Genomic DNA, 227,968 nt, shown 5'->3' on the forward strand with positions numbered 1-227,968 from the left:
GGCATGCCGAAGTTGCGGCGCACCTTCTCGCGCACCTCGCGGCCCTTCTGGTGACCGATGACCATCACCGGCTCGCCATCCAGACGCGCCACGCCACCGACCAGCGCCGCATCGTCGGAGAAATGCCGGTCACCGTGCAACTCGTCGAACTCGGTGAAGATGTGCTCGAGGTAGTCCAGCGTATAGGGGCGCTGGGGGTGGCGAGCCAGCTTGGCGATCTGCCAGCTGCTCAGATTGGCGAAAATGCTTTCGGTCAGCGCACTGCTCTTGTCCTGCAGGCGCGCGACCTCGTCGCCGATGTTCAGTGCGTTGTCGTTACCGACCAGGCGAAGCTCTTCGATCTTGGCTTGCAGGTCGGCGATCGGCTGTTCGAAATCGAGAAAATTCGGGTTCATAGTCATCCGTCTTGCGTCGACGGCCAAGCGGCCGGGGAGCGGTATCCGTTTCGCGCCCTACCATATAGGAACAGGCGCATTCAGGTCGACACCAAACAGGTGTCACAAGCGAATTGCGCGGCAGGGGCCGCGCAAATCAGCGGTAGTGCAAAAAGACGTTGTCTCGCCCGAACTGGTCACGCAATGCCTGAATCAAGCTGTCGGCCGGATCGATTCGCCAACCTTCGCCGAACTGTAGCAAGGCCTTGGCCTGCTCGCCGGTATAGTCCAGGGTGATAGGACAGGCACCGCGGTGGCGCCCGCACAGGTCGGCCAGCCAGCGTAGCCGATCACCCTGCAGGGCGGCCCCGGCGACCTTCAGGCGCAAGCTTTCGGCCAACCCGGTGCGCGCCTCTTCCAGGCTCATCACCCGCTTGGCCCGCAGACGCAGGCCACCGGAGAAGTCATCGTTGCTCACCTCGCCCTCGACCACCACCAGGGCATCGGTCTGCAGCAGCGCCTGGGCGCCGGCGAAGGCATCGGCAAACAGCGAGGCCTCGATCCGCCCGGAACGATCGTCGAGGGTGATGAAGCCCATCTTGTCGCCCTTCTTGTTCTTCATCACCCGCAGGGCGACGATCAGGCCGGCCACCGTCTGGCTGTCGCGGGCCGGCTTCAGGTCGACGATGCGCTGGCGGGCGAAACGGCGCACCTCGCCTTCGTATTCGTCGATCGGATGCCCCGTCAGGTAGAGGCCGAGGGTGTCCTTCTCGCCCTTCAGGCGCTCCTTCAAGGACAGCTCGCGGGCCTTGCGATGGTTGGCGTAGACGTCCATCTCGGCATCGCCGAAAACCCCGCCGAACAAGTCCATGTGACCACTGTCGTGGCTGCGCGCGGTCTGTTCGGCCGCCTGCACCGCCTCCTCCATGGCCGCCAGCAGGACTGCCCGATTACGGTCGATATTGGCCTGGTAGGCCTTGAGTTCCTCATGGAAGTAAGGCCCCAGGCGATCCAGGGCACCGCCACGAATCAGCGCCTCGAGGGTGCGCTTGTTGATGCGCTTGAGGTCGATGCGCGAACAGAAATCGAACAGGTCCTTGAACGGACCGTCGCGGCGCGACTCGACAATGGCCTCGACCGGGCCCTCGCCGACCCCCTTGATCGCGCCCAGGCCATAGACGATATGCCCCTCGTCGTTGACCGTGAACTTGAACTCGGACATGTTCACGTCCGGCGCATTGAGGCGCAGCTTCATGCTGCGGCACTCCTCGATCAGGGTCACCACCTTGTCGGTGTTGTGCATATCCGCCGACAGCACCGCGGCCATGAACGGCGCCGGGTGATGCGCCTTGAGCCAGGCAGTCTGGTAGGAAACCAGACCATAGGCGGCCGAGTGCGACTTGTTGAAGCCGTAGCCGGCGAACTTTTCCACCAGGTCGAAGATGTTGCCCGCCAGATCGGCATCGATGCCGTTGTTGGCGCAACCCTCGATGAAACCGCCGCGCTGCTTGGCCATCTCCTCGGGCTTCTTCTTGCCCATGGCGCGGCGCAGCATGTCCGCGCCACCGAGGGTATAGCCGGCCATCACCTGGGCGATCTGCATCACCTGCTCCTGGTACAGGATGATGCCGTAGGTGGGCTTGAGCACCGGCTCCAGGCCCGGATACTGATAGTCCTGATGCGGGTAGGAGATCGGCTCGCGGCCGTGCTTGCGGTTGATGAAGTCGTCCACCATGCCCGACTGCAGCGGCCCCGGACGGAACAACGCCACCAGGGCGATCATGTCCTCCAGGCAGTCCGGCTTGAGCTTCTTGATCAGCTCCTTCATGCCGCGTGATTCGAGCTGGAACACCGCCGTGGTTTCGGCCTTCTGCAACATGGCGAAGGTCGGCTTGTCATCCAGCGGAATGAAGTCGATGTTCAGCGGTTCCAGACCCTTCTTGGCCTGCTCGCGGTTGATCGTCTCCATCGCCCACTTGATGATGGTCAGGGTGCGCAGGCCGAGGAAGTCGAACTTGACCAGGCCGGCGGCCTCGACGTCGTCCTTGTCGAACTGGGTCACCAGGCCGCCACCCTCGTCGTCGCAGGCGATCGGCGAGAAATCGGTGAGCTTGGTCGGCGCGATCACCACGCCGCCGGCGTGCTTGCCGGTGCCGCGGGTGATGCCTTCGAGCTTGAGCGACATCTCCCAGATTTCCGCGGCCTCCTCGTCGACCTTGAGGAAGTCGCGCAGCGGCTCCTCCATCTCGTAGGCCTTTTCCAGGGTCATGCCGACTTCGAACGGAATCATCTTGGACAGCCGGTCGGCCAGGCCGTAGGACTTGCCCTGGGCCCGCGCCACGTCTCGCACCACCGCCTTGGCCGCCATGGAGCCGAAGGTGATGATCTGGCTCACCGCGTTGCGCCCGTATTTCTCGGCGACGTAGTCGATCACCCGGTCGCGACCGTCCATGCAGAAGTCGACGTCGAAGTCGGGCATGGAGACCCGTTCCGGATTGAGGAAACGTTCGAACAGCAGGTCGTAGGCCAAGGGATCGAGGTCGGTGATCTTCTGCACATAGGCCACCAGCGAGCCGGCACCCGAGCCGCGGCCGGGGCCGACCGGAACGCCGTTGCTCTTGGCCCACTGGATGAAGTCCATGACGATCAGGAAGTAACCGGGAAAGCCCATCTGGATGATGATATCCAGCTCGAAATTCAGCCGGTCGATATAGACCTGCTTCTTCGCCTCATAGTCCGGCGTATCCTTGGGCAGCAGCACCTGCAGGCGCTCCTCCAGGCCGTCGAAGGAGACCTTGCGAAAGTATTCGTCCATGGTCATGCCGGCCGGCACCGGGAAGTCGGGGAGGAAATATTTGCCCAGCTGAACTTCTATGTTGCAGCGCTTGGCGATCTCCACGCTGTTGGCCAGCGCCTCGGGAAGGTCGCCGAACAGCTCGGCCATTTCTTCCGGTGTCTTCAGGTATTGCTGATCCGAATAGGTGCGTAGCCGGCGCGGGTCATCCAGGCTGCGCCCCTCACCGATACAGACACGGGTTTCATGGGCGGCGAAATCGTCCTGATTGAGGAAGCGCACGTCGTTGGTCGCCACCAGCGGCGCCCCAAGCCTGGCAGCCAGTTCGACAGCCAGGTGCAGATGCTCCTCGTCGTTGACCCTATTGGTACGCTGAACTTCCAGGTAGAAGCGCTCGGGGAAAACCGCCATCCACTCGCGCAGCAGCGCTTCGGCCTCGGCGGCATCGCCGCCGAGCAGGGCCTGCCCAACCTCGCCCTCTTTCGAACCGGACAAGGCGATCAGCCCCTCGGCGGCTTCCTTTACCCAGTCGCGCTGGATAATCACCAGGTCGTTGCTCTGGCCCTCCATCCAGCCGCGGGAGACCAGCTCGGTCAGATTGCGGTAACCCTTGGCATCCATCGCCAGCAAGGTCATGCGAGTGAGCGGGCCGTCTTCTTCGGCGCTGGCCAGCCAGATATCGGCCCCGCAGATCGGCTTGATCCCGGCACCCATGGCGGCCTTGTAGAACTTAACCAGGGCGCACATGTTGCTCATGTCGGTGACTGCCACCGCCGGCATCTGCGCGCCTGCCACGGCCTTGATCAGCGGCTTGACCCGCACCAGGCCGTCGACCAGGGAATACTCGGTATGCAGACGCAGATGGACGAACGAAGCGGTCATGACAGTCCTATACGAAACACGAAAACGACAAAGCCCGGATTGTACCGGGCCTTGAAATAAAGACCAGAGAGGCGCCGGCGGACCGACGGGCTCAGCTTGGCAGCAAGGCGCGCACCGGCGCGAACGAGCGCCGATGGATGGGCGTCGGCCCCAATCTGCGCAGGGCTTCGAGGTGTACCGGCGTCGGATACCCCTTGTGCCCGGCGATGCCATACCCGGGGTATTGGGCATCGAGCACCTGCATCTCACGATCGCGACTGACCTTGGCCAGGATCGAGGCGGCCGCGATCGCGGGCACCTGGCTGTCGCCCTTGACTACCGCGGCGCTCGGTACCTGCAGGCGCGGACAGCGGTTGCCGTCGATCAGCGCCAGACGCGGCGTGACGCTCAACCCCTCGACCGCACGCTGCATGGCCAGCAGGGTGGCCTGGAGGATGTTCAACCGATCGATCTCCTCCACCTCGGCACGGGCAATGCACCAGGCCAGGGCCTTTTCACAGATCTCGTCGAACAGCGCCTCGCGCCGAGCCTCGCTGAGCTTTTTCGAGTCATTGAGCCCCTGAATCGGCCGCAACGGATCGAGTATCACCGCCGCCGTGACCACAGCGCCGCACAAGGGGCCGCGCCCGACCTCGTCGACACCGGCGACCAGCTCCTGCACCTGGGAAAAATCCAGCCCCAACTGCATCAGCCCTGCCCCAGCAGCTTGAGCACGGCATCGGCCGCCTGAGCCGAGGCATCGCGCCGCAGCGCGCGGTGAATCACGTCGAAGCCCTCGGTCTGCACCTCGCCGCCCTCCAGCAGCGGCGCCAGGGTCTGCGCCAGCGCCTCGGGCGTGGCCGCATCTTGGATCAGCTCGGGCACCAGCAAACGCTCGGCCAGCAGGTTCGGCAGGGAAATGTAGGGACTCTTCACCAGGCGCTTGAGAATCCTGTAGGTCATGGGCGAGACCTTATAGGCCACCACCATAGGTCGCTTGTGCAGCAGGGCTTCCAGGGTGGCGGTACCCGAGGCGATCAGCACCGCATCGCAAGCCGCCAGCGCCAGGTGGGAGCGCCCGTCGAGCAGGGTCAGCGGCAGATCCCGCCCGACCAATTGCTGCTCCAGCTGCGCACGCCGCTCAGGGCTGGCACAGGGCAGGACGAAGCGAATACCCGGGCGTAGTGCACGCAATCGCACCGCCGCATCGAGGAACAGGCCGCCCAGGCGAGCCACCTCGCTCCCCCGGCTGCCCGGCAGCAGTGCCACCACCGGACCGTCCGCAGGCAGATCCAGCGCCGCCCGCGCCGCCGCTCGGTCGACCTGCGGCGCAATGGCGTCGGCCAATGGATGACCGACGAAGCGCACCGCGACCTGATGAGCGTCGTAGAACTGCGCCTCGAATGGAAACAGAGTGAGCATCAGGTCGCAGGCCTGACGGATCTTCAGCACCCGCTTCTGCCGCCAGGCCCAGACCGAAGGGCTCACGTAATGCACGGTCTTGATGCCGGCACGGCGCAGCTTGAGCTCCAGGTCCAGGTTGAAGTCCGGGGCATCGATGCCGATGAATACATCCGGTTTGGCACTGATCAGGGCAGTGACCAGACGCCGGCGACGCAGCAACAGCTCCGGCAGGCGGCCGAGCACCTCGACTAAGCCCATGACCGCCAGTCGCTCCATGGGAAAGTACGAGCTCAGCCCCTCGGCCTCCATCAGCGGACCGCCGACGCCGATGAACTCGACCTGCGGATGACGGGCCTTGAGCGCCTGCATCAGGCCCGCACCGAGTATGTCGCCGGAAGCCTCGCCTGCCACCAGCGCAACGCGTAGTTGCTTGCTCATGGATTAACGGGTGATGCCGCGGCGGGAGGCCTGGATAGAATCGCGGAACACCGCGACCTCGGGAAACTGCGCCGAAGGTTCGGCCAACTCGGCCAGCGCCTGCTCCACCGTCAGCCCCTGGCGATACACCGTCTTGTAGGCGCGGCGCAGTGCGGTGATCGCCTCGTTACTGAAACCGCGACGACGCATGCCTTCGAAGTTCATGCTGCGCGCCTCGGCTGGATTGCCGAAGACCGTGACATAGGCAGGCACATCCTTGCCGATGGCGGTGCCCATGCCGGAAAAACTGTGCGCACCGATATGGCAGAACTGATGGACCAGGGTATAGCCGGAGAGAATCGCCCAGTCATCCACCAGGACATGTCCGGCCAAGGCGGTGTTGTTGACCAGAATGCAATGGTTGCCGATGACGCTGTCGTGCCCCACATGCGCGTAGGCCATGATCAGGTTGTGATCGCCCAGGGTCGTCTCGCTGCGATCCTGGACGGTGCCGCGGTGGATGGTGACGCCCTCGCGGATCACGTTGTGATCGCCGATCACCAGGCGCGTGGGTTCGCCCTTGTACTTGAGGTCCGGGGTATCCTCACCGATCGAGGAAAACTGGTAGATGCGGTTGTGCTTGCCGATTCGAGTCGGCCCCTTGAGGATCACATGGGGGCCAATCACTGTACCCTCGCCGATGATCACATCGGCCCCGATCATCGACCAGGGGCCGACGACAACGTCGTCGGCCAACTGGGCGCTGGGGTCGATGATGGCGCGAGGGTCAATCAAACTCATAGTTTGCGTTCCGCACAGATGATTTCGGCCGCACAGACTTCCTTGCCATCCACCGTCGCCTTGCACTCGAATTTCCAGATGCTGCGCTTGGTGCTGAGGAACCTGGCCTCGAGGATCAACTGGTCACCCGGGACCACCGGCTGGCGAAAGCGTAGCTTGTCCGAGCCGACGAAGTAATACAGGGTGCCATCGGAAGGCCTGGCGCCCATCATCTTGAAACCCAGGATTCCGGCCGCCTGGGCCATGGCCTCGATAATCAAGACACCCGGCATGATCGGGTGCTCGGGAAAATGCCCATTGAAAAAGGGCTCGTTGACGCTGACATTCTTGTAGGCACGAATCCATTTGCCCTCGACATCCAGCTCCGCCACCCGGTCGACCAGCAGAAACGGGTAACGGTGGGGCAGGTATTCGCGTATTTCGTTGATGTCCATCATTTCCAGAGAAGCCTGTAGTAAAAAGAAGAGAGCGCGGCAACAGCCGGCTCAGGCATCAGAAGCGGTATTCGCGCTCGAGGTCACGGCCGCCAGCTGCTTTTCCAGGTCTTTCAGACGCCGTGCCATGTCGTCCAGCTGACGAATCCGCGCCGCACTCTTCTTCCATTCGCCCGCCGGCTGCATCGCAGTACCGGAGGAGTAGGCGCCCGGCTCGGTGATCGAGCGGGTGACCATGGTCATGCCGGTGACGAACACGCCGTCGCAGACCTCGATATGCCCGACCATGCCGACGCCGCCTGCGATCATGCAGTTGCGGCCGATCTTGGTGCTGCCGGAGATGCCGACGCAGCCGGCCATGGCGGTGTTGTCGCCGATCTGCACGTTGTGCGCGATCATGATCTGGTTGTCCAGCTTGACCCCGTTGCCGATCAGGGTGTCCGCCAGCGCGCCGCGGTCGATGGTGGTGTTGGCACCAATCTCGACGTCGTCACCGATCACCACACCGCCGATCTGGGCGATCTTCTGCCAGACGCCCTTCTCATTGGCAAAGCCGAAGCCTTCGCCACCGATCACGGCACCCGACTGGATGACCACGCGCCTGCCGATGCGCACGTCGTGGTACAGCGTCACCCGCGGCGCCAGCCAGCCGCCCTCGCCGATCTGCGATCGGGCGCCGACCACACAGTGGGCGCCGACGGTAACCCCAGCGCCGATCTGCGCGCCGCGTTCGATCACCGCGAAGGCACCGATACTGGCACTGGCGTCGACCCGCGCGTCGGCCGCCACCTGGGCAGTCGGGTGCACGCCAGCCGCGGCTTGTGGCTTGCGATCGAACAGGTGGGACAACTGCGCGTAGGCCAGGTAGGGGTTGGCGACGATTAGCGCATCACCGCCATAGCCTTCGGCATCGGCGGCAGTCAGCAGTACCGCAGCGGCTTGGCAGTCGACGAGAAACTTGCGGTACTGGGCATTGGCGAGAAAGCTCAACTGATCGGGGCCGGCTTCCTGCAAGGTCGCCAGGCCGCTGATCGGCTTGTCCGCGCTGCCGCGCAGGGTGGCACCGAGGCGTTCGGCCAGCTGGCCGAGGGTCAGATGCGTAGCCGTCATGATCAGCGCAGCTGGTTCATGCGCTCGATGACCTGCAGCGTGATGTCGAACTGAGGTTTGACATCGATCACCGCACCGCGCTCGAGCACCAGGTCGTAGTTGCCCTTCTTGATCACTTCCTCGACCGCCTTGTCCAGGTTCGGCTTGAGCTTCTTGAGCATCTCCCGGTCGGCAATCGCCTTGGATTCATTCAGTTCCTTGGACTGGAACTGGAAGTCACGGGCCTTCTGCTTGAACTCGAGCTCGAGGCGCTCGCGCTCGGCGGTCTGCATCTTCTCGCCTTCCTTGACGATGCGATCCTGGATGCGCTTGGCGTCGCCCTCCAGGGTCTTCAGCTTGTTCAGCTGCGGACCGAACTTCTTCTCGGCGTCCACGGCGTAGCGCTTGGCCGCATCGGATTCGAGCAGGGCCATCTGATAATTCAGTACCGCCACCTTCATCTCGGCGAATGCCGGGGACGCCAGCAGGGCAACACTTAACAGAACCAGTTGAGTCAACTTACGCACGGTGCAACTCCTGCAAAAACTGTTGTCGTTGTTCGGTAATCAGGCACTTAGAACGTCTGACCGAGGGAGAACTGGAAAACCTGGGTATCGGCATCGTCCGGCTTCACCACCGGCATGGCCAGACTGAAGCTCAGCGGTCCGAGGGCGCTGATCCAAGTCAGGCCGAGACCGACGGAGCTGGCCAGCTGACCGGCATCGATGCTGCCGCAGTCGGCCTGGGTGCTGCCACAGCTGGTGTCGAAGACGTTGCCCACATCCCAAAAGAAGGCGGTGCGCAGCGAGCGCTGGTCCTTGACGAACGGCATCGGGAACAGCAATTCCACGCCGCCTTGGACCAGCACATTACCACCGAACGGCAATGGATCCTGATCTGGATCCGCCAGAGTACCGGTGTTGCCAGTCACTGCGGCACCCCGGCTCGGCGTGCTGCGCGGCCCCAGGCTGTTGTCCTCGAAGCCCCGTACCGAACCGAAACCGCCGGCGTAGTAATGCTCGTAGAAGGGCAGCTGCTCGGTCGAGCCGTAGCTGTCGCCATAGCCCAGCTGGGTGTGGAAACGCAGGGTGTACCTGTCGGTCAGCGCCTTGAAGATCTGCCCCTGATAATCGAGCTTGTAGAACGCCAGGTCGCTGCCCGGCACCGTGGTCTCGAACACCAGGCTCTGCGAATGACCGCGGGTGGCCATGACGCCGCGGTTGAGGGTCGATTCCGACCAGCCCACCGAGGCTTTCAGGTTCAGGTAGCTGTCGCCCTCCTGCTCGAGGAAGTCGAAGATCTCGTCCACCGTGTAGACACCGGTATTGATGTCGTCCTGCTGCAGGGTCAGGCCATAGGACAGACGCGAGGTTTCGCTGATCGGGTAACCGATGCTGGCCCCCACCCCGTAGCTGTCCACCGCATAGCTGGAGACATCGGTGTCCAGCTCATCGTAGTCGGTGGTGCGGTAGAAGGCGTTGTAGCCCAGGCTGACGCCGTCCTTGGTCCAGTAGGGGTCGACGAAGCCGAAGTTGTAGCGCTCCTGGTATTCGCTGCGGGTCAGGCCGACGCTGACCTTGTTGCCGGTACCGAGGAAGTTGTTCTGGGTGATCGAGCCGCCGAGGATCAGGCCGGCGTTCTGGGCGAAGCCGACGCTGGCGGTGATCGAACCGGAGGCCTGCTCCTCGACGCTGTAGTTGACGTCGATCTGGTCATCGGTGCCCGGCACCTGCGGGGTTTCGACGTTGACTTCCTTGAAGAAGCCCAGACGCTCCAGGCGCGTCTTCGACTGGTCGATCAGGTAGGTCGAGGCCCAGCCTCCTTCGAGCTGACGCATTTCGCGACGCAGCACTTCATCTTCGGTCTTGGTATTGCCGCGGAAGTTGATGCGGTTGACGTAGGCACGCTTGCCCGGGTCGACGACGAAGGTGATGGATACCGTGTTGTCCTCGTCATGGGCCTGCGGCACGCCATTGACGTTGGCGAAGGTATAGCCCTCGTTGCCGAGACGGCGGGTAATCAGCTCGGAGGTAGTGGTCATCACCTTGCGCGAAAACACCTGACCTTCCTTGACCAGCAGCAGTGCACGGATATCCGCTTCCGCCACCTTGAGGTCGCCGGACAGCTTGACGTCGCGCACACTGTACTTCTGCCCCTCGTCGACGTTGACGGTGATGTAGACGTGCTTCTTGTCCGGGGTGATGGACACCTGGGTCGAGGTAATATCCATGTTGATATAACCGCGATCCAGGTAATAGGAACGCAGACGCTCCAGGTCACCGGAGAGCTTCTCGCGCGCATACTTGTCGTCGTTTCTGAAGAACGACAACCAGTTGCTGGTCTTCAACTCGAACAGATCGATCAGGTCTTCGTCGTCGAAGACACTGTTGCCCACCACGTTGATGTGCTGGATGGCGGCGACCGAGCCTTCGTTGATGTTGATCTTCAGCGCCACGCGATTGCGCGGCTGGGGAATCACCTCGGTTTCGATCTCGGCCGAATAGCGGCCCTGGGCAACGTACTGGCGCTGCAGCTCGTTGCGCACACCCTCGAGGGTCGCGCGCTGGAAGATCTCGCCCTCGGCCAGACCGGATTGATTGAGGCCCTTGAGCAGGTCTTCACTGCTGATCGCCTTGTTGCCCTCGATTTCGATGCTGGAGATCGACGGGCGCTCTACTACGCTGATGACCAGCACATCGCCATCGCGGCCAAGCTGGATATCCTGGAAGAAGCCGGTCTTGAACAGTTCGCGCGTGGCCTCGACCAGGGTACGGTCATCGGCCTCTTCGCCCACATTGAGCGGCAGCGCACCGAACACACTGCCGGCAGAAACCCGCTGCAAGCCGTTGACGCGAATATCGGAAATTGTGAAGGACTCGGCGTGAACTTCGGCGATCATCAATGCGGCAAGCACCGCAGGTAGCAGCAGACGTTTCATGAAGTCCTTTCTTATTTCAACTGACCATAAAAAATCTGTCGCTCAGGGCGACAGATTTGTAATTCAGCAGTGGCTTACAGTCGACTCAGGTCGTTGACCAGGGCCAGCAACATCACCCCGATCACCAAACTAATACCAATCTGCATCCCCCAACCTTGCACCCGTTCCGACAGCGGGCGACCACGCACCCACTCGACCAGGTAAAAAAGCAGATGCCCGCCGTCCAACACCGGGATGGGCAATAGATTGAGAACCCCCAAGCTTATGCTCAAGTAGGCGAGGAAATTCAGGAAATCCCCCAGACCCGACTCGGCCGAAGCGCCCGCCACTTTAGCAATGGTTATCGGCCCGCTCAAGTTTTTTACCGAGAGCTCGCCAAACAGCATTTTCTTCAGCGAATCAAGGGTCAGCAGGCTCATCGACCAGGTTCGCCGCAGGCCTTCGGCGACAGCGTCCATAGGCCCGAAGCGCACCTCGCGCAGCATCTCCGGCGGCCACTCGACGCCGCGCACCCCGGCGCCCAGGTAGCCGCTACGCGCCTCACCTTCGCCACGCGCAGCCAGATCCACCGACACCTGCACCTGTTCCCCGTTACGCTCGACCAGCAGCTTGATCGACCGCCCCGGCAGCGCACGCACCCGGTCGACCACTTGCTGCCAGTTATCCAGAGCCTGGCCGTCGAGAGCCAGCAGGCGGTCGCCGGGCTGCAGGCCTGCCGCCAGGCCCGGGCCCTGCGGGTCCAACTGGGCAAGCACCGGCTCGACCGGCGGACGCCATGGGCGTATGCCCAGCGAGGCGATGGGGTCGGGCTGGTCGACGCCCTGCAGCCATTGCTTGAGCGGCAGCTGCAGCAGGCGCTCGGCCGATGAACCCTGATCCCGCACACTCAGACTCAAGCTACCGCTCTCGCCCAGACGGCGTACCAGCTGCAGGTTGACTTCCGCCCAACCAAGGGTGGGCTCGCCGTTGACCGCAACTATCTCCTGACCAGCCTGCAGGCCAGCCTCGGCGGCCAGGCTACCGCCCTCGACCGCACCGATCACCGGCCGCACCTGCATGCTGCCGAGCATGGCCACCAGCCAGAAAAACAGCAATGCGAGCAAGAAGTTGGCGATCGGCCCGGCGGCCACCACTGCAATGCGCTGGCGCACCGACTTGCGATTGAAGGATTGCCCGAGCAGCTCCGCCGGCACCTCTCCCTCACGCTCGTCGAGCATCTTCACGTAGCCACCCAGGGGAATCGCGGCAATCACGAACTCGGTGCCATGCCGGTCATGCCAACGCAGCAAGGGCGCACCGAAGCCGACGGAGAAGCGCAGCACCCTGACCCCGCAGCGCCGCGCCACCCAGAAGTGACCGAACTCGTGGAAGGTGACCAGGACCCCGAGCGCCACCAGGGTACCGACAATCATGTAGAGCGCACTCATCAACGTTCTCCGCGACCGTTACCCATGGCGACTCAGCCATTGGCCCGCGCGCTCGCGAGCCCGTCGATCGGCCGCCATGACCGCATCGATACTTTCGACCGCAACAGCCGACTCCGCGTTCAGTACTGAGTCGATCATACTCGCGATCTCCGGGAAGCGCAGACGCCGATCGAGAAAGGCCGCCACCGCCACCTCATTGGCGGCATTAAGCATGGCCGGCGCCGTACCACCCGCCTCCGCTGCCTGGCGCGCCAGGCGCAAGCAGGGAAAGCGCTGCTCGTCAGGCGCTTGGAAGTCCAGGCGCGCGACGGCGAATAGATCCAGTGGCGGCACCCCCGAATCGATCCGCTGCGGCCAAGCCAGGGCATGACTGATGGGCGTGCGCATATCCGGATTACCCAGCTGCGCCAGCACCGAGCCGTCGACATAGTCGACCAGCGAGTGAATCACGCTCTGCGGATGAATGACCACTTCGATTTGCGCCGGCGCAGCATCGAACAGCCAACACGCCTCGATCAGCTCGAGCCCCTTGTTCATCATGCTCGCCGAGTCCACCGAGATCTTGCGCCCCATCGACCAGTTGGGATGGGCGCAGGCCTGCTCGGGAGAAACATCGGCCAGTTGCTCGAGTGGCGTCTCACGGAAGGGCCCACCCGAGGCGGTCAGAAGGACCCGCCTGACCCCGACCTGGGCCAGGCCGCGCGAGTAGTCGCCGGGCAGGCACTGGAAAATGGCGTTGTGCTCGCTGTCGATGGGCAACAACAGGGCACCACTGCGCCGCACGGCCTGCATGAAGAGTGCACCGGACATCACCAGCGCCTCCTTGTTGGCCAACAGCACCTTCTTGCCCGCCTCGACAGCGGCCAGGGTCGGCTTCAGACCGGCGGCTCCGACGATTGCCGCCATCACGCTATCGACCTCCGGATGAGCGGCCACCTCGCAGAGACCGGCCTCGCCGAACAGCACCCGGGTGCTCAGACCCGCGCCATGCAGCGCCTCCTGCAGCTGGCGCGCAGCCAGCGCATCAGGCGCCACCGCAAAGCAGGGGCGAAAGCGCAAACAGAGCGCTTGCAGCTCGGCCAGGCGACTGAAACCGGACAAGGCAAAGACCTGGTAACGGTCCGGATGCCGGGCGATCACATCGAGGGTGCTCAGGCCGATGGAGCCGGTCGCCCCAAGCACACAGACTTGCTGCGCAGCGATCACAGCGCACCCCAACCAGCCAACCACAGCAGGGCGGCGAACACCGGAATGGCCGCGGTCAGGCTGTCGATCCGATCGAGCACCCCGCCATGCCCCGGCAGCAGACTACTACTGTCCTTGACCCCCGCCTGGCGCTTGAACATGCTTTCGGTCAGATCCCCAACCACCGAAATCAGCACCACCAGCGCAGCACCGGCCAGCGCCAGGCCGAACTCGAGGCCCTGCCAGTCGCGATAAACGCCAACTGCCGCGGCGATCACCAGGCTGAACAACAGACCGCCGATCAGGCCCTCCCAGCTCTTGCCCGGACTGACCCGCGGTGCCAGCTTGCGCTTGCCGAACGCCTTGCCAGCAAAATAGGCACCGATATCCGCCCCCCAGACCAGCACCATCACCGCCAGGATCAGACCATTGGCCAGGGGCCACTGCTTGAACAGCTGCAAGCCCTGCCAAGCCGGCAGCAGGATCAGCAGCCCCATCAGCAACCTGCCCGGCAGCCCACCCCAGTAGCGACTGCAAGCCGGGTAACTGAGCACCAGCGCCGTAGCCAGGACCCACCAGAGCACCCCAAACCCCAGCACCCAGGCGGCCATGGCAGGCTGCTTATAGAGCCCGAGCAGCAACAGCGCCACGACACCGGCGTAGGCGATGCGCTGCGACTGCGCGAGCAGGCCGGCAAGGCGCGCCCATTCCCAGGCGCCCAGGCTGACCACGAGACCGATGAACAGGGCGAAAGCCCCGCCATCGAGGAGGAAAAACCCGGCCAACGCCACCGGCAACAGGATCAGGGCGGTAATCACCCGCTGCTTCAACATGGGCGCGCGACCAGCTTGGCGGGGAGCATTGCCGGGCGCGCCGACGACAAGGCGCGATCCGCTGTCATTCGTCCTGCAAGTGGAATAAGCAAACCGCACTCCTTTTTTCGTCTCGCGCCTAGCGAGACACTGGCACAACCATCATCAGCCAGGACCCAGGCCTAGGCCCGAGCCTCGCCGGCATGGATCTGTTCGCTGGTTTTACCGAAACGCCGCTGGCGCCTGGCGAAATCCGCCAGGGCCTTGCGCATGGCATCTTGCTTGAAATCCGGCCAGAACAGGTCGGAGAAGTACAACTCGCTGTAGGCCAGCTGCCAGAGCAGGAAGTTGCTGATGCGATGCTCGCCACCGGTGCGAATGCACAAATCCGGGAGCGGCTGGTCACCCGTCGCCAGACAGCCCTGCAGTAGTCCCGGGGTAATGTCCTCGGGCTGCAGATGGCCGGCCTGGACCTCGCGCGCGAGGCGCTGGGCAGCCTGGGCAATATCCCATTGACCGCCGTAGTTGGCGGCGATCTGCAGGATGAAGCGCTGATTGCCAGCAGTCAGCGCCTCGGCCTCGCGCATGGCCGCCTGCAACTCGGGATGAAAGCGTGAGCGATCGCCGATGATGCGCAGGCTAATGCCATTCTCGTTGAGCTTCTTCGTCTCGCGGCGCAGCGCGCCCAAGAACAGCTCCATCAGGGCGCCGACCTCATCGGCCGGGCGCTGCCAGTTTTCACTGGAGAAGGCGAACAGGGTCAACACTTCGACCCCCGCCTCGGCGCACACCTCGATCACCGCGCGCACCGCATCGACACCAGCCTTGTGCCCGGCTACTCCTGGCAACAGGCGCTTCTTCGCCCAGCGGTTATTGCCGTCCATGATGATCGCCACGTGCCGAGGCACGGACGCAGGGACGCCACTATTGGTCTTGTCCATGACGATTCCTGACCGTCAGACGGCCATCAGATCCGCTTCTTTCTGCTTCACCGCCACTTCGATCTCTGCCACGAACTTGTCGGTCAGCTTTTGCACATCGTCCGCAGCGCGGCGCTCTTCGTCTTCGCTGATCTCTTTTTCCTTGACCAGATCTTTCAGCTGGCTCAGCGCATCGCGACGGATATTGCGCACCGCCACCCTGGCATCCTCCGCCGCATCGCGCGCCTGCTTGGTATAACCCTTGCGGGTTTCCTCGGTCAGCGCCGGCATGGAAATCAGCAGAAGCTCACCCAGGTTGGTTGGATTGAAGCCCAGACCAGAGCTCTGGATCGCCTTGTCGACGGCAGCCAGCATGTTGCGCTCGAACGCCACGACCTGCAGGGTGCGCGAATCCTTGACAGTCACGCTGGCAACCTGGTTCAAGGGGGTGTCCGCGCCGTAGTAGGGCACCATCACGCCACCGAGGATACTGGGGTGCGCCTGGCCGGTACGGATACGGCTGAATGCGTGAATCAGCGACTCCACGCTCTTCTGCATGCGCGCTTGGGCGTCTTTCTTGATCTCGTTAATCATTCTTCACCTTCCTCGATCAGAGTACCCTCGGCGCCACCCACCACGACATTCAGCAGGGCACCGGGCTTATTCATATTGAACACACGCAGCGGCATCTTGTGGTCGCGACACAGACAGATGGCCGTCAGGTCCATCACGCCCAGCTTGCGATCGAGCACCTCGTCGTAGGTCAGGCGCTCGAATTTCTCTGCATGCGGGTCCTTGAACGGGTCAGCAGTGTACACGCCATCCACCTTGGTCGCCTTCAACACCACATCGGCGTCGATCTCGATAGCCCGCAGGCAGGCGGCCGAGTCGGTGGTAAAGAAGGGGTTGCCGGTACCGGCGGCGAAGATCACCACCTCACCCGTCTTCAGGTGGCGCATGGCCTTGCGCCGGTCATAGTGATCGGTCACCCCGACCATGGAAATCGCCGACATGACGATGGCCGGAATGTTCGAACGCTCCAGGGCATCGCGCATGGCCAGGGCATTCATCACGGTAGCCAGCATACCCATGTGGTCGCCGGTCACCCGATCCATGCCGGCCGCACTCAGGGCCGCGCCGCGAAACAGGTTGCCGCCACCGATGACCAGGCCGACCTGAACGCCGATACCGACCAGCTGGCCGACCTCCAGCGCCATGCGATCGAGCACCTTGGGGTCGATGCCGAAGTCTTCCGACCCCATCAGGGCCTCGCCGCTGAGTTTGAGCAGAATGCGTTTGTAGCGGGGTTGGCGACCACTCACCTGCTGAGCCATTACCAGTCTCTCCTGCGGCGTGTTTAATGCTCTTCGGGCCCACTTGAGCCCATCTTAATCGAGCGCCTTGGCGGCACCCGAAGCCATCGGCGCCAGACGGCGCCTCAGGCCCGAAACAGCAGCTCCAGACTACGCCCTAATTCGACAAAGAGGCCGCGCGCAAGTGCGGGCAGCCTCTTCGGGGCGACAGTATGAAACCGTCTTATTGCTTGCTGGCAGCCACTTGAGCGGCAACTTCAGCAGCGAAGTCGACTTCACCCTTGTCGATGCCTTCGCCCACTTCGAAACGGGTGAAGGAAACGATCTCGGCGCCGGCCTTCTTCGCCAGGTCACCGATCTTGATTTCCGGATCCTTGACGAACGGCTGGCCAACCAGGCTGGACTCGGCGAGGAACTTCTGGATGCGCCCGGCAACCATCTTCTCGACGATATCGGCAGGCTTGCCCTTGATCTTGTCTTCGTTGAGCGCCAGGAAGATTTCCTTTTCCTTGGCCACGGTTTCTTCGGAAACCTGGGACGGATCGAGGAACTGCGGGTTGCTCGCTGCCACGTGCATGGCGATGTCCTTGGCCAGCTCGACGCTGCCGCCTTTCAGGGCGACCAGGACACCGATACGGTGGCCGTGCAGGTAGGAGCCCACCACGTCGGCCTCGACACTGGCCAAGCGACGGATGTTGACGTTTTCACCGACCTTGGCTACCAGCGCTTCACGATCGGATTCCTGCGCGGCGATCAGCGGCGCGGCTTCGGTCATGTTTTCGGCGAAGGCCTTCTCGATGCTGGCATTGACGAACGCCTTGAAGTCGTCCTGCAGGGCCAGGAAGTCGGTTTGCGAGTTGACTTCGATGATCATGGCGCGCTTGTTGTCATCGGCCACCTTGATGGCGATCGAGCCTTCGGCGGCGATATTGCCTGCCTTCTTGGCGGCCTTGATGGCACCAGCGGCACGCATGTCGTCGATGGCCTTCTCGATATCGCCACCAGCGGCGGTCAGGGCCTTCTTGCAATCCATCATGCCTTGGCCGGTGCGCTCGCGCAGTTCTTTAACCAGGGCTGCAGTGATCTCTGCCATGTTGGAAATCCTCGTGTCTAGGTCTTCAACCATTTCACCCGACAAACCGGGCGATTAATTCTGTGAGTGGCAAAAAGGGGGCCTAGCCCCCTTTTTGCGCAACGACTGACGCCAGTTGCTTACCGCTTAGCCTTCGCTCGCTTCAGCAGCGGCCTGCTCGACGAACTCTTCGGTAGCGCCGCCAACATTGCTGCGACCACGTACCACGGCGTCAGCCATGGCGCCCATGTACAGCTGAATGGCGCGGATGGCGTCGTCGTTACCCGGGATGATGTAGTCCACACCTTCCGGGCTGCTGTTGGTATCGACCACGCCGATGACCGGGATGCCCAGCTTGTTGGCTTCGGTAATGGCGATACGCTCATGGTCAACGTCGATCACGAACAGCGCGTCCGGCAGGCCGCCCATGTCCTTGATGCCACCTAGGCTGCGATCCAGCTTTTCCAGATCACGGGTGCGCATCAGGGCTTCTTTCTTGGTCAGCTTGGTGAAGGTGCCGTCCTGGGACTGGGTTTCCAGATCACGCAGGCGCTTGATCGAAGCACGGATGGTCTTGTAGTTGGTCAGCATGCCGCCCAACCAGCGATGATCGACGAACGGCGAGCCACAGCGAGCGGCTTCTTCGCGGACGATCTTGCCAGCGGAACGCTTGGTGCCGACGAACAGGATCTTGTTCTTGCCCGAAGCCAGTTTCTCAACGAAAGACAGCGCTTCGTTGAACATCGGCAGGGTTTTTTCCAGGTTGATGATGTGAATCTTGTTGCGCGCGCCGAAAATGTACTTGCCCATCTTCGGGTTCCAGTAACGGGTCTGGTGGCCGAAGTGCACACCGGCCTTCAGCATATCGCGCATATTGACTTGGGACATGGTCGTTCCTTAATAAGTCGGGTTAGGCCTCCACGCATCCCAGTTTCCAACCTGCCGAACCAGTCGGAAGGCACCCAGAAAACCGTGTCGATACGTGTGTGGGTTAGTGCTTCCGGACGCACCGCCCGTAAAGCGGCGCGTTTTATACCACAGATGGCGCGCGCAAGCTAGCCGGATAACGCAGTGGGCGCTTGCGGCTTATGGCTTGCGGCTTGAAGCTGCTACCATATCGCCCTTTCCGTTTGCGCCAGAGAGCTTACATGACCGTCACTATCAAGACGCCCGAGGAAATCGAAAAAATGCGCGTGGCCGGCCGTCTGGCCGCCGAGGTGCTGGAGATGATCGGCGAGTACGTCAAGCCTGGCGTCACCACCGACGAACTGGACCGCATCTGCCACGACTATATCGTCAACGTACAGCAGGCGATCCCGGCCCCCCTGAACTACAAGGGGTTTCCCAAGTCGATCTGCACGTCGGTCAATCATGTGGTCTGCCACGGCATCCCCAACGACAAGCCCTTGAAGGACGGCGACGTGCTGAATATCGACGTCACCGTGATCAAGGACGGCTACCACGGCGACACCAGCAAGATGTTCATGGTCGGCAAGGTACCGGAGTGGGCCGAACGCCTGGCCAGGGTCACCCAGGAGTGCATGTACAAGGGTATCGAGCTGGTTCGCCCGGGTGCGCGCCTGGGCGACATCGGCGAAGTCATCCAGAAGCATGCCGAGAAGAGCGGCTTCTCGGTGGTACGCGAGTATTGCGGCCATGGCATCGGCAAGGTGTTCCACGAAGAACCGCAGGTGCTGCACTACGGACGCGCCGGCACCGGCATGGAACTTAAGGAAGGCATGACCTTCACCATCGAGCCGATGATCAACCAGGGCCGGGCGGAAACCCGCCTGCTCGGTGATGGCTGGACCGCGATCACCAAGGACCGCAAGCTCTCGGCGCAGTGGGAGCATACGATTCTGGTGACCGCCGACGGCTACGAGATCTTCACCCTGCGCAGTGACGACACCATCGCACGCACCTCGGCTTGACCGAGGGCGGACGCGCCTCACTGCCTCAATAAGGAAGACCGCGCATGGCGCAGGTAGATCCCGAATTGTTCGACCGCGGCCAGTTCCAGGCGGAACTGGCCCTGAAGGCCAGCCCCATAGCGGCCTTCAAGAAGGCCATCCGCCGCGCCCAGGACGTGCTCAACACGCGCTTTCGCGAGGGCTTCGACATCCGCCGGCTGGTCGAGGATCGCGCCTGGTTCACCGACCAGATCCTGCGCGAGGCCTGGGATCGCCTGGACTGGAGCGAGGACGCCGATATCGCCCTGCTGGCGGTCGGTGGCTACGGTCGCGGGGAACTGCACCCCTTTTCCGACATCGACCTGCTGATCCTGCTCGACAGCGCCGACCACGAAACCTTCCGTGAACCGATCGAACTGTTCCTCACCCTGCTCTGGGACATCGGCCTGGAAGTCGGCCAGAGCGTGCGCTCGGTCGACGAATGCGCCGAGGAGGCCCGCGCCGACCTGACCATCATCACCAACCTGATGGAAAGCCGCACCATCGCCGGTCCGGAGCGCCTGCGCCAGCGCATGCTGGAGGTCACCAGCACCGAGCGGATGTGGCCGAGCAAGCACTTCTTCCTGGCCAAGCGCAAGGAACAGCGCAGCCGCCACGCCAAGTACAACGACACCGAGTACAACCTGGAGCCCAACGTCAAGGGCTCGCCGGGCGGCCTGCGCGACATCCAGACCATCCTCTGGGTCGCCCGCCGTCACTTCGGCACCCTCAACCTGCACGCCATGGTCGGCCAGGGCTTCCTGCTGGAAAGCGAGTACGCCCTGCTGGCCTCCAGCCAGGAGTTCCTGTGGAAGGTTCGCTACGCCCTGCACATGCTCGCCGGACGCGCCGAAGACCGCCTGCTGTTCGACCACCAGCGCGCCATCGCCAGCCTGCTCGGCTTCCAGGACGGCGACGCCAAGCTGGCGATCGAGCGCTTCATGCAGAAGTACTACCGAGTGGTGATGGGCATCGCCGAGCTTTCCGACCTGATCAAGCAGCACTTCGAGGAAGAAATTCTCCGCGCCGGCGAAAGCGGCCAGGCCATGCCGCTGAACAGCCGCTTCCAGCTGCGTGACGGCTATATCGAAGTCACCCACAGCAATGTGTTCAAACGCACCCCGTTCGCCATCATGGAAATCTTCGTGCTGATGGCCCAGCACCCGGAGATCAAGGGCGTGTGCGCCGACACCATTCGCCTGCTGCGCGACCATCGCCACCTGATTGATGACGACTTTCGCAGCGACATCCGCAACACCAGCCTGTTCATCGAGCTGTTCAAGAGCAACCAGGGCATTCACCGCAACCTGCGGCGGATGAACCGCTACGGTATCCTCGGCCGCTACCTGCCGGAGTTCGGCCACATCGTCGGGCAGATGCAGCACGACCTGTTTCACATCTACACGGTCGATGCCCACACCCTCAACCTGATCAAGCACCTGCGCAAGTTCAAGTGGCCGGAGCTGGCGGAGAAGTTCCCCCTGGCGAGCTCGCTGATCGGCAAGCTGCCCAAGCCCGAGCTGATCTACCTGGCCGGTCTCTATCACGATATCGGCAAGGGCCGCGGCGGCGACCATTCGGAACTCGGCGCCGCCGATGCCGAGGTGTTCTGCAACCGCCACCACCTGCCCAACTGGGATTCCAAGCTGGTGGTCTGGCTGGTGCAGAACCACCTGGTGATGTCCACCACCGCGCAGCGCAAGGACCTGTCCGACCCCCAGGCGATCTTCGACTTCGCACGCCTGGTCGGCGACCAGACCCGCCTGGACTACCTCTACGTGCTGACCGTGGCCGACATCAACGCCACCAACCCCAGCCTGTGGAACTCCTGGCGGGCCAGCCTGCTGCGCCAGCTGTATACCGAGACCAAGCGCGCCCTGCGCCGCGGCCTGGAAAACCCGCTGGACCGCGAAGAGCAGATCCGCCTGACCCAGAGCGCCGCGCTGGACATCCTGGTGCGCAACGGCACCGACCCGGACGACGCCGAGCAGCTGTGGTCACAGCTGGGCGACGACTATTTCCTGCGCCACGCCGCCGATGACGTGGCCTGGCACACGGTGGCGATCCTCCAGCATCCCGACGACGGCAACCCGCTGGTACTGATCAAGGAAACCACCCAGCGCGAGTCCGAAGGCGGCACCCAGATCTTCATCTACGCAGCCGACCAGCACGACTTCTTCGCCGTGACCGTGGCCGCCATGGCCCAGCTCAACCTGAGCATCCATGATGCCCGGATTCTCACCTCGACCAGCCAGTTCACCCTCGACACCTATATAGTCTTGGAAGCCGAAGGCGGCTCGATTGGCGACAACCCGGCACGGATCAAGCAGATCCGCGAAGGGCTGATCGATGCGCTGAAGAACCCGGACGAGTACCCGAGCATCATCCAGCGTCGGGTGCCGCGCCAGCTCAAGCATTTTGCCTTCGCCCCGCGGGTCACCATCCACAACGACGCCCAGCGCCCGCTGACCATTCTCGAGCTGACCGCCCCGGACCGCCCCGGCCTGCTGGCGCGCATCGGACGGATCTTTCTCGACTTCGACCTGTCGGTGCTCAACGCCAAGATCGCCACCCTTGGCGAGCGGGTGGAGGACGTGTTCTTCGTCACCGACGCGCACAACCAGCCACTGTCCGACCCGCAGCTCTGTGCCCGGCTGCAGGAGACCATCGTCTCGCAGTTGTCGGAAGCCAATGGCCAAACAACCGAATCGAGCCCGATCGAGTTCTGATCGCGGCAGTCGCTTGCAGCACCAGGAAAGACCCATGAATGACGCTTTGAACCAGTTGCAACCCTACCCCTTCGAGAAGCTCCGCGCCCTGCTGGCCGGCGCCCAGCCGCCGGTCGAGAAACAGGCCATCGCCCTGTCGATCGGCGAACCCAAGCACCGCTCCCCGGCCTTCGTCGCCGAGGCACTGAGCGCCAACCTCGAGCAACTGGCCGTCTACCCGACCACCCTGGGCATCCCGGCGCTGCGCGAGGCGATTGCCAATTGGTGCAGCCGGCGCTTCGGCCTGCCGGCCGGCGCGCTCGATCCGGCGCGCCAGGTGCTGCCGGTCAACGGCACCCGCGAGGCGCTGTTCGCCTTTACCCAGACGGTGGTACAGCGTGGCGCCGACGGCCTGGTGGTCAGCCCCAACCCCTTCTACCAGATCTACGAGGGCGCGGCGCTGCTCGCCGGCGCCCAGCCGCACTACCTGCCCTGCCTGCCGGAGCATGGCTTCAACCCGGATTTCGATGCGGTACCGAACGAGGTCTGGCAGCGCTGCCAGATCCTCTTCCTCTGCTCGCCGGGCAACCCCACCGGCGCGCTGATTCCGCTGGCCACCCTGAAGAAGCTGATCGCCCTGGCCGACCAGTTCGATTTCGTGATCGCCGCAGACGAGTGCTACAGCGAGCTGTACTTCGACGAGCAGAATCCGCCGGCGGGCCTGCTCAGCGCCTGCGCCGCACTCGGCCGCAACGATTTCAAACGCTGCGTGGTGTTCCATAGCCTGTCCAAGCGCTCCAACCTGCCCGGCCTGCGCTCGGGCTTCGTCGCCGGCGACGCCGACATTCTGAAATCTTTCCTGCTGTACCGTACCTACCACGGTTGCGCCATGCCGGTGCAGACGCAGCTGGCCAGCGTTGCCGCCTGGAACGACGAAGAGCATGTGCGGGCCAACCGCGAGCTGTACCGCGAGAAGTTCGCCGCGGTGCTCGACATCCTCGACGGCGTGCTGGACGTGCAGCGCCCGGACGGCGGTTTCTACCTGTGGGCCAAGACCCCGGTCGACGACGAGACCTTCGCCCGCGAGCTGTACGCCCGCGAGCATGTCACCGTGGTACCCGGCTCCTACCTGTCGCGCAGTGTCGATGGCCAGAACCCCGGAGCCGGCCGCGTGCGCATGGCCCTGGTGGCGCCTCTGGCCGAATGCGTCGAGGCCGCCGAGCGAATCCGTGCCTTTGTGAAGAGCCTGCAAGCATGAGCAAGACCCTCTACGGCATCAAAGCCTGCGACACCATGAAGAAGGCCCGCAGCTGGCTCGACGAGCACGGCGTGGACTACCACTTCCACGATTACAAAGCCGTCGGCATCGATCGCGGCAACCTGGAAAAGTGGTGCAACGAGCACGGCTGGGAAACCGTCCTCAATCGTGCCGGCACCACCTTCCGCAAGCTGGACGAGGCGCAGAAGTGCGACCTCGACCAGGACAGGGCCATCGAACTGATGCTGGCCCAGCCGTCGATGATCAAGCGCCCGGTGCTGGATCTCGGCGACAAGACCCTGATTGGCTACAAACCCGAGCGCTACGCCGCCGAACTGGCGTAACGCCCTCCTAATTCGTTGCAAGGAACTACTCCATGACCACTACTACCCTGTTCAGCCTGGCCTTCGGCGTCGGCACCCAGAACCGTCAAAACACCTGGCTGGAGGTGTTCTACGCCCAGCCGCTGCTCAACCCGTCCGCAGACCTGGTGGCCAAGGTCGCCGAAAAGCTCGGCTACGAAGGTGGCAACCAGGCCATCGCCTTCACCACCACCCAGGCCGCTGAGCTGGCCGAGACCCTGAAGGGCGTCGATCCGGCCCAGGCCAAGCTGCTCACCCGCCTGGCCGAGAGCCACCAGCCACTGGTCGCCACCCTGCTCGCCGACGATGCAGCGCCGATCAGCACCCCCGAGGCCTACCTCAAGCTGCACCTGCTGTCGCACCGACTGGTCAAGCCGCACGGCCTGAACCTGACCGGCATCTTCGCGCTGCTGCCCAACGTGGCCTGGACCAGCCAGGGCGCCATCGACCTGGGCGAACTGGCCGAGCGTCAGCTGGAAGCGCGCCTGAAGGGCGAGTTGCTCGAAGTCTTCTCGGTGGACAAGTTCCCGAAGATGACCGACTACGTGGTCCCGGCCGGCGTGCGCATCGCCGACACCGCCCGCGTGCGCCTGGGCGCCTATGTCGGCGAAGGCACCACGGTGATGCACGAGGGCTTCGTCAACTTCAACGCCGGCACCGCCGGCCCGGGCATGATCGAAGGCCGCGTCTCCGCCGGCGTGTTCGTCGGCAAGGGCTCGGACCTGGGCGGCGGCTGCTCGACCATGGGCACCCTGTCCGGTGGCGGCAACATCGTCATCTCCGTCGGCGAAGGCTGCCTGATCGGCGCCAACGCCGGCATCGGCATCCCCTTGGGCGATCGCAACACCGTGGAATCCGGCCTGTACATCACCGCCGGCACCAAGGTTGCCCTGCTCGACGACCAGGGCGAGCTGGTCAAGGTCCTCAAGGCCCGCGAACTGGCTGGCCAGCCGGACCTGCTGTTCCGCCGCAACTCGCAGACCGGCGCGGTGGAGTGCAAGAGCCACAAGTCGGCGATCGAACTCAACGAAGCGCTGCACGCGCACAACTGATCCGCACCAGGGTGCGCAATGCGCACCCGCCTTGTAGGATGGCTAGGACCACCCGAGCGGTCCTGGCCATTTTGCGTTTCTGCAGCCTTGCAGGTCTGATTCCATGCCCCTGACTTCCCCCTGGCGCCGCGACTTTCCCGGCATTCTCGCCCTCGAAGCCGAAGGCCAGACCTACCTGGACAGCGCCGCCACCGCGCAGAAGCCGCAGGCGATGCTCGACGCCCTGCTCGGCTACTACGCCGGCGGCGCGGCCAACGTGCACCGTGCCCAGCACCTGCCGGGCGAACGCGCCACCCGCGCCTTCGAAGACTGCCGCCACAAGGTGGCGCAACGGCTCAATGCCGCCAGCGCCAGCGAGATCGTCTTCACCCACGGCGCCACCGAGGCCTTCAACCTGCTCGCCTACGGCCTGGACGACGAATTTCAGGCCGGTGACGAGATCGTCATCAGCGCCCTGGAGCACCATGCCAACCTGCTGCCCTGGCAGCAGCTGGCGCGGCGCCGCGGGCTCAAGCTGGTGGTCCTGCCACTGGACAGCGCGGGCGGAGTCGACCTCGACCAGGCCGCCACGCTGATCGGCCCGCGAACCCGCCTGCTGGCGGTCAGCCAGCTGTCCAATGTGCTCGGACGCTGGCAACCGCTCACCGCCCTGCTGGCCCTGGCCAAGGCCCAGGGGGTGCTGACCGTGGTCGACGGCGCCCAGGGTGTGGTGCACGGCCGGCAGGACCTGCGCGCGCTGGACTGCGACTTCTACGTCTGCTCCAGCCACAAGCTCTATGGGCCGGACGGCGTCGGCGTGCTCTATGGCCGCGCAGCGGCCCTGCAACGCCTCAGGCACTGGCAGTTCGGCGGCGAGATGGTGCGCCAGGCGGACTATCAGGACGCCGAATTCCGCGGCGCGCCGCTGGGCTTCGAAGCCGGCACCCCGCCGATTGCCGGGGTGATCGGCCTCGGCGCCAGCCTCGACTACCTGGGCGCACTGGATCAGGCCGCAGTCGCCGCTCATGAGGCGGCGCTGCATGCCAAGCTGCTGGCCGGCCTCGGCGCGCGCGAGGGCATCCGCCTGCTCGGCTCGCCCCAGGTAGCCCTGGCCAGCTTCGTCGTCACCGGCGTGCACAATGCCGATCTGGCTCACCTGTTCACCGAGCAAGGCGTCGCCGTGCGTGCCGGCCACCACTGCGCCATGCCGCTGCTGCAGCGTCTCGGCCTGGCCGGGGCCATTCGCGTGTCACTGGGCCTGTACAACGACGGCGCCGATCTGGAGCGCTTCTTCGCCGCCCTGGATCGGGCGCTGGAGCTGCTGCGATGAGCCTGCCGACCGCCGCGCAGCAAGCGCTCGACGACTTCGCCCAGTGCCCCGGCTGGGAGCAGCGGGCGCGCCTGCTGATGCAATGGGGCGAACGCCTGGTGCCCTTGAACGAGGCCGAACGCGGCGAGGGCAACCGTGTACATGGCTGCGAAAGCCAGGTCTGGCTGGTCGGCGAACTCGCCCAGGGCCACTGGCAATTCCGTGCGGCCAGCGACGCCCGGCTGATCCGTGGCCTGCTCGCGGTACTGCTGGCGCGGGTCAATGGCCTGACGGCCGAGGAGCTGGCCGCGGTCGACCTGGTGGCCTGGTTCGAGCAGCTGGGCCTGGCACGCCAGCTCTCGCCGTCGCGCAGCAACGGCCTGAATGCGGTACTGCAGCGCATGCGCCAGATGGCCGGCGACTAAGGCTCGCTACGCGGCGCCCAGGCGTCGACCTTGCCCTCATACAGCGCCTTCTGCAGACGCTGCAATTCACCGTTGCGGGCCAACGCCTGCAGCCCCTGGTTGAACCGGCGGTGGAGCTCGGCCGCTTGCGCATCGCCGCTTCGAAACAGCAGATGCAAGGACTCACGGTTCAGGCTACGCGGGTGGTGGTCGATAAGCGCCCGCTCTGCCGCACTGAACTGCCGCTGCAACAGGGCATAGCCGACCGCCCGGTCCTGCGGATGAATGTCGATGCGTCCGTGCAGCAACAGGCGCAAAGCGGTCTCGCTCTTGGCGCTTTCCTGGATATTGAATAGCCCCTGGCCTCGCTTCTCATCGAACTGTGGCCCGTAGCTGTAGCCCAGGGTCGTGCCGATGCGATAGGCGGCAAGGTCCTCGATACGTTGCCAGTCAAAATCCGCGCCCTTGCTTCGGAACAAAACCACATCGCCGTAGACCAAAGGGGCGCTGCACAGGCTATAGGCCTGTCTCGCCTCGCTGCACGCATAGGGCATGACCGCATCGAGCTCGCCCTTGCGCAGCATCAGCAGGTTGCGCTTCCATGGGTTGAAGACGTACTCGACCCGATAACCGGCCTGCGCGAACACCGCGCTGATCAAGCGCCCCAGGGCGCCGCCGTCGTCACGCCCCTGATCGACATAGGGCGGCCAGTCGCCGGTGCCGACGCGTAGGGTCGGTTCGGCGCGCGCCCCAACGCTGGCGAGCAACGCCAGAATCAACAGCAGTGCGCCAGCAACGGGCGCTAAGCAACGCAATGGATTGGACACGCTCCATGGCCCTCGCTAGGCAACAAGATGAAACCGTCCCTGGCGTGCAATGGTTCTAGGTGGAGCTTAGTCAAGTCCTGCCGGCACGCGCCGTCAGGCGGGACGGGTCCGCTCGGACGGTCGCCGCGCACCGGCCACCAGCTTGTCCAGGGTCTTGGCCACCGCCGCCATGCCGAAACTGGCGGTGACCATCATCACCGCGCCGAAGCCACCGGCGCAGTCGAGCTTGACCCCTTCGCCGACGAAGCCCTTGGCCTGGCAGACCGTGCCATCGGGTTTGGGGTAGCGCAGCTGCTCGGTGGAGAACACGCAGGGCACGCTGTAGTTGCGCCCTGGGGTGCGCGAGAAACCGTAGTCGCGGCGCAGGGTCGAGCGCACCTTGGCCGCCAGCGGATCGTTGAAGGTCTTGTTCAGGTCGCCGACCTGGATCTGCGTCGGGTCGACCTGCCCGCCGGCGCCACCGGTGGTGACGATCTGGATCTTGCGCCGCTTGCACCAGGCGATCAGCGCCGCCTTGGCGTTGACGCTGTCGATGCAGTCGATCACCGCATCGAGCCCCTCGGTGATGTATTCGGCCATGGTCTCGCGGGTGACGAAGTCGGCCACCGCATGTACCACGCAGCCCGGACTGATGGCACGAATGCGCGCGGCCATCACCTCGACCTTGGCCTGGCCGACACTGCCCTCCAGGGCATGCACCTGGCGATTGCTGTTGGTGATGCAGACATCATCCAGGTCGAACAGCGATATCTCGCCCACCCCGGAGCGGGCCAGGGCCTCGGCCGCCCAGGAACCGACGCCGCCGATGCCGACCACCGCCACATGGGCGGCCGCCAGCCGCTCGGCGCCTTCGCGGCCATAGAGCCGGGCGACGCCGGAAAAACGTTGATCATCGAAGGGCATCTCATCACCTCAACAGCCAGCACTCGAGCAGGCGCGCATTATAGCGGCGCCGGTGGCGCCTGCGGCCATCCGCCCGACTGCCCCGAACCTAACCGCGCCGGGCGGCGGCCCCTGTCGGCGATTTTGCTTTAAGATGGCGACCTTTCCGCTCGACGCCGCCCAGGAGCCGCAATGACTGCCCCCGCCCCGACCCTCTCCGCCACCCTGGAGCTTGCCTGCGACCTGATCCGTCGCCCGTCCGTGACCCCGGTCGATGAAGGTTGCCAGGAACTGATGATCCGCCGCCTGCAGGCGCTGGGCTTCCAGATCGAACCGATGCGCATCGAGGAGGTGGACAACTTTTGGGCCAGCCATGGCGAGCAGCAAGGGCCGGTGCTGTGCTTCGCCGGGCACACCGACGTGGTGCCGACCGGGCCGCTGCAGGCCTGGCAGCACCAGCCGTTCGACGCCCAGATCGACGAGCACGGCATGCTTTGCGGCCGTGGCGCCGCCGACATGAAGGGCAGCCTGGCGGCGATGATCATCGCGGTCGAACGCTTCATCGCCGACCACCCCAAGCACAAGGGCCGTATCGCCTTCCTGATCACCAGCGACGAGGAAGGTCCGGCCCAGCACGGCACCAAGGCCGTGGTCGAACGCCTGGCCGCTCGCGGCGAACGCCTGGACTGGTGCATCGTCGGCGAACCCTCGAGCACCTCGCTGGTCGGCGACGTGGTCAAGAACGGTCGCCGCGGCTCGCTCGGCGCCAAGCTCACGGTGCGCGGCGTGCAGGGCCACGTGGCCTACCCGCACCTGGCCAAGAACCCCATCCACCTGGCGGCGCCGGCCCTGGCCGAACTGGCCGCCGAGCACTGGGACGACGGCAACGACTTCTTTCCGCCGACCAGCTTCCAGGTGTCCAACCTCAACGCCGGCACCGGCGCGACCAACGTGATCCCCGGCGAATTGCAGGCGGTCTTCAACTTCCGCTTCTCCACCGAATCGACGGTCGAAGGCCTGCAGCACCGGGTCAACCAGATCCTCGACAAGCATGGCCTGGACTATCACGTGGAGTGGGCGCTGTCAGGCCTGCCGTTCCTCACCGAACCGGGCGCCCTGCTCGATGCGGTGGCGGCCAGCGTCAAGGCGGTGACCGGCCGCGAGACCACGCCCTCGACCTCCGGCGGAACTTCCGATGGGCGCTTTATCGCCACCCTGGGCACCCAGGTGGTCGAACTCGGCCCGGTCAATGCGACCATCCACCAGATCAACGAGCGGGTGCTGGCCAGCGACTTGGACGTGCTCACCGACATCTATTACCAGACCCTCGTGAAGCTGCTCGCCTGATGCTCACCTGCCCCCTCTGCCAGGGCGCCCTGAGCACCGTCGACAACGGCGTCGCCTGCGCCAGCGGCCACCGCTTCGACCGCGCACGCCAGGGCTACCTGAACCTGCTGCCGGTGCAGCACAAGAACAGCCGCGATCCCGGCGACAATGCGGCCATGGTCGAGGCCCGGCGGCGCTTTCTCGACGGCGGCCACTATGCGCCGCTGGCCGCGCGCCTGGCCGAACTGGCCGCCGCGCGCGCACCAGGGCAGTGGCTGGATATCGGCTGCGGCGAAGGCTATTACACGGCGCAACTCGCCGAGCGCCTGCCCCGGGCCGAGGGCTATGCCCTGGATATCTCCCGCGAGGCGGTCAAGCGCGCCTGCAAGCGCGCGCCGCAGCTCACCTGGCTGGTGGCCAGCATGGCACGCGTGCCGCTGAGCGATGCCAGCTGCCAGTTGCTCGCCAGCGTGTTCAGCCCCCTCGACTGGCAGGAGGCCAGGCGCCTGCTCGCCCCCGGTGGCGGCCTGCTGCGCATGGGGCCGAGCCGCGAGCACCTGATCGAACTACGGCAGAAGCTGTATGACCAGGTACGCGACTACGACGACCAGAAGCACCTCGAGCTGATCCCCGAGGGCATGCGCCTGGCGCACAGCGACAGCCTCAGCTTCAAGCTGCAACTGACCAGCAGCCAGACCCGAGCCGACCTGCTGGCGATGACCCCCCACGGCTGGCGCGCCAGCGCCGAGCGACGCGCCGCGGTGATCGCCGAGCCATTCGAAGTCACGGTAGCCATCCGCTACGATTGGATCGAGAAACTCTAGGCCTCCCAGAACTGGAACTGACCATGCGCCAACCGGATATCGAGATCTACCTGAAAGACACCGATCACCAGGCCATCGCCACCTGGTTGAGCGAGGTGCTGGGGCCCTGCACGCCTTGGCAACAGAAGGGCCAGACCTTCAAGTGCCGGGCCGGCGAGGTGCCGGTAACCTGGCTGCCGAAAGCCGTGGGCAAGTGGCACAGCCTCTACCTGGAGAGCGACGCCACGCCCTGGGCCGACGACCTGGCCTGTGCCCAGGCCGCATTCGTCGCGCTGAACGTCGAGGTGCGCTGTGCGCCAGGCGGCTGGCAGGAAGAGGAAAGCGACGAGCAGGCCGACCGCTGGCTGCGCATCAGCGCCGACGGCGTCGAGGAGATCACCTGGCGCACCGGCTGAGGCCGAGTCGCGCTCCAGTAACGCAAAAGCCCGTCATTCGACGGGCATTTGCCATAGCGGGAACAGGCCTCAGAGCGCCGAAACGTCGTCTGCCTGCAGGCCTTTCTGACCCTGGGTCACGGCGAACTCGACCTTCTGTCCCTCGGTCAGGGTACGGTGGCCTTCACCGCGAATGGCGCGGAAATGGACGAACACGTCGGCACCGCTTTCGCGCTGAATAAAGCCATAGCCCTTGGAATCATTGAACCACTTGACGGTCCCGGTTTCACGATCAGCCATTACCACTGTCTCCAACTCGCAATTTTTATTGTCCCGTTCGACGGTTCGACGTTCGACGCATCGACGGTTTGCCGGCTCGCCGAATGCGCGCCCAGCCGGCAGGCCCACATAGGGATTTACCTGCGGCGGAGGAGCCATTCGAATGGCGATCCGCCGTCGAGTATAGATCAAGCATTGGGCCTGAAAAGCACTTTTTCCAATCGGCTGCAGGCCATACAGGACAAGGGCTACAGCATAGTTGCGAGGGATGGCCGGCACGCCGCCGGCCCTCCCCCGCGCGGCATGCCCTCAGCCGTGCCTGCGCCGCCGCCACAACCACAGGGCCAGCACCGCCAGGGTCAGCAGCAGCGGCACCAGGGCGATATTGACGAACTTCAGGGTACGTCCCAGTGCCTCGATATCGGCATTGAGCTGGTAGCGCACCTCACGCAGCTCCTTGCGAATCTTCAGCTTCTCGTCGAGGAACTGGCGCACCGCGGCCTGCTGCTCCGGGGTCAACTCCAGCGCCTTGTTCGGATCGTCGCTCTGCTGCAATGCCGCCAGCTTCTGCTCGGTATCGGCCAGGCGCGCCTGCAGGGCCTGCTCCTTCTCACGGAAGCGGGTCTCGGCCTCGCGCTGCAGCGCCTCGACCACCTCGAACGGGCGGCTGAAGCGGCCGCGCGAACGCACGCTGATCAGGGCATCGGAACCAGCCAGGTTATCCAGCGCATTGATCGCGAACGCGGCGTTGTCCGCCCAGGGCTGAGGGATGCGCTGGCCGAAGAAGTCCTGCACCTGAACCCACATGCGATCGGTAAGCAGGTCGGTATCGGCGACCACGATGACGTTAATGCTGTCCGCCTGCTTGAGGCCGTCCTTGCGCCCCTCGATGCCGTCCGGGTAGGCCGATACGGCCGGGCCGCTGATGCGCGCGGCGATGCTGTAGCGCTCGCCGGTCGGCTCGAGGTCGCGGATCAGCTCTTCCGGATTCTGCAGCATGCCGAAGCGCTTCACATCGAAGGGCATGGCGTACTCTGAACTCTGGATCAGCGGGATGAAGCGGGTCTTGGCGCCTTCCAGCGGCTCGAGGATGCCGGCGGCGGCCACGGTCAGGTTCTCCAGCCCGGCGGTGCTGATGTCATCCTGGTCCAGGGCATTCTTCGGCAGACTGAGCCAGGCGGCATGGCGCACCGCACGGCGGTCCTGGCCCATGCTCACCGACATGGCGTAGGAGCCGTCGCCGAGCACCTGGTCGGGCCGCATGCGCAGGCCCCAGGCCTTGAACAGCGGTTCCAGGTTGGAGGACTTGTCCAGGGCCATCTCGCCAGGCATGTCCGCCTGGTTGTCGGCCTCGCTCAGGGGGTCGACGAAGGCCAGCAACTTGCCGCCGCGCAGGACGAACTGGTCGATGGCGTAGAGGGTCTGTTGCGGCAGGTTCTTCGGGTGCACCAGCAGCAGCACCGAGACCTTTTCCGGGATCAGGTCGACGTCGGCCTTGAGCCGTTCGATCTGGAACAGCTGGCGGATCTCCTCCATCACCATCCACGGCGGCGTCGGCTGGCGCGCCATCATGTCGAAGCCGCCATTGATCTGCAGCCCCGAGAGCACGCCGACCACCGGCCGTTCCGGCTTGGCCAGGCTCTGCACCAGGCGGCTCAGTTCGTACTCGAGGAACTCCTCCTGATCCAGGGCGAAGAACGGGATCACCTGGGTGTCGCCCTGGGCATTCTTGCCGGCCAGGCCGAAGTAGATCTTGTCACCGCCCTGCTGCAGGGGAATGCCCTGCAGGCCGAACTCGGCCGCTTGGTCCTCCTCCTCGGAGAAGGGTTGCGGGTCGATGACCCTGAGGGTGATCTTGCCGTCGGCCTCGCGCTGGTAGGCCTTGAGCATCTCCTCCACCCGCCGGGCGTAATTGCGCAGCGCCGGCAGGTCCTTGGCGGTGCTGTCGGAGTAGAAGAAGCTCAGTTCGATCGGCGCCTTCAGCTCGTCGAGAATCTGCTCGGTCCCCTGGGAGATGGTGTAGAGCTGCTGCTCGGTCAGGTCCAGCTGCGCGCGGGTCAGGCCCAGGCCGGCAAGCAGGTTGAAGGCGAGAAACGCCAGGGCGATGAGCACGAGCCCGGCGCTGGAATACATCAGCTTTTTCATCGGTGCTAGTCCTCAGTCGGCTTTCTTCAGGTCGATGACCACCGCGGTCGCGGCCAGCCAGGCGGCGATCAGGGAGATGAAATACAGCAGGTCACGGGCATCGATCACGCCCTTGCTGATGGCCTCGAAACGGGTCAGGAAGCTCAGGGACGCCACCGCGTCGACCAGCCACTGCGGCGCCCAGCCGCTGAAGCCGTCGAGCACCATGGGAAAGCCGCTGACGATGAACAGGAAGCACACGCTGACCGCGAGGATGAAGGCGATCACCTGGTTCTTCGCCAGGGCCGACATGCACGAGCCGATCGCCAGGTAGGCGCCGGCCAGCAGCCAGCTGCCGATATAGCCGGTGACGATGGCGCCGTTGTCCGGCTCGCCGAGGTAATTGACCGTGATGATCATCGGGAAGGTCAGCAGCAGCGCCAGGCCGGCGAAGACCCAGGCCGCCAGGAACTTGCCGAAGACCGCCTCGAAACGGGTGATCGGCAGGGTCATCAGCAGCTCGATCGAGCCGGATTTGCGCTCCTCGGCCCACAGGCGCATGGCGATGGCCGGCACCAGGAACAGGTACAGCCAGGGATGAAAATTGAAGAACGGTGCCAGGTTGGCCTGGGCGCTCTCGAAGAAGCCGCCCAGGTAGAAGGTGAATACCCCGGACAGCACCAGGAAGATCATGATGAACACGTAGGCCAGCGGCGTGGCGAAGTAGCTCGCCAGCTCGCGCCTGAAAATCACCGGCAACTGCCTCATACCACCTCCCCACGGGTCAGACGGCGGAACACCTCGTCCAGGCGACCGCGCTCGACATTCAACTCCCTGATCTTCCAGCCGCGCTCGGCGATCAGCGCACTGACCTGCGGAAAGATCACCTCTCCCGGCTTGGCCAGCACGCTGAGGCTGTGCTCGACCTCGTTCTGCTCGACCCCGGCGACGCCCGGCAGGGCGGCCAGCGCGGCCTCATCCAGGGCCTCCCTGGCGACCAGGGTCACCGCCTGGTGGTAGCGCGAGCGGCTCTCCAGCTCCAGCGGGGTGCCATCGGCGAGCAGCTTGCCGTGGGCGATCACCACCGCCCGGGTACAAACAGCGGAAACCTCTTCGAGAATGTGGGTGGAGATGATCACGATCTTGTCGTGGGCCAGGCTCTGGATCAGCTTGCGCACCTGGTGCTTCTGGTTCGGGTCGAGGCCATCGGTGGGCTCGTCGAGGATCAGCACCTTGGGGTCGTGGAGGATCGCCTGGGCCAGGCCGACCCGGCGCTTGAAGCCCTTGGACAGGGTCTCGATGGACTGCTCCAGGACCTTCTCCAGCTCCACCTGGGCCACCGCCCTGGCCACCCGCTCGCGCTTGTCGCTGCCCCTGAAGCCGCGCACCTGGGCGATGAACTCGAGGAAGCCGCGCACCGTCATGTCGCCGTAGCAGGGCGCGCCCTCGGGCAGGTAGCCGATCTGGCGCTGAGCCTTGAGGGTTTCTTTCTGGATATCGAAGCCGAGCACGCGGGCGCTGCCGGAGGTCGGCGCCAGGAAGCCGGTGAGCATCTTCATGGTGGTGGACTTGCCGGCGCCGTTGGGACCGAGAAAGCCCAGGACCTCGCCCGGCCGCACCTGGAAGGACAGGTTGTCGACGACGGTGTGCTGTGCAAAACGCTTGGTTAGGTTCTTTATTTCGATCATGGCCTCTCACCATTGCGGTCAAAGCCCGATTCGCCCCCCGAACAGCAGCGAGACAGGCCTTTTTTATGCCCGCGGACTATAAGGAGTCCGCTGCAGCCATTGCAAGACAAGCAATTTGCCCAAAGGCTGCTCAATTTTTTGTGAAGCCTCAGGGGCATAGAAGACTTTTGCCCCACTGCGGCCGATCCGGCACACTAGGCTACCCGAGCAATCGCTCGTTTTACACAGCCAGCAGACTCCGTATGACCCGCTCCCCGTTTCGCCGTCTCGTGTTCGGCACCCTGCGCCGCCTGCTGTACCTCTGGGTACGCTCGGAAACCATCAACCAGTCGGCCTTCACCCTCAAACTCGACCGCGGCAAGCCGGTGTTCTACGTCTTGCAGCTGCCGTCGCTGAGCGACCTGGCGGTGGTCGACAGCGAGTGCCGCAAGGCCGGTCTGCCGCGCCCGGTGCTACCGGTCGCGCTGGGCGACCTGCTGGAGCCGGCGGGCTTCTTCTACCTGACCCCGGAGCCCGACTGGCTCGGTCGCCAGGACAAGCGCGGCATATCCCCCACCCTGCAGCGCCTGGTCGCGGCCCTTAGCCAGCATGCCGTGGACGATGCGCAGATAGTCCCGGTCAGCGTGTTCTGGGGCCAGTCGCCGGACCGCGAGACCAGTGCCTGGAAGCTGCTGTTCGCCGACAGCTGGGCGGTCACCGGACGCCTGCGCCGGCTGGTCAGCATCCTGATCCTGGGGCGCAAGACCCGCGTGCAGTTCTCTACGCCCATCCACCTGCGCGAACTGATCGAACAGGACAAGGGCCATGAACGCACCCTGCGCATGGTCCAGCGCATGCTGCGGGTGCATTTTCGCCACCAGAAGGCCGCAGTCATCGGCCCGGACCTGTCGCACCGGCGTAACCTGGTCAAGGGCCTGGTGCATGGCCCGCAGGTGCGCCAGGCGATCGCCGAGACTTGTGAACGCGAGGGCATCAGCCCGGAGAAGGCCGAGGCCCAGGCCCTGCGCTACGGCAACGAGATCGCCTCGGACTACGCCTATACGGCGATCCGCTTCCTCGAGCTGGTGCTCAGCTGGTTCTGGAACAAGATCTACGACGGCATCCGGGTCAACCACATCGAGGGCGTGCAGGACGTGGCCCAGGGCCACGAGGTGATCTATGTGCCCTGCCACCGTAGCCATATCGACTACCTGCTGCTGTCCTACCTGCTGTTTCGCAACGGCCTGACGCCGCCGCATATCGCCGCCGGGATCAACCTCAACATGCCGCTGATCGGCGGCCTGCTGCGCCGCGGCGGCGCCTTCTTCATGCGCCGCACCTTCAAGGGCAACCCGCTCTATACCGCGGTGTTCAACGAATACCTGCACTGCCTGTTCAGCAAGGGCTTCCCGGTCGAATACTTCGTCGAGGGCGGCCGCTCGCGGACCGGGCGCATGCTTCAGCCGAAGACCGGCATGCTGGCCATCACCCTGCGCAGCTTCCTGCGCAGCCACCGCCTGCCGGTGGTGTTCGTACCGGTCTACATCGGCTACGAGCGGGTACTGGAAGGCCGCACCTACCTGGGCGAGCTGCGCGGGGCAAGCAAGAAGAAGGAATCGATCTTCGACATCTTCAAGGTCCTGGGCGCGCTCAAGCAGCGCTTCGGCCAGGTCTGGGTCAACTTCGGCGAGCCAATCAAGCTGGCCGAGTTCCTCGACCAGCAGCAACCGGGCTGGCGTGAGCAGGACTACGGCGGGCAGTACCGCCCGGCCTGGCTCAACCAGACGACCCAGCGGCTCGGCCAGCGGGTGGCCCAGCACCTCAACGAGGCGGCGGCGATCAACCCGGTCAACCTGGTGGCCCTGGCCCTGCTCTCGACCAGCAAGCTGGCGCTGGACGAGCAGGCCCTGACCCGGGTGCTCGATCTCTACCTGGCGCTGCTGCGCCGGGTGCCCTACTCGCCGCACTGCACCCTGCCGGACGGCGACGGCCAGACCCTGATCGACTACGTCAAGGCCATGGACCTGCTCGCCGAACAGCGCGACGCCCTGGGCAAGATCCTCTATCTGGACGAGCACAACGCGGTGCTGATGACCTACTACCGCAACAACGTGCTGCACATCTTCGCCCTGCCGGCGCTGCTGGCGAGCTTCTTCCAGAGCAGCGCGCGAATCAGCCGCGAGCAGATCCTGCGCTTCACCCGCGCGCTCTACCCCTATCTGCAGGCCGAACTGTTCATCCGCTATCCGCTGGAGCAACTGGACGGCGTGGTCGATCAGTGGCTGGCGGCGTTCGTCGAGCAGGACCTGCTCAAGCTGGAGGGCGACGTCTACCTGCGCCCCGCGCCCAGCTCGCGCCAGTTCGTCCTGCTGACCCTGCTGTCACGCGCCATCGCCCAGACCCTGCAGCGCTTCTACATGGCCATCGCCCTGCTGCTCAACGCCGGCCAGCATGCGCTCAGTGCCGAGCAACTGGAGGACCTGTGTACGGTGATGGCGCAGCGCCTGTCGATCCTGCACGGGCTCAACGCCCCGGAATTCTTCGACAAGAGCCTGTTCCGTCACTTCATTCAGACCCTGCTCGACGAAGGCGTGCTGCGCCAGGACCCGGCCGGCACGCTCAGCTACCACCAGCAACTCGGCGAACTGGTCGAGGGCGCGGCCAAGCGCGTGCTGCCGGCCGAGCTGCGCCTGTCGATCCGCCAGGTGACGATGGACCGCAGCGAGGCGCCGGTCGCAGCACTCTGAGGGCCCGCCTGGCACGCGCCGGGGCTAGTTGATGGCGCCACTGGCGCCGGCGCGGCCCTCGAATGCCTGGCGCGGCGCCAGGCACTGGCGGAACAGGTCGCGCTCGGGCTGGTACACCGCGGTCTGCACCGCCATCAGACCGAGCACCGAGTGAAACAGGTTGTCATGCGACAGCGCCCGATCCTCGAGGCCCTCCAGGCAATGGGCCTGCAGGTTGGCATGGCGCTCCATGCCCGGCGAAAGCCAGAGCAGCATCGGAATATGGGTCTGCTCCTCGGGCGCCATGGCATAGGGCAGGCCATGCAGGTAGATGCCGCCCTCGCCCAGCGACTCGCCATGGTCGGAGACATACAGCATCGCCGTGTCGAAGCGCTGGCCGTTGCGCTTGAGCAGCTCGACGGTCTGCGCCAGCACGTGATCGGTGTAGACCAGGCTGTTGTCGTAGGCGTTGACGATGGCCTCCGTGCTGCACTGGTCCAGCTCACTGCTCCGGCATACTGGCGCGAACCTGGCGAAGGCCGCCGGGTAGCGCTTGAAATAGGCCGGGCCGTGGCTGCCTTTCATGTGCAGCACCACCACGGCATCGTCCGTCAGGCGGTCCAGGTAGTCCTGCAGGCCGCTGAGCAGGACCTCGTCGTGGCACTCGCCATCGCCGCACAGCGCGGCGACATTCAGGTGCGAGACATCCTCGCTCGGCACCCGGTCGCAGGCGCCCTTGCAGCCGGAGTTGTTGTCACGCCAGAGCACCTTGACCCCCGCCCGCTGCAGCACGTCCAGCAGGCCCTCGCGGTTGCGCGCCATTGACTCGTCGTAGTGGTCGTGGCCGACCTCGAGGAACATGCAGGGCACCGAGACCGCCGTGGCGGTGCCGCAGGAGCTGACGTGGCTGAAGCTGATCACCCCGGCCTTGGCCAGCTGCGGATTGGTCTGGCGGGCATAGCCGTTGAGCGAGAAGTTCGCTGCCCGCGCGGTTTCGCCGACCAGCAGTATGGTGAGCCTGGGCTTGATCGCCGCGCCGACATGGGCGATGCGGTGCGCATCGCCGCCGATCACCTGCAAGGCCTGCGGCGCCCGCAGCTCGCGGCGCACATAGCCGTGCACGGCGGCCAGCAGATTGGACGGAGTCAGCAGCAGGCGCACCTCGCGGTGGTTGCGCAGCAGCGACGCATAGGACTGGTACTGGCTCATGGCGATGCCGACCAGGCAGGCCAGCGCCAGCAGCATGCTGACCAGCTTGACCCGCAGCTCGCGCGACCAGCGCCGCCGTGGTGCCTGCAGCCGGCTCAGCAGCAACACCGGCAGCACGCCGACGGCCAGCAGCCAGCCGACCAGGCGCCCGCTGAACAACTCCATGGCTTCGCCGCTGTCGGTCTGCAGCACGTTGGTCAACATGCTGTAGTCGATGACGATGCCATAGCTGTGCATGAAGTAGCTGGCCGCCGCGGAGACCAGCAGCACGGCGCCCAGCACCGGCTTGGTCAAGCGCCCCCAGGCCAGCAGGCTGAGCAGCAGGTAGAGCCAGCACAGGGCGAACAGCGGCAGGCTGAGCAGAAACAAGGGATTGCCGTTGTCCCAGCCCTCCACGCCCTGCCAGACCGTGCGCCAGAACGGCAGGTTGGCGAACAGCAGCAGCCAGAGGGCGACCAGCAGGGTCATCAGCGGGTGGCTGACGCTCAGCGTCCAGGCCGCCACAGCGGTCCGGTCATTGCGGATTTGCGAAGTGGAGGGCACGGTCATTCCTACGCCAGAACCAAGATAGGTGCGCAGGCTAGGCAGACGGCTGTCGGGAGAATGTCGGCGGGATGTGAAAAAATCGTGGAACGGCGCGGCGAGATCGCCACGCCGCTCGATCAGGCGACGCTGGCAGCCGGCACGGCCCCGCTCGGACGGTGCTGGTTGCGGATCGCCAGGGCTACCAGTAGCACCAGTGCGCCGGCGAGAAGCGCCGAGCAGCCGACGGTGCCGAAGCCCAGTCCACCCTGCGCCGGCGCCTTGCTGAGAAAGTCGCCCAGGGTCGCCCCGAAGGGTCGGGTCAGCACGAAAGCCACCCAGAACAGAGCCACCGGGGAGAGACGACTGAAGCCCTTGAGCACTACCACCAAGGCCAGCAGGCTGCCAATAAGCAGGGCGCCACCGGCGAAGCCCAGACCGGAGTCGTCGGCCAGGTAGTCGCCCAGGGCCGTACCCAGGGTGTTGGAGAACAGAATCGCCACCCAGTAAAACAGCTCGCCCTTGGGGCTGGCGATCCGCTCCACCGACAGTGACTTCTCGCTGCGATACCACAGGGCGAAAGTGGCCAGCAGCAGACCGATCAGCAATGCCGAGCCGGTGGCGTAACCCAGGCCCAGGCTGCGGTCCATGAAGTCCGACAGAGTGGTGCCCGCCGTGCTGGTTGCGAGGATCACGCTCCAGTACAGCGCCGGGTGGTATCGGCGGGCTGCCAACTGACCCAGCAGGGTGAGCAGAAACACCCCGACCAGCATCAGCGAGCTAAGCGCATAGCCGATATTCAGGGTCATCGACAGCAGGTCGCCGGCGGTCTCCCCCAGCGTGGTGGCACAGATCTTCATCACCCAGAAGGCCAGGGTGATCTGAGGCAGCTTGTTCATCGAGAAAGCTCGCGCGAGTGGATCGGGAAGGGGTCGCTCGCCATCCGCCCTAACCACTGGCGGGGGACGGCGGCAGCCAGATTGGCGCGAGGCGGGTGAAGAATCCGTCAAGCAATGGTCAAGGCCGCGTTGCCACGCTCAGAAATGCACCTGGACACTCAGCACCAGCTCATCGGTGGTGGCGGCGCGGAAAAGTCCCGGAGCTGGCTGGCCGGCGACTCGAGCGGTCGCTGCTGGTTGAGGCTGGCGAGAACGTGGTCCGCCAGCATGCCCGCCATCAGGCCACCGCGTGCAGCAACCAGCGAAACAGCGCCCGCTGCGCGGGCAGGTAGCTCAGGTATTCGGGATGCCACTGCACCCCGATGATCGGCCGGCCGTCTTCGGCCTCGACCGCCTGGATGATGTTGTCCAGGTCCCAGGCCACTTCCCGCAGCCCCTTGCCGGGCGTACGTATGGCCTGGTGATGCAGGCTGTTGACCCACAAGCGGCCGGTATCGCACACCTCGGCCAGGCGCGACGTGCTGTGCACGCTCACCCGCTTGGTCGGCAGCAGGCCCGGCCGATTATGGGTGCGCTGGCGCATCGCGCGGATGTCCTGATGCAGATTGCCGCCGAGTACCACATTGATCAACTGTGCGCCGCGGCAGATGCCCAGCAGCGGTATGCCCTGCTCCAGCGCCTGTTCGATCCAGTGCATCTCCAGCTTGTCGCGCGCAGGATCGCTGCGCACCTTGGCATGCAGGTCGCCGCCGTAGTGCTCCGGCCCTACGTCATCACCGCCGCCGATGATCAGCGCCGCCAGCGGCCTGCCGCTGGCGGCATGGCGGATGCTGATGCGCTCGGCCTCGGCGCCGAGCAGGCGCAGCGTCCAGCGGGTCGACCACCAGGACGGCGACCAGCGCCGGTGGCTGCCGGTCACCCCCACCCGCGGTCGTTCAGCCATCGATCGACAGTCTCCACCCAGGCGCTGCGGTTGAGCCCCAGCAGGGGGCGCCAGTGTTGCAGGAAGGCCTTGCCCAGCTCCTCGAGCGCCTGCGGCTGCTCGGCCAGTTGCTCGACCACGCACCACAGGTTCCAGGAGTGCGCCAGAGACCAGTCGGCCTTCTCGATCTGGCAGTTGGGCAAGCGATAGTGAAAGGTCGGCCGGGCCTTCACCTTGGGATCGTCAACGGCACGCTGAACCCGCTGGGCGTCAATCTGCGCCAGCAGCGGCAGCAGGTCCATGGCCCGATTGCGGGTGGCGTTGTGCGCCAGGTAATCATCGAAGAGCTGCTCCATGTCCGACTCGCCGCGCTCGACCAGCAGCTTCACGTAGGCTTCGGGGTAGAGATCGATATAGGGGCTGATCCGCCGCGACAGGTCCACCTGGTGGGCGTCCACCAGCCACCACTGCAACAGGGCGAATGCGCGCAGGTAGGCGCCGATGGTGGCCGCATCGAGAAGGGGAATTTCCGGGTTGATGTGCACCCCGTAGGCGGCCAGCGGCGAGTTTTCGGTACCACTGGCGCCAGCCTTGCGCAGCTCGGCCACCAGCGCATCGAGCTGATCCAGATCGGCGATAGCGATCGGCGGGCAGACCACTTCCACGGGCACGACCAGGGTGGCGGCCTGGCTCAGCAGGTCCATCCACGGCGAACTGCCACCGTCCTGCTCGTCCGCGACCCTGGCCGCCTGGCGCTTGAGGAAGTCCCAGTCGATCTCGATATTGAACTTGCCCAGCTTCGCCACCTGCAGCTGCCATTCGCTGGCGGAGCTGCGCGTCAGCGTACCGCCCAGCGCGGCCTGGACCGCCTCGGCGGTCTGCTCCAGACTCAGGCCGGTGAACTCCAGTTCGAAGCCGACCCGGCGTGGCTCGCCATCGGCCGTGAGCAGTCTGGGCGGGCGGTGGAACCTGTGGCTCTGATGCATCTTGGTTATGACCTATCCCAGCAAAAATCAGTTCCAGTAATAACGCCTGTGGGCCGACAACGCAAACCAGCGGGGTTCGCCCTCCCCCGGCCAGCCACCACCGCCAGGCCGACGCAGCGCCGCCAAGGACAACCCCAGGGTAGGCGCGCAGGGGGGCGCTCCGCTAAGCTCAGCCAACACCCTCATGCAAAGGTCCCCTGCCATGTTGCGCACAAGCACCCTCCTCGCCGGCCTGGCGCTATCGGCCAGCGCCTTCGCCCTGTCGCTCGCCGACCTGACCCAGAGCGACGCCAGCGGCGGCCTCAAGGACGCCTTGATCCAGGGCGCCCAGGTCGCGGTCAAGCAGCTCGGCGCGCCGGGCGGCTTCAGCGACAACCCGCAGGTGCGCATCGAGCTGCCCGGCAAGCTCGGCAAGGCGGCCAAGACCATGAAGATGATGGGCATGGGCGCCCAGGTCGAGCAGCTCGAAACCAGCATGAACCGCGCCGCCGAAGCCGCCGTGCCGCAGGCCCAGGCGCTGCTGGTGGAGGCGGTGAAGAAGATGACCGTGCAAGACGCCAAGGCCATCCTCGCCGGCCCGCAGGATTCGGCCACCCAGTACCTGAACAAGAGTAGTCGCGAACAGATCAGGACGCGTTTTCTGCCGATCGTCAAGCAAGCCACCGACCGCGTCGGCCTGGCCCAGCAGTACAACGCCTTCGCCGGCCAGGCCGCGAGTTTCGGGGTGATAGACGCAAAAAACGCGAATATCGAGGGCTATGTCACCGAGCAGGCGCTGGACGGGCTGTTCGCCATGATCGCCCAGCAGGAGGCCAGCATCCGCCAGAATCCGGCAGCGGCGGCCACCAGCCTGGCGAAGAAGGTCTTCGGCGCCTTGTAGCCCCGCCCACCGCGGGGCAGGCCAGCCCGGCAGCCGCCGGGCTTTTTACTGACGCCATAGGTGATATGACGTCATCCATGAGCTGAACAAGCATCCTTTGCCGGATGCCAGGACGCTGGGTTTAATGCTGCCGATCGCGGGCCGCTGCTCGCCCTGCCCCTCCTGCGGGCCTAACTCGAGGAACCCAGCCATGCCTCACGGCAAATCACTCGCGTCCTGGTGCCAGGACTATCCGCTGATCGCGCAGCTGATCGCGCTGCAGCCGCTCAGCTGGTTCAACCCGGCCATCGCCAGCGCCGCCGAGGCCCTGCAGGATGTCGGCCTGGGCCGCGCCGAGGTGGCCGAGGCCAGCGCACGCCTGACCCGCTTCGCCCCCTATATCGCCCGAGCCTTTGCCGAGACCGCGGCCAGCGGGGGCCTGATCGAATCGCCGCTGCTGCCGCTGCCGCACCTGCAACTGGCCTTGGCCGAGCGTCACGGCCTTGGCCTTTGCGGCCAGCTCTGGCTCAAACAGGACAGTCACCTGCCGATTTCCGGCTCGATCAAGGCCCGCGGCGGCATCTACGAGGTACTCAAGCACGCCGAAGACCTGGCCCTGCAAGCCGGTCTGCTGCGCCGCGATGACGACTATGCGACGCTCGACAGCGAGACGGCGCGGGCCTTCTTCGGCCGCTATCGGATCGCCGTCGGCTCGACCGGCAATCTCGGCCTGTCGATCGGCATCATCGGCGCCCGCCTGGGCTTCCAGACCACCGTGCACATGTCCGCCGACGCCCGCCAATGGAAGAAGGACAAGCTGCGCGCCCATGGCGTCAGCGTGGTCGAGTACGCCAGCGACTACAGCGTGGCGGTGGCCGAGGGACGCCGGCAGGCCGATGCCGATCCGTCCTGCCACTTCGTCGACGACGAGAACTCCGCCGATCTGTTCCTCGGCTATGCGGTGGCCGCCGAGCGTCTCAAACAGCAGCTGGAGGCCACCGCCATCCGCGTCGACGAGGAGCACCCGCTGTTCGTCTACCTGCCCTGCGGCGTAGGCGGCGGCCCCGGTGGCGTGGCCTTCGGCCTCAAGCTGGCATTCGGCGATGCGGTGCACTGCCTGTTCGCCGAACCGACCCACTCGCCCTGCATGCTGCTCGGGGTCCATACCGGCCTGCACGATCGGGTGGCGGTGCAGGACTTCGGCATCGACAACCGCACCGCCGCCGACGGCCTGGCGGTCGGCCGCCCTTCGGGCTTCGTCGGCCGCGCCATGCAGCGCCTGATCGACGGCTACTACACGGTCGACGACGAGGAGCTGTTTCGCCTGCTGGCGCTGCTGGCAGAACGCGAAGGCCTGCTTCTGGAGCCCTCGGCCCTGGCCGGGGTGCCGGGCATCGTCCGGGTCCTGGACGAGAGCCAGGGCTATCGCAGCCGGCTCGGCCTGACGCCGGCGCGACTCGAGCGCGCCACCCACTTGGTCTGGGGCACCGGCGGCAGCATGGTGCCCGCGGCGGAGATGGCCGCCTACCTGGCCCGGGGCCAGGCGTTGTTGCAGGCCGAGCAGGGCTGACGCGCCCTGTCACTTGCTATTGGATAAGCGCGGCCCTGGCCCACAGGCGCCGCCGCGCACGAGGATGCCGCCATGCTCAACCTGCCACCACGCCTCGGCGCCGGGCTCAACAGCAGCCAGTTCGCCAACCTCTATACCTTCCAGGCGGCGGCGCGGCACCTGAGCTTCGCCCGCGCCGCCCGGGAGCTGTGCCTGACCCCGAGTGCGGTCAGCCACCGGATCGCCCGCCTGGAGCGTGGCCTGGGCCTGCAGCTGTTCCAGCGCCTGCCGCGGCAGATTCGTCTGAGCGAAGACGGCGAGCGCATCTTCACCATCCTCCAGGGCACCCTGGACGCGTTGCGCGAGGCCCTGCAGCATGCGCCGGGGGCGCAGATCGCCGGGTCGCTGGCGGTGTACGTGCGCCCCTCCCTCGCCGAGTGCTGGCTGGTGCCGCGCCTGGCCGACTTCAGCAGCCGCTATCCGGGCATTGCCCTGGATATCCGGGTGGGCAACGAACGCATCGACTTTCGCACCCAGCAGATCGACCTGGCCCTGTATTACAGCCAGGGCGAGTTCCCCGGCCTGGTCGCCACACGCCTGCTGGACGAGCGGCTCGCCCCGGTATGCAGCCCGGCCTATGCCCGCCAGCAGGGTTTGCTGGAGAACCCCGGCAACCTGCGCCACTGCACCCTGCTGCATGACGCCCAGGCCTGGGACGACGCCGCCTTCGACGCCGAGTGGCGGCTGTGGGCCGCGCACCAGCAACCGCCAGTCGAACTGCCACCACGCGGCCTCAGCTTCGACCGCTCCGACCTCTGCGCCCTGGCCGCCAGCCACCACGCCGGAATCGCCATCGGCCGCTACCAGCTGGTGCGCGAACGCATCGCCCGCGGCGAACTGCTGCTCCCGCTCGGCGGCTTCAGCCTGCCCGGACGCTGGGCCTATTACCTGGTGCACCCGCCACGCGAGCCGATGCCCCTGCGCCTGCAGCTGTTCATCGACTGGCTGCAGCAATGTGCCGCCGCAGACAATGCGCCGCCGGGTTAGACGCTCATAAAAAAGCCAGACGCAGGCGTCTGGCTCTTCATGTGCTTCCGCTGTCTGCTCAGGTCGGCCGCGGCTCCTCTTTCCTGACCCTGAACCAGGCGGCATAGAGCGCCGGCAGGAACAGCAGGGTCAGCGCCGTGGCGACGATCAGGCCGCCCATGATCGCCACCGCCATCGGCCCGAAGAACACGCTGCGCGACAGCGGGATCATCGCCAGCACCGAGGCCAATGCGGTCAACACGATCGGCCGGAAACGGCGCACCGTGGCCTCGATGATGGCCTGCCAGCGGTCCAGGCCGGCGGCGATGTCCTGCTCGATCTGATCGACCAGGATCACCGAGTTGCGCATGATCATCCCGGACAGGGCGATGGTGCCGAGCATGGCGACGAAACCGAACGGCTGGCGAAACACCAGCAGGAACAGGGTCACGCCGATCAACCCCAGGGGCGCGGTGAGGAACACCATGGTGGTGCGCGAGAAGCTCTTGAGCTGCAGCATCAGCAGGGTCAACACCACCACGATGAACAGCGGTACCCCGGCGTTGACCGACTTCTGCCCGCGCGCCGAATCCTCCACGGTGCCGCCGACGTCCAGCAGGTAGCCATCGGGCAGCTGGGCGCGCACCGGCTCCAGGGTCGGCAGGATCTGCTTGACCAGGCTGGCCGGCTGCTCCTTGCCGTAGATGTCGCCGCGCACGGTCACCGTCGGCAGGCGATTGCGGTGCCAGATGATGCCTTCCTCGAAGCCGTACTCGAGGATCGCCACCTGCGCCAGCGGCACGCTCATGCCGCTGTCGGTCGGTATCGCCAGGCTCGGCAGCAGGCTCAGCTGCTGACGCTCGCGGAGGGTACCGCGCAGGAGGATCTCGATCAGCTCGTTGCCCTCACGGTAATAGCTCACCGGCGTGCCGGTCAGCGAGCTGCGCAGGAAGCGCGACAGGCTGGCGGTGCTCACGCCCAGGGCGCGGGCGCGGTCCTGGTCGATATTCAGCCGCACCACCTTGCTCGGCTCCTCCCAGTCCAGGTGCACGTTGGCCACATGGGGGTTCTCGCGCACCTTGTCCGCCACCTGGCGAGCCAGGGCGCGAACCTCCTCGATATGCTCGCCGGATACGCGGAACTGCAGCGGATAGCCCACCGGCGGCCCGTTCTCCAGGCGCGAGACGCGGGTGCGCAGGGTCGGGAACTCCTCGCCCAGCACGTCGATCAGCCAGTTGCGAATCCGCTCGCGGTCCTCGATGGTCTTGGCCAGCACCACGAACTGGGCGAAGCTGGCCGCCGGCAGCTGCTGGTCCAGCGGCAGATAGAAGCGCGGCGAGCCGGTGCCGACATAGGCCACGTAGTTGTCGATGCCTTCGTGCCCCTTGAGCAGCTGCTCCAGACGCTCGACCTGCTCGGCAGTGGCCGCCAGCGAGGCGCCCTCGCCGAGCTTGAGATCGACCATCACCTCCAGGCGCCCGGAGGCCGGAAAGAATTGCTGGGGTACGAAGCGGAACAGCACGATGGACGCGACGAACAATCCCAGGGTCAGCACGATCACCGTCTTGCGCCGGTGCACGCACCATTCGACCATGGCCCGCACGCGCTGGTAGAAGGGCGTCGCGTAGGGGTCGTGGCCCTGGTCGCCGCCGCCATGCTTGGCCGCATGCAGCTTGGCCAGGTCCGGCAGCAGCTTGGCGCCCAGGTAGGGCACGAACATCACCGCGGCGATCCAGGAGGCGACCAGAGCGATGGCCACCACCTGAAAGATCGAGCGGGTGTATTCACCGGTGCCGGACTGCGCGGTGGCGATCGGCAGGAAGCCGGCGGCGGTGATCAGGGTGCCGGTGAGCATGGGGAAGGCGGTGCTGGTCCAGGCATAGCTGGCCGCCTTGAGCCGGTCGAAGCCCTGCTCCATCTTGATCGCCATCATCTCCACCGCGATGATCGCATCGTCCACCAGCAGGCCCAGCGCCAGCACCAGCGCGCCCAGGGAAATCTTGTGCAGGCCGATGCCGAAGTAGTGCATGGTGGCGAAGGTCATCGCCAGCACCAGCGGAATGGAAAGCGCCACCACCAGACCGGTACGCAGGCCCAGGGAGAAGAAGCTCACCAGCAGGACGATGATCAGCGCCTCGGTGAGGACCCGCACGAACTCGCCGACGCCGGTCTTCACCGCCGCCGGCTGGTCGGACACCTTGCGCAGCTGCATGCCGGCCGGCAGGGTCTCCTGCAGCCGGGCGAACTCTCCCTCCAGCGCCTCGCCCAACACCAGGATGTCGCCGCCGCTCTTCATCGACACGGCCAGGCCGATGGCGTCCTCGCCCATGAAGCGCATACGCGGCGCGGGTGGATCGTTGAAGCCGCGCTTGACCTCGGCCACATCGCCGATGCGGAAGGTCCGCTCGGCCACCCGGATCGGAAAATCACGGATTTCCTCGACCGACTCGAAGCGCCCGGTCACGCGCATCTGCACCCGATCGCTGTCGGTCTCGAAGAAGCCGGCCGCCGCCACCGCGTTCTGCTCTTCCAGGGCCTGCTGGACCACCGCCAGCGGCAGGCCGAGGGTGGCCAGCTTGGTATTGGACAACTCGATCCAGATCTTCTCGTCCTGCAGGCCGAGCAACTCGACCTTGCCCACGTCCTTGACCCGCTGCAGCTGCAGCTGCACCCGGTCGGCGTAGTCCTTGAGCACGGCGTAATCGAAACCGGTGCCGGTCAGGGCGTAGATGTTGCCGAAGGTGGTGCCGAACTCGTCGTTGAAGAACGGCCCCTGGATGCCCTGGGGCAAGGTGTGGCGAATATCGCTGACCTTCTTGCGCACCTGGTACCAGAGCTCGGGGATATCCGCCGAATGCATCGAGTCGCGGGCCATGAAGGTCACCTGGGACTCGCCGGGACGCGAGAAGGAGACGATGCGCTCGTACTCGCCGGTTTCCATCAGCTTCTTTTCGATCCGCTCGGTAACCTGGCGCGACACCTCCTCGGCACTCGCACCCGGCCAGTTGGTGCGCACCACCATGGCCTTGAAGGTGAATGGCGGGTCCTCGCTCTGACCCAGCTTGGTGTAGGAAATGGCCCCGACGATGCCCAGCAACAGCATGATGTAGAGGATGATCTGACGGTTACGCAGCGCCCAGGCGGAGAGGTTGAAGCCCATCGGGGGTTACTCCTTCGCCGCCAGTTTGACCGCGCGGTTCTCGCGGTCGACCGGCCGCACCTGCTGGCCCTCGCGCAGCACCTGCACGCCGGCGGCGACCACCCAGTCATCGGCCTGCAGGCCTTCCAGCACCGGCACCTGCTTCTCGCCGTAGGCGCCGGTGCGGACCAGCCTGCGCTTGAGCGTGGAGGCCTGCGGGTCGACCACCCAGACGTAGGGCCGGCCCTGCTCGGCGCTCAAGGCCGACAGCGGCACCGCCAGTGGCACCTCGCCGCCATGGGCGATGAACACCCGGGCACTCTGGCCCAGCTCGGCCGGCACCTTGCCTTCGCTGAAGGCCACGCGGGCGGCGAAGGTGCGCGACTGCGGGTCGGCCGCCGGCGCCAATTCGCGGATGCGCCCGGGGAAACGCTGATCGGGTTGCGACCAGAGTTCGACCGCCACCGGCTGGCCGACCCTGAAGCGACCGAAGGCCTGCTCGGGCAGGTTGATCAGCACCTCGCGCTCGCCATCGGCGGCGAGGGTGAAGACCGTCTGGCCGGCGGCCACCACCTGGCCCACTTCGACCATGCGCCGCGCAATCACGCCGTTCTGCGAGGCACGCAGCACGGCATAGCCGGCCTGGTTGTTGGCCACATCGAACTCGGCCTGGACCTGCTTCAGGCGCGCCTCGCCCGCGCGAAACAGGTTCTCGGCATTGTCGTACTGCGAGCGGCTGACCAGCTGACGCTCCAGCAACTTGCGGTAGCGATCGCGCTCGGCGCGCACCAGCTGCAGGTTGGCCTGAGCCGCCGTCACCTGCGCGCGGATGGCTTCCAGCTGCAGGCGCACATCCTGCGGGTCCAGTTCGGCCAGGGGCTGATCCTTGCTGACCCGCTGACCGACTTCGACCAGGCGCTTGGCCACCTTGCCGCCGATACGAAAGGCCAGTTCGGGCTCCAGGCGCGCACGCACCTCGCCGGGATAGCTGTCCACCAGCTCGCCGGCCGGCTGCGGCTGGACCACCATGACGGGGCGTATGGATTGCACGGGGGGCTCGCCATTGCCACAGGCGGCGAGCAGAACGATGAGACTGGCAGGCACAACGGCGGACAGGGCATGACGCAACATGATGAATGACCTTTCGAGAAGGTTTGGAATATTTGTACTGGCGGGTATAGTAAAAATAGCAAACTCACCAGTCCAGTATTAAAAGTTGCCAATGCCAAACAAGTTGTTACCGTCCAGCGGCCCGGGCCGCCCGAAAGATCTCGCCAAGCGCCAGGCCATCCTGGAAGCGGCGAAAACCCTGTTCCTGCGCCACGGCTACGACGGCAGCAGCATGGATGCCATCGCCACGGAAGCCGGGGTCTCCAAGCTGACCGTATACAGCCACTTCACCGACAAGGAGACGCTGTTTGCCGCAGCGGTGAAGGCCAAGTGCCAGGAACAATTGCCGGAACTGTTCTTCGAGCTGGCCGATGAGATTCCGATCGAGACTGTGTTGCTGAATATCGCGCGCGGCTTTCACAGCCTGATCAACAGCAGCGAGTCGCTGGAGCTGCACCGGGTGATGGTGGCTCAAGGCAACCAGAACCCGAAGCTCTCGCAGACGTTCTACCAGGCCGGCCCACAGCGCCTGCTCGACGAGATGGCCAGCCTGCTGAGCAGGGCTGCGCAAGCGGGCAAGCTGTGCATCGACGATCCGCACAACGCCGCGGACCAGTTCTTCTGCCTGATCAAGGGCGGGGCCAATTTCCGCCTGCTGATCGGCTGCGGCGCCCCCTTGCAGGGCGATGCCGCCGAGCGGCACGTCGAGGCGGCGGTGGCGATGTTCATGCGCGCCTACCGGGCGAGCTGAATCAGGCCTTGGCCAGGGCCTTCTTCGGGTAGATGTCATAGCGGCTGGACTTGCCCTCCAGCACGTAACCCGGCTTGGCCCCTTCGATGGCCGGCGCCTTGCGCGGGCGCTTGACCACCACCCGGTGGCTGGCCAGCGCCAGCGCCGCGGCGAGCAGCGCCGGCGCGTCCAGGTCGTCACCGACGAAAGGGCGGAACAGGCGCATTTCCTTCTTCACCAGCGCGCTCTTGTCGCGATGGGGAAACATCGGATCGAGATAGATCACCTGGGGCGGCTCTTCCTGCCAGCCGGCCATCAGCTCGATGGCATTGCCGCCGAGCAGCTGCATCCGCGCGGCGATCGGCGCCACCTCGGGATCGACCAGGGCACGCGCCAGACCGTCCTCCAGCAACGCGGCGACCAGCGGCTGACGCTCGATCAGGGTAACCGGACAACCCAGGCTGGCCAGGACGAAGGCATCGCGCCCCAGCCCGGCGGTAGCGTCCAGCACCCGCGGGCGCACGCCCGCCTGCACTCCCACCGCCTTGGCGATCATCTGCCCACTGCCGCCGCCGAACTGCCGGCGATGCGCCATCGCGCCCTCGACGAAGTCTACCCGCACCGGCCCCGGGGCCTGCGGTCCCAGCTCGACCAGCTGCAAGCCCGCCTCCCCCAGTTGCAGGGCGAAGGCCGCCTCGCCCGCTTCGGCCAAACCGAGGCGCGCCGCCCAGGCCGCAGCCGCCTGGGCCAGGTGCGGAGCCAGGGCTTCCATGCGAATGCTGGCACTATGCCGTTCGTCACTCATCGTTGAATATGCTCAAAAATTGTTCGATTCGATGCATTGCTGGCCAATACCCGACTAGTGTCGCATTCTGCCAGACCAAGCCTGCTTCGGCGCATTGGGTTGGCCAGGCCGCCGATCAGTCGCTGAAACACTCAGAGCAGACCCAACTGCCCGCCTTGATCATCTGCCGGAACCGCCGCCAGCGCCGGCAGGCCCGGCAGGCGCTCGCCCAGCAGCTCGTGAAAGCGCCGCGCCTGCGCGGCGGCCAGATGGTTGTCCGGGGTATGCAGAAACACGTGGGGCCTGAGCCCCTGTTCGATCCAGGCCGCCACCCTGTCCAGCCAGGGCTCGAGAAACGGCTCGTTGGCCTGCAGGTCCGGGCCGCCGATGAAGCGCAGCTGCGGCGCCGGGCTGAAGGCGGTCGGACGCAGCGGTAGGTGCGGTTTCTTGGCCTGGGCATGGCGCACGGCCGTGGCATCGGAACGACAACTGAACAACGCCCGCGAATCCAGGCAGATGCGCTCCACCGCTCGATCCCGCAGCAAGCGGTTGAGCGCCCGCTCCTCCTCGCCCCTGGCGAAGAAGGCCGGATGGCGCACTTCGATCGCCAGGTCGCTGCCGCGCCAATGCTCGATGAAGGTGCTCAGCTCGGCAAGGCGCTGCGGCCCGAAGCTGGCAGGCAACTGCAGCCAGAAGGGTGCGACCCGCGCCCCCAGCGGGGCCAGCAGGCGACGAAACTCATCGGCCGCCGCGAGCTGCTCGCGCAGGTCGCCGGCATGACTGATATCGCGCGGCAGCTTGGCGCAGAAGCGGAAACCGGCCGGCATCTGTCCTAGCCAGCGCTGCACGGTCGCGGCCGATGGGCGCGCGTAGAAGGTGGTGTTGCCCTCTACCGCATTGAACAGGCGGCAGTAGTGGCTCAGGCAATCCGCGGGGCGCGCGTCACGCGGGTAGACGCTGCCACGCCAGGCCGCCTCGCTCCAGGAGGGGCAGCCGAGGAAATACGGCAGCACTAGGCGTAGAGATCGAGACCCAGCACCTGCTGCGCATCCGACTCGCCGGCGAAGGTGGCGGTTGCGCTGTAGCTGGCGATGGCCTGGGCGGCGCGACTGCTCAGGGCCGGCTGGTAGCTCGACTCCCGTGCCCGGGCGGGGAGACTGTCGCTGCCGGCGCTGGAGGCCTGGACGCGGCGACTCTGTGCAATCTGCTCCAGCCCCTGGCTGCTGGACGGTGGCGCTGGCTGTTCGCGACGCGCCTCGATCTCCCGCTGCGCCTCGCGAAACGGCGTTACCGCGGTCCCCGAACGGGGGCCGCGGTCCGGCGAATAGGAAGCTAGGGAACCGTCGATGCGCATCAGTTAACGCCTGACCTGGTTAGCCGACTGAGTGTAAGTAAGAGCAATCTAGCGCCCGCCGCCGCACTTGGCAATCGCCCCAACAGCTCCGCAAACGCCTCCATCGGATGGCTACTGCGGCGCCTTAGGCGTGGCGACCTTGTCACGCAGATACACCGGCTGGGCCTCATCGGCCACCACCGCCTCGCCACGCGCCCAGGCGAAACGCGCCAGGCTCAGCAGGTCCTCGGCATGCGGCAACATGGTTCCATCCTGACTACGGGTCACCAGCGGAATCCGTGCCCCATAGGCGCCCCAGCCGGTGCCCGCACCGAACCAGTCGCCGCCAGCGCCAGGAGGTAGGCTGGCCTGCTCCGGCGGCAGCACCGCCTCGCTGCCGAGCAGGCGCATCTCGCCCTGCTCGGCGCGGTAGCAGCCCCAGTACACCTCATCCATGCGCGCATCGATGGCCGCCGCCACCTGCTGTGCCCCTTGCTCGCGCAAGGCTCGCTGGGCCAGCACGGCTAGGTTGGACACGGGCAACACCGGGCGATCCAGGGCGAAGGCCAGGCCCTGAACCACGCCTATGGCAATGCGCACCCCGGTGAAGGCGCCGGGACCTCGGCCGAAGGCGATCGCATCCAGCGCCGCCAGCGGCAGGTCGGCCTGATCCAGCAGGTCCTTGATCATCGGCAGCAGACGCTGGGCATGCAGGCGCGGAATCACTTCGTAATGACTGAGCACCCGACCGTCATGCAGCAGAGCGACGGAGCAGGCTTCGGTGGCGGTATCCAGGGCCAGCAGAGTGGTCATCGGCTTCGCACGGGCAGACAAGGGGGCGGGCATTAAAGCGGTTTATGCGGCGTTTGACCAGCCGCGCGCCCCGCCATTGCGACGGGGCGTCGCCCACGGCCGCCGGCACCGGCGGCCGTGCGGACCTCAGTGGATTTGCTCGGGCTGAACCACGATCCAGTTCTTGTCGGCGTTCACCGGCAGGCCCAGTTCGCCCTGGCGCTTGGCGGCAGAGGCCTGCCAATCCTTGACCTGCTGGGTGTACTTGGCCTTGCGGTCGACCCAGACGCGCAGCCCACCCTTGCTGGTGTCGGTGGCATTGAACAGCATGTAACCGTCGGACAGCGGGGTGTCGCCGGCCACCAGCACCGGCATCTTCCACTGGTCGATCCAGCCAAAGATTGTGCCCAGCTTGCCCTCGTACCAGGTCATCGGATTCATCAGGTAGGGCGTCAGCTCCAGGTCGAGGTTCTTCGCCGGGTCGTAGCTGCCCTTCTGCACCTGCAGGCGCGAGGTGGTCAGGGCACCGCTCTTGCGGTCCTTGAGCAGCATGTTGACGCCGATGACGTTCTGCGGCTTGACGTTGTAACCGTACTTGGGATCGCTGGCGATCATCCGCACCAGCTCCTCGCTGGCGGCACTGATTACATAGACCTCGATGCCGTTTTCCTGCAGGCGGTTGTACAGCTCCTGCATGCCGGCGAAAGGCTTGGGCGGATTGACGCTGCCCTCGACCACCTTGTCGCCATCGTAGTACTTGAGCGGAATCGGCTTGCCGTAGGCCATGACCTCATCGACGTAGCCCTTGAGCTCGCGCAGGGTGAAGCCGGCGAAGATCTGCGCCACCCAGGGGTAGCACACCAGGTTGTCCACTTCGCATAGGCGGTAGTAATAGCTGTTGAGGCTTTCCTTGAACTGCGGGGTGTCCTTGAACGGAATCAGCTTGAGCGAAGGGTCCATGTTGTCACGGGTGAGTACGCCCTTCATTTCCAGGTAGGGCAACAGCGACTCTTCGATGTCGAACTGGTAGGTGGTGTTGTCCATGTCGAATACCGCGTAGGCGCCCTTGTTGGCGTTGGCGGCGATCATGCTGTCGAGTTGGGCGGCCGCTTCGCGGGGCCAGTGCTGCAGCTCGGTCGCGGCCGTGGCGCCCAGGGACGCAACGCTCATGGCCAAGCCGATCATCCACGCCTGCATAGCTCTCATGTGTTCTCCTACTTCCGTTTAATGAAGAAATAAGCCTATCTGGTATAGACCAGACAATCGAGACTAGCCTGCCAGAACAATATGACTATTCTGAGAGCGACCCAGAATTAACCGCCTGCACCACCCCGACCACAGAAACGACAACGGCCCGCAAGCGGGCCGTTGTCTGGGTATCGGGCAGGTACTCAGGAGAGTGCGGCCAACACCTTGGCGGTAATCTCGTCCACCGAGCCGACACCGGCCACGGCGCTGTACTTCGGCGTGCCATTGGCGGCGGCCAGCTTCTGGTAGAAATCCACCAGCGGCTTGGTCTGCGAATGGTAGACCGACAGGCGGTGACGCACGGTCTCTTCCTTGTCGTCATCGCGCTGGATCAGCTCCTCACCGGTTTCGTCGTCCTTGCCGGCGACCTTCGGCGGGTTGTGCTCGGTGTGGTAGACCCGGCCGGAACCCGGGTGCACGCGACGGCCGGCGATGCGGCTGACGATTTCCTCGTCGTCGACGGCGATCTCGACCACGTGGTCGATGTCGACGCCGGCCTCCTTGAGGGCCTCGGCCTGGGGAATGGTGCGCGGGAAGCCGTCGAAGAGGAAGCCATTGGCGCAATCGGGCTGACTGATGCGTTCCTTGACCAGATTGATGATCAGGTCATCGGAAACCAGGCCGCCGCTGTCCATCACGCTCTTGGCCTTCAGACCCAGTTCGGTGCCGGCCTTGACTGCCGCACGCAGCATGTCGCCGGTGGAGATTTGCGGGATACCAAATTTCTTGGTGATGAAGCCGGCCTGGGTACCTTTGCCGGCACCGGGCGCCCCTAGCAGAATCACGCGCATCGATGTGCTCCTCAAGATTTAAGAAAAAATCGTCGGACTCGCCTCATGGGGCCAATCTCAAAATTATTGCGGCAACCGGCACCAGCCTGACTGCCAAACGGCCGGTCAAGATACACAGCGCCCCCCCCGCGCACAAGCCACCGAAAGTCGGATACGCCAGCGACCTTGGGCCGGCCTGCAACCCCCTTCGAATGCCCTTCCAGGCCCGGATACTGGTGCCACGGGCAGCCACTGGCAAGGCGCTAGCCGGTGTTGCGCAAACCCGCGGCGATCCCCGCGACACTGACCAACAAGGCCTGCTCCAGAGGGCTGTCGGCCTGGTTTTCTCGCTGTCGCGAGCGCGCCAGCAGCTCGGCCTGGAGCAGGTGCAGGGGGTCCAGGTAGGTGTTGCGCACGCTGATGAACTCCAGGGTCTCCGGGCTGTGCGCCAACAGTCGCGACTGTCCGGTCAGGCCCAGTACCGCAGACACCGCCTGCGACAATAGGTCGCGTAAGTGTTCACCCAAAGGTCGCAGTTCGGCAGCGACAAGCCGCTCGTCGTAGAGCTGGGCGATCGTCGCATCGGCCTTGGCCAGGACCATCTCGAGCATGTCGATACGCGTGCGAAAGAACGGCCAGCGCTCGCGCATCTGCCCGAGCAACTCGCCCTCGCCGCGCTGCAGGGCGTTGGCCAGAGCATATTCCCAGCCCAGCCAGGCTGGCAACATCAGACGGGTCTGGGTCCAGGCGAAGATCCAGGGAATGGCCCGCAGGCTCTCGACGCCGCCCTCGCGGCGCTTGGCCGGCCGGCTGCCCAGGGGCAGACGGCCGAGCTCCTGCTCCGGCGTGGCCTGGCGAAAATACTCGACGAACTGCGGGTGCTCGCGCACCACGCCGCGGTAGGCCCCGAGGCCATCGGCGGCAAGCCGATCCATCAGCTCGCGCCAGGCCGGCTCCGGCGTCGGCGGTGGCTGCAGGGTCGCCTCCAGCACGGCGGCCAGGTAGAGATTGAGGTTCTGCTCGGCGATATCCGGCAAACCGAACTTGAAGCGGATCATCTCGCCCTGTTCGGTGGTACGGAAGCGCCCGGCCACCGAGCCCGGCGGTTGCGAGAGGATTGCCGCATGGGCCGGACCGCCGCCGCGCCCCACCGTTCCCCCGCGGCCATGGAACAGCAGCAACTCGACCTGATGTGCAGCGCAGACCTGCACCAGCGCTTCCTGGGCGCGGTATTGCGCCCAGGCCGCCGCCGTGGTGCCGGCATCCTTGGCCGAGTCGGAGTAGCCGATCATCACTTCCTGGGGCCCCTGCAGGCGTGCGCGGTAGCCCTTGAGGCCCAGCAGACGGTCGATCACCGGCCCGGCCTGGTCCAGGTCGGCGAGGGTCTCGAACAGTGGCACCACCCGCATCGGTCGCTGCAGCCCGGCTTCCTTGAGCAGCAGTTGCACGGCCAGCACATCGGAGGGCGCACCGGCCATGGAGATGACGTAGGAGCCCAGCGAAGCGGCTGGCGCCGCCGCCACCTCGCGGCAGGTGGCGAGCACCTCGGCGGTCTCGGCACTGGGCCTGAAATGCATTGGCAACAACGGCCGGCGGTTCGCCAACTCACCGAGGAGGAACTGCTGACGGACCTCTTCGTCCCACTCGGCATAGCGTCCCAGGCCCAGGTAGTCGGTGATTTCGTTGAGCGCCGCGGCGTGCCGGCTGGCGTCCTGGCGCACATCCAGGCGCACCAGGAACAGGCCGAAGGTCACCGCCCGGCGCAGGCAATCGAGCAGCGGGCCGTCGGCGATCACCCCCATGCCGCAGGCATGCAGGGAGCGGTAGCACAGCATCAGCGGCTCGAGCAGCTCGCGGTTGTCCTGCAGCACCGCGGGCGCCGCCGTGGGTTCGTCCTGCAGCGACTCCTGCGCCCAGCTGCGGGTGGCGCGCAGGCGCTCGCGCAACTGCTTGAGCAGGCTGCGGTAGGGCTCTGCGCTGTCGCCCACCTGCGCCCGCAGCTCGGCACTGGCTTCCTGCATGGACAGGCTGGCGGCCAGCTGCTCGACATCGCGCAGGTACAGGTCGGCGGCCATCCAGCGCGCCAGGAGCAGGACCTCGCGGGTGACGGCGGCGGTGACATTGGGGTTGCCGTCGCGATCGCCGCCCATCCAGGAGGCGAAGCGAATCGGCGCCGACTCCAGCGGCAGGCGCAAGCCGGTGGCGGCATGCAGCGCCCGGTCGGCCTGGCGCAGGAAGTTCGGCACGGCCTGCCACAACGAATGCTCGATCACCGCGAAGCCCCACTTGGCCTCCTCCACCGGGCTCGGGCGGCTGCGGCGAATCTCCTCGGTGTGCCAGGCCTCGGCGATCAGGCGCTGCAGGTTGTCCTTGGCCCGCTCACGCTCGGCTTCGGACAGGTCGCTGTGGTCCCGGGCGGCCAGCTGGGCGGCGATGGCGTCGTACTTCTGGATCAGGGTGCGCCGCGCCACCTCGGTCGGGTGGGCGGTCAGCACCAGCTCGATGTCCAGCCGGCCGAGCTGGCGGGCCAGGGCCTCGCCGGCGTGGCCATCGGCCAGCAGGCGCTGCAGCAACTCGGCCAGCACGCGCGACTCGAAGGGCTCCGGCTCGCCAGGGCCGCGCCGGCGCACGCGATGGTATTGCTCGGCGATATTGGCCAGGTTGAGGAACTGATTGAAGGCCCGCGCCACCGGGAGCAGTTCGTCCTCGTCGAGGTGGTCCAGCGTCTCGCTGAGCGGGTCGGCGCCACCATCCGAGCCACGCCGCGAGGCCTTGGCCCCCTGGCGGATGCGCTCGATCTTGTCGACGAAGGCCGCGCCGCACTGGATGCGGATGGTATTGCCCAACAGATCGCCGAGTTGATGAACATCCTCGCGCAAGCGCGCGTCGATTTGCGCCATGAATGCCTCTCCGCCGATGCATGAGCCCTAAGAGTGCCCAGCACGGCAACTTCTTACAAGGGCACGACACCCGTTCGGCAAGCCGCTGGCCGCGGGCTAGGCTTGAAGAAGGCGCCCCCGCAGGGGGATGCGTCATAGCACCCGCACAATCGGCCCGTCCTGGATGGGCCTAAGACGAGGTAGTCATGAAGATCCGCGAGCTTGCCCAGCACTGGGAACAGAATGCCAAGGGCCGTCTGACCCGCAGCACCTATCAGATTCACCTCGACCTGGAATCGGCCGCCCGCCTGGCGGCGTTGACCGAGATGTACCCCAAGCGCACCGCGGAAGAGCTGCTGGGAGAGCTGATCGGCGCGGCGCTGGAGGAGCTGGAGGCCAGCCTGCCCTACGTCAAGGGCAGCCAGGTGGTGGCGACCGACGAACAGGGCGACCCCTTGTATGAGGATATCGGGCCGACACCGCGTTTCCTGGCCCTGTCGCGCAAGTACCTGCAGGCGCTGGCGCTGCAGCAGGAAAACGCCGAGCATTGATCGCCACGCCAACCGCCAGCCCGGGCTACTGGGCGGCCGGGGTCTTCTCGCCGAGACAGCGCACGGCCCGCTTGCGGTCATCGACCAGCACGCCGGTCAGGCCCTTCTGTTCCAGGTCGAACAGCACCAGCACGCCATCGACGCACTGCGCCACCTGATCGGCCGGTTTCAGCGAGACCTTGTAGTCCTCGCCGGGAACGGTCTTGAGCATGGTGAAATCGGACAGCAGCAGCGCGTCCTCCGGCTTGGCGAAATGCAGGTAGCCATAGAACCAGAGCACCACCACCGTGGTGCAGATGCTGGCAATGCCGGTGAGGATCAGGGGAATGGGGTCGCGTTCGCTCATGGGGAGTCTCGGAGATTAAGGGTTTCACCCGGGCGCCGGCGTGGCGGCCGAGCGCGGGTACTGGCCGTAGCGCAACCAGCCGGCGCTCGCGGCAAGGCGAGCAGGCCGTACAGGCGCCGGCCATTGAAAAGGGCCAGCCGGCGCCCGTCAATGCCACCGGCCGGCATGAGGCCGCGTGCCGACCTAATCGCGGCAACCGGTCGCAGGTGGCACGCGCCTGGCGGACCAAGGCGCGAGCGACCTCACTTGCCGCCGGCGCGCACTTCGCCACGGGCCTTGAACGTGGCCTCGAAGACCCGCTCGGCCAGGCGCGAGAACGGCAGGCTCTGTACCCAGACCGTGCCGGTGCCCTTGAGCGTGGTCAGGAGGATGCCCTCGCCGCCGAACAGCATGCTCCTCAGGCCACCGGCCAAGGCGATGTCGTAATCGATGCCGGCGGTGAAGGCCACCAGGCAGCCGGTATCCAGGCGCAGGGTTTCGTTGTTCAGCTCCTTGCGGATCACCGTGCCACCGGCATGCACCAAGGCCAGGCCATCGCCTTCGAGCTTCTGCAGGATGAACCCCTCGCCGCCGAAGAACCCAGCGCCCAGGCGCTTGCTGAAGCTGATGCCGACCGCCGTGCCGTAGGCGGCACAGAGAAAGGCGTCCTTCTGGCAGATCAGGCGGCCGCCGTGCTCGGCCAGTTGAATCGGCACCACGGTGCCCGGATAGGGCGCCGCGAAAGCCACCCGCGCCGGGGTCTTGCCGGTGTTGGAGAAGTGGGTCATGAACAGCGACTCACCGGTGAGCATGCGCTTGCCGGCGCTCCACAACTTGCCCAGCACGCCGCTGGCGGCGCCGTCTCCCATGCGCGTCTCGAAGCGCACGCCCTCGGTCATGTAGTTCATCATCCCGGCCTCGGCGATCACCGTCTCGCCGGGGTCGAGAATGATTTCCACACTCTGCGCCGAGGCACCGAGGATTTCGTAGTCGAGTTCATGACTGGGCATTAAGACTCCTGCGAGGTGGCGCTGTTCGGATGGTCCAGGCGGCGGATTCGCCCAGGCCAGACGCAGAATGCTGCCTGGCCGAGCGCAATAGTTCCTAGAGGATATTGGCGTAGTCGGCTTCGATCCGATCCAGACTCAGGTGGTTGAGGAAGTTGGAGAAGCACATCCAGGCCGACAGGGCATTGAGGTCCTGGAACTGCGGGGGCAGGTATTTTGGTGGCACCACCAGGCCTTCATCGACCAGCTGGCGCAAGGTACGCATGTCTTCCAGGGTGGTCTTGCCGCTGAACAGCAGCGGGATCTGCTCCAGCTTGCCCTTGCGCACGGCCAGCTGGATGTAGTTGTAGACCATGATGAAGCCTTTCAGGTAGGACAGGTCCTTGGTGAACGGCAGGCCATTGGGGGTCGAGCCACGGAACACCCGGCTGGCGTTGCTGTAGCTGACCTCCATGTCGAAGCCCTGCTCGCGGTAGAACTCGAACACCTGGAGGAAGTCCGCGCCCTCCTCGGCCATGTGAATGGTGCGCGTGCGGTTGGTCAGCTTGCGCAGGCGGGTCGGGTAAGAGGCGAAGGTGATCACCTCCATCAGAATCGCCAGCCCCTCCTGGGTCACCGTGGACGAGGGCGGCCCCTTGGCCAGGAAGGTGCAGATCGGCTGGTTCAGGCCGTTGAGGGTGGTACCGACGTGGACCAGCCCCTCATGGACCTCCAGCGCCTTGACGTCGCGCTCGTTGAACAGTGCATCGCTACGAATCTTGATGTAGTCGGCACCGGCGGCCGCATCGGCGAGGATGCCGTCGGACTCGAACACCCGGATGGTGTCTTCGGCTTCGCCGAACACCTTGTTCAGACGATGCTGCAACAGGTCGACCGCCTGCTTGGCGTTGAGGTTCTTCGGCTCGTCCTCCAGATCGCCACGGCGGTCGATGTTGTTCAGGTAGTCGGAAAACATCAGGCCCAGGTCGGCCAGGGTCGGGTCGCCGGCATGGAAGGCATCGGAGGCGGCGCCGTACAGGTCCTGGGAGATCAGGCCGAAGTCCTCGGTGCCACGCGCCTCGAGCATGCGAATGACCATGCGGTACTCGCGGCACATGCGCCGCATGATCTGGCCGACCGGATTGAACTGGCCGAGCTGGCGGGTGATGTCGCGCTCGATACTCTGGAATTCCTGCTTCTTGGCGGTGGCATCGAAGCCCAAGGGGCGGCTTGCATAATAGGCGCGATCGACCGCCGGCAACTTCTTGCCTTTGTGCTTGAGAAAGCCCTCGCGGATGCCGTCGTCCCATTTCACCGCATCCAGTACGCGGATCGGCGTCTGCGCCTCGACGATCCGGTCGGACAGTGCCCGCACGCTAAGCTGGTAGTCGTCCAAGCCTGTGAGACTGTTCATCGCATCCTCGTTTGCTGAGCCGCCTGGCGGCTGATTATTGGCCGATGCGCTGGTAGCGCGCGACCTCGACGAACACATCGGAATTGGCCGGATCATCGAGGTAGGCGAACACCTGCTCCATTGGACTGCTGATCAGCACGCCCTCCTCGCCTTCGGCTATCTCGACGGTTTCCCCGGCCAGCCGGCCCTGCTCGATCTCGTTCAGCACGCGATCGACATCGAGGTTGTAGAGCACCAGCTCGTTGCCCGCGGTCAACTCGAACCCGGCGATGACGAAATTCGCTCCCAGGCGCTTGGGCAGCCCCGCCGAGAGGTACCAGCGCTGGCCATGCAGGGCCACGGTGAAACCGTATTCGCGCTCGCTGTCGAGGTTGTCCAGGCTGCCTTGGTAGGTTCTGGCCTTGTACAGATTGGGGCCCGCGCGGCTGATCTCGAGAAACTGCTGCTCGCCCCATTCATTGGTCCGCGCCCAGGAGCCGAGCAACGGAATCGGCGCCGCCTCATTGGCGGCAATCGGCTCCCTGAACGTCACCAGACAGCCGCTCAACAACGAGCAACACAGTGCAACCAACAGGCCCCAGGCTTTCATCTAGCTCTCCTTGTGACACCAGCACTCCGGCGCTGCGTGTACAACGCCCGCCCCGGCAAGTCTGACGGATTTCAGAGCCCCAGCACCAGATGCATATATCTTTTAAGAATGGACAACATCCCATCGTTGTCCAACTGTTCTATTCCGCCGAGCAGGCTCTGGTACTCCATGCGCAGGATGATGGCGGCGAACACTTCGGCATCCTGTTCCGGCTGCTGCGAACCCAGGACCTCGAAGAACTGGGTGACGCCCTGCAGGAGTATCCGCTGGTAGGCGCGCATCAGCCCATGCAGGCGGGGATTGAGCAGCGCCTCCTGCTGGAAGGCCTGCTCGGCCATGAGGTGGTCGCGCCGGGCGAGCAGCTGGTGACGCACATACTCGAGCGCCAGCCGGGCGATCTCGTCGGCCACTTGCCGGCGCGCCTCGGGAGTGCCATCGAGGGCCAGGACCATTTCCTGCAGGGTGTCCTGGGTGCTGTCCCAGAACTTGGCCATGTAGACCGCGCTGTGCTCGACGAACTGGGCAAAGGTATCGGTGATCAGGTCATCGATATCCTTGAAATAATAGGTGGTGGCCGACAGCGGCACACCCGCCTCGGCCGCCACCGCGCGGTGACGCACGGCGCGCACGCCATCACGCACGATGAGGCGCATGGCGCCATCGAGGATCGCCTGGCGGCGCTGCTCGCTGCCCTGGCGACTGGCCTTGCGACCTTGGTACTGGACACTCTCGGCGACGGCGCTGGCCACTAGGGCCGCGCTGTCCTTGCTGGGTAAAGCGCTCACGACAGGCGCACCTCTCTGACGATCAGGACAACTACGCGCTGCAAGGCAGCTAGGAGCAGAATAAATCCTTCTCCGGACAACAAAAAGCCGCCCGAAGGCGGCTTTGCCGGAACGCCCCTCAGGCCTCCGGGCGCATGTGCGGGAACAGGATCACGTCGCGAATCGAGGGCGCATCGGTGAGCAGCATCACCAGGCGGTCGATGCCGATGCCCTCGCCGGCCGTCGGCGGCATGCCGTACTCTAGGGCGCGAACGAAGTCGGCGTCGTAGTGCATGGCCTCGTCGTCGCCGGCGTCCTTGTCGGCCACCTGGGCCATGAAGCGCTCAGCCTGGTCCTCGGCGTCGTTGAGCTCGGAGTAAGCGTTGGCAATCTCGCGGCCACCGATGAACAGCTCGAAGCGGTCGGTGACGCTCGGATCCTGGTCGTTACGGCGGGCCAGCGGCGACACCTCGAAGGGGTACTCGGTGATGAAGGTCGGCTGCTCCAGCTTGTGCTCGACCAGCTCCTCGAAAATCATCACCTGCAGCTTGCCCAGGCCCTCGAAGCCCTTGACGTCGGCACCCGCCTTCTTGGCGATGGCGCGCGCCTTGTCGATATCGCGCAGGTCGATGGCCGATATCTCGGGATTGAATTTGAGGATGGACTCGAACACCGACAGCCGGGCGAACGGCTCGCCGAAGTGGAACACCTTGCCCTGGTAGGGCACGTCGGTGCTGCCGAGGACCAGCTGGGCCAACTCGCGGAACAGTTCCTCGGTCAGGTCCATGTTGTCTTCGTAGTCGGCGTAGGCCTGGTAGAACTCGAGCATGGTGAACTCGGGATTGTGCCGGGTCGACACGCCCTCGTTGCGGAAGTTGCGGTTGATCTCGAAGACCTTCTCGAAGCCGCCGACCACCAGGCGCTTGAGGTACAGCTCCGGGGCGATGCGCAGGAACATCTGCATGTCCAGGGCGTTGTGGTGGGTCTCGAACGGCTTGGCCGCGGCGCCGCCGGGAATGGTCTGCAGCATCGGCGTCTCCACTTCGAGGAAGTCGCGCTGCATGAGGAAGTTGCGGATATGGGCGATCACCTGGGAGCGCACGCGGAAGCTGTGGCGCACCTCCTCGTTGACCATCAGGTCGACGTAACGCTGGCGATAGCGCTGCTCGGTATCGGTGAGGCCGTGGAACTTGTCCGGTAGCGGGCGCAGCGACTTGGTCAGCAGCCGCACATCGCGCATCTCGACATAGAGGTCACCCTTGCCGGAGCGGGCCAGGGTGCCATCGGCGGCGATGATGTCGCCCAGGTCCCAGTGTTTGATGGCTTCCAGGGTCTCGGCCGGCAGGGTCTTGCGGTTGACGTAGAGCTGGATGCGCCCGGTCATGTCCTGGATCACCATGAAGGCGCCACGGTTGAGCATGATGCGCCCGGCGACCTTGACCGGAATCGCGGCCTCGGCCAGAGCTTCCTTGGAGGCGTCGACGTACTGCTTCTGCAGATCCGCGCAATAGCAGGTGCGGCGGAAATCGTTGGGGAAGGCATTGCCCTGCTCACGCAAGGCGGCGAGCTTTTCCTTGCGCTGGGCAATCAGCTTGTTTTCTTCCTGTTGCAGTTCGTGCTGGTCGAGTGTCTGGTCGCTCATGGTCTTGGTCTATTCCGGTAATCGTAGGTTGGTGCTGAGCGCAGCGATGCCCAACATCCGGCCCCAGGGCCGGCCTCCTACGCAAATGCAGCGCCGCTCGTCGGGCCCGATCGACCCGACCTACATTGCGTGTGTTGCTACAGCCCCTGTTTCAGACTGGCCTCGAGGTACTCGTCGATATCGCCGTCGAGCACGTTGACGCAGTCGCTTCTCTCGATATTGGTGCGCAGGTCCTTGATCCGCGACTGATCGAGCACATAGGAGCGGATCTGGTGGCCCCAGCCGATGTCCGACTTGGAGTCTTCCAAGGCCTGGGACGCGGCATTGCGCTTCTGCATCTCCTGCTCGTACAACTTGGCCCGCAGCATCTTCATGGCGGTGTCCTTGTTGGCGTGCTGGGAGCGCTCGTTCTGGCAGCTGACCACGGTATTGGTCGGCACGTGGGTGATGCGCACTGCCGAGTCGGTGGTGTTGACGTGCTGACCACCGGCGCCGGAACTGCGGTAGGTGTCGATGCGCAGGTCGGCCGGATTGATCTCGATCTCGATGTTGTCGTCGATTTCCGGCGAGACGAACACCGCGGTGAACGAGGTGTGGCGGCGGTTGCCGGAGTCGAACGGGCTCTTGCGCACCAGGCGGTGCACGCCGATCTCGGTGCGCAGCCAGCCGAAGGCATACTCGCCCTTGATGTGCACGGTCGCGCCCTTGATCCCGGCGACTTCGCCGGCGGACAGTTCCATGATGGTGGCATCGAAGCCGCGCTTGTCGGCCCAGCGCAGGTACATGCGCAGCAGCATGTTGGCCCAGTCCTGGGCCTCGGTGCCGCCGGAACCGGCCTGGATGTCGAGGTAGGCGTTGTTCGGGTCCATCTCGCCGCTGAACATGCGACGGAACTCCAGCTTCTCGAGGATGCTGCGCAGGCGCTCGACTTCACTGGCAACGTCATCCACCGCGCCCTGGTCGCCTTCCTCGGCAGCCATCTCCAGCAGGTCGCGGGCATCGCCCAGGCCGCCGCCCAGGTCGTCCAGGGTCTCGACGATCTGCGCCAGAGTGGCGCGCTCACGCCCCAGATTCTGCGCGTATTCGGGGTTGTTCCAGACGCTCGGGTCTTCGAGTTCGCGGTTTACTTCGACCAGCCGATCATGCTTTTGATCGTAGTCAAAGATACCCCCGAATGGTTTGGGTGCGCTCGGACAGGTCCTTGATGCTGTTAAGGATCGGGTTGATTTCCATGGCAGGCGGCACTCGCAGTAAAACGTTCGAAAAGCCGGCGAGTATACCCGACTCGGCACGCCCCTGGCAGCCCGCAATCGGCCATCGAGCGGGCGCGCCCGGACTAATGGCGCCCTCAGTCAACCAACTGGGCCGCGCGGGCAGAGCGCACGGCCTCGGCAGGCGGCGCCGTGATCAGCTCGGCGGCCTTCTCCGCGATCATCAACACCGGCGAGCAGGTATTGCCGGAAACGATGCTCGGCATGATCGAGGCATCGGCGATACGCAGCCCCGGCACGCCATGCACGCGCAGCTGGGCATCGACCACGGCGTCGCCTTCCCTGCCCATCTTGCAGGTGCCGACCGGATGGAAGATGGTGGTGCCGATCTCCCCCGCCGCCCGCCGCAGGTCCTCTTCAGTCTGATAGCTCGGCCCCGGCCTGTACTCCTGCGGCCGATACGGCGCCAGCGCCGGCGCGGCGACGATGCTCCGGGTCAGGCGGATGGCGTCGGCGGCGACGGCCAGGTCACGCGGATCGCTCAGGTAGTTGGGCTGGATCAGCGGCGCTGCGCCGACGTCCAGGCCGCGAATCTCGACCTTGCCACGGCTGTGCGGGCGCAGATTGCACACCGACGCGGTGAAGGCGGGAAACCCGTGCAGCGGCTCGCCGAAGCGCTCCAGCGACAGCGGCTGCACGTGGTACTGCAGGTTGGCGCTGGGCTGCTCGGCACTGGAGCGGGCGAAGGCGCCCAGCTGGCTGGGCGCCATGGCCAGCGGCCCGCTGCGCCGCAACAGGTACTCCAGGCCCATGCCCAGCCTGCCCCTCAGGCTGCCGGCCATCTGGTTGAGGGTCTTCACCCCGCTGACCTGGTAGATCAGGCGCAACTGCAGGTGGTCCTGCAGGTTCTGCCCCACCCCGGGCAGCTCGTGCTGCACGCCGATGCCCAGGCGCTGCAACAGCGGACGCGGGCCGATGCCCGAGCGCTGCAGCAGCGCCGGGGTGCCGATCGCACCGGCGCAGAGGATCACCTCGCGGCGCGCCCGGATCAGCCGCTTGCGACCCTGCCAGCGCAGCTGCAAGCCACTGGCGCGCCCCTCGGCGAGTACCACCCGCAGCACCTCGGCGCCGGTCAGTACCCGCAGGTTGGGACGCTTGGCGATATCACTGAGAAAGGCCTTGGCCGCATTCCAGCGCACACCTCGGCGCTGGTTGACCTGGAAATAGCTGCAGCCCTCATTATCCCCACCGTTGAAGTCCTCGATGCTGGCGATGCCGCTCTGCGCCGCCGCCTGGCGGAAGGCCTCGAGCACCCGCCAGGACAGCCGTTGGCGCTCGACCCGCCACTCGCCATCGCCACCGTGCGCCGCGCTATTGCCGGCGAAGTGGTTCTCCGTCCGCTTGAACAGCGGCAGCACCTGGTCCCAGGCCCAGCCATGATTGCCCGCGGCCGCCCAGCCGTCGTAGTCCGCCGCCTGACCGCGCATGTAGATCATGCCGTTGATCGACGAGCTGCCGCCGAGCACCCGACCGCGTGGGTAGCTCAGGGTGCGGCCGTTCAGACCGGGCTCCGCCTCGGTGGAATAACACCAGTCGGTGCGCGGGTTGCCGATGCAGTACAGGTAGCCGACCGGAATGTGAATCCACGGATAGCTGTCGCGCCCGCCGGCCTCCAGCAGCAACACGCGCACCGCCGGGTCGGCGGACAGCCGGTTGGCCAGCAGGCAACCGGCCGGACCGGCCCCGACGATCAGGTAGTCATAGCTATCCAAAGGTTCCTGCATCGGCACTCTCGCTCTGGTCGTGGATGGGCGAACGAGCACCAGCCTAGCCGCTGGCGGGCGCCCTGGGCATGGTCTATTGGTCGGAGATAAACCCCGTGAATGACCTCGGCGTGCCGAACCGGGGCCGACGTCGAATGGTTGTCGCAAAGCAAACCATCGATAAACACGAACAGCTTGGCCTACTATCGGTAAACCTCCCTACCTGGCCCCGACTTCAATGATGACCCTGCGCCAGATCCGCCACTTCATCGCCGTCGCCGAGACCGGCTCGATCTCCGCCGCCGCCCAGGCCGCCTTCATCTCCCAGTCGACCCTGACCCTGGCGATTCAGCAACTGGAAGAGGAGATCGGCGTCAGCCTGTTCAATCGCCACGCCAAGGGCATGAGCCTGACCCACCAGGGTCACCAGTTTCTGCGCCAGGCCCACCTGATCCTGGCCACCGTCGACAACGCCAAACGCAGCCTGCAGCAGAGCACCGACCAGGTCGCCGGCAGCCTGACCATCGGCGTGACCAGCCTGGTCGCCGGCTACTACCTGGCCGACCTGCTTACCCGCTTCCAGCGCGCCTACCCGAATGTCGCGATCCGTGTGATGGAGGACGAGCGCCCCTATATCGAGCACCTGCTGGTGTCCGGGGAAATCGACGTCGGCGTGCTGATCCTGTCCAACCTGGAAGACCGCCACGCCCTGCAGACCGAGGTGCTGACCCACTCGCCACTGCGCCTCTGGCTGCCGCCGCGTCACCCGCTGCTGGATCACGACAGCATCAGCCTGGCGGACATCGTCGACGAGCCGCTGATCCAGCTCAACGTCGACGAGATGGACCTCAATGCCCAGCGCATCTGGTCCGCGGCCGGCCTGCAGCCGCACATCACCCTGCGCACCGGCTCCACCGAGGCGGTGCGCAGCCTGGTCGCCGCCGGCCTGGGCCTGTCGATCCAGCCGGACATGAGCTACCGCCCCTGGTCGCTGGAGGGCGACATCATCGAGGCCCGCGCCCTGGTCGACCTGACCCAGACCCTCGACGTCGGCCTGGCCTGGCGCCGCGGCAGCGCGCGTCCGGCGCTGGTCGATCCCTTCCTGACGGTGGCCCGCGAGCAGCCGAGCGGTCGCAAGCCATCTATTTAATCGAACGCCGCCTTCAGTATTAAGAAATTGTAGGTCGCCAGCCCGAGCACTAGTCTCTTGCCCACAACAAGCGGACAGCACCGGAGCTCGGCTGGACTTTACGGCCAACGCCCGATGCTCGATGAGCCAGCAGGGCAGACGAGATGGCCAAACCAGCGACTTCCACTGCAGCCAGCCAACTGCTGCTGATCGACGGCCAACTGGTTGCCGGCGCCGGCACCCGCGAACCGATCATCAACCCGGCCGACGGCGAGATCATCGCGCACATCGCCGAAGCCTCCCACGAACAGGTGGAGGCGGCCATCCTCGCCGCTCACCAGGCTTTCCCTGCCTGGTCGCGCAGTACCCCGCAGCAACGCTCGCTGCTTCTGCTCGGCATCGCCGACGCCATCGAGGCGCGCGCCGATTCGCTGGCCCGCCTGGAAGCGCAGAACTGCGGCAAGCCGCTACACCTGGCGCGCCAGGACGACCTCGGCGCCGCGGTGGACGTGTTCCGCTTCTTCGCCGGCGCGGTGCGCTGCCAGACCGGCCAGCTGTCCGGCGAATACCTGCCCGGCTATACCAGCATGGTGCGCCGCGACCCGATCGGCGTGGTCGCCTCCATCGCGCCCTGGAACTACCCGCTGATGATGGCCGCCTGGAAGATCGCCCCGGCGCTGGCCGCCGGCAACTGCCTGGTGTTCAAACCCTCCGAACACACCCCGCTGTCGATCCTGGCCCTGGCCCCGGCGCTGGCCGAACTGTTGCCGCGCGGCGTGCTGAACATCCTCTGCGGCGGCGGCGAAGGGGTCGGCAGCCACCTGGTCGCGCACCCCAGGGTGCGCATGGTGTCGTTGACCGGCGACATCGTCACCGGGCAGAAGATCCTCCAGGCCGCCGCCAAGACCCTCAAGCGCACCCACCTGGAACTGGGCGGCAAGGCACCGGTGATCGTCTGCAACGATGCCGACCTGCAGGCCGTGGTGGAAGGCGTGCGCACCTACGGCTACTACAACGCCGGCCAGGATTGCACGGCGGCCTGCCGCATCTATGCTGAAAAAGGGATCCATGACCGCCTGGTGGCCGAGTTGGGTGATGCGGTGAGCAGCCTGCGCTTTGCCCGCAAGACCGATGCGGATAATGAAATCGGCCCACTGATCAGCGCCCGCCAGCGCGACCGGGTGTCCAGCTTCGTCGAACGCGCCCTCGGCCAGCCGCATATCGAGCGGGTCACCGGCGCCGCCGTGCATTCCGGCCCCGGCTTCTATTACCAGCCGACCCTGCTCGCCGGCTGCCGCCAGGCCGACGAGATCGTCCAGCGCGAGGTGTTCGGCCCGGTGGTCACCATCACCCGTTTCGACGAGCTGACGCAGGCGCTGGACTGGGCCAACGACTCCGAATACGGCCTGGCCTCCTCGGTCTGGACGAGCAATCTGGACAAGGCCATGCAGGTGGCCGCACGCCTGCAGTACGGCTGCGCTTGGATCAACAGTCACTTCATGCTGGCCAGCGAGATGCCCCACGGCGGCCTCAAGCGTTCCGGCTACGGCAAGGATCTGTCCAGCGACTCGCTGCAGGACTACAGCGTGGTGCGCCACATCATGGCGCGCCACGGCCAGTCGCTGGATTGAGTAAGTAGTACCGACAAATAGCCCTGACCGGGTGAGCAACGCGACGTGCAACTGCCCGAGCCCAACAATAGAAAAGAGGGAATTCCAATGTTCGTGCGAAAAACCGCTTTGTCGAGCGCGCTGACCGGCGCGCTGCTGGCCAGTGCCAGCCTGCAGGCCGCCGAGCCGCTCAAGGCCATCGGTGAAGGCGAGGGACGCCTGGATATAGTCGCCTGGCCCGGCTATATCGAGCGCGGCGAGACCGACAAGGGCTACGACTGGGTCACCGGATTCGAGCAGCAGACCGGCTGCATGGTCAACGTCAAGACCGCCGCCACCTCCGACGAGATGGTCAGCCTGATGGCCAAGGGCGGCTACGACCTGGTCACCGCCTCGGGCGACGCCTCGCTGCGTCTGGTGGCCGGCAAGCGCGTGCAGCCGATCAACATCGACCTGATCCCCAACTGGAAGAGCGTCGACGAGCGTCTCAAGGATGCGCCCTGGCACACCGTCGCCGGTCAGCACTACGGCACGCCCTACCAGTGGGGCCCGAACGTGCTGATGTACAACAGCAATGTGTTCAAGGAGGCGCCGACCAGCTGGAAGGTGGTGTTCGAGGAGCAGACCCTGGCCGATGGCAAGAGCAACAAGGGCCGCGTGCAGGCCTATGACGGCCCTATCTACATCGCCGACGCCGCACTCTACCTCAAGGCGACCAAGCCCGAGCTGGGCATCGACGACCCCTACCTGCTCAACGAGGAGCAGTACGCCGCCACCCTCGCCCTGCTGCGCCAGCAGCATGAACTCATCCACCGTTACTGGCACGACGCCACGGTGCAGATGAGCGACTTCAAGAACGAAGGCGTGGTCGCCTCAGGCTCCTGGCCGTACCAGGTCAACGCCCTCCAGGCGGAAAGCCAACCGATTGCGTCAGTGGTGCCGGCAGAAGGGGCCACCGGCTGGGCCGACACCACCATGATGCATGCCGACGCCAAGCACCCGAACTGCGCCTACCAGTGGATGAACTGGTCGCTGGAGCCCAAGGTACAGGGCGACCTGGCGGCCTGGTTCGGCTCCCTGCCGGCGGTGCCGGCGGCCTGCCAGGGCAACGAACTGCTCGGTGCCGAGGGCTGCAAGACCAACGGCTTCGACAAGTTCGAGCAGATCGCCTTCTGGAAGACCCCGCAGGCCGACGGCGGCAAGTACGTGCCCTACAGCCGCTGGACCCAGGACTACATCGCCATCATGGGCGGCAGATAAGGGCGCCGCGCCGGCTGCGCGGCATAGGCAGGGGGCGACGCTTGGCTCGTCCACCCCCGAGCGCGGCCAGACATTGGTTCTACCGTTACCCATTCCTCCGCCCCGGCAGCCCGTGTCGGCCACCCCAGGCCGCCAGTGCGGGGGGATGGTTTTCCTCCTGGAGTTTTCTGACATGACCCTTGCAGTGCAGTTCACCGGTGTCTCCCGCGTCTTCGGCGAGGTCAAGGCCGTCGACCGGGTGTCCATCGACATCCAGGATGGCGAATTCTTCTCCATGCTCGGCCCCTCCGGCTCGGGCAAGACCACCTGCCTGCGCCTGATCGCCGGTTTCGAGCAGCCCAGCGCCGGCAGCATCCGCATCCACGGCGAGGAGGCCGTGGGCCTGGCGCCCTACCAGCGCGACGTCAACACGGTATTCCAGGACTACGCGTTGTTCCCGCACATGAACGTGCTGGACAACGTCGCCTACGGCCTCAAGGTCAAGGGCACGGCCAAGGGCGAACGGCACACTCGCGCCGAGGAAGCCCTGGCCCGGGTGGCCCTGGACGGCTACGGCGCACGCAAGCCGGCGCAACTGTCAGGCGGCCAGCGCCAGCGCGTGGCCCTGGCCCGCGCCCTGGTCAACCGGCCGCGGGTGCTGCTGCTGGACGAACCGCTGGGCGCTCTCGACCTCAAGCTGCGCGAGCAGATGCAGGGCGAGCTGAAGAAGCTGCAGCGCCAGCTCGGCATCACTTTCATCTTCGTCACCCACGACCAGACCGAGGCCCTGTCGATGTCCGACCGCGTCGCGGTGTTCAACAAGGGCCGCATCGAGCAGGTCGACAGCCCGCGCAACCTGTACATGCAGCCGGCGACCGCCTTCGTCGCCGAATTCGTCGGCACCTCCAACGTGCTGCGCGGCGAACTGGCCCAGCGCCTGACCGGCCAGGCCCTGCCCTTCTCGATCCGCCCGGAGCACATCCGCTTCGCCGACGACCAGCCCGCCGCCAGTGGCGAGCTGGAAGTCAGCGGCCTGCTGCACGACATCCAGTACCAGGGTGCGGCCACCCGCTACGAGATCCAGCTGGAAAACGGCCAGAACCTCAGCATCAGCCAGGCCAACGACCAGTGGCAGGCCGGTGCGCCGGCCTACCAGCCCGGCCAGTCGGTGACTGCCCGCTGGGCCCGGGCGGCGATGGTCGCCCTGCAGGACGGCACGACGAGCGAGGGCCACTGAGATGGAGGCATCGCTCAATACCCAGGCTTCGCCGCACGCCAAGGGACCGCTGCACCGCCTGTCCAACCTGCTGTACCGCAAGCCCAACCTGTACCTGGCGTTGCTGCTGGTGCCGCCGCTGCTGTGGTTCGGCGCGATCTACTTCGGTTCGCTGCTGACCCTGCTCTGGCAGGGCCTGTACACCTTCGACGACTACAGCATGACGGTCACCCCGGAGCTGACCCTGGGCAACCTGGTCGCGCTGTTCCGGCCGACCAACTACGACATCATCCTGCGCACCCTGAGCATGGCCGTCGCCGTGTCCCTGGCCAGCGCCCTGCTCGCCTTTCCCATCGCCTACTACATGGCGCGCCACACCAGCGGCAAGACCAAGGCGTTCTTCTACATCGCGGTGATGATGCCGATGTGGGCCAGCTACATCGTCAAGGCCTACGCCTGGACCCTGCTGCTGGCCAAGGGCGGAGTCGCCCAGTGGTTCGTCGACCAGCTCGGCCTGGCGCCGACCCTGCAGGTCATCCTGGGCATTCCCGGGATCGGCGGCAGCACCCTGTCGACTTCGAACCTGGGCCGCTTCCTGGTGTTCGTCTACATCTGGCTGCCGTTCATGATCCTGCCGATCCAGGCCGCCCTGGAGCGCCTGCCGCCGTCCTTGCTGCAGGCCTCCGCCGACCTCGGCGCGCGCCCCTGGCAGACCTTCGTGCAGGTGATCCTGCCGCTGTCGATCCCGGGCATCGCCGCCGGCTCGATCTTCACCTTCAGCCTGACCCTGGGCGACTTCATCGTGCCGCAACTGGTCGGCCCGCCCGGTTTCTTCATCGGCAGCATGGTCTACGTGCAGCAGGGCGCGGTCGGCAACATGCCGATGGCCGCGGCCTTCACCCTGGTGCCGATCGTGCTGATCGCCCTCTATCTGTCCATCGTCAAACGCCTGGGGGCCTTCGATGCGCTCTGATTCCTCCTCCTACGATCGGCCGTCCTGGGGCCTCAAGCTGGCGGCCTGGGCGGGACTGCTGTTCCTCCATTTCCCGATCCTGATCATCTTCATCTACGCCTTCAACACCGAGGAAGCGGCCTTCAGCTTCCCGCCCCAGGGCTTCACCCTGCACTGGTTCAGCGTGGCCTTCGCCCGGGTCGACGTGCTCGAGTCGATCAAGCTGTCGCTGCAGATCGCCTGCCTGGCCACCCTGATCGCCCTGGTCCTCGGCACCCTGGCCGCCGCCGCGCTGTACCGCCGCGATTTCTTCGGCAAGGAGGGCATCTCGCTGCTGCTGATCCTGCCGATCGCCCTGCCCGGCATCGTCACCGGCCTGGCCCTGCTGGCGGCGTTCAAGACCCTGGACATCGAGCCGGGCATCTTCACCATCGTCGTCGGCCACGCCACCTTCTGCGTGGTGATCGTCTACAACAACGTGATCGCCCGCTTCCGCCGCACCAGCTACAGCCTGATCGAGGCCTCGATGGACCTCGGCGCCGACGGCTGGCAGACCTTCCGCTACATCATCCTGCCCAACCTCGGCTCGGCCCTGCTGGCCGGCGGCATGCTCGCCTTCGCCCTGTCGTTCGACGAGATCATCGTCACCACCTTCACCGCCGGCCACGAACGCACCCTGCCGCTGTGGCTGCTCAACCAGTTGAGCCGGCCGCGCGACGTGCCGGTGACCAACGTGGTGGCGATGTCGGTGATGCTGGTGACCATGCTGCCGATCCTCGGCGCCTATTACCTGACCAAGGGCGGCGAGAGCGTAGCCGGCAGTGGTGGCAAATGACCGCGCCGCAGGTTGACGTCCCCTTCCCCGTGAATCCGTAGAAGCCCCAACCAGAGGATTTCGCAATGCAAAGCAAACTGCTGATCAATGGCCGGCTGGTCGCCGGCGAAGGCGCCAGCCTGGCGGTGCTCAACCCGGCGCTGGGTGCTCCCCTGCTGCACATCAACGAGGCCAGCGCCGAACAGGTGGACGCCGCCGTACGGGCCGCCGACGCCGCCTTCGACGGCTGGTCGCAGACCGCGCCGAAGGACCGCGCGCTGTTGCTGCTGCGCCTGGCCGACACGATCGAAGCGCATGCCGAGGAGTTGGCCACACTGGAATCGGACAACTGCGGCAAGCCCTATGCCGCCGCGCTGAACGACGAGATCCCGGCCATCGCCGACGTGTTCCGCTTCTTCGCCGGCGCCAGCCGCTGCCTCGGCGGCAGCGCCGCCGGCGAATACCTGTCCGGCCACACCTCGATGATCCGCCGCGACCCAATCGGCGTGGTGGCGTCCATCGCGCCCTGGAACTACCCGCTGATGATGGCCGCCTGGAAGCTCGCCCCAGCCCTGGCCGCGGGCAATACCGTGGTGCTCAAGCCGTCCGAGCAGACGCCGCTGACGGCCCTGAAGCTGGCCGAATTCCTCGCCGAGATCTTCCCCGCCGGGGTGGTCAACATCGTCTTCGGCCGCGGCCAGAGCGTCGGCAGCCCGCTGGTGAGCCACCCGCAGGTGCGCATGGTGTCGCTGACCGGCTCGGTCGCCACCGGCTCGAACATCATCTCCAGCACCGCGGCCTCGGTGAAGCGCATGCACATGGAGCTGGGTGGCAAGGCACCGGTGCTGATCTTCGACGACGCCGACATCGCCGCCGCGGTGGAGGGCATCCGCACCTTCGGCTTCTACAACGCCGGCCAGGACTGCACCGCCGCCTGCCGCATCTATGCGCAGAAAGGCATCTACGAGAAGTTCGTCGCCGAGCTGGGCGCGGCGGTCGGCAGCATCAGGCACGGCCTGCAGAACGACCCGGCCACCGAACTGGGCCCGCTGATCACCGCCGAACACCGCGAGCGTGCCAGCGGCTTCGTCGAGCGCGCCGCGGCGCTGGGGCATATCGAGGTGGTCACCGGCGGCAAGGCGGTCGCCGGTCCCGGCTTCTTCTACCAGCCCACGGTGCTGGCCGGCGCTCGCCAGGACGACGAGATAGTCCGCCGCGAAGTGTTCGGCCCGGTGGTCTCGGTCACCCCGTTCGACGACGAGGCGCAGGCGCTGGCCTGGGCCAACGACTCCGACTACGGCCTGGCCTCGTCGGTCTGGACCCAGGACGTCGGTCGCGCCCACCGTCTCGCCGCGCGCCTGCAGTACGGCTGCACCTGGGTCAACACCCACTTCATGCTGGTCAACGAGATGCCCCATGGCGGGCTGAAGCTGTCCGGCTACGGCAAGGACATGTCGATGTACGGGCTGGAGGACTACACCGCCGTGCGTCACGTGATGTTCAAGCATTAACCGTTGCTAGAAAACCGGGCGGCCCATGTCGGGCCGCCCTTCTGAGCGGGAGCCATAACAATGAACAACGCATTGCGCACTATCGGTTTCTTCCTGCTGTTCACCGCTGCCGGGCTGGTTCAGGCCGCGGATGACGCCAGGGCCATCGTCGACGGCTACATGGCCGCCTGGAATGCCCACGACGCCGACCAGGCCGCGACCTTCCTGGCCGAGGACGCGGTGTACTTCGATGCCACCGTCGGCACCCCGCAGAACGGCAAGGCGGCGGCGCGCGACAATGTGATCAAGGTGTTCATCGGCGCGGTGCCGGACCTGAGCTGGAAGATGACCAGCGAGCCGATCGTCGGCGCCGACGGCATCGCCTTCCAGTGGCAGTTCAGCGGCACCAACAGCGGCGCCTGGGGCCCCGACACCCCGGCCACCGGCAAGCCGCTGAGCTTCGAGGGCGTCAGCTTCATTCGCATCAAGGACGGCAAGATCGTCTATCAGGGCGACTACTACGACGCCCTTGGCTTCAACCGGCAGCTGGGCTGGTAAGTCCTGCGCGCCGCCGGCTCGGACCGGCGGCACCTGCAGCGCAGCGGGCGGCTGCCATGCAGTTCGTCGGCTTCTCCGGGCAAAAAGCCCAAATAGTGCGTTTGCGCACAGCCGGTCTCTATGCGTTCACTAATTGACGTCGGTAGGATGGCGCCCAAACCGAGCAGAACTCGGCCAAGGCCATGGAAGCCTCAACAGTCCAGCGCAGACTCCTTCGACCATGCCGCGATTCGCCCCTCGCCTTCTCTGCATCACCATCACCGCCTGGCTGGCCATCGGCTGCGAGATCGGCCTCGGCGCCGTCCGCCCGGAAGCCCCCGCCCTGGATCGAGCCATCGAAAAGGCGCGTCTGGGCAGCTGGCGCAGCCTGATCGAGCAGAGCGGAAGCCTGGACGAACTGAGCAAGCTGCAGGCCGCCAACGACTTCATCAATCGCTCGGTGAGCTACGCCAGCGACCGCGAGGTATGGGGCCAGGACGAATACTGGGCGACTCCGCTGGAGACCCTGTCGCGCGGTCGCGGCGACTGCGAAGACTTCGCCATCGGCAAGTATTTCACCCTGGTGCAGATGGGCGTGCCCAGCGACAAGTTGCGCCTGACCTTCGTCAAGGCGCTGTCGCTGAACCAGGCACACATGGTGCTGGCCTACTACCCGAGCCCGGCGGACCAGCCGCTGATCCTCGACAACCTCGACCGCCGGATCAGGCCGGCCGCCGAACGCCGCGACCTGCTGCCGGTGTTCGCCTTCAACAACCACGGCATCTTCCTGGCCAAGTCGCCGCAGCAGAAGTCCGCGCAACCGCCGCAGCTGCTGTCGCGCTGGAGCGATGTCAGCGAGCGCGCCCTGGCCGAACAGGCCAGCGCGCTGCACGAGCGCGGCTGATCAGCGTGGCGCCAGGTGCGCCACCATCAACTGCACGCTTTCCTGGCCGCGGTATTCGTTGACGTCCAGCTTGTAGGCCAGCTCGACCCAGCGCACGGTGGGATTGGGCCAGGTCTCGCGATCGATGTTGAAGGCGATGCCGTCCAGGGTCTGGCCGCCACATTCGGTCTTCAGCACCAGCTTGAGGTGCTTGTCGCCGACCAGACGCTGCTGCACCAGCTGGAACACCCCGTGGAACAACGGCTCGGGGAAGTGCTGGCCCCAGGGCCCGGCATTGCGCAGCTCCTTGGCCAGGGGCAGATGGAACTCCTCGACCGACAGGCTGCCGTCGGACAGCAGGCGCCCGGTCAGGTCGTCCTCGTCCAGCTGGCGGCGCACCTCGGCATCGAAGGCCACGGCGAAGGCGCCGAAGTGTTCCTGCGGCAGCGACAGGCCGGCCGCCATGGCATGTCCGCCGAACTTGCTGATCAGGCCCGGATGCTTGGCCGCCACCGCGTCCAGCGCATCGCGGATATGGAAACCCGGCACCGAACGCGCCGAACCCTTGAGCACGCCCTCGCCGGCGTCGGCGAAGGCGATGGTCGGCCGGTGGTAGCGCTCCTTCAGGCGCGAGGCGAGGATGCCGATCACGCCCTGGTGCCAGTCCGGCTCGAACAGGCACAGGCCGAACGGCAGCTCCTCGAGCGGCAGGTCCTTGAGCTGGGCCAGGGCCTCGCGCTGCATGCCCTGCTCGATAGCCTTGCGGTCCTGGTTGAGCTGGTCGAGTTGCACCGCCATGTCGCGGGCCAGGGCTTCGTCCTCGCACAGCAGGCATTCGATGCCCAGGCTCATGTCGTCCAGGCGGCCGGCCGCATTCAATCGCGGGCCGAGGATGAAACCGAGGTCGGTGGAGGTGATGCGCCCAGGCGCCCGCCCGGCGACCTCGAGGATCGCCCGCAGCCCCGGGCGCGCCCGGCCGGCGCGAATCCGCGCCAGGCCCTGATGGACCAGGATGCGGTTGTTGGCATCCAGCGGCACCACGTCGGCGACGCTGCCCAGGGCCACCAGGTCGAGCAGCTCGGCCAGGTTGGCCTCCCGCAGTCCCCGACGCTCGAACCAGCCCAGCTGGCGCAGGCGCGCGCGCAGCGCCAGCAGCACGTAGAACATCACCCCGACCCCTGCCATGGCCTTGCTCGGGAACGTGCAGCCCGGCTGATTGGGGTTGACGATGGCGTCGGCCGCCGGCAGCTCCGCGCCGGGCAGGTGATGGTCGGTGACCAGTACCTTGAGCCCGGCCGCCTTGGCCGCCGCCACCCCGTCGAGGCTGGAGATGCCGTTGTCGACGGTGATCAGCAGCTGCGGCTGGCGCTGCAGCGCCACCGCGACTATCTCCGGGGTCAGGCCGTAGCCGTACTCGAAGCGATTCGGCACCAGGTAGTCGACATGGGCCGCGCCGAGCAGCCTCAGGCCGAGCACGCCGACCGTGCTGGCGGTGGCGCCGTCGGCATCGAAGTCGCCGACGATCAGCAGCCGCTGGCCCTGCTCCAGGGCCTGCATCAGCAACTCGACGGCGGCCTCGATGCCCTTGAGCTGCTGATAGGGCAGCAGTCGTGCCAGCCCCTTGTCCAGTTCGGCGGCGGACTGCACGCCGCGGGCGGCATACAGGCGGGTCAGCAGCGGTGGCAGGTTTCCCAGATCGGGCAAGGTGGCGGGCAGCGGGCGGGGTTCGATACGCATCGGGCTTCCAGAATCTTTTTTATGCAGGCGGGCCGTAGAGTGGAAAACCGCGCAGCGTTTTCCACCAGGAGCGGTGGATGTGAAAAACGACATCCACCCTACAAGGCTGACTTCAGCGTTCGCCGGCCAGCCACTCGATCGGCACTTCATGCTGGCCGCGTTCGTCGGTGACGAACAGCTCGCCATCGCTGATCATCACGCTCCAGCTCAGCGCCCGCGGCATGTCCTGAGCCAGGCTGGCCAGGGCTTCCTGGCCCAGGGCCACGACGTTGATGTTCTTCAGGCTGCGCACCGGGTCGAGTACCTTGGTCTGCCACACGCGCAGGTTGCCGTAGGCCACCAGGCTGAACTTCTCGGTGCGCCGCGAGCACCAGGTGATGCGGTCGCTGTCCGGCTGACCGACTTCGATCCAGTGCAGCACCCGGTCGTCCAGGCTCTTCTCCCACAGGGCCGGCTCGTCGACATCCGACAGGCCGCGACCGAAGGCCAGCTGCTCGTCATAGAACAGCGCATAGGCGATCAGCCGTGCGGCCAGCCGCTCCTCGGTTTCCGAGGGATGGCGAGCGACGGTGAAACGCAGGCTTTCATAGATGCTGCGGTCGATGTCGGTGAGGTTCAGGTCGATCTTGTAGGTCGTGGACGGCAGGGCCATGGGCGGGCTTCTTGACTGGGCGAAAAGGCCGCAAGTCTAACCCGAAACGACCGGCACCGGACCGACCGCCGGGCTCAGCAATGCATTTGCCGTTCGCTGCCGTCGTCCGGGTCGCGGTAATGGATAAAGGCCTGGCAGGTGCTCAGCTCGACCTGCAGCCGGCAGTAGTGCGGGCCGTGGCGCCAGGCCATGGCCAGGGCGCTGTCGCCGGACTGGATCAGCTCGAAGCGCCCGTCGAAGGCCGGATGCGAACTGCGAAAGCGCATCAGGCTCAGCAGGCGCTGCACCAGCGGCTGCTGCAGCGCCTGCTGCGCCTCCTCCAGGCCGTAGTGATGGCGGTTGACGTCACGCGCCTCGCCGCTGTGCTCGGCCAGCTCGAAGTCGTTGCAGCCGGCGAGCAGGCCGACGTAATACACCTGGGGAATGCCCGGTGTGAAGAACTGGATGGCGCGCGCGGCGATATAGGCCTCGTCGTTGCGCATCAGCGCCTCGTAGAAGGTGCAGGTCAGCTGGTAGATGGCGCCGACGCTGTGCACATTGACCGCCGAGCGGCGCATGATCGGATCGGCGCTGCGCCGCGACACCTCCTCGACCAGGTAGCGAATCTCCGTCTCCGGCAGCATGCCCTCGACATCCGGAATGCAGATGCCGTCGTGGGTATCGAGCACGGTGATCTGGTTGCGCGGGCACATGCGCAGCCACTGCTTGAGGTAGCAGCCGGTGCCGGAGAGGAAGGCATGCAGCACCAGCGGCGGCAGGGCGAAGGCATAGGGATGCATGTGCCGACGCGAGATGGCGTACTGGTAGCTGATGTGGTCGTGCACCTCGGGGAGCATCTCGACGCCGTACTTGGCGCCGGTTTCGCGGAACCACTCGAGGATCCGGTAGACGTCCGGCTCGACCAGAAAGCAGCTGCTGCCGATCTTCTTGGTGGTGTAGCCGAAGGCATCCAGGCGCAGCAGCTTGACCCCGCGCGCGGCGAGAAAGGCCATGTAGGTTTCCATCAGCTGGTAGGTCTGCGGCGAGTCGTAGTTGAGGTCGATCTGCCGCTCGGTGAAGGTGCACCAGACCCGGCAGGTCTCGCCGCTGGCCAGGCGCACCTGGCGAAATGGCTCCTTTTCCTTGCGGATATGGATCTTCGCCAGGTCCTCCAGACTGATCTCGCCGAGCGAGTCGACCTGGACGAACAGCTCGGCATGGGGCGAGGCCTGCCCCCTGGCGACGAAGTCGAGAAACTCCGGGGACTCGTCGGCGATATGGCTGATCACCAGGTCGACGCACAGGTCGAAGCGCGCGGAGATGCGCTCGACATCCGCCCAGTCGCCATAGCGCGGGTCCACCTCCATATGGGTCAGCGGCGAGAAGCCACCGTCGGCATTGGATGGGTACAGCGGCAGGATATGCACGCCGCCGACCGCGCCGACCAGGTGCTGGTCGAGCAGCTGGTACAAGCCGGCCAGGTCGCCACCGAAACGATCGGGATAGGTGATCAACTGAACCTCATTGCGCAACGACATCCGCCCCTCCTCCACCGACAGCGGGAAAACCTTACTGTCCGTTAAAGCAGTCTGAGCTCATACGTCAAGCCAGGCACGGCTCGCTATCCGCCGTTGGCGTAGCGCGCCCACAGCTCGTCGAACTGGCGAGCGTAGGCCGCCAGCAGCTGCGGGTGGTCGATCACCAGCAGGTTCTCGGCGTTGCTGGTACTGGCGCTTCGGGTCCAGTTGAAGCTGCCGCTGGCCAGTAGGCGGCGGTCGAACAGGGCGAATTTGTGGTGCATGTGGAAGGGGCCGTCGTCGATGCGCAACGGCACGCCGTGCTCGCGCAGAGAATGAATGTCGCTGCCCTCATCGAACTGCTTGTCATTGTCACTGATCACCCGCACCACCAGGCCGCGACGGTGGCAGGCGAGGATCTCCGCACTCAGCCGGTCGTCGGAGATGGTGTAGACGCAGACATCCACCGAGTGTTTGGCCTGGCGACACAGCTCGCGGAGTTTGCCCAGGCACTCCTCACCGGGACTGAAATGGGCGCTGGCCACGGTCGGTCGCACCGATGCACCGGTGCCATCGAGGGTCTTGACCACCTGCTCCAGCCACTTCAGTGCCGCCAGGGTGTTGGCCGGGTCCGCCGTCAGCTCGCGCACCAGGGCGAAGGCGCGGTTGCGCAGGTAACGGACCTGGTCCGGGCTCAGGTCGCTGCCGAGCTGGCGCAGCTCGTCGCGCTCCTCATTGCTCAGCCTGAGATCGACCAGGCTGTCGCGCAGCTGCTGGTCCAGATGGGCAAAATCCATTCAGCGATTCCTCCGTGTGCAACTCAAGGCGGCATACAGCACCCCGCACAGGGCACCGGCCAGATGGTACTCGAACGAGATGCCCTGGCGCGGCAGCAGGCCCCACCACCAGCCGCCGTAGGCGAGCAACACCAGCATGGCGACCAGCAGGCTGGACAGGCTGCGCTCGAACCAGGCGCGCCCGAGCAACAGCCCCCACAGGCCGAACAGCCAGCCGCTGGCCCCCAGATGCATGCCGGGTCGGGCGAAGAGCCAGACCAGCAGACCGCTGCCGAGGATGATGAAGGCGTTGGCAGCGATGAACTGACGCAGCGAACCGAGCATGGCCAGCCAGGCCAGCACCAGCAGACCCGACAGATTGCCGAGCAGGTGCCACCAACCGGCGTGCAACCAGGGCGCGAAGAGGATGCCGGGCAGGCTGGCAACCTGCCGGGGCAGCACGCCCCAGGCATTCAGGGCATTGCCGCTCAGGCCGTTGAGCAGCTGCAGCGCCAGCATCAGCCCGGCGATGCCGAGCAGCAGCTGCAGGCGCGGCGCCAGCCAGGCCGTCACGCCCTGTCCGGGCCCGGCTCGGCGCCTGCCTGCGGCGCACCGAGGAACTGGCCTAGCTCGCGCAGGCGCTGGGCCATGTCGCCCATGCGGTTATGGGTACGCAGATCGATCTCGATCTTCTTGTCCATGGCATTCATCAGTGGCAGGAAGCTGTGCTGCAGGGTCTCGGCCAGACGCTCGAGCAGCACCTGCACGCCCGGCTGCGCCGGCGCCTGCACCGCCACCTCGATCTGCGGGCGCAGCTGACCGAGTTTGTCCAGGCCCGCCAGCAGCTCACTCCAGGGAATCTGCGCCTGTTGCTGCGGCTCGCGCTGCAGGTTGCCGCCGAGGGCGCGAATGCCCTCGACCAGATCGTTGAGCTGGGCCACCACCCGGGCGCCGACATCCGTATCGCTGCCGCCCATGGCCTTGTTGCGCAGGAAGTCGCGCTTGATCTGCGCCCAGCGTTCGCCCTGTTCCACCGTCATGTTGCCGCGCAGCTCGGCCAGCTTGAGCAGGTTTTCCTCGGCGCCGGTGGTGAGCAGCTGCGACTCACCCTGATAGTGGTCGGCGATCAGCTGCAGCAGCTCGGCATCGTTCATCACCGCGCTGATCTTCTCCGCCATCTTGTTCATGTTGCGGTAGCTGCCCTGCAGCTTGAACGGCGGCTCGCTGCGGTAGTGATCGGCCTGGGCGGCGCTGGCGATGTACTGCTGGTTGACCTTGAGCACCACGTCGCGCACCTGCATCAGGCGCTGCAGGGTGGCGACGATCTCGTTGATCTCGGCGCCGCTGTAGCCGTGGCTCAGCTCGTTGGAGGAGAACGGCTTGCCCTCGGCCTTGGCCACGAAACGGTAGACATCGGCCATGTCGCGGGTGGCCAGCGGCGCCAGCACCGGGTTGGAGGTCAGGCCGTTCTCGATGTAGGACAGGGCGAAGGCCTCCTGCATGCCGCCCAGGGTGTCGCCGAGATTATAGATGTCGGCGCGGTTGGCCAGCATGTCGGGGATCCTGAACAGCTCGCCGGACTCGGTGTAGGGGTTGCCGGACATCACCACGCAGAACTTCTTGCCGCGCATGTCGTAGGTCTTGGTCTTGCCCTTCCACACGCCTTCGATGCGCCGGGTGCCGTCGCACAGCGAGATGAACTTCTGCAGGAACTCCGGATGGGTGTGCTGGATGTCGTCGACATAGAGCATCACGTTGCTGCCCATCTCCAGCGCCAGGTTGAGCTTCTCCAGCTCCTGGCGCGAAGTGGCATCCGGCGCCTGGGCCGGATCGATGGAGCGCACCTCGTGGCCCAGGGCCGGGCCGTTGATCTTCATGAAGATCAGGCCCAGGCGGTGCGCCACGTACTCCATCAGGGTGGTCTTGCCGTAGCCAGGTGGCGAGATCAACATCAGCAGGCCCATCAGGTCGGTGCGCTTGCTCTCCCCGGCGGTGCCCATCTGCTTGGCGAGGTTGTCGCTGATCACGCCCAGATAGACATCGTTGATCAACTTGTTGCGGACGAAGGAACTCAGTGGCCGTGGCTTGAATTCGGCCAGGCGCAGGGCCTCGCGCTCGCGGCTGACCACCTCCTGGCGCAGCGCCTGATAGCGCTGCATCCCCGGTAGGAACTGCTCGCGGTGCTGACGCAGGCGGGCGAAGAAGTCATCCACGACCAGCACCAGCTGGCGTTGCTGAATGCGCGGGTGTTCGCCCATCAACTCGCCGACCGTGAAGCGCAGATCGACTTCGGTGACACGCTTGGGAAAGTCCTCGGCGAGCAGCGACAGCACCACGGCCTCGGCCACATAACCCTCGAGGGCGGCGAATTCGCCCTCGGCACACAGGCCGCGCAGCCAGTTCTCGGCCAGCGCCCACTGCGCGGCCGGACGCTTGCTGAGGTGGGCCAATGCCTGCTGATAGTCGTCCCACATATGCGCTGTCTGCAGCCGCGCCTTGAGGCCATCGAGCAGTTGCCGGGCGTACTTGCTGAAGGTGAAGGCGACGCGCTCGGCGCTCAGCTCCTGCAGCAGGTATTCAGCCGCCTCGCGGATCACCGCCGGCTCCAGGACCAACGGCTGCTCGGCGAGGAACAACTGCATGGCCGCGACGATTTCGTCCTGCAGCTGCAACAGGCCTTCGCCACGACCGAACAGCTGCTGGATATGCCGACTGGTGCGCGCCCGCTCGGGCCACTGGCCCGCGTTGGCCTGGCCGCGCTGGCGGTCCCAGAACAGGCAGGCGAAGGCACGCGGCAAGGCGCCGTGGCACAGCAGGCCAGCGCTGGTGCGCAGCGGCAGCAACTGGATCAGGATGGCGGCCGCGTCATGGTCATGAATGCCCTTGGCGTAGCCTTCCTTGTAGCGCGGTGCGGCGAAGTCCCGAATCAGCTTGGTCAGTTCCTGCGGCAGACTCAGCAACGGCGCCAGGCGCTCCAGGCTGAGGCCCTCCTGATTAAGCTCGGCAGCGCCGAGTACCTGGCCGGCCAGGTATTCGGCGCGGTACAGGCTCGGTGACTCCGATTCCAGCGACACCTGCCAGTAGGCGCGCAAGGTTTCCAGCTCGGCGTTCACCAGCGGCTCGAGGAAGTCGGTACCGGTCAGATGCAAATGCAGCTGATCGCCACGCGGCATCAGGGTCAGGTCGAGTTCCTGGGTGTTGACGCTGAAACGATGGCGCGGTCCGAGCTTGATGACGTTGCCACCCTCTTCGAACAGCTCGCTCTTGTCGCGCAGGGCGCGCACGGCCTGGTCGCGAGCCGCCTTTAGGCGTGCCTCGAGATCGTCGGCCTTGACGCTGTCCTTCAGCTCGCGCAGGCGCTCGGCCAGCTCGCGCAACTTGAGGATCAACGGGTCGGCGGCGAAGAAGCTGTTCAGCTCCTCGGCCTGGGTGAACCTGGCGGTGCGCCGGGCCAGGCTGTCGAGGATGCGCCGGGCGGCGTCCTGCACGCTCTGCGCCTTGCGCTGGCGCTCGTCGAGCAGGGCCTGCTTGTGGCCCTCGAAGGTCTCCAGCAACTCCTCGCGCTTGGCCAGGATGTCGGCGAGGAACTGCTCCTGGTCGCCGAACTGGCTCTCCAGCTCTTCCAGTTGCACCAGCAGACGCGACAGCTGTTCATCGCAGCGCTCCGGGTCCTGGGCCATGGCCAACGCATTGGTGATGCCCTGGCTGAACAGTTTGAACTGGGCGCCGAACTGGGCCACGATCTCGGCCGAGCCCAGGCCCTTGCGCCGCTGTTCGCCGCGGGCCTTGGCCTGGTTGAGGCGGGCGTATATCTCGGAAATCGACTCGACGATGCGGGTGCGCTGGGTGGCATCGTCGATCTTGAGCCCAGCCATCAGACTGGAGAGCATGTCCAGGTCGGCGGCCATGGCCTGCAGCGCCTGCAGCGGCTCGTTCAGCTGAGTGACGGTCGTGGCCTTCTGCGCCTGTTCATCGAGCTGCTTGAGCTGCAACACATAGGGCTCGAGCGCCGCGTCACTGGCGAGGAAGTTGGAGACGGCCTGCGCCGTGCGCTCTTGGGCAGCCAGCAGCTCGGCTTCCATGGCGTCGATGCGAACCACATCGATATAGCGGTAGTCGCGGATGGTCAGCAACTGGCCACGTTGGGCGGTGATGCTGTTGAGCGCCTCGACGAACTGCTGCACCTCGTCCCAGCTGTCGAGCAGCAGGCCGCCGAGCAGGTTCTTCTGCCGTGTCTCGGCCTCGCTCATGGCCCGCGCGGACTGCTGGCGAATGCTCTCGACCTTCTCGAACTCATCGAGTACCAGCTCGCCGGTGGCCGCCACCTCGCGCAGCAGCGGGGCCAACCCCTGGCACTGGGCGTCATCCAGCCAGTGGTAGACATCGAACAGGCGCCGGCTGTTCTGGCACAGCTGGGTATAGCGCGGCACCGAGACTTCCGGGCTTTCGATCTCGCGGCTCAGATTGAACAGGTCGGACACCCCGCGCACCAGCTCGGCATTGCCGATGCGACCGAAAAAGCCACTGCGCGCCGGCTGGCGGGCGGCGAATTCGTCGCTGAAGAACGGCGTCTGCCAGATCTGCATCGGGTGGATGCGCGTCGGCTCCTCGCTCTCGGTGGCGAAGATCACCATGCGCCCGTCTTCCAGGCGCGCATAGCCGTGGCCGAACAGCGGGTTCTGCAACTGACGCTTGATCAGGTTGTAGGTGAGCAGCACCGAACGGCCCTGCTCCGGGTGGTAGAAGATGTACTGCACGTCCTCGCCATTGGGCGAGCGCAGCGCACGCTTGAAGCGCATGCCCGCCATCGACTGCTCGAAGGCCTTGGACTCGCCGCTCTGCAGGTAGTAGCCACCGGGGAAGATGATGCCGTGGTCTTCCGGCAGCTGAACGCAGGCCAGGCCGATGGCGTCGATGCGCTCGACCTTGCGGGTCAGGCCGTTGAACACCAGGTAGCGCCACTGCTCCTCGCGATAGGGCAAGACCTTGAGCAGGATCAGGCTGCCCAGGCGGGCGTATTCGATCTGCGCGTCGTCCAGCGACTGGGTCTTGTCCAGCACCGCCTCGCGGTAGATACCCAGGCCGTCCTCGGTATTGTTCTCGACCTTGACCGTGAGGTCGCCGCCGATGGTCTCGACGAACAGGGTGTCGAGGATGTTCAGGTGCGGATGGCGACCGTTGACCACCATCTCGCGGGAGGTCTTCTGCCACTCGAAGTCGAAGGCCGCCGGCAGCGCGATATCGCGCTCGCCGCGGTTGTCGATATAGCGGATGTCCTTGCCGTCGAGGGAGATCGACCAGCGGAACACTCGCACGTCGGTGATGCGCTCGCCGATCTGGAAGCTGGCGAGCAACTTGCCGTCGCGCACCAGCAGCTGCAGCAGGCGGGTGTTCTTGTAGTAGCTGTACAGCTCGTTGAAGTCGTTGACGAAACTGGCCTGGTCGAGAAAGCTGCCGGCCAGTGGCACCGGCTCGGCCTCGTAGCCCTCGCTCTGCTCGCTCAGGCGATAGAGGGAGAAGACATCGCCGACCCGGGTTTCCTTCTTCAGGCCGAGGAACACGTTGTAGCCGAACAGCAGGCAGTCGCCGACCCGGACGATGTCCCGTGGCGTGCAGTTGTTCTCGGTGCGCATGCGCAAGCGACCGACCACCTCCATCTGACTGCTGCCGAACTCCTGCAGACGCTGCTCATTGAGCAGCTCCGCAGTCCTCCGCAGGCGCTGCCCCTGCTCCTGCAGGCGCTTGTGCAGCACCTCATAGGCGCCGCCTTCGGCAACGGCCTTGTCCAATACGCCCTGTGGCTGGGCTACGGCTGAAGCATCCGACATCGTGGTCTTCCTGAATCTGCGGTGTCAGGCTCCCGCCCGTCCGGGCGGTAGCTGTAAGGAATGAGGGGACGGGCCGCATGGGCCGTCCAGGCGGGTCAGGCCCCGGCAGCCGGCGCCTCGCCACCATCGAGCTTGTGCTCGGCCAGCACCGAGGCTGCCGCGGACTTGCCGTTGAGCAGGCGGGACAGCACGTCCTGCACCACCGGACTCTTGCCGACCACACCCTCGATGGCCTTGCCCACCGACAGCGATTTGGCGAAGGAGTTGAAGAAATCGCCCTCGCCGCCGACGATCTCGATCTTCGCCTTGGCCAGGGCGGTGGACAGCACCTCGGCCTGATCCTTGGCGATGTCCTTGTTGGCCGCGATGGCCGCCATGGCTTCCTCGAAGTTCTTCTCCAGCTGCATGCGGAACTCTTCGTGCTGACGTGCGCTGTCGCTGAGCGCATCCAAGGCACCGAACTTCTTGCCCAGACCTTCGGCTTCGGCGTTCAGGCGTTCCAGCAGGATCTCCGCCTCGGCCGAGCCCAGATCCTTGGTCGCCCGGGCCTTGGCCACGCCCAGCTGCTCCTCGCCACGCGCCTGGGCGCCCAGCTTCTCTTCCAGCACCTTGGCCTCGGCCAGGCCGTCTTTCTCCTTGGCGGCGGCCTTGGCTTCGATGACCCGCGCCTCGGCCAGGCCTTTCTCCTGCTCGCCCTTGGCCGCGGCAATCAGCTGCTCGGCCTGCACACGCGCTTCGGCCAGACCTTCCTTCTCCTTCGCCGCGGCCGTCACTTCCAGCACCCGGGCGTCGGCCAGGCCAGGCGCCGCGCGCTCGGCCTCGATGCCTTCGGCCATCTTCTTCTTGGCCTCGGCCTGCTTGGCCGCCGCTTCCAGCTCGGCCTGGGCCAGGTTGTTGATTTCCACGGCCTTGTGCTTGGAGCGGGTCTCGTCGGCTTCCGCCTGCTTGACCTGACGCACCAGCTCCTGCTCGGCCTCGGCCTGCGCCTGCAGGACGATGACCTGCTTGGCACGCTCGGCTTCGGAGACTTCGCGTACTTCCTTGATGCGTTCTTCTTCCTGGGCCACGGTCTTTTCCACCGCCACGCGCTCGCGGATCACCCCGGCGATGTTCTTGCGCTCTTCCTCCAGGGCCTTTTCCTTCTCGATGCGCTGCAGCTCGACCTCGCGCTCGCGGGAGACGATCTCCAGGTCCTTGGCTCGAGTGACTTTCTCCACTTCGATGACCACGGCGCGCTGACGGTTCTGCTGCGCCACTTCCACTTCGCGCTGATGGTTCTCGGCACGGATATCCAGTTCCTGCTGGGTCTGGATGCGCGCCTGCTCGGCCTTCAGGCGCTCCTCTTCCTTGACCTTGAGGGTCTCGGCTTCCTCGCGGGCGCGGATGGTCTCGATCTCGCGCTTCTGCCGCGCCTCGGCATCGGCCTGCTGGCGCTCGAGGGCCAGGGTCGCCTCGCGGGTTTCGACGTTCTTCTTCTTGATCGCCAGCTCTTCGTTGCGCTCCAGATCATTGGTGATGACGTTCTGCGCGGCGGTCAGCTCGGTGATCTTGCGGATACCCTCGGCGTCGAGGATGTTGCTCGGATCGAGCGAAGCCTTGGAAGTCTGCTCCAGGTAGTCGATGGCCACGTCTTCCAGCACATAGCCGTTGAGGTCGTTACCGATCACCTCGACGATGCGGTCGCGAAACTCCTGGCGGTTCTCGAACAGCTGGACGAAATCGAACTGCTTGCCGACGGTCTTCAGCGCCTCGGAGAACTTGGCGTTGAACAGCTCATCCACCGCGGCACGGTCGGAAGCACGGTCGACACCGATGGCCTTGGCCACCTTGAGCACGTCTTCCTGGGTCTCATTGACGCGCAGGTAGAAGGCCACGGTGATGTCGGCGCGCATGTTGTCTTTGCAGATCAGGCCATCCTTGGCGCGACGATCCACTTCCAGGGTGATCAGCGAGATACGCATGAACTCCTTGAGGTAGATCACCGGGTAAACCAGGGCGCCGGTGAAATGCACCTTGGGCGTCGAGGACATGTCGTTGACGATCAGTGCCGTGCCCTGCGGGACCTTGATGTAGAAGGCCTTGAACAGCACGAAAAAGCCGAATATCAGCAGGAAGAAAATACCGACGCCCATCAGGAACGGCATCACCATTTCGAGGCTCATTGCAATCAATCTCCTTTGATTCTGAGGAAGTTCGTCGGCTTACAATCCTTTGAACTCGTCCTCGGTAATGACCCGGTAGGCGTGTTCGCCATCCAGATATTCCAGCAACACGACGCGGTCGCCGCGTTTGAAACCTCGTGCCTCATCGGCACGCACGCGCAGGATCAGACCCGCGCCACCGTCCTCCAGCACCGCCTCGCCATGCCTGAGGCTGACTCGACCACTGCGCACCACGGCGGTCTGCCCCAGCACCGATTTGCTGGTGGTAGCCTCCAGCTTGCGGAACAACGGTCGCAGCGGCCGACACAGCGCCGCGCTTAGCGGAACCGCGACCACCAGCGCGGCGAATGCCACGAGCAATCCCAGTGGATAGCGCAGGACGCCCAGCGGCAAATAGCGCAACAGCAGCAGCTCGACGAAGTAGCTGGCCGTCCAGGCGAAGAAGAACAACAGGGTCAGCACCAGGGTCACCGGCACGCCGTTCAGGCCGAGCTTGAGCAGCAGCCCGGCCAGCCCTTCGGGCTGCACCGAGTCCAGGGCGGAGTCGGCCTCGATGTCGAGCAGGTCGACCTCGAAAATGCCCAGTGCGGCGACGCACCAGTACAGCACCGCCACACACAGCAGGAAGCTGAAGATGACGGTGGGGAAGGCAAAAGCGGTGAGCAGGAAGTTTTCCATGGCGTTCCTATCCCTGAATCAAGAGGCGGAGCCCGAAGGCTCCGCCTGCACCCGCGCGATCAGGACTTGGCTTTGTCCTTGAGGCGCGCCAACACGCTGTCGGCACCGGAGTCAGCGGCGACAATACCGGCGGCGCGCAGCTTGCTCTGCAGCGAATCCTCGGAGCCGGCCTCCTCGGCCAGCTCGGCGGTCGCCTCCATCTTCGCCGCACGCTCGGCCTGTCGTTGCTTGATCCGCTCCAGCGACTCCACCGCCGTGTGCAGCTTGGCCTGGGAGCCTCCGTAGCGATGGGCCACGGCCATCTGCGCCTTCTGCACGCTCTCGGTGGCCTTGACCGTATCCACCTGTTGTTTCAGGCGCTTGATATTGGCCTCGGCCTGGCTCACAGCCTTGCGCAGCTGAGCCACGCTGGCCGTGTAGGCATCGGCCTGCTCGCGCTCACTGGCCTGTTCGACCTCGAGATGGGCAATCTTCACCGCCACTTCGCGGGCCAGCTCCTCGTTGCCGGCCTCCAGAGCCTTGAGGGCATACTGTTCGTACTCGGCAACCTTGGCCGCGCTCCTGCCGGCACGCTCGGCGGCCAGCTTCTGCTTGGCCATGATCTCGGCCAAGGCCTCCTTGGACTTGCGCAACTCCAAGTCGGCGTCACGGATTTCCTGATCGAGAATACGCAGGGCCTGACCGTCCACCACGGCCTCCCCCATCTCGTTGGCACCACCACGCAGTGCGGTCAGCAACTTGCTCCATACATTCATGACAACTCCTCCTTAGGCGGCAGCCTTGAGAAAACCTTCATAGGCTTCGGTGGCCTTGATCACGTTGTCCGCCAGCAGCTCGATCTCCAGCACCACATTGGAAAGGATCGAGGTCGCACTCAGCGCGCCGAACATGGTGTAGCAGTCCTGTCCATCCGGCAGCTTCTCCAGGCCGATGCAAGACAGTGGAAACAGCTTGTGGCTGCGCAGCACTTCTTCATTGAAAGCCGCCACATCGCGCACATCGCTGGCCGGCCAAAGCAGCGCCTCGACAATGATCTGCTCACCCACCACCGCCATGAACAGCGGCAGATCGCCGTACTCACCCATGGTGATATGCAGACTGGCGTCGGCCCCCTGGATCAGCTCGATCGCCGCTCGCCCATCCTTGAACAACTCAGTCGCGGCCAGCGCATCGAACAGCGCTTGCGCATTCCATACTTGAGGCATGCTCATACCCCCCTCCTTCTCCACAGAGTCCAGCCTCGAATTGGGCTGGCGCAGTTTGCGCTCGAACGCCGCAAGCGACGCAGCGTGCTCGGGCAGTATCCAGACCTCCTTCTTCACCAACCCCTGCTCGCGCAGGCGCTGACGGAAAAGACGCTGATAGTGGGCTGATGATTTGCTTTCCATGATGGGCAGACTAGACGCTCACATGTAATGAATCAATAGATCACATGTAATATTTTTGAGCGCGCGCCTGAGACAGGCGCAAGACCATACCCTGCAACAGGGCAGCCATAGACAGAGAGAGAAAGAAGGCGAACAGCAGGCGGGAAGTCATCCAAACCCGAGGGGGGGGAAATACGCGCATCCTTTCGCCCAAGGATTTAACCGCAGATACTCTGCCGATCCAAGACACAAAAGCGCCATCCCCATTGCAAGTCCACAGAGGAGCCGTCATGTCCGCCAGCAAACCCCTCACCGGCCTGAAAGTGATCGAACTCGGCAGCCTGATCGCCGGCCCCTTCGCCGCGCGCATCTGCGCCGAATTCGGCGCCGAGGTGATCAAGGTCGAGTCGCCCGATGGCGGCGACCCGCTGCGCAAGTGGCGCAAGCTGTACGAGGGCACCTCGCTGTGGTGGTTCGTGCAGGCGCGCAACAAGCAGTCGCTGACCCTCAACCTCAAGCACGAGCAGGGCCGCGAGGTGTTGCGCAAGCTGCTGACGGACGCCGACATCCTGATCGAGAACTTCCGCCCCGGGGTGCTGGAGAAGCTCGGCTTCGGCTGGGAGACCCTGCATGCGCTTAATCCCAAGCTGGTGATGGTGCGCCTGTCCGGCTTCGGCCAGAGCGGCCCCCTGAAGGACCAGCCAGGCTTCGGCGCGGTCGGCGAATCCATGGGCGGGCTGCGCTATATCACCGGCTTCGAGGATCGCCCGCCGGTGCGCACCGGCATCAGCATCGGCGACTCCATCGCCGCCCTCTGGGGGGTGATAGGCGCGCTCATGGCCCTGCGTCACCGCGAGGTCAACGGCGGCCAGGGCCAGGTGGTCGACGTGGCGCTGTACGAGGCGGTGTTCGCCATGATGGAGTCGATGGTGCCGGAGTTCGACGTGTTCGGCTTCATCCGCGAGCGCAGCGGCAACATCATGCCCGGCATCACCCCCTCCTCGATCCACACCAGCAGCGATGGCAAGCACGTGCAGATCGGCGCCAACGGCGATGCCATCTTCAAGCGCTTCATGCAGGCGATCGATCGCCAGGACCTGGCCGAGGATCCGACACTTGCCAGCAACGACGGGCGCGACGCCCGCCGCGACGAACTCTACGGGGTGATCGACCGCTGGGTCGGCTCGCTGCCACTGGAGCAGGTGCTGGCGACCCTGAGCCAGGCCGAGGTGCCGGCCAGCCGCATCTATTCGGCCGCCGACATGCTCGGCGACCCGCAGTACCTGGCCCGGGAGATGTTCCTCAGTGCCAAGCTGCCCGACGGCAAGCCGTTCAAGATGCCCGGCATCGTGCCCAAGCTCTCGGAGACCCCTGGCTCGGCGCAGTGGATCGGCCCCGAACTGGGCGAGCATAACGTGCAGATATTGACCGGCCTTGGTTACAGCGCCGACCAGATCACCACCCTGCGCAGCGAGGGCGCGATCTGACAATGCCAATGCGCCGCCTGGCGCTTAAAGAGATACGCCGTACTTGGCGTAGATTTTCTCGATGAGGCCCTGCCGCTTGAGCTCCAGGATTGCCGCATCCAGCTTGGGCAGCCAGGCCTCATGCTCGGGATGAACCCGCATGCTGACATCGAAGGTACTCATGACGTCGCCGATTTCCAGAGAGTGGTACTTCGGCTTCTTGAGCACGCTGTACTGCACCACGGCCTTATTGATCACGATCTGGTCGAAGCGCTGCCTCACCAGCATCTCCAGCAACTGCGCCTCGTTCAATGCGTTACGCCGGTCGATCTGGCCGGCCGCGATCAGCGGCGCCAGATCGGGGTAGGCATACCCCCGCACCAGCCCCACCGACTTGCCGCGCAAGTCTTCGGGTTCCTGCACCGGGAACGCCTTGCCCGGCGCGAACGCCATGACGTCGACGACCTCGCCGAACGGCACCGAAAACAGCCCGGGTATCGGCCGATTGCGCACCCAGCCCGGATAGACGCCCGGCTCGATATCCAGCATCCCCGCCTCGAACAACAAGCCGATCCGCGGATAGGGGTAGTACTGGATGTCGAAGCGGTCGCCGGTGAGCCTGGCCAGTTCATCGAAGATGTCCTGATAAATACCTTGCCGGCCTTCCTCGATCATCATCGGCGGATAGTTGTAGAAGCCCACTGCAAAGGTGGCCGCATAGCCCCCTGACCAGAAGCACGCAACACAGCAGAGTACAACCGCCTTGACCAGCCACTTCATCACCACACCCTCGACACGCCCCCTCAACAACGTCCTGCTCAACTCGGGACAAACGAACACCCCGGCTTCCTGCACCACGGCAGCGGATGCTTGTGTGCTACGTGGTCCGCAGACTTGCATCGCCTCCCTAGCCCCACAACTCCGTGCTTGTTGCTTCGCACAGCATTTCGATCGCCTGCGCCTCTTATCCTCTCACCAAGGCCGTCGGCCCCTCGAGCTGCAGAGCACTGGGCCCATCTGCCATAGCCCCTCTGCACGCCGAGGCAATAGCGGCAGCATAGCCTCCGAATGCTTGGAAAAGAACGACGGCAAGCGCGGAGTACTAGGCTCGAGTTTTGCCGAGTCCGCAGTACCGGCCCACCGCATCTGCTCGGCCGCCGAGATGCTCGCCGACCCGCAGCTTCTCGCCCGCGAGATGTTCTTGAACGCCAAGCGGCCGGGCGGCAGGCTGTTCAAGTTGCCCGGCATAGTGCCCAAGCTCTCGGAGACACCCAGATCGACTCAGTGGATCGGGCCCGAACCGGGCGAGTACACGAACGGACTGCTCGCTGGGCTAGGCTATGACTAAGAGGCGATAGCCGAACAGCGCCGGCGCCATCTGAACCAAGCAGGTCCTCGCCCATGAAGCCCGACGAACCACCCCTGCCCCAGGAAGTCCTCCTGGCCTTGCGCCAGAACGGGCGCCGGGCCGCCATCGAGCTGCTGCAGCAGCGCCAGGGCCTCAGTGCCGAGCAAGCCGCACAGCGGATAGATCGCTACCAGGAAGCCAACCCGCCGGTGCCCTTGCGCGGCCCCGGGGTGGTGATTTCCAGCAAACTCAATGCGCTGATCTGGCTGGCACTGATCGCCATGATGGTACTGGTCTATCTGCTGCTGATCGGCTGAAGCCATGCCAGCCGATCTTTCAAGCCCATGAAAAAAAGCCGGCACCTTGCGGTAACCGGCCTTCTTCTGCGCGGCGCCGCCGTTACAGCGGCTTGCCGCGGTTGCCGTGCTCGGTGACGAAGTTCTGTACGGTCTTCAGCTCGTTGGCCAGCACCGTGCAGCGCTCTTCGCGCTCGAACAGGTCGGCCAGGTGCGCCGGCAGCGCCGGGGCCTGGCCGACACCGGCCTTCTCCACCGCCTCGGGGAACTTCACCGGGTGCGCGGTACCCAGGATCACCATGGGCGTGGCAAGGCTACGGCGGCACTCGCGAGCGGCGCGCACGCCGATGGCGGTGTGCGGGTCGAGCAGCTCGCCGCACTCATGGAACACCTCGGCGATGGTCTGGCAGGTCGCCTCATCGTCCACCGCCAGGGAATCGAACAGCTTGCGCGCCTCGGTCCAGCGATCCTCTTCGACGCTGAAGCCGCCGCCCTGCTTGAAGGTCTCCATCAGGCTGGCGATGGCGGCGCCGTTGCGCCCGTGCAGGTCGAACAGCAAGCGCTCGAAGTTCGACGAGACCATGATGTCCATGGACGGCGACAGGGTCGGGTGCAAGGTGTCCTTGACGTACTGGTTGCCGCTCATGAAGCGATGGAGGATGTCGTTGCGGTTGGTGGCGACCACCAGCTGGCTGATCGGCAGCCCCATGTTGCGCGCCAGGTAACCGGCGAAGATGTCGCCGAAGTTGCCGGTCGGCACCGAGAACGCGATGGAACGCGCCGGGCCGCCCAGCTGCAGGGCGGCGTGGAAGTAGTAGACGATCTGGGCCATGATCCGCGCCCAGTTGATCGAGTTGACCGCCACCAGGCGGGTGCCCTTGAGGAAGCCCTGGTCGGCGAAGCTGGCCTTGACCATCTCCTGGCAGTCGTCGAAGTTGCCCTCGATGGCGATGTTGTGGATGTTGTCGCCGAGGATGGTGGTCATCTGCCGGCGCTGCACCTCGGACACCCGGTTGTGCGGGTGCATGATGAAGATATCGACGTTGTCGCAGGCCTTGCAGCCTTCGATGGCCGCCGAACCGGTGTCGCCGCTGGTGGCGCCCATGATCACCACGCGTTCGTTGCGCTTGGCCAGCACGTAGTCGAGCAGGCGACCGAGCAGCTGCAGGGCGAAGTCCTTGAACGCCAGGGTCGGGCCGTGGAACAGCTCCATGACCCACTCGTTGCCGTTCAGCTGGCGCAGCGGCGCGACGGCGTTGTGGGCGAACACGCCATCCGAGCCGGCCGCACCTGGGCCGGCCGCACCTGGACCGGCCGCATAGGTTTCCTCGAGGATCTTCTTGAAGTCGGCATCCGGGATGCTGCCGCTGACGAACGGACGCATCACCCGGAAGGCCAGCTCGTGGTAGGGCAAACCGGCCCAGGAAGCGATCTCCTCGACGGTGAAGCGTGGCAGGTTCTCCGGCACGTAGAGGCCGCCGTCGCTGGCCAGGCCGGCCAGCAGTACGTCTTCAAAATTCAGGGCCGGTGCCTGGCCGCGGGTACTGATATAGCGCATGTTGGGCAAACCTTAGGTTCGAGCTGCAAGCTACGGGCTTGGGGCCGCCGCGCCTGCTGCGCCGGCGGCCGGAAACGGGTTAGTTCAATTGTTCCACGCGGATGCGCATGACCTTGCCGACCACGTCATCCAGGGCCTCGAGGGCATCGATCGCCTCGTTGATACGCGCCTCGACCACCCGATGGGTGACCAGGATCATGGGCACCAGGCCGTCATGCTCCTCGACTTCCTTCTGCATGATCGACTCGATATTGATGCCGCGCGCCGACAGGATGCTCGCCACCTGGGCCAGCACACCGGGATGATCCTTGGCCTGGATGCGCAGGTAGTAGGCGCTCTCGCAGGCACCGATCGGCAGGATCGGGTGGTCCGACAGCGAATCCGGCTGGAAGGCCAGGTGCGGCACGCGATTGGTCGGGTCGGTGGTCAGGGCGCGGACCACGTCGACCAGGTCGGCGATCACCGAGGAGGCGGTCGGCTCCATGCCGGCGCCGGCGCCGTAATACAGGGTACTGCCTGCGGCATCGCCGTTGACCATCACCGCGTTCATCACCCCGTTGACGTTGGCGATCAGGCGGTCGTCCGGGATCAGCGTCGGGTGCACCCGCAGCTCGATGCCGGCGTCGGTGCGCCGGGCTACGCCCAGGTGCTTGATGCGATAACCCAGGGCCTCGGCATAGCCCACGTCGGCGGTGGTCAGCTGAGTGATGCCCTCGGTGTAGGCCTTGTCGAACTGCAGCGGGATGCCGAAGGCGATGGACGCCAGGATGGTCAGCTTGTGCGCGGCATCGATGCCTTCGACATCGAAGGTCGGGTCGGCCTCGGCATAGCCGAGCGCCTGGGCCTCCTTGAGCACGTCCTCGAAGGCACGGCCTTTCTCGCGCATCTCGCTGAGGATGAAGTTGCCGGTGCCGTTGATGATCCCGGCCAGCCAGTTGATCTGGTTGGCCGCCAGGCCCTCGCGGATCGCCTTGATCACCGGGATGCCGCCGGCCACCGCCGCTTCGAAGGCGACTATCACGCCTTTCTCGCGGGCGCGGGCGAAGATCTCGTTGCCGTGCACGGCGATCAGCGCCTTGTTGGCGGTGACCACGTGCTTGCCGTTGTCGATGGCCTTGAGCACCAGATCGCGGGCCAGGGTGTAGCCACCGATCAGCTCGATGACGATATCGATCTCGGGGTTGCCGACCAGCTCGAAGACATCGTGGGTAATGGGGGTACCGGTAATGTCGCACTGCGGGTTCTGCGAACGCAGCGCAATCTGCGCCACCTCGATATCACGCCCGGCGCGCCGCGCGATTTCCGCGGCGTTGCGCTTGAGCACGTTGAAGGTACCGCCACCGACGGTACCCAGCCCACAGATGCCTACTTTGACCGGTTTCACACTGAACTCCCCATCTGCACTGCATAAAGCGGCCGGAGCAAGCTCCGGCCGCAGAAAAAGAGCCGCACATTACGAAGCGGCTGTTTATTAGTCAATCGAGCCGAGCCCGGCGACTACTGGCCGGCGTCGAGCGCCAGCTTGGACAACTGCGGCGCCGGCTGGTAGCCGGGAATCAGCTTGCCGTTGGCCAGAACGATCGCCGGGGTGCCAGAGACGCCGATCATCTGACCCAGGGCGTACTGCTTGGCCACCGGGTTATCGCATTCGGCAACCGGCACTTCCTGACGGGTCTTGGCCAGGTTCATCGCCGCCTGGCGGTCCTTGGCGCACCAGACGCTGACCAGCTCCTTGTAGGCCGGACTCTGCAATCCCTGACGCGGGAAGGCGACGTAGCGCACCTCGACGCCCAGACGGTTGAGTTCCGGCACTTCGCTGTGCAGCTTCTGACAGTAACCGCAGTCGGTGTCGGTGAACACGGTGATGTGGGTCTTCGGCGCCTCAGGCGCGAACACCACCATCTCCGAGGTCGGGATGGCGTTGATGGTCTTGGCGATGGCGCGGGTTTCATGCTGCTCGGTGAGGTTGATCGCCTGGCCATCCTTGACCTGGAACAGATAGCCCTGCAGGACGAACTGGCCGTCGGCGCTGGCATACAGCTGGCGGCCACCCTGGAGTTGAACCTGATACAAACCGGACATCGGGCTCTCGGCGATGGCTTCGATCTGCATGCCGGGCTGGATCGACTGCAGCATCTGGCGGATCGCCTGATCGGGATCGGCCGCCAGACTCAGGTTGCTGGCGAGGCCAAGGGCCATGGCCGCGAAAATGCGGGTCAGGTGCATGGTGTCTCCTAATCGAGCGATGGACTGATAAATATGAGCGGCAGACTACCATAGAAGCCCGGCGTGGCGGACCACAGCAGGTCGGACGGCCATCTCAGCCGCGCGGGTGGTGTTCGGCATGCAGTTGCTGCAGACGTGCCCGGGCAACGTAGGTATAGATCTGCGTGGTCGACAGGTTGCTGTGCCCCAACAGCATCTGCACCACACGCAAGTCGGCGCCGTGGTTGAGCAGATGAGTGGCGAAGGCATGGCGCAGGGTATGCGGCGACAATGGCTTGGCGATGCCGGCGACCCGCGCCTGCTGCTTGATCCGGTGCCAGAAGGTCTGCCGGGTCATTTGCTCGCCGCGCAAACTGGGAAAAAGCACGTCACTGGGCTTGCCGCCAAGCAAGGCGGGTCGCGCTTCCCGGGCATAACGCTCGAGCCACAGCATGGCCTCTTCACCCAGGGGCACCAGGCGCTCCTTGCTGCCCTTGCCGAAGACCCGCAGCACGCCCTGACGCAGATTGACCTGTTCCAGGGTGAGCGCAACCAGTTCGCTCACCCGCAGCCCGCAGGCATAGAGCACCTCGAGCATGGCGCGGTCACGCAGGCCGATCGGATCTTCCAGCTCCGGGGCCGCCAGCAGCGCCTCGACATCGGCCTCCGACAGGGACTTGGGCAGGGGCCGCCCCAGTTGCGGCAAATCGACCTGCAGGGTCGGGTCGCAGGCAATCAGCCCCTCGCGCAGAAGAAACCGATAGAAGCCGCGCAGGCCGGAGATGAAGCGCGCGGTGGAGCGCGCCTTGAAGCCCTGATTCAGGCGCCAGGCCAGGTGATCGAGGATCAGCTCGCGCCCGGCCCGGTCGAGGGCCACCTCGCGCGCCTGCAGCCAGCCATGGAAATGCGTCAGGTCGCTGCGATAAGCCGCACGCGTGTGCTCGGACAGCCCCCTCTCCAGCCATAGGGCTTCGAGGAAACGGTCGATCAGGGGGTGGTCGGTGGCCGGCATGGGGACCTATGGCGAGGGTTGAAAGCAGGCTAGCATTCCACATCCCGGCCAGACAGGGCCAGTCACCATCAGGACTCTTGATGAACGAGCAGTACATCCTCCTCGCGTTCGCCGCGATCGGCGCCAGCGCCCTGATCTGCCAGTGGCTGGCGTGGCGCTCGCGCCTGCCGGCGATTCTGCCGCTGCTGGTCTGCGGCATCCTGGCCGGGCCGGTGTTCGGCTGGCTGGACCCGCAGGCGCTGTTCGGCCCCTTGCTGTTTCCCATGGTGTCGATGGCGGTGGCACTGATCCTGTTCGAGGGCAGCCTGACCCTGCACCTTTCCGAGTGGCGCGAGATCGGCAGCGTGGTCAGGCGCATGGTGACGGTCGGCGCCCTGGCCACCTGGGGCACCATCGCCGTCACCACCCACTACCTGCTCGGCTTCGCCTGGGAAATGGCCCTGCTGTTCGGCACCCTGACCCTGGTCACCGGCCCGACGGTGATAGTGCCGATGCTGCGCGTGGTCCGCCCGAAAGCCTCGGTGGCGAACATCCTGCGCTGGGAAGGCATCGTCATCGACCCGATCGGCGCCCTGCTCGCGGTGGTGATGTTCAGCTTCATCATCAGCAGCGCCGACGGCCAGGGCTGGCAACACAGCCTGGCAACCTTCGCCGGGGTGATTCTCTGCGGCGGCCTGTTCGGCGCCGCCGGGGGCTGGACCCTGGGCCAGGTGCTGCGCCGCCAGTGGCTGCCCGACTACCTGCACAACCTGGCGGTGCTGGCCACGGTGCTCGGCATCTTCATCGCCGCCAACCAGGTCATGCACGAGTCCGGCCTACTGGCGGTGACCCTGATGGGCATGTGGCTGGCCAACATGAAGGGCGTGGACGTGCGGCATATCCTGCACTTCAAGGAGAACCTCAGCGTGCTGTTGATCTCCGGGCTGTTCATCCTCCTCGCCGCCCGCCTCGACCTTTCCGCCCTGCTCGCCCTGGGTCCGGCCGTCTTGCTGCTGCTGGCAGTGATCCAGTTCATCGCCCGGCCACTCAACGTGGCGCTGTCGACCCTGGGCTCCAGCCTCAACTGGCGCGAACGCGCCCTGCTCGCCTGGATATCGCCGAGGGGCATCGTGGCCGCGGCGGTGTCGGCGATCTTCGCCATCCGCCTGGGCGAAGCCGGCTATGCGGGCGCCGAATTGCTGGTGCCCCTGACCTTCGCCGTGATTATCGGCACCGTGGTCCTGCAGAGCGCCACCGCGCGCCCACTGGCGCGCCTGCTAGGAGTCGCCGAGCCCGCCCCCAGCGGCTTCCTCATCGTCGGCGCCAACCCGGTCGCCCGGGCCATTGGCCAGGCCCTGCAGCAACTGGGCAGCCGCGTGCTGCTAACCGACTCCAGCTGGGAGAACATCCGCGCCGCACGCATGGCCCAGCTGCCGACCTATTTCGGCAACCCCGCCTCGCAGCATGCCGAAGCGCACCTGGACCTGGTCGGCATCGGCCATCTGCTGGCCCTGTCGCCGGCCGGCGAACTGAACACCCTGGCCAGCATGCGCTTTCGCCACGAGTTCGGTGCGCACTGCCTGTTCAGCCTGGCCAGTGGCCAGGAAAGCAGGCGCAGCGACAAGCATCGCGCCAGCGACGAGCACCGCGGCCGCGCCCTGGGCAACCAGCCGCTGACCTACCCGCAGGCCGCCAGCCGCCTCGCCCAGGGAGCCGAACTGTACACCACCACCCTGACCGACAACTTTGCCTGGAGCGACTACCAGGCCCTGCACGGCTCGCGCGCCACCCTGCTGTTCGCCCGCGACCGCGAAGGCCGGATACACGTGGTGACGCCGCAGAGCGCCCTGCTACCGCAGACCGGCTGGACCCTGGTAGCCCTGATCGAGCCGCAGCCCCAGCAGGCCGACGCACGCCCGGACGAGAAGGCCAAGGCTACGGGCTGAGCCGCTCGCATCGATTCTGCGCGGCCGCCTGCCCCCTGCCATCCCGGAGACGGCAGGGCCACCCACAGCGCCGGCCGCCCGTCGCCGAGCAAACCCGGAAACGAAAAAGGCAGCCCGAAGGCTGCCTTTTACTGCAGAAGAAGCCTGTCTTAGGACAGCTTCTCCTTGATGCGTGCTGCCTTGCCGGACAGGTCACGCAGGTAGTACAGCTTGGCCTTGCGCACGTCACCGCGACGCTTGACAGCCAGGCTGTCGACCAGCGGGCTGTAGGTCTGGAAGGTACGCTCGACGCCAACGCCGTTGGAGATCTTGCGCACGGTGAAGGCGCTGTTCAGGCCGCGGTTACGCTTGGCGATAACAACACCTTCGAAGGCCTGCAGACGCTGACGGTCGCCTTCCTTCACTTTCACCTGAACGACAATGGTGTCGCCCGGGGCAAAGGTCGGGATCTCTTTGCCCATCTGCTCGGCTTCGATCTGCTGAATAATCTTGTTGGTCATGCTGCGCTCCTAAGACAGGCGCTCTGGCCCGTCATCGATACGTTAACTATCGTCCCGCTGGCGGATGTATTCCTCCAGCAGCTTCTTCTCTTCTCCAGAAAGCGAGCGGCTATCCAGAAGATCGGCGCGTCGCTCGAGCGTCCGACCAAGGGACTGCTGCAAACGCCAACGCCGGATGTGTTCATGGTTGCCGCTAAGCAGCACCTCGGGAACACGTTTATCCGCATACACCTCCGGGCGGGTGTAGTGCGGGCAGTCGAGCAGGCCATCCGTAAAGGAATCCTCCTCGGCCGAGTCTGCATGACCCAATGCACCAGGCAAAAGGCGCGTTACCGCATCGATCAGCACCATGGCTGGCAGCTCACCGCCAGACAGGACGTAATCCCCGATCGACCATTCCTCATCGACGTGCGCCTCGATAAAGCGCTCATCAATGCCTTCGTAGCGCCCGGCGATGAGAATCAACGCACTCTCGTTCGCCAGTTCGCGTACCGCCGACTGCTTCAGCTGCCGGCCTTGCGGCGACAGGTAGATCACCTTCGCCGAGTCGCCTGCGGCTTGCTTGGCACCCTGCAAAGCATCCTCAAGCGGCTTGATCTTCATCACCATGCCGGGACCGCCCCCGAAGGGCCGATCGTCCACCGTGTGATGACGATCCGTGGTGTAGCTCCGCGGGTTCCAACAGGTCAGCTGCAACAACCCCTGCTTCACCGCGCGGCTGGTGATGCCGTAATCGCCGATGGCGGCGAACATCTCCGGGAACAGCGTAATGACTTCAACGCGCACGCTTAGAAGTCCGCATCCCAGTCGACCCGCATCTCGCCAGCAGCGAGGTCGATCGACAACACGCATTGCTCGGTATAGGGCAACAGGCGTTCACGATCATCCAGGCTGTCGAGACAAGGCTTGACCACCATCACATCATTGGCACCGGTCTCGAACAGATGGTCGATCTTGCCGAGCAACTGCCCTGCCTGATCGATGACCCTGAGACCTTCCAACTGATACCAGTAGAACTCGCCTTGGCTGAGTTCCGGCAACTCGCTACGGGGAACGCAGATATCGAAACCGGCGTAGGTACGCGCAATTTCGCGATCGTCGAGCCCCTTGAGCTTTGCCACCAGGACCTTGCCCTGCAAGCGCCCACTGGCCAATTCGACCTGCTTTACCTCGTTGTCACGCCTGAGCGTCCAACGGCGGTAATCGAGCACGTTAGCCAAGGGATCGGTAAAGGAATACACCTTCACTTCGCCCTTCACGCCATGCACCGAGACAATCTTGCCAAGTACCACGAGGTCCTCGGCGGGAGCTGGCGTCATGCTCATAGCGGTGCTTAGGCAGCGGCCTTAGCAGCTTCCTTGAGCAGCTGAGCAACACGCTCAGACGGCTGTGCGCCCTGGCCGAGCCAGTAGTTGGCACGCTCTTGGTCTACGGACAGCTTCACTTCGGCGCCGGAGGCAACCGGGTTGAAGAAGCCGATGCGCTCCACGAAGCGGCCATCGCGCGCATTGCGGCTGTTGGTCACGGTCAGGTGATAGAAAGGGCGCTTCTTGGAGCCGCCACGGGCAAGACGGATGGTTACCATTGAACTTCGTTCCTGTAGTCGGTGCTGCAAAACTGAAATGCACGCATAGGGCGCTAGGCCCGAAAGGCCGCATATTCTAAGGATTATCCGGGTTTTTGCAAATCTCTTTTTTCCCTCGGGACCAGGTGCAGGCCAAGGACCGCCCCACACCCGCGCCAGGCGGCCAGCCCGGAGCAGGCGCCCGACAGGGGTTACAGCTTGGGCAGGCCGCCGGGCATCATGCCGCCCATGCCGCGCATCATCTTGGCCATGCCACCCTTGGCGGTGAATTTCTTCATCATCTTCTGCATCTGCTTGTGCTGCTTGATCAGCCGACCGATGTCCTGCACCTGGGTGCCAGAGCCCATGGCGATCCGCCGCTTGCGCGAACCACTGATGATCTCGGGGTCGCGGCGCTCGGCCGGCGTCATCGAGTTGATGATCGCCTCCATCTGCTTGAACTGCTTCTCGGCCACACCCTGGGCATTGCCCATCTGCGCGAGGTTGACGCCGCCCATCAGTGGCAGCTTGTCCATCAAGCCGCCGAGACCGCCCATGTTCTTCATCTGCTGCAACTGGTCGCGGAAGTCCTCGAGATCGAAGCCCTTGCCCTTCTTCAGCTTCTTGGTCAGCTTCTCGGCCTTCTCCCGGTCGAGGGTCTGCTCGGCCTGCTCGATCAGACTGAGCACGTCGCCCATGCCGAGGATGCGCGAGGCGATGCGGTCCGGATGGAAGGGCTCGAGCGCATCGCTCTTCTCGCCCATGCCGATGAATTTGATCGGCTTGCCGGTGATATGGCGCACCGACAGCGCGGCGCCACCCCGGGCATCGCCATCGACCTTGGTCAGGATGACCCCGGTCAGGGGCAGCGCATCGCCGAAGGCCTTGGCGGTATTGGCGGCATCCTGACCGGTCATGGCGTCGACCACGAACAGGGTCTCGGCCGGCTTGACCGCCGCATGCAGGGCCTGGATCTCGACCATCATCTCGGCGTCGACGTGCAGGCGACCGGCGGTATCGACGATCACCACGTCGATGAACTTCAGCTTGGCCTCGCGGATCGCCGCCTCGGCAATCGCCACCGGCTTCTGGGTGGTATCGGACGGGAAGAAGGTCACGCCGAGATCACCCGCCAGGGTTTCCAGCTGCTTGATCGCCGCCGGACGGTAGACGTCCACCGACACCAGCATCACGCTCTTCTTCTTGCGCTCCTTGAGCAGGCGCGCCAGCTTGCCGGAGGTGGTGGTCTTACCCGCACCTTGCAGGCCGGCCATCAGCACCACCGCCGGCGGTGCGACGCTCAACGCCAGCTCTTCGTTGGCTGCACCCATCAGCTCTTCGAGCTCGGCGCGAACGATCTTCACGAAGGCCTGGCCCGGGGTCAGGCTTTTCGACACCTCGGTGCCGACCGCACGCTCCTTGACCTTGTTGACGAAGTCCTTGACCACCGGCAGGGCGACATCGGCCTCGAGCAGCGCCATGCGCACTTCGCGCAGGGTGTCCTTGATATTGTCCTCGGTCAGCTTGGCCTTGCCAGTGACGTTACGCAGGGTCTGCGAGAGGCGGTCGGTAAGATTTTCAAACATGCGCATTCCTTTCGGGTTCACCTGAACCGAGGCTGGGCTGACGGCAGGCGGCAGATTATATCGGAGAGTTGGCCTGCGATGACGCATCTTTGTCGGCGGCAATTAACGCCCTCGAGATCCGGACGCCGCCGCCTTGCTCGCCGCCGCGACGCTCGCGGACGACTCGACGCCCGGCGGTCTTTCGTGAAACGCCCGTTGTATGCCACACTCAGCGCCTTTCGGGCCTGCCTAACAAGGATTTATGCACCCTCTGCTTCCCAGCCTCGCAGCCGCCTTTCTCTACACGGGCGCGACTGCCTACCAGAGCCTGCGCCTGAGCCGCCGAGCCACACCGGACAAGCGCCTGCTGATCGGCCTCGGCCTGCTCGCCCTGCTCGGCCACGGACTCAGCCTGTTTCTCCAGCTGCTGCAGCCGGCCGGCCTGAACATCGACTTCTTCAATGCCGCCAGCCTGATTGCCGCCACCGTCATCCTGCTGACCCTGCTGGCCTGCTGGCGCATCCCGGTGGAAAACCTGCTGCTGCTGCTGTTCCCCCTGGGCGGACTCACCGTTCTGCTGGCGCAGCTGGTACCGGCCGGCACCATCCAGCCGATCGATGAAGCCCCCGGCATCCTCGCCCATATCCTGTTGTCGATCATGGCCTATGGCATGCTCACCATTGCCGTGTTCCAGTCGCTGCTCCTGCTACTGCAGGACCACCAGCTCAAGCACAAGCATCCGTCCGGACTGATCAAGAACTTTCCACCCCTGCAGACCATGGAAAGCCTGCTGTTCGGCTTCCTCTGGGCCGGCTGGCTGCTGCTGTCGCTGTCACTGCTGTCCGGCGCGCTGTTCATCGACGACCTGTTTGCCCAGCATCTGGTGCACAAGACCATCCTGTCCTGCTTCGCCTGGGTGGTGTTCGCCGTACTGCTGTGGGGCCGCCATCAGCTCGGCTGGCGCGGGCACAAGGCGATCCGCTGGACCCTGGCCGGGTTCTGCCTGCTGATGCTGGCCTATTTCGGCAGCAAGCTGGTTCGCGAATTCATTCTGCATATCTAGGGCCCGGGACAATACTCAGTGGACACAGTGCATCCTGGCATCCTGATCGGCCTGCTGGTCTTCCTGCTCGCCTGTTCGGCATTCTTCTCCAGCTCTGAAACCGGCCTGCTCAGCCTCAACCGCTACCGCCTGCGGCACATGGCCAAGGAAGGCCATCGTGGCGCCAAGCGGGTCAGCGAACTGCTCAGCCGGCCCGACCGCCTGCTCGGCACCATCCTGATCGGCAACAACTTCGTCAATATCCTCGCCTCGGCGATCGCCACCGTACTGGCCATTCAGCTCTGGGGGGACGCCGGCATCGCCATCGCCACCGTCGGTCTGACCCTGGCGCTGCTGATCTTCGGCGAGATCACCCCCAAGACCCTGGCGGCACTGCATCCCGAGCGCGTGGCCTACCCCTTCAGCCTGCCGCTACAGGCGCTGCTCAAGCTGTTCTACCCGCTGGTGGTCCTGCTCAGCTGGATCAGCAACGGCCTGCTCAAGCTGCTCGGCGTCGACCCGGCGAGCAAGGTCAGCGACAGCCTGACCACCGAGGAGCTGCGCAGCGTGGTGCGCGAGTCGGGCCACGAGCTGCCGAAGAATCGCCAGGACATGCTGCTGGGCATCCTCGACCTGGAGAAGGTCACGGTGGACGACATCATGATCCCGCGCAGCGAAGTCACCGGGATCAACCTGGAGGACGACCTGGAGACCATCGTCAGCCAGCTGCGCACCACCACCCACACCCGCCTGCCACTGTTCCGCCACGACATCAACCAGGTCGAAGGCATCGTTCACATGCGCCAGATCGCGCGCCTGATGAGCCATAACCAGCTAACCAAGGAGGCCCTGGTGGCCGCCTGCACCGAACCCTATTTCGTCCCGGAAAACACGCCGCTGTCCACCCAGCTGATCAACTTCCAGAAGCAGAAGCGGCGCATCGGTATCGTCGTCGACGAGTACGGCGAGGTGATCGGCATCGTCACCCTGGAAGACATCCTCGAAGAGATCGTCGGCGACTTCAGCAACCAGGACGCCCTGCGCAGCCCCGACATCCACCCGCAGGAAGACGGCACTCAGGTGATCGACGGCGCCGCCTATATCCGCGAGGTGAACAAGGCGCTCGGCTGGCAGCTGCCCTGCGACGGCCCCAAGACACTCAACGGCCTGATCACCGAAGCACTGGAAAGCATCCCGGAAAGCGCCGTGTGCCTGAAAATAGGCCACTACCGCCTGGAAATCCTGCAGTCCTCGGAGAACCGGGTGAAGAGCGTCAGGGTCTGGCTGAGCAGCCCTCAGGTCAGTCCCGAGTCGACACCGGACTGAGTGCCCGCGCCAGATCCTCTGCCCATACCCGATACCCCTGCGCCGACGGGTGATAGCCGTCGAGCGCCAGGTAGTGCGCGGAAAACTCCAGGCGCAAGGGGTGGTAGCCAGCCCCTACAGCCGCCGCCAGGCGACGCAGGCGAGCATCGAGCAATGCCGCCCGCAGACCCAGCACCTGCCGCAGCAACCAGGGCAAGGCGGCAAAATGCTGCAGGGGCGGCACGCCACTGAACACCACCCGCGCCCCGGCCGCATGCAGCGCTTCGGCCATGGCCCCCAGCTCACCCTCCCAATGCCGCAGCGCGGTCAAACCGGTGGTATCGTTGACCCCGAACACCAGCACGGCGAGATCGACCGGCTCCGCCAGGGCCTGAGGTAGCAGACGCCCATTGGCCTGCCCGGCGGTGATGCCGTTCTCCCCACAGGCGCGCCAGGCCACCGGGCGCGCCTCGCGCTCGGCCAGCGCCTGGGCCAGACGCCCGACCAGCGCCTGCTGCAGCTGGCCGACACCGACCCCGACCACCGTGGACTCGCCCAGCACCAGCAGCCTTAGCGGCGTGCCGGACAGCTCGGCGCCAGCCAAGCCGCATCGCGCTCCGGCCGCCGGCGCCAGCCGCAATGCCCGGCGACGCGTGTGCAGCGCCATAGGCACCAACACCGGCAACAAGGCCAACAGCAGCAGCCACCAGGCGACCTCGCGCCAACGCCTCACACCTCGATACCGACCGCTTGCGCCATGCGCAAGGACACGGCTCGCACTCGGCGACAGCGGGGTTCCGATACGAGGCATAACAGACCCTTGTACTACCGATAGAGAGAAGGGAGACGGCTAGAGCAGCAGGCCCTTGGCCTCGGCGCGCGCGTGACAGAGCAGCAGTACCTGGCGCCGCTCGGCGTTGTCCATGCGGCTCCAGCGGCTGATCTCGGCGACGCTGCGTTGGCAGCCGATGCAGATGTCGTCCTCGTCCAGCGCGCAGACCTGCACGCAGGGCGAGGCGATTGGGCGCTCGCTGGTCATCAGTCGTCTTGCTCGGCTAGCTCGCGCGCATAACGCTGGGCATTGTGCACGTAGTGGGCGGCACTGGCCTCGAGCATCTTCTTCTGCTGCTCGCTGAGCTCACGCACCACCTTGCCGGGCGAGCCGACCACCAGGCAGCCATCGGGAATTTCCTTGCCCTCGGCAATCAGGGTATTGGCGCCGATGATGCAGTACTTGCCGATCTTGGCGCCATTGAGCACCACCGCATTGATCCCGATCAGGCTGTAGTCGCCGACCGAGCAACCATGCAGCATGGCCTTGTGGCCGATGGTCACGCCCTTGCCGATGGACAATGGATAGCCCATGTCGGTGTGCATCACGGTGCCGTCCTGCACGTTGCTTTGCTCGCCAATATGAATCAGCTCGTTGTCGCCGCGCAGCACCGCGTTGAACCAGACACTGGCTCCCGGCTCCAGCTTGACCTTGCCGACCAGCGTGGCATTCGGTGCCACCCAGCTGTCGGGATGGGCATCGACCTGCGCTTGCCCCAGGCGGTATTTCATTCGTCGCTCCTTGTCTGGCGCCTCAATACGGCTTGATGAAGTGTTCCCGCGGTTCATGCAGGGCGATCCCGGCATCGAGCACCAGGTTGACCAGTTCCACCACCATGATGGCGGTCAGCCCCCAGATCTTGTAGTCACCGTAGCGATAGCTCGGCACATACCAACTCTGACCGAGGTAATCGATGCGGTGGGTCATCTCCCGCGGATCACTGCGAAAGAACTCCAGCGGCACCGAGAACACCGCCGCGATCTCGTCGTCGTTGGCCTGGTAGTCGACATAGTCCGGCACCAGCCCGACATAAGGCGTGACCTGGATGCCGTGCCGCGAGACCAGGGTACTCAGCGGGCCGATCACCTCGACCAGGCCGGGCGGCAGCCCAATCTCCTCATCGGCCTCACGCAAGGCGGTATGGATCAGGTCGCGATCCTCCGGGTCGCGCCGCCCTCCCGGAAAGGCGACCTCGCCGCCATGGGTGGACAGCCCGCTGGCGCGCAGGGTGAGCACCACTTCCGGTTCGTCGCTGCGGGTAATCGGCACCAGCACCGCCGCCTCGGGGAAGTGACGGTCGGTCTGCAAGAGGCGCGGACTGTATCCACGCACGCGTTGGAGTAGATCGTCCAACATGGGCATTCTCGGTCTTTATTCTGCACCGGATAATGGCACGAAAGCGCCATGCCACCCAAGCCCCCCGACCGGGCGATCACGCCGGCCAACTCATCCGAAAGCCTTGCCGCGGCGGGCCGCCGCGCGCCAAGATAACAGGGCCAGCCAGAGGATCCGCCATGAAGTTCTGCAGCCATTGCGGCAACCCGGTCAGCCAGCGCATCCCCCAGGGCGACAACCGCCTGCGCTACGTGTGCGGCCACTGCCAGACCATTCACTACCAGAACCCACGGATCGTCGCCGGCTGCCTGCCGGTATGGGGCGAGCAGGTGCTGCTGTGCCGCCGCGCCATCGAACCCCGGCGCGGCTACTGGACCCTGCCGGCCGGCTTCATGGAGAACGGCGAAACCCTGGAGCAGGCCGCTGCCCGGGAAACCTGGGAGGAGGCCTGCGCCCGGGTACGCGACCTCAACCTGTACTGCCTGTTCGACCTGCCGCACATCAACCAGGTGTATATGTTCTTCCGCGCCGAGCTGGTCGACCTGGACTTCGCCGTGGGTGAGGAGAGCCTCGAGGTGCGCCTGTTCGACGAACGCGAGATCCCCTGGTCGCAGCTGGCTTTCCCGACGGTGGGACGTACCTTAGAATGCTACTTCGCCGACCGCCGGAAGCAGCGCTACCCGGTTCGCAACGAGCCCATCGAGGCCTTGCGCGCGCATCACCAGAAAACCACCTGAACCTCGGGATACCGCCCCAATGCGTCGGCTGCTCGCCCTACTCTGCCTGTTGTCCATCTCCCTTGCCGCCCTGGCCAACACCAGCGACAGGCTGGAAAGCCCCAGCATCGACAAGGTGCTGGTGGTCAAGTCCGAACGCAAGCTGCACCTGATCAGCCGCGGCCAGGCACTCAAGTCCTACCGCATCTCCCTGGGCAAGCAGGCCAGTGGCGCCAAGCAGCGCGAGGGCGACAGGCGCACGCCCGAGGGCCTGTACTGGATCGACTGGCGCAAGACCAGCGACAAGTACCAGCTGTCCATGCACATTTCCTACCCCAACGCCCGCGACCTGGCCAATGCACGCGAACAAGGCGTCAGGCCCGGCGGCATGATCATGATTCACGGCACGCCGCTCGACGAGGAATACCCGGAGTGGTTCTTCCATACCCTGGACTGGACCGAGGGCTGCATCGCCATGCAGAACAGTGACATGCGCGAAGTATGGGAGCTGGTCAAGGACGGCACCCTGATCGAGATCCGCCCCTAGGCCGGGGCCCACGCAGCAAAAAGGCGCCCTCGGGCGCCCTGATCCGGCCGGCGACGGCCACCACTAGAACTGGATATCCGACAGGCGCCAGACGTCGAACGCCGGTGTCTCGTAGGGGTGCGCCTTCTTCATGGCCTTGACCACCTCGTGGATCAGCTCGTCGGCCACCACCAACTCGACCTTCCACTCCGACACGTGTTCGACCACCCCGACCTGGCCGATAAACGGCTGGCTGCCCTGCAGCGGACGAAACTGGCCTTGCCCAAGGCCCTGCCAGCAGCAGCTGTCATAGGCCCCGACGCGCCCGCCGCCCGCCGCGAACACCGCGCCCTTCACCGTATCCAGGTGAGCTTCCGGAACATAGAAACACAGCTTGTACATCGAACTCTCCGCCAGCTGGACACATTGAACATAGTCGATAAATGATGCCACAAGATAGTGGCACTTTGCCTCACCCAAGATCCGTGGCAGCGATCACAGGCTGCAGATTCGACTACGAAATGGTCCGGGCGTTCACCCCGGATAGCGGCCAGGATCGCGCGCACCAGCAGCCTCGCCAGTGTCCGAAAAACCGCGGACAGGGGATTGTGGCGGCCGTAGCAGCATGGCAAGCGCTACGACAGCGCAACAGCTGGCAAACAGGCGCGAGCCTGAGTCCGGCAAGACAGCCAAAATGGCAATCGGCAAGTGCGGACCAATGCCCGCAGCGGCATGCCAGCAAGGTGTCGCCAGGCATGACCCGGCGCACCTCGACAAGCATGGTGGGCGGACTCGGTGGGCATGAGTCCGCCCCTGGGGATCAATCCACCCAGACCCGGGCGTTGCGGAACATGCGCAGCCAGCCGGCATCCTCCTGCCAGTCATCCGGACGCCAGGAGTTCTGCACGCCGCGGAACACCCGCTCCGGGTGCGGCATCATGATGGTCACCCGGCCGTCGCGGCTGGTCAGGCCGGTGATCCCGCGCGGCGAGCCGTTCGGGTTGGCCGGGTAGGCCTCGGTTACCTTGCCGTGATTGTCGACGAAGCGCATGGCCACGCAGCCGGACAGATCGGCCTCGAGCAGGGCCTCCTCGCTTTCGAACTCGGCATGCCCCTCGCCGTGGGCGATGGCGATCGGCAGGCGCGAGCCGGCCATACCCTGAAGGAAGATCGAGGCCGACTCCTGCACCTGGACCATGGCCACCCGCGCCTCGAACTGCTCGGAGCGGTTGCGCACGAAGTGCGGCCAGAAGTCGCTGCCGGGAATCAGCTCATGCAGGTTGGACATCATCTGGCAACCGTTGCACACGCCCAGGGCGAAGCTGTCCTTGCGCTCGAAGAAGGCCTGGAAGCCGTCGCGGGCCCGGGCATTGAACAGGATCGACTTGGCCCAGCCCTCGCCGGCACCGAGCACGTCGCCGTAGGAGAAGCCGCCGCAGGCGACCAGGCCCTTGAACTGCTCGAGACTGACTCGCCCGCTGAGGATATCGCTCATGTGCACGTCGATGGCGCTGAAGCCGGCGCGGTCGAAGGCTGCGGCCATCTCCACCTGGCCATTGACCCCCTGCTCGCGCAGCACGGCGATCTGCGGCCGCACGCCCTTCTTGATGTAGGGCGCGGCGATGTCGTCGTTGACGTCGTAGCCGAGCTTGGCGCTCAGGCCCGGATTGTCCTCTTCGAGCAGCGCGTCGAACTCCTGCTCGGCGCACTCGGCGTTGTCGCGCAGACGCTGGATCTGGTAGCTGGTCCGCGCCCACTCACGCTGCAGCAGGCTGCGCTGGCCGCCAAACACCGGCTGGCCATTGAAGCTGATCGCCACCTCGTTGTTGTTCACCGGCTGACCGATCACCGCGACGCAGTCACCGAGACCGGCGGCGCTGAACTGCGCCAGCACATCCGGAGTCGCGTCCTGATGCACCTGGATCAGCGCGCCCAGCTCTTCGTTGAACAGCACGGCGGCCAGTTCCTCGGCGCCGTCGGCCAGGGCGTCGAGCTGCAGGTCGAGGCCGCAATGACCGGCGAAGGCCATTTCCAGCGCGGCGACCAGCAGGCCGCCATCGGAGCGGTCATGGTAGGCCAGCAGGTAACCGTCGGCGTTCAGCCCCTGGATCACCGCGAAGAACGCCTTGAGGTCCTCGGCGTCGTCGACGTCCGGCGCCTGACGGCCGAGCTGCCCGTAGACCTGGGCGAGGATAGAGGCGCCCATGCGGTTCTGCCCGCGGCCCAGGTCGATCAGGATCAGGTCGGTCTCGCCCTTGTCCATGCGCAGCTGCGGGGTCAGGGTCTGGCGGATGTCGGCCACCGGGGCGAAGCCGGTGACGATCAGCGACAGCGGGGCGGTGACGCTCTTCTCCGCGCCCTCGTCCTGCCAGCGGGTCTTCATCGACATCGAGTCTTTGCCCACCGGGATGGTGATGCCCAGCTCCGGGCAGAGCTGCATGCCCACCGCCTTGACCGTATCGTACAGGCGCGCATCCTCGCCCGGGTGGCCGGCGGCGGCCATCCAGTTGGCCGACAGCTTGATGTCGGAAATCTTGTCGATGCGCGAGGCGGCCAGGTTGGTCAGGGTCTCGCCGATGGCCATGCGCCCGGACGCCGGGGCATCCAGCAGGGCCAGCGGGGTACGCTCGCCCATGGCCATGGCTTCGCCGGTGTAGACGTCGAAGCTGGTGGCGGTCACCGCGCAGTCGGCCACCGGCACCTGCCAGGGACCGACCATCTGGTCGCGGGCGACCAGGCCGGTGATGCTGCGATCGCCGATGGTGATCAGGAAGCTCTTGCTGGCCACCGCCGGGTGGTGCAGCACGCGGGTCACCGCCTCGTCGATGGCCAGGCTGGCCGGATCGAAGTCGTCGCCCAGCTCGGTTTCACGCGTGGCCGAACGGTGCATGCGCGGCGCCTTGCCGAGCAGCACGTTGAGCGGCATGTCCACCGCGTTGTTGCCGAAGTGGCTGTCGGTCACGGTCAGGTGGGCCTCTTCGGTGGCCTCGCCGACCACCGCGAAGGGGCAACGCTCGCGTTCGCAGATCGCCTGGAAACGCTCGAAATCGGCGGCATCGACCGCCAGCACGTAGCGCTCCTGGGATTCGTTGCTCCAGATCTCGTGCGGCGCCATGCCCGGCTCGTCGTTGGGCACGTTGCGCAGCTCGAAACGGCCGCCGCGGCCGCCATCGTTGACCAGTTCCGGGAAGGCATTGGACAGACCGCCGGCACCGACGTCATGGATGAAGGCGATCGGATTCTGCTCGCCCAGCTGCCAGCAGCGGTCGATCACTTCCTGGCAGCGCCGCTCCATTTCCGGGTTTTCGCGCTGCACCGAGGCGAAATCCAGATCGGCCGAGCTGGTGCCGGTGGCCATCGACGAGGCCGCGCCGCCGCCCAGGCCGATCAGCATGGCCGGGCCGCCGAGCACGATCAGCTTGGCGCCGACGCTGATCTCGCCCTTCTGCACGTGTTCGGCGCGGATGTTGCCCATGCCGCCGGCGAGCATGATCGGCTTGTGGTAGCCGCGCACTTCCTCGCCACGCGGGGTGTCGATCGCCTGCTCGAAGGTACGGAAATAGCCGGTCAGGGCCGGACGGCCGAATTCGTTGTTGAACGCCGCGCCGCCGAGCGGGCCCTCGATCATGATATCCAGGGCGGTGACAATGCGCTCGGGCTTGCCGTAGGGCACTTCCCAGGGCTGCTCGAAGCCGGGGATCTGCAGGTTGGAGACGGTGAAGCCGGTCAGGCCGGCCTTGGGCTTGGCGCCGCGGCCGGTGGCACCTTCGTCGCGAATCTCGCCGCCGGAGCCGGTCGAGGCGCCCGGGAACGGGGCGATCGCGGTCGGGTGGTTGTGGGTCTCCACCTTCATCAGGATATGTACCGGTTCCTGGCTGGCGCCGTACTGGCGGGTCTCGCCATTGGGGTAGAAGCGCCCGGCACTGTGGCCAACGATCACCGCGGCGTTGTCCTTGTAGGCCGAGAGCACACCCTCGTTGTGCATCTGGTAGGTGTTCTTGATCATGCCGAACAGCGACTTGTCTTGGCTCTCGCCGTCGATGTCCCAGCTGGCATTGAAGATCTTGTGCCGGCAGTGTTCGGAGTTGGCCTGGGCGAACATCATCAGCTCGATGTCGTGCGGGTTGCGCCCCAGCCCCTGGAAGCTGGTCACCAGGTAATCGATTTCATCCTCGGCCAGGGCCAGTCCCAGGTCCTGGTTGGCCTGCTCCAGGGCGGCGCGACCGCCACCGAGCACGTCCACCGCGGTCAGCGGCTTGGGCGCGGCATGGCTGAACAGCGCCGCGGCGCCTTCCAGGTTGTCCAGCACCAGCTGGGTCATGCGGTCGTGCAGCAGGTCGGCGACCTGCTGCACCGCGGCCTCGCTCAGCTCGCCGCTCACGTAGTAGGCGATCCCGCGCTCGATGCGCTGGATCTTGTCCAGGCCGCAGTTGTGCGCGATGTCGCTGGCCTTGCTCGACCAGGGCGAGATGGTGCCGAAGCGCGGGATGGTCAGGAGCAGGCGCCCTGCCGGCTCCTGCACCGGGACACTGGGACCGTATTTCAGCAAGCGGGCCAGGACCTGCTCTTCATCGGCGCTGAGTCCACCACTGACCTCGGCGAAATGCGCGAACTCGGCATACAGCCCAGTCACAGCGGGTACTTTGCTGGTCAGTTGCTCGAGCAATTTACCGTGGCGAAAAGCAGAAAGGGCGGGAGCGCCGCGCAGGATCAACATCGGGGACAGCCTCTGGGAAGGGGGTGTACTTTGAGGCCGTGCATTCTAGCCTAAAGCGCAGGCCGCGGCACCCGTGAAGGCGTACCGGCGGGCCGACCCGGCAGCTAGCAGAGATACCCATGACTGTCGAGATATGGCACGCAGGCACCTTTGCGTATACTGCGCCAATGTTTGCCCAATCTGCGTTCCGCACGCGCTGCGCCAGCTGGCTGTCAGCGATCGGAGTCCTCCTGCTGCTCGGCGGCTGCGGTAAAGAACCCAGCACCCTCGAGCGCGTTCAGGCGGAGGGTGTGCTGCGCGTGGTCACCCGCAACAGCCCGGCCACCTATTTCCAAGATCGCAACGGCGAAGCCGGCTTCGAATTCCAGCTGGTCAAGCGTTTCGCCGACGACCTGGGGGTGGAGCTGAAGATCGAGACCGCCGACAACCTCGACGAGCTGTTTGCCAGCCTGGGCCGCCCCAGCGGACCGGTACTGGCCGCCGCCGGCCTCACCGCAAGCGACGGGCGCCGCGCCAGCGCGCGCTTCTCGCGCCCCTACCTGCAGGTCACCCCGCAGGTCGTCTACCGCAACGGCGAACAGCGGCCGAGCCGTCCGCAAGACCTGATCGGCAAGCGCATCCTGGTGCTCAAGGGCAGCAGCCATGCCGAGCAACTGGCGGCGCTGAAGGCCGAACTGCCCGAACTGAGCTACGAAGAGTCGGCGGCGGTAGAAGTGGTCGACCTGCTGCGCATGGTCGACGAGGGACAGATCGACCTGACCCTGGTCGACTCCAACGAGCTGGCCATGAACCAGGTGTATTTCCCCAAGGTCCGCACCGCCTTCGACCTCGGCGACGCCCTCGACCTGGGCTGGGCCGTCGCCCCCGGGGAGGACGACAGCCTGCTCGAGGAGGTCAACGCCTTCCTCGAACGCGCCCAGCAGAACGGCAGCCTCAAGCGCCTGACCGAGCGCTACTACGGCCACGTCGACGTACTCGGCTATGTCGGCGCCTATGCGTTCGCCAAGCACCTGCAGCAGCGCCTGCCGCGCTACGAGAAACATTTTCGCGCGGCGGCGCAGGCCCAGGGCGTCGACTGGCGCCTGCTCGCGGCCATGGGCTACCAGGAGTCGCTGTGGCAGCCAAGCGCCACCTCGAAGACCGGGGTGCGCGGGCTGATGATGCTGACCCTCAATACCGCCCAGGCCATGGGCGTGTCCAATCGCCTCGACCCCAAGCAGAGCATCGATGGCGGGGCGAAATACATCGCCCAGATCAAACAGCAGCTGCCCGAGAGCATCCAGGAACCGGATCGCACCTGGTTCGCCCTGGCCGCCTACAACGTCGGCGGCGGCCACCTAGAAGATGCACGCAAGCTGACCCAGGCCGAGGGCCTGGACCCGAACAAGTGGCTCGATGTGCAGAAGATCCTGCCGCGCCTGGCGCAGAAGCAGTGGTACAGCAAGACCCGCTACGGCTATGCCCGCGGCGGCGAGCCGGTGCACTTCGTGCGCAACATCCGCCGCTACTACGACATTCTCACCTGGGTCACCCAGCCGCAGCTCGAAGGCACCCAGGTGGCCGCCAACAACCTGCATACGCCGGGCATCAACAAGACCCCGCCGGAGCAGGACCTGCCGCCGCTGTAACCCGCGACTCGCCCCCGCCTGCCGTCTGCGCTACCTGGCGCCGCGCCGGGCCTTGAAGAACGCACTGAGCACCGCCCCGCACTCCTCGGCCAGCACGCCGCCCTCGATCAACACCCGGTGATTGAGGAACCCCTGGCTGAAGAACTCGCCACGACTCATGGCCACTCCGGCCTTGGGTTCCACCGCGCCATACACCACGCGATTGATCCGCGCATGCACGATCAGGCCGGCGCACATGCTGCAGGGCTCCAGGGTGACGTACAGGGTGCTGCCCGGCAGGCGGTAATTGCCGACAGCCTGCGCGGCCGCGCGGATCGCCACCATCTCGGCGTGGGCACTGGGGTCGGCGGTGGAAATCGGGCAATTGAAACCGCGCCCGATGATCTCGCCGCCCTGCACCAGCACCGCGCCGACCGGCACCTCGCCCAACTGGGCGCCCTCGGCCGCCAGGGCCAGGGCCTCGCGCATGAAGTGCTGGTCCAGGCTGCGATCGATGATCTGTGGTCTTTTCATGAATTGAATCCGCAGGGCGGCAAGGCGCAAAGCGTCCTGCACTTCGAGCACCGCCGAAGGCGAAACGCGACAGTCACCCTAGGCCACCTCGATGGAAGCCATCAGGCCGGTTTCCATATGGTCGATCACATGGCAATGGAACATCCATACCCCGGGATTATCGGCCACCAGGGCCACCCGCGCGCGCTCGTTCTTGCCCAGCAGGTAGGTGTCGGTGTAGTAGGGTTCGATGCGCTTGCGGTTGGAGCCGAGCACCTTGAACGTCATGCCATGCAGGTGGATCGGATGCTGGTACTGGCTCAGGTTGCGCAGCTCGAAGATATAGCTCCGGCCCCTCTGCAGGCGGGCGATGGGCCGATCGGCGCAGGTCTTGTCGTTGATGTCCCAGGCCTGGCCGTTGATCTGCCAGAAGCGCGGCGTCTGTCCCAGCGAAACAGTGCCCACCCACTCGAAGTTGAAGCGCAGGGTCTCGGCATTGGCCAGGTCCGGCTCGGCGATCGGGTTGGCCGGCAGCGCCGGCGGCCAATCCCCCGCCGCCTCGGCGGAGGCGATCGAGCGCAGGGTGGCCAGGCGCAACGGGCCGTTGCGCAGGGGCAGCTCGACACCCGCGGCCGGCACCTTCAGCCCCAGTTCGATGCGCATGCCCGGCCCCAGCCAGTAGTCCTTGCCCAGCGGCCGTGGCGCCACCGGGTTGCCGTCCAGCGCATAGATGCGCGCCTCGGCGCCCGGCAGGTTGAGGCGATAGGTCAGGGTATTGTCCAGGTTGATCAGGCGCAGGCGCACCACCTGGCCGGCCGGCAGGTCCAGGATCGGCGCGTGCTTGCCATTGACCGTACTCAGTCGCCCCGGCGTGCCGCCCCGCGCCGCCTCGCGCGCCACGCTGAAGTCGCTGAAGGCGCCCTGCTGGTCGACATGCCAGCTCTTCAGGCTGAGCGTGCGTTCATGGGCGAACCCCGACGGCTCGCGCTCCTCGACGATCAGCGGGCCGACCAGGCCACGCCCCAGCTGCTCGCTGCTGGCGGTATGCGGGTGATACCAGAAGCTGCCGGCATCCGGGGTCTTGAACTGATAGTCGAAGTATTCCCCCGGCAGCACCGGCAACTGCGAGACGTAGGGCACCCCGTCCATCTCCAGCGGCAGGCGGATGCCGTGCCAGTGGATGGTGGTCGGCACCTCGAGCTTGTTGATGAAGCGCACCCGCAGCCACTCGCCCTGTCGGGCACGGATCTCCAGGCCGGGCGCCTGGCCACCATAGACCCAGGCCGGGGTGAGGTGGCCCGGCACCAGCTCGAGGTCCAGCGGCGCGGCGATCAGCTGGTAGTCGTACTCGGCGGCGACCAGCGGTCGCCCCAGCCAGTAGCGCACGCCGGCGCCGGCCAGGCCGAGGGCGCCCAGGCCGGTCAGGCCGGCCAGCAGTTGTCTGCGGGTAAAGGACATAGTCGATTCCATGGCCCGGATGCAATCCGGAAATGCGTCGCGGCGGAGCGGGTCCGCCGCACTAGTTGCGATATCTTCTCATTTAAGCAATGGACTGGCGAGCCCGGGAAGTGGACAGGATGCCGCAGCGCCCGGCAGAAACGACGAGGGCAGCCTTGGCTGCCCTCGTCGCTCGGATCACTCCCACTCGATGGTGGCAGGCGGCTTGCTCGACACGTCGTAGGTGACGCGGGAGATGCCCTCGATCTCGTTGATGATGCGGTTGGACACCTTCTCCAGCAGCTCGTAGGGCAGGTGCGCCCAGCGCGCGGTCATGAAGTCGACGGTTTCCACCGCACGCAGGGCCACGACCCAGGCGTAACGGCGGCCGTCGCCGACCACGCCGACCGACTTGACCGGCTGGAACACCACGAAGGCCTGGCTGGTCTTGTGGTACCAGTCGAAGTTGCGCAGCTCTTCGATGAAGATGTGGTCGGCGCGACGCAGCAGGTCGGCGTACTCCTTCTTCACCTCGCCGAGGATACGCACGCCCAAGCCCGGGCCCGGGAACGGGTGGCGGTAGACCATGTCGTAGGGCAGGCCCAGCTCCAGGCCGATCTTGCGCACCTCGTCCTTGAACAGCTCGCGCAGCGGCTCGACCAGCTTGAGGTTCATTTCCTCCGGCAGGCCGCCGACGTTGTGGTGCGACTTGATCACATGGGCCTTGCCGGTCTTGGCCCCAGCCGACTCGATCACGTCCGGGTAGATGGTGCCCTGGGCAAGGAAGCGGATGTCGTGCAGCTTGGACGCCTCGGCATCGAACACGTCGATAAAGGTGCGACCGATGATCTTGCGCTTCTTCTCCGGGTCGGCCTCGCCGGCCAGGTTGTCGAGGAACTGCGCCTCGGCATTGGCGCGGATCACCTTGACCCCCATGTTCTCGGCGAACATGGCCATCACCTGCTCACCTTCATGCAGGCGCAACAGGCCGTTGTCGACGAACACGCAGGTCAGCTGATCGCCGATGGCGCGGTGCAGCAGCGCGGCGACCACCGAGGAGTCGACCCCGCCGGACAGGCCCAGCAGCACGTTGGCGCTGCCGACCTGGGCGCGAACCTGGGCGATGGCGTCCTCGACGATGTTCGACGGCGTCCACAATGCCTGGCAGCCGCTGATTTCCAGGACGAAACGCGAGAGGATGCGCCCACCCTGCTTGGTATGAGTCACTTCCGGGTGGAACTGCACGCCGTAGTAGCCGCGCTCGTCGTCGGACATGGCGGCGATCGGGCAGCTCGGGGTGCTGGCGAGGATGTGGAAGCCTTCCGGCAGGCTGGTGACCTTGTCACCGTGGCTCATCCACACGTCCAGGCCGAACACGCCGTCGTCATCGACGTGGTCTTCGATGCCATCGAGCAGCCGGCCCTTGCCGACCACGTCGACGCGGGCGTAGCCGAACTCGCGCAGGTCCGAGCCCTGCACCTTGCCGCCCAATTGCTCGGCCATGGTCTGCATGCCGTAGCAGATGCCCAGCAGCGGTACGCCGAGGTCGAATACCGCCTGCGGTGCGCGCGGGCTGTCGGCCGCATGCACCGACTCCGGGCCGCCGGCGAGGATGATGCCGCGCGGGGCGAAGGCACGTATGTCCTCGTCGCTCATGTCGAAGGGGTGCAACTCGCAGTACACGCCGATCTCGCGCACGCGGCGGGCGATCAGCTGGGTGTACTGGGAACCGAAATCCAGGATCAGGATGCGGTGGGCGTGAATATCAGGATGAGCCATGGCCGTCTCTCGTAGCGGAATTCACAAATGACACGGGGCTGAATCAGACAGCCCCGTGATCTCATAGCAACGCTGTGGCGTTAGCCAACACGGTAGTTGGGCGCTTCCTTGGTGATCTGCACGTCATGTACATGGGACTCGGCCATGCCGGCACCGGTGATGCGCACGAACTGGGGCTTGGTGCGCATCTCCTCGACGGTGGCGCAGCCGGTATAGCCCATGGAGGCGCGCAGGCCGCCCATCAACTGATGAACGATGGCCGCCATCGCGCCCTTGTACGGCACGCGGCCTTCGATGCCTTCCGGCACCAGCTTCTCGGCACCGGCCGAGGAGTCCTGGAAGTAACGGTCCGAGGAGCCCTGGGCCTGGGACATGGCGCCCAGCGAGCCCATGCCGCGGTAGGCCTTGTAGGAGCGGCCCTGGAACAGCTCGACCTCGCCCGGCGCCTCTTCGGTACCGGCCAGCATGGAACCGATCATCACCGCCGAGGCGCCGGCGACGATGGCCTTGGACAGGTCGCCGGAGAAGCGGATGCCGCCATCGGCGATCAGCGGCACACCGGTGCCCTGCAGCGCGGCGGCGACATTGGCCACCGCGGAAATCTGCGGCACGCCGACACCGGCGACGATACGGGTGGTGCAGATAGACCCCGGGCCGATACCGACCTTGACCCCGTCGGCGCCGGCTTCGACCAGCGCCTGAGCGGCCTCGCCGGTGGCGATATTGCCGCCGATCACCTGCACTTCCGGGAAGTTCTGCTTGACCCAGCGCACCCGGTCGATCACCCCCTTGGAGTGGCCGTGGGCGGTGTCGACGATGATCACGTCGACCCCGGCGTTGGCCAGTGCCGCCACCCGGTCGCCGGTATCGGCGCCGGTGCCGACCGCGGCGCCGACGCGCAGGCGACCCTGGTCGTCCTTGCTGGCCAGCGGGTAGGCCTTGGCCTTCTCGATATCCTTGACGGTCATCATGCCCTTCAACTGGAAGGCATCGTCGACGATCAGGACTTTCTCGATACGGTGCTTGTGCAGCAGCTCGCGCACGGTTTCCTTGTCGGCACCTTCCTTGACCGTGACCAGGCGCTCCTTGGGCGTCATCACTTCGCGCACCAGGGCGTCCAGGCGGTTCTCGAAGCGCACGTCGCGGGAGGTGACGATGCCGACCAGGTCGCCATCGGACAGCACCGGCACGCCGGAGATGTTGTTCTGCCGGGTCAGCTCGAACAGGTCGCGGATGGTGGCGTCGGCCTCGATGGTGATCGGGTCCTTGACCACGCCGGCCTCGAACTTCTTGACCTTGCGCACCTCGGCAGCCTGCTGCTCGATGGTCATGTTCTTGTGGATGATGCCGATGCCGCCTTCCTGGGCCATGGCGATGGCCAGACGGGCCTCGGTCACGGTGTCCATGGCGGCGGACAGCAGCGGAATATTCAGTTCGATGCCACGGGTCAGGCGAGTCTTGAGGCTGACATCCTTCGGCAGAACTTCGGAATAACCAGGAATAAGTAGAACGTCGTCGAAGGTAAGGGCTTCTTGACTGATACGCAGCATGGCGGGGGCTCCCAGACGGGAAAATTGGAAGCGCGCCATTATACCCACGCACCCCCTCCCACTCAATGCAAAGAATGCACCCTCAGCACGAGCCCCCGGCGATGGGCGAGCAACAGTCCCGAGCGCCCCCGCAGCGGGCTCACAGATGCACCTGCACCACAGCAAGCGGGTAGCCCAGACGCTCGGCGAACGCGTCGAGAAACGCCCCGTCGAAGCCGGCGGCGTCCCAGTTGTTGAAGATGAAGCCCAGATTGGAGAAACCGCAGGGCTGCAGGAACAGGAAACCGTTGATGTCGTCCTCATGCCCGCAGAGCGGGCAGGTGAAGTTGTCGGTCTCTCCCGGCCACCAGGCTTCGAGGCTGTCGAACAGCGGCGCCCCCACTTCCTGCCGGCAGTGCGGACAACCCGCCTCCTCGAGAAAGTCCCGCGTCGGGGTATAGATGCAACGCCGGGTGACGATCTGCAGCCCGTTCAACGGCTGGCCATAGGGCAGGCGCGGCGGATCCTCGGCGATCTGCCGCGCGCCCGGGGCAATGGCGTAGGCCATGCCGTTGCCGCCGTGCCCACAGGTGCTAGGCAAGCCCTCGACGATCTGCCGCTTGACCAGCCAGCGCAGCAGCGCCTGCGCCTTCTGCTCGTGAGCGGGAACGCTGGATATCTGCGGGACGAGGATCAGCTGGGTGGTCATGGCGGTTCGGGGCATTGGCCGAAGGAGCCGGCAGCTTAGAGCCTGAAACGGGCAAATCAAGCCCTGCGGCGGTTGATAAGGTTCCGCTGCGGCGCGCAACCTGTACGAAGGTCGCACCGGCCGCTCACTCGGCTTATCATGCCGCCCCATGATCAAGGATCCCTTCCAGCGCCTGAACCTCGACCGCGAGGTACTCAGCGTCAGCCAGCTGAACAACCGTGCCCGCCTGCTGCTGGAGGACGTGTTCGCCAGCATCTGGGTGGACGGCGAGATCTCCAACCTGGCCAAGCCGGCCTCGGGGCACATCTACTTCACCCTCAAGGACAGCCAGGCCCAGGTGCGCTGCGCGCTGTTCCGGCAGAACGCCGCGCGGGTGCGCCAGGCCCTGCGCGACGGCCTGGCGGTCAAGGTGCGCGGCAAGGTCTCGCTGTTCGAGGGCCGCGGCGACTACCAGCTGATCCTCGATGCCGTCGAGCCGGCGGGTGACGGCGCCCTGCGCCTGGCCTTCGAGGCGCTCAAGGACAAGCTCGGCGGCGAGGGGCTGTTCGCCGCCGAACGCAAGGTCGCCCTGCCCGCTCACCCCAGGCGCATCGGCATCGTCAGCTCGCCGAGCGGGGCGGTGATCCGCGACATCATCAGCGTGTTCCGTCGCCGCGCGCCTCAGGTCGAGCTGTGCCTGATCCCCACCGCCGTGCAGGGCCGCGAAGCCACGGCGCAGATCGTCCGCGCCCTGCAGCTGGCCGACCGCCAGGGCTTCGACGCGCTGATCCTGGCCCGCGGCGGCGGCTCACTGGAGGACCTCTGGTGCTTCAACGAAGAGGCCGTGGCCCGCGCCGTCGACGCCTGCGTCACCCCCATCGTCAGCGCCGTGGGCCACGAGACCGACGTATCGATCAGCGATTTCGTCGCCGACGTGCGGGCGCCGACGCCCTCGGCCGCCGCCGAGCTGCTGGCCCCCGACGCCAGCGACCTGGTGCAGCGTCTGCACAGCCTGCACCGCCGCCTGCACCTCTATATCAACGGCCGCCTGGCCCGCGAACACATGCGCCTGGAGGGCCTGCGCCGACGCCTGCGCCACCCGGGCGAACGCCTGCGCCAGCACGCCCAGCGCCTGGACGATCTGGAGATGCGCCTGCAGCGCGCTCTCGAACGCCAGCTGAACAACCGCCGCGAGCGCCTGGCCCGGCTGCAGACGCGCCTGGCCGGCCAGCACCCCGAGCGCAGCCTGCAACTGCTGCGCCAGCGCCTGGCCAGTCTCGCCGAACGCCTGCCGCGGGCCATGCGCGAAGGCCTGAAGGAGCGCCGCCTGCAGCTGCAGAGCCAGGTACAGACACTGCAGGCGGTCAGCCCCCTGGCAACCCTCGGCCGCGGCTACAGCATCCTCCTCGACGAGCGCGGCCGGGCCGTGCGCCGCGCCACCGACACCCATCCCGGGCAGCGACTGAAGGCGCGCCTGGGCGAGGGCGAGCTGGACGTGCGCGTGGAAGACAACCATGTGCAGCCGGCGAACCTGTCGCTGCTCGACTGACCACCGAACCGGTGGATGGAACAGCCTCAGCTAGGCGCCCCACCCTACACGGAGAGAACCCATGCGCCTGATTCCGCTATTGCTCGCCGCCTGCCTGGCCCTGCCGGTGCAGGCCGAGGGTTTTATCACCCGCCTGCTGAACAAGCCGGTGCCAGGCGGCGTTGCCGTGATCGATCTGGGCACCGGCGCCGCCGCCCCCAGTGTGCGCTTCCAGGACAAGCCGGTGCTGGTGATCCACGAGGACGGCCAGCGCTGGATCGCCATCGTCGGCCTGCCGTTGACCACCCAGGCCGGCCCTCAGCAGGTCGAGGTCGACGGCCGACCCGGCCCAGGCTTCCAGGTCGGCAGCCGGGACTACGCCGAACAGCGCATCACCCTGAAGAACAAGGAACAGGTCAACCCCAGCCCGGCCAACCTCAAGCGCATCGAACGGGAACTGGCCGAGCAGACCCGTGCCTACCGCCAGTTCAGCCCGCGCCAGCCGAGCAACCTGCTGTTCGACAAGCCGGTCGAGGGGCCGCTGTCGAGCCCCTTCGGCCTGCGCCGCTTCTTCAACGGCGAGGAGCGCAACCCGCACTCCGGCCTGGACTTCGCCGCCAAGCAGGGCACCCCGGTCAAGGCACCGGCGGCCGGCCGGGTGATCCTGATCGGCGACTATTTCTTCAACGGCAAGACGGTGTTCCTCGACCATGGCCAGGGCCTGATCAGCATGTTCTGCCACCTCTCGCAGATCGACGTGAAGCTCGGCGAGGAACTGCCGCGCGGCGGCGTGCTTGGCCAGGTCGGTGCCAGCGGCCGCGCCACCGGGCCACACCTGCACTGGAACCTGAGCCTGAACGATGCGCGCATCGATCCGGCGATCTTCATCGGCGCCTTCAAGCCCTGAGACACCTGAACTTACAGCTCTGCCTTGGGTTGGCGGCCAGGGCTTTGTTAAGGTCTTGCCCCCAGTAGCCGGCGCGCCCGGGCGCCGCCGCTGATTTTCATCGTCCGATCTAGGGAGCTGGATATGCCACAAGCGCTGGCCACATGGTTCGACTGGCTGCAACAACAGGCCGAACTTTTCACCCTGGCCGCCGCCGGCCTGCTGATTCTAAGCGCCTGGCTGGGCAACTGGCTGGTCAAGCGGATCCTGGTGCGCATCTTGTGTCGGCTGATCGACGCCACCGCCCTGGGGCGCAATGCACAACACCTGGATAACCAGCTGATCAAGCGCCTGGCCAATATAGTGCCGGCACTGATCCTGTTCGCCGGCATCGGCCTGGTGCCCCACCTGCCGGACGCCGTGGTGACGGTGACCCGCAACGTCTGCAGCGCCTTTATCGTGCTGACCGTGGCCCTGGCCCTGGGCACCCTGCTGGATATCGCCAACACCCTCTACCAGTTGCGCCATGACGCCCACCTGCGGCCGATCAAGGGCTACCTGCAGGTACTGAAGATCGCGGTGTTCGCGGTGGCGGCGATCCTGATGGTCGCCACCCTGATCGACCGCTCGCCACTGATCCTGCTGTCCGGGCTCGGCGCCATGGCCGCGGTGCTGATGCTGATCTTCCAGGACACCCTGCTGTCGCTGGTGGCCAGCGTGCAGATCACCTCCAGCGACATGGTCCGGGTCGGCGACTGGATCGAGATGCCGCAACTGAACGCCGACGGCGACGTCATCGACATCGCCCTGCACACGGTCAAGGTGCAGAACTGGGACAAGACCATCACCAGCATTCCGACCAAGCGCTTCATCAGCGACCCGTTCAAGAACTGGCGTGGCATGCAGGAGTGTGGCGGCCGGCGGATCATGCGCAGCCTGTACCTGGATCAGACCAGCATCGGCTTTCTCGGCCCGGAGGAGATCGCCCACCTGCAGCGCATCAACCTGCTGGAGCAGTACCTCAGCCGCAAGCACAGCGAACTGGACAGCTGGAACAGCGCGCTGGATGCGGCCAGCCAGCTGCCGGCCAATACCCGTCGCCTGACCAACATCGGCACCTTCCGCGCCTATGTGGAACACTACCTGCGCCAGCACCCGCACATCCACCAGGACATGACCCAGCTGGTGCGCCAGCTCAGCCCGACCGCCGACGGCCTGCCGCTGCAGCTCTACTGCTTCACCAATACCACCGCCTGGAATCGCTACGAGAGCATCCAGTCGGACATCTTCGACCACCTGCTGGCGATACTGCCGGAGTTCGGCCTGCGGGTTTTCCAGCACCCCAGCGGCGCCGACATGCGCGAGCTGGGTCGCAGCCACGCCATCTCGACAGACGCCTGAGTTCGGCAGACCGGCCTGGCCGCCATCACAGGTGGCCAGACCCCTGCACAATCGCCGCGCACCACACCCCCGACTCAGCGCAATAAAATTGCGCAAAAACACCATGCGCGACCGATATCACCAATTTTTCCAGAATGCTTGCCAGCTTTGATCGCCGCAGATAGGGTTGACGCCATGAAAGCCCCCAACACCCTCATCCTGTTGCGCCAGCACGCCAGCCTCTGCCTGGTCAGCCAGCGACTGCGCGGCTAATCCGCCGCGCCAACTCCCGCTCCCCATTCAGTTTCAGTCGGCCGGCCCAGGCCGCCGCCACAAGGACTTCCCCATGAGTATGCTCAACGACCCTTCCAGCAAGTACCGCGCCTTCCCGGCCATCGACCTGCCCGACCGCACCTGGCCGTCGAAGACCATCACCGAGGTGCCGATCTGGTGCAGCTCGGACCTGCGCGACGGCAACCAGTCGCTGATCGAGCCGATGGATGCGCAGAAAAAGATGCGCTTCTTCAAGACCCTGGTGCAGGTCGGCATCAAGCAGATCGAGGTGGGCTTCCCGTCCGCCTCGCAGACCGACTTCGACTTCGTCCGCGAACTGATCGAGGGCGGGCATATCCCCGATGACACCTGCATCCAGGTACTGACCCAGGCCCGCGAAGACCTGATCACCCGCACCTTCGAGTCGCTCAAGGGTGCCAAGCGGGCCATCGTCCACGTCTACAACGCCACCGCACCGAGCTTTCGCCGCATCGTCTTCAACCAGGACAAGGCCGGCGTGGTGAATATCGCGGTGAACGCCGCGCGCATCATCAAGGAGCTGGCGGCCCGGCAGCCGGACACCCAGTGGACCTTCCAGTATTCGCCGGAGATCTTCACCTCCACCGAACTGGAGTTCGCCGTGGAAGTCTGCGATGCGGTGCTCGACGTCTGGCAGCCGACCCCGGCCAACAAGGTGATCCTCAATTTGCCGGCCACCGTCGAGGTCGCCACGCCCAACGTCTACGCCGACCAGATCGAGTGGTTCGGCCGCCACATCAGCCGCCGCGACAGCGTGCTGATCAGTCTGCACACCCACAACGACCGCGGCACCGGCGTGGCCGCCAGCGAACTGGGCCTGATGGCCGGCGCCGACCGTGTCGAAGGCTGCCTGTTCGGTAACGGCGAGCGCACCGGCAACGTCGACCTGGTCAACCTGGCGCTGAACCTCTATACGCAGGGGATTCACCCGGGCCTGGACTTCTCCGACATCGACGCGGTGCGCAAGGTGGTCGAGGAGTGCAACCAGATCCCGGTGCACCCGCGCCATCCCTACGTCGGCGACCTGGTCCACACCGCCTTCTCCGGCTCGCACCAGGACGCGATTCGCAAGGGCTTCGCCCAGCAGGACTCGCAAGGCATCTGGGAGGTGCCCTACCTGCCGATCGATCCCGCCGATATCGGCCGCGACTATGAAGCCGTCATCCGGGTCAACAGCCAGTCCGGCAAGGGCGGCATCACCTTCCTGCTCGAACAGGAGTACGGCATCTGCCTGCCGCGGCGCATGCAGATCGAGTTCAGCCAGGTGGTGCAGAAGGAAACCGACCGCCTGGGCCTGGAGATGAGCGCCGAACAGATCTACCAGCTGCTGGAGCGCGAGTACCTGCGGGCCGACGCGCCCTACACCCTCAAGGGCCATCGCCTGCAGGAGGAGAACTCCACCTGCGCGATCGATGTGCACGTGCTCGACGCGGGCGAGCCCCAGCACTGGCGCGGCATCGGCAAGGGCCCGCTGGAGGCCCTGGTGGCGGGACTGCCGGTGGCCGTGGAGATCATGGACTACTGCGAGCACGCCATCGGCGCCGGCACCAATGCCAAGGCCGCGGCCTATATCGAACTGCGGGTCAGTGGTGGCCGCGCCCTGCACGGCATCGGCATCGACGAGAACCTGACCACGGCCAGTTTCCGCGCCCTGTTCAGCGCCCTTAACCGCGCCCTCAAGCAGCTCGAGGCCCAGGCGGCCTAGGCTGCAGATCCAGTCACAAGAGCGCCGGGCACTGCCCGGCGTTTTTCTATCGGTAGCCTGAATCGCGCTCAGCGAGCCCCAGGCTACAGGTTCAGACTGAAGTCATCGGCATCCAGATGAGCCGGGAAACGCTCGCGGTAGGCGACCAGGTCGGCCGCGCACAGGCTGACCCGGAACACCCCGTCCGCCGCTTCCGCCGCCAATAGTGGTTCGCCTTGGAAATCCAGCACCTGGGAATCGCCGCTGTAGGGATGGCCCTTGCCATCCACCCCGATGCGGTTCACCGCGGCCAGGTAGCACAGGTTCTCGATCGCCCGCGCCGGCAGCAAGCGGTTCCAGTGCTGGCGCCGCGCCGCCGGCCAGTTGGCGGTATAGAGCAGCAGGTCTGTACCCTGCGGGTCGCGGCTCCACACCGGAAAGCGCAGGTCATAGCAGATCAGCGGACGAATCCGCCAGCCCTTGAGCTCCAGCAGCACCTGCTGCTCGCCGGCGGCGTAGTACTTGTGCTCGCCGGCCATGCGAAACAGGTGGCGCTTGTCGTAGTGCGCCAGGCTGCCGTCCGGTCGCGCCCAGAGCAGGCGATTGCGGTAGCTGCCATCGGCGGCCTGGATGATCAGGCTGCCGGTAATCACCGCCCCCAGCGCCGCCGCCTGCTCCAGCAGCCATTGGGTCGACGGACCATCCTCCGGCTCGGCGAGCTTCGCCGAGTCCATGGAGAAGCCAGTGCTGAACATCTCCGGCAGCACCACCAGGTCGGCGCCCCGGGCCTGCGTCAGCAAGCCCTGGAAATGGGCGCGGTTGGCTGCCGGATCCTGCCAGGCCAGTTCGGTCTGGATCAGCACCAACTCGAGATCGGCTTTATCGTGCATCGGGCTTACCTGCTTCGAAGGGTGGCGCTCGCCGTTCACAGCCACCGGCTCGCAATGGAAAACGCTGCGCAGCTCGCCACGCAGTAGCCGCGCGCCTTACACCGCACATAGTCTCTGCGCCGCCTGGCGCAAGGTGTCTTCGCGCTTGGCGAAACACAGGCGCACCAGGCGCAGGTCCTTGGGCGGCTGCTGGTAGAACACCGAGACCGGTATGCTGGCCACGCCATGCTCGCGGGTCAGCCACTCGGCCATCGCCACATCCTCCAGATCGTCGCGGATCGCCGAGTAGTCGACCAGCTGGAAGTAGGTACCGGGGGCCCGCGCCAGGGCGAAACGCGAGTCGATCAGCAGGTCGCAGAACAGGTCGCGCTTGGCCTGATAGAAGGCCGGCAGCGCCTCGACATGCGCCGGCTGCTCGGCCATGAAATCGGCCAGCGCCCACTGCAGCGGCGTCACTCCGCAAAAATTGACGTATTGGTGCACCTTGCGCAGCTCGGCACTCAGCGTCGGCGGCGCCACCACGTAGCCGGTCTTCCAGCCGGTGACGTGATAGGTCTTGCCGAACGAGCTGACCACCCAGGCGCGCCGGTACAGCTCTTCATGGGCCAGCACGCTGGCGTGCCTGACGCCGTCGAAGACCAGGTGCTCGTAGACTTCGTCGCTGATCAGGTAGAGGTCGCGGCCGCGAATCAGTTCCGCCAGCCGATCCAGCTGATCCCGCGAGATCAGCGCGCCGCTCGGGTTGTGTGGGCTGTTGAGGATGATCAGGCGAGTCTTTGCGCTCAGCGCATCGCTCAGCACCTGCCAATCGATGGCGAAGTCCGGCAGCGTCAGCGGCACATGTCTGCAGTGGCCGCCCGCCAGCTGCACCGAGGGCTCGTAGCTGTCGTAGCAGGGATCGAAGACGATCACCTCGTCACCCGGCTGGATCAGCGCCTGGATCGCACAGAAGATCGCCTCCGTGGCGCCTGGGGTGATGGTCACCTCGCTGTCCGCATCGACCGTGCGGCCGTAGCAGCGGGCGATCTTCGCCGCGACCTGCTCGCGCAGCGCCGGCAGGCCGGTCATGGGCGCGTACTGGTTATGGCCGGCGGCGACATGCCGGCCGACGGCCTCGCGCAGTGCCGGCGGGCCGTCGAAATCGGGGAAGCCCTGGGACAGGTTGAGCGCACCGCACTCGCCGGCGAGCTGCGACATGCGGGTGAAGATGGTGGTGCCGACGTTGGGCAGTTTGCTGTTGATCATGGGCCGTTCCTGCTGCTCGGCACGCCGGTCCGGCGCCGTGGTTGGCGCAGGATAGCCGATCCCGGCAGAGACGCAAAAGGCACCCGCAGGTGCCTTTTTCAACACGACTCAGGCGCTGCTCAGCGCTTGTCCTTGCGCTTCTTCTCGGCCTTCTTGTGGTGGCTCATCAGGCGGCGCTTCTTGTTCACCTGGCGGTCGGTGAGGGTGTTCTTGTTGCCCTCGTAGGGATTTTCACCGCCCTTGAACTCGATGCGAATCGGCGTGCCGACCAGCTTCAACACCCGCCGATAGGTATTCTCCAGATAGCGCACATAGGCCTTGGGAACCCTTTCGACCTGGTTACCATGGATCACGATCAGCGGCGGGTTGGCGCCGCCCAGGTGGGCATAGCGCAGCTTGATCCGGCGATTGTTGACCATGGGCGGCGCATGATCGCTGACCGCATCTTCGAGAATCTGGGTCAGGCGGTTGGTCGGCCAGCGGGTGATCGCCGACTGGAACGAGGCCTGCACCGACTTGTACAGATTGCCCACGCCGGTGCCATGCAACGCCGAGATGAAGTGGATGTCGGCGAAGTCGACGAAGAACAGCCGGCGCTGCAGCTCGGTCTTCACGTAGTCGCGCTCGCTGGGCTCCATGCCGTCCCACTTGTTCAGGGCGATCACCAGGGCACGGCCGCTTTCCAGGACGAAGCCGAGCAGGTTGAGGTCATGGTCGACCACGCCTTCGCGGGCGTCCATGACGAACACCACCACGTTGGAGTCCTGGATCGCCTGCAAAGTCTTGACCACCGAAAACTTTTCCACCGCCTCGAAGATCTTGCCGCGTCGGCGCACGCCGGCGGTGTCGATCAGGGTGTACTTCTCGCCGTCGCGCTCGAAGGGGATATAGATGCTGTCGCGGGTGGTGCCGGCCTGGTCATAGACGATCACCCGCTCCTCGCCGAGCATGCGGTTGACCAGGGTCGACTTGCCGACGTTGGGCCGACCGATGATCGCCAGCTTGATGCCGTCCTTCTCGCTCGGCCCGGGGATGCGCTTGGCTTCCTCGCCTTCCAGCACGACCTCTTCGGCCTCGCCCTCTTCCGGCGCGTCGGCGTCCTTGGGGAAGGAACCGAGCACGGCTTCGAGCATCTGGGTGATGCCGCGACCATGGGCACCGGCGATCGCCAGCGACTCGCCCATGCCCATGCTGGCGAACTCCGCGCGGGCCAGGTCGGTGTCGAGGTTGTCGACCTTGTTGATCACCAGAAAGCTGTGCTTGTTGCGTCGGCGCAGGTGCTCGCCAATCATCTGATCGGAAGCCGACAGGCCGGCCCGTGCATCGACCAGGAACAGCACCGCATCGGCCTCTTCGATGGCCTGCAGGGACTGTTCGGCCATCTTCGCATCGATACCCTCTTCATCACCGGAAATACCCCCGGTGTCGATGACGATATAGGTTCGCCCCTGCCACTTGGCCTCGCCGTACTGGCGATCTCGGGTCAGACCAGACAGGTCGCCGACAATCGCGTCGCGGGACTTGGTCAAGCGGTTAAACAGGGTGGACTTGCCGACGTTCGGGCGGCCCACCAGGGCAATTACGGGAACCATTAGGCTCTCCACTTCGTTATTTCAGAAAATACAAAAGCCGCTGCATGGGCAGCGGCCGGAATTCATTGCAGCGGCCAGGCCGCACAGCATCCCGCTGTGCAGCATAGCCAAGGCCTCAGCGGATGGTCAGCGCCACCAGCTTGCCGCCGTTACCGAAGGCGTAGAGCCAGTCGCCAACCACCAGCGGACGTGCACGCAGGCCGTCGCTGTCGATCCGCACGCGACCGACGAAACGCCCATCCACCTGGCTGATCAGGTGCAGGTAGCCTTCCAGGTCGCCGAACGCCACATAGCTGGAGAACACTTCGGGCGCCGACAGCTGACGACGCGCCAGGGCGTCGTTGCTCCAGAGCGCCGAAGCCGAACGCTCATCGATGCCTTCGACGGTGCCGCTGGCCAGGCTGACATAGACGTTGCCGAAGCCCTGAGCGACGCCCACCGAGCTGGAGGCTTCACGCTGCCAAAGAATCCGTCCGTCCTGCAGGTTCAACGCGGCAACCCGGCCCTGGTAGCTGACCGCGTAGAGGGTGCCGCCGGAAAGCAGCAGGCCACCGTCGATGTCGACCACCCGATCCAGTTCGGAGCGCCCCTGCGGAATCGCCACGCGCTGCTCCCATACCGGCAGGCCGCGCTGGGCATCGAGGGCAACGACCTTGCCGCTGGACAAGCCGGCAATGGCCAGGCGGTTGGTCAGCACCGGGCTGCCGGTACCGCGCAGCGTCAGCACCGCCGGGGTGCTCTCGTAGATCCAGCGCTGGGCGCCGGTGTCGGCATCGAAGGCAATCAGACGGTCATCCTGGGTCTGCACCAGCACCACATCGGCATTGACCGCAGGCGCCGCCAGCACTTCGCTGGTCACCCGCGCCCGCCACTTTTCCTCGCCGGAGCCGGCATCCAGAGCAATCACCTCGCCCTTCAGGGTGCCCAGCACCACCAGACCGTAGCCGGCACCGACCGCCCCGGAAACCGGCAGTTCGAGGTCCTGCTTCCAGATCAGGTCGCCGCTCTTGCGATCGAGCGCCATGACCAGGCCTTCGACATCGGCCGCATAGATCTGCTCGCCGTCGACGGCGGGCACCAGCATGTTGAAGGTCTCGCCCTGGCCTTCGCCGATCGAGCGGCTCCATTGCTTGTCCAGCCGCACCTCCTCTTCGAAGTCGGGCAGATCGGCCGGCGGCAATTCCTTCTTGCTATTGCTGCTGCAGCCCACGACCAATACGGCCAGGGCCAGCAGTGCGACATTCTTCCAGCGCATCACGTCACGCATCCCCTTTCGCCAGGTCGTCGAGCTTCATTTGCAAACCACCCACGGCGGCGTCTTCGGAAAGCGCCGCCTTGGCCTTCATGTAGGCAGCATGTGCCTCGTCGTTGCGCCCCAGCAGCACCAGCAGGTCGCCCTTGAGTTCTTCACGGCTGGCCAGGTAGGCCTGATCGACATCGGCCTCGAGCAGCGCCAGCCCCTCTGCGGTCTTGTCCTGGGACGCCAGCACGCGCGCCAGGCGCTGACGCGCCAGCTCGGCCAGGTTATCGTCCGCGGGCTCGGCGATGATCGCCTCCAGCTCGGCCACGGCATCCGCCGGCTCGCCGGCCTCGACCGCCACCTTGGCGACGAACAGACGGCCGTACTGGGCGTAATGGCTGCCGGCGAAATCGTTCTTGAGCCGGTTGGCCAGTTCGGCCACCTTGGCCGCATCGGGCTCGCCGCTCGGGTTCAGTGCGGTTTCCAGCAGCTGCTGGTAGAGCTGCGACGCCCCTTCGGCCTGATTGGTCTGGTATTTCTGCCAGCCCTGCCAGCCAAATACGATGACCAGCGCCAGGACACTACCGGTGAGCAGCGGCTGACCGTTGCGCGCCCACCACTCCTTGATTACCGCCAGCTCTTCTTCTTCGGTACGCGAAACCACCCCAGTACTCCTATTCGCTAAATCGCTTAAGCCTGCTCGAGGCAGGTCGCCAGACGCTCGGCAAGAGCGTCCCAGGCAATGCTTTGTTGCTCACCCTGATCCCGCAGCGGCTTGCAACCTACCACTTGCTGGGCCAGTTCGTCTTCACCCAGGACCAGGGCATAGAGCGCACCACTCTTGTCGGCCTTCTTCAACTGGCTCTTGAAACTGCCGGCGCCGGCGTTGACCTGCAGGCGCAGCCCCGGCAGTTGATCGCGCAAACGCTCGGCCAGGGCCAGCGCCGCCAGTTCGGCCGGCTCGCCAAAGGCACACAGGTAGATATCGACCTGACGGAATATCTCCGCAGGCACCTTGTCCAGGGTCTCGAGCAGCAACACCAGGCGCTCGATGCCCATGGCGAAGCCCACGCCCGGGGTCGGCTTGCCGCCCATCTGCTCGACCAGACCATCGTAGCGACCACCGGCACACACGGTGCCCTGGGCGCCGAGCTGGTCGGTGACCCACTCGAACACGGTCTTGCTGTAGTAGTCCAGACCACGCACCAGCTTGGGATTGATCACGTAGGGCACGCCCGCGGCATCCAGACGGGCCTTCAGCCCCTCGAAATGCACCCGTGATTCCTCGTCCAGGTAATCCGCCAGTTTCGGCGCATCGGCCAACAGCGCCTGGGTATCCGGGTTCTTGCTGTCGAGCACCCGCAGCGGGTTGCTGATCAGACGGCGACGGCTGTCTTCATCGAGCAGCTCTTCACGGGCCCGTAGGTAATCGACCAGGGCCTCGCGATAGACCGCGCGCGCCTCACTGGTGCCTAGACTGTTGAGCTCGAGGGTCACCGAGTCGCGCAGACCGAGCAGGCCCCAGAGACGCCAGGTCAGCACGATCAGCTCGGCGTCGATATCCGGGCCATCGATATTGAAGACCTCCACGCCGATCTGGTGGAACTGCCGATAACGCCCCTTCTGCGGACGCTCGTGACGAAACATCGGGCCGATATACCAGAGCTTCTGGGTCTGCCCGCCACCGGCCAGACCATGCTCGAGCACGGCGCGCACACAGGCAGCGGTGCCTTCCGGACGCAGGGTCAGGGAGTCGCCGTTGCGGTCCTCGAAGGTATACATCTCCTTCTCGACGATGTCGGTGACTTCGCCGATCGAGCGCTTGAACAGCTCGGTGAACTCGACGATCGGCATACGAATCTGCCGGTAGCCATAACCATCGAGCAGGCGCGCGACGCTGTCTTCGAAGTAGCGCCAGAGCGGGGTCTGCTCGGGCAGGGTGTCGTTCATGCCACGAATGGCTTGCAGGGACTTGCTCACAAGGAATCCTTAAGCGGGTATCAGCTGCGGACAATCAGGGCCGCATCGGCAGCGACCTTCTCGGCCGCCCTCTGGCGAATGAGCCTTTCCAGTTCATCCACCAGGTTGTCGTTATTGAGTTTCTGCGCCGGCTTGCCGTCAATGTAGACGAGGTTATTGGGGCTGCCGCCGGTGAGACCGATATGCGCCTCCTTGGCTTCGCCCGGGCCGTTGACCACGCAACCGATCACCGCCACATCGAGCGGCACCAGTAGGTCTTCGACCCGGCTCTCCAGCTCGTTCATGGTCTTGACCACATCGAAGTTCTGCCGCGAGCAGCTCGGACAGGCGATGAAGTTGATCCCGCGCGAGCGCAGGCGCAACGACTTGAGGATGTCGAAGCCGACCTTGATCTCCTCGACCGGATCGGCGGCCAGGGAGATGCGAATGGTATCGCCGATGCCCTCAGCCAGCAGCATGCCCAGGCCGACCGCCGACTTGACGGTGCCGGAGCGCAGGCCACCGGCCTCGGTGATGCCCAGGTGCAGCGGCTGCTCGATCTGTTTGGCGAGCAATCTGTACGCCTCGACCGCCATGAACACGTCGGAGGCCTTGACGCTGACCTTGAAGTCCGGAAAGTTCAGCCGGTCCAGGTGCTCGACATGGCGCAACGCCGACTCGACCAGGGCCTCTGGGGTCGGCTCGCCATACTTCTTCTGCAGGTCCTTTTCCAGCGAGCCGGCGTTGACCCCGATGCGGATCGGGATCCCGCGGTCACGCGCCGCTTCGACCACCGCCCGAACCCGATCCTCGCGGCCGATGTTACCGGGATTGATGCGCAGGCAATCGACGCCCAGCTCGGCCACGCGCAGCGCGATCTGGTAGTCGAAGTGAATATCGGCTACCAGCGGCAGGCTGACCTGCTGCTTGATCTTGCCGAACGCCTCCGCGGCGTCCATGTCCGGCACCGAGACTCGGACGATATCCGCGCCGGCATCCTGCAGACGACGGATCTGCGCGACCGTGGCCGCCACATCGTTGGTGTCGGTGTTGGTCATGCTCTGCACGGCGATGGGCGCATCACCGCCCACCGGCACCGAGCCGACCCAGATTTTGCGCGTCGGGCGACGCTTGATTGGAGATTCGCAATGCATCTTACTGGCTACCTAACTTCAGGCGTGCGGTTTCGCCTGTGGTAAAGGGCGAAACATCGACAGGCTCGCCGTTATAGCGGACCTGGGCGCCTCTGGCGAAGCCCAGGCGCAGCTCCATGGGCGCCTTGCCGGTGAGCTCCAGACTCTCGCCTGCGCGCTTCAGGCCACTGTACAGCACCTTGCCACTGGCGTCGGTCAGCTGGGTCCAGCAGTCGGCGCTAAAGCTCAACTGCACCACGCCTTCACCGGCGGCCACCTGCTGCACAGCGGGTGCGGGTGCCTCACTCTCGATCTGGTCAGGCGCAGGCTCGGCCGCGGCCACTGGCTGCTCTGCGACAGCAGTTTGCGCTGGCTCTTCGGCGGGCTCGGATTCGGCGACAATCTCCGGTTCCTCGGTGGTCGTGGAGAGTTCCAACTCGGTCGAATCCTGCGCCGCCAGCACCGCCTGGTCCTCGGGCTCGTCCAAGGGGTGGATCTGGGTCGTGCCATCGGCGCCTTCGACCTCGACATGCTCGATGCCAATGGCCGCGGACTCCTCGGCAAAGCGCTCGGCGCGCTCCTGCCACCAGTAGAAGCCAATACCGGCAAGCGCCAGCAACAGGGCGAAGCTGACGAAGCGCAGGATGCGCTGCGAATAGCGCACTGGCTCCTCGATCCGCCCCAGGCTCTGGACATTGCTGCCCACGGCATTGCTGCCGGTGAACTGGTCGAACTCCAGGACCAGGCGGGCCTGATCCATGCCCAGCAACTTGGCGTAGGCGCGGATGTAACCGCGGGCGAAGGTATGCCCCGGCAACTTGTCGAAGGCGCCGTCCTCGATCTGGACGAGGCGCTGCGACGTCAGATTGAGCTGGCTGGCCACCTCGGCGATTTCCCAGCCCCGGGCTTCCCGGGCCTGGCGCAGGGTTTCACCGGGATTGACGGGCTGGGCTGCTTCAACTTCAGAATGCGCCGCTTTCATCATTGCTCCGACAGGTATTGCTGATATTCCGGCGCCCCGGGATAAAAGCGTTTCAATTGCAATCCGAGACTGGCCGCCAGGTCGCGGTCCTCGAAGATCTTCGCCAGGCGCGCGCCCAACAGCAAGCTGCGGGGGTTCTGCTCGGACAACGCGCTGTAACTGGTGTAATAGCGGCGGGCCGCGACGTAGTCCCGGTCCTCGTAGGCGATCGACGCCATTTCCAGCAGCGCCTTCGGCTGACGGCTGTTGAGCCGTAGCGAACGCTCGAAATAGGTCTTGGCCTGCTCACGCTGCTTGAGCTTCAAGGCGGTCAGCCCGAGGTTCTCGAACACCCGCGAGCGCTCCGGGTAGAGGTTATCCTCGGCGGCCTTCTGATATTGCTCTAGGGCTTCCTGGTAGCGCTCTTGCTCGAACAGGAAGCTGCCGTAGTTGTTCAGCAACCGCGGGTCGTCGCCACGAGACGACAAGGCCTTGCGAAAGTGCTGGTCGGCCAGTTTGGGCTCCATTTCGACCTGAAACACCAGGGCCAGGGCGGCATGCGCGTCGGCACTGGAGGGGTCCAGTTCGAGAGCCTGCTTGAGCGGCACCTTGGCCCGCTCGCTCGCCCCATGCTGCATATAGCCGATACCGAGCTGGATATAGGCATCGCGCGCCTCTTCACGGCCCTTGTCGGTTCTCATCGGGTCGACATCACCGGTCGACACACAGCCAGCCAACAAGCCGGCGATTAACAAGAACAGCGCTGGGCGCAAAGTCATGGAGTTCCTCTCTTCAGTTTCGATTGGCGTCGGAACGCGGCGTCTGGGCCTCGCTGCTCAATTCACGGACGGCGATGTAGCGCTCGCTGCGACGGGTACGATCCATTACCTGGCCGACCAGCTGCCCACAGGCGGCATCGATGTCTTCGCCGCGTGTGGTGCGCACGGTGACGTTGTGCCCGGCCTTGTGCAGCAGATCCTGGAAACGGCGAATGGCGTTGTTGCTCGGACGCTCGTAGCCCGAGAAGGGGAAGGGATTAAACGGAATCAGGTTGATCTTGCATGGCACATCGGCCAGAAGTGCGATCATCTGCTCAGCATGCTCGGGTTTATCGTTGACATCCTTGAGCAGGGTGTACTCGATGGTCAGCACGCGCTTCTCGCCCAGGCGCGCCACATAGCGCTTGCAGGCGGCCAGCAACATCGCCAGCGGGTACTTCTTGTTGATCGGCACCAACTGGTTGCGCAGCTCGTCATTGGGCGCATGCAGCGACAGGGCCAACGACACGTCGATGACCTCGCCCAGCTTGTCGATCATCGGCACCACGCCGGAGGTGGACAGGGTCACCTTGCGCTTGGAAATACCGTAGCCGAGGTCGTCCATCATGATCTGCATGGCGGCGACCACATTGTCGAAATTCAGCAGCGGCTCGCCCATGCCCATCATCACCACGTTGGTGATGGCGCGGTCGATCTTCGCCGGCACGCTGCCAAACGACTTGTTGGCAATCCACACCTGGCCGATTACTTCGGCGGCACTCAGGTCGCTGTTGAATCCCTGCTTGCCCGTGGAGCAGAAGCTGCAATCCAGGGCACAGCCGGCCTGCGACGAAACACACAGGGTGCCACGCCCGCCTTGGGGGATGTACACGGTCTCGACGCAGCTACCCGACGCCACGCGCACCACCCACTTGCGCGTGCCATCGGTGGAAATATCTTCGCTGACCACTTCCGGGCCGCGAATCTCGGCACAGGCCTTGAGCTTCTCGCGCAAGGCCTTGCCGACATTGCTCATGGCGTCGAAGTCATCGACGCCAAAGTGGTGAATCCACTTCATTACCTGGCCGGCACGGAAGCGCTTCTCGCCGATACGCTCGAAGAATTGCTCCATTTCTGCCTGGGTCAGACCCAACAGATTGATTTTGCCGGTAGCTTCAGTCATGGCTTCACCCTCACTCACCTCGCCTTAGCGAATGCGAGCGCAGACTTCGGTGGTCGCGAAGAAGTAGGCGATTTCGCGGGCCGCGGAGGCATCGGAGTCGGAACCGTGCACGGCGTTCTCGTCGATGGAAACGGCGAAATCGGCGCGAATGGTGCCAGCAGCGGCTTCCTTGGGGTTGGTGGCGCCCATCAGTTCGCGGTTCTTGGCGATGGCATCTTCACCTTCCAGAACCTGGACGATCACCGGGCCGGAAGTCATGAAGGCAACCAGGTCCTTGAAGAAGCCACGCTCGCTGTGCTCGGCATAGAAACCGGCGGCTTCGCGCTCGGACAGCTGGACCATCTTCGACGCCACGACGCGCAGGCCGGCCTTTTCAAAGCGGGTCACGATCTCGCCAATGACGTTCTTGGCAACGGCGTCGGGCTTGATGATGGAGAAAGTACGTTGAACAGCCATGTGAAACTCCAGAAACGGTGAGTAAAGCGAAAAATTAAACCCGCGAATTATACGCGGGTTCTGGTTAAAAGCATAAGAGCAAGGACGAAGCGTCCGCACTGCGGGTCATGCGCCCCGTCGCAGCCGCCCCGGGCCTGGCGGCGGCGAGTTACTGCGCCTCTTCGATCCAGGCCGCCTGGATCGCCTCGAGCACCTTCTCTCCGCCGCGCTGCGGATCGTCGGAAAACTCCGGCAGCTCCAGCACCCAGCGATGCAGGTCGACGAAATTGACGAAACGCGGATCGACATCGGGCTTGCTTTCGGCCAGCTCGATGGCGACTTCCAGCACATCGGTCCATTTAAGACTCATGACGACACTCCTTGACCAAAGGGCTCAGTGACCTTCGGACACCTGGTTAATGGTGTACTTGGGGATTTCCACCACCAGATCCTGCTGATCGATCACCGCCTGGCAGGACAGGCGCGAATTCGGCTCCAGCCCCCAGGCCTTGTCGAGCATGTCGTCTTCCAGTTCGTCGGAGGGCTCCATGGAGTCGAAGCCTTCGCGAATCACCACATGGCAGGTGGTGCAGGCACAGGACTTCTCGCAGGCGTGCTCGATATCGATACCGCTGCGCAGCGCTGCGTCCAGCACGGTTTCACCCGGCTGCGCTTCGATCACCGCCCCCTCGGGACAGTGTTCGGCGTGGGGCAGAAAAATCAGCTGCGGCATGCTTATTCCTCAATCTCATTAAGACTACGGCCGGCCAGTGCGGCCTTGACCGTGGCATCCAGGCGGCGTGCGGCAAAGGCATCGGTCACCTGGGTCAATCGTTTGGTCTGCTGCTCGATGGCCATGCCATCGCTGCCCTTCATCAACTCGCGCAACTCGTCCATCTGCGCCTCGATGGCCAGACGCTCATCGGCCTCGAGCAGGCGCTCACCGTCGGCCTGCAGAGCGGCCTCGACGGCCTCGAGCAGGCGCTGCGCGTCGACCTGCTGCTCGCGCAGCACGCGGGCGACCTTGTCATCACCGGCATTCTCGAAGGAATCGGTAAGCATCCGGGCGATCTCGCCGTCGGTCAGGCCGTAGGACGGCTTGACCTGGATGCTCGCCTCCACCCCCGAGGCCAGCTCGCGCGCAGCCACGCTGAGCAGACCATCGGCATCGACCTGGAAGGTCACGCGAATCTTCGCCGCCCCCGCCACCATCGGCGGGATGCCGCGCAACTCGAAGCGCGCCAGGGAACGGCAATCGCTGATCAGCTCGCGCTCACCCTGCAGCACGTGAATCATCATGGCCGTCTGGCCATCCTTGTAGGTGGTGAAGTCCTGCGCTCGCGCCACCGGAATAGTGGTATTGCGCGGAATGACCTTCTCCATCAGGCCACCCATGGTCTCCAGACCAAGCGACAACGGGTTCACATCCAGCAGGAGCAACTCTTCGCCCTCGCCTCGCTGGTTGCCGGCCAGGGTGTCGGCCTGGATCGCCGCACCGATGGCAACCACTTGGTCCGGATCGATATCGGTCAGCGGCTCGCGACCGAACAGCTCGGCTACCGCCTGACGCACCCGCGGCACACGGGTCGAGCCACCGACCATGACCACCGCCTCGATTTCCGTCAATTCGACGCCTGCATCGCGCACCGCGCGGCGACAGGCCTTCAAGCTGCGCTGCACCATGGGCTCGATCAGCTCGCCGAACTGCTCGCGGGTCAACAAGCCCTGCCAGGCGCCATGACTGAGCTCCACCGAGGTGCTGTTGGTCAGCGCCTCCTTGGCGACGCAAGCGGTTTGCAGCAGGCTGCGCTGCGCCCCCGGATCGAGGTCGGCCGACAGGCCCGCCTGCTCGACGATCCATCCGGCGATCGCATGATCGAAATCATCACCACCCAGGGCACTGTCGCCCCCGGTGGCCAGTACCTCGAATACCCCGCCGGTCAGGCGCAGGATCGAGATATCGAAGGTGCCACCGCCGAGATCGTAGATCGCCACCACGCCTTCGGCCTGCTGATCCAGGCCATAGGCCACGGCTGCCGCGGTGGGTTCATTGAGCAGGCGCAGCACATTCAGCCCGGCAAAGCGCGCGGCATCCTTGGTCGCCTGGCGCTGAGCCTCGTCGAAATAGGCCGGCACCGTGATCACCGCACCGACCAGCTCCCCTCCCAGGGTCGCTTCGGCACGCTGGCGCAACACCTTGAGGATGTCGGCGGAGACCTCCACCGGACTCTTCGGCCCCTGCACGGTTTCGATGAAGGGCATGTGCGACTCGCCGTCGACGAAGCGATAGGGCAACTGCTCACCGAGCTGCTTGACGTCCTCGACACCACGCCCCATCAGGCGCTTGACCGACAGCACCGTGTTCAGCGGATCGGTAGCGGCCGCCGCCCGAGCCGACTCGCCAACCTCGACGCGGTCGGCGTGATAGCGCACGGCCGACGGCAGGATCACCTGTCCCGAAACATCCGCCAGTGGCTCGGACAAGCCACTGCGCAATGCGGCGACCAGCGAATTGGTGGTACCCAGATCAATCCCCACCGCCAGACGACGCTGGTGTGGCTGGGGGCTCTGTCCGGGCTCAGCGATCTGCAGTAGGGCCATGGGTAATCAATGCTTATATCTAGAAACTGGAATTTCAGGCTCACCAGAGCGACTGCATGAGACTCAATCGTCGAGGCGCTCTTCCAACTGGCGAACCTCATGGGAAAGCTTGTCGAGGAACTGCATGCGACGCATCAGGCGCTCGGCCTCGGCGCGGCGCTGCGGATCATCCCAACAAACGGCGAAGCTTTCATTCAGCTCGTCCTGAGCGGCTTTCAGGCGACTCTTGAACACTGCCACGCCCGCCATGTCGGCGCTGTCGTGCAGCTCTTCGAGCTCCTCGCGCCAATGCATCTGCTGCAGCAGGAAGTCCGGATCCTGCACGGTCACTTCCAGCGGCAGTTCATCCCCGCGCAAGGCCAGCAGGTAGCGCGCGCGCGACGGCGCATGCCTGAGCGTCTGATAGGCCTCATTGAGGCTCGCGGACTGCTCCAGCGCCAGGCGCTGCTCGCGCTCGGAGGCATCGGCAAAGCGATCGGGATGCACCCCGCGCGCCAGCTCGCGGTAACGCACGGCCAACTGCTCGAGATCCAGGCGAAAACTCGGCTGCAACTCGAACAGGGCAAAATGACAGGGGCTACCCAAGACGCACCTCAGATATTGAAGCTTTCGCCGCAGCCACACTCGCCGCGCACGTTGGGGTTATTGAACTTGAACCCCTCGTTCAAGCCCTCTTTGACGAAGTCCAACTCGGTGCCGTCGAGGTACACCAGGCTCTTGGGATCGATGATCACCTTGACTCCGTGGCTCTCGAACACCTGATCTTCGCCGGCGGCTTCGTCGACGAACTCCAGCACATAGGCCAGACCGGAACAGCCGGTGGTGCGCACCCCCAGACGGATACCCTCACCCTTGCCCCGCCCTTCCAGCGAGCGCCGCACATGCTGGGCAGCGGCTTCGGTCATGCTGATCGCCATCGACAAACCTCCTTAAAGCAAGCCTTTCTTCTGCTTGTAGTCACGCACGGCCGCCTTGATGGCGTCCTCGGCGAGCACCGAGCAGTGAATCTTCACCGGCGGCAACGCCAGCTCTTCGGCGAGTTGGGTATTCTTGATGGTTTCCGCCTCGTCCAGGGTCTTGCCCTTCATCCACTCGGTGGCGAGCGAACTGGAGGCGATGGCAGAGCCACAACCGTAGGTCTTGAACTTGGCATCCTCGATGACACCCGCCTCGTTGACCTTGATCTGCAGGCGCATCACGTCGCCGCAAGCCGGCGCACCGACCATGCCGGTACCGACGCTGGGGTCCTGCGCATCCATCTTGCCGACGTTGCGCGGGTTTTCGTAATGGTCAATGACCTTTTCACTGTAAGCCATGCTGTTATTCCTCTCTCATCAGGCGCCGCTCATCGGCAGCTTTAGTGTGCCGCCCATTCGACCTTGGACAAGTCGACACCCTCTTTGAACATATCCCACAGCGGCGACAACTCGCGCAGCTTGGTCACCGCCTCGCGAACCTTCTGCGCGGCGTAGTCGACTTCTTCTTCGGTGGTAAAACGACCGAAGCTGAAACGGATCGAACTGTGCGCCAGCTCGTCGTTGCGGCCCAGCGCACGCAATACATAGGAGGGCTCCAGCGAGGCCGAGGTGCAGGCCGAGCCGGAGGACACCGCCAGGTCTTTGAGCGCCATGATCAGCGACTCGCCCTCGACATAATTGAAGCTGAGATTGAGGTTGTGCGGGACGCGCGCCGTCATGCTGCCGTTCACGTACAACTCCTCGAGCCCCTCGAGCTGCTGGTAGAAGCGATCACGCAGGGCCAGGATGCGCTGGTTCTCCTGCGCCATCTCTTCCTTGGCGATGCGGAAGGCCTCGCCCATGCCGACAATCTGGTGGGTCGCCAGGGTACCGGAGCGCATGCCACGCTCATGACCGCCACCATGGGTCTGCGCCTCCAGGCGCACCCGCGGCTTGCGCCGCACGTACAAGGCGCCGACACCCTTGGGACCGTAGGTCTTGTGCGCGGAGAAGGACATCAGGTCGACCTTGAGTTTGTCCAGATCGATCTCCACCTTGCCGGTCGACTGGGCCGCATCGACATGGAACAACACGCCACGCGAGCGAGTCAGCTCGCCGATGCCGGCGATGTCGTTGATGGTGCCGATTTCGTTGTTGACGTGCATGATCGACACCAGGATGGTGTCGTCGCGCAGCGCAGCCTCGACCATGGCCGGGGTGATCAGGCCATCCTCGCCGGGCTCGAGGTAGGTCACCTCGAAGCCTTCACGCTCGAGCTGGCGGGTGGTATCGAGTACCGCCTTGTGCTCGATCTTCGAGGTAATGATGTGCTTGCCCTTGCTGCTGTAGAAATGCGCGACACCCTTGATCGCCAGGTTGTCCGACTCGGTAGCACCCGAGGTCCAGACAATTTCGCGCGGGTCGGCATTGACCAGCTCGGCGACCTGGCGCCGGGCATTCTCGACGGCCTCTTCGGCCTTCCAGCCGAACACATGGGAGCGCGATGCCGGGTTACCGAAATTGCCATCCACCAGCAGGCACTCACTCATCTTCTGCGCGACACGCGGATCGACCGGTGTTGTGGCGGAATAATCGAGGTAAATCGGCAATTTCATTGACTTTCTCCTATCAGGTGGCAGACCACTGAGGCCGGCGCCCTATATTCAATCGACGGTGGACGCTTCAATCTTGTCTGAAAGCGGCACTTTGCTGGTGCAATGACGCAAATCTTGGCGCTGAGCCACTTCCTGGACCTCACGGCGGGTCACCAGATCGGCCAGGCTGATGCCATTGAGGAACTCGTGAATCTGCTGACTGAGATCACACCACAGGTGGTGGGTCAGGCAGGTATCCCCGCCATGGCAGTCGCCCTGGCCCTGACAACGGGTGGCATCCACCGACTCGTTGACCGCATCGATCACCTGCGCCACCTGGATCCCGCGCATGTCGCGCGACAACTGATAGCCTCCGCCCGGGCCACGCACACTGGACACCAGATTGCTGCGGCGCAGCTTGGCGAACAGCTGCTCCAGATAGGACAGGGAAATACCCTGACGCTCTGAAATATCGGCAAGGGAGACCGGCCCATTCTGCGCGTGCAGCGCCAGATCGAGCATGGCGGTGACGGCGTAACGGCCTTTGGTGGTCAGTCGCATGGAGGGGGCACCACGGGGTCACTGTTTGGCGCGAGTATGCAATTCCCGAGTATTTAAGTCAACTATAAGACCTAACGAAATACTCGGGATTAGCTCAGCCGGCGGGCCCGCAGCATAGCAAATCGCCTGGGCCGGCGCAGCATCAGGCGGCCGGCTTGTCGCCGGCATCCTTGACCACCCCGGCAAAATCCTCGTCACGCAGTACCGGCAGATCCTTGGCGCAGTAGTCGCTCCCCAGCGCCTTGAGCGCCGAGCACATACCCTCCAGGCGCCCATCTACCGCATGCAGGTGATCGAGCAACTGGCCGATGGCACGCGCCACCGGGTCCGGCATGTCCTGGCCGACACCGTAGGCATCGAAACCGAGCTTCTCGGCGATCGCCTGGCGCTTGGCCTCCTGCTCGTCGTCCAGCTTGACGATGACCCGCCCCGGAATACCGACCGCGGTTGCCCCGGCCGGCACCGCCTTGGTGACCACGGCATTGGAGCCGATCTTGGCACCCGCCCCCACCGTGAACGGACCCAGCACCTTGGCCCCAGCGCCGACCACCACGCCATCTTCCAGGGTCGGATGGCGCTTGCCCTTGTTCCAGCTGGTGCCACCCAGGGTCACACCCTGATAGAGGGTGACATCGTCGCCGATCTCGGCGGTCTCACCGATCACGATGCCCATGCCGTGATCGATGAAGAAGCGCCGCCCGATCCGGGCGCCCGGGTGGATTTCGATGCCGGTCAACCAGCGACCGAAATTCGACACCACCCGCGCCAGCCACTTCCAGCCGTGCACCCACAGCGCATGACCCAGGCGGTGCAACCACACCGCATGCAAGCCGGGGTAGCAGGTCACCACCTCGAAGGCATTGCGCGCCGCCGGGTCGCGATGGAACACGCTCTGGATATCTTCTCGCATGCGTTCAAACATCAGTCTTCCCCTGCTTATGGTGCTCACCGCGCGCGGCCTTGACCGTTTCCGTCAGAATGCCGCGCAAGATATTCATTTCCAGCTTGCTGATACCGCTGCGCCCGTACAGGCGCCGCAAGCGACTCATCAGGTGCCTGGGCTTGGCGGGATCGAGAAAGCCTATCTCGACCAGCGCCTGCTCCAGGTGCACATAGAAGGACTCCAGCTCATCCGCCGTGACCGGTTGCGCATTGAGCATCGCCGTGGTCTCCAGCTTGGCGAGCTTGGTCGGCTGATTATGCGCCGCCAACCAGGCCATGCGAACCTCATAGGCCAGCACCTGGACCGCCGCGGCAAGGTTCAGCGAGCTGAACGCCGGATCCGACGGGATATGCACATGGAACTGACAGCGCTGCAGTTCCTCATTGGTCAGCCCCGCGTATTCACGACCGAACACCAAGGCCACCTCGGCGCCCGCCAGTGCCTGCTCGCAGGCGGCAACCCCGCACTCGCGCGGATCGAGCAACGGCCAGGGGATGCGCCGGTCGCGCGCACTGGTGCCCAGCACCAGGCTGCACCCCACCAAGGCCTCTTCCAGCGTAGCCACGACCTGCGCCGACTCGAGCAGATCACTCGCCCCGGAAGCACGCGCCACGGCGTCGCCACTGGGAAAATCCATGGGATCGACCAGCACCAGCTTCGACAGCCCCATGTTCTTCATGGCCCGCGCCGCCCCCCCGATATTGCCGGGGTGACTGGTATTGACCAAGACGACTCGAATATTTGGCAGCAAGGCAAGCGCTCACACGAACAGCACGAAGGCTGCAAATCTTACAGAAGCGCCCCCACTATTGCCATGCGGGACACAGACGGCACTTCATCCCCAGGCCTTTTCTGCTAGAATGGCCGGCTTTCTTTAACGACCCAGGTGAAGCATCCATGCAGCCCATGCTGAATATCGCGCTGCGCGCAGCCCGCAGCGCCAGTGAAATGATCTTCCGCTCGATCGAACGCTTGGACGTCATCTCGGTCGACGAGAAAGATGCCAAGGATTACGTGACCGAGATCGACCGCTCCGCCGAGCAACTGATCATCCAGGCCCTGCGCAAGGCCTATCCGACCCATGGCTTTCTCGGCGAGGAGAGCGGGCTGACTCCGGGCTCGGGCGAAGGCGCCGACTACCTGTGGATCATCGACCCGCTGGACGGCACCACCAACTTCGTTCGCGGCGTACCGCACTTCGCCGTCAGCATCGCCTGCAAATACCGCGGACGCCTGGAACATGCCGTGGTGCTTGACCCGGTGCGCCAGGAAGAATTCACCGCCAGCCGCGGCCGCGGCGCCGCCCTCAATGGCCGCCGCATGCGCGTCAGCCCGCGCAAGAGCCTGGAAGGCGCCCTGCTCGGCACCGGCTTCCCATTCCGCGACAGCCAGTTGGACAACCTGGAGAACTACCTGGGCATGCTCCGCGACCTGGTCGGCCAGACCGCCGGCATTCGCCGCGCCGGCGCCGCCAGCCTGGACCTGGCCTATGTCGCCGCCGGACGCTTCGATGCCTTCTGGGAGTTCGGCCTGTCCGAATGGGACATGGCGGCGGGCGCCCTGCTGATCCAGGAGGCTGGCGGCCTGGTCAGCGACTTCACCGGTGGCCATGACTTCCTCGAGAAGGGCCAGGTCGTCGCCGGCAATACCAAGTGCTTCAAGGCGGTACTGACGGCGATCCAGCCGCACCTGTCGGCCAGCCTCAAGCGCTGAGCCCCGTTGAGGCGCCAGCCGCAAACAAAAAAAGCGCCCTAGGGCGCTTTTTTTGTTTGCCGGAGACTACTGGAAGCTTTCAGTCAGGACCAACTGCCCATCCTTGACCGGAATCTGGCTGCCCGGATCACGCGCCATGCGCACCTGACCGGGCTTGCCATCGAGCTGGTAGCTGACGTCATAGCCGACCACCTTCTCGCTGGTGTCGATCACCGTGCTGCAGCGGGTTTCGGTCGTGGTGTAGGTGTCGTTGGCCTGCATGTTGCCCTGCACCTTGTTGCCGGCATAGCCGCCGCCGACGGCGCCGGCCACGGTGGCGATCTTCTTGCCGCTGCCGCCACCCACCTGACTGCCGAGCAGCCCGCCGACCACCGCGCCGATCGCGGTGCCGGCGATCTTGTGCTGGTCCTGGACCGGCTTCTGCCGGGTCACGGCGACCTCCTTGCAGACCTCGCGCGGCGTCTCGATGGTCTGCTTGACCGGCGTCACCGCAACGACCTCGGCAAACTCGGGCCCTGTCACAAAGTTGTAAGTGGCTACTGCGCCACCGGCCGTCACACCGACCGCGCCCAGCACGGCACCCACGAGCATTGACTTATTCACCGAAACCTCCTGATCCTGACGCGCCAGAGTGGGCGCGCATTGTTTCGCAGGGTTCGACTGGGGCGAGCCACGACAAGTTCCATGCTCGCCCGAACAACTCGATCCGGCCATCGGCCAGCCAATCGATCAGGGCCGCTCGTCGACCTCTTCGGCCACCACCGGCGGAATCAGGTCTTCGACCGTCAAGTCGAGCCAGACCAGCACCACGTTGGCGATGTAGACCGACGAATAGGTGCCGGCAAACACGCCGATAAACAGCGCGATGGCAAAGCCGAACAGGTTGTCGCCGGCAAACAGCAACAGCGCACCAATGGCCAGCAAGGTGGAGATCGACGTCGCCAGGGTGCGCAGCAGGGTCTGGGTGGTGGAGATATTGATGTTGTCGATCAGGCTGGTCTTGCGCAGCACACGGAAGTTCTCGCGCACCCGGTCGAACACCACGATGGTGTCGTTCAGCGAGTAGCCGATGATCGCCAGCAAGGCCGCCAGCACCGTCAGGTCGAAGGTCACCTGGAAGAACGAGAGAAAGCCCAGGGTGACGATAACGTCGTGAATCAGGGAGACGATGGCCCCCATCGAGAACTTCCACTGAAAACGGAAGGCCAGGTACAGCATGATCCCGCCCAGCGCCAGGAGCATGCCCAGGCCACCCTGATCGCGCAGCTCTTCGCCCACCTGCGGACCGACGAACTCGACTTTCTTCACTTCGAGCGTATCGCCGGACTGACGCAGGGCCGTGGCGACCTTGTTGCCCAGATCCGGGTCGTCGCCCTGCATGCGGACCACCACATCGGTGGTCGCACCGAAGCTCTGCACCACCGCATCAGCGAAGCCGGCTGCGGCCAGCTGCTGGCGCACCTTGCCGAGATCGGCCGGCTGCTCGTAGCCCAGCTCGATCTGGGTGCCGCCGGTGAAGTCCAGGCCCAGGTTCAGGCCTTTGACAAACAGACTACCCAACGACAGGAGCGTCAGGACCAGCGTAAGGGCGAACGCGATATTGCGTGCCCCCATGAAGTTGATCGTACGATTCATCTCAGCCCCTTAGATCCACAGCTTCTTGAAGTCACGCCCGCCGACGCTCAGGTTGACCATCGCACGGGTCACCAGAATCGCGGTGAACATCGACGTCAGAATCCCCAGCGACAGGGTCACGGCAAAGCCCTTGACCGGACCGGTGCCCATCGCGAAGAGAATGCCACCGACCAGCAGGGTGGTCAGGTTGGCGTCGACGATGGCCGTGAAGGCGCGGTCGAAGCCCTCGTGAATGGCACGCTGGATCGACATGCCGTTGGCGATTTCCTCGCGAATGCGCGAGAAGATCAGCACGTTGGCATCCACCGCCATGCCCATGGTCAGGACGATACCGGCGATACCGGGCAGGGTCAGGGTGGCACTGAGCAGCGACATCAGCGCCAGCAGCAGGACCATGTTCAAGCCCAGCGCCAGGGTCGCCAGCACACCGAAGTAGCGATAGATGGCGACAATGAACAGGGAGACGAACAGCATGCCCCAGAGCGAAGCATCGACCCCCTTGGCGATGTTGTCGGCCCCCAGGCTCGGGCCGATGGTGCGCTCCTCGGCGAAGTACATCGGCGCCGCCAGGCCACCGGCACGCAGCAGCAAGGCGAGTTCGGACGATTCGCCCTGGCCATCCAGGCCGGTGATACGGAACTGGCTGCCCAGCGGCGACTGGATGGTCGCCAGGCTAATGACCTTCTTCTCCTCGACGAAGGTCGGCACCGCCACTTCCTTCTCGACGCCGTCGACCACCTGACGCATATAGCGAGTGATCGGCTTCTGCTCGATGAAGATCACCGCCATGCTGCGCCCGACGTTATTGCGCGTGGCCCGATTCATCAGGTCGCCGCCATGGCCATCCAGACGGATATTGACCTGCGGCCGCCCATTCTCGTCGAAGCTGGCCTGGGCATCGGTGACCTGGTCGCCGGTGATGATCAGCTCACGCTCCAGTTGCACCGGCGCGCGACCCTCCTCACGAAACTCGAAGGTCTCGGTGGTGGCCTTGGAGGCATCCAGCTCGGCCGCCAGACGGAACTCCAGGTTGGCGGTCTTGCCGAGAATGCGTTTGGCCTCGGCGGTGTCCTGCACCCCCGGCAGCTCGACCACGATGCGATTGGCACCCTGGCGCTGGACCAGCGGCTCGGCCACGCCCAGCTCGTTGACCCGATTGCGAACCGTGGTGAGGTTCTGCTTGATCGAATACTCGCGGATTTCCGCCAGCTTGGCCTGGGTCAGGGTCAGGCGCAGCACCTGCATGTCGCCGCGCTCGGCGCTGCTCAGCTCGAAATCGGTGAAGTCCTTGCGAATCAGCTGCTGGGCCTTCTCCAGGACGGCCTCGTCGGCGAAGCCCAGCTGGATGGCACCATTGAGCTCGGGCAGGCTGCGGTAGCGTACCCGCTCCTTGCGCAACAGGCTCTTGACCTCCCCCTCATAGACCTTGCGCCGGGCATCGAGCGCCTTGTCCATGTCCACCTCGAGGAGAAAGTGCACACCGCCGGACAGGTCCAGCCCCAGCTTCATCGGGCTGGCACCGACGCTGCGCAACCAATCCGGCGTGGTCTGCGCCAGGTTCAGCGCGACCACGAAGTCTTCGCCGAGCGCCTTGCGCACCACATCCTTGGCCGGCAGCTGATCTTCCTGCTCGACCAAACGCAACAGGCCGCCGCGCCCCTGCTCGGCCAGGCTCGCGGCCTTGAGCGCGATACCGGCTTCGCTGAGCGCACGCGCGGCGCGATCCAGGTCGCCCTGCTCGACGCGCATCGCCGTGCTGGTGCCGCTGATCTGGATCGCCGGGTCGTCCGGATAAAGGTTGGGCGCGGAATAGAGAAAGCCGATCGCCAGCACAGCCAGGATCAGCAGGTACTTCCAGAGGGGGAATTTATTGAGCATGACGCCGCCCGTTATGACGCGGGGCGCATTAAGCGCCCCGTCGAATGGTGAAAGTTTGCAACTCAGATGGCTTTCAGCGTGCCCTTGGGCAGGGTGGCGGCGATGGCCACTTTCTGAATCTTCAGCTCTACGGTGTCGGACACCTCGATCACCACGAAGTCATCGGAGACCTTCGAGACCTTGCCGGCGATGCCGCCACTGGTCACCACTTCATCACCCTTCTGCAGACTGCCGATCAGGTTCTTGTGCTCCTTGGCGCGCTTGGACTGCGGGCGCCAGATCATCAGGTAGAAGATGACCAGAAAGCCAACCAGGAACACCCACTCGAAACCGGTGCCCGCAGGACCCGCAGGGGCAGCCGTTTCTGCATATGCAGCAGGGATCAAAAAGCTCATTTAACACTCCTGTTTAAAAGTTCTCGTACACACTGATTTTCAGTCCAGCGGCGGCGTCGGCAGGCCGCGCCGGGCATAGAAGGCATCGACAAAGGCGGCCAATGTACCCTGTTGAATAGCCCCGCGCAAACCAGCCATCAAGCGCTGATAGTGACGTAAGTTGTGGATTGTATTGAGCATGCTGCCGAGCATTTCGCCGCACTTGTCCAGATGATGCAGGTAGGCGCGGGAGAAGTGTTTGCAGGTGTAACAATCACAGCTCGGATCCAGCGCCGAGTCGTCATGCTTGTGTACCGCATTGCGAATCTTCAGCACCCCGGTCTCGACGAACAGATGGCCGTTGCGCGCGTTGCGTGTGGGCATCACGCAGTCGAACATGTCCACGCCACGACGCACCCCCTCGACCAGGTCCTCCGGCTTGCCGACGCCCATCAGGTAGCGCGGCTTGTCGACCGGCAACTGGGCGGGCAAATAGTCCAGCACGCGGATCATCTCCTCTTTCGGCTCACCGACCGACAAGCCGCCGATCGCCAGGCCATCGAAGCCGATTTCGCTCAAGCCCTCCAGCGAACGCATACGCAGCTCTTCATGCATGCCGCCCTGGACGATGCCGAACAGCGCCGCACTGTTGTCGCCGTGCGCCTCCTTCGAGCGCTTGGCCCAGCGCAGCGACAGCTCCATGGAGCGCTTGGCCACATCGAATTCGGCCGGATAGGGCGTGCACTCATCGAAGATCATCACGATGTCCGAGCCCAGGTCGCGCTGCACCTGCATCGACTCCTCCGGCCCCATGAACACCTTGGCGCCATCGACCGGCGAGGCGAAGTAGACGCCCTCCTCCTTGATCTTGCGCATGGCCCCCAGACTGAACACCTGGAAGCCGCCCGAGTCGGTGAGAATCGGCCCCTGCCACTGCATGAAATCGTGCAGGTCGCCATGGCGCTTGATCACCTCGGTGCCCGGACGCAACCAGAGATGGAAGGTATTGCCGAGAATGATCTGCGCGCCGATCGCCTCGATGTCGCGCGGCAGCATGCCCTTGACCGTGCCGTAAGTACCCACCGGCATGAACGCCGGTGTCTCCACCACACCGCGCGGAAAGGTCAGACGGCCACGGCGCGCCTTGCCATCGGTCGCCAGCAATTCGAAAGACATGCGACAGGTGCGCGTCATACTTGATCCTCGGGTCCGCGCGGCGCGGGATTGCGGGTGATGAACATGGCATCACCGTAACTGAAGAAGCGATAGGCCTCGGCGACTGCACTCTGGTACGCCGCCATGGTTTCCGGATAACCGGCGAAGGCCGACACCAGCATCAGCAGGGTCGACTCCGGCAGGTGAAAATTGGTGACCAGGGCATCGACCACGTGGAACGGCCGCCCCGGGTAGATGAAGATCGCCGTGTCGCCAGTGAACGGCTTGAGCACCCCGTCGCGCGCCGCAGTCTCCAGCGAGCGCACGCTGGTGGTGCCCACCGCGATCACCCGGCCGCCGCGCGCACGACAGGCCGCGACGGCGTCGACCACATCCTGGCCGACCTCCAGCCATTCGCTGTGCATGTGGTGATCCTCGATGCGCTCCACCCGCACCGGCTGGAAGGTGCCGGCACCCACATGCAGGGTCACAAAGCTCGTCTCGACGCCCATCTCGGCAATGGCGGCGAGCATGCCCTGATCGAAATGCAGGCCGGCGGTCGGCGCCGCCACCGCGCCGGCACGCGCCGCATAGACGGTCTGGTAGCGCTCGCGATCGGCCGCCTCGTCCGGGCGATCGATATAGGGCGGCAGCGGCATGTGGCCGATGCGCTCGAGCAGCGGCAGCACCTCTTCGGCGAACTGCAGCTCGAACAGCGCATCGTGGCGCGCCAGCATCTGCGCCTCGCCGCCGCCATCGAGGGCGATGGTCGAACCCGGCTTGGGCGACTTGCTCGAACGCACGTGGGCAAGTACCCGATGGGTGTCCAGCACGCGCTCGACCAGCACCTCCAGCCGGCCGCCGGAAGCCTTCTGGCCAAACAGCCGCGCGGGAATGACGCGGGTATTGTTGAACACCATCAGGTCGCCCGGACGCAGGTACTCGAGCAGGTCGGAGAACTGGCGGTGGCCCAGCGCGCCAGTGGGACCATCAAGCGTCAACAAGCGGCTGGCACGCCGTTCGGCCAGCGGATGCCGGGCTATCAGGGATTCGGGCAGATCAAAGTGGAAGTCGGCAACGCGCATGGTGAAAAGAGGGTCGTCTCGCAGGGCGGCAAAGCTTACCGGATATCACTCATTCTGGCCACGCAAGTGGATTGACCCCGGGCAACCACCTCCCTATACTGCGCCGCCATTGTGCCCCGGTGGCGGAACCGGTAGACGCGGCGGATTCAAAATCCGTTGCCGCAAGGCGTGGGAGTTCGAGTCTCCCCCGGGGCACCATGTATCTCCTCAGCCGCTTTATTCATAGCGGCCACGCAGCGCGCAACATCCCTCGCAGCATCAAGCTCAGCCCCCTATAAACCACCCGCGAACCAGCCTCGATTAAGGCTTAAGTCTCAGGCCGCCCAGGGGTTGGCATTTGCGCTGGAGTTAGCGTAGAGTGACCCAACTGTGTTTGCATGGGTCGCCGTGAATCGTGACCTGGTGCAGTAGATCCCTTCAGATCCGCTACATCCCGCTCGACTTCTATTACTCTTTGCAACCAGTCTCAGTCCTCCATCTTTAGGAGGCTGTCATCAACTCTAGTTTCAAGGAAATAAGACATGTCGAATCGTCAGAACGGTACCGTCAAGTGGTTTAACGACGAGAAAGGTTTTGGTTTTATCACTCCCGAAAGCGGTCCGGATCTGTTCGTGCACTTCCGCGCGATCGAAGGCAACGGCTTCAAGAGCCTGAAAGAAGGCCAGAAGGTCAGCTTCATCGCCGTACAAGGTCAAAAAGGTATGCAGGCTGATCAGGTTCAGATCCTGGACTAAGCGTCGCCGCCTTGAAAAACCCCTGATGGTGACATCAGGGGTTTTTTTATGCTCACGAATGCATGGCCGCGCCATCCAGACGCAGCCCTCACCCGCACACCGAGTCCCGCATGCCGAAACACTTACTGCGCCCGCAGGGTGACTTCCCTGCCGCCGGCCTGATTCGCCGCCTTGCCGCCATGTTCTACGACGCCCTGCTGTGCATCGCCCTGCTGATCGTCGTGACCTTCATCTACAAGCTGGTCCTCATGGGCTTCTATGGCGAGCAGCAACTCAGGCAGATGTCCGACGCCGGCGCACTGGACGGCGACCCCGTGCTGTCGACCCTGCTGTTCTTCTGCCTGTTCGGTTTCTTTGCCAAGTTCTGGACCCACAATGGCCAGACCCTAGGCATGCAGGTATGGGGCATTCGCATCCAGAATACCGATGGCAGCGCCATCGACCTGTGGCAGGCGCTGCTGCGTTTTATCGTCGCCATCGCATCCTGGCTATGCCTGGGCCTGGGTTTCCTGTGGGTCCTCTGGGACAAGGACAAGCGCAGTTGGCACGATATCTACTCCGACAGCCGCACCGTGCAGCTGCCGAAGAACGTGCACAAGAAATAGCCGGGCCGGCGCCGCAGCGGCACTCAGCCGGCGCGGCGCAACAACCAGCCCCCGGCTCCGGCGCAGACCGCTGCCGGAATCAGCACGGCGAACAGCGGCGAGAAGCCGAAGACCAGGCTCGACGGACCGAGCAGGTCCTGGGCGATACGGAACGTGAACCCGACCAGCACGCCAGTGAACACCCGCTGGCCCAGGGTCACCGAACGCAGCGGGCCGAAGATGAAGGAAATAGCCATCAGCACCAGGGCCGCCGTGACCAGCGGCTGCAGCACCTTGGTCCAGAACGCCAGCCAGTACTGGCCATTGTTCAAGCCCTGCTCGCCCAGGTACTGGATGTAGCGCCACAGCCCTGTCACCGAGAGCGCCTCGGGCTCGAGCACCACGGTACTCAACAACTGCGGATTCAATTCGACATCCCAGCGCTCGCTGGGCGTCTCGACCACCTCGGTGCTGCGCTCATGAAACGCCGTGGTCGCCACCTCTTCCAGCTGCCAGTGGTCGCCCTGGAACAAGGCGCGACGAGCGAAGCTGGCCGACAGCAGGCGGCGCTGATCATCGAAATGGTAACGGGTCACCCCGTACAGCACGCCATTGGGCTGTACCGCGTTGATGTGCACGAACTCCTCGCCCTGACGGTGCCACAGGCCGCGCTTGGCGCTCTGCGCCGCGCCCCCGCCCTGCGCCATGGCGCGATTGGCCTGGGCCAGGTTCTCGCTCCAGGGCGCCAGGTACTCGCCGATCAGGATGCCGACCAGCATCAATACCAGCATCGGCTTCATCACCGCCCAGACGATACGCCCGATCGACACGCCGGCGGCGCGAATCACCGTCAATTCACTGCTGCTGGCCAGACTGCCGAGGCCGATCAGGCAACCGATCAGGGCAGCCATCGGCAGCATCTCGTAGACCCGGCTCGGCAACGTCAGGAACACATACCAGGCCGCCTCCTGCAAACCGTAGCCACCCTCGACATCACCCAGCTCGTCGATAAAGGCGAACAGCAAGGACAAGCCGACGATGATCCCCAGCACGCTGAGGATCGAGAAAAATACCTGGGTTCCTATGTAGCGATCCAATCTAACCACGCGCCACCTCCTTCGCTACCTGCCGCCGCGCCCACCTCAGGCGCAACGGTTCCCAATACAGCAGCGCCAGGCCAATCAGGACGAACACGCCGTGCACCCACCAGAGCCCAAGCGCCGGCGGAATCTTGCCCTTGTCGATCTGCCCGCGCGCCGCGATCAGCAACCCGAGGTAGGCCATGTACAGCAGAATCGCCGGCAACAGCTTGAGGAATCGCCCCTGCCGCGGATTGACCCGCGACAGCGGCACCGCCAGCAGGGTGATCACGAAGACCAGCAGCGGCAGCGACAGGCGCCACTGCAGCTCGGATTGCAAGCGCAGCTTGTCGCTGCCGATCAGCTCGCGGGTCGCAATCGCCTCGCGCTCGCTGATTTCGGCGCTGACCGCCGGCTTGGGCAGGAGCACGCCGTAGGTGTCGTACTGGATCGCCCGATAGTCCGCCTCACCAGGGTTGCCGTCGTAGCGATAGCCGTTTTCCAGAATCAGGTAGCGGCTGCCGTCGGCCTGGATTTCCTGACGCCCGTTTTGCGCCACCAGCACGGTGATGCCGCGCTCCTTGCCGCCCTCCCGGGAAAAGCGCTTCTCGGAAATGAACACACCGCCCAGCTCACTGCGGTCCTTTGACAGCGCCTCGCTGTAGGTGACCCGCGAACCGTCCTTCATGGCCTGGAAGCGTCCCGGCACCAGGGTATCGAATTCGGTCAGGGCATCCTGCTCGTTGAGAATGCGCATCTGCTCGGTGACGCCCTGGGGCGCCAACCCCAGGCTCAACCAGGCCACCAGCAGCGCCACCAGCAGGGCCGGCATCAGGCTGTAGGCCATCAGCCGCTGCTGGCTCATGCCGGTGGCCGTCAGCACGGTCATCTCGCTGTCCAGGTAGAGCCGCCCGTAGGCCAGCAGAATGCCGAGGAACAGCCCCAGCGGCAGAATCAACTGAAGAAAGCCGGGCAGGCGAAAGCCCATGATCAAGAACAGCACCCCCGGATCCAGCGCCCCCTGCGCCGCCTGCGCCAGGTACTTGATGAATCGGCCACTCATAATGATCACCAGCAGCACGGCGCTCACCGCACTCAAGGTCACCAGCACTTCACGAGACAAATAACGGAAGACGATCAAACCAGACACTCCAGGGTTGTCAGGCTCAGGCGGCTACACGCAAACTAACCGCACTGCTTGCCGGCTCGCGCAAAGACGAACCATCGAAAAAATGACCGGCATTATCCTGCAATACCGACTCCTTGTCTTGGGGACACCATCGCCATGGAATTTCTTGTCAAAAGCGTACGCCCGGAAACCCTGAAAACCGCCACCCTGGTCATCGCCATCGGCGAAGGGCGCAAGCTCGGCGAAACGGCGAAAGCCATTGACGAGGCCAGCGGCGGCGCCATCGGCTCGCTGCTCAAGCGCGGCGACCTGGCCGGCAAGCTGGGCCAGACCCTGCTCGCCCACAACCTGCCGGGCCTCAAGGCCGAGCGCGTGCTGCTGGTCGGCAGCGGCAAGGATGCCGAATTGTCCGACCGGCAACTGCGCAAACTGGTCACCGCCGCCCACGGCGTGCTCAAGACCCTCGGCGGCGGCGATGCCGTGCTGGCCCTGGGCGATCTCCAGGTCAAGGACCGCGACGCCTATGGCAAGGCCCGCCTGATGGCAGAAAGCCTGGCCGACGGCGACTACCAGTTCGATCGTTTCAAGAGCCAGAAGGCCGAAACCCGCGCCCTGAAGAAACTCACCCTGATTACCGACAAGGCCAGCCAGGCGGATGTCGAGCGCGCCGCCCGGCATGCCCAGGCGATTGCCGCAGGCATGGCCTTCACCCGCGACCTCGGCAACCTGCCGCCGAATCTCTGCCACCCCAGCTACCTGGCCGAGGAGGCCAAGACCCTGGGCAAGGCGCACAAGAACCTCAAGGTCGAGATCCTCGACGAGAAGAAGCTCAAGGAGCTCGGCGCCGGCGCCTTCCTCGCGGTGGCCCAGGGCAGCGAGCAACCACCGCGGATGATCGTGCTCAACTACCAGGGCGGCAAGAAGACCGAGAAACCCTTCGTCCTGGTGGGCAAGGGCATCACCTTCGACACCGGCGGCATCAGCATCAAGCCGGCCGCCGGCATGGACGAGATGAAGTACGACATGTGCGGCGCCGCCAGCGTGTTCGGCACCCTCAAGGCCGTACTGGAGCTGCAGCTGCCGATCAACCTGGTGTGCCTGCTGGCCTGCGCCGAGAACATGCCCAGCGGCCGCGCCACTCGCCCCGGTGACATCGTCACCAGCATGAGCGGGCAGACCGTGGAGATCCTCAACACCGACGCCGAAGGCCGCCTGGTGCTGTGCGACACCCTGACCTATGCCGAGCGCTTCAAGCCGCAGGCGGTGATCGACATCGCCACCCTCACCGGCGCCTGCATCGTCGCCCTGGGCGCCAACACCTCCGGCCTGATGGGCAACAACGAGGAACTGGTGCAACAGCTGCTCGCCGCCGGCCAGCGCGCCGACGACCGGGCCTGGCAGCTGCCGCTGTTCGACGACTACCAGGAGCAGCTGGACAGCCCCTTCGCCGACATCGCCAACATCGGCGGCCCCAAGGCCGGCACCATCACCGCCGGCTGCTTCCTCTCGCGCTTCGCCAAGAAGTACCACTGGGCCCACCTGGACATCGCCGGCACCGCCTGGATCAGCGGCGGCAAGGAGAAAGGCGCCACCGGCCGCCCGGTGCCGTTGCTGACCCAGTACCTGCTCGATCGCAGCCAGGCCTGATACCCCCGCCGGCACCAGGGGTCCTGGCGAGCAGCGCTCATCCAGGCCCCCTTCACCCAGAGCCCCGCTCATGAACAGCCCATGCCCCGAATAGAGTTCTACGTCCTCTCCTCCGCCAGGCCGGCGGAGCGCCTGCGCGCCGCCTGCCAACTGGCCGGCAAGGCCTGGCGTGCCGGCCTGCCGGTGTTCCTGCGCGCAGCCGACCAGGCCCAATGCGAGGAACTCGACAGCCTGCTATGGCACTACAAGAGCGAAAGCTTCGTGCCGCACAGCCTGCTTCAGGACGACCCGCGCGCGCCTGTGGTGATAGGCCTGAATGAACAGCCGCAGACCCAGCAGGGCGTACTGATCAACCTCAGCCCGACCCTCTCGCCCTTCGTCGACCACTTCAGCCGGGTCATCGAGATCGTCAATCAGGAGCCCGACCTGCTGACCGCCTGCCGGGAGAATTTCCGTAGTTACCGTCAACGCGGCTATGATCCAAAACGAGTCGAACTCTAGTTGCACGCCATGGACAATCCCAAACCCGGGCACAAGCCCACCCAACTGCTGCACGACCTGGAGTCGATCCGCTCGCTGCTGGGCGAGGAAAATGCCGACCCGCCCCTGCTGACCGACTCGATCGACCCCCAGAGCATCCCCCTGCTGTCGGACGTCGTCCCCGCCGAGCCGCAACCTGAGCCTGCACCTGCACCTGCACCTGCACCTGCACCTGCACCTGCACCTGCAGAGGGTGGCGCGAGCCCGGCTCCCGCTCGGCCAGCGCCTGCCGCGGCCTCGCCGTTGCGCGCACAGGTGGAGCAGGCGGGTCGGCGCAGCACCGACAACCTTCGGCGCCTGGACAGCGAGCTGCGCGCGGCCGCCGAACTGATCCTGCAGGACGTCATCGACGACTTCGTGCCGCAGATCGAGGCCGAACTCAAGCGTCGCCTGGAAGCCCGCCTGAGCCGCTTGCTGCCACCGCGGCGCAACTGACCCGGGCGCGGGCGCGCCGCCGACCGGCTTCGCGCGCTCGGCCTTACACGCCAGGCGCCATCCCCGTTATACTTGCCGGCTTTTCCGATCAGCCGTCAAAAGGGTCCCGCCGCGCATGGACAAGACCTACCAGCCGCACGCCATTGAAACCGCCCTGTACGAGAACTGGGAGGCGAACAACTACTTCGCCCCGCAGGGTTCGGGCGAGCCCTACTGCATCATGATCCCGCCGCCGAACGTCACCGGCAGCCTGCACATGGGCCATGGCTTCAACAACTCGATCATGGACGCGCTGATCCGCTTCCGCCGCATGCAGGGCCGCAACACCCTGTGGCAGCCGGGCACCGACCACGCGGGCATCGCCACCCAGATGGTGGTCGAACGCCAGCTGGCCGCCGACGGCATCAGCCGCCACGACTTGGGCCGCGATAAGTTCCTGGAGAAGGTCTGGGAGTGGAAGGAACAGTCCGGCGGCACCATCACCCGGCAGATCCGCCGCCTCGGCTCATCGGTGGACTGGTCGCGCGAGCGCTTCACCATGGACGAGGGCCTCTCCGAGGCGGTCAAGGAAGCCTTCGTGCGCCTGCATGAAGACGGTCTGATCTACCGCGGCAAGCGCCTGGTCAACTGGGACACCAAGTTCCACACCGCCATCTCCGACCTCGAGGTGGAGAGCCACGACGAGAAGGGCAGCCTCTGGCACCTGCGCTACCCGCTGGCCGACGGCCACAAGACCGCCGACGGCAAGGACTACCTGATCGTCGCCACCACCCGCCCGGAAACCATGCTCGGCGACGCCGCCGTCGCCGTGCACCCGCAGGACGAGCGCTACCAGGCGCTGATCGGCAGCTTCGTCGAACTACCCCTGGTCGGCCGCCGAATCCCCATCGTCGGCGACGACTACTGCGACCCCGAATTCGGCACCGGCTGCGTGAAGATCACCCCGGCCCACGACTTCAACGACTATGAAGTGGGCAAGCGCCATAACCTGCCGCTGATCAACATCTTCGACAAGAATGCCGCGGTGCTGGCCAGCGCCCAGGTGTTCAACATCGACGGCAGCGTCAACGCCGAGGTCGACGCCAGCCTGCCCGCCGCCTACGCCGGCCTCGACCGCTTCGAGGCACGCAAGCAGATCGTCGCCGCCTTCGAGGCCGCAGGCCTGCTGGAGAAGATCGACGAGCACGCGCTCAAGGTGCCCAAGGGCGACCGCTCCGGCACCGTGATCGAGCCCTGGCTGACCGACCAGTGGTACGTGTCGACCAAGCCGCTGGCCGAGCCGGCGATCAAGGCCGTGGAAGACGGCGCCATCCAGTTCGTGCCCAAGCAGTACGAGAACATGTACTTCTCCTGGATGCGTGACATCCAGGACTGGTGCATCAGCCGCCAGCTGTGGTGGGGCCACCGCATCCCGGCCTGGTACGACGAGGCCGGCAACGTCTATGTCGGCCGCGACGAGACCGAGGTGCGGGCCAAGCACCAGCTCGGTGACATCGCCCTGCGCCAGGACGAAGACGTGCTGGACACCTGGTTCAGCTCGGGCCTGTGGACCTTCTCCACCCTCGGCTGGCCGCAGCAGACCGAAGCGCTGAAGACGTTCCACCCCACGGATGTGCTGGTCACCGGCTTCGACATCATCTTCTTCTGGGTCGCACGGATGATCATGCTGACCCTGCACCTGGTGAAGAACGCCGACGGCAGCGCCCAGGTCCCGTTCAAGACCGTCTACGTCCACGGCCTGGTGCGCGACAGCCAGGGCCACAAGATGTCCAAGTCCAAGGGCAACGTGCTCGACCCGCTGGACATCGTCGACGGTATCGATCTGGAAGCCCTGGTGGCCAAGCGCACCAGCGGCATGATGCAGCCCAAGCTGGCCGAGAAGATCGCCAAGCAGACCCGCGCCGAATTCCCCGAGGGCATCGCCGCCTACGGCACCGACGCCCTGCGTTTCACCAACCTGGCCCTGGCCTCCACCGGCCGCGACATCAAGTTCGACATGGGCCGGGTCGAGGGCTACCGCAACTTCTGCAACAAGATCTGGAACGCCGCCAACTTCGTCATCGAAAACACCGATGGCCAGGACACCGGCGTAGGCGGCGAGCCCGTGGAGCTGTCTTCGGTGGACCGCTGGATCATCTCCGCCCTGCAGCGCACCGAAGCCGAAGTCACCCGCCAGCTCGACGCCTTCCGCTTCGACCTGGCGGCTCAGGCCCTCTACGAGTTCATCTGGGACGAGTACTGCGCCTGGTACCTGGAACTGGTCAAGCCGGTGCTGTGGGACGAGAACGCGCCGATCGAGCGCCAGCGCGGCACCCGCCGCACCCTGGTGCGCGTGCTGGAAGTGGCGCTGCGCCTGGCCCATCCGTTCATGCCCTTCATCACCGAAGAGATCTGGCAGCGGATCAAGGGCGCCGCCGGCGCCAGCGGCGAGACCCTGATGCTGCAGCCCTGGCCGGTGGCCAACGAGGCGCGCATCGATGCCGCCGCCGAAGGCGACATCGAGTGGGTCAAGGCGCTGATGCTCGGCCTGCGGCAGATCCGTGGCGAGATGAAGATCTCCATGGCCAAGCGCATCGACATCATCCTCAAGAACGCCAGCGACGAAGACCAGCGCCGCCTGGCCGACAACCTGCCGCTGCTGAACAAGCTGGCCAAGCTCGAATCCGTGCGGGTGCTGAAGGCCGGTGAACAAGCGCCGATGTCGGCCACCACCCTGGTCGGCGAGATGGAAGTGCTGGTGCCGATGGCCGGACTGATCGACAAGAACGCCGAGCTGGCGCGCCTGGACAAGGAGATCGCCCGCCTGGACGGCGAAGTCAAGCGCGTCGGCGGTAAGCTGAGCAATCAAGGCTTCGTCGCCAAGGCCCCGGCCGAGGTACTGGACAAGGAGCGGGCCAAGCTGGCCGAGGCCGAACAGGCCCTGGCCAAGCTGGCCGAGCAGCGCGAACGGATCGCCGCGCTGTAAGCCGCAGAAAAGCCCGTTGTCGCAAGACCGCGGGCTTTTTTTTGTCCGCCGCACCGGGCGCTTCACGGCCCCCGCCGAATCACCGAAGCGCCTTGCACAGGGCCCTCTTGCCGGCCGTCAAGGCACTGCGACATAAGGTCCCGAAAGGCGGCTCCTTTTGGCTCCGCGCTTTTCTCCGACCTGATTCTTGTGCATTCTGCCGCTCACCATTTTCCTGGCTGCTTACAACTCTAAAACCCAAAGCTTAAAACTGGAAACCTCGCCTATGATCGCTTACGTACTCATGGCACTGGTATTCGTGCTCGGATATCTGTGCATCGCCCTCGAACATCCGCTGAAGATCGACAAGGCCGCCACGGCGATTCTCACCGCCGTGATCTGCTGGACGGTGCTGGTGATGGGAGCCGACAGCATCCTGCCGATGATCGGCCATGGCACTTCCGGCGCCTTCGACAATGCCCACCACGCGATCACAGAACTGCGCCATCACCTGGGTGAAGTGTCGGAAATCCTGTTCTTCCTGATGGGCGCCATGACCATCGTCGAGCTGATCGACGCCCACGAAGGCTTCAAGGTCATCACCGACCGCATCCGCACCAACAAGCGCGTGCACCTGCTGTGGATGGTCGGTTTCATCACCTTCTTCCTCTCCGCCGCACTGGACAACCTGACCACCACCATCGTCATGGTTTCCCTGCTGCGCAAGCTGATCAAGGAACAGCACGAACGCTGGTTTTTCATCGGCATCGTGGTGGTCGCCGCCAACGCCGGCGGCGCCTGGTCGCCGATCGGTGACGTGACCACCACCATGCTGTGGATCGGCAATCAGATCACCGCCAGCGGCATCGTCGCCCAGCTGTTCATTCCCAGCCTGGTCTGCCTGCTGGTCCCGCTGTTCATCCTCAGCCTGACTATGAAGGGCGAGTTCGAGCGCCCGGTGGTCAAGCCGACCAAGGAAGAACGCCGCGACCCGACCACCCCGTTCGAACGCAACCTGGTGTTCATCCTCGGCATCGGCGCCCTGGTGTTCGTGCCGGTGTTCAAGACCATCACCCACCTGCCGCCCTACATGGGCATCATGTTCGGCCTGGGCATCCTCTGGGTGGTCACCGAGGTGCTGCACCGCGGCAAGAACGAAGAAGACAAGCACCCGCTGTCGGTCGTCGGCGTGCTGCGCAAGATCGACACCACCAGCGTGCTGTTCTTCCTTGGCATCCTGCTCGCCGTGTCCAGCCTGGCCACCGCCGGCCACCTGACCCAGGTCGCCACCCTGCTCAAGGACAGCCTGGGCAACGTCTTCACCATCAACATTGCCATCGGCCTGCTGTCTTCGGTGGTCGACAACGTGCCGCTGGTGGCCGGTGCGATGAAGATGTACCCGCTGGTCAGCCCGGAGGCCCTGGGCCTGGCACTGCCCGGTACAGAGAGCAACTGGCTGGGTAATTTCGTGGTCAACGGCACCTTCTGGGAGCTGCTGGCCTATTGTGCCGGTACCGGTGGCAGCTGCCTGATCATCGGTTCGGCGGCCGGCGTGGCCGCCATGGGCATGGAGAAGATCAACTTCATCTGGTACCTGAAGAAGATCAGCTGGCTGGCTCTGATTGGCTACCTGTCCGGTGCGGCGACCTATATCGCCCTCGCCACCCTGGTCTGACCCGAACGCCGGGTGCTCTGGCGCACCCGGCCCTTGCACAGGAGCGTCAGACGATGGACGTCAGCAAGACCAAGACCAGCTTCTACCGGCGCCTCTATGTGGCCTGGCTGATCGACAGTGGCAATGCCTGCAACGTGCCGGCACTGATGCAGGCCACCGGCATGCCGCGGCGAACCGCCCAGGATACCCTGGCCGCCCTGGCCGACCTGGATATCGACTGCGCCTTCGTCCAGGAAGCTGGTGAACGCAACAACGCCGGGCACTACGCTATCCGTGACTGGGGTGCGATCGATCCTCGCTGGATAGTTGCGCATCTCGACCAGATCAAGGCCGTACTGGGCTACCCCTGACCTGCGAGGCGCCATGCGCAGCTCCCACCGACTGCTCTGGGTGATTGGCTTTCTCCTCGGCCTGTTCGTGCTGTTCGAGGCCCTGGGCATTCGCGCGCAGTTCAGCCTGGAGTCCCTGCAGGCGCTGATCCTGATGCACCCGGCCATCGGCCTGCTGGCCTTCATCGCGCTGTTCGCCCTGGGCAACCTGATCCAGATCCCCGGCTGGATCTTCCTCGCGGCGGCGGTGCTGGCGCTGGGCCGTGTCTACGGTGGCATCGTCACCTACCTGGCCGCCTGCGCCTCCTGCGTGTTCACCTTCATCGCCATCCGCAGCCTGGGTGGCAATGCCCTGCGCGAACTGGACAGCCGTCTGGCCCAGCGCCTGCTGGCCGGCCTCGACCGTCACCCCCTGGGCAGCATCATCGCTCTGCGCCTGCTGTTCCAGACCGTACCGGCGCTGAACTACACCCTGGCCCTGAGCGGCGTACGCTTTCGCCACTACCTGCTCGGCACCCTGCTCGGCCTGCCGCTGCCGATCGCCTTGTACTGCCTGTTTTTCGATTATCTGGCAATGTGGCTGAATATCACCTAGCCAGGACCGGCTGCTTGTGAATAATGCCCCGGTCCCTCGCCGCCCACCCGGATTGCCATGCCTCGCCGACCGTCACGTCCCGCTCCCGCTCCCGCTCCCGCTCCCGCCAAGCCTGCCGCGCCAGCTGAAAAGGGCCAGTTGCATCCGCGCAACCGCCATCAGGGCCGCTATGACTTCCCCGCGCTGATCAAGTGCAGCCCGGAACTGGGCGCCTTCGTGATCACCAATCCCTATGGCAAGCCGAGCATCGACTTCGCCGACCCCGCGGCGGTCAAGGTGTTCAATCGCGCCCTGCTCAAGCAGCACTACGGTATCGAGCACTGGGACATTCCGGCGGACTACCTGTGCCCGCCCATTCCCGGCCGCGCCGACTACCTGCATTACCTGGCCGACCTGCTGGCCGACGACAATGGCGGCGAGGTGCCCCGTGGCGCAGACGTTCGTGTGCTGGATATCGGCGTCGGCGCCAACTGCATCTACCCGCTGCTGGGCCACCGCGAATACGGCTGGTGCTTCCTCGGCGCGGACATCGCCACCAACGCCCTCGCCTCGGCCAAGGCCATCGTCCAGGCCAACCGGCTCGAGGCGGCCATAGCGCTGCGCCAACAGGGCGACGCCCTGCATATCTTCCAGGGCCTGCTGCAGGCCGACGAACGCTTCGACCTGAGCCTGTGCAATCCGCCATTCCATGCCTCGGCCGAGGAGGCGACCAGCGGCAGCAAGCGCAAGTGGCGCAACCTGGGCAAGCTCGACCCCAAGCGCAAGCTGCCGCTGCTCAATTTCGGCGGCCAGGCGGCGGAGCTCTGGTGCCAGGGCGGTGAGGCGGCCTTCGTCGCCCGCCTGATCAAGGAAAGCGCCCAGCAGGCGCAGCAGGTGCTCTGGTTCAGCAGCCTGATCTCCAAGGCCGCCAACCTGCCCGGCGTCTACGCCGCCCTGACGCGGGCCGGCGCCCTGGAAGTGCGCACCGTCGAGATGGCCCAGGGTCAGAAGCAGAGCCGCTTCGTCGCCTGGACCTTCCTCAGCGCCGAGCAGCGCCAGGCCTGGCGCAACAGCCGCTGGCGCTAGCGACCAACGACCCTACTCGACCAACTCGAACAGGGCGACGTTGCCGCTCTTCTCCAGGGCGCTGATGAGGAAGTGCCGGCCTTCGTGCTCGACATGAGCCAGACCTTCCGGCGCCAGCTTGCCCGTACCGGCACCCGCACCGGCGCCCAGCACCTGCAACACCCTGGGTTGGCTCGGTTCGGTTAGGTCGATCAGGGCCAGGGCATCGGCACGCTCCAGGCTGGCCACCGCCAGATGCCGGCCGAAGGCGTCGAAGGCCACCACGCCTTCGGGTTCGCTGCCCTTGTTCGGGCTGCGCGCGTCCGGATAGACCCCGGCGGCGGCGGCCATGTCGTCCAGCTGGCTGCCGGTATCGCCGAGCAGCGTGCCACTCATGGCATCGAACACGCTGACGGTACGGCCGCCGCCCACCGGGAAGCCGGCCTTGGTCTTGGACGCCTTGGGATCGGTGTCGCCCTCGTCGGCGGTCAGCAGGTAACGACCGTCAGGGCTGACACTGATGCCATCGGGTTCGCGCAGGGCGATCAGCTCGGCGCGCGGTGCGTACTGGCCGTCCTCGACCAGATCCGCCGCATGGCGGACCACGCCGAGGCCGAAAACCTTGTCCAGCTTGCCCTGCAGCACATCGACCACGGCCATGGCGTTGTTTTCCTGCAGGCTGACGTAGGCGCGCTTGCCGTCCGGGCTGAACGCCACGTACTCGGGCTCGATATGCTCGGGGCTGGTGCCGAACGGGACCTTCAGCTCCACCCCGTCGATCTCGCGCTCCAGCAGGCGCTTGTCGGCATCCTGGGTCGCACCCTCGACCCCGGCCAGGTCCGGCAACGCGATCAGGCTGTGCCTGGCCTGGGCCAGCCCCTGGCGCAGGTCGATCAGGCTGATGGAGCCCTCGGCACTGCGAAAACCCTGGCCAGCGCGCACATAGCCTTCGCCTTCATTGGCCACCACGACGAAGTCGCCGTTCGGTGAAAACGCCAGGCTGTCCGGCCAGACACCGATGACCACACGCTTGAGCAGCTCGCCATCGGCAGCCGCGCGGAACTCGACGCGGCCATTCTTCTGGCCGTCGCTGTCGCGCACGGCCACGGCGAAGACGTCGGCGCTGGGATGGAACGCCACCGAGGTGATCTCCCCGACACCGGGGTCGAGCAGTCTGTGCCGAGCCAGGCGTTGCAGTCCGGCGGCCGGATCGAGTGCGAGCACATCGACCTGCCCTTGCTCGCTGTTGGACACCACCACGCGCAGGCTCGAGGCCTGCACACTGACGATCTCAGTACCGGCCGCATACCCGCTTCGATAGACCGACACGGGCTTGAGTTCGACGGCACAGGCCAGCGGGGCCAGGGCAAACAGGGCGCAAAGCGCGTAAGCAGGCGACATGGCAAACATCCTTATGAACAGACAGGCGGGATCAATCGCAACAGCTTGTCCGCAGCAGATGACCAGATGATGACGTGCCGCGCTGGCCGCCAAGGCGCTCAGTTCAGCCCGGCGGCGCCTGCATAGGTACATAGGCGATGCCGTTCTTCTCCACGCGCGGGCCGCAGGCCTGGAAGCCGAAGCGCTCGTAGACCGGCACCGCGTAGGGCGTGGAATTGACCGTGAAGCCTTGCCGGTTGCCCGCCGCGATAGCCGCCTGGCTGAGCATGTCCCAGAGTTGCCGGGCAATGCCCTGGCGGTGGCCGGCGGGCGCCACGAACAGGTGAAACAGGTGCCGGCCATCGCGCATGGCGGCAACCCCGAGCAACCGCCGCGCCTCGGTGGCCACGAGGTAGTGCAGGCCTGGATCACCGATGTAGGCGCGGATCGCCTGCGGCCCGAGGCCCTCGAGGAAACGCTCGGCGCCCTCGCCATCGGGCTGACAGGTGAAGTAGTGGGCCAGCTCCAGAATCAAGGCGCTGATGGCTTCGGCATCGCCGGGCAAGGCCCGGCGGATCTGCACCGTCCAGGTCATGATCTTCCTCCTGTTGTTCACGCTTCCAGCCTGCCGCCCCGCAGCACGAGTCGCAAGCAGCAGCTGGGCTGCTGGGACTATTTCGACTTCCAGTAGCGCTGCATTTCCACGAACAGAAAGGAAGCCGTCCAGGTAATCAGTACCAGGCCGGTCAGCGCCTCGATACCGGTCAGATAACGCAGTTCGCCCACCGGCTCGATGTCGCCGAAGCCCAGGGTGGTGAAGGTGGTAAAGGAAAAGTACACGCAATCCAGCAGGCTGCCATCGAAGTTGCCCTCCAGTCGCCCCCAGCCAACGCTGCCCTGCATCAGCCAATAGGCGATGGCGAACACCCAGACCTCGACGGCATGGGCCAGCAGCGCGCCACACACGCCCAGCACGATACGAAAGCGATGGCGGATGTGCAGCCTGGGCACCAGCAGCGTCAGTCGGTAGAGAAATTCGTAATGGATGACCACGGCGGCAATCACGACCAGACTGTTGACTAGGAATACGGCGAACACGGCACTCTCGACAAACCAGGGGTAAACGGACGGCCGCGACGACGAGCGGCGCCTGCCAGTATGGCGGCGACGGCGGCCCGGCACCACGCCCATGCTGCCGCAGGCGCGCCGAGACCCAGCTGATGACGCGTCATTCACGACCCCGCAAGGCCTGTCCGACGACGTCCGAAAGGCCCAGGCTGCAGCATCTGACCCAGAGGAGACGACCATGGAGTTCCTGCGCACACCGGACGAACGCTTCGCCGATCTGCCCGGCTACGACTTCAAGCCCCATTACCTGCAGGTGGACGACAGCGAGGGGGGCGAACTGCGCCTGCACTACCTCGACGAAGGCCCGGCCACGGCCGATCCGGTGCTCTTGCTGCATGGCGAACCCTCCTGGAGCTACCTGTACCGCAAGATGATCCCGATTCTGGTGGCCACCGGGCACCGGGTGATCGCCCCCGACCTGATCGGCTTCGGCCGCTCCGACAAACCCACCCGCGGCGAGGACTACAGCTACCAGCGCCACGTCGACTGGATGCGGTCGGTCCTCGAGCAGCTCGACCTCAGACGCATCACCCTGGTCTGCCAGGACTGGGGCGGCCTGATCGGCCTGCGCCTGGTCGCCGAGCATCCCGAGCGCTTCGCCCGGGTGGTGGCGGCCAACACCATGCTGCCGACCGGCGATCACGCCCCCGGCGCCGCCTTCGAGAAATGGCAGAAGTTCTCCCAGGAGGTACCGGTGTTTCCCGCCGGCGGGGTAATCAAGGGCGGTACCGTGACGCCATTGCCCCAGGCGGTGGTCGACGCCTACGACGCGCCCTACCCGGACGAACGCTACAAGGCCGGCGCCCGCCAGTTCCCGCTGCTGGTACCGACCCGCCCGGACGACCCGGCTGCCCCGGCCAATCGCGCCGCCTGGGCGGTGCTGGCGAACTGGGGCAAGCCGTTCCTGACCGCCTTCAGCGACTCGGACCCGGTCACCGCCGGCGGCGACACGCTCATGCAGAAGCTGATTCCCGGCACCCTGGGCCAGGACCACACCACCATCGTCGGCGCCGGCCACTTCCTCCAGGAGGACAAGGGCGAAGAGCTGGCTGGCGTGGTGCTGCGCTTTATCGCCGCCACCTCCTAGTAGGCGCTGGACCTTAGGGGACGCGCGCCGCGGCGTCGCTCCCCTGCAGGAACAGACGCATGCGCTGCTGATAGGTCGGCGACTCGCGCTGCCACGCGATTTCGTCCCAGATGGACTGGGCCAGGGCGGGGTCGTGCGCGACCAGCGCCTTGGACAGCATCAGGTAGTAGGGTTTTTCTTCGAGTAGCGACTCGACCTTCTCGATCCGCTGCGCCAGCGGCGGGTTGGCCTGCAGGACAAAGTCGGCGCGCTGGCTTTGCAACGCCGCAGCCTCGATGCGACCGCGGTCGAGCATGCGCAACATCGCCAGGGGGTCGCGACTGGTTTCATCCACCTCGACGCCCTGCTCGCGAAGAAAGCCGACGATGGAGAAGCCGCTGAGCGAGCCGATGCGCCCGTGCAGGTGGCGAAACGCCGAACCGTCCCAGGTCACCGCCTCGCCGCGGCGGCGGTAGAGCGCGTAACGCGACATGTGCAGGCGCCTGTTTACATCGGGCTGGCCATCGCTGGCCAGGGGATAATGCCCGGCGCTCAGCCGCTCGATCTTGAAGCTGGAGGCGAAGGCGCCGTCGTACAGGCCCTGCTCCAGCCCGGACAGGCAGCGTTTCCAGGGCACCGGCACATAGGTGAACGTCAGGGCCAGGGTCTCTGCGACCAAGCCGAGCAATTGCAGATTGAGCCCGGTTCTGTCGGTCATCACCCAGGGGTAGGCGTCCTGATCCTCGTGGCAAAAAACCAGCGCCTCGACCGCTGCCTGCCCGGCCACGGCCAGCCCAGGACACAGGCCGCACAAGGCGACAGCGACAAGCGACCTCAGCAGGCCGCTGGCCTTCCCCCGGCACAGATCGAACTTCACGGATAATCCATCCCAGGCGTTTGCCAGACATTCGCCCCAGTATAGGAAGCGCCGCAGGCCTCCGTATTGCGCCAGGGCAACTGCCTGGCAGTCACAGGGCATAGCGCCGGTCCAGGGCGCTGTAGCCCATGCCCACGCCCTTGTGCACCTTGAGCTGTACCGGGATGCGCTCCTTCAAGGCCTCGACGTGACTGATCACGCCGATCATCTTGCCGCTGGCGTTGAGGCTGTCGAGGGCGTCCAGGGCCACCTCCAGGGTTTCGCCGTCGAGGGTGCCGAAGCCTTCGTCGAGAAACAGCGAGTCGATGCTGGTCTTGTGGCTGACCAGGTCGGACAACGCCAGGGCCAGGGCCAGGCTGACCAGGAAGCTCTCGCCGCCGGACAGGGTGCGGGTGTCACGGGCGACATCCGCCTGCCAGGTGTCGATCACCTCCAGCTCCAGATCGCCGCCCTGCCGGCGCGCCAGCTGGTAGCGACCGTGCAGGCGATCGAGTTGCTGGTTGGCCAGGTAGACCAGGTGGTCCAGGGTCAGGCCCTGGGCGAACTTGCGGTACTTGGCACCATCGGCCGAACCGATCAGGCCGTTGAGCTGCTGCCAGAGGTCGCACTCGTCCTGCCGGGCGGCGATTGCCGCGAACAGCGCCTGCTGGTTGTGCCGACGCCGCGCATCGTCATCGAGCTGGCCGCGCAATTCACCCTGTTGCTGGACCAGGCTGCGCAGCTCGTCCTGCAACCGCCGCAGGCGTTCATCCAGTTCGCCCAGGTCCAGCTCGGTGCGGGGCGCCGCGCGCAACTCCTGCAGCGCCTGGCCGGCGGCGGCCTTGAGGGCCTGGGTCTCGGTGCACGCCTTCTCCAGCTGCGCCTTGAGCGCCAGCAATTGCTGGCGCGCCTCCTCCTCCAGCAACGCCGCCTGGTAGCACGCCTCGTCATCGAACGGGCTGAGCGCCAGCGCCTGCGTCCAGGCCAGACGCTGGCCTTCGGCCAGGGCTTGGGCCACCTGCAGCTGCTCGTTCAGCGACTGCTCACGGCCGCCCAAGGCCTGGCTGCGCGCCTGCGCCTGGCTCAGGCGCTGTTCGGCCTGCTCCAGGGCGGCAAGCGGATCGTCCACCGGCGCCGACGGCTCGCCCTGCGCCTGGGCCAGGGCTGCCCAGCGCTGCTGCCAGCGCACGGCGGCGCTTTCGGCGGCCTGCAGCTCGCCCTGCAACAGCTGCCAGTCGCGCTCCAGTTGCTGTTGCAGCGCCTGGGCGTCGCGCCAGGCCTGCCATTCGCCTTCCCGTGCGCGCAGCCAGGCCTCGCTGTCCTCGGGCAGCGCGTAGCCCAGTTCGGCCAGCGCCGCACCTAGCTCGGCGTCCTGCTGCGCCCGCTGCCCCTGCAGCTGCTGGAGCTGCGCGGCGGTTTCCTGCTGGCGAACTTGCAGCGCGCCCTGCTCCTGCAGCGCCAGCGCCAGCTTCTGGGCGGCGTCGGCCTGTGCCTTCTCGACCTGTTCGCTGCCCACGCGGGCGCCGTTCAGCGCCGCCTTCAGCTCATCGACAGCGGCCAGGGCACACTGCACCTCGGCGAGTCGCGCCTGCTGCTCGGCCTGGGCGGCAGCGACCGCCTGGCCATCGACCAGTTGCAGGCTCAGCGCCTCGCAAAGCTGCCGCCATTGCCCTTGCTGCTGGGCGAGTTCGTCCTGCAGGCGTTGCTCGGCCTGCTGCTGCTGGCGCAACTGCGCCTCCAGGCCGGCCAGTTCATCGCGCAGGGCTTCGCCGCGTTCGCGTACCTGCTCCTGCTCGGCGCGCTTGGCCTGCAGGGCGGCCTGAGTGTCCGACACGTCGAGGGCGCGGTAGGCGTCGATCGCCGGATGTTCGAGGGAACCGCAGAGCGGGCAGGCCTCGCCCGGCTGCAGGCTGGCGCGGTAGGCCTCCAGGCGCTGGATGCGCTGCTCCTGCTCGAGCAGCTTTTCCTTGTCCAGAATCTGTTGCTTGAGGTCGGCGAACTGCTGGCGCAAGGCCTCGCGCGCGGCCTGTTTCTGCGCCTGCGCACGGCGGCCGCTGTCGATCTCGACCAGCACCTGCGCGCGCTGGCGCTGCACACGTTCGCGCGACTCGCCGAGCTGCTGCAGGCGGGCCAGCGTGTGGCCCCGCTCGCTCAGGCGCTGCCAACGCTCGCGCAGCGCGGCCTCGGAATCACCGGCCAGCACCTGGGCCAGCGCAGCCTGTCGCTGCGCCTCGTCGTCGCGGGCCTGCTGCAGCCGGTCATCGCAGTCCTGCACGCTCGCCTGCAGCGCGGCGATTCTTAGCCGCAGCTGCTCGGCATCCTCCTGTTCTTTCTGCTGGCGACCCTGCAACCGTCCGATGCCGCCGGCCAGCGCCTGGCGTGCGGCGAACTGCTCACGCCAGACGCCGAGCCGCTCGCCCAGCAGCTCGCGGCCCGGGCTAGCGGCCAGTTGCGCCTCGACCTGGCCGCGGCGCTGGCCCAAGGCATCGCGCCGGGCGCCGAGCCGCGCCGCCTGCTGCTGACTGAAGGCATGCGCCTGCCAGAGGCTGGCGGTCACCTCGCGGTCCGCCTGAGCCTGCTGCTCGTGGACCTGGGCCAGGGCCTCGGCTGTCTGCCTGGCCTGCTGCTCGGCCTGTTGCCAGTCGCGGTGCGGCGGGCGCAGGCGCTCGGCCGGTTCGCTGGCGGCGAGGCGTTGCAACTGCGGCTCGGCCTGCTGCAAGGCCAGTCGGGCCTGCAGCTCCTGCTGCTCGGCGTCGCGCTCACGCGCCTCGGCATTGGCCAGCGCCTCGCACCACTGGCGCTGCTGCTGCAGCTGGCCCAGCTGCTCGCGCAACGACGCTTCGCCGCCGTTCAGCTCCTCCAGCGCCTGCTGCAGCTGCTGGCGCTGCTCCTCGCCGAGCAGTTCGACCCCTTCGGCCCGCGCGCGCAGCTGGCCAAGGCCGACGTCGGCCTCCTTGGTGCGCTGGTAGACGTGCTGGGAAATCAGCCCATAGATGTCGGTACCGGTGAGCTCCTCCAGCAGTTCGGCGCGCTGGTTGCCGTTGGCCTCGAGGAAGGCGGCGAAACCGCCCTGGGCCAGCAGCATGGACTTGGTGAAGCGCTCGAAGTCCAGGCCGGTCAGGCGCTCGGTCTCGCGCAGCTTGTCGCCCACCTTGTCACTGATGATCTGCCCCGCCGCCGTCGCCAGCTCGACCCTGGGCGCCTGCAGGGCGCCCTCCACCCTGTCGCGGGCGCGGCGCTGGCTCCAGAAGGCGCGGTAGGCCGCGCCCTTGACCTCGAACTCGACCTCGGCCAGGCAATCGGCGGTGTGCCGGGTCATCAGCTCGTTGCCGCTGGCCGACAGGCTGCTCATGCGCGGGGTGCGGTGGTAGAGGGCTAGGCAGATGGCGTCGAGCAGGGTGGTCTTTCCCGCCCCGGTCGGTCCGGTGATGGCGAACAGGCCGTTGCCGGCAAACGGCTCGGTGGAGAAATCGATCTTCCACTCGCCCTTGAGCGAGTTGAGGTTCTTCAGGCGCAGGCTGAGGATCTTCATGTCAGGGTCGATGACCGTCAGAAAACGGCCATTCTGACATCATTGCCGGGCCCCTGCAGACGCCCGGTGAACGGAAAAATCGGCAGAGCTGCCCGGCGCGCCGCACGCTTGACTGGCTTTGCGCAAGCACCTCCGAGCCTTCACTTCTCGTTTGCTTGACGATTCGCTGCGGATTCGGCTGTTTGCCGAGTCGCTCATGCACTGACGACAGGCTGAATAAAGCTATTGCTCATCGCTGCGGGGAGCGGCCATACACGCTGATCAGGTGCGCGCTAGATGGAGCAACCATCGTGCAACAACCCACAATGCGACAAGCCATAAGGCGAAAATGAATACCGCTGCACCATAGCTGATGGGGCGATCAGATACCTGCTGCGCCTGCGCCCGCGCGGACTCCAAGACCTCTTTGGGGGTAAGACGAACCACCAAGGCCAAGCCAAGCGGCAACAGGATCAGATCATCGAGGTAGCCGATGACCGGAATGAAATCTGGAATGATATCGATCGGGCTAAGGGCATAGGCAGCGATAACAACCGCCAAGGCCCGCACGAGAATGGGCGTGCGCGGATCACGCGCGGCAAAATACACCGTGAGGGTGTGCTGCTTAAGCTGCCTGGCCTGTTCCTTGAGTGAAGCAAGCATTCTGATAAGCACCTCAGGCCGCCAACAGCGGCCGAACCTAGCGAGATCCCAGCACACAAAGTACGCGATGCTGCTCGGCTTGGTCAGCTGTGTTTTCTAAACACTACTGTACCCAGGAGCGAATACGACAAAACCTTCGGTGACCTTACGCCTGAATCTGGACAACTCCTTGCTTTCTTCTGACTCGTAGAAAGCTTTTGCCTGCTCCTTGCTACCGAACTTATATACAACCATATGAGTGTACGGCGAGCCTTCAAGGCGCGTTACTGAAGAACCCACGACCAGTTCGCCACCAAACTTTTCTAGAATAGGTAACGACTGCGGCCCGAGCTCGTTGATCAGATCCTTGTCGAGGATATTGTAGTGATAAATCATATATCCGCTCATGCAACTTCCTTGATTCATTGTGGCAACCGCTGCGGGCAGTTGCAGCCTGCTCTGTGGGCTTTATGCGCAAAGATTGAACGAAGTGACCCTCGCCTAATGTGCACGGAGCAAGCTGCCCGCAAGGCCGGAAAAGCTGCCTCGCAGTGTTATAGATTTCACCTAAGGCTCGACAGGGTGCTTTTCAAATTGCTTGGCCGAATCACCAATTTCCAACCAACTCGGCCTTTCCGACACAAACTCATGAAATTGATTTCCAACTGCAATATCGCCATCTATGCAATTGGCCACGATAGGAAATGAATCGCCTTCCGACAATACCTCTCCTAGCGCTGATCCGCAGATCGAGCAAAAACACCGATTATACCTATAGGGGGCTTCGGCTTTATACGTAGAGATCTGATCACGCCCCTTGGTAATCTGGAACGTATCGGCCTTTACAAACACGAGGGTGCTTGCACCCACTTTGCGGCATCGACTGCAATGGCATGTGCCCATCAGGCTTGGCATTTCCGTTAACTCGAACTGAACAGCCCCGCAGCAACAACTTCCCTCGATCATATGGCATCCTTACAAGAGATCATGGAATCACATCGGTACGCTACACCTGATGCTGTATGGATGTACAGCTTCTTTATATCTTCGCACTCAATGGCAGGCTATTTCCACGCTTCATGTATAGCGTTGATCAAGGGGTGGGCTCAAGCCTGTCCCCAGGGAGCGCAGTTGAAACGCAGTGCAGTTGAGCTGGCCAAGTCTGTTTACCCAGTTGCCGAGAGTGTCCATGCATGCGCAGGCGGCTGGGTCGTGAGGCGGGGCTTGTCGTGGCGGATGGCACACGGGGCTTTCTGCGTCAGGCCTGCGAACGACTGGAACGCCTGGAAGTCGGCGCCCGGCGTGGCGACCACGCCATGGTGCACAAGCGGGATGAGGTCAGCGACATTGGCCTGATTACCGCTGCGCCTTGCAGACCGCCGTAGGCCAGCCGCGCCACACCACGCAGACTTAATCCCATGAACTGGGCCAGGAGCTGTCGACTCAGTCCCGCTCCGACCGCAAAGCTTCCAGCACCCCGCGATAAAGCACCTGTAGCCGCTGCGCCTGGTCCGCGTCCAGCCGCTCTTGCTGCAGGCGGCGGTCGAACACCTCCTCCACGCTCAGCTCGTCCAGGGTCTCGCGGGCCTGAACTTGCAACCCGGCCACCGCGTTGCCGCGCTCGCGGCGGATGCGCAGCACCTCCACCGGTAGGCCTTCGCACAGCGCCGCGACCCGCTGCTGCAGGTCGCTCAGGTAGTCGTCGCTGCTGACCAGCAACTCCAGCCACACCGGCTGTTCGGCGCTGCCCTGGCGCGCCGCTTCGGCAATCGCCGGTTCCAGCTCCTTGAGCGAGCCGCACAGCGACAGCAGCGGCTGGAAGCGCGGCACCGCCAGGGCGCGAATCTGCTGCAGGCCCTTGGCGTCCAGTTCGACCAGCAGCACCTCCTTCTGCTGGCGCGCCTCATCAAAGCTCAGCGGGATCGGCGAGCCGCAGTAGCGGATGTGCTCCAGACCGCCGACCTTCTGCGGCCGGTGGATGTGCCCCAGGGCAATGTAGGCGGCCGGCGGGAAGGCGCTGGTCGGGAAGGCCTCGAGGCTGCCGACGTAGATCTCGCGCACCGAATCGCTGGCGCTGGCGCCGACGGTGGTCAGGTGGCCGCTGGCGATGATCGGCAGCTCGCCACCGAGCGCGTCACGCTTGGCCTCGGCGAGGGCATAGAGGTCTTGATAGTGCTGGGCGATGGCCTGCTGCAGCGAGCGCTGCTTGTCCTCGGCGCTCTGCCCGGCCTGGCTCTGCACCAGGTCGCGCGGACGCAGAAAGGGGATGGCGCAAAGGATCGCGCCGGGCTGCCCGGCCCAGTCGTTGAGCACCAGCACCTGCTCGGCCAGGTCAGCGCCCGCACCGGGGATCACCCGGGTCTGCAGCTGCGCCAGCAGGGTCTTGCTCTCGCCGAGCATGGCCACCGAATCGTGGTTGCCACCGAGTACCACCAAGGTACAGCCGCTGCCACGCAACTCGACGATGAAGCGGTTGTACTGCTCGCGGGCATAGCTGGGCGGCGCGCCGGTGTCGAACACGTCGCCGGCGATCAGCAGTGCATCGACCTCATGCTCGCGTACCTGCTCGATCAGCCAGGCACAGAACGCCTGGTGCTCGGCCTGGCGGGTCTTGCCCATGAAATGCTGGCCGAGGTGCCAGTCGGAGGTATGGAGAATACGCATGGGCCGGCTCACATCGCCCAGTCCTTGACCACCATATGGGTCTTGACCTTCTGCATGCCGGGGAAATTCTCGATCTGCCCGCGGATCTCGGCGAGGCGCTCCATCGACGGCGCCTCGATATACACCAGCATGTCGGTCTCGCCGCTGATGCCGCTGCAACGGCGCACCTCGCTGAAGCTACGCATGCGCTCCACGTAGTTCTCGCAGCGCCCGCCCTGGTAGAACAGCTCGAGGTAGGCCTTGATCGCAGTGCCAGAGTCGCCGACCAGGGCGTGATAGCCCTTGATGATGCCGGCCTGTTCCAGCTGGCGAATGCGCTCGCCCACCGCCGAGCGCGACAGGTTGACCTCGCGGGCGATCTGGCTGACGGGAGTACGCGCATCGCTGCGCAACAGGGCGAGGATCTGCTGGTCGAACTTGTCCACTCGGGGTCTCACGCAATGACAGATTGACGGCCAATACCGCCGTTTCGCCGGTCAAAGCCGGCGGCTTGCACCGGGGGCGACGGCTTAAACTGGCGACACTCTTCAAAAGGACACGAGCATACCCCATGAGCCGCCTGAACAAGGAACTCGGCCTGCTGCAAGGCATCGGCCTGTTGAGCACTTCGCTACTCGGCACCGGCATCTTCGTGGTGCCGGCGCTGGCCGCCACTGCCGCCGGTGAGGCCTCGCTATGGGCCTGGATGATTCTGATCGCCCTGGTGCTGCCGGTGGCCTTCACCTTCGCCCAGCTCGGCCGCCACTACCCCCATGCCGGCGGCGCGCCGCACCTGATCGGCCGCGCCTTCGGCCCGCGCCTGGAGCGTCTCAGCGCCTGGCTGTTCCTCGCCGTGCTGCCGGTCGGCCTGCCGGCGGCGCTGAATATCGCCAGCGGCTTCTGGCAGGCGGTGATCGACCTGGATCGCAGCCAGGCGCTGGCGATCCAGCTGGCCACCCTCGGCGCCATCCTGTTGCTCGGCCAGCGCCCGGCCAAGGCCAGCGGGCTGGTGCAGGGGCTGATCGCCCTGGCGATTCTGGCCACGGTCGGGCTGATCTGGTGGGTCGGCGGTTTGCCCCGCGCCAGCCAACCGCTGCTGCCCCCCATCCAGGGTTCCTGGCACCTGCTGCCGGCGGCACTCGGGGTGATGTTCTGGTGCTTCGTCGGCATCGAGGCCTTCACCCACCTGGGCGAGGAATTCAAACGCCCCGAGCGCGACTTCCCCCTGGCCCTGCTGCTCGGCGTGGTGCTCGCCGGCCTGGTGTACTGGGCCTGTTCGGTGGCGGTGCTGAGCTTTCAGGTGTACGGCGACGTGGCGTCGGACGCCGCTTCGCTTCCGCGCCTGCTCGACCTGCTGTTGGGCGAGCGGGCGCGCTGGCTGGTCGCCGGCGTCGGCTACCTGGCCTGCTTCGCCTCGATGAATGTGTATATCCAGGGCTTCGCCCGGCTGATCTGGAGCCTGGCCGACGAGGGCAAGTTACCGCCCAGCTTGGCCCGGCGCAACCGCCACGGCGTGCCGGCTCGCGCCCTGCTGCTGGTGGTGCTGAGCTGCGCCCTGTGCGCCAGCCTGGCCGGCCTGCTGAACCTCTCGGTGGACGACCTGATTCGCTACGCCAACGGCAACTTCGTGGTCATCTACCTGCTCAGCATGGCCGCAGGCGCGGTGCTGCTGCGCGGCCTCTGGCGCTGGCTGGCGGCGTTCAGCACCCTGCTGTGCGCCCTGGTGCTGGCGATGCTAGGCAAGGATGCCGGCTATGCCCTGGCCCTGTTCGGCCTGCTGGCGCTGCTCGACCTGGGGCGCGGCCTGCGCGCGCCAGGCTGGCGCGGCAGGACCTCCGCACCGCTCTAGTCACGCCGCGGGGTGACCGCAAACGGCGCATGGCTCTATCCTTGGGCATGACTTGCCGAAAGGAAGCGCCATGCGCCGCGTACTCAAAGACCTGAAGATCATATTGCTGGCCAACCTCTGGGTGGTCCCGGTGCTGGCCGCGCTGATCGGCGCGGTGTTCTACTTCGTCGCCCCGCCGCCACCGCTGCACGCCAGCATGGCCACCGGCGCCGAGGGTGGCAACTACCGGCTGTTCGCCGAAAAGCTCAAGCACGAGCTGGCCAAGCAGGGCTTCGAACTGACCCTGGTGCCCAGCGCCGGCTCCCGCGACAACCTGCAGCGCCTGCTGGCGGAGCAGCCCGAGGTGCAGATAGCCCTGGTGCAGAGCGGCCTGGAGCGCCAGCTCGAGACCGCCGAGCGGGACCGCCTGCAGAGCCTGGGTGCGGTCTATCGGGAACCGCTGTGGCTGTTCTACCGCCAGGGTATTCGCCTCGACCGCATCGCCGACCTGCTGCCGCTGCGCCTGGGCCTGGGCGGTGAAGGCAGCGGCACCCGCGCGGCCAGCGAAGCGATCCTCGGCGCCAACGCCATCGCGCCGCAGCAATACCCGGCCAGCTGGCAGAGCCTGGGGGGCAACAAGGCGGCCAGCGCCCTGCTCGCCGGCGAACTGGACGCCGCCTTCTTCGTCGGCCCCGCGGAAAACCAGCGGGTCCAGCGTCTGGCGGCCAGCCCCGAACTGCGCCTGGCCAACTTCCGCCGCGCCGCCGCCTACGAGGCGCGCCTGCCATTCCTCCAGCGGGTGACGATCGACGAGGGCCTGCTCAACCTGGCGCTTAACAGCCCGCCGCACGACACCCTGACCCTGTCGCCGATGGCGACCCTGGTGGTCAACGAGGATTTCCACCCCGGGCTGGTGCCGCTGTTCCTCGAGGCCAGCCGCGAGGTGATGAAGCAGGGTAACCTGCTCGACCGGGCCGGCGCCTTCCCCAGCGCCGCCCCTCGCACCTTCGAACTATCCGCCGACGCCGCCCGCTACTACAGCAAGGGCCTACCACTATTGCAGCGTTACCTGCCGTTTCGCATCGCCTCCCTGGCCGATCGCTACATCATCCTGCTGATTCCGCTGATCGTGGTGCTGATCCCCTTGCTCAAGGCGGTCGGCCCGCTGTATCGCTGGCGCATCCGCGCGCGCATCTATCGCTGGTACCGCTACCTGCGGGAAATCGACCGGCAACTGGACGCCGGCACCCTGCCCGACCGACTCGGCAGTGAGATCGAGCGCCTGGAACAGCTGCAGGACGAGCTGGCCAAGGTCGAGGTGCCGCTGTCCTACTCCAGTGAGTTGTACGAGCTGCATGTGCATCTGCGCTATGTGATCGAGCGCCTGCAGACCCTTCAGCGGCGACGGGCGACCCAGGCCGAAACAGTCGGGTAAACTGCGCGACAATTCCAGGGCCTCGCCATCCGCCGCAGGCGCTTGGCGAAGCCCGCTCACCGCCGAAGATTGCCGAGAGACCCTCCATGCCGATCCGCCACTGCATCGTCCACCTGATCGACAAGAAGCCCGATGGCAGCCCTGCCGTGCTGCACGCTCGCGATACCGAGCTGGGTGCCTCGCAGGCCATCGAGAACCTGCTGGCCGACCTCAACGAAAGCTACAACGCCAAGCAGGGCAAGGCCTGGGGCCTGTTCCACGGCGAATCCGGCGCCTATCCGTTCAGCGGCTGGCTCAAGCACTACCTGGACGACGGCCAGGACTTCACCGCCTTCAGTCGCCAGGCGGTCGAGCACCTGCAGAAGCTGATGGAGGAGTCCAACCTGTCCACCGGCGGACACGTCCTGTTCGCCCACTACCAGCAGGGCATGACCGACTACCTGGCAATCGCGCTGCTGCATCACAGCGACGGCGTGGCGGTCACCGAGTCGCTGGACGTGACCCCGGCCAAGCACCTGGATCTCGGCCAGTTGCACCTGGCGGCACGGATCAACATCTCCGAGTGGCGCAACAACGCCAACTCCAAGCAATACATCTCCTTCATCAAGGGCAAGAACGGCAAGAAGGTCTCGGAATACTTCCGCGACTTCATCGGCTGCCAGGAGGGTGTCGACGGACCGGGCGAGACCCGCACCCTGCTCAAGGCCTTCAGCGACTTCGTCGAGAGCGAGGACCTGCCCGAGGAGGCGGCGCGCGAGAAGACCAAGACCCTGGTCGACTACGCCAGCAGCCAGGCCAAGCAGGGCGAGCCCATGGGCCTGGAGGAACTCTCCGAACTGATCGACGAGGAGCGCCCGCGAGCCTTCTACGAGCATATCCGCAACAAGGACTATGGCCTGGCGCCGGAGTTTCCCGCAGACAAACGTACCCTCAACCAGTTCCGCCGCTTCACCGGCCGCGCCGAAGGCCTGTCGATCAGCTTCGAGGCGCACCTGCTGGGCTCGAAGATCGAGTACGACGAAACCCAGGACACCCTGATCATCCGCAACCTGCCAACCCAGCTGACCGATCAGCTCAAGCGGCGCAAGGACTGAAGCAAGTCACCAGGCAACGGTCAGCCCCTGGCGCGTGCCAAAGAGCCCTGCTCGCCACACCAGCCTCCCTCGACACGGCAAAGGAACGCCCATGAAGAAGATCCTGCTCTTGCTCAGCGCGCTGGCCCTCTACCAGCATTGGGACCGGGTGCAGCACTGGCTCAACCCCGCAGCGGCCAGCGGCCACGGCGAGGTCGTGCTGTATGCCACCCAGTGGTGTGGCTACTGCGCCAAGACGCGCACCCTGCTCGCCGAGGAAGGCATTGCCTATCGCGAAGTCGATATCGAGAAGAACCCCAGCGGTCATGCCCAGTTCCAGGCGCTTGGCGGACGCGGGGTGCCGCTGCTCGATGTGCGCGGCGAGATCATCCACGGCTACAACCCGAAGGCCATGCGTGCTGCCTTCTAAGCGCGCCGCCGGCGTTCGGTGGCCGTCCCAAGCCCGGCCGTCGCGCTGCGCCGCAGCGCTTTTCGGATGGCCGGTCCCTGCCCGTCGCGCAGCCACTGAACTACAGTCAATAGACAGCTCCCGCCGCCTGCAGCCAGGAGTCGGAGATGAAACCGCCCAGCAGCCGAAGCTGTCCGCGTTCAGGTGTGCGACGCGCGGCTATGTGCACCCTGCTCTGCCTGGGGCTGCTCGTTGCAGCAGCCTCGATGGCCTCCGAGGAGCCTCCACCGGAGGCGCTGAGCAGTGACAGCGGGCGCTTCGTCGCCGCCAACGCCGAGTTCACCCTGTTGCACGAGATGGGCCATCTGCTGATCGCCGAATTGCAGCTGCCGGTACTCGGTCGCGAGGAGGATGCCGCCGATCAGCTCGGCTTCATCAGCCTGTTCCTGTCCTATGGCCATCAGCACAACGCCGGCTTCTACGCCACGCTGCTGGACATCGCCGACTACTGGCGCCTGGAATGGCAACGGGTCAAGCCCGACTACGAGGAGGTCTATCCCTGGGCCAGCCATGGTCTCGATGCCCAGCGTTTCTACAACCTGGCTTGCCTGATCTACGGCAGCAACCCGGATCAACTGGAATGGGTGCCCAAGGTGACCGGCCTGCCGGTGGAGCGTGCGCTCTACTGCGATCAGGAATACACCCAGGTGAGCAAGGCACTGGCCTGGGTCGAGCGCCAGCACGGCCGCCGTCCGGGCCAGGCAGTGAGTCATCGAATCCGAGTGATCTACGACCCGCCTGCGCTGCACCAGGGCCAGGACGGGTACCTGCTCGAACAGTTGCGTCGCTCCGGCAGGATTGAAGCCATCGCCGCCCGCGCCAGCGAAGCTTATCGCCTGCCCCGCGACCTGGTGCTACGCCTGAGCAGCTGCGGCGCACCGGATGCCTGGTACAGCCGCACCGGCGGCGAGCTGGTGCTTTGCTACGAGCGCCTGGCGCATTTCCAGACCCTCGCCGCACAGCTGCCGCACCTGCGCCAGGCAAATCTGCTCAGGTGACCGGCCTGCGGCAAGCGCCGGCTCGGGCCAGGGCCCTCGGCGCCTGCGCTCCTAGCGCGCCTCGAGGCGAAAGCCCAGGCGCGGGAAGTGCACATGCACGGTGCCGGCACGTGGGTCTTCTCGGCGCAGGATCAGCTCCTCGCGACCACTGAACAGCAGTTCGCCCTCGACCGCATCGACACCGTAATCGATCGCCGCAATCGCCACTCTTTGCCCGGTCTCGAAGCCATTGGGGTCGACCAAGCCGTCCTCGGGCAAGGGTGCCGGCGTCGCCGCGCGGGCCAGTTCGACTGCCTCCTCGCCACTCATCTCGCTGAGAGAGCCATGGCCGAAACCGAGAACCCGGCCCAGCCAGGCGGCTACTGCCGGGTAGTCGTCGACTAGGGGTGCGGTGATCGGTGTGCCGCGCAGGAACCACAGCGGGTGGGCCATGGCGAAGTCGGCAATCGAGGCTTCGCCGAACAGGAAGTCACCGGCCTCACGCTCCAGTTGCTGCTGCAGGCGGGCCATCAGGATCGGCCACTGGTGCTGGGCCTGCTCCAGCGGCAGACGGCTGGCCTGGCCACCGCTGAACAGTGCGGTACGGTCGGCGATGAAGGTCTTGAGGAACTCCGGCGGCAGGCTGGCGAAACGCGCGGCGATAGACTGCGGCTGGAACACCAGGCTGACCGCATGCTGGAACAGGACCGAGTCGGCCCACTGGGCCACGCTGGCGACGTTGAACTCCTGACCTTCGGGGAACAACGCCGGGGTGGCCTTCTCCGCCTCCAGGCGCCGGGCAATCAGCGCGGTGTCGCAGTAGATGTCGGCCCCGACCTGCAGCACCGGCGTCTTGCGATAGCCGCCGGTCAGCGCGGTCAGGTCCGGCTTGGGCATGATCGGCGGGATCATCACCGAGCGCCAGGACAGTTGCTTGAAGCCCAGCATCAGACGGGCCTTCTCGGCGAACGGCGAGGTCGGATAGTGGTGCAGGATCAACTCGTGCATGTTTGGCTCCGCAGCTATGGGTAGACCCGCAGCTTACCCGTGCCGGCAGCAGCGGCCTACCCGCCTAGGCTGATATCTCACCATCAGGCGCGGCGATAGCGCCGGCAGCCACCACCAGTGCCTCCTTGGCCGCTTTGCTCAGGCGCTTTATCGCGCGCTCGCGGCGCAGCGCGTCACCCTTGCCCGCACAGCTCTCGCTATAGACCAGAGCCACCGCCGGGCTGGAGTGGAAGAAGCGTGCGCCCTTGCCGCTACGATGCTGGGTGAAGCGCCGCTGCGGGTCATCGCTGATGCCGCAGTACAGCGCGCCGTTCGCAGCCCGCACCAGATACACATACCAGCGTTTGGCGCCGAACTCACTCATCGTGCGTCAGCCAGTCGCGTGCGGTTCGCCATAGGCAGACTGCAACGAAATAGGCGCTGGCCAGCAACCAGATCGCCAGCCACCCGGGCGGATTGAGCGGGTAACGCAGGATCAGCAGGGCGCAGGCAAGCATCCAGATCAGGGTCACGGCGATATTCACCGGCATGAATGCGCGAACCCGGAACGGGTGGAGAAACTTCATCCGCGTCAGGGTCAGCCCGCAGAGCAGCACGATGGTGGCCAGGCTCAGCCAGGGCGGGAAGTCCAGTAGGTACAGATACACCACCACCACATTCCAGGCTGCCGGGAAGCCGACGAAGTAGTTGTCCTGGCTCTTCATGTTCAGGTTGCAGAAACAGAACAGCGAGGACAGCAGGATCAGCCCGATCGCCGGCAGCAGACTGTAGGCCGGCAGGGGCACGAAGCGATAGACGAAGATGGCCGGAATAAACACGTAGGTCAGGTAGTCGATCACCAGATCCAGGGTGGCACCATCGAAGTTCGGCAATACCCTCTTGACCTCGAACCTGCGCGCCAGACTGCCGTCCAGCCCGTCCACCAGCAGCGCCAGGCCGAGCCAGAGCAGGCAGGCCTGGGGACGGCCATCGAGCAAGGCAAGCAACGCCAGCAAGGCCAGAATCACGCCACTGGCGGTGATGGCATGGGCGCTCCAGGCCTTGGCTTTGCTGGCAGGCGACACAGTGGCACTCATCCTCGGGCTCCCTGCGGGCTGGCTGATCGGCGGCAAGCGCCGGTGGCACAATCCGGCGACATGCAAAGCCGCGAGCCTAGCACTTCGGCGGCGCAAACGACCAACGGCGTTAGTCGCGTTGCGCACGCGCCGTGCGAAACTGCTGCAGCCCCATGCTCGCCTGGCGGCGGATCGCGCGCCGAACCGGCGGCGCCCAGCCCAGCAGCAAGCCCTTCAAGCCCAGGGCCTGGCTCGCCCAGCGCCACAGGTCGAAACGGTCGCGGTGTTCGATGATCTTGCCGTCGTGGAAGACGAAGCGCGCCTCTATCCGGTTGACCACGGTTCTACCGGTCTGGCTGAACACATAGGTCGCCACCCAATGGGCGCTGCCCCGGTGGTCATCGGCCTGCACCCGCTCGAACGACAGCGAGAATGCCTGGGCACGGGCCGCCAACATCCGCCACATATCACCGGCCGCGGCGCCGCGCAGGTCCTCGAATACCGGGTCACTGAAACGCACATCGGCGCCATAGCAGGCCGCCATGGTTTCGGCATCCAGGCGCTGGAACGCCTGGTAGAAACGCTTGATCAGTTCGACATTGGGATGGCTCATGCACGGTGACTCCAAGGTAGGGACAGCGACCAGTGTCACGGCAAGAGCCGCCGTCCGCGATTGGCGTATTGGCCAATTTTGTGGCAATACTCGCCAAACATTTCACCGACGCGTTGAACATGCTCAGCATTGCACTCTACGTCTGCCCGCAAACCCTGTGCTCCAGCCTGAGCATGGCCAGCGATGCCTTCAACCTGGCCAACCGCCTGGCGCAGCGCCCGCTGTTCAAGGTACAGCGCTTCAGCCTGGACGCCCGCCCAGTAGACCTGGAATTCGCCAGAATCCGGGTTGAGGGAGGACTGGCACTGGGCGAGACCGCCGATGTGCTGATCATTCCCGCCACGGGTAGCGCCATCGCCACCACCCTGGACGCCAATGCCGCGCTGCTGCCCTGGCTGGCCCGGCGCCCGACCGACCAACAGCTCGCCAGCCTGTGCAGCAGTGCCAGCCTGCTGGCCGCAGCGGGCCTGCTCGACGGCCGCCGGGCCACCACCCACTGGGCGCTGGCAACCGAGTTCCGCCGGCGCTTCCCACGAGTCGTGCTGGACATCGACCAGTTGCTTTGCCACGACGGCAACCTGCTCAGCTCCGGCGGCGCCCAGGCCGGCCTTGACCTGTGCCTGTACCTGATCGGTCGACATGCCGGCGCGGGCTTGACCCAGCAGCTCGCCAATGCCCTGGTGTTCGACTCCGGGCGCGGTCTCCAATCGCGCTTCGCGCCCCTGCTGTCGCCACCCAGCACCGGTGATCAGCCGTTCGCCGCCCTGCTCGGCTGGATGGGCGAGCATCTCGCCGAACCCATCGACCTGGCGCGCCTGGCCGAGCGGGCCAATTGCTCGCCGCGCACTTTGCTGCGGCGCTTCAAGGCCAGCACCGGCCTGACGCCCAACGACTATCTGCAGCGCCTGCGCATCGAGGCCGCCCAGGCGGCGCTGCGCAACCCAACGCCGTCTCTGGAACAGGTGGCCGAACAGGTCGGCTATGGCGACCGCGCCAGCTTCGCCAAGCTGTTCAAGAAGCTCTGCGGGGAGTCACCGGGGGCTTTTCGCCGGCGCCTGCAGCAGCCGACCTGAGGCCGCGCCGGGAGCGCGGCAGAATGCCGCGAACCCGGTATCGGCAGGCTGTTCGCCAGGCATGAAAAAGGGAGCCCGCAGGCTCCCCGTTTCGTCGCAGCGCCGCGATCAGTGCAGGATCTGACTGAGGAACAGCTGGGTACGCTCGTTCTTCGGGTTGGTGAAGAAGGTATCCGGATCGGCCTCTTCGACGACCTCGCCCTTGTCGAGGAACAGCACCCGATTCGCCACGGTGCGGGCAAAGCCCATCTCGTGGGTCACGCAGAGCATGGTCATGCCGTCTTCGGCCAGACCGACCATGGTGTCGAGCACCTCCTTGACCATTTCCGGATCGAGCGCCGAGGTCGGCTCATCGAACAGCATGATCTTCGGTTTCATGCACAGCGCACGGGCGATGGCCACGCGCTGCTGCTGGCCGCCGGACAATTGCCCCGGATACTTGGCCGCCTGCTCGGGAATGCGCACCCGCTCCAGGTAGTGCATGGCGACTTCCTCGGCCTCGCGCTTGGGCATCTTGCGTACCCACATCGGTGCCAGTGTGCAGTTCTGCAGCACCGTCAGATGGGGGAACAGGTTGAAGTGCTGGAACACCATGCCGACTTCGCGGCGCACCGCCTCGATGTGCTTGAGGTCGTGGGTCAGTTCGGTGCCATCGACCACGATGCGCCCCTGCTGGTGCTCCTCGAGACGGTTGATGCAGCGAATAGCGGTGGACTTGCCCGACCCGGAAGGGCCGCAGAGAACGATACGCTCGCCTGCCTGCACGCTCAGGTTGATGTCCTTGAGCACATGGAACTGGCCGTACCACTTGTGTACGCCCTCCATCAGGATCATCGGCTCAGCGCTGGTTTTTTTCATTGCTTCAGACATTGACTTGACTCCTAACGCTTATGGCCGGTTTCCAGCTTGCGCTCCAGGTGCATGGAGTAGCGGGACATACCAAAACAGAAAATCCAGAACACCAGGGCGGCGAACACATAGCCTTCGGTCGCCATGCCCAGCCAGGCCGGGTCGGTGGTGGCTTGCTTGATGCTGTTGAGCACGTCGAACAGGCCGATGATGATCACCAGGCTGGTGTCCTTGAACAGGGCGATAAAGGTGTTGACGATGCCCGGGATCACCAGCTTCAGCGCCTGCGGCAGTATCACCAGGCCCATCATCCGCCAGTAGCCCAGGCCCATGGCGGCGGCCGCCTCGTACTGCCCCTTGGGAATGGCCTGCAACCCGCCACGCACCACCTCGGCGATATAGGCCGACTGAAACAGGATCACCCCGATCAGCGCACGCATCAGCTTGTCGAAGCTCATGCCTTCGGGGAGGAACAACGGCAGCATCACCGAGGACATGAACAGCACCGTGATCAGCGGCACACCGCGCCAGAACTCGATGAAGGTGACGCAGATCACCCGGATCGCCGGCATGTCCGAACGCCGCCCGAGTGCCAGCACTATGCCCAGCGGCAGGGCGCCGACTATGCCGACGGAGGCGATCACCAGGGTCAGCATCAGCCCGCCCCACTGGCTGGTCTCCACCTCGCTCAGGCCGAAGAAGCCGCCATGCAGCAGCCAGTAGGCCAACAGCGGATAGACCACCAGAAAGGCCAGGCCATAAACCGCCTTGCGCGGCATCTGCGGCACGAACAACGGGGCCGCGCCTATCACGGCCAGCCACAGGGTGGTATCGACCCGCCAGCGCAGTTCGGTCGGATAGAAACCGTACATGAACTGGCCGATGCGCTGTTGCACGAACACCCAGCAGGCGCCACCGGTGGTGCAGTCGGCCCGGGTGGTACCGACCCAGTCGGCATCGATGAAGGCCCACTGGATGATCGGCGGCACGATCAGCCAGACCAGATAGGCCGCGAACAGGGTCAACAGGGAATTGAACCAGTTGGAGAACAGGTTGGCGCGCAGCCAACCGAGCACGCCGACGCTCAACAGCGGTGGCGGCAGATCGGGTTTGAACGTATGGGTCTGCATGGGCTGCTCCTTACCGCTCGATCAGCGCGATGCGCTTGTTGTACCAGTTCATCAGTATGGAAATGCTGATGCTGATGGCCAGGTACACGCTCATGGTGATGGCGATCACCTCGATGGCCTGGCCGGTCTGGTTGAGGACAGTGCCGGCGAACAAGGAGACCATGTCCGGGTAGCCGATACCGGCGGCCAGCGAGGAGTTCTTGGCCAGGTTGAGGTACTGGCTGGTCAACGGCGGAATGATCACCCGCAGGGCCTGGGGAATGATCACCAGGCGCAGGGTCTTGCCGGCGGGCAGGCCCAGGGAGCGTGCCGCCTCGGTCTGGCCGTGGCTGACCGCCAGAATCCCGGAGCGCACGTTCTCGGCGATGAAGGCCGCCGTATAGATGGTCAGCGCCAGGGTCAGGGCCATCAGTTCGGGAATCATCACCCAGCCGCCGCGGAAGTTGAAACCGGCCAACTCGGGGGTGCTCCACTGCAGCGGATTGCCGGTCAGCAAGACCGCCAAAGCGGGCAGTCCTATGATCAGCGGCACCGCACCGAGCGACACGGGAAAGTACTTGCCGGTCGCCTCGAAGCGCGCCTTCGACCAGCGCGAGAGCAGGATGACGCCGATGATCGCCACCACCAGAGCGCCAGCGAAGGTCATGAAGCCGTCGGTGGGGCTCGGGGCCGGCATATACAAGCCGCGACTATTGAGAAAGAAGCTCTGGCCGATCTCCAGGCTCTGGCGTGGTCCGGGTAGCGAGAGCATCACCGCGAAGTACCAGAAGAAGATCTGCAGCAGCGGCGGGATGTTACGGAACGTCTCGATATAGACGGTGGCCAGTTTGCCGATCAACCAGTTCGGCGACAGCCGTGCGACGCCGAGGATGAAGCCGATGATGGTCGCCCCGACGATGCCGATCACCGACACCAGCAGGGTATTGAGCAGACCGATGACGAATACCCGCCCGTAAGTATCACTTTCCGTGTAGTCGATCAGGTGCTGGGCGATGCCGAAACCGGCGCTGTTGTTGAGAAAGCCGAAACCGGAGGTGATCCCGCGATTTTCCAGGTTGGTCTGGGTGTTGTCGAACAGGTACCAGCCGAGCGCCACGACGACGACAACGGCAAGAATTTGGAATACCCAGGCGCGCACCTTGGGATCGGTCAAGACCGATCCGCTCGGGCGCGGGGCGTGTTCAGTAGTTTGCATATGAGCCCTCTTGGAACACCCATGCCCGCAACGGCGGGCATGGGGCTCACGTCATCAGAACACTGCCGGCGCTACCAGGACGGTGCGCCGGCAAAAGGCGATCAGCGCACCGGCGGTGCGTACTGCAGACCACCTTTGTTCCACAGGGCGTTCAGGCCACGCTCGATCTTCAGCTCGCTGCCGGCACCGACATTGCGCTCGAAGCTCTCGCCGTAGTTGCCCACCTGCTTGACGATCTGCACCGCCCAGTCCTTCGGCAGTTTCAGATCCTTGCCAAACTCACCTTCGGCACCCAGCAGTCGAGCGACGTCGGGGTTCTTGGTGGTCTTGGCCATTTCCTCGACATTCTTCGAGTTGATGCCCAGCTCCTCGGCGTTGACCATGGCGAACAGCGACCAGCGCACGATGTTGAACCACTCGTCGTCACCCTGGCGCACGACCGGACCCAGCGGCTCCTTGGAGATGACTTCCGGCAGCACCACGTACTGCTCTGGATTGGCCAGCTTGATGCGCTGCGCGTACAGCTGCGACTGGTCGGAGGTCAGCACGTCGCAACGGCCGGCTTCCACCGACTTGGCGCTCTCGTCGGAGGTATCGTAGGTGATCGGGGTGTAGCTCATGCCATTGGCACGGAAGTAGTCGGAGAGGTTCAGTTCGGTGGTGGTACCGGCCTGGATGCAGACGGTGGCGCCATCCAATTCCTTGGCGCTGGACACGCCAAGCTTCTTGTTCACCAGGAAGCCTTGGCCGTCGTAGTAGTTGACGCCGGCGAAGTTCAGGCCCAGACCGGAGTCACGCGAGCTGGTCCAGGTGGTGTTGCGCGACAGTACGTCCACTTCACCGGATTGCAGCGCGGTGAAACGCTCCTTGGCGGTCAGCGGGCTGTACTTGACCTTGGTCGCATCGCCGAACAGAGCAGCAGCCACAGCGCGGCATACGTCGACGTCCAGGCCCAGGTAGTTACCCTTTTCGTCGGCGTAGGAGAAGCCCGGCAGACCATCACTGATACCGCACTGAACGAAACCTTTCTTCTGCACCGCATCCAGGGTAGCGCCTGCATGAGCGAAGCCGCTGACACCCAGTACAGCTGCGGTAGTCAGTACAGCCAGGGTGGATTTCACCATCTTCATTAAAACCTCCAGTTGCTCTTTTTTTTGGTGGAGTCTCGGTCCCGTCACCGCACCCTTGTGAGGCACGCCGATCGCGTCTACGACAATGCGATCGGCCGGCGATTGGACCTGAGCGTGAGTCTAGTAGCCGATTTCCTCATCAGCCAGCCACCTCACACTAGCCCATTTGGTCGAACAGGCCTGAGACGGATAGCAATTTGCTCATCGCCAGGCATGCATCTGCTGGCGACCCTATCGGAAACCCCCAACAAATTGGCTTCCCATCTGCTCCGCACCCGGTGGGTAGCAGTGTTACCGTTACCGGGCGACGTCATCAGTCTCATAGAACTTAGCAAAGCCCGTACCAGCACTTCGCCAGTAGCACCATACGGACTGGTCAAGAGCAAAACTTGCAATCGTGCGACATCTTCTTCACAGATTAGCTGCTACCCCGAGTCGACGACGCCCTAAATACGCGCAGCCGCACCATACCGGAGCCCCTTATGAGTGAACCTTTGATCCTTCAGCCCACACTCGACGTCGACGCCTGCGTCATTTGGTTGCACGGCCTGGGGGCGGATCGCTATGACTTCCTGCCTGTGGCCGAGGCCCTGCTGGAGCGTCTGCCCAGCTGCCGTTTCGTCCTGCCGCAGGCGCCCACCCAGCCAGTGACCATCAACGGCGGCTGGGCCATGCCCAGCTGGTACGACATTCTGGCCATGAGCCCGGCCCGGGCGATCAATCACGAACAGCTGGAGGCCTCGGCCCAGCAGGTGATCGCGCTGATCGAGGCGCAACGCGACAGCGGCGTGGACCCACGGCGCATCGTCCTCGCCGGCTTTTCCCAGGGCGGTGCAGTGGTGCTGCATACCGCCTTCCTGCGCTGGCCAGGACCACTTGGCGGGGTTCTTGCCTTGTCCACCTACGCGCCGACCTTCGGCGACGAACTTCAACTGGCGGATACAAAAAAACAACTGTCGACACTCTGCCTGCATGGCAGATTCGATGAAGTCGTGCCGCTGGCCATGGGCCGCGCCGCCCATGACCGACTCGCCGACTGTGGCGTTAGCGCCCAGTGGCGCGACTACCCGATGGGCCACGAGGTACTGCCCGAAGAGATTCGCGACATTGCCGACTGGCTCGAAGAACGGCTCAATCCCTGAGCCCACCGGTAGAGAGGAAAACCATGACAGTGCCACCGAGCATTCGCAGCCTGAGCGATATCGAACAGATCGAACGTACCCCGCTGGCCGCGCGCAACCTGCCCGCCAGCACCTACGAACTGATCCGCCGTAGCGCCGCCGCCCAGCCCGATGCGCCCGCCCTGTCATTCATCCTCCGGGGCACTGCCGAGGAGCCGGTCTATCGGCTCAGCTACCGCGAGCTGCTGGGCAAGATCACCCAGACGGCCAACGCCTTCCACCGCCTGGGCCTGCGCCCGGGCAAGGCGGTCTCCTTTCTGCTGCCCAACCTGCCGCACACCCACTTCACCATCTGGGGTGGCGAAGCGGCGGGGATCGTCAACGCGATCAACCCGATGCTCGAGCCCGAGCACATCGCCGAACTGATCCACGCTTCCGACTCCGAGCTGCTGGTGACCCTGGCCCCCTTTCCCGGCACCGACCTGTGGAGCAAGGTCGAGGCCCTGCGCGGCCAGTTGCCGGGGCTCAAGGCGATCATCTGCGTGGACCTGGCCAACCTGCTGGCCGAACCAGAGCGCAGCGCCCTCAAGGCGCAGCGCGGTCCGCTGCCCGAGGGCGTGCTGGACTTCGACGAGCTGATCGCCGGCTGCCCTGACGATCAGCTGGAAAGCGGCCGGGATATCCAGGCCGGCGACATCGCCAGCTATTTCCACACCGGCGGCACCACCGGCACCCCCAAGCTGGCGCCTCACAGCCATGGCAACGAGGTGGCCATGGCCTACAGCATGAATCTAGTCACCCGCTTCGGCCCCGGCGACGTGACCCTCTGCGGCCTGCCGCTGTTTCACGTCAACGGCGTCATCGTCACCGGCCTGACCGCCTTCGGCGGCGGCGCCGAGATCCTCCTGGCCACGCCTCAGGGCTATCGCAACCCGACGCTAATCGGCAACTTCTGGAAGCTTATCGAACGCCACAAGGTCAGCTTCTTCAGCGGCGTGCCAACCATCTATGCCGGCCTGCTGCAGGTACCCAGCGAAGGCCACGACCTGACTTCATTGAAGTACGCCCTGTGTGGCGCCGCGCCCATGCCGGTGGAGCTGATCCGCCAATTCGAGGCCAAGACCGGCCTGACCCTGATCGAAGGCTACGGCCTTACCGAAGGCACCTGCGGCAGTTGCGCCAACCCGGTCGGCGGCGAACGTCGGCCTGGTTCGATCGGCCTGCGCATGCCCTACTGCGAGGTCGCCATCAAAGTACTCGATGACCAGGGTGGCTACCTGAGGGATGCCGCGCCGAACGAGATCGGCAACCTGTGCATCCGCGGTGCCACCGTGTTCGCCGGCTACCTGCAGAGCAGCAAGAATCGCGGTATCTGGGTCGATGGCGACTGGTTCAACACCGGCGACCTCGCTCGTATCGACGCCGACGGCTATATCTGGCTGACCGGACGCAGCAAGGACCTGATCATTCGCGGCGGCCACAACATCGACCCGCAGATGATCGAGGAAGCGCTGCACAAACACCCGGCCGTGGCCATGGCCGCCGCCGTCGGCAAACCCGACGAGAAGGCCGGCGAGCTGCCGGTGGTTTACGTGCAACTCAAGCCCGGCAGCCGGGTCGATGAAGCAGAACTGCTGAGCCATGCCGCCGCGCACATCCCCGAACGGGCGGCGGTGCCCAAGGACGCCTGGATCGTCGACAGCATTCCGCTCACGGCGGTGGGCAAGACCTTCAAGCCCGCCCTGCGTTTCGATGCCATTCGCCGCGTCTATCAGGCCGCCCTGGCCGAACTGGACAGTGGCATAGGTGTCGAGGTGCTCAGTGACGAGCGCCAGGGCCAGCTGGCGCACGTTCATCTGCCCCGCCAGGACCCGGCGCTGCAACAGCGCGTGAGCGAACGCCTGGGCGGATTCGCCGTGCGCTTCGAAATACATAGCCCCGGCTGAGCGCGGTTGCGGGCGCCAGGCGGCGCCCATTTGTGACGGATCAGTCAATTTTTCTCGCCGCTGGTCGGCCGAGTTGCCGGCAAGGATTGCCAGCACCGGCGCCTGGGAATAGTGTCGGCGGTGGTGTTCGTCCGTACAACAGGGAGTGTTTGCGATGTCACTTGATGCTTGCAGCCGATCGCGCCCGTGGTCGCCGCAATGGCGATCGCCGCGATGAAGGCGAGCCACTGGCCAGCCGATCTCCAGCAGATTCGCCGACTGCGCCTGTTCCACAACGTTGCCGTCGGCAGCCTCAACAGACTGCTCAAGGAATTTCGCGCCTGCGAATTGGAGGCCGGCGAAGTCCTGCTGACGCCGTTCAACCGCAACCATCATCTATACCTGCTGCTCCAGGGCCAGCTCAAGGTCTACCTCGGCTCGCTGGACAACCAGCCGGTGAGCACCCTGGCGGCCGGCGATTGCGTCGGCGAAATCAGCTTCATCGACAACCAGCAGCCATCGGCCTATGTGGTGGCAACCGAGCCAAGCAGCGTGCTGCGCCTGCACCGCGAGTCACTGCTCAAGCTGTCCGAGCATTCTCCGCAGCTGATGCAGAACCTGCTGGAGCTGCTCTGCACCCGCGTACGCCAGGGCAACCAGCAGATTCTCGACAGCGAACAGAATGCCAATATCGACACCCTCACCGGTGCGTTCAACCGCCGCTGGCTGGAGCATGTGTACCAGCGCGAGAGTACCCGCTGCGCCTTCAACGGCCGGCCATTGGCCATGCTGATGCTGGATGTGGACCACTTCAAGGCCTACAACGACCAGCATGGCCACCTCGCCGGTGACTATGCCTTGTGCCTGGTGGCCAACACCCTGCGCAATCAGCTGCGACCCAAGGACAGCCTGGTGCGCTACGGCGGCGAGGAATTCGTCATCCTGCTGCCGGAAATCGGCGAGGAGGAAGTACGCCGGATCGGCGAGCGCCTGCGTCACAGCCTCGAGCGAATCGGCTCGTTCTACTCGCCCGCCGGCGCCCTGCCGGGGGTCACGGTGTCCATCGGCCTGGCCCAGATGCGCCCGAAGGACAGCCTGCAGAGCCTGATCGCCCGCGCCGACCAGGCCCTCTACCAGGCCAAGCAGCTTGGCCGTAACTGCCTCTGCGGCTGAGCGATGCAGCGAGCGGCCGCGCCCATGGCCCGGCCTGAACGCCGCAGACAGGCGCGGCGCCCCCTTTTGCCCCGTGCCTTGCTAGAGTCGATGCCTACACCGACGTCCGGATGGCTTTCCCTATGCGAAAACTCCTGCTGACCCTGCCGCTGCTCGCCCTGCTCGGTGCGGCGATCTTCTTCAGCTTGCCCACCCTGCTCGATCGCCGGATGAACAGCGTCGAGACGCCGCCGCCCTATCCGGCCAGCGCAGCCGCGCAACGGCTGCACGATCGGCTGTTCATCGCCGACCTGCATGACGATGCCCTGCTCTGGCAGCGCGACCTGCTCGAACGCCACAGCTATGGCCACTCCGACCTGCCGCGCCTGCTCGAAGGCCGAGTGGCGCTGCAGGTGTTCTCCACCGTAACCAAGACCCCGCGCGGCCTGAACTACCAGCGCAACGGCGCCGACAGCGACAACATCACCCTCCTGGCGATCGCCCAGCGCTGGCCGCGCCGCACCTGGACCAGCCTGCTGCAACGCGCACTGTACCAGGCGCAGAAGCTGCAACGGGCCGCGGACGATAGCCAGGGCCGTCTGGTCCTGATCCGCAGCCGTGCCGAGCTGACCGCGTTCATCGCGGCCTGGCAGCAGGATCCGCGACGGGTCGCCGCGCTGCTCGCCACCGAGGGTCTGCACCCGCTGCAGGGGCGCCTGGAGAATGTCGACCGCCTCTATGACGCCGGCTTTCGCATCGCCGGGCTGACCCACTTCTTCGATAACGAGGTCGGCGGCTCGGCCCACGGCCTGGCCAAGGGCGGCCTCACCCCCCTGGGGCGCCAGGTGATCGCGCGCCTGGAAGACAAGGCCATGCTGATCGACCTGGCCCACGCCTCGCGCGCCCTGATCGACGATGTGCTGGCCGTGGCCAAGCGTCCACTGCTGGTGTCGCACACCGGCGTCGAGGGCACCTGCCCCGGCCCGCGCAACCTCAGCGACCAGCACCTGCGCGCCATCGCCGCCAGCGGCGGGGTGATCGGCATCGGCTACTGGGACGGCGCGGTCTGCGCCACCTCGGTCGCAGCGATCGTCCAGGCGATCCGCTACAGCGTCGAGCGGGTAGGCGTAAACCATGTCGCCCTGGGTTCGGACTTCGACGGCACCGTGCATACCCCCTTCGATACCAGCGGCCTGGCCCAGCTGACCCAGGGGCTGCTCGACGCCGGTTTCAACCAGGACGAGATCGCGGCGATCATGGGCGGCAACGTCCAGCGCCTGCTGCTAGCCAGCTTGCCCGCTCGATAGCCGCCCCCGGCCTAGAGCGCGAGGACCCGCCAGCGGTGGTGCTTCGCCGCGCCGGCTTCTTGCATTACACTGGCGGCCGTTCACTCCTTAACCAATTGATGAGATGACCGTGCTCAAAGCACTCAAGAAGATATTCGGCAAAGCCGACGGCGAGCTACCACGCCCAGCCACCCAAACAGCTACGCCCAGCACCCCGGCGCCCGGTGCCGATGCCCCCAACGAGCCTCGCGAAGCCGCCGAGCCAGCGCGCGCCGCGCCCGACGCAAACGCCGCGCCCAAGGCACCCCGCAGCGACAAGCCCAGGAAGCCGCGCCGCGAGCGCGCCGCCAAGCCGGTGGACACCTGGAAGCTGGAGGACTTCGCGGTCGAGCCGGCCGAAGGCAAGACCCGCTTCCATGATTTCAAGCTCGCCCCCGAGCTGATGCACGCCATCCACGACCTCGGCTTCCCCTACTGCACGCCGATCCAGGCCCAGGTACTCGGCTTCACCCTCAAGGGCCAGGACGCCATCGGCCGCGCCCAGACCGGCACCGGCAAGACCGCGGCCTTCCTGATCTCGATCATCACCCAGCTGCTGCAGACCCCGCCGCCGAAAGAGCGCTACATGGGCGAGCCGCGCGCGCTGATCATCGCCCCGACCCGGGAGCTGGTGGTGCAGATCGCCAAGGATGCCGAGGACCTGACCAAGTACGCCGGCCTCAACGTCATGAGCTTCGTCGGCGGCATGGACTTCGACAAGCAGCTCAAGCGCCTGGAATCCTGCTTCTGCGACATCCTGGTGGCCACCCCCGGACGCCTGCTGGACTTCAACCAGCGCGGCGAAGTGCACCTGGACATGGTCGAGGTGATGGTCCTCGACGAAGCCGACCGCATGCTCGACATGGGCTTCATCCCCCAGGTACGGCAGATCATCCGCCAGACCCCGATGAAGGGCGAGCGCCAGACTCTGCTGTTCTCCGCCACCTTCACCGAAGACGTGATGAACCTGGCCAAGCAGTGGACGGTGAATCCGGCGATCGTCGAGATCGAGCCGGAGCACGTCGCCAGCGACACCGTCGAACAGCACGTCTACATGGTCGCCTCCAGCGACAAGTACAAGCTGCTGTACAACCTGATCACCCAGAACGACTGGACCCGGGTGATGGTCTTCGCCAACCGCAAGGACGAGGTGCGGCGCATCGAGGAGCGCCTGACCCGCGACGGAGTCAGCGCCGTGCAGATGTCCGGCGACGTGCCGCAGCACAAGCGCATCCGAGCCCTGGAAGGCTTCCGTGAAGGCAAGATCCGGGTGATGGTCGCCACCGACGTCGCCGGTCGCGGCATCCACGTCGACGCCATCAGCCACGTGATCAACTTCACCCTGCCGGAAGACCCGGACGACTATGTGCACCGCATCGGCCGCACCGGCCGCGCGGGCGCCAGCGGCACCTCGATCAGCTTCGCCGGCGAGGACGATTCCTTCGCCCTGCCGCCGATCGAGGAACTGCTCGGGCGCAAGATCACCTGCGAGATGCCACCGGACGAACTGCTCAAGCCGGTCCCGCGCAAGCACTGAGCGGCAGGCGACAAGACAAGGCGAAGCCCGGCGGCTTCGCCTTTTTTGTGCCCATACGTTTATCCGCCCGGTCGTCGCATTGCCCCACAGAGCCGCCGATTCGCCCCTTGTCGAAATATACCTAAAAGTCCAAACTAGACTTTATAGTTTATTTCAGTCGGAGCGTTCGCATGTCCATCGTCACCCCCCATGTCCTGCAGCAGGCCGAAGCCGAACAGTTGCTCGGCCAGATCGACGTCCACCAGGCCATGGTCGCCATGTTCCGCAGCCTGGCCGCGGGCGAGGCGGTGCAGCCGGCGCAGCAACTGGTCGAGTTCCCCCATGCCGCGGGCGATTTCATCAACTACCTCGGCGTGCTCGCCGCAGAAGGCGTGTACGGGGTCAAGACCTCGCCCTATATCGTCCGCCAGCAGGGCCCGCTGGTCAGCGCCTGGACTCTGCTGATGTCGATGCACAGCGGCCAGCCGCTACTGCTCTGCGACGCCGGCCTGCTCACCACCGCGCGCACCGCCGCCACCACCGCGGTCGCCGTGGACACCCTGGCGCCCGCCCAGGCGCGACGCCTGGCGGTGATCGGCAGCGGCGCCGTGGCCCGCGCCCATGTGCATTACGCCAGGGGCCTGCGCGACTGGCAGAGCATCGGCATCTATTCGCCGGGCCTGCTCGAACAGGACTCGGCGCAGCTGCAGCAGTTGCAGCGCCTGGACCCGCGCCTGCAGTTGTGCGCCAGCCTGGAAGAGGCCACCGACGGCGCCGAGGTGATCATGCTCTGCACCTCCTCCGCCGGCCCGGTGCTCGATCCCGCCAAGCTGGGCCGACCGGCCCTGATCACCTCGATCAGCACCAACGCGCCGCGCGCCCACGAGGTGCCGCCGCAGTCGCTGGCCGACATGGACGTGTACTGCGACTACCGCGCCACCACCCCCGCCAGCGCCGGCGAAATGTGCCTGGCCAGTGAAACCCACGGCTGGGATCGCAACCTGATCCGCGGCGACCTGGCACAACTGCTCAGCGACCAGGCGCCGCTGCCGGACTACCGCCGCCATGCCTTCTTCCGTTCGATCGGCCTGGGCCTGGAAGATATCGCCCTGGCCCATGCGCTCTATCGGCTCAAGTGCCAGCAGGAGGCCGTCGCCTGATGCAGCACGTCGACTACCTGATCATCGGCGCCGGGATCGCCGGGGCATCGACCGGCTACTTCCTCGCCCCCCACGGTAGGACCCTGCTGCTCGAGCGTGAAAGCCTGCCCGGCTACCACGCTACCGGGCGCTCGGCCGCCCTCTACACCCTGGCCTACGGCACGCCCCAGGTCAGGGCCCTGACCGCCGCCAGCCGGACGTTCTTCGACAACCCGCCGGCGGGCTTTGCCGAGCACCCGCTGCTCAGCCCGCGCCGCGAGATGGTCGTCGACTTCAGCGGCGACCCCGAGGAATTGCAGCGCCAGTACGCCAGCGCGCAGGCCAGCGTAGCGGGCATGCGCTTGCTGGATGCCGACGAGGCCTGCGCTCTGGTGCCGGTGCTGCGCCGCGACAGGGTGCAGGGCGCCATGCTCGACCCGAGCGCCGCCGACATCGACACCGACGCTCTGCACCAGGGCTACCTGCGCGGCATCCGCCAGCACGGCGGCGAGATCCACAACCAGCGCGAGGTGCAGCGCATCCAGCGCGACGGCGACGCCTGGTGGGTCGACTGCGGCGACGCCCAGTACCGCGCCCGGGTGCTGATCAACGCTGCCGGCGGCTGGTGCGATCAGATCGCCCGACTGGCCGGCGTGACGCCCATCGGCCTGGTGCCCAAGCGCCGCGCCGCCTTCACCTTCCATGGCCCGGAAGGCGTCGACTGCCATGCCTGGCCCTGCGTGGTGAGCCTCGACGAGTCCTTCTATTTCAAGCCCGATGCCGGCCTGTTGCTCGGCTCGCCGGCCAACGCCGACCCGGTCGAGCCCCACGACGTGCAGCCGGAAGAACTGGACATCGCCCTGGGCATCTACCAGATCGAGGAACACACCTGTCTTTCCATTCGCCGCCCGGCACACACCTGGGCTGGATTGCGCTCGTTCGTCGCCGACGGCGACCTGGTCGGCGGCTACGACCCTCTGGCGCCGGGCTTCTTCTGGTGCGCCGCCCAGGGCGGCTACGGCATCCAGACCTCGCCGGCCATGGGCCAGGCCTGCGCCGCCCTGGTCCGTGGCGAACCGCTGCCCGAGGCGCTGCGCCAGTTCGGCTTGAGCGCCAGCATGCTGTCCCCCGCCCGCCTCGCCCGCTGAGCGAAGATGACGCCCCCGGCACTTTGCGGCACACTCGCAGCGCCCCTCGTGCCGGGCGCTGACTGGAGTCCACCCCCGATGAAGCCGACACCCGCCGCCGACCTGGACAACTTCCGGACCATCGCCGACGCCATCGCCACCCTATTCTTCCCCCATGCCGAAGTGGTGCTGCACGACCTGCGCACGCAGAAGGTCGACTACATCGCCAACAACATCTCCAAGCGCGAGATCGGCGACGATGCGGCGCTGGAGGACATGCTCGAGGGCGACGTGGACGAGCGCACTATCGGTCCCTACGAGAAGCTCAACTGGGATGGGCAGAAGATCCGCTCGGTCAGCACGGTGCTGCGCGACGCCGCCGGCGCGCCGATCGCCGTGCTGTGCATCAACCTGAACATCTCGCTGTTCGAGAGCGCCAAGCAGGCGCTGGACCTGTTCCTCGCCCCCGGCCGGCTGGTGCCGCAGCCCGACGCGCTGTTTCGCGACGACTGGCAGGAGCGCATCAACACCTTCCTCCACAACTGGCTGCGCCAGCGCCAGCTTGGCCTCAACCTGCTGACCCGCGAACACAAGCGCGAGCTGGTCGAGGCCCTGCATGCCGAAGGCGCGTTCAAGGGCAAGAGCGCCGCCAACTATGTGGCCAACGTGCTCAATATGGGCCGGGCGACCGTGTACAAGCACCTCAAGGAAATCAAGCAGGAAGGCTGAGCCACCTGGCAGCTGCCTGCTCGGCTCGCTTCGGGACTCCGCCATGGAGCACTGCGCGACCTTCGATCCATGGGGGAACCATCCGCTTGGCGGCGCCCCACTATGCTAATAGGTGCGCTCCCCCATTGACCCCTGACTTCGCGAGGAACCTGCCATGAAGATCCTGCTGGTGTTGACCTCCCACGACCAACTGGGAGACACCGGTTCGAGAACCGGATTCTGGCTGGAAGAGTTCGCCGCGCCCTACTATCTGCTCAAGGATGCCGGTGCCCACATCACCTTGGCCTCGCCCAAGGGCGGGCAGCCACCGATAGATCCCAAGAGCGAAGCGCCCGATGCCCAGACGCCCGCCACCGAACGCTTCAAAGCAGATATCGAGGCGCGCGAGGCGCTGGCCAACACCCTTGTACTCAGCCAGCTCGATGCTCGGGACTTCGACGCGCTGTTCTATCCGGGCGGCCACGGCCCGCTGTGGGACCTGGCCGAAGACCCGGTCTCGATTGCCCTGATCGGGGCCTTTCTGCAGGCCGGCAAGCCAGTCGCCGCGGTCTGCCATGCGCCGGCGGTACTGCGTCACGTCAAGCGCCCGGATGGCAAACCGCTGGTCTGCGACAGGCGGGTGACCGGCTTCAGCAATAGCGAGGAGGCCGCCGTACAACTGACCGAGGTCGTGCCCTTCCGGGTCGAGGACATGCTCAAGGAAAATGGCGGCCACTACACTCGGGCGCCGGACTGGCAGGCCCATGTGGCCATCGACGGGCTGCTGATCACCGGGCAGAATCCGGCGTCCTCCGAGGCCACCGCCGAGGCTCTGCTCAAGGCTGTGCAGGCCGCGAGCTGAGTGGTGCGATGAGCGTAAGCAGGCCGGTGCATTCGTAACCCCCAAGGAGTTGATCCATGCGCATCAATGCCGATTTTTCCCAGCGCGCGGTCGTGCGCTCCGAGGACAGTCCCTGGCTGCCCTCGCCCATGCCCGGGGTCGAGCGGCGCCTGCTCGACCGGATCGGCGACGAGGTGGCCCGCGCCACCTCGATCGTGCGCTACGCCGCCGCTTCGAGCTTCAGCGAACACAGCCATCCCGGCGGCGAGGAGTTTCTGGTGCTCGACGGGGTGTTCTCCGACGAACACGGCGACTACCCGACCGGCTACTACGTACGCAACCCGATCGGCACCCGGCATACCCCCTTCAGTCGCGAAGGCTGCACGCTGCTGGTCAAGCTCTATCAGTTCGACGCCGAAGATCGCCAGCCGGTGCGCATCGACACCGCTCACGCGACCTGGCTACCGGGCCCGGTGCCCGGACTGCAGGTCATGCCGCTGCACCAATTCGGCAGCGAGCGGGTGGCCCTGCAGCGCTGGGCCCCGGGCGCCCGCCTCGACCGCCAGCGGCACCGGGGCGGCGAGGAAGTCCTGGTGCTTGAGGGCAGCTTGCAGGACGAGCACGGCGACTATCCCAGCGGTACCTGGCTGCGCAATCCGCACCTGGCCGAACACTCGCCGTTCAGTGAGCGGGGCTGCCTGCTCTGGGTGAAAACCGGCCACCTGCCGGAATAGATGCACAAACGGAAAAGTCGATCCGTCGACTTCGCCGTCATCTGTCCAGTGCGCGACGCTATCGCGCTGGCGCTAGTCGCCGTAGATATCGAAGTCGAAGTACTTGCTCTCGATCCGCTGGTACTCGCCGTTGGCCCGGATCGCCTGGATCGCCGCGTTGAGCTTGCCGAGCAGCTCCTTGTCGCCCTTGCGCACGGCGATGCCGGCGCCCTCGCCGAAGTACTTCGGATCGGTGAACGAGGGACCGACGAAGGCGAAGCCCTTGCCGTTGTCGGTCTTGAGGAAACCTTCGTTGACCGGGATGACGTCGGCCAGGGTGCCGTCCAGGCGACCGGACATCATGTCCAGGTAGATCTCGTTCTGCGAGCTGTAGCGCACCACCTCGACGCCCTTGGCCGCCAGCACCGCGCTGGCGAAGCGGTCGGTGGTGCTGGAGCGCTGCACGCCGATGCGCTTGCCCTTGAGATTGGCGAAGTCGGCATCCACCGTGCTGCCTTCCTTCATCACCAGGCGCGCCGGGCTGTAGTAGTACTTGCCGGTGAAGTCCACGGAGTTGCGCCGCTCTTCAGTGATGGTCATGGACGAGAGGATGGCGTCGATCTTCTTGACCTTGAGCGACGGGATCAGACCGTCGAACTCCTGCTCGACCCATTGGCACTCGGCCTTCATCTCGGCGCACAGGGCGATGCCGATGTCATGGTCGAAGCCGTCGATCCGGCCGTCGGCGGTCTTGAACGCGAACGGCGGATAGGCCGCCTCGATGCCCAGGCGTAGCGGCCGGTCCGCCGCGAACAGGCTGGTGGCGATCAGGCTCAGGGCGAGGCCGCCCAGAATGGCGAATTTCTTCATGGTTAGGGTTCCTGCTGAGTGAGTGACGCACCCCGCGGCCACCGGCCAAGGCCGGGTTGCAACGGGATACCGGGGTTTACTGCAAGACAGAAGAAAGGCGCATCGGGCCTGCACCCGAGCGAGAAGCGGTAGCTGGAAGTCAGCTGGGGACGGGTCATCTGCCGGTCTCGTTTTTGTACTTTAAAATCCATACTGGACTTAAATGTACAACCCGTCAACCGGACAGCCACGACCACTGGTCGAACGCCATGCGGCGCGACCGACAGAGGGAGAAAGGAAAACAGCGGCGGCGCCCGAGCGAGACAACGCCGCGTGGCCGACCTGCGGCTAGGCTTTGTTCCAGCGCTCGGCGGCGTCCTGGTCGCTGGACCGGCCCTCGACCCAGCGCGGGCCATCGCCGGTGTCTTCCTTCTTCCAGAAGGGCGCGCGGGTCTTCAGGTAGTCCATGACGAAGGCGCAGGCATCGAAGGCTGCCTGGCGGTGGGCACTGCTGGTGCCGACGAAGACGATCGGCTCGCCCGGCTCCAGGCGACCGATGCGATGGATGATCTCGATGTTCAGCAGCGGCCAGCGCTGCCCGGCCTCCTCGGCGATCCTGGCCAGGGACTTCTCGGTCATGCCGGGAAAGTGCTCGAGGAACATGCCGCCGACCTCGCGCCCCTCGTTGAAGTCGCGTACGTAGCCGACGAAGCTGACCACCGCGCCTATCCCCAGGTTCGCCGCGTGCAGGGCGTTGAGTTCGAGGCCGGGGTCGAAGGGTTGCGGCTGGACACGGATGGCCATATTCAGCCCCCGGTCACGGTGGGAAAGAAGGCAACCTCGTCACCCTCGGCCAATGGCTCGTCGAGGCCACACAGCTCCTGGTTGCGCGCGCACATCAGATTCTGCTCGGCCAGCACTTCCCAGACGCCGCCGCGAGCCAGCAGATGCCGGCGCAGGTCGTCGAGGGTGGCAAAGGCCTGGCTGTCGCTCAACTGCTCGGCGTCCAGGCCCAGGGCCTCGCGGTAACGGGCGAAATACTGCACACGGATCATTGCTCGTCCTCGGCCTTGAAGTGGCCACTCTTGCCGCCGAGTTTCTCCAGCAGGCGCACCTGCTCGATGACCATGCCGCGGTCCACCGCCTTGCACATGTCATAGAGGGTCAGGGCGGCGACGCTGGCAGCGGTCAGCGCCTCCATTTCCACGCCGGTCTGCCCGGCCAGCTTGCAGCGCGCGGTGATATGCACCGCATCCTCGCCCTCGGCGAGTAGTTCGACCTTGACGCTGCTGAGCATCAGCGGGTGGCACAGTGGGATCAGGTCGCTGGTCTTCTTCGCCGCCTGGATCCCGGCGATGCGGGCCACGGCGAAGACATCGCCCTTGGGGTGATCGCCGTCGACGATCATCTGCAGGGTCTGCGGGCGCATGCGCACCCGCGCTTCGGCCACGGCTTCACGGACGGTCGGCGCTTTGTCGCTGACGTCGACCATGTTGGCGCGGCCTTGGGAATCGAGATGGGTTAGCACGGGGTTGCTCCAGACAGGTTCCGGGCGATTGTAAACCCAGCACTCGGACTTCGGCACCCGCCAATGCCAGGCGGGCACCCGGCCGCTCGGCCGGGTGCCCGCCCCTGCGCTTACATATGGCTCTCGGCGAACTCCGCCAGGATCGAACGCGGCACCCCTTGCAGGGTGATGTGCACACCGTGGGGGAAGTCCTTGAAGCGCTCGGTGAGGTAGGTCAGCCCCGAGCTGGGTGCCGACAGGTAGGGGGTGTCGATCTGCGCCAGGTTGCCCAGGCAGATCACCTTGGAGCCGGTGCCGGCGCGGGTGATGATGGTCTTCATCTGGTGCGGGGTGAGGTTCTGGCACTCGTCGATCAGGATCAGGCTCTGCTGGAAGCTGCGCCCGCGGATGTAGTTCAGCGATTTGAACTGCAGCGGCACCTTCTGCAGGATGTAGTCGACGCTGCCGTGGGTATTCTCGTCATCCATGTGCAGCGCTTCCAGGTTGTCGGTGATGGCCCCCAGCCAGGGCTCCATCTTCTCCGCCTCGGTGCCGGGCAGGAAGCCGATTTCCTGATCCAGCCCCTGCACGCTGCGGGTGGCGATGATGCGCCGGTAGCGCTTGCTGACCATGGTCTGCTCGATGGCGGCGGCCAGGGCCAGGATGGTCTTGCCCGAGCCGGCCGCGCCGGACAGGTTGACCAGGTGGATATCTGGATCGAGCAGGGCGAACAGCGCCAGCGACTGGTAGACGTCGCGTGGACGCAGGCCCCAGGCCTCCTGGTGCATCAGCGGCTCCTGATGCAGGTCGAGAATCAACAGCTCGTCGGCCTCGATGCCCTTGATCCAGCCGACGAAGCCCTGCTCGTCGACGATGAACTCGTTGATATGCACCGCCGGCAGGTTGTCGGTCAGCTGCACCCGGTGCCAGGTACGGCCGTGGTCCTGGCGGGTCTCGACGGTGCTAACCCGATCCCAGAACGAGCCCTCCATGCTGTGATAACCCTTGGACAGCAGGGACACGTCGTCGACCAACTGGTCGGTGTGATAGTCCTCCGACTCGATGCCACAGGCACGCGCCTTCAGGCGCATGTTGATATCCTTGGTCACCAGCACCACGGCCACGTCCGGACGCCGCGACTTCAGCTCGACCAGCTGGTTGATGATCTTGTTGTCGTTGAGGTCCTCGGGTAGCCAGGTAGACGGCGAAGCGCTCTTGCTCATCAGGATCGAGAGGAAACCGCAGGGCCCGCTCTTCTCGCGCTGGATGGGCACGCCCAGCTCCACTTCATCGGGCGCTGCGCCGCCGAGGATCTGGTCGATCAGGCGGATAGCCTGACGGCATTCGGCGGCGACCCCGGCCTTGCCGGTCTTCAGCTTGTCCAGCTCCTCCAGTACGGTCATCGGAATGGCAACGTGGTGTTCCTGAAAGTTCAGCAACGCGTTGGGATCGTGAATCAGTACGTTGGTGTCGAGAGCGTAGAGGGTTGGAGCGGTGGGCTTGAAGCGTCCGTGATCTTCCATACTCGGTCACCTTCTTCTAGGAGCCAAGCGACGGAATGCCTGGGCAGCGCTCCGCCGCGAAGTGCCGCCGAGGTCTCAGAGGGGAACTGAGAAACTGCATACAGGGTATGGGCCAGTGGCCGCCACCTGTCTGCAGGGTTCGGCGGTCTTAAGACCCTAGATACTCCAAAAAAGATGACAGAAAAACGTTTTTTTCCGCTTTTACCGGTTTATTCGTCGGTGCGACAGATAGCGCTTGGCGACCCGTCTCAGCCCCGTTACAGTCAGAAGTCCAACCCCGCCGCTCCAGCCGAAAATATCTGCCGCTAGCCCGCCCCTCGATGCGCTTCCTCGACGCAGCGATTGACCTCGACGGTCAGGTGCACCAACTCGTCGATCCCCTCCAGCCGGGCCTTGTAGCGATCCGCCGAGACCTCGCCGTGGGTCACCACGCTGACGATGCAGGCATATTGCACACGACCGACGCGCCACAGGTGCAGGTCGGCCACTTCGGTGTCCGGCTCCTGCAGCAGACGGGCCCGCACCCGGGTCACCAGTGGGCTGTCCATCTCACGGTCTAGCAGCACCTTGGCCGTATCGACCAGCAAGCCCTTGGCCCAGAATGCGATGATCAGCGCGCCGATCAGCCCCATCACCGGGTCCAGCCAACCCCAGCCCCACAACAGCCCGCCGAGCAGCGCGACTATCGCCGCCACCGAGGTCAAAGCATCGGTCAGCACATGCACGAAGGCGGCATGTCGGTTGAGGTCGCGCCCCGCTGCCGGCGCCACGTGGTCGTGGTCGTGATCGTGATCGTGGTCGTGGTCGTGGTCGTGGTCGTGGTCGTGGCCAGCATGACCGTGACCGTGACCGTGACCATGGCCATGGCCATCCTGCTCGCGCAGCAACCAGGCCGAGGCCAGGTTGACCAGCAAGCCGATCACCGCCACCACCAGGGCCATATCGAAGGCGATGGCCTGCGGCCGCCACAGGCGCCAGATCGATTCGACGGCCAGCAGGCCGATCACCACCCACAACAGCACGGCGCTGGCGAATCCGGCCAGTACCTCGACCTTCCAGGTGCCGAAGGCGAAGCGCCGGTCGTTCACATAACGCCGCGCCAGCAGATAGGCCAGGGCCGTCAGGCCAATGGCGAGCATGTGCGAGGCCATGTGCCAGCCGTCGGCGAGCAGGGCCATGGAGTTGAAGGCATAGCCGGCGCCGATCTCCACCAGCATGGTCGCGCCGGTCAACGCGGTGACCAGCCAGGCCTGGCGCTCGCTGCCGGTTTCCAGCGGACGGTAGTCGTGGGAGGGCTCCCAGCGCGAATGGTCACAGCGATTCATCGCGGCTCCTTGGCTGATTGCTCCCGACCAGACTACACCGCCATCATGACGCCGGGGTCAAGCAATAGGCCCAATAGGTGGAGCCCTACCCCCGACTCGGCCTAGAATCGCCCCCAGACTTTCAGGAGCAGCCCCCATGCTGATGGTGATTTCCCCGGCCAAGACACTCGACTACGAGACGCCGCCGGTGACCCAACGCTACACCCAACCCGAGCACCTCGATCATGCCCAGGACCTGATCGGTCAGTTGCGTGACCTGACCCCGGCGCAGATCGCCGAGCTGATGCACCTGTCGGACAAGCTCGCCGGCCTCAACGCCGCGCGCTTCGGCAGCTGGACCCCGAACTTCACCCCGGACAACGCCAAGCAGGCGCTGCTGGCGTTCAAGGGCGACGTCTATACCGGCCTGGCGGCCGAGGACTTCAGCGAGGACGACTTCGACTTCGCCCAGCAGCACCTGCGCATGCTCTCCGGCCTCTATGGCGTGCTGCGCCCGCTGGACCTGATGCAGCCCTACCGGCTGGAGATGGGCACCAAGCTGGCCAACCCGCGCGGCAAGGACCTCTACGCCTTCTGGGGCGAGCGCATCAGCGCCTGGCTCAACCAGGCCCTGGCCGCCCAGGGCGACCGGGTACTGCTCAACCTGGCCTCCACCGAGTACTTCGGCGCAGTCAAGCGCAAGGTCCTGGACGCCAGGATCATCGACACCGAGTTCAAGGACCTGAAGAACGGCCAGTACAAGATCATCAGCTTCTATGCCAAGAAGGCCCGCGGCCTGATGGCCCGCCACGTGATCAAGCAACGCCTGCGCGACCCCGAGGCGCTCAAGGATTTCGACGAGCAGGGCTATCGCTATTCGGCCGAGCAGTCCCGGCCCGACAAGCTGGTGTTTCTGCGCGATCATTCCGAGGGCTGAAGCCCCGGGCATCTTGCGCGGCGGCATGCCGGCTGGCGCCGCCTTGTGTAGGATGAATCAGTCTGCGACCAACAAGGCCCACTGCATGCTATTCGGTGCGATCCTGATCCTCAGCTGGCTGGTCCTGCTGATCCGCTACCCGAGCAAGGCCCTGCCGATCACCCTGGCCGCGCTGATCGGCCTCGGCCTGGTCGCCAGCTGGGTGCTCTGGCAAGAGAGCCGCGAGGAGCGTCACCTGGCGCACCTGCAACTGCGCCTGGTCTACGATCCGCAGACCTGCCCGGCCAACCTGCCGCTGGCGCTGACCCTGAAGAACGGCAGCGACGCGGCCCTGGTCCAACTGCACTGGCAGATCGCCGCCTACCGCCCCGGCGACCGCATCAACCTGGCCGAGCGCCTCTACGAGTCGCCGCGCTACCGTGGCCCGGGAGATCTGCTGCCCGGTGCGACCTGGCAGGACTGCCTGCCGCTGCCGACCCTGCGCAGCGGCTACCGCCCCAGCACCCTGGAGTTTCGCGCCGAGCGCCTGCAGGGCAGCTTCGCCCATTGACCCGCACAAGGAAGAGCCCATGACCGCCCCCAGTGTTCTCATCACCGGCTGCTCCAGCGGTATCGGCCGCGCCCTGGCCGACGCCTTCCAGGCGGCCGGCTACCGGGTCTGGGCCAGCGCCCGCAAGGCCGAGGATCTCGCGGCACTGGAGGCCGCCGGTTTTACCGCGGTGGCACTGGACGTCAACGACGCCCAGGCCGCCGAGCACCTGGCCGAGCGCCTGAACGTCGAGGCCGGGGGCCTCGACGTGCTGATCAACAATGCCGGCTACGGCGCCATGGGGCCGTTGCTGGATGGCGGAGTCCCGGCCCTGCGCCGGCAATTCGAGACCAATGTGTTCGCCCTGGTCGGCATCACCCGTGCGCTGTTTCCCTTGCTGCGCCGCAGCAAGGGCCTGGTGGTGAACATCGGCAGCGTTTCCGGCGTACTGGTCACCCCCTTCGCCGGCGCCTACTGCGCCTCCAAGGCCGCGGTGCATGCATTGTCCGACGCCCTGCGCCTGGAGCTGGCGCCTTTCGGCATCGAGCTGATGGAGGTGCAGCCGGGCGCCATCGCCTCGCGCTTCGGCGCCAATGCCAGTTGCGAGGCCGAGCAACTGATCGCCGCTGGCTCGCCCTGGTGGCCGCTGCGCGAAGGCATACGCGCCCGCGCCAGGGCCTCGCAGGACAACCCGACCCCGGCCAGCCGGTTCGCCGGCGAGCTGCTCGCCGCCGTGCAGCGCCGCAGACGCCCGCGCCTGTTGCGCCTGGGCAATGGCAGCCGCGCTTTGCCACTCCTGGCTACGCTGATACCCAAGGGCCTGCTGGAGGCGGTGCTGAAGAAACGCTTTGGCCTGAATCGAGCACTCTAGCCAGCGCGCTCCGGAGCAGCCTGTGGAAACAACTCGCGTCGCCATGCACCGCTACGCCATCGGCGGGATAGTCGCCGTGATCCTGCTCAATCTGCTGCTGCGCAGCCTGACCAGGCTCGGCGGCCTGCCGGCCACTTTGCTCGTGGCCAGCCTGGCCGCGGTGGCAATGACCCTGTGCTTCGCCTGGCGCCAGCGCCGCGCGCCCTCGCCTGGCGAGCGGCGGCGCCTGCTCTGGCTCTATGGCGGCCTGCTCGGCCTGCTCTATCTCGGCCTGCTGGCGCTGATGGCGCTGAAGGACGAGCCGAGCCCGATGGGTCTGCTGCTGTTCGCCCTGCACTACCTGTGCTACCCGCTGTTTGCCCGGCTGCTGTTTTCCGAGCGAGTCTTCAGGCGCCTCGGCTAGCGCTATGCTGTCGCGGCAGCCCACCGCGCGAGCCGTTCCATGCCCCGTCCTGTCGCCCTGCTGTTGCTCCTTCTCGGCTTGTCCGGCTGCGCCGGTTTGCCAGGGCCTGCAGCAGATGGTGATGTGGCCGGCGCCGGTCACAGCGTGCTGCTGGTCAACCACGGCCTGCACGCCGGCCTGCTCATCGCCCGCGCCGATCTGGCTCGGGCGCTGCCGACGCTGGCCGAGACCTTCGCCACAGGCGACTGGGTCGAGATCGGCTGGGGTGACGAGGACTTCTACCGCACGCCACAGCCGAGCCTGGGGCTGGCGCTACGCGCGCTGCTGCGACCGACGCCGGCGGCGCTGCATGTCCAGCCGATAGATGGCACGCCCCGAGGCTTGTCCGGCGGCGAGGTCGTCGAGATCCGCCTGAGCGAGGCGGGCTACCGGCGACTGCTGGCTTTCGTCGTCGCCAGCTTCGGCCGCTCGGCACAGGGCACGCCGACCGACTTGGGGCCGGGCCTGTTCATCGGCAGCCGCTTCTACCGCGCCAAGGGCCGCTACTCGCTGCTGCGCACCTGCAACACCTGGCTGGCCGAAGCCCTGGCCGCAGGCGGCTGTCCACTGCGGCCGGCAAGACTGGTAACCGCTGGCCAGTTGCTGAGCCGTCTTCAGCAAATGCCCCTTGGCGATACGGCCTGCCGGCTGCGTTACTAAGCCGAAAATGCGCAAAACTGCTCATGTCCAGGTGTTTTAAGCCTGTTCCAAACGGGCATAACTCCACGCTGCCCCTCGACTACCGTCATCAGTAGGGTTCGACCGCGCCGTGCGCTTCGGCATGCCTGATTGGCGCACGACCTCTGTCCGGATCGGGCCCTCGGCCCCTAACAGGAGGACACTCTGATGAGTCCCTTGCCACACTTAGCCATTGCCCTGGCCGTGCTGAGCGGATCGCTGCTGGCGCCTGTCGCCTCGGCCGAAGAGCCCGCACTCATCGCCGCCAAGGCATCCGAACTGCAATGGTCTGCCGCCCCATCGGTGGGGCCCGGCGCGATGATCACGGTGATTGAAGGCGACCTGAAATCGGCCGCCCCCTTCACCATACGCCTGAAGCTGCCGGCCAACTCGACCATCGGCATGCACACCCACCCCACGACCGAGCGGGTGACCGTGATCTCGGGCAACTTCTACCTGGGCATCGGCGACCAGTCGGACCCTGCTGCCGCCACGACCTATGAGGCCGGAGACACAGTCATCATTCCGGCGGGAATGTCCATGATTGCCGGCACCCATGCCGATGAAGCCGTGCTGCAGCTGCATGGCACCGGCCCCTGGGGCATCGACTACCACGACCCGGCGGACGATCCGGCCAACCACTAGCAGCTCCGCCACCAGACGCCCGCGGCGTGAGGGCGCCGATCGGCCGGCTGCTCCTAGGCCCGCCTGCAGAAGCTGCCGCGTGACTCGCTGAAGATCGACCAGTCGTTCGTCACCCACATGCTCGGCGACGATGATGAGCAGGCACAGATGGTCCGTTGGATCGTCGAGTAGGCACCGACCACCGGCTCAGGCTTGTTTGTAGCCCGGCGCCAGAGGTGCGAGCGGCTTGGGCTTGCGAAACACCAGCACGTTGCCGAGCATCACCAGCACCAGCCCCAGCAATGCCGGCGCGGTCCACTGGTAGCCCTCCATGAACACCGAGATGTTCAACGCCACCACCGGGAACAGCACCGTGCAGTAGGCTGCCCGCTCCGGTCCCATGCGCCCGACCAGGGTCAGGTAGGCGGTGAAGCCGATCACCGAGCCTGGAATCGCCAGGTAAAGCAGCGAGCCGACGTAGCGCGAACTCCACTCGAAGGTCAGCGGCGTGCCGCTGAACAGGCAGATCGCCACCAGCATCAGCGCGCCATAGAGCATACCCCAGGCATTGGTGGTCAACGGCTTGAGGCCGGCCTTCTGCTGCAGGCTGGAAAGCAGGTTGCCGGCGGAGAAGCACAGGGTGCCGAGCAGGGCCAGGCCGATGCCGAGCAGGGTTTCGCGGCTGGCGGCATGGTCGGCCAGCTGCGGCCAGAACAGCAGGCCCAGCCCGCTCAGGCCCAGCGCGCCACCGGCCAGCACGTTGGCGGCGATCTTCTGCTTGAAGAACAGCCGCGCGTTCAAGGCGTTCCACAGGGTCGCCGTGGAGAATATCACCGCGATCAAGCCACTGGGGATCCACTGGCTGGCGGTGTAGAAGCACAGGAAATTGATGCAGAACAGACACAACCCCTGCACCAGACAGATCAGCTGACCGCGTCGGTCGAGCGTCTGCAGGCGGCCGCTGAGCGACAGCACGACGAACAGCACCGCCGCCGCCAGGGCGAAGCGATAGGCGATCGAGGCGGCAACGGCCACCTCGCCGATCTGCAACTTGATGGCGATCCAGGTGGTGCCCCAGATCAGTACGGTCAACAGGTACAACGACAGGTTCATCGCACGACTCCCAGTGGATGCCGGAAGTCTGCGCCGCCGCCACGGCCGGCGCTTGCATAAAGTTGCGGATATTCGCTTTCGCCGTCGCGGCCCACGGCCACTCGATGGCGGAAAACCTTGCACGCGTATTCCATCAGTTTCAGCAAAGCTTGCCCGGCACTGACCTAAGCTTTAGCCAAAGGCACCAAGGCTAAGATTCGCGAGGACTGAGCATGCATCCCTTGTTAGAGGAACTTCACGCCTACCACCATGATATTTCCGCCACCATCGACCAGCTGAAGAAGCTGCTCGGCCAGTTCAAGAACGGCAGTTGCGACGCCGCCGATCGCGAGCGGCTGTTCAAGCTGCTCGAATCCCTGCACGGCCAGGCCGAGAGCCGCCACCACCAGAATGAAGAACTGATTCGCGAGCAGCTACTGGCCACCCGCGCGCCCGTGCATCACCGCGTGCAGGACATAGAGCGCGACCACCAGGGTTTCGAGCGCATTGCCAAACAACTCAGGGCGCTCGAACACTCCAGCCTGTCGCCCGAGGAAATAGCCACCTACGTCGAGGACTACATCCTCAAGTACTACGACCACCTGGACAGCGAAGAAAATATCTTCTTCCCCTTGGCGGATGAATGGCTATCGGACAGGCAATGGCAGGCAGTCGAGCAACGGTGGCAGAAGGCGTCGCCCGACTAGATCGCCCAATGCGCGCACGCTCGCGCGTGGCAACGGCGCGGCCGGAGGACGGCGTCCCCGGCCGCTCGGTTCAGACGATCTGCCCCCATTGCTTACCGAGGGCCTCCAGGTTGGCCGCCTGCAGGTCCTGGGCGCTCATGGCGATGCGGAACCTGCAAGTGGCCTGGAACACCAGGAAGAACGGCTCGGCCAGTTTCGGCACTGCGGATGCCTGCCCGACTTCGACGAGCAGGATGGCGCCGCGCGCGCCATCCTGCTCGGTAAAGTAGGCCTGCTCGGGTTTGATGGCCTCGAGTACCTGCTCGATCTTCGGCCCGATGGTGCCGTCTCGCACGAAGGTGTTGAAGGGTTCCAGAGGGAACTCGACCGTCAGCAGCATTTTCATGATAGGTCCCTCAAGCTAGGGATTGGTGGAAGTTTCCCCCTCAAGAATCAGCATAGATGCTGGCCAGCAACGGGCGCGGCCGAATGCCGCGGGCCGAGCAACAGCCACACCGGAGTGAACCCCGCGCGCCAGCCACTGTCTGTCACCTGACGGGCATTAGCGCTGGCGCATGCGGTCATGGACCGGCCCCAGGACGGGCAAGGCCCCCCAGCGGCGCCACCAGGCTATAGGCCCACTCACCGATCAGTCGCCATTGGAGCGTCATCCCTTCTTTCTATGTGAAGTCCCCATGCCTCTATCTCGTCAAATCGCCACGCCCCTCTCCCGTCTCTTCCGCCCCCAGCCCTTGGTCGCCGGCTTGCTCGGTGGCCTGCTCGTCCTCTGCAGCTCCGTCCAGGCCCAGCAGAGCACCAGCAGCGAACGCTGGGTCAGCGACACCCTGAGCACCTACGTGCGCAGTGGCCCGACCGATGGCTACCGCATCGTCGGCACCCTCAAGTCCGGGCAGAAGGTCGAACTGCTCAAGACCCAGGGCAACTACAGCCAGGTGCGCAGCGAGTCCGGCGACAGCGTGTGGATTCCCAGCAGCGACCTGCAGGAGATGCCCGGCCAGGGCGAGCGCCTGCCGCAACTGGAGCAGCAGGTCGCCGAACTCGACGAGCGGCTCAAGACCATCGATGACAACTGGAAGACCCGCGTCCAGGGCATGCAGGAAACCCTCGACTCGCGCAAGGCGCTGATCGAAGAGCTGCAGGCCCAGCGCCAGGCGCTCAACGCCGAGCTGAGCGCCACCCAGTCCGAATTGCGCACCACCCAGGCGCGCCTGGGCGACGAGAACAACCAGCTGTTGATGCGCTACCTGGTGTACGGCGCCGGCATCGCCGGCGCCGGCCTGCTCCTCGGCCTGATCCTGCCGGCCCTGACCAGCCGGCGGCGCAAGCGCGACGACCGCTGGTTCTGAAGCACGAGGTAGCCAGGTGGGCCGCAGCGGTGAAAGGCTCCGCGGTTTGCCACGGGGTGGCCTTCCGGCCTACGCGGGCTCGATGGCTAGCTAGGGTGGACAACGCTTGCTTGTCCACCCGCTTTTGCGAGCGAGCGCAACGGATCGCCAGCTGCCGCAACCAGGGTCTGGCTGCCAACTCCGCAAGTGACCGTCCCACTCAGCGAAAATCCCGGCTGCGCACGTCCAGCCCGGCCAGCAGCGAACTGAGGTCGCCCAGGCGCCCGGCGATGACGTGGCGCACGCCGTCCTGCGCTTCCAGGTGACCCTCGACCAGCAACAGCCGGGACTCGACCAGTACCCGCCGCTGGCGCTCGGCCAGGTCGCGCCAGACCACCAGATTGATCATGCCGTGCTCGTCCTCCAGGGTGACGAAGGTCACCCCGCTGGCGGTGCCCGGGCGCTGGCGGCCGACCACCAGGCCGGCGACCCTGACCAGGCGGCCGTGCTCGACGCCCGTCAGCTCGCGTGAGCTGCGGCAGCGCCGACCGGTCAGCTGCTCGCGCAACAGCGCCAGCGGATGCGGACCGAGGGTGGTGCCGAGGCTGGCGTAATCGGCCTGCAGGTCCGCGCCGACGCTCGGCAAGGGCAGCGCCACCTGGCCCTCGTCCGCGCTCGGCAGGTCAGCGAACAGCGGTGCCGGCGCCTCGACCCCGGCCACCGCCCAGCGCGCCTGGTGGCGATGGCCGCTGAGCGCCTGCAGGGCTCCGGCGTCGGCCAGCAGCGCGCGGGCGCGCCCGTCCAGGCCGGCGCGCCGGCATAGGTCGGCGACGTCGCTGAAGGCCCGCTCGTGCCGAGCCGCCTCGATGCGCCGGCCATCGTCCTCGCGCAGGCCGCGGACCAGGCGCAGGCCCAGGCGGATGGCCGGCTGCGCCGCTCCGGTCGGCTCCAGGCTGCAGTCCCAGTCGCTGCTGCAGACGTCCACCGGGCGAATCTCGATGCCGTGGCGGCGGGCGTCCTGCAGCAGCTGGTCGGGGCTGTAGAAGCCCATCGGCCAGCTGTTGATCAGGGCGCAGGCGAAGGCCGCCGGCTCGTGGCACTTCAGCCAGCAGCTGGCGTAGGTCAGCAGGGCGAAGCTGGCGGCGTGGGACTCGGGAAAGCCGTAGCTGCCGAAGCCCTTGATCTGCTCGAAGATGCGCGCGGCAAACTCGGCCGTGTAGCCGCGCGCGAGCATGCCGCGGGTCAGCCGCTCGCGGTGCGGCTCCAGGCCGCCGTGGCGCTTCCAGGCGGCCATGGCGCGGCGCAGCTGGTCGGCCTCGCCCGGGCTGTAGCCGGCGGCGACTATGGCCAGCTCCATCACCTGCTCCTGGAACAGCGGCACGCCCAGGGTACGCTGGAACACCCTTTCCAGCTCCGGGCTGGGGTAGTCCACCGGCTCCTCGCCGTTGCGCCGGCGCAGGTAGGGATGGACCATGTCGCCCTGGATCGGCCCGGGGCGGACGATGGCCACCTCGATCACCAGGTCGTAGAAGCACTGCGGGCGCAGGCGCGGCAGCATGGCCATCTGTGCCCGCGACTCGATCTGGAACACGCCGATGGTGTCGGCGCGGCTGATCATGGCGTAGGTCGCCGGGTCCTCGGCGGGAATGCTGGCCAGGCTGAGGTCGCGGCCGCGATGGCGGCGCAGCAGCTCGAAGGTGCGGCGCAGGGCGCTGAGCATGCCCAGGGCGAGGATATCGACCTTGAGCAGGCCGAGCGCGTCGAGGTCGTCCTTGTCCCACTGGATCACGGTGCGCCCGGGCATGGCCGCGTTCTCCACCGGCACCAGGCTGTCCAGCGGCTGCTCGGAGATGACGAAGCCGCCGGGGTGCTGCGACAGGTGGCGGGGAAAACCGATCAGCTCGCCGGTCAGCACCAGCACCCGGCGCAGCAGCGGACTGTCCGGGTCGAAGCCGGCCTCGCGCAGGCGCTCCAGCGGCGGCGCCTGATCGCTCCAGTGGCCGCAGCAGGCGGCCAGTGCATTGACCTGGTCCGGCGGCAGGCCGAGGGCCTTGGCCACGTCGCGCACCGCGCCGGCGCCGTGGTAACAGCTAGCCACCGCGGTGAGCGCCGCGCGGTGGCGGCCGTAGCGCTGGAACACGTACTGCAACACCTCCTCGCGCCGCTCGTGCTCGAAGTCGACGTCGATGTCCGGCGGCTCGTTGCGTTCGCGGGAGATGAAGCGCTCGAACAGCATGTTCATCCGCGCCGGGTCCAGCTCGGTGATGCCGAGGACGAAGCACACCGCCGAGTTGGCCGCCGAGCCGCGGCCCTGGCAGAGGATGCCCTGGCTACGGGCGAAGCGGACGATGTCGTGCACGGTGAGAAAATAGCTCTCGTAGCCCAGCTCGGCGATCAGCTCAAGCTCCTTGTCCACCAGCTCGCGCGCCCTGGCCGGCGCCCCGTCCGGCCAGCGCCAGCGCATGCCCTGCTCGCTCAGCTGGCGCAACCAGGTACTCGGCGTCTGCCCGGCCGGCACCAGCTCGTGCGGGTACTGGTAGCGCAACTGGCCGAGCTCGAAGCGGCAGCGCGCGGCGATGCGCAGGGTCTCGGCCAGCAGCGCCGGCGGATAGAGTTCGGCCAGCACCGCGCGAGGGCGCAGGTGGCGCTCGCCGTTGGGATACAAGCGCTGGCCGGCCTCGGCCAGGGTGCAATGCTGGCCGATGGCGCGCAGGCAGTCCTGCAGGGCGCGGCGACCACGGGCGTGCATGTGCACATCGCCGGCCGCCACCGCCGGAATGTCCAGCTCGGCGGCCAGCGCCAGCAATTGCGCCAGGCGCCCGGCATCGTCCGGGCCGCGGTGCAGCTCCACCGCCAGCCACAGACGCCCGGGGAAACGCTCGGCGAGCCAGCGCCCCTGTGCCGGGTCGGGCTCGGCCGGGGGAACCCACAGGGCCAGCAGGCCGTCGCAAGGCTCAAGAAAGTCCTCCGCCAGCAGGCGGTAGTCGCCCTTCCTCGCCCGCCGCCGGGCCTGGCTGATCAGCCGGCACAGGCGCTGGTAGCCGGCGAGGTTCTCCGCCAGCAGGACCAGCTTGGGCCCGCCCTCGATGCGCAGCTCGCTGCCGACGATCAGCCGCAGCTGGCACTCCCTGGCCGCCTGCCAGGCCCGCACGATACCGGCCAGGCTGCACTCGTCGGTGATCGCCAGGGCCGCGTAGCCGTGCCGGCTGGCCCGTTCGAACAGCTCGCGGGCGCTGGAGGCGCCGCGCTGGAAGCTGAAGTTGGACAGGCAGTGCAGCTCGGCATAGCCGCTCCCGGCGCCGCTCATGCGAACCAGCCATGCAGCCACCAGGGGCCACTGGCGCCGACCGGCCGGTAGGCCCAGCCACGCTGGCCGGCGGGCGTCTCGATCAGGTAATAGTCGCGGCGCAGGTCGGCGCCGTCCCACCAGCCGGACTCGATGCGCTCGGGGCCGGCGAGCAGGCGTGGCGTCCCCTCCCCCAGCGCCAGCGGCTGGCGCAGCAGCCAGCCGGGGCGCGGCGGGCTCGCCGCTGGCGGTGCCAGGCGCGCGGCCTCGCCCGCCTGCCAGGCCCGCTCCGGGCGGTGGTCGGCCAGCGCCTGCAGGCCGTGCACCGCCTCGTCACCCAGGCGTGCACGCAGGCGCTCGCGCAGCTGCTCCCAGGGCAGCGCCTGCTGCGGGCGCTCGTCGAACAACGGGCGGTGCTCGGGGACGAAGCGCGGCAGCTGCTCGGCGCTCAGACGCAGGCCGCGCACCGGAGCACCCAGTTGCTGTTGCTCCAGGCGCCCGCGGGCCAGTTCGAACAGCATGGCCGCCTCGCGCTCGGCGCTGAGCAGGCCGACCTGCACCTGGCTGGCGGCGCCCTCGGCATGCTCCAGGTGCAGGCAGAAGCGCTGCACGCCGCAGTCACGCCCGGCGAGGAAGGCCGCCAGGTCGGCGGTCAGCCGGCGCAGCGGAAACAGCAGCGGCGGATGCGACTCCACCTCGTAGTTCAGCTCGATGCGTTGCTCGAAGCGCTCCGGCGGTGCATAGAAGTCCAGCGCCAGGGCGCGGCGGCCGAGCAGGCCATCCAGGTGCCCCAGCACTTCGGCCGGAAAACGCCGCGCCAGGCTGTCACGCGGCAGCGCCAGGACCTGGCCCAGTCGGCGCAGGCCCATGCGCGCCAGGGCGCTGGCCTGCTCGCGGGGCAGGCCGGCGCGCTCGACCGGCAGGCGGCCGAGGGCCTCCTCCAGCTCAGGCTGGGTCGCCAGCGCCAGGCCGTCGTGGGCATTGGCCAGCATCCGCGCCGCCAGCGGGTTGGGCGCGGCGACGATGCGGTGGCGAAACCCCAGGGCGCCCAGTTCCTCGCGCAGGCGCGCCTCGAAGCGGGGCCAGGGACCGAACAGGCCGAGGCTGGACTCGACCTCCAGCAGCAGCGTGCGCGGGTAGTGCAGGCTGACCTGGGCGCTGAAACGATAGGCCCAGGCGGCGAGGAAGCGCTGGCAGCGCTCGATCTGCGCCGGCTCGTACTCGACCATGGCGAAGTCGCGGCTCAGGGCCTGGGCCGCGCTCAGCGACTGGCCAGGGCGCAGTCCGAGGGCGCGGGCGGCGCCGTTGACCGCGCGCAGCACCCGGCGCTGTGGGCTGCCATCGACCAGCACCAGTGGCGCGTCGGGGTCGGCGCGACCGCGCAGCACCGCATCCAGCGCCAGCTGCGGCAGCAGTACGCAGGCCCAGCGCATCGTCTTCAGCCCAATGCGGCCAGCGGCAGCGGCGCCGCCGGCGCCAGGCCGCCGCGGCACTTGAGCACGCGCAGCTGCGCCGGGCGGGCCTCGACGGCCAGGCGCAGCGCCGCCGGCGACGGATTCAACGCGGCCGCCAGCGGCCGGTAGGCGAAGGCCAGGGTCTGACCGGTTTCGGCGGCGACCTGCAGGCGGCGCAGGGCGCGGTCGTCGGCCTGGGGCAGCCAGCACAGCACCGCGCCGCAGCTGCCCGAGCGCAGGCACTGCTCGGCGGCCCACAGCGCCTCGCGGCCGCTCGCCTGGATCAGCGCCAGGGCGCGCAGGTCGACCCCGGCCGCCTGCCAGGCCGGCGCATAGGGCACATGGGGCGGCGCCACCAGGACGATGCGCTCGCCGCTGGCGCTCAGGCGGGCCAGGGTCGGCCAGAGCAGGCGCAACTCGCCGCAGCCCTCGGCGGCACAGAGGATCTCGCTGAGCGCCGACTCCGGCCAGCCGCCGGTCGGCAGCAGCGCGTCCAGCGCGGCATGGCCGGTCGGCTGGACACTCGCCGGCACTGCGGCCTGGCGGCCCTTCCAGACGCGCCGCTGGTCCAGCAGCGCCTCCAGGGCGATCACCGCACCCATCGACCGAGGCCCCGTGCGCAGGCTGGAAAAACATGACGGCCCATGGCGGCCACCCCTCAATTAAACTGTATACATATACAGTAAATCAGGACGGCTTTTCCGACAATGGCGAGGGCGGGAGGTCGGACCGGCGGAGTACCTCAGGCGCCTTCCGGATGCCGCGCGAAGACCAGCGCCTTGAGGCCGCTGTCCGGGTCGATGTCGGGGAACTCCGGCGGGTTATCCAGGCGCTCGACGAACTGCAGCGCCGGCGCCTCGCGGGCCATGCCCTCGATCAGGAAGTCCGGGCCGATCGCCGGGTCGTTGACGCAGGCCAGCACCGTGCCCTGCTCGCTCAGCAGGTCCGGCAGGCGGCGGAGGATCTTCTGGTAGTCCTTGGTCAGGGCGAAGCTGCCCTTCTGGAACGACGGCGGGTCGATGATGATCAGGTCATAGGGCGCGCCACGGTTCACCGCGCCCCAGGACTTGAACAGGTCGTGGCCGAGGAAGCTGACCCGGCTCAGGTCATGGCCGTTGAGCCGGTGGTTGTCGCGGCCGCGATTGAGCGCCGCCTTGGCCATGTCCAGGTTGACCACCTGCTCGGCGCCGCCGGCGATGGCCGCCACGGAAAACCCGCAGGTATAGGCGAACAGGTTGAGCACCCGTTTGCCTCGCGCGTGTTCCTGCACCCAGCGGCGGCCATGGCGCATGTCGAGGAACAGGCCGGTGTTCTGCTTGCGTCCCAGGTCGAGCTTGAAGCGCAGACCGTTTTCCGTCACCAGGCACTCCTCCAGCGGCTCGCCGAGCAGGAATTCGCTGGCGCTGTCCAACCGGTAGCGGTGCTGCAACAGCAGGTGCTGCGCCCCGCTCTGCCGCCAGGCCGGCGACTCGGCCAGCGCCAGCAGCATCCGCTTGAGGGCGGCCAGTTCTGCGGCGTCCGGCTCGCGGAACAGCGCGACCAGGACCACGCCCTGCAGCCAGTCGACGGTGATCTGCTCGAGCCCCGGCCAGCAGCGGCCGCGACCGTGGAACAGGCGGCGGACTTCATCGGGAGCGCCGCTCAGGGCGGTGGTCAGCTGGTGTTGCAGGGTGGCGATGGCGTCTGGGTGCATGGCTCGGTTTCGGCAAGGCGTTGCCGCGCATTTTAACCGCAGAGGCAGACTCCCATCCCGCCCCTGCCGCGCACTGACATAAAAAGGCAACGAAGCCGCCCTAGAGTGCCCACTCGAATTCGACAGGAGTGCTCAGATGAGCCGGGCCACAAGGACTATCTGCAAGACCCTGGACCAGGTGGCGGCCAACAACGAGGCCGCGGCGGTGGCAGTGATGCGCGCCGCCGAGCGCATCGGCGACGAGTTGCTCAGGCAGCAGCTGTTCAATGTGATCCAGCGCATGAACCAGGATGCCGTGCAATTGCGCGGCGCCCGCGAGGAGATCGCCGAGCAGGGCTTGCGCCGCGCCTGAGTGATGCCGGGCAATCGCCCCCAAGCAGACGATTGCCCAGTAGAATCCCCCCTCAATCAGGTTCTCGAGGTGGGGCAGTGGATCTACAGCAGGGCTTTGTCCTGAGCCGGCATTGGCGCGACACGCCGGCCGGCACCCAGGTCGAATTCTGGCTGGCGACCGACCGGGGCCCGCGCCGGGTGCGCCTGCCGCCACAGCCGTCGGTGGCCTTCATCCCCGCCGAGCAGCGCTCCCGGGCCGAACCCCTGCTGCGTGGCCAGGCCGACGTCGAGCTGCGCCCGCTGGAGCTGCGCGACTTCCGCCAGCGCCCGGTGCTGGGCCTGTACTGCCAGCAGCACCGCCACCTGATCGAGCTGGACAAGCGCCTGCGCCAGGCCGGCGTGGATGTCTACGAGGCCGATATCCGCCCGCCGGAGCGCTACCTGATGGAGCGCTTTATCACCGCCCCCGTGGTTTTCCAGGGCACGCCGGACGAAGACGGCCAGCTGCTCTGCGACGCCCAGCTCAAGCCCGCGCCGGACTATCGTCCGAGCCTGAAGCTGGTGTCCCTCGACATCGAGACAAGCGAGCACGGCGAGCTCTATTCGATCGCCCTGGAGGGCTGCGGCCAGCGCCAGGTGTATATGCTCGGCCCAGCCAACGGTGCAGAGGCCGAGCTGGACTTTCGCCTCGAGTACTGCGCCAGCCGCGCCGAGTTGCTGCAGCGACTCAACCAGTGGCTGGCCGAGCATGACCCGGACGCCATCATCGGCTGGAACCTGGTGCAGTTCGACCTGCGCGTGCTGCAGGCCCACGCCGAGCAGCTCAAGGTGCCGCTGCTGCTCGGCCGCGGTGGCGAGGCCATGGGCTGGCGCAAGCATGGCAGCGGCAAACACTACTTCGCCTCGGCCGCCGGCCGGCTGCTCATCGACGGCATCGAGGCGCTGCGCTCGGCGACCTGGAGCTTCCCCTCGTTCAGCCTGGAGAACGTCGCTCAGACCCTGCTCGGCGAGGGCAAGGCGATCGACACGCCCTACCAGCGCATGGACGAGATCAACCGCCGGTTCGCCGAGGACAAGCCGGCCCTGGCGCGCTACAACCTCAAGGACTGCGAGCTGGTCACGCGCATCTTCGCCAGGACCGAGATCCTCAGCTTCCTGCTCGAGCGCGCCAGCGTCACCGGCCTGCCGGCCGACCGCAGCGGCGGCTCGGTGGCGGCCTTCACCCACCTGTACCTGCCGGCGATGCATCGCCAGGGCTTCGTCGCCCCCAATCTCGGCGAACGCATGCCCCAGGCCAGCCCCGGCGGCTTCGTCATGGACTCGCGGCCCGGGCTGTACGAGTCGGTGCTGGTGCTCGACTACAAGAGCCTGTATCCCTCGATCATCCGCACCTTCCTGATCGACCCGGTGGGGCTGATCGAAGGCCTGCGCCTGCCCGACGACGCCCATTCGGTGGAGGGTTTCCGCGGCGGCCGCTTCTCGCGCAGCACGCATTGCCTGCCGGCCATCGTCGAACGGGTCTGGCAGGGTCGCGAGGCGGCCAAGCGCGAGGGCAACCAGCCGCTGTCGCAGGCGCTGAAGATCATCATGAACGCCTTCTACGGCGTGCTCGGCTCCAGCGGCTGCCGCTTCTTCGACACCCGCCTGGCCTCCTCGATCACCCTGCGCGGGCACCAGATCATGCGCCAGACCCGCGAGCTGATCGAGGCGGCGGGCTACGCGGTGATCTACGGCGACACCGACTCGACCTTCGTCTGGCTCAAGGGCGCCCACGCCGAGGCGGACGCCGCGCGCATCGGCCGCGCCCTGGTGGAGAAGGTCAACCTGTGGTGGGGCCAGCACCTGCGCACCGAGTTCGACCTGGACAGCGCCCTCGAGCTGCAATACGAGACCCATTACAGCCGCTTTCTGATGCCGACCATCCGCGGCGCCGAGGAAGGCAGCAAGAAGCGCTACGCCGGCCTGGTGACGCGAGCCGACGGCAGCCGCGAGATGGTCTACAAGGGCCTGGAGACGGTGCGCAGCGACTGGTCGCCGCTGGCCCAGCGCTTCCAGCAGGAGCTCTACCGGCTGATCTTCGACCGCGAGCCGCACCGCGACTATGTGCGCGACTACGTGCGCCGCACCCTGGCCGGCGAACTCGACGAGCTGCTGGTCTACCGCAAGCGCCTGCGCCGGCCGCTGCACGACTACCAGCGCAACGTGCCGCCGCATGTGCGCGCCGCGCGCCAGGCCGACGACTACAACGACCGCCAGGGCCGGCCGCGGCAGTACCAGAACGGCGGCTGGATCAGCTACCTGATGACCACCGCCGGGCCGGAGCCGTTGGAGACCCAAGGCTCGGCGATCGACTACGAGCACTACCTGAGCCGCCAGCTGCAGCCGGTGGCCGATGCCATCCTGCCGTTCGTCGGTGACGACTTCGCCAGCCTGGTCGACCGCCAGCTCGGCCTGTTCTGAGCCGGATGCAAGGCCGCGCGCGGTTTTCCGCCATCCGGTGGCCGACCCGACGCGCTTTCACGCTAAAATGCCGGTCCTTTTCCGCGCCCGAAGCACCGCCATGTCCCTACCCAAGCACCACCTGGAACTCCTGAGCCCTGCGCGTGATGCCGCCATCGCCAAGGAGGCCATCCTGCATGGCGCCGATGCCGTCTACATCGGCGGGCCCAGCTTCGGTGCGCGGCACAACGCCAGCAACAGCGTGGCGGACATCGCCGAGCTGGTGCGCTTCGCCCACCTGTTCCACGCCCGGGTGTTCGTCACCATCAACACCATCCTCCACGACAACGAGGTGGAGCCGGCCCGCCAGCTGATCCAGCAGCTCCATGACGCGGGCGTCGATGCGCTGATCGTCCAGGACATGGGCATCCTCGAGCTGGACATCCCGCCGATCGAGCTGCACGCGAGCACCCAGTGCGACATCCGCACCCTGGACAAGGCCAGGTTCCTGTCCCAGGCCGGCTTCTCCCAGCTGGTGCTGGCCCGCGAGCTGAATCTGGAGCAAATCCGCACGATCAGCCAGAGCGTCGACTCGGCCATCGAGTTCTTCATCCATGGCGCCCTGTGCGTGGCCTTCTCCGGGCAGTGCAACATCTCCCATGCGCAGACCGGGCGCAGCGCCAACCGCGGCGACTGCTCGCAGGCCTGCCGTCTGCCCTACACCCTCAAGGACGACCAGGGCCGCGTGGTGGCCTACGACAAGCACCTGCTGTCGATGAAGGACAACAACCAGACCGCCAACCTGATCCACCTGGTCGATGCTGGCGTGCGCTCGTTCAAGATCGAGGGCCGCTACAAGGACATGAGCTACGTGAAGAACATCACCGCTCACTACCGCCGCGAACTGGACGCCATCCTCGAACAGCGCCCGCAGCTGGCACGTGCCTCCAGCGGCCTGACCGAACACTTCTTCAGCCCCGATCCGGACAAGACCTTCCACCGCGGCAGCACCGACTATTTCGTCAGCGATCGCAAGATCGACATCGGCGCCTTCGATTCGCCGACCTTCACCGGGCTCTCAGTAGGGCATATCGAGAAAGTGGCCAAGCGCGACCTGATCGCCGTGACCGACACCCCGCTGTCCAACGGCGATGGCCTCAACGTGCTGATCAAGCGCGAGGTGGTGGGCTTTCGCGCCAACGTCGCCGAATTGAAGGAGGCGTTCGAGGAAGACGGCGCCAAGCGCTACCGCTACCGCGTCGAGCCCAATGAAATGCCGGCGGCGCTGGCGCGCCTGCGGCCCATGCATCCGCTCAACCGCAACCTCGACCACAACTGGCAGCAGGCCCTGCTCAAGACCTCGGCCGAACGCCGCGTGGCGGTGAGCTGGCAGGCCCGCCTCGACG

General features: G+C 65.6%; 210 protein-coding genes, 1 tRNA gene and 1 pseudogene (2 of these 212 only partly in view). 78 read left to right on the forward strand and 134 right to left on the reverse strand.

Annotation, left to right across the window (positions count from 1 at the left end; genetic code table 11):
* From accA to rpsB, 17 genes are all read right to left on the reverse strand, one after another.
* Positions 1-395, reverse strand: partial view of an acetyl-CoA carboxylase carboxyl transferase subunit alpha gene (gene accA, locus AB5S05_RS03580; RefSeq protein ID WP_369286071.1) — the beginning only. Its footprint begins 556 nt before the window's first position; the window shows 395 of its 951 coding nt (coding positions 1-395); it begins with the start codon at positions 393-395; its stop codon lies off the left edge, out of view.
* Between the two features lie 136 nt (positions 396-531).
* Positions 532-4,050, reverse strand: a complete 3,519-nt coding sequence (gene dnaE, locus AB5S05_RS03585; RefSeq protein ID WP_369286072.1) for a DNA polymerase III subunit alpha — start codon at positions 4,048-4,050, stop codon at positions 532-534.
* 91 nt (positions 4,051-4,141) lie between these two features.
* Positions 4,142-4,738: a ribonuclease HII gene (gene rnhB, locus AB5S05_RS03590; RefSeq protein WP_369286073.1), complete on the reverse strand. Its 597-nt coding sequence runs from the start codon at positions 4,736-4,738 to the stop codon at positions 4,142-4,144.
* Positions 4,738-5,871, reverse strand: a complete 1,134-nt coding sequence (gene lpxB / locus AB5S05_RS03595; protein WP_369286074.1) for a lipid-A-disaccharide synthase — start codon at positions 5,869-5,871, stop codon at positions 4,738-4,740. Before lpxB ends, rnhB begins: the two co-directional genes overlap by 1 nt.
* 3 nt (positions 5,872-5,874) lie before the next feature.
* Positions 5,875-6,651, reverse strand: coding sequence for an acyl-ACP--UDP-N-acetylglucosamine O-acyltransferase (lpxA, locus tag AB5S05_RS03600; protein WP_369286075.1), 777 nt, complete (start codon positions 6,649-6,651; stop codon positions 5,875-5,877).
* Complete coding sequence (gene fabZ / locus AB5S05_RS03605) at positions 6,648-7,088, reverse strand: 3-hydroxyacyl-ACP dehydratase FabZ (RefSeq protein WP_369286076.1); 441 nt, start codon at positions 7,086-7,088, stop codon at positions 6,648-6,650. The genes lpxA and fabZ overlap by 4 nt, the downstream gene beginning before the upstream one ends.
* A gap of 48 nt (positions 7,089-7,136) precedes the next feature.
* The gene (gene lpxD / locus AB5S05_RS03610) at positions 7,137-8,195 is read right to left on the reverse strand and encodes a UDP-3-O-(3-hydroxymyristoyl)glucosamine N-acyltransferase (RefSeq protein ID WP_369286077.1); all 1,059 of its coding nucleotides are present in this window, start codon (positions 8,193-8,195) and stop codon (positions 7,137-7,139) included.
* Positions 8,196-8,197: 2 nt separating this feature from the next.
* Positions 8,198-8,701: an OmpH/Skp family outer membrane protein gene (locus tag AB5S05_RS03615; RefSeq protein ID WP_369286078.1), complete on the reverse strand. Its 504-nt coding sequence runs from the start codon at positions 8,699-8,701 to the stop codon at positions 8,198-8,200.
* Between the two features lie 47 nt (positions 8,702-8,748).
* Positions 8,749-11,112 (reverse strand): outer membrane protein assembly factor BamA, encoded by a 2,364-nt coding sequence (gene bamA / locus AB5S05_RS03620; RefSeq protein ID WP_369286079.1) that lies wholly within the window; start codon positions 11,110-11,112, stop codon positions 8,749-8,751.
* Positions 11,113-11,186: 74 nt separating this feature from the next.
* On the reverse strand, positions 11,187-12,539 hold the full coding sequence (gene rseP, locus AB5S05_RS03625) for a sigma E protease regulator RseP (protein WP_369286080.1): 1,353 nt from the start codon (positions 12,537-12,539) through the stop codon (positions 11,187-11,189).
* A gap of 18 nt (positions 12,540-12,557) precedes the next feature.
* Entirely contained in the window at positions 12,558-13,745 is a 1,188-nt protein-coding gene (gene ispC / locus AB5S05_RS03630) for a 1-deoxy-D-xylulose-5-phosphate reductoisomerase (protein ID WP_369286081.1), read from the reverse strand.
* Positions 13,742-14,557, reverse strand: a complete 816-nt coding sequence (locus AB5S05_RS03635) for a phosphatidate cytidylyltransferase (protein ID WP_369286083.1) — start codon at positions 14,555-14,557, stop codon at positions 13,742-13,744. Before AB5S05_RS03635 ends, ispC begins: the two co-directional genes overlap by 4 nt.
* A gap of 161 nt (positions 14,558-14,718) precedes the next feature.
* Positions 14,719-15,477, reverse strand: a complete 759-nt coding sequence (gene uppS, locus AB5S05_RS03640) for a polyprenyl diphosphate synthase (RefSeq protein ID WP_369286084.1) — start codon at positions 15,475-15,477, stop codon at positions 14,719-14,721.
* A gap of 15 nt (positions 15,478-15,492) precedes the next feature.
* A complete protein-coding gene (gene frr / locus AB5S05_RS03645; protein WP_369286085.1) occupies positions 15,493-16,050 on the reverse strand; it encodes a ribosome recycling factor in 558 nt (185 codons plus the stop codon).
* Complete coding sequence (gene pyrH / locus AB5S05_RS03650; protein ID WP_369286086.1) at positions 16,047-16,790, reverse strand: UMP kinase; 744 nt, start codon at positions 16,788-16,790, stop codon at positions 16,047-16,049. The genes frr and pyrH overlap by 4 nt, the downstream gene beginning before the upstream one ends.
* 202 nt (positions 16,791-16,992) lie before the next feature.
* A complete protein-coding gene (tsf, locus tag AB5S05_RS03655; RefSeq protein WP_369286087.1) occupies positions 16,993-17,862 on the reverse strand; it encodes a translation elongation factor Ts in 870 nt (289 codons plus the stop codon).
* Positions 17,863-17,988: 126 nt separating this feature from the next.
* The gene (rpsB, locus tag AB5S05_RS03660; RefSeq protein WP_369286088.1) at positions 17,989-18,729 is read right to left on the reverse strand and encodes a 30S ribosomal protein S2; all 741 of its coding nucleotides are present in this window, start codon (positions 18,727-18,729) and stop codon (positions 17,989-17,991) included.
* 260 nt (positions 18,730-18,989) lie between these two features.
* On the opposite strand from rpsB, the gene map reads away from it, so the two are divergent.
* From map to AB5S05_RS03695, 7 genes are all read left to right on the forward strand, one after another.
* Positions 18,990-19,772: a type I methionyl aminopeptidase gene (gene map / locus AB5S05_RS03665; protein ID WP_369286089.1), complete on the forward strand. Its 783-nt coding sequence runs from the start codon at positions 18,990-18,992 to the stop codon at positions 19,770-19,772.
* 44 nt (positions 19,773-19,816) lie between these two features.
* Positions 19,817-22,519: a [protein-PII] uridylyltransferase gene (locus tag AB5S05_RS03670; protein ID WP_369286090.1), complete on the forward strand. Its 2,703-nt coding sequence runs from the start codon at positions 19,817-19,819 to the stop codon at positions 22,517-22,519.
* A gap of 34 nt (positions 22,520-22,553) precedes the next feature.
* Positions 22,554-23,756, forward strand: a complete 1,203-nt coding sequence (gene dapC, locus AB5S05_RS03675) for a succinyldiaminopimelate transaminase (RefSeq protein WP_369286092.1) — start codon at positions 22,554-22,556, stop codon at positions 23,754-23,756.
* Positions 23,753-24,100: an ArsC family reductase gene (locus AB5S05_RS03680; RefSeq protein ID WP_369286093.1), complete on the forward strand. Its 348-nt coding sequence runs from the start codon at positions 23,753-23,755 to the stop codon at positions 24,098-24,100. The genes dapC and AB5S05_RS03680 overlap by 4 nt, the downstream gene beginning before the upstream one ends.
* Before the next feature lie 32 nt (positions 24,101-24,132).
* Positions 24,133-25,170 carry a 2,3,4,5-tetrahydropyridine-2,6-dicarboxylate N-succinyltransferase gene (gene dapD, locus AB5S05_RS03685; RefSeq protein WP_369286094.1) on the forward strand — a complete coding sequence of 346 codons (1,038 nt, stop codon included), beginning with the start codon at positions 24,133-24,135 and terminating at the stop codon, positions 25,168-25,170.
* 103 nt (positions 25,171-25,273) lie between these two features.
* Positions 25,274-26,479 carry an aminotransferase class V-fold PLP-dependent enzyme gene (locus AB5S05_RS03690; protein ID WP_369286095.1) on the forward strand — a complete coding sequence of 402 codons (1,206 nt, stop codon included), beginning with the start codon at positions 25,274-25,276 and terminating at the stop codon, positions 26,477-26,479.
* Positions 26,476-26,883, forward strand: coding sequence for a SufE family protein (locus AB5S05_RS03695; RefSeq protein ID WP_369286096.1), 408 nt, complete (start codon positions 26,476-26,478; stop codon positions 26,881-26,883). Before AB5S05_RS03690 ends, AB5S05_RS03695 begins: the two co-directional genes overlap by 4 nt.
* On the opposite strand, the gene AB5S05_RS03700 is transcribed toward AB5S05_RS03695, so the two are convergent.
* Positions 26,880-27,641, reverse strand: a complete 762-nt coding sequence (locus tag AB5S05_RS03700) for a substrate-binding periplasmic protein (RefSeq protein ID WP_369286098.1) — start codon at positions 27,639-27,641, stop codon at positions 26,880-26,882. The two genes, AB5S05_RS03695 and AB5S05_RS03700, sit on opposite strands and share 4 nt — an antisense overlap.
* Positions 27,642-27,782: 141 nt before the next feature.
* Entirely contained in the window at positions 27,783-28,592 is an 810-nt protein-coding gene (tcdA, locus tag AB5S05_RS03705; protein WP_369286099.1) for a tRNA cyclic N6-threonylcarbamoyladenosine(37) synthase TcdA, read from the reverse strand.
* Positions 28,593-28,763: 171 nt separating this feature from the next.
* Between tcdA and dapE the strand changes: the two genes are divergently transcribed.
* Genes dapE through AB5S05_RS03720 form a run of 3 tightly spaced genes read left to right on the forward strand, consistent with a single transcriptional unit; the run spans position 28,764 to position 31,116 of the window.
* The gene (gene dapE, locus AB5S05_RS03710) at positions 28,764-29,918 is read left to right on the forward strand and encodes a succinyl-diaminopimelate desuccinylase (protein WP_369286101.1); all 1,155 of its coding nucleotides are present in this window, start codon (positions 28,764-28,766) and stop codon (positions 29,916-29,918) included.
* The gene (locus tag AB5S05_RS03715; RefSeq protein ID WP_369286102.1) at positions 29,918-30,721 is read left to right on the forward strand and encodes a putative RNA methyltransferase; all 804 of its coding nucleotides are present in this window, start codon (positions 29,918-29,920) and stop codon (positions 30,719-30,721) included. Before dapE ends, AB5S05_RS03715 begins: the two co-directional genes overlap by 1 nt.
* A gap of 23 nt (positions 30,722-30,744) precedes the next feature.
* Positions 30,745-31,116, forward strand: coding sequence for a hypothetical protein (locus AB5S05_RS03720; RefSeq protein WP_369286103.1), 372 nt, complete (start codon positions 30,745-30,747; stop codon positions 31,114-31,116).
* Positions 31,117-31,185: 69 nt separating this feature from the next.
* Here AB5S05_RS03720 and AB5S05_RS03725 read toward each other — a convergent pair whose 3' ends face one another.
* The 4 genes from AB5S05_RS03725 to AB5S05_RS03740 all read right to left on the reverse strand — a co-directional run bounded on the left by AB5S05_RS03725 (position 31,186) and on the right by AB5S05_RS03740 (position 35,186).
* Positions 31,186-31,395 carry a cold-shock protein gene (locus tag AB5S05_RS03725; RefSeq protein WP_369286104.1) on the reverse strand — a complete coding sequence of 70 codons (210 nt, stop codon included), beginning with the start codon at positions 31,393-31,395 and terminating at the stop codon, positions 31,186-31,188.
* A 288-nt stretch (positions 31,396-31,683) separates the two neighbouring features.
* On the reverse strand, positions 31,684-33,519 hold the full coding sequence (locus AB5S05_RS03730; RefSeq protein WP_369286105.1) for a GldG family protein: 1,836 nt from the start codon (positions 33,517-33,519) through the stop codon (positions 31,684-31,686).
* 12 nt (positions 33,520-33,531) lie between these two features.
* Positions 33,532-34,266: an ABC transporter permease subunit gene (locus AB5S05_RS03735; RefSeq protein ID WP_369286106.1), complete on the reverse strand. Its 735-nt coding sequence runs from the start codon at positions 34,264-34,266 to the stop codon at positions 33,532-33,534.
* On the reverse strand, positions 34,263-35,186 hold the full coding sequence (locus AB5S05_RS03740; RefSeq protein ID WP_369286107.1) for an ABC transporter ATP-binding protein: 924 nt from the start codon (positions 35,184-35,186) through the stop codon (positions 34,263-34,265). The genes AB5S05_RS03735 and AB5S05_RS03740 overlap by 4 nt, the downstream gene beginning before the upstream one ends.
* A 242-nt stretch (positions 35,187-35,428) precedes the next feature.
* On the opposite strand from AB5S05_RS03740, the gene plsB reads away from it, so the two are divergent.
* The gene (gene plsB / locus AB5S05_RS03745) at positions 35,429-37,912 is read left to right on the forward strand and encodes a glycerol-3-phosphate 1-O-acyltransferase PlsB (RefSeq protein ID WP_369286108.1); all 2,484 of its coding nucleotides are present in this window, start codon (positions 35,429-35,431) and stop codon (positions 37,910-37,912) included.
* Positions 37,913-37,936: 24 nt separating this feature from the next.
* Here the strand turns inward: plsB and AB5S05_RS03750 are convergent, their stop codons facing one another.
* From AB5S05_RS03750 to AB5S05_RS03765, 4 genes are all read right to left on the reverse strand, one after another.
* Positions 37,937-39,649: a phosphoethanolamine transferase gene (locus tag AB5S05_RS03750; RefSeq protein ID WP_438943535.1), complete on the reverse strand. Its 1,713-nt coding sequence runs from the start codon at positions 39,647-39,649 to the stop codon at positions 37,937-37,939.
* Between the two features lie 113 nt (positions 39,650-39,762).
* Positions 39,763-40,521, reverse strand: a complete 759-nt coding sequence (locus AB5S05_RS03755; protein WP_369286110.1) for a COG4705 family protein — start codon at positions 40,519-40,521, stop codon at positions 39,763-39,765.
* A 277-nt stretch (positions 40,522-40,798) separates the two neighbouring features.
* Complete coding sequence (locus AB5S05_RS03760) at positions 40,799-41,464, reverse strand: gamma-glutamyl-gamma-aminobutyrate hydrolase family protein (protein WP_369286111.1); 666 nt, start codon at positions 41,462-41,464, stop codon at positions 40,799-40,801.
* Complete coding sequence (locus AB5S05_RS03765; RefSeq protein WP_369286112.1) at positions 41,437-42,429, reverse strand: amidoligase family protein; 993 nt, start codon at positions 42,427-42,429, stop codon at positions 41,437-41,439. Before AB5S05_RS03765 ends, AB5S05_RS03760 begins: the two co-directional genes overlap by 28 nt.
* Before the next feature lie 202 nt (positions 42,430-42,631).
* Here AB5S05_RS03765 and AB5S05_RS03770 point away from each other — a divergent pair, with 202 nt between their 5' ends.
* The 3 genes from AB5S05_RS03770 (at position 42,632) to dsdC (ending at position 45,884) form a co-directional block, all read left to right on the forward strand.
* Positions 42,632-43,309 (forward strand): DUF4197 domain-containing protein, encoded by a 678-nt coding sequence (locus tag AB5S05_RS03770; protein ID WP_369286113.1) that lies wholly within the window; start codon positions 42,632-42,634, stop codon positions 43,307-43,309.
* A gap of 190 nt (positions 43,310-43,499) precedes the next feature.
* Positions 43,500-44,858, forward strand: a complete 1,359-nt coding sequence (gene dsdA, locus AB5S05_RS03775) for a D-serine ammonia-lyase (RefSeq protein WP_369286114.1) — start codon at positions 43,500-43,502, stop codon at positions 44,856-44,858.
* A 72-nt stretch (positions 44,859-44,930) separates the two neighbouring features.
* A complete protein-coding gene (gene dsdC / locus AB5S05_RS03780; protein ID WP_369286115.1) occupies positions 44,931-45,884 on the forward strand; it encodes a DNA-binding transcriptional regulator DsdC in 954 nt (317 codons plus the stop codon).
* Between the two features lie 58 nt (positions 45,885-45,942).
* Here dsdC and AB5S05_RS03785 read toward each other — a convergent pair whose 3' ends face one another.
* Positions 45,943-49,023: an efflux RND transporter permease subunit gene (locus tag AB5S05_RS03785; protein WP_369286116.1), complete on the reverse strand. Its 3,081-nt coding sequence runs from the start codon at positions 49,021-49,023 to the stop codon at positions 45,943-45,945.
* Positions 49,024-49,029: 6 nt separating this feature from the next.
* Positions 49,030-50,133, reverse strand: a complete 1,104-nt coding sequence (locus tag AB5S05_RS03790) for an efflux RND transporter periplasmic adaptor subunit (protein WP_369286117.1) — start codon at positions 50,131-50,133, stop codon at positions 49,030-49,032.
* A 91-nt stretch (positions 50,134-50,224) separates the two neighbouring features.
* Here AB5S05_RS03790 and AB5S05_RS03795 point away from each other — a divergent pair, with 91 nt between their 5' ends.
* Positions 50,225-50,863 (forward strand): TetR/AcrR family transcriptional regulator C-terminal domain-containing protein, encoded by a 639-nt coding sequence (locus AB5S05_RS03795; RefSeq protein WP_369286118.1) that lies wholly within the window; start codon positions 50,225-50,227, stop codon positions 50,861-50,863.
* 1 nt (position 50,864) lies between these two features.
* On the opposite strand, the gene AB5S05_RS03800 is transcribed toward AB5S05_RS03795, so the two are convergent.
* The 7 genes from AB5S05_RS03800 to ppc form a co-directional block, all read right to left on the reverse strand.
* Positions 50,865-51,614, reverse strand: coding sequence for a class I SAM-dependent methyltransferase (locus AB5S05_RS03800; RefSeq protein WP_438943540.1), 750 nt, complete (start codon positions 51,612-51,614; stop codon positions 50,865-50,867).
* 164 nt (positions 51,615-51,778) lie between these two features.
* Positions 51,779-52,639 (reverse strand): DUF72 domain-containing protein, encoded by an 861-nt coding sequence (locus AB5S05_RS03805; protein ID WP_369286121.1) that lies wholly within the window; start codon positions 52,637-52,639, stop codon positions 51,779-51,781.
* Entirely contained in the window at positions 52,639-52,980 is a 342-nt protein-coding gene (locus tag AB5S05_RS03810; protein ID WP_369286122.1) for a hypothetical protein, read from the reverse strand. Before AB5S05_RS03810 ends, AB5S05_RS03805 begins: the two co-directional genes overlap by 1 nt.
* Positions 52,981-53,091: 111 nt before the next feature.
* Complete coding sequence (gene tsaB, locus AB5S05_RS03815; protein WP_369286123.1) at positions 53,092-53,772, reverse strand: tRNA (adenosine(37)-N6)-threonylcarbamoyltransferase complex dimerization subunit type 1 TsaB; 681 nt, start codon at positions 53,770-53,772, stop codon at positions 53,092-53,094.
* 126 nt (positions 53,773-53,898) lie between these two features.
* The gene (locus tag AB5S05_RS03820) at positions 53,899-54,957 is read right to left on the reverse strand and encodes an HAD family hydrolase (RefSeq protein ID WP_438943536.1); all 1,059 of its coding nucleotides are present in this window, start codon (positions 54,955-54,957) and stop codon (positions 53,899-53,901) included.
* Positions 54,958-55,142: 185 nt separating this feature from the next.
* Positions 55,143-55,790 carry an adenylate kinase gene (adk, locus tag AB5S05_RS03825; RefSeq protein WP_369286125.1) on the reverse strand — a complete coding sequence of 216 codons (648 nt, stop codon included), beginning with the start codon at positions 55,788-55,790 and terminating at the stop codon, positions 55,143-55,145.
* Positions 55,791-56,032: 242 nt separating this feature from the next.
* Positions 56,033-58,669, reverse strand: coding sequence for a phosphoenolpyruvate carboxylase (ppc, locus tag AB5S05_RS03830; RefSeq protein ID WP_369286126.1), 2,637 nt, complete (start codon positions 58,667-58,669; stop codon positions 56,033-56,035).
* A gap of 185 nt (positions 58,670-58,854) precedes the next feature.
* On the opposite strand from ppc, the gene AB5S05_RS03835 reads away from it, so the two are divergent.
* Entirely contained in the window at positions 58,855-59,199 is a 345-nt protein-coding gene (locus AB5S05_RS03835) for a pilin assembly protein (protein ID WP_369286127.1), read from the forward strand.
* A gap of 25 nt (positions 59,200-59,224) precedes the next feature.
* Here AB5S05_RS03835 and AB5S05_RS03840 read toward each other — a convergent pair whose 3' ends face one another.
* The 8 genes from AB5S05_RS03840 to AB5S05_RS03875 form a co-directional block, all read right to left on the reverse strand.
* Positions 59,225-59,545, reverse strand: a complete 321-nt coding sequence (locus tag AB5S05_RS03840; RefSeq protein WP_369286129.1) for a PA3694 family proteiin — start codon at positions 59,543-59,545, stop codon at positions 59,225-59,227.
* Between the two features lie 242 nt (positions 59,546-59,787).
* Positions 59,788-60,534 carry a TIGR00266 family protein gene (locus AB5S05_RS03845; protein ID WP_369286130.1) on the reverse strand — a complete coding sequence of 249 codons (747 nt, stop codon included), beginning with the start codon at positions 60,532-60,534 and terminating at the stop codon, positions 59,788-59,790.
* Between the two features lie 94 nt (positions 60,535-60,628).
* On the reverse strand, positions 60,629-61,924 hold the full coding sequence (locus AB5S05_RS03850) for a flavohemoglobin expression-modulating QEGLA motif protein (RefSeq protein ID WP_369286131.1): 1,296 nt from the start codon (positions 61,922-61,924) through the stop codon (positions 60,629-60,631).
* 34 nt (positions 61,925-61,958) lie between these two features.
* Positions 61,959-62,513, reverse strand: a complete 555-nt coding sequence (locus tag AB5S05_RS03855) for a hypothetical protein (protein ID WP_369286132.1) — start codon at positions 62,511-62,513, stop codon at positions 61,959-61,961.
* Positions 62,514-62,584: 71 nt separating this feature from the next.
* Entirely contained in the window at positions 62,585-63,298 is a 714-nt protein-coding gene (locus AB5S05_RS03860) for a TetR/AcrR family transcriptional regulator (RefSeq protein WP_369286134.1), read from the reverse strand.
* 118 nt (positions 63,299-63,416) lie between these two features.
* Positions 63,417-64,919, reverse strand: coding sequence for a lysine--tRNA ligase (gene lysS, locus AB5S05_RS03865; RefSeq protein WP_369286135.1), 1,503 nt, complete (start codon positions 64,917-64,919; stop codon positions 63,417-63,419).
* Between the two features lie 137 nt (positions 64,920-65,056).
* Positions 65,057-66,152 (reverse strand): peptide chain release factor 2 gene (gene prfB / locus AB5S05_RS03870; protein WP_369286136.1). Its coding sequence is split into 2 segments (ribosomal slippage): positions 65,057-66,079 and positions 66,081-66,152, totalling 1,095 coding nucleotides; the frame shifts between segments, so codons are not numbered across the junction.
* Positions 66,153-66,267: 115 nt separating this feature from the next.
* Positions 66,268-67,914, reverse strand: a complete 1,647-nt coding sequence (locus tag AB5S05_RS03875) for a GMC family oxidoreductase (RefSeq protein WP_369286138.1) — start codon at positions 67,912-67,914, stop codon at positions 66,268-66,270.
* Positions 67,915-68,131: 217 nt separating this feature from the next.
* On the opposite strand from AB5S05_RS03875, the gene AB5S05_RS03880 reads away from it, so the two are divergent.
* From AB5S05_RS03880 to AB5S05_RS03920, 9 genes are all read left to right on the forward strand, one after another.
* Positions 68,132-69,043 carry a LysR family transcriptional regulator gene (locus AB5S05_RS03880; protein WP_369286139.1) on the forward strand — a complete coding sequence of 304 codons (912 nt, stop codon included), beginning with the start codon at positions 68,132-68,134 and terminating at the stop codon, positions 69,041-69,043.
* A 143-nt stretch (positions 69,044-69,186) separates the two neighbouring features.
* Positions 69,187-70,653, forward strand: coding sequence for a gamma-aminobutyraldehyde dehydrogenase (locus AB5S05_RS03885; protein WP_369286140.1), 1,467 nt, complete (start codon positions 69,187-69,189; stop codon positions 70,651-70,653).
* Positions 70,654-70,740: 87 nt separating this feature from the next.
* The gene (ydcS, locus tag AB5S05_RS03890) at positions 70,741-71,892 is read left to right on the forward strand and encodes a putative ABC transporter substrate-binding protein YdcS (protein WP_369286141.1); all 1,152 of its coding nucleotides are present in this window, start codon (positions 70,741-70,743) and stop codon (positions 71,890-71,892) included.
* Between the two features lie 172 nt (positions 71,893-72,064).
* On the forward strand, positions 72,065-73,108 hold the full coding sequence (locus AB5S05_RS03895) for an ABC transporter ATP-binding protein (protein ID WP_369286142.1): 1,044 nt from the start codon (positions 72,065-72,067) through the stop codon (positions 73,106-73,108).
* A gap of 1 nt (position 73,109) precedes the next feature.
* Entirely contained in the window at positions 73,110-74,060 is a 951-nt protein-coding gene (locus tag AB5S05_RS03900) for an ABC transporter permease (protein WP_369286143.1), read from the forward strand.
* Positions 74,050-74,874: an ABC transporter permease gene (locus tag AB5S05_RS03905; RefSeq protein ID WP_369286144.1), complete on the forward strand. Its 825-nt coding sequence runs from the start codon at positions 74,050-74,052 to the stop codon at positions 74,872-74,874. Before AB5S05_RS03900 ends, AB5S05_RS03905 begins: the two co-directional genes overlap by 11 nt.
* 65 nt (positions 74,875-74,939) lie before the next feature.
* A complete protein-coding gene (locus AB5S05_RS03910; RefSeq protein WP_369286145.1) occupies positions 74,940-76,364 on the forward strand; it encodes a gamma-aminobutyraldehyde dehydrogenase in 1,425 nt (474 codons plus the stop codon).
* Between the two features lie 60 nt (positions 76,365-76,424).
* Positions 76,425-76,901 (forward strand): ester cyclase, encoded by a 477-nt coding sequence (locus tag AB5S05_RS03915; RefSeq protein WP_369286146.1) that lies wholly within the window; start codon positions 76,425-76,427, stop codon positions 76,899-76,901.
* A gap of 220 nt (positions 76,902-77,121) precedes the next feature.
* Positions 77,122-77,784: a transglutaminase-like cysteine peptidase gene (locus tag AB5S05_RS03920; protein WP_369286147.1), complete on the forward strand. Its 663-nt coding sequence runs from the start codon at positions 77,122-77,124 to the stop codon at positions 77,782-77,784.
* Here the strand turns inward: AB5S05_RS03920 and recJ are convergent, their stop codons facing one another.
* From recJ to bacA, 10 genes are all read right to left on the reverse strand, one after another.
* The gene (gene recJ, locus AB5S05_RS03925) at positions 77,785-79,500 is read right to left on the reverse strand and encodes a single-stranded-DNA-specific exonuclease RecJ (protein ID WP_369286149.1); all 1,716 of its coding nucleotides are present in this window, start codon (positions 79,498-79,500) and stop codon (positions 77,785-77,787) included.
* Positions 79,501-79,612: 112 nt separating this feature from the next.
* On the reverse strand, positions 79,613-80,152 hold the full coding sequence (locus AB5S05_RS03930; RefSeq protein ID WP_369286150.1) for a YaeQ family protein: 540 nt from the start codon (positions 80,150-80,152) through the stop codon (positions 79,613-79,615).
* 74 nt (positions 80,153-80,226) lie between these two features.
* On the reverse strand, positions 80,227-81,669 hold the full coding sequence (gene gtfA / locus AB5S05_RS03935) for a sucrose phosphorylase (RefSeq protein WP_369286151.1): 1,443 nt from the start codon (positions 81,667-81,669) through the stop codon (positions 80,227-80,229).
* A gap of 83 nt (positions 81,670-81,752) precedes the next feature.
* Positions 81,753-82,445, reverse strand: coding sequence for a phospholipase D-like domain-containing protein (locus AB5S05_RS03940; protein WP_369286152.1), 693 nt, complete (start codon positions 82,443-82,445; stop codon positions 81,753-81,755).
* Complete coding sequence (locus AB5S05_RS03945; protein WP_369286345.1) at positions 82,446-82,943, reverse strand: rhomboid family intramembrane serine protease; 498 nt, start codon at positions 82,941-82,943, stop codon at positions 82,446-82,448.
* 50 nt (positions 82,944-82,993) lie between these two features.
* Positions 82,994-88,252: a DNA repair ATPase gene (locus tag AB5S05_RS03950; protein WP_369286153.1), complete on the reverse strand. Its 5,259-nt coding sequence runs from the start codon at positions 88,250-88,252 to the stop codon at positions 82,994-82,996.
* Positions 88,253-88,347: 95 nt separating this feature from the next.
* Positions 88,348-90,414, reverse strand: coding sequence for a hypothetical protein (locus AB5S05_RS03955; RefSeq protein WP_369286154.1), 2,067 nt, complete (start codon positions 90,412-90,414; stop codon positions 88,348-88,350).
* A gap of 39 nt (positions 90,415-90,453) precedes the next feature.
* A complete protein-coding gene (locus tag AB5S05_RS03960) occupies positions 90,454-91,092 on the reverse strand; it encodes a hypothetical protein (protein ID WP_369286155.1) in 639 nt (212 codons plus the stop codon).
* A gap of 59 nt (positions 91,093-91,151) precedes the next feature.
* Positions 91,152-91,847, reverse strand: coding sequence for a PspA/IM30 family protein (locus AB5S05_RS03965; protein WP_369286157.1), 696 nt, complete (start codon positions 91,845-91,847; stop codon positions 91,152-91,154).
* Between the two features lie 12 nt (positions 91,848-91,859).
* The gene (gene bacA / locus AB5S05_RS03970; RefSeq protein ID WP_369286158.1) at positions 91,860-92,480 is read right to left on the reverse strand and encodes a biofilm formation regulator BacA; all 621 of its coding nucleotides are present in this window, start codon (positions 92,478-92,480) and stop codon (positions 91,860-91,862) included.
* A 269-nt stretch (positions 92,481-92,749) separates the two neighbouring features.
* Between bacA and AB5S05_RS03975 the strand changes: the two genes are divergently transcribed.
* The gene (locus AB5S05_RS03975; RefSeq protein WP_369286159.1) at positions 92,750-93,946 is read left to right on the forward strand and encodes a CaiB/BaiF CoA transferase family protein; all 1,197 of its coding nucleotides are present in this window, start codon (positions 92,750-92,752) and stop codon (positions 93,944-93,946) included.
* 24 nt (positions 93,947-93,970) lie between these two features.
* Here AB5S05_RS03975 and AB5S05_RS03980 read toward each other — a convergent pair whose 3' ends face one another.
* On the reverse strand, positions 93,971-94,705 hold the full coding sequence (locus tag AB5S05_RS03980) for a substrate-binding periplasmic protein (RefSeq protein ID WP_369286160.1): 735 nt from the start codon (positions 94,703-94,705) through the stop codon (positions 93,971-93,973).
* Positions 94,706-95,042: 337 nt separating this feature from the next.
* Here AB5S05_RS03980 and AB5S05_RS03985 point away from each other — a divergent pair.
* Both AB5S05_RS03985 and AB5S05_RS03990 read left to right on the forward strand, forming a co-directional pair.
* Positions 95,043-95,273, forward strand: a pseudogene (locus AB5S05_RS03985) (CoA transferase); the annotation flags it as partial.
* Between the two features lie 53 nt (positions 95,274-95,326).
* Positions 95,327-95,590: a hypothetical protein gene (locus AB5S05_RS03990; protein WP_369286161.1), complete on the forward strand. Its 264-nt coding sequence runs from the start codon at positions 95,327-95,329 to the stop codon at positions 95,588-95,590.
* Between the two features lie 82 nt (positions 95,591-95,672).
* Here AB5S05_RS03990 and thrC read toward each other — a convergent pair whose 3' ends face one another.
* From thrC to xerD, 4 genes are all read right to left on the reverse strand, one after another.
* A complete protein-coding gene (gene thrC, locus AB5S05_RS03995) occupies positions 95,673-97,127 on the reverse strand; it encodes a threonine synthase (RefSeq protein WP_369286162.1) in 1,455 nt (484 codons plus the stop codon).
* 79 nt (positions 97,128-97,206) lie between these two features.
* Positions 97,207-98,511: a homoserine dehydrogenase gene (locus tag AB5S05_RS04000; RefSeq protein ID WP_369286163.1), complete on the reverse strand. Its 1,305-nt coding sequence runs from the start codon at positions 98,509-98,511 to the stop codon at positions 97,207-97,209.
* Positions 98,512-98,624: 113 nt separating this feature from the next.
* Positions 98,625-99,353, reverse strand: a complete 729-nt coding sequence (locus AB5S05_RS04005) for a thioredoxin fold domain-containing protein (RefSeq protein WP_369286164.1) — start codon at positions 99,351-99,353, stop codon at positions 98,625-98,627.
* A gap of 94 nt (positions 99,354-99,447) precedes the next feature.
* A complete protein-coding gene (xerD, locus tag AB5S05_RS04010) occupies positions 99,448-100,344 on the reverse strand; it encodes a site-specific tyrosine recombinase XerD (RefSeq protein ID WP_369286165.1) in 897 nt (298 codons plus the stop codon).
* 80 nt (positions 100,345-100,424) lie between these two features.
* Between xerD and AB5S05_RS04015 the strand changes: the two genes are divergently transcribed.
* Positions 100,425-102,269: a cation:proton antiporter gene (locus tag AB5S05_RS04015; RefSeq protein ID WP_369286166.1), complete on the forward strand. Its 1,845-nt coding sequence runs from the start codon at positions 100,425-100,427 to the stop codon at positions 102,267-102,269.
* A 149-nt stretch (positions 102,270-102,418) separates the two neighbouring features.
* Here the strand turns inward: AB5S05_RS04015 and rplS are convergent, their stop codons facing one another.
* The 5 genes from rplS to ffh all read right to left on the reverse strand — a co-directional run bounded on the left by rplS (position 102,419) and on the right by ffh (position 105,919).
* Positions 102,419-102,769 carry a 50S ribosomal protein L19 gene (rplS, locus tag AB5S05_RS04020; RefSeq protein ID WP_369286167.1) on the reverse strand — a complete coding sequence of 117 codons (351 nt, stop codon included), beginning with the start codon at positions 102,767-102,769 and terminating at the stop codon, positions 102,419-102,421.
* Between the two features lie 42 nt (positions 102,770-102,811).
* Complete coding sequence (gene trmD / locus AB5S05_RS04025; protein ID WP_369286168.1) at positions 102,812-103,621, reverse strand: tRNA (guanosine(37)-N1)-methyltransferase TrmD; 810 nt, start codon at positions 103,619-103,621, stop codon at positions 102,812-102,814.
* Positions 103,558-104,094 (reverse strand): ribosome maturation factor RimM, encoded by a 537-nt coding sequence (rimM, locus tag AB5S05_RS04030; protein ID WP_369286169.1) that lies wholly within the window; start codon positions 104,092-104,094, stop codon positions 103,558-103,560. Before rimM ends, trmD begins: the two co-directional genes overlap by 64 nt.
* An 8-nt stretch (positions 104,095-104,102) precedes the next feature.
* Positions 104,103-104,354 (reverse strand): 30S ribosomal protein S16, encoded by a 252-nt coding sequence (gene rpsP / locus AB5S05_RS04035; protein WP_369286170.1) that lies wholly within the window; start codon positions 104,352-104,354, stop codon positions 104,103-104,105.
* Positions 104,355-104,545: 191 nt separating this feature from the next.
* Entirely contained in the window at positions 104,546-105,919 is a 1,374-nt protein-coding gene (gene ffh / locus AB5S05_RS04040) for a signal recognition particle protein (protein ID WP_369286171.1), read from the reverse strand.
* A 241-nt stretch (positions 105,920-106,160) separates the two neighbouring features.
* On the opposite strand from ffh, the gene AB5S05_RS04045 reads away from it, so the two are divergent.
* Both AB5S05_RS04045 and AB5S05_RS04050 read left to right on the forward strand, forming a co-directional pair.
* On the forward strand, positions 106,161-106,961 hold the full coding sequence (locus tag AB5S05_RS04045; protein WP_369286172.1) for a cytochrome C assembly family protein: 801 nt from the start codon (positions 106,161-106,163) through the stop codon (positions 106,959-106,961).
* Between the two features lie 18 nt (positions 106,962-106,979).
* A complete protein-coding gene (locus tag AB5S05_RS04050) occupies positions 106,980-108,266 on the forward strand; it encodes an HlyC/CorC family transporter (protein ID WP_369286173.1) in 1,287 nt (428 codons plus the stop codon).
* Here the strand turns inward: AB5S05_RS04050 and AB5S05_RS04055 are convergent.
* The 4 genes from AB5S05_RS04055 to AB5S05_RS04070 all read right to left on the reverse strand — a co-directional run bounded on the left by AB5S05_RS04055 (position 108,241) and on the right by AB5S05_RS04070 (position 110,433).
* Complete coding sequence (locus AB5S05_RS04055; protein ID WP_369286174.1) at positions 108,241-108,978, reverse strand: SGNH/GDSL hydrolase family protein; 738 nt, start codon at positions 108,976-108,978, stop codon at positions 108,241-108,243. The two genes, AB5S05_RS04050 and AB5S05_RS04055, sit on opposite strands and share 26 nt — an antisense overlap.
* 117 nt (positions 108,979-109,095) lie before the next feature.
* Complete coding sequence (locus tag AB5S05_RS04060; RefSeq protein WP_369286346.1) at positions 109,096-109,287, reverse strand: DUF1289 domain-containing protein; 192 nt, start codon at positions 109,285-109,287, stop codon at positions 109,096-109,098.
* The gene (locus AB5S05_RS04065) at positions 109,284-109,808 is read right to left on the reverse strand and encodes a gamma carbonic anhydrase family protein (RefSeq protein WP_369286175.1); all 525 of its coding nucleotides are present in this window, start codon (positions 109,806-109,808) and stop codon (positions 109,284-109,286) included. The genes AB5S05_RS04060 and AB5S05_RS04065 overlap by 4 nt, the downstream gene beginning before the upstream one ends.
* A 22-nt stretch (positions 109,809-109,830) precedes the next feature.
* Entirely contained in the window at positions 109,831-110,433 is a 603-nt protein-coding gene (locus AB5S05_RS04070) for a CoA pyrophosphatase (protein WP_369286176.1), read from the reverse strand.
* Positions 110,434-110,591: 158 nt separating this feature from the next.
* On the opposite strand from AB5S05_RS04070, the gene AB5S05_RS04075 reads away from it, so the two are divergent.
* Together AB5S05_RS04075 and AB5S05_RS04080 are read left to right on the forward strand one after the other, a co-directional pair.
* Complete coding sequence (locus AB5S05_RS04075; RefSeq protein ID WP_369286177.1) at positions 110,592-111,149, forward strand: NUDIX hydrolase; 558 nt, start codon at positions 110,592-110,594, stop codon at positions 111,147-111,149.
* 19 nt (positions 111,150-111,168) lie between these two features.
* On the forward strand, positions 111,169-111,675 hold the full coding sequence (locus tag AB5S05_RS04080; protein ID WP_369286178.1) for a L,D-transpeptidase family protein: 507 nt from the start codon (positions 111,169-111,171) through the stop codon (positions 111,673-111,675).
* Positions 111,676-111,738: 63 nt separating this feature from the next.
* On the opposite strand, the gene AB5S05_RS04085 is transcribed toward AB5S05_RS04080, so the two are convergent.
* Entirely contained in the window at positions 111,739-112,056 is a 318-nt protein-coding gene (locus tag AB5S05_RS04085) for a YqfO family protein (RefSeq protein ID WP_369286179.1), read from the reverse strand.
* Positions 112,057-112,474: 418 nt separating this feature from the next.
* A complete protein-coding gene (gene purL, locus AB5S05_RS04090) occupies positions 112,475-116,371 on the reverse strand; it encodes a phosphoribosylformylglycinamidine synthase (protein WP_369286180.1) in 3,897 nt (1,298 codons plus the stop codon).
* A gap of 167 nt (positions 116,372-116,538) precedes the next feature.
* On the opposite strand from purL, the gene mltF reads away from it, so the two are divergent.
* The gene (gene mltF, locus AB5S05_RS04095) at positions 116,539-117,999 is read left to right on the forward strand and encodes a membrane-bound lytic murein transglycosylase MltF (protein WP_369286181.1); all 1,461 of its coding nucleotides are present in this window, start codon (positions 116,539-116,541) and stop codon (positions 117,997-117,999) included.
* A gap of 30 nt (positions 118,000-118,029) precedes the next feature.
* Here mltF and tadA read toward each other — a convergent pair whose 3' ends face one another.
* From tadA to AB5S05_RS04120, 5 genes are all read right to left on the reverse strand, one after another.
* Positions 118,030-118,512 (reverse strand): tRNA adenosine(34) deaminase TadA, encoded by a 483-nt coding sequence (gene tadA / locus AB5S05_RS04100; protein ID WP_369286182.1) that lies wholly within the window; start codon positions 118,510-118,512, stop codon positions 118,030-118,032.
* 78 nt (positions 118,513-118,590) lie between these two features.
* Positions 118,591-119,949: a multicopper oxidase family protein gene (locus tag AB5S05_RS04105; protein WP_369286183.1), complete on the reverse strand. Its 1,359-nt coding sequence runs from the start codon at positions 119,947-119,949 to the stop codon at positions 118,591-118,593.
* A gap of 177 nt (positions 119,950-120,126) precedes the next feature.
* The gene (gene guaA / locus AB5S05_RS04110; RefSeq protein WP_369286185.1) at positions 120,127-121,707 is read right to left on the reverse strand and encodes a glutamine-hydrolyzing GMP synthase; all 1,581 of its coding nucleotides are present in this window, start codon (positions 121,705-121,707) and stop codon (positions 120,127-120,129) included.
* Positions 121,708-121,787: 80 nt separating this feature from the next.
* The gene (gene guaB, locus AB5S05_RS04115) at positions 121,788-123,257 is read right to left on the reverse strand and encodes an IMP dehydrogenase (RefSeq protein ID WP_369286186.1); all 1,470 of its coding nucleotides are present in this window, start codon (positions 123,255-123,257) and stop codon (positions 121,788-121,790) included.
* Between the two features lie 139 nt (positions 123,258-123,396).
* Positions 123,397-123,945, reverse strand: a complete 549-nt coding sequence (locus AB5S05_RS04120; RefSeq protein WP_369286187.1) for a sugar ABC transporter ATPase — start codon at positions 123,943-123,945, stop codon at positions 123,397-123,399.
* A gap of 148 nt (positions 123,946-124,093) precedes the next feature.
* Here AB5S05_RS04120 and xseA point away from each other — a divergent pair, with 148 nt between their 5' ends.
* The 4 genes from xseA (at position 124,094) to leuA (ending at position 129,735) form a co-directional block, all read left to right on the forward strand.
* Positions 124,094-125,473 (forward strand): exodeoxyribonuclease VII large subunit, encoded by a 1,380-nt coding sequence (gene xseA / locus AB5S05_RS04125; RefSeq protein WP_369286188.1) that lies wholly within the window; start codon positions 124,094-124,096, stop codon positions 125,471-125,473.
* Positions 125,474-125,534: 61 nt separating this feature from the next.
* The gene (locus AB5S05_RS04130) at positions 125,535-126,359 is read left to right on the forward strand and encodes a peptidoglycan DD-metalloendopeptidase family protein (RefSeq protein WP_369286189.1); all 825 of its coding nucleotides are present in this window, start codon (positions 125,535-125,537) and stop codon (positions 126,357-126,359) included.
* A gap of 123 nt (positions 126,360-126,482) precedes the next feature.
* Positions 126,483-127,739, forward strand: coding sequence for a mechanosensitive ion channel family protein (locus tag AB5S05_RS04135; RefSeq protein WP_369286190.1), 1,257 nt, complete (start codon positions 126,483-126,485; stop codon positions 127,737-127,739).
* A 325-nt stretch (positions 127,740-128,064) separates the two neighbouring features.
* Positions 128,065-129,735, forward strand: coding sequence for a 2-isopropylmalate synthase (gene leuA, locus AB5S05_RS04140; RefSeq protein WP_369286191.1), 1,671 nt, complete (start codon positions 128,065-128,067; stop codon positions 129,733-129,735).
* Between the two features lie 83 nt (positions 129,736-129,818).
* On the opposite strand, the gene AB5S05_RS04145 is transcribed toward leuA, so the two are convergent.
* The 21 genes from AB5S05_RS04145 to trmJ all read right to left on the reverse strand — a co-directional run bounded on the left by AB5S05_RS04145 (position 129,819) and on the right by trmJ (position 148,517).
* The gene (locus AB5S05_RS04145) at positions 129,819-130,604 is read right to left on the reverse strand and encodes an amidohydrolase (RefSeq protein WP_369286192.1); all 786 of its coding nucleotides are present in this window, start codon (positions 130,602-130,604) and stop codon (positions 129,819-129,821) included.
* 96 nt (positions 130,605-130,700) lie between these two features.
* Complete coding sequence (locus tag AB5S05_RS04150) at positions 130,701-131,849, reverse strand: pyridoxal phosphate-dependent aminotransferase (RefSeq protein ID WP_369286193.1); 1,149 nt, start codon at positions 131,847-131,849, stop codon at positions 130,701-130,703.
* A gap of 119 nt (positions 131,850-131,968) precedes the next feature.
* Positions 131,969-133,441, reverse strand: coding sequence for a ribosome biogenesis GTPase Der (der, locus tag AB5S05_RS04155; protein ID WP_369286194.1), 1,473 nt, complete (start codon positions 133,439-133,441; stop codon positions 131,969-131,971).
* 115 nt (positions 133,442-133,556) lie between these two features.
* The gene (bamB, locus tag AB5S05_RS04160) at positions 133,557-134,708 is read right to left on the reverse strand and encodes an outer membrane protein assembly factor BamB (RefSeq protein ID WP_369286196.1); all 1,152 of its coding nucleotides are present in this window, start codon (positions 134,706-134,708) and stop codon (positions 133,557-133,559) included.
* On the reverse strand, positions 134,701-135,345 hold the full coding sequence (locus tag AB5S05_RS04165; protein WP_369286197.1) for a tetratricopeptide repeat protein: 645 nt from the start codon (positions 135,343-135,345) through the stop codon (positions 134,701-134,703). Before AB5S05_RS04165 ends, bamB begins: the two co-directional genes overlap by 8 nt.
* A gap of 26 nt (positions 135,346-135,371) precedes the next feature.
* The gene (gene hisS, locus AB5S05_RS04170; protein ID WP_369286198.1) at positions 135,372-136,661 is read right to left on the reverse strand and encodes a histidine--tRNA ligase; all 1,290 of its coding nucleotides are present in this window, start codon (positions 136,659-136,661) and stop codon (positions 135,372-135,374) included.
* Between the two features lie 20 nt (positions 136,662-136,681).
* Positions 136,682-137,794 (reverse strand): flavodoxin-dependent (E)-4-hydroxy-3-methylbut-2-enyl-diphosphate synthase, encoded by a 1,113-nt coding sequence (gene ispG, locus AB5S05_RS04175; RefSeq protein WP_369286199.1) that lies wholly within the window; start codon positions 137,792-137,794, stop codon positions 136,682-136,684.
* A gap of 1 nt (position 137,795) precedes the next feature.
* Entirely contained in the window at positions 137,796-138,755 is a 960-nt protein-coding gene (locus tag AB5S05_RS04180) for a RodZ domain-containing protein (protein ID WP_369286200.1), read from the reverse strand.
* Entirely contained in the window at positions 138,755-139,513 is a 759-nt protein-coding gene (gene pilW / locus AB5S05_RS04185) for a type IV pilus biogenesis/stability protein PilW (protein ID WP_369286201.1), read from the reverse strand. The genes AB5S05_RS04180 and pilW overlap by 1 nt, the downstream gene beginning before the upstream one ends.
* A gap of 13 nt (positions 139,514-139,526) precedes the next feature.
* Positions 139,527-140,675 (reverse strand): dual-specificity RNA methyltransferase RlmN, encoded by a 1,149-nt coding sequence (gene rlmN / locus AB5S05_RS04190; protein WP_369286202.1) that lies wholly within the window; start codon positions 140,673-140,675, stop codon positions 139,527-139,529.
* Positions 140,676-140,699: 24 nt separating this feature from the next.
* Positions 140,700-141,131 carry a nucleoside-diphosphate kinase gene (gene ndk / locus AB5S05_RS04195; RefSeq protein ID WP_369286203.1) on the reverse strand — a complete coding sequence of 144 codons (432 nt, stop codon included), beginning with the start codon at positions 141,129-141,131 and terminating at the stop codon, positions 140,700-140,702.
* A 148-nt stretch (positions 141,132-141,279) separates the two neighbouring features.
* On the reverse strand, positions 141,280-141,480 hold the full coding sequence (gene iscX, locus AB5S05_RS04200; RefSeq protein ID WP_369286204.1) for a Fe-S cluster assembly protein IscX: 201 nt from the start codon (positions 141,478-141,480) through the stop codon (positions 141,280-141,282).
* Between the two features lie 24 nt (positions 141,481-141,504).
* Positions 141,505-141,843: an ISC system 2Fe-2S type ferredoxin gene (gene fdx / locus AB5S05_RS04205; protein WP_369286205.1), complete on the reverse strand. Its 339-nt coding sequence runs from the start codon at positions 141,841-141,843 to the stop codon at positions 141,505-141,507.
* 2 nt (positions 141,844-141,845) lie between these two features.
* Entirely contained in the window at positions 141,846-143,711 is a 1,866-nt protein-coding gene (gene hscA / locus AB5S05_RS04210) for a Fe-S protein assembly chaperone HscA (protein ID WP_369286207.1), read from the reverse strand.
* 63 nt (positions 143,712-143,774) lie between these two features.
* Entirely contained in the window at positions 143,775-144,296 is a 522-nt protein-coding gene (hscB, locus tag AB5S05_RS04215; RefSeq protein WP_369286208.1) for a co-chaperone HscB, read from the reverse strand.
* An 8-nt stretch (positions 144,297-144,304) separates the two neighbouring features.
* Positions 144,305-144,628, reverse strand: a complete 324-nt coding sequence (gene iscA, locus AB5S05_RS04220) for an iron-sulfur cluster assembly protein IscA (RefSeq protein ID WP_369286209.1) — start codon at positions 144,626-144,628, stop codon at positions 144,305-144,307.
* 12 nt (positions 144,629-144,640) lie between these two features.
* A complete protein-coding gene (iscU, locus tag AB5S05_RS04225; protein ID WP_369286210.1) occupies positions 144,641-145,027 on the reverse strand; it encodes a Fe-S cluster assembly scaffold IscU in 387 nt (128 codons plus the stop codon).
* Positions 145,028-145,068: 41 nt separating this feature from the next.
* The gene (locus AB5S05_RS04230; protein ID WP_369286211.1) at positions 145,069-146,283 is read right to left on the reverse strand and encodes an IscS subfamily cysteine desulfurase; all 1,215 of its coding nucleotides are present in this window, start codon (positions 146,281-146,283) and stop codon (positions 145,069-145,071) included.
* 48 nt (positions 146,284-146,331) lie between these two features.
* Positions 146,332-146,823, reverse strand: coding sequence for a Fe-S cluster assembly transcriptional regulator IscR (iscR, locus tag AB5S05_RS04235; RefSeq protein ID WP_369286213.1), 492 nt, complete (start codon positions 146,821-146,823; stop codon positions 146,332-146,334).
* A gap of 142 nt (positions 146,824-146,965) precedes the next feature.
* Positions 146,966-147,745, reverse strand: a complete 780-nt coding sequence (gene cysE, locus AB5S05_RS04240) for a serine O-acetyltransferase (RefSeq protein ID WP_369286214.1) — start codon at positions 147,743-147,745, stop codon at positions 146,966-146,968.
* Positions 147,738-148,517 carry a tRNA (cytosine(32)/uridine(32)-2'-O)-methyltransferase TrmJ gene (gene trmJ, locus AB5S05_RS04245; protein ID WP_369286216.1) on the reverse strand — a complete coding sequence of 260 codons (780 nt, stop codon included), beginning with the start codon at positions 148,515-148,517 and terminating at the stop codon, positions 147,738-147,740. The genes cysE and trmJ overlap by 8 nt, the downstream gene beginning before the upstream one ends.
* A 146-nt stretch (positions 148,518-148,663) precedes the next feature.
* Here trmJ and suhB point away from each other — a divergent pair, with 146 nt between their 5' ends.
* Positions 148,664-149,479: a type III secretion system regulator SuhB gene (gene suhB / locus AB5S05_RS04250; protein ID WP_369286217.1), complete on the forward strand. Its 816-nt coding sequence runs from the start codon at positions 148,664-148,666 to the stop codon at positions 149,477-149,479.
* A 66-nt stretch (positions 149,480-149,545) separates the two neighbouring features.
* On the opposite strand, the gene AB5S05_RS04255 is transcribed toward suhB, so the two are convergent.
* From AB5S05_RS04255 to queA, 6 genes are all read right to left on the reverse strand, one after another.
* Entirely contained in the window at positions 149,546-150,082 is a 537-nt protein-coding gene (locus tag AB5S05_RS04255; RefSeq protein ID WP_369286218.1) for a glycine zipper 2TM domain-containing protein, read from the reverse strand.
* Between the two features lie 126 nt (positions 150,083-150,208).
* Positions 150,209-151,114, reverse strand: coding sequence for a protein translocase subunit SecF (gene secF, locus AB5S05_RS04260; protein WP_369286219.1), 906 nt, complete (start codon positions 151,112-151,114; stop codon positions 150,209-150,211).
* 9 nt (positions 151,115-151,123) lie between these two features.
* Positions 151,124-152,992 carry a protein translocase subunit SecD gene (gene secD / locus AB5S05_RS04265; RefSeq protein WP_369286220.1) on the reverse strand — a complete coding sequence of 623 codons (1,869 nt, stop codon included), beginning with the start codon at positions 152,990-152,992 and terminating at the stop codon, positions 151,124-151,126.
* A gap of 62 nt (positions 152,993-153,054) precedes the next feature.
* Entirely contained in the window at positions 153,055-153,387 is a 333-nt protein-coding gene (yajC, locus tag AB5S05_RS04270) for a preprotein translocase subunit YajC (protein ID WP_369286221.1), read from the reverse strand.
* A gap of 39 nt (positions 153,388-153,426) precedes the next feature.
* Entirely contained in the window at positions 153,427-154,542 is a 1,116-nt protein-coding gene (gene tgt / locus AB5S05_RS04275) for a tRNA guanosine(34) transglycosylase Tgt (protein ID WP_369286347.1), read from the reverse strand.
* A 14-nt stretch (positions 154,543-154,556) separates the two neighbouring features.
* Entirely contained in the window at positions 154,557-155,606 is a 1,050-nt protein-coding gene (gene queA, locus AB5S05_RS04280) for a tRNA preQ1(34) S-adenosylmethionine ribosyltransferase-isomerase QueA (protein ID WP_369286222.1), read from the reverse strand.
* Positions 155,607-155,719: 113 nt separating this feature from the next.
* Here queA and AB5S05_RS04285 point away from each other — a divergent pair.
* The 3 genes from AB5S05_RS04285 (at position 155,720) to AB5S05_RS04295 (ending at position 156,945) form a co-directional block, all read left to right on the forward strand.
* A tRNA-Leu gene (locus AB5S05_RS04285) sits at positions 155,720-155,804 on the forward strand.
* A gap of 323 nt (positions 155,805-156,127) precedes the next feature.
* Positions 156,128-156,340, forward strand: coding sequence for a cold-shock protein (locus AB5S05_RS04290; protein WP_369286223.1), 213 nt, complete (start codon positions 156,128-156,130; stop codon positions 156,338-156,340).
* Positions 156,341-156,450: 110 nt separating this feature from the next.
* Positions 156,451-156,945 (forward strand): RDD family protein, encoded by a 495-nt coding sequence (locus tag AB5S05_RS04295; protein ID WP_369286224.1) that lies wholly within the window; start codon positions 156,451-156,453, stop codon positions 156,943-156,945.
* Positions 156,946-156,968: 23 nt separating this feature from the next.
* Here AB5S05_RS04295 and lptG read toward each other — a convergent pair whose 3' ends face one another.
* Together lptG and lptF are read right to left on the reverse strand one after the other, a co-directional pair.
* Positions 156,969-158,030 carry an LPS export ABC transporter permease LptG gene (gene lptG, locus AB5S05_RS04300; protein ID WP_369286225.1) on the reverse strand — a complete coding sequence of 354 codons (1,062 nt, stop codon included), beginning with the start codon at positions 158,028-158,030 and terminating at the stop codon, positions 156,969-156,971.
* On the reverse strand, positions 158,023-159,144 hold the full coding sequence (lptF, locus tag AB5S05_RS04305) for an LPS export ABC transporter permease LptF (RefSeq protein WP_369286226.1): 1,122 nt from the start codon (positions 159,142-159,144) through the stop codon (positions 158,023-158,025). Before lptF ends, lptG begins: the two co-directional genes overlap by 8 nt.
* A gap of 144 nt (positions 159,145-159,288) precedes the next feature.
* Here lptF and AB5S05_RS04310 point away from each other — a divergent pair, with 144 nt between their 5' ends.
* From AB5S05_RS04310 to rlmF, 8 genes are all read left to right on the forward strand, one after another.
* Positions 159,289-160,779, forward strand: a complete 1,491-nt coding sequence (locus tag AB5S05_RS04310; protein ID WP_369286227.1) for a leucyl aminopeptidase — start codon at positions 159,289-159,291, stop codon at positions 160,777-160,779.
* An 81-nt stretch (positions 160,780-160,860) separates the two neighbouring features.
* Complete coding sequence (locus AB5S05_RS04315; RefSeq protein WP_369286228.1) at positions 160,861-161,280, forward strand: DNA polymerase III subunit chi; 420 nt, start codon at positions 160,861-160,863, stop codon at positions 161,278-161,280.
* A 9-nt stretch (positions 161,281-161,289) separates the two neighbouring features.
* Entirely contained in the window at positions 161,290-161,754 is a 465-nt protein-coding gene (locus tag AB5S05_RS04320) for a DNA polymerase III subunit chi (RefSeq protein ID WP_369286229.1), read from the forward strand.
* 115 nt (positions 161,755-161,869) lie between these two features.
* Positions 161,870-164,719, forward strand: a complete 2,850-nt coding sequence (locus tag AB5S05_RS04325) for a valine--tRNA ligase (RefSeq protein WP_369286230.1) — start codon at positions 161,870-161,872, stop codon at positions 164,717-164,719.
* Positions 164,720-164,984: 265 nt separating this feature from the next.
* Positions 164,985-166,373 carry a sodium:proton antiporter NhaD gene (gene nhaD / locus AB5S05_RS04330; protein WP_369286231.1) on the forward strand — a complete coding sequence of 463 codons (1,389 nt, stop codon included), beginning with the start codon at positions 164,985-164,987 and terminating at the stop codon, positions 166,371-166,373.
* A gap of 53 nt (positions 166,374-166,426) precedes the next feature.
* Positions 166,427-166,723: a winged helix-turn-helix domain-containing protein gene (locus AB5S05_RS04335; RefSeq protein WP_369286232.1), complete on the forward strand. Its 297-nt coding sequence runs from the start codon at positions 166,427-166,429 to the stop codon at positions 166,721-166,723.
* A gap of 13 nt (positions 166,724-166,736) precedes the next feature.
* Complete coding sequence (locus AB5S05_RS04340; RefSeq protein ID WP_369286233.1) at positions 166,737-167,297, forward strand: VTT domain-containing protein; 561 nt, start codon at positions 166,737-166,739, stop codon at positions 167,295-167,297.
* A 57-nt stretch (positions 167,298-167,354) separates the two neighbouring features.
* The gene (gene rlmF / locus AB5S05_RS04345) at positions 167,355-168,362 is read left to right on the forward strand and encodes a 23S rRNA (adenine(1618)-N(6))-methyltransferase RlmF (protein ID WP_369286234.1); all 1,008 of its coding nucleotides are present in this window, start codon (positions 167,355-167,357) and stop codon (positions 168,360-168,362) included.
* Positions 168,363-168,374: 12 nt separating this feature from the next.
* Here the strand turns inward: rlmF and AB5S05_RS04350 are convergent, their stop codons facing one another.
* The 3 genes from AB5S05_RS04350 to AB5S05_RS04360 all read right to left on the reverse strand — a co-directional run bounded on the left by AB5S05_RS04350 (position 168,375) and on the right by AB5S05_RS04360 (position 170,819).
* On the reverse strand, positions 168,375-169,742 hold the full coding sequence (locus tag AB5S05_RS04350) for a choice-of-anchor I domain-containing protein (protein ID WP_369286235.1): 1,368 nt from the start codon (positions 169,740-169,742) through the stop codon (positions 168,375-168,377).
* Between the two features lie 103 nt (positions 169,743-169,845).
* A complete protein-coding gene (locus tag AB5S05_RS04355) occupies positions 169,846-170,316 on the reverse strand; it encodes a GNAT family N-acetyltransferase (protein WP_369286236.1) in 471 nt (156 codons plus the stop codon).
* 77 nt (positions 170,317-170,393) lie between these two features.
* Positions 170,394-170,819, reverse strand: a complete 426-nt coding sequence (locus AB5S05_RS04360; protein ID WP_369286238.1) for a potassium channel family protein — start codon at positions 170,817-170,819, stop codon at positions 170,394-170,396.
* Positions 170,820-171,027: 208 nt separating this feature from the next.
* Here AB5S05_RS04360 and AB5S05_RS04365 point away from each other — a divergent pair, with 208 nt between their 5' ends.
* Complete coding sequence (locus AB5S05_RS04365) at positions 171,028-171,936, forward strand: haloalkane dehalogenase (protein ID WP_369286239.1); 909 nt, start codon at positions 171,028-171,030, stop codon at positions 171,934-171,936.
* Positions 171,937-171,949: 13 nt separating this feature from the next.
* On the opposite strand, the gene AB5S05_RS04370 is transcribed toward AB5S05_RS04365, so the two are convergent.
* The 7 genes from AB5S05_RS04370 to AB5S05_RS04400 form a co-directional block, all read right to left on the reverse strand.
* Complete coding sequence (locus tag AB5S05_RS04370; RefSeq protein WP_369286240.1) at positions 171,950-172,792, reverse strand: substrate-binding periplasmic protein; 843 nt, start codon at positions 172,790-172,792, stop codon at positions 171,950-171,952.
* Positions 172,793-172,883: 91 nt separating this feature from the next.
* Positions 172,884-176,303 carry an AAA family ATPase gene (locus tag AB5S05_RS04375; RefSeq protein ID WP_369286241.1) on the reverse strand — a complete coding sequence of 1,140 codons (3,420 nt, stop codon included), beginning with the start codon at positions 176,301-176,303 and terminating at the stop codon, positions 172,884-172,886.
* Between the two features lie 261 nt (positions 176,304-176,564).
* A complete protein-coding gene (locus AB5S05_RS04380) occupies positions 176,565-176,945 on the reverse strand; it encodes a YkvA family protein (RefSeq protein WP_369286242.1) in 381 nt (126 codons plus the stop codon).
* Positions 176,946-177,041: 96 nt separating this feature from the next.
* On the reverse strand, positions 177,042-177,332 hold the full coding sequence (locus AB5S05_RS04385) for a DUF1330 domain-containing protein (protein WP_369286243.1): 291 nt from the start codon (positions 177,330-177,332) through the stop codon (positions 177,042-177,044).
* A gap of 159 nt (positions 177,333-177,491) precedes the next feature.
* Positions 177,492-177,890 (reverse strand): GFA family protein, encoded by a 399-nt coding sequence (locus AB5S05_RS04390; protein WP_369286244.1) that lies wholly within the window; start codon positions 177,888-177,890, stop codon positions 177,492-177,494.
* Positions 177,891-178,367: 477 nt separating this feature from the next.
* On the reverse strand, positions 178,368-179,588 hold the full coding sequence (sbcD, locus tag AB5S05_RS04395; RefSeq protein WP_369286246.1) for an exonuclease subunit SbcD: 1,221 nt from the start codon (positions 179,586-179,588) through the stop codon (positions 178,368-178,370).
* An 8-nt stretch (positions 179,589-179,596) separates the two neighbouring features.
* Positions 179,597-180,013, reverse strand: coding sequence for an Lrp/AsnC family transcriptional regulator (locus AB5S05_RS04400; protein ID WP_369286247.1), 417 nt, complete (start codon positions 180,011-180,013; stop codon positions 179,597-179,599).
* A gap of 125 nt (positions 180,014-180,138) precedes the next feature.
* Here AB5S05_RS04400 and yjeH point away from each other — a divergent pair, with 125 nt between their 5' ends.
* The 5 genes from yjeH to AB5S05_RS04425 all read left to right on the forward strand — a co-directional run bounded on the left by yjeH (position 180,139) and on the right by AB5S05_RS04425 (position 185,370).
* A complete protein-coding gene (gene yjeH, locus AB5S05_RS04405) occupies positions 180,139-181,416 on the forward strand; it encodes an L-methionine/branched-chain amino acid transporter (RefSeq protein WP_369286248.1) in 1,278 nt (425 codons plus the stop codon).
* A 70-nt stretch (positions 181,417-181,486) separates the two neighbouring features.
* Entirely contained in the window at positions 181,487-182,830 is a 1,344-nt protein-coding gene (locus tag AB5S05_RS04410) for a TAXI family TRAP transporter solute-binding subunit (protein ID WP_369286250.1), read from the forward strand.
* A gap of 86 nt (positions 182,831-182,916) precedes the next feature.
* Positions 182,917-183,924: a nucleoid-associated protein YejK gene (yejK, locus tag AB5S05_RS04415; protein WP_369286251.1), complete on the forward strand. Its 1,008-nt coding sequence runs from the start codon at positions 182,917-182,919 to the stop codon at positions 183,922-183,924.
* 91 nt (positions 183,925-184,015) lie between these two features.
* On the forward strand, positions 184,016-184,333 hold the full coding sequence (locus AB5S05_RS04420; RefSeq protein WP_369286252.1) for a glutaredoxin family protein: 318 nt from the start codon (positions 184,016-184,018) through the stop codon (positions 184,331-184,333).
* Between the two features lie 200 nt (positions 184,334-184,533).
* Positions 184,534-185,370, forward strand: coding sequence for a DUF4344 domain-containing metallopeptidase (locus AB5S05_RS04425; protein WP_438943537.1), 837 nt, complete (start codon positions 184,534-184,536; stop codon positions 185,368-185,370).
* A 51-nt stretch (positions 185,371-185,421) separates the two neighbouring features.
* On the opposite strand, the gene AB5S05_RS04430 is transcribed toward AB5S05_RS04425, so the two are convergent.
* The 4 genes from AB5S05_RS04430 to AB5S05_RS04445 form a co-directional block, all read right to left on the reverse strand.
* The gene (locus AB5S05_RS04430; RefSeq protein ID WP_369286253.1) at positions 185,422-186,357 is read right to left on the reverse strand and encodes a glutathione S-transferase family protein; all 936 of its coding nucleotides are present in this window, start codon (positions 186,355-186,357) and stop codon (positions 185,422-185,424) included.
* A gap of 64 nt (positions 186,358-186,421) precedes the next feature.
* Positions 186,422-186,721: a GIY-YIG nuclease family protein gene (locus tag AB5S05_RS04435; RefSeq protein WP_369286254.1), complete on the reverse strand. Its 300-nt coding sequence runs from the start codon at positions 186,719-186,721 to the stop codon at positions 186,422-186,424.
* Positions 186,714-187,433, reverse strand: coding sequence for a phosphatidylcholine synthase (gene pcsA / locus AB5S05_RS04440; RefSeq protein ID WP_369286255.1), 720 nt, complete (start codon positions 187,431-187,433; stop codon positions 186,714-186,716). The genes AB5S05_RS04435 and pcsA overlap by 8 nt, the downstream gene beginning before the upstream one ends.
* 109 nt (positions 187,434-187,542) lie before the next feature.
* On the reverse strand, positions 187,543-188,025 hold the full coding sequence (locus AB5S05_RS04445) for a nuclear transport factor 2 family protein (protein WP_369286256.1): 483 nt from the start codon (positions 188,023-188,025) through the stop codon (positions 187,543-187,545).
* 119 nt (positions 188,026-188,144) lie between these two features.
* Here AB5S05_RS04445 and AB5S05_RS04450 point away from each other — a divergent pair, with 119 nt between their 5' ends.
* Entirely contained in the window at positions 188,145-189,098 is a 954-nt protein-coding gene (locus AB5S05_RS04450; protein ID WP_369286257.1) for a GlxA family transcriptional regulator, read from the forward strand.
* A gap of 108 nt (positions 189,099-189,206) precedes the next feature.
* On the opposite strand, the gene AB5S05_RS04455 is transcribed toward AB5S05_RS04450, so the two are convergent.
* The 4 genes from AB5S05_RS04455 to AB5S05_RS04470 form a co-directional block, all read right to left on the reverse strand.
* Positions 189,207-189,968, reverse strand: coding sequence for an amino acid ABC transporter ATP-binding protein (locus AB5S05_RS04455; RefSeq protein WP_369286258.1), 762 nt, complete (start codon positions 189,966-189,968; stop codon positions 189,207-189,209).
* 11 nt (positions 189,969-189,979) lie between these two features.
* Positions 189,980-191,077: an amino acid ABC transporter permease gene (locus AB5S05_RS04460; RefSeq protein WP_369286259.1), complete on the reverse strand. Its 1,098-nt coding sequence runs from the start codon at positions 191,075-191,077 to the stop codon at positions 189,980-189,982.
* A 10-nt stretch (positions 191,078-191,087) separates the two neighbouring features.
* A complete protein-coding gene (locus tag AB5S05_RS04465) occupies positions 191,088-192,272 on the reverse strand; it encodes an amino acid ABC transporter permease (RefSeq protein WP_369286260.1) in 1,185 nt (394 codons plus the stop codon).
* 101 nt (positions 192,273-192,373) lie between these two features.
* Positions 192,374-193,402: an amino acid ABC transporter substrate-binding protein gene (locus AB5S05_RS04470; protein ID WP_369286261.1), complete on the reverse strand. Its 1,029-nt coding sequence runs from the start codon at positions 193,400-193,402 to the stop codon at positions 192,374-192,376.
* A 482-nt stretch (positions 193,403-193,884) separates the two neighbouring features.
* Here AB5S05_RS04470 and AB5S05_RS04475 point away from each other — a divergent pair, with 482 nt between their 5' ends.
* The 10 genes from AB5S05_RS04475 (at position 193,885) to AB5S05_RS04520 (ending at position 204,990) form a co-directional block, all read left to right on the forward strand.
* Positions 193,885-194,544, forward strand: a complete 660-nt coding sequence (locus AB5S05_RS04475; protein WP_369286262.1) for an alpha/beta hydrolase — start codon at positions 193,885-193,887, stop codon at positions 194,542-194,544.
* 23 nt (positions 194,545-194,567) lie between these two features.
* Complete coding sequence (locus AB5S05_RS04480; RefSeq protein WP_369286263.1) at positions 194,568-196,469, forward strand: acyl-CoA synthetase; 1,902 nt, start codon at positions 194,568-194,570, stop codon at positions 196,467-196,469.
* 213 nt (positions 196,470-196,682) lie between these two features.
* Positions 196,683-197,621, forward strand: coding sequence for a GGDEF domain-containing protein (locus AB5S05_RS04485; protein ID WP_369286349.1), 939 nt, complete (start codon positions 196,683-196,685; stop codon positions 197,619-197,621).
* A 122-nt stretch (positions 197,622-197,743) separates the two neighbouring features.
* Positions 197,744-198,907: a dipeptidase gene (locus AB5S05_RS04490; RefSeq protein WP_369286264.1), complete on the forward strand. Its 1,164-nt coding sequence runs from the start codon at positions 197,744-197,746 to the stop codon at positions 198,905-198,907.
* A gap of 109 nt (positions 198,908-199,016) precedes the next feature.
* Positions 199,017-200,462, forward strand: a complete 1,446-nt coding sequence (gene rhlB / locus AB5S05_RS04495) for an ATP-dependent RNA helicase RhlB (RefSeq protein WP_369286265.1) — start codon at positions 199,017-199,019, stop codon at positions 200,460-200,462.
* 170 nt (positions 200,463-200,632) lie between these two features.
* Positions 200,633-201,601, forward strand: a complete 969-nt coding sequence (locus AB5S05_RS04500) for an ornithine cyclodeaminase family protein (RefSeq protein ID WP_369286266.1) — start codon at positions 200,633-200,635, stop codon at positions 201,599-201,601.
* Complete coding sequence (locus tag AB5S05_RS04505; RefSeq protein ID WP_369286267.1) at positions 201,601-202,728, forward strand: NAD(P)/FAD-dependent oxidoreductase; 1,128 nt, start codon at positions 201,601-201,603, stop codon at positions 202,726-202,728. Before AB5S05_RS04500 ends, AB5S05_RS04505 begins: the two co-directional genes overlap by 1 nt.
* A gap of 78 nt (positions 202,729-202,806) precedes the next feature.
* On the forward strand, positions 202,807-203,436 hold the full coding sequence (locus AB5S05_RS04510; RefSeq protein ID WP_369286268.1) for a helix-turn-helix transcriptional regulator: 630 nt from the start codon (positions 202,807-202,809) through the stop codon (positions 203,434-203,436).
* Between the two features lie 154 nt (positions 203,437-203,590).
* Positions 203,591-204,277 (forward strand): type 1 glutamine amidotransferase domain-containing protein, encoded by a 687-nt coding sequence (locus AB5S05_RS04515; RefSeq protein ID WP_369286269.1) that lies wholly within the window; start codon positions 203,591-203,593, stop codon positions 204,275-204,277.
* A 56-nt stretch (positions 204,278-204,333) separates the two neighbouring features.
* Complete coding sequence (locus AB5S05_RS04520; protein ID WP_369286270.1) at positions 204,334-204,990, forward strand: cupin domain-containing protein; 657 nt, start codon at positions 204,334-204,336, stop codon at positions 204,988-204,990.
* Between the two features lie 72 nt (positions 204,991-205,062).
* Here the strand turns inward: AB5S05_RS04520 and AB5S05_RS04525 are convergent, their stop codons facing one another.
* From AB5S05_RS04525 to dmeF, 6 genes are all read right to left on the reverse strand, one after another.
* A complete protein-coding gene (locus AB5S05_RS04525; RefSeq protein WP_369286271.1) occupies positions 205,063-205,839 on the reverse strand; it encodes an ABC transporter substrate-binding protein in 777 nt (258 codons plus the stop codon).
* Positions 205,840-206,166: 327 nt separating this feature from the next.
* Entirely contained in the window at positions 206,167-206,622 is a 456-nt protein-coding gene (gene moaE / locus AB5S05_RS04530; RefSeq protein ID WP_369286272.1) for a molybdopterin synthase catalytic subunit MoaE, read from the reverse strand.
* Between the two features lie 2 nt (positions 206,623-206,624).
* Positions 206,625-206,873: a MoaD/ThiS family protein gene (locus tag AB5S05_RS04535; RefSeq protein ID WP_369286273.1), complete on the reverse strand. Its 249-nt coding sequence runs from the start codon at positions 206,871-206,873 to the stop codon at positions 206,625-206,627.
* Positions 206,870-207,346: a cyclic pyranopterin monophosphate synthase MoaC gene (gene moaC / locus AB5S05_RS04540; protein ID WP_369286274.1), complete on the reverse strand. Its 477-nt coding sequence runs from the start codon at positions 207,344-207,346 to the stop codon at positions 206,870-206,872. The genes AB5S05_RS04535 and moaC overlap by 4 nt, the downstream gene beginning before the upstream one ends.
* A 110-nt stretch (positions 207,347-207,456) precedes the next feature.
* The gene (locus AB5S05_RS04545; protein WP_369286275.1) at positions 207,457-208,848 is read right to left on the reverse strand and encodes a PhoH family protein; all 1,392 of its coding nucleotides are present in this window, start codon (positions 208,846-208,848) and stop codon (positions 207,457-207,459) included.
* Between the two features lie 305 nt (positions 208,849-209,153).
* Complete coding sequence (gene dmeF, locus AB5S05_RS04550; protein ID WP_369286276.1) at positions 209,154-210,173, reverse strand: CDF family Co(II)/Ni(II) efflux transporter DmeF; 1,020 nt, start codon at positions 210,171-210,173, stop codon at positions 209,154-209,156.
* A gap of 136 nt (positions 210,174-210,309) precedes the next feature.
* Here dmeF and yaaA point away from each other — a divergent pair, with 136 nt between their 5' ends.
* From yaaA to AB5S05_RS04580, 6 genes are all read left to right on the forward strand, one after another.
* Entirely contained in the window at positions 210,310-211,089 is a 780-nt protein-coding gene (yaaA, locus tag AB5S05_RS04555) for a peroxide stress protein YaaA (protein WP_369286277.1), read from the forward strand.
* Between the two features lie 85 nt (positions 211,090-211,174).
* Positions 211,175-211,639: a multidrug transporter gene (locus AB5S05_RS04560; protein WP_369286278.1), complete on the forward strand. Its 465-nt coding sequence runs from the start codon at positions 211,175-211,177 to the stop codon at positions 211,637-211,639.
* Between the two features lie 19 nt (positions 211,640-211,658).
* The gene (locus AB5S05_RS04565) at positions 211,659-212,489 is read left to right on the forward strand and encodes an SDR family oxidoreductase (protein ID WP_369286279.1); all 831 of its coding nucleotides are present in this window, start codon (positions 211,659-211,661) and stop codon (positions 212,487-212,489) included.
* A gap of 43 nt (positions 212,490-212,532) precedes the next feature.
* Positions 212,533-212,892 (forward strand): hypothetical protein, encoded by a 360-nt coding sequence (locus AB5S05_RS04570; RefSeq protein ID WP_369286350.1) that lies wholly within the window; start codon positions 212,533-212,535, stop codon positions 212,890-212,892.
* Positions 212,893-212,931: 39 nt separating this feature from the next.
* Positions 212,932-213,591 carry a DUF2459 domain-containing protein gene (locus AB5S05_RS04575; protein ID WP_369286280.1) on the forward strand — a complete coding sequence of 220 codons (660 nt, stop codon included), beginning with the start codon at positions 212,932-212,934 and terminating at the stop codon, positions 213,589-213,591.
* Positions 213,592-213,777: 186 nt separating this feature from the next.
* Complete coding sequence (locus tag AB5S05_RS04580) at positions 213,778-214,254, forward strand: cupin domain-containing protein (RefSeq protein WP_369286281.1); 477 nt, start codon at positions 213,778-213,780, stop codon at positions 214,252-214,254.
* Positions 214,255-214,440: 186 nt separating this feature from the next.
* Here AB5S05_RS04580 and AB5S05_RS04585 read toward each other — a convergent pair whose 3' ends face one another.
* Entirely contained in the window at positions 214,441-215,346 is a 906-nt protein-coding gene (locus AB5S05_RS04585; protein ID WP_369286282.1) for a DMT family transporter, read from the reverse strand.
* Between the two features lie 212 nt (positions 215,347-215,558).
* On the opposite strand from AB5S05_RS04585, the gene AB5S05_RS04590 reads away from it, so the two are divergent.
* Positions 215,559-216,032, forward strand: a complete 474-nt coding sequence (locus tag AB5S05_RS04590) for a hemerythrin domain-containing protein (protein ID WP_369286283.1) — start codon at positions 215,559-215,561, stop codon at positions 216,030-216,032.
* 70 nt (positions 216,033-216,102) lie between these two features.
* Here AB5S05_RS04590 and AB5S05_RS04595 read toward each other — a convergent pair whose 3' ends face one another.
* Positions 216,103-216,417 (reverse strand): panthothenate synthetase, encoded by a 315-nt coding sequence (locus tag AB5S05_RS04595; RefSeq protein WP_369286284.1) that lies wholly within the window; start codon positions 216,415-216,417, stop codon positions 216,103-216,105.
* 289 nt (positions 216,418-216,706) lie between these two features.
* Here AB5S05_RS04595 and AB5S05_RS04600 point away from each other — a divergent pair, with 289 nt between their 5' ends.
* A complete protein-coding gene (locus AB5S05_RS04600; RefSeq protein ID WP_369286285.1) occupies positions 216,707-217,378 on the forward strand; it encodes a TIGR04211 family SH3 domain-containing protein in 672 nt (223 codons plus the stop codon).
* A gap of 199 nt (positions 217,379-217,577) precedes the next feature.
* Here AB5S05_RS04600 and AB5S05_RS04605 read toward each other — a convergent pair whose 3' ends face one another.
* The 4 genes from AB5S05_RS04605 to AB5S05_RS04620 all read right to left on the reverse strand — a co-directional run bounded on the left by AB5S05_RS04605 (position 217,578) and on the right by AB5S05_RS04620 (position 223,790).
* Positions 217,578-220,685: an error-prone DNA polymerase gene (locus AB5S05_RS04605; RefSeq protein WP_369286286.1), complete on the reverse strand. Its 3,108-nt coding sequence runs from the start codon at positions 220,683-220,685 to the stop codon at positions 217,578-217,580.
* Positions 220,661-222,076 (reverse strand): Y-family DNA polymerase, encoded by a 1,416-nt coding sequence (locus AB5S05_RS04610; protein WP_369286287.1) that lies wholly within the window; start codon positions 222,074-222,076, stop codon positions 220,661-220,663. The genes AB5S05_RS04605 and AB5S05_RS04610 overlap by 25 nt, the downstream gene beginning before the upstream one ends.
* A 5-nt stretch (positions 222,077-222,081) precedes the next feature.
* Positions 222,082-222,699 carry a translesion DNA synthesis-associated protein ImuA gene (imuA, locus tag AB5S05_RS04615; protein WP_369286288.1) on the reverse strand — a complete coding sequence of 206 codons (618 nt, stop codon included), beginning with the start codon at positions 222,697-222,699 and terminating at the stop codon, positions 222,082-222,084.
* 140 nt (positions 222,700-222,839) lie between these two features.
* The gene (locus AB5S05_RS04620; RefSeq protein ID WP_369286289.1) at positions 222,840-223,790 is read right to left on the reverse strand and encodes a class I SAM-dependent methyltransferase; all 951 of its coding nucleotides are present in this window, start codon (positions 223,788-223,790) and stop codon (positions 222,840-222,842) included.
* A 136-nt stretch (positions 223,791-223,926) separates the two neighbouring features.
* Here AB5S05_RS04620 and AB5S05_RS04625 point away from each other — a divergent pair, with 136 nt between their 5' ends.
* From AB5S05_RS04625 to AB5S05_RS04635, 3 genes are all read left to right on the forward strand, one after another.
* The gene (locus AB5S05_RS04625) at positions 223,927-224,142 is read left to right on the forward strand and encodes a hypothetical protein (protein WP_369286290.1); all 216 of its coding nucleotides are present in this window, start codon (positions 223,927-223,929) and stop codon (positions 224,140-224,142) included.
* Positions 224,143-224,219: 77 nt separating this feature from the next.
* Complete coding sequence (locus tag AB5S05_RS04630; protein ID WP_369286291.1) at positions 224,220-226,583, forward strand: DNA polymerase II; 2,364 nt, start codon at positions 224,220-224,222, stop codon at positions 226,581-226,583.
* A gap of 100 nt (positions 226,584-226,683) precedes the next feature.
* Positions 226,684-227,968 carry the 5' portion of a peptidase U32 family protein gene (locus tag AB5S05_RS04635; protein ID WP_369286292.1) on the forward strand. 722 nt of this gene lie beyond the right edge of the window, so only the first 1,285 of its 2,007 coding nucleotides appear in the window; it begins with the start codon at positions 226,684-226,686; the stop codon falls past the right edge of the window.

The sequence above is a fragment of the Pseudomonas zhanjiangensis genome, from assembly GCF_041027545.1.
Lineage (GTDB): Bacteria > Pseudomonadota > Gammaproteobacteria > Pseudomonadales > Pseudomonadaceae > Aquipseudomonas > Aquipseudomonas zhanjiangensis.

Excerpts from the sequence above, each read along its gene's own strand:
- AB5S05_RS04295 (WP_369286224.1), top strand. The coding sequence starts at position 156,451 with ATGCCGAAACACTTACTGCGCCCGCAGGGTGACTTCCCTGCCGCCGGC.
- secD (WP_369286220.1), bottom strand. The coding sequence starts at position 152,992 with ATGCTCAATAAATTCCCCCTCTGGAAGTACCTGCTGATCCTGGCTGTG.
- AB5S05_RS04425 (WP_438943537.1), top strand. The coding sequence starts at position 184,534 with ATGTGCACCCTGCTCTGCCTGGGGCTGCTCGTTGCAGCAGCCTCGATG.
- uppS (WP_369286084.1), bottom strand. The coding sequence starts at position 15,477 with ATGGACAAGACCAATAGTGGCGTCCCTGCGTCCGTGCCTCGGCACGTG.
- AB5S05_RS03755 (WP_369286110.1), bottom strand. The coding sequence starts at position 40,521 with ATGAACAAGCTGCCTCAGATCACCCTGGCCTTCTGGGTGATGAAGATC.
- iscA (WP_369286209.1), bottom strand. The coding sequence starts at position 144,628 with ATGGCGATCAGCATGACCGAAGCCGCTGCCCAGCATGTGCGGCGCTCG.
- AB5S05_RS04135 (WP_369286190.1), top strand. The coding sequence starts at position 126,483 with ATGCCACAAGCGCTGGCCACATGGTTCGACTGGCTGCAACAACAGGCC.
- AB5S05_RS04390 (WP_369286244.1), bottom strand. The coding sequence starts at position 177,890 with ATGATCGAGGGAAGTTGTTGCTGCGGGGCTGTTCAGTTCGAGTTAACG.
- tcdA (WP_369286099.1), bottom strand. The coding sequence starts at position 28,592 with ATGCCCTTCGATGATCAACGTTTTTCCGGCGTCGCCCGGCTCTATGGC.
- AB5S05_RS04105 (WP_369286183.1), bottom strand. The coding sequence starts at position 119,949 with ATGTCCTTTACCCGCAGACAACTGCTGGCCGGCCTGACCGGCCTGGGC.
- AB5S05_RS03695 (WP_369286096.1), top strand. The coding sequence starts at position 26,476 with ATGAGCCTGCCGACCGCCGCGCAGCAAGCGCTCGACGACTTCGCCCAG.
- yajC (WP_369286221.1), bottom strand. The coding sequence starts at position 153,387 with ATGAGCTTTTTGATCCCTGCTGCATATGCAGAAACGGCTGCCCCTGCG.
- AB5S05_RS03915 (WP_369286146.1), top strand. The coding sequence starts at position 76,425 with ATGAACAACGCATTGCGCACTATCGGTTTCTTCCTGCTGTTCACCGCT.
- AB5S05_RS04325 (WP_369286230.1), top strand. The coding sequence starts at position 161,870 with ATGGACAAGACCTACCAGCCGCACGCCATTGAAACCGCCCTGTACGAG.
- dapC (WP_369286092.1), top strand. The coding sequence starts at position 22,554 with ATGAATGACGCTTTGAACCAGTTGCAACCCTACCCCTTCGAGAAGCTC.
- AB5S05_RS03875 (WP_369286138.1), bottom strand. The coding sequence starts at position 67,914 with ATGCAGGAACCTTTGGATAGCTATGACTACCTGATCGTCGGGGCCGGT.
- yaaA (WP_369286277.1), top strand. The coding sequence starts at position 210,310 with ATGCTGATGGTGATTTCCCCGGCCAAGACACTCGACTACGAGACGCCG.
- AB5S05_RS04560 (WP_369286278.1), top strand. The coding sequence starts at position 211,175 with ATGCTATTCGGTGCGATCCTGATCCTCAGCTGGCTGGTCCTGCTGATC.
- AB5S05_RS03920 (WP_369286147.1), top strand. The coding sequence starts at position 77,122 with ATGCCGCGATTCGCCCCTCGCCTTCTCTGCATCACCATCACCGCCTGG.
- AB5S05_RS03980 (WP_369286160.1), bottom strand. The coding sequence starts at position 94,705 with ATGAAGTGGCTGGTCAAGGCGGTTGTACTCTGCTGTGTTGCGTGCTTC.
- rseP (WP_369286080.1), bottom strand. The coding sequence starts at position 12,539 with ATGAGTGCGCTCTACATGATTGTCGGTACCCTGGTGGCGCTCGGGGTC.
- AB5S05_RS04595 (WP_369286284.1), bottom strand. The coding sequence starts at position 216,417 with ATGAAAATGCTGCTGACGGTCGAGTTCCCTCTGGAACCCTTCAACACC.
- AB5S05_RS04075 (WP_369286177.1), top strand. The coding sequence starts at position 110,592 with ATGAAGTTCTGCAGCCATTGCGGCAACCCGGTCAGCCAGCGCATCCCC.
- AB5S05_RS03730 (WP_369286105.1), bottom strand. The coding sequence starts at position 33,519 with ATGAAAAAGCTGATGTATTCCAGCGCCGGGCTCGTGCTCATCGCCCTG.
- AB5S05_RS03670 (WP_369286090.1), top strand. The coding sequence starts at position 19,817 with ATGGCGCAGGTAGATCCCGAATTGTTCGACCGCGGCCAGTTCCAGGCG.
- AB5S05_RS04535 (WP_369286273.1), bottom strand. The coding sequence starts at position 206,873 with ATGATCCGTGTGCAGTATTTCGCCCGTTACCGCGAGGCCCTGGGCCTG.
- AB5S05_RS04475 (WP_369286262.1), top strand. The coding sequence starts at position 193,885 with ATGAGTGAACCTTTGATCCTTCAGCCCACACTCGACGTCGACGCCTGC.
- fabZ (WP_369286076.1), bottom strand. The coding sequence starts at position 7,088 with ATGATGGACATCAACGAAATACGCGAATACCTGCCCCACCGTTACCCG.
- AB5S05_RS04520 (WP_369286270.1), top strand. The coding sequence starts at position 204,334 with ATGCGCATCAATGCCGATTTTTCCCAGCGCGCGGTCGTGCGCTCCGAG.
- AB5S05_RS03910 (WP_369286145.1), top strand. The coding sequence starts at position 74,940 with ATGCAAAGCAAACTGCTGATCAATGGCCGGCTGGTCGCCGGCGAAGGC.
- AB5S05_RS03845 (WP_369286130.1), bottom strand. The coding sequence starts at position 60,534 with ATGCCCAGTCATGAACTCGACTACGAAATCCTCGGTGCCTCGGCGCAG.
- AB5S05_RS04420 (WP_369286252.1), top strand. The coding sequence starts at position 184,016 with ATGAAGAAGATCCTGCTCTTGCTCAGCGCGCTGGCCCTCTACCAGCAT.
- iscR (WP_369286213.1), bottom strand. The coding sequence starts at position 146,823 with ATGCGACTGACCACCAAAGGCCGTTACGCCGTCACCGCCATGCTCGAT.
- fdx (WP_369286205.1), bottom strand. The coding sequence starts at position 141,843 with ATGCCGCAGCTGATTTTTCTGCCCCACGCCGAACACTGTCCCGAGGGG.
- AB5S05_RS03955 (WP_369286154.1), bottom strand. The coding sequence starts at position 90,414 with ATGAGCCTCGAAATGGTGATGCCGTTCCTGATGGGCGTCGGTATTTTC.
- pyrH (WP_369286086.1), bottom strand. The coding sequence starts at position 16,790 with ATGGCTCAGCAGGTGAGTGGTCGCCAACCCCGCTACAAACGCATTCTG.
- sbcD (WP_369286246.1), bottom strand. The coding sequence starts at position 179,588 with ATGCGTATTCTCCATACCTCCGACTGGCACCTCGGCCAGCATTTCATG.
- AB5S05_RS03880 (WP_369286139.1), top strand. The coding sequence starts at position 68,132 with ATGATGACCCTGCGCCAGATCCGCCACTTCATCGCCGTCGCCGAGACC.
- AB5S05_RS03810 (WP_369286122.1), bottom strand. The coding sequence starts at position 52,980 with ATGCGCATCGACGGTTCCCTAGCTTCCTATTCGCCGGACCGCGGCCCC.
- AB5S05_RS04350 (WP_369286235.1), bottom strand. The coding sequence starts at position 169,742 with ATGTCGCCTGCTTACGCGCTTTGCGCCCTGTTTGCCCTGGCCCCGCTG.
- AB5S05_RS03960 (WP_369286155.1), bottom strand. The coding sequence starts at position 91,092 with ATGGAAAACTTCCTGCTCACCGCTTTTGCCTTCCCCACCGTCATCTTC.
- AB5S05_RS04335 (WP_369286232.1), top strand. The coding sequence starts at position 166,427 with ATGGACGTCAGCAAGACCAAGACCAGCTTCTACCGGCGCCTCTATGTG.
- AB5S05_RS03765 (WP_369286112.1), bottom strand. The coding sequence starts at position 42,429 with ATGCATCAGAGCCACAGGTTCCACCGCCCGCCCAGACTGCTCACGGCC.
- AB5S05_RS04490 (WP_369286264.1), top strand. The coding sequence starts at position 197,744 with ATGCGAAAACTCCTGCTGACCCTGCCGCTGCTCGCCCTGCTCGGTGCG.
- AB5S05_RS03760 (WP_369286111.1), bottom strand. The coding sequence starts at position 41,464 with ATGGCTGAACGACCGCGGGTGGGGGTGACCGGCAGCCACCGGCGCTGG.
- trmD (WP_369286168.1), bottom strand. The coding sequence starts at position 103,621 with ATGCGTGTTGTCGATCGACCTCGCTGCTGGCGAGATGCGGGTCGACTG.
- dsdC (WP_369286115.1), top strand. The coding sequence starts at position 44,931 with ATGCTCAACCTGCCACCACGCCTCGGCGCCGGGCTCAACAGCAGCCAG.
- AB5S05_RS03990 (WP_369286161.1), top strand. The coding sequence starts at position 95,327 with ATGAAGCCCGACGAACCACCCCTGCCCCAGGAAGTCCTCCTGGCCTTG.
- AB5S05_RS04480 (WP_369286263.1), top strand. The coding sequence starts at position 194,568 with ATGACAGTGCCACCGAGCATTCGCAGCCTGAGCGATATCGAACAGATC.
- moaE (WP_369286272.1), bottom strand. The coding sequence starts at position 206,622 with ATGGCCATCCGTGTCCAGCCGCAACCCTTCGACCCCGGCCTCGAACTC.
- AB5S05_RS04320 (WP_369286229.1), top strand. The coding sequence starts at position 161,290 with ATGGACAATCCCAAACCCGGGCACAAGCCCACCCAACTGCTGCACGAC.
- lpxA (WP_369286075.1), bottom strand. The coding sequence starts at position 6,651 with ATGAGTTTGATTGACCCTCGCGCCATCATCGACCCCAGCGCCCAGTTG.
- AB5S05_RS04355 (WP_369286236.1), bottom strand. The coding sequence starts at position 170,316 with ATGACCTGGACGGTGCAGATCCGCCGGGCCTTGCCCGGCGATGCCGAA.
- AB5S05_RS03895 (WP_369286142.1), top strand. The coding sequence starts at position 72,065 with ATGACCCTTGCAGTGCAGTTCACCGGTGTCTCCCGCGTCTTCGGCGAG.
- ydcS (WP_369286141.1), top strand. The coding sequence starts at position 70,741 with ATGTTCGTGCGAAAAACCGCTTTGTCGAGCGCGCTGACCGGCGCGCTG.
- recJ (WP_369286149.1), bottom strand. The coding sequence starts at position 79,500 with ATGCGTATCGAACCCCGCCCGCTGCCCGCCACCTTGCCCGATCTGGGA.
- AB5S05_RS04085 (WP_369286179.1), bottom strand. The coding sequence starts at position 112,056 with ATGTACAAGCTGTGTTTCTATGTTCCGGAAGCTCACCTGGATACGGTG.
- AB5S05_RS03945 (WP_369286345.1), bottom strand. The coding sequence starts at position 82,943 with ATGCTGGCGCTGCAGCTGCTCAACGGCCTGAGCGGCAATGCCCTGAAT.
- AB5S05_RS04005 (WP_369286164.1), bottom strand. The coding sequence starts at position 99,353 with ATGCACCTGACCCGCATTTTCGCGGCCATGGCCCTTGGCCTCGCCAGC.
- AB5S05_RS03715 (WP_369286102.1), top strand. The coding sequence starts at position 29,918 with ATGCTCACCTGCCCCCTCTGCCAGGGCGCCCTGAGCACCGTCGACAAC.
- AB5S05_RS03790 (WP_369286117.1), bottom strand. The coding sequence starts at position 50,133 with ATGTTGCGTCATGCCCTGTCCGCCGTTGTGCCTGCCAGTCTCATCGTT.
- AB5S05_RS04565 (WP_369286279.1), top strand. The coding sequence starts at position 211,659 with ATGACCGCCCCCAGTGTTCTCATCACCGGCTGCTCCAGCGGTATCGGC.
- frr (WP_369286085.1), bottom strand. The coding sequence starts at position 16,050 with ATGATTAACGAGATCAAGAAAGACGCCCAAGCGCGCATGCAGAAGAGC.
- AB5S05_RS04385 (WP_369286243.1), bottom strand. The coding sequence starts at position 177,332 with ATGAGCGGATATATGATTTATCACTACAATATCCTCGACAAGGATCTG.
- rplS (WP_369286167.1), bottom strand. The coding sequence starts at position 102,769 with ATGACCAACAAGATTATTCAGCAGATCGAAGCCGAGCAGATGGGCAAA.
- xerD (WP_369286165.1), bottom strand. The coding sequence starts at position 100,344 with ATGCCGGCCACCGACCACCCCCTGATCGACCGTTTCCTCGAAGCCCTA.
- AB5S05_RS04435 (WP_369286254.1), bottom strand. The coding sequence starts at position 186,721 with ATGAGTGAGTTCGGCGCCAAACGCTGGTATGTGTATCTGGTGCGGGCT.
- thrC (WP_369286162.1), bottom strand. The coding sequence starts at position 97,127 with ATGCGCTATATCAGTACCCGCGGCCAGGCACCGGCCCTGAATTTTGAA.
- AB5S05_RS03950 (WP_369286153.1), bottom strand. The coding sequence starts at position 88,252 with ATGTCGGATGCTTCAGCCGTAGCCCAGCCACAGGGCGTATTGGACAAG.
- AB5S05_RS04150 (WP_369286193.1), bottom strand. The coding sequence starts at position 131,849 with ATGATCAACAGCAAACTGCCCAACGTCGGCACCACCATCTTCACCCGC.
- bamB (WP_369286196.1), bottom strand. The coding sequence starts at position 134,708 with ATGCGTGACGTGATGCGCTGGAAGAATGTCGCACTGCTGGCCCTGGCC.
- purL (WP_369286180.1), bottom strand. The coding sequence starts at position 116,371 with ATGTTGATCCTGCGCGGCGCTCCCGCCCTTTCTGCTTTTCGCCACGGT.
- AB5S05_RS03720 (WP_369286103.1), top strand. The coding sequence starts at position 30,745 with ATGCGCCAACCGGATATCGAGATCTACCTGAAAGACACCGATCACCAG.
- AB5S05_RS04340 (WP_369286233.1), top strand. The coding sequence starts at position 166,737 with ATGCGCAGCTCCCACCGACTGCTCTGGGTGATTGGCTTTCTCCTCGGC.
- AB5S05_RS03885 (WP_369286140.1), top strand. The coding sequence starts at position 69,187 with ATGGCCAAACCAGCGACTTCCACTGCAGCCAGCCAACTGCTGCTGATC.
- dnaE (WP_369286072.1), bottom strand. The coding sequence starts at position 4,050 with ATGACCGCTTCGTTCGTCCATCTGCGTCTGCATACCGAGTATTCCCTG.
- AB5S05_RS04545 (WP_369286275.1), bottom strand. The coding sequence starts at position 208,848 with ATGGAAGATCACGGACGCTTCAAGCCCACCGCTCCAACCCTCTACGCT.
- AB5S05_RS03635 (WP_369286083.1), bottom strand. The coding sequence starts at position 14,557 with ATGTTGAAGCAGCGGGTGATTACCGCCCTGATCCTGTTGCCGGTGGCG.
- AB5S05_RS04120 (WP_369286187.1), bottom strand. The coding sequence starts at position 123,945 with ATGACCACCCAGCTGATCCTCGTCCCGCAGATATCCAGCGTTCCCGCT.
- dsdA (WP_369286114.1), top strand. The coding sequence starts at position 43,500 with ATGCCTCACGGCAAATCACTCGCGTCCTGGTGCCAGGACTATCCGCTG.
- AB5S05_RS03785 (WP_369286116.1), bottom strand. The coding sequence starts at position 49,023 with ATGGGCTTCAACCTCTCCGCCTGGGCGCTGCGTAACCGTCAGATCATC.
- AB5S05_RS03820 (WP_438943536.1), bottom strand. The coding sequence starts at position 54,957 with ATGAGAGCTATGCAGGCGTGGATGATCGGCTTGGCCATGAGCGTTGCG.
- AB5S05_RS03800 (WP_438943540.1), bottom strand. The coding sequence starts at position 51,614 with ATGGAAGCCCTGGCTCCGCACCTGGCCCAGGCGGCTGCGGCCTGGGCG.
- gtfA (WP_369286151.1), bottom strand. The coding sequence starts at position 81,669 with ATGTCGTTGCGCAATGAGGTTCAGTTGATCACCTATCCCGATCGTTTC.
- AB5S05_RS04505 (WP_369286267.1), top strand. The coding sequence starts at position 201,601 with ATGCAGCACGTCGACTACCTGATCATCGGCGCCGGGATCGCCGGGGCA.
- ppc (WP_369286126.1), bottom strand. The coding sequence starts at position 58,669 with ATGGCGCAAATCGACGCGCGCTTGCGCGAGGATGTTCATCAACTCGGC.
- der (WP_369286194.1), bottom strand. The coding sequence starts at position 133,441 with ATGGTTCCCGTAATTGCCCTGGTGGGCCGCCCGAACGTCGGCAAGTCC.
- iscX (WP_369286204.1), bottom strand. The coding sequence starts at position 141,480 with ATGAGTCTTAAATGGACCGATGTGCTGGAAGTCGCCATCGAGCTGGCC.
- AB5S05_RS03740 (WP_369286107.1), bottom strand. The coding sequence starts at position 35,186 with ATGATCGAAATAAAGAACCTAACCAAGCGTTTTGCACAGCACACCGTC.
- AB5S05_RS03680 (WP_369286093.1), top strand. The coding sequence starts at position 23,753 with ATGAGCAAGACCCTCTACGGCATCAAAGCCTGCGACACCATGAAGAAG.
- AB5S05_RS04625 (WP_369286290.1), top strand. The coding sequence starts at position 223,927 with ATGAGCCGGGCCACAAGGACTATCTGCAAGACCCTGGACCAGGTGGCG.
- AB5S05_RS03900 (WP_369286143.1), top strand. The coding sequence starts at position 73,110 with ATGGAGGCATCGCTCAATACCCAGGCTTCGCCGCACGCCAAGGGACCG.
- pilW (WP_369286201.1), bottom strand. The coding sequence starts at position 139,513 with ATGACTTTGCGCCCAGCGCTGTTCTTGTTAATCGCCGGCTTGTTGGCT.
- rlmF (WP_369286234.1), top strand. The coding sequence starts at position 167,355 with ATGCCTCGCCGACCGTCACGTCCCGCTCCCGCTCCCGCTCCCGCTCCC.
- AB5S05_RS04045 (WP_369286172.1), top strand. The coding sequence starts at position 106,161 with ATGCACCCTCTGCTTCCCAGCCTCGCAGCCGCCTTTCTCTACACGGGC.
- ispG (WP_369286199.1), bottom strand. The coding sequence starts at position 137,794 with ATGCATTGCGAATCTCCAATCAAGCGTCGCCCGACGCGCAAAATCTGG.
- AB5S05_RS03770 (WP_369286113.1), top strand. The coding sequence starts at position 42,632 with ATGTTGCGCACAAGCACCCTCCTCGCCGGCCTGGCGCTATCGGCCAGC.
- AB5S05_RS04365 (WP_369286239.1), top strand. The coding sequence starts at position 171,028 with ATGGAGTTCCTGCGCACACCGGACGAACGCTTCGCCGATCTGCCCGGC.
- AB5S05_RS04575 (WP_369286280.1), top strand. The coding sequence starts at position 212,932 with ATGCCCCGTCCTGTCGCCCTGCTGTTGCTCCTTCTCGGCTTGTCCGGC.
- AB5S05_RS04130 (WP_369286189.1), top strand. The coding sequence starts at position 125,535 with ATGCGCCTGATTCCGCTATTGCTCGCCGCCTGCCTGGCCCTGCCGGTG.
- AB5S05_RS04600 (WP_369286285.1), top strand. The coding sequence starts at position 216,707 with ATGCCTCTATCTCGTCAAATCGCCACGCCCCTCTCCCGTCTCTTCCGC.
- AB5S05_RS03930 (WP_369286150.1), bottom strand. The coding sequence starts at position 80,152 with ATGGCCCTGCCGTCCACGACCTACAAGATCGACCTGAACCTCACCGAC.
- AB5S05_RS03855 (WP_369286132.1), bottom strand. The coding sequence starts at position 62,513 with ATGAAAGCCTGGGGCCTGTTGGTTGCACTGTGTTGCTCGTTGTTGAGC.
- AB5S05_RS04485 (WP_369286349.1), top strand. The coding sequence starts at position 196,683 with ATGAAGGCGAGCCACTGGCCAGCCGATCTCCAGCAGATTCGCCGACTG.
- yejK (WP_369286251.1), top strand. The coding sequence starts at position 182,917 with ATGCCGATCCGCCACTGCATCGTCCACCTGATCGACAAGAAGCCCGAT.
- AB5S05_RS04465 (WP_369286260.1), bottom strand. The coding sequence starts at position 192,272 with ATGCAAACTACTGAACACGCCCCGCGCCCGAGCGGATCGGTCTTGACC.
- bamA (WP_369286079.1), bottom strand. The coding sequence starts at position 11,112 with ATGAAACGTCTGCTGCTACCTGCGGTGCTTGCCGCATTGATGATCGCC.
- AB5S05_RS03940 (WP_369286152.1), bottom strand. The coding sequence starts at position 82,445 with ATGGATTTTGCCCATCTGGACCAGCAGCTGCGCGACAGCCTGGTCGAT.
- adk (WP_369286125.1), bottom strand. The coding sequence starts at position 55,790 with ATGCGCGTGATTCTGCTAGGGGCGCCCGGTGCCGGCAAAGGTACCCAG.
- AB5S05_RS04525 (WP_369286271.1), bottom strand. The coding sequence starts at position 205,839 with ATGAAGAAATTCGCCATTCTGGGCGGCCTCGCCCTGAGCCTGATCGCC.
- iscU (WP_369286210.1), bottom strand. The coding sequence starts at position 145,027 with ATGGCTTACAGTGAAAAGGTCATTGACCATTACGAAAACCCGCGCAAC.
- AB5S05_RS04080 (WP_369286178.1), top strand. The coding sequence starts at position 111,169 with ATGCGTCGGCTGCTCGCCCTACTCTGCCTGTTGTCCATCTCCCTTGCC.
- AB5S05_RS04375 (WP_369286241.1), bottom strand. The coding sequence starts at position 176,303 with ATGAAGATCCTCAGCCTGCGCCTGAAGAACCTCAACTCGCTCAAGGGC.
- AB5S05_RS03795 (WP_369286118.1), top strand. The coding sequence starts at position 50,225 with ATGCCAAACAAGTTGTTACCGTCCAGCGGCCCGGGCCGCCCGAAAGAT.
- secF (WP_369286219.1), bottom strand. The coding sequence starts at position 151,114 with ATGAATCGTACGATCAACTTCATGGGGGCACGCAATATCGCGTTCGCC.
- AB5S05_RS04570 (WP_369286350.1), top strand. The coding sequence starts at position 212,533 with ATGCACCGCTACGCCATCGGCGGGATAGTCGCCGTGATCCTGCTCAAT.
- dmeF (WP_369286276.1), bottom strand. The coding sequence starts at position 210,173 with ATGAATCGCTGTGACCATTCGCGCTGGGAGCCCTCCCACGACTACCGT.
- tadA (WP_369286182.1), bottom strand. The coding sequence starts at position 118,512 with ATGAAAAGACCACAGATCATCGATCGCAGCCTGGACCAGCACTTCATG.
- lysS (WP_369286135.1), bottom strand. The coding sequence starts at position 64,919 with ATGAGCGACCAGACACTCGACCAGCACGAACTGCAACAGGAAGAAAAC.
- AB5S05_RS04580 (WP_369286281.1), top strand. The coding sequence starts at position 213,778 with ATGAGTCCCTTGCCACACTTAGCCATTGCCCTGGCCGTGCTGAGCGGA.
- lpxB (WP_369286074.1), bottom strand. The coding sequence starts at position 5,871 with ATGAGCAAGCAACTACGCGTTGCGCTGGTGGCAGGCGAGGCTTCCGGC.
- AB5S05_RS03905 (WP_369286144.1), top strand. The coding sequence starts at position 74,050 with ATGCGCTCTGATTCCTCCTCCTACGATCGGCCGTCCTGGGGCCTCAAG.
- AB5S05_RS03690 (WP_369286095.1), top strand. The coding sequence starts at position 25,274 with ATGCCCCTGACTTCCCCCTGGCGCCGCGACTTTCCCGGCATTCTCGCC.
- AB5S05_RS04015 (WP_369286166.1), top strand. The coding sequence starts at position 100,425 with ATGAACGAGCAGTACATCCTCCTCGCGTTCGCCGCGATCGGCGCCAGC.
- ffh (WP_369286171.1), bottom strand. The coding sequence starts at position 105,919 with ATGTTTGAAAATCTTACCGACCGCCTCTCGCAGACCCTGCGTAACGTC.
- AB5S05_RS04410 (WP_369286250.1), top strand. The coding sequence starts at position 181,487 with ATGCGCCGCGTACTCAAAGACCTGAAGATCATATTGCTGGCCAACCTC.
- AB5S05_RS04470 (WP_369286261.1), bottom strand. The coding sequence starts at position 193,402 with ATGAAGATGGTGAAATCCACCCTGGCTGTACTGACTACCGCAGCTGTA.
- tsaB (WP_369286123.1), bottom strand. The coding sequence starts at position 53,772 with ATGACCACTCTGCTGGCCCTGGATACCGCCACCGAAGCCTGCTCCGTC.
- plsB (WP_369286108.1), top strand. The coding sequence starts at position 35,429 with ATGACCCGCTCCCCGTTTCGCCGTCTCGTGTTCGGCACCCTGCGCCGC.
- AB5S05_RS04510 (WP_369286268.1), top strand. The coding sequence starts at position 202,807 with ATGAAGCCGACACCCGCCGCCGACCTGGACAACTTCCGGACCATCGCC.
- imuA (WP_369286288.1), bottom strand. The coding sequence starts at position 222,699 with ATGGGTGCGGTGATCGCCCTGGAGGCGCTGCTGGACCAGCGGCGCGTC.
- AB5S05_RS04310 (WP_369286227.1), top strand. The coding sequence starts at position 159,289 with ATGGAATTTCTTGTCAAAAGCGTACGCCCGGAAACCCTGAAAACCGCC.
- rlmN (WP_369286202.1), bottom strand. The coding sequence starts at position 140,675 with ATGACTGAAGCTACCGGCAAAATCAATCTGTTGGGTCTGACCCAGGCA.
- AB5S05_RS04430 (WP_369286253.1), bottom strand. The coding sequence starts at position 186,357 with ATGCACGAGTTGATCCTGCACCACTATCCGACCTCGCCGTTCGCCGAG.
- rnhB (WP_369286073.1), bottom strand. The coding sequence starts at position 4,738 with ATGCAGTTGGGGCTGGATTTTTCCCAGGTGCAGGAGCTGGTCGCCGGT.
- AB5S05_RS04610 (WP_369286287.1), bottom strand. The coding sequence starts at position 222,076 with ATGCGCTGGGCCTGCGTACTGCTGCCGCAGCTGGCGCTGGATGCGGTG.
- hscA (WP_369286207.1), bottom strand. The coding sequence starts at position 143,711 with ATGGCCCTACTGCAGATCGCTGAGCCCGGACAGAGCCCCCAGCCACAC.
- nhaD (WP_369286231.1), top strand. The coding sequence starts at position 164,985 with ATGATCGCTTACGTACTCATGGCACTGGTATTCGTGCTCGGATATCTG.
- mltF (WP_369286181.1), top strand. The coding sequence starts at position 116,539 with ATGTTTGCCCAATCTGCGTTCCGCACGCGCTGCGCCAGCTGGCTGTCA.
- AB5S05_RS04380 (WP_369286242.1), bottom strand. The coding sequence starts at position 176,945 with ATGCTTGCTTCACTCAAGGAACAGGCCAGGCAGCTTAAGCAGCACACC.
- AB5S05_RS04315 (WP_369286228.1), top strand. The coding sequence starts at position 160,861 with ATGCCCCGAATAGAGTTCTACGTCCTCTCCTCCGCCAGGCCGGCGGAG.
- AB5S05_RS04145 (WP_369286192.1), bottom strand. The coding sequence starts at position 130,604 with ATGCACGATAAAGCCGATCTCGAGTTGGTGCTGATCCAGACCGAACTG.
- rpsB (WP_369286088.1), bottom strand. The coding sequence starts at position 18,729 with ATGTCCCAAGTCAATATGCGCGATATGCTGAAGGCCGGTGTGCACTTC.
- AB5S05_RS04585 (WP_369286282.1), bottom strand. The coding sequence starts at position 215,346 with ATGAACCTGTCGTTGTACCTGTTGACCGTACTGATCTGGGGCACCACC.
- AB5S05_RS03965 (WP_369286157.1), bottom strand. The coding sequence starts at position 91,847 with ATGAATGTATGGAGCAAGTTGCTGACCGCACTGCGTGGTGGTGCCAAC.
- AB5S05_RS03750 (WP_438943535.1), bottom strand. The coding sequence starts at position 39,649 with ATGACCGTGCCCTCCACTTCGCAAATCCGCAATGACCGGACCGCTGTG.
- map (WP_369286089.1), top strand. The coding sequence starts at position 18,990 with ATGACCGTCACTATCAAGACGCCCGAGGAAATCGAAAAAATGCGCGTG.
- bacA (WP_369286158.1), bottom strand. The coding sequence starts at position 92,480 with ATGGAAAGCAAATCATCAGCCCACTATCAGCGTCTTTTCCGTCAGCGC.
- lpxD (WP_369286077.1), bottom strand. The coding sequence starts at position 8,195 with ATGACGGCTACGCATCTGACCCTCGGCCAGCTGGCCGAACGCCTCGGT.
- suhB (WP_369286217.1), top strand. The coding sequence starts at position 148,664 with ATGCAGCCCATGCTGAATATCGCGCTGCGCGCAGCCCGCAGCGCCAGT.
- tgt (WP_369286347.1), bottom strand. The coding sequence starts at position 154,542 with ATGTCTTTCGAATTGCTGGCGACCGATGGCAAGGCGCGCCGTGGCCGT.
- yjeH (WP_369286248.1), top strand. The coding sequence starts at position 180,139 with ATGAGCCGCCTGAACAAGGAACTCGGCCTGCTGCAAGGCATCGGCCTG.
- AB5S05_RS04500 (WP_369286266.1), top strand. The coding sequence starts at position 200,633 with ATGTCCATCGTCACCCCCCATGTCCTGCAGCAGGCCGAAGCCGAACAG.
- AB5S05_RS04515 (WP_369286269.1), top strand. The coding sequence starts at position 203,591 with ATGAAGATCCTGCTGGTGTTGACCTCCCACGACCAACTGGGAGACACC.
- guaA (WP_369286185.1), bottom strand. The coding sequence starts at position 121,707 with ATGGCTCATCCTGATATTCACGCCCACCGCATCCTGATCCTGGATTTC.
- AB5S05_RS04070 (WP_369286176.1), bottom strand. The coding sequence starts at position 110,433 with ATGTTGGACGATCTACTCCAACGCGTGCGTGGATACAGTCCGCGCCTC.
- cysE (WP_369286214.1), bottom strand. The coding sequence starts at position 147,745 with ATGTTTGAACGCATGCGAGAAGATATCCAGAGCGTGTTCCATCGCGAC.
- queA (WP_369286222.1), bottom strand. The coding sequence starts at position 155,606 with ATGCGCGTTGCCGACTTCCACTTTGATCTGCCCGAATCCCTGATAGCC.
- AB5S05_RS04230 (WP_369286211.1), bottom strand. The coding sequence starts at position 146,283 with ATGAAATTGCCGATTTACCTCGATTATTCCGCCACAACACCGGTCGAT.
- tsf (WP_369286087.1), bottom strand. The coding sequence starts at position 17,862 with ATGGCAGAGATCACTGCAGCCCTGGTTAAAGAACTGCGCGAGCGCACC.
- AB5S05_RS04065 (WP_369286175.1), bottom strand. The coding sequence starts at position 109,808 with ATGAAATACCGCCTGGGGCAAGCGCAGGTCGATGCCCATCCCGACAGC.
- AB5S05_RS04455 (WP_369286258.1), bottom strand. The coding sequence starts at position 189,968 with ATGTCTGAAGCAATGAAAAAAACCAGCGCTGAGCCGATGATCCTGATG.
- AB5S05_RS04445 (WP_369286256.1), bottom strand. The coding sequence starts at position 188,025 with ATGAGCCATCCCAATGTCGAACTGATCAAGCGTTTCTACCAGGCGTTC.
- rpsP (WP_369286170.1), bottom strand. The coding sequence starts at position 104,354 with ATGGTAACCATCCGTCTTGCCCGTGGCGGCTCCAAGAAGCGCCCTTTC.
- AB5S05_RS03840 (WP_369286129.1), bottom strand. The coding sequence starts at position 59,545 with ATGAGCGAACGCGACCCCATTCCCCTGATCCTCACCGGCATTGCCAGC.
- pcsA (WP_369286255.1), bottom strand. The coding sequence starts at position 187,433 with ATGAGTGCCACTGTGTCGCCTGCCAGCAAAGCCAAGGCCTGGAGCGCC.
- AB5S05_RS03975 (WP_369286159.1), top strand. The coding sequence starts at position 92,750 with ATGTCCGCCAGCAAACCCCTCACCGGCCTGAAAGTGATCGAACTCGGC.
- dapE (WP_369286101.1), top strand. The coding sequence starts at position 28,764 with ATGACTGCCCCCGCCCCGACCCTCTCCGCCACCCTGGAGCTTGCCTGC.
- xseA (WP_369286188.1), top strand. The coding sequence starts at position 124,094 with ATGATCAAGGATCCCTTCCAGCGCCTGAACCTCGACCGCGAGGTACTC.
- guaB (WP_369286186.1), bottom strand. The coding sequence starts at position 123,257 with ATGCTGCGTATCAGTCAAGAAGCCCTTACCTTCGACGACGTTCTACTT.
- AB5S05_RS04620 (WP_369286289.1), bottom strand. The coding sequence starts at position 223,790 with ATGCACCCAGACGCCATCGCCACCCTGCAACACCAGCTGACCACCGCC.
- dapD (WP_369286094.1), top strand. The coding sequence starts at position 24,133 with ATGACCACTACTACCCTGTTCAGCCTGGCCTTCGGCGTCGGCACCCAG.
- leuA (WP_369286191.1), top strand. The coding sequence starts at position 128,065 with ATGAGTATGCTCAACGACCCTTCCAGCAAGTACCGCGCCTTCCCGGCC.
- AB5S05_RS04450 (WP_369286257.1), top strand. The coding sequence starts at position 188,145 with ATGCTCAGCATTGCACTCTACGTCTGCCCGCAAACCCTGTGCTCCAGC.
- AB5S05_RS04290 (WP_369286223.1), top strand. The coding sequence starts at position 156,128 with ATGTCGAATCGTCAGAACGGTACCGTCAAGTGGTTTAACGACGAGAAA.
- AB5S05_RS03850 (WP_369286131.1), bottom strand. The coding sequence starts at position 61,924 with ATGAACAGTCTCACAGGCTTGGACGACTACCAGCTTAGCGTGCGGGCA.
- AB5S05_RS03725 (WP_369286104.1), bottom strand. The coding sequence starts at position 31,395 with ATGGCTGATCGTGAAACCGGGACCGTCAAGTGGTTCAATGATTCCAAG.
- AB5S05_RS04460 (WP_369286259.1), bottom strand. The coding sequence starts at position 191,077 with ATGCAGACCCATACGTTCAAACCCGATCTGCCGCCACCGCTGTTGAGC.
- ndk (WP_369286203.1), bottom strand. The coding sequence starts at position 141,131 with ATGGCTGTTCAACGTACTTTCTCCATCATCAAGCCCGACGCCGTTGCC.
- AB5S05_RS03835 (WP_369286127.1), top strand. The coding sequence starts at position 58,855 with ATGAAGATCCGCGAGCTTGCCCAGCACTGGGAACAGAATGCCAAGGGC.
- AB5S05_RS03735 (WP_369286106.1), bottom strand. The coding sequence starts at position 34,266 with ATGAGGCAGTTGCCGGTGATTTTCAGGCGCGAGCTGGCGAGCTACTTC.
- AB5S05_RS04590 (WP_369286283.1), top strand. The coding sequence starts at position 215,559 with ATGCATCCCTTGTTAGAGGAACTTCACGCCTACCACCATGATATTTCC.
- rimM (WP_369286169.1), bottom strand. The coding sequence starts at position 104,094 with ATGAGCATGACGCCAGCTCCCGCCGAGGACCTCGTGGTACTTGGCAAG.
- AB5S05_RS04180 (WP_369286200.1), bottom strand. The coding sequence starts at position 138,755 with ATGAAAGCGGCGCATTCTGAAGTTGAAGCAGCCCAGCCCGTCAATCCC.